At 37.9% G+C, this 230,686-nt stretch carries 190 protein-coding genes, 1 tRNA gene, 1 pseudogene and 2 riboswitches (1 of these 194 cut by a window edge); of the genes and pseudogenes, 155 read left to right on the top strand and 37 right to left on the bottom strand.

Annotated features, from left to right (window positions below; all coding sequences use genetic code 11):
- Positions 1 to 82: 82 nt before the first annotated feature.
- From QA584_RS21820 to QA584_RS21785, 8 genes are all read left to right on the top strand, one after another.
- Entirely contained in the window at positions 83 to 2,830 is a 2,748-nt protein-coding gene (locus QA584_RS21820) for an N-acetylmuramoyl-L-alanine amidase (RefSeq protein WP_278271217.1), read from the top strand.
- Between the two features lie 237 nt (positions 2,831 to 3,067).
- Entirely contained in the window at positions 3,068 to 3,211 is a 144-nt protein-coding gene (locus tag QA584_RS21815; RefSeq protein WP_278271216.1) for a hypothetical protein, read from the top strand.
- Between the two features lie 36 nt (positions 3,212 to 3,247).
- Positions 3,248 to 3,349, top strand: coding sequence for a putative holin-like toxin (locus QA584_RS21810; RefSeq protein WP_278271215.1), 102 nt, complete (start codon positions 3,248 to 3,250; stop codon positions 3,347 to 3,349).
- Between the two features lie 353 nt (positions 3,350 to 3,702).
- Complete coding sequence (locus QA584_RS21805; RefSeq protein ID WP_278271214.1) at positions 3,703 to 4,767, top strand: ABC transporter ATP-binding protein; 1,065 nt, start codon at positions 3,703 to 3,705, stop codon at positions 4,765 to 4,767.
- A 2-nt stretch (positions 4,768 to 4,769) separates the two neighbouring features.
- Positions 4,770 to 5,633: an ABC transporter permease gene (locus QA584_RS21800; RefSeq protein WP_278271213.1), complete on the top strand. Its 864-nt coding sequence runs from the start codon at positions 4,770 to 4,772 to the stop codon at positions 5,631 to 5,633.
- Between the two features lie 27 nt (positions 5,634 to 5,660).
- Positions 5,661 to 7,241: a GldG family protein gene (locus QA584_RS21795; protein WP_278275220.1), complete on the top strand. Its 1,581-nt coding sequence runs from the start codon at positions 5,661 to 5,663 to the stop codon at positions 7,239 to 7,241.
- The gene (locus QA584_RS21790) at positions 7,241 to 8,803 is read left to right on the top strand and encodes a DUF4340 domain-containing protein (protein ID WP_278271212.1); all 1,563 of its coding nucleotides are present in this window, start codon (positions 7,241 to 7,243) and stop codon (positions 8,801 to 8,803) included. Before QA584_RS21795 ends, QA584_RS21790 begins: the two co-directional genes overlap by 1 nt.
- A gap of 370 nt (positions 8,804 to 9,173) precedes the next feature.
- Positions 9,174 to 11,693, top strand: coding sequence for a SpoIID/LytB domain-containing protein (locus QA584_RS21785; protein ID WP_278271211.1), 2,520 nt, complete (start codon positions 9,174 to 9,176; stop codon positions 11,691 to 11,693).
- Positions 11,694 to 11,705: 12 nt separating this feature from the next.
- Here the strand turns inward: QA584_RS21785 and QA584_RS21780 are convergent, their stop codons facing one another.
- Positions 11,706 to 12,650, bottom strand: a complete 945-nt coding sequence (locus QA584_RS21780; protein WP_278271210.1) for a YihY/virulence factor BrkB family protein — start codon at positions 12,648 to 12,650, stop codon at positions 11,706 to 11,708.
- A gap of 503 nt (positions 12,651 to 13,153) precedes the next feature.
- On the opposite strand from QA584_RS21780, the gene QA584_RS21775 reads away from it, so the two are divergent.
- A complete protein-coding gene (locus QA584_RS21775; protein ID WP_278271209.1) occupies positions 13,154 to 14,878 on the top strand; it encodes a methyl-accepting chemotaxis protein in 1,725 nt (574 codons plus the stop codon).
- A gap of 177 nt (positions 14,879 to 15,055) precedes the next feature.
- Here the strand turns inward: QA584_RS21775 and QA584_RS21770 are convergent, their stop codons facing one another.
- Positions 15,056 to 16,990, bottom strand: a complete 1,935-nt coding sequence (locus QA584_RS21770; RefSeq protein ID WP_278271208.1) for a multicopper oxidase family protein — start codon at positions 16,988 to 16,990, stop codon at positions 15,056 to 15,058.
- A 384-nt stretch (positions 16,991 to 17,374) separates the two neighbouring features.
- On the opposite strand from QA584_RS21770, the gene QA584_RS21765 reads away from it, so the two are divergent.
- From QA584_RS21765 to QA584_RS21655, 23 genes are all read left to right on the top strand, one after another.
- Positions 17,375 to 19,099 (top strand): methyl-accepting chemotaxis protein, encoded by a 1,725-nt coding sequence (locus QA584_RS21765; protein ID WP_278271207.1) that lies wholly within the window; start codon positions 17,375 to 17,377, stop codon positions 19,097 to 19,099.
- A gap of 1,082 nt (positions 19,100 to 20,181) precedes the next feature.
- Positions 20,182 to 21,201, top strand: a complete 1,020-nt coding sequence (gene pheS / locus QA584_RS21760; RefSeq protein ID WP_278271206.1) for a phenylalanine--tRNA ligase subunit alpha — start codon at positions 20,182 to 20,184, stop codon at positions 21,199 to 21,201.
- Between the two features lie 123 nt (positions 21,202 to 21,324).
- Entirely contained in the window at positions 21,325 to 23,763 is a 2,439-nt protein-coding gene (pheT, locus tag QA584_RS21755) for a phenylalanine--tRNA ligase subunit beta (protein ID WP_278271205.1), read from the top strand.
- 520 nt (positions 23,764 to 24,283) lie between these two features.
- Positions 24,284 to 26,842 (top strand): Ig-like domain-containing protein, encoded by a 2,559-nt coding sequence (locus tag QA584_RS21750; protein WP_278271204.1) that lies wholly within the window; start codon positions 24,284 to 24,286, stop codon positions 26,840 to 26,842.
- A gap of 369 nt (positions 26,843 to 27,211) precedes the next feature.
- Entirely contained in the window at positions 27,212 to 29,752 is a 2,541-nt protein-coding gene (locus QA584_RS21745) for an Ig-like domain-containing protein (protein ID WP_278271203.1), read from the top strand.
- Positions 29,753 to 30,118: 366 nt separating this feature from the next.
- The gene (locus tag QA584_RS21740; RefSeq protein WP_278271202.1) at positions 30,119 to 31,720 is read left to right on the top strand and encodes an Ig-like domain-containing protein; all 1,602 of its coding nucleotides are present in this window, start codon (positions 30,119 to 30,121) and stop codon (positions 31,718 to 31,720) included.
- Positions 31,721 to 32,228: 508 nt separating this feature from the next.
- Entirely contained in the window at positions 32,229 to 32,696 is a 468-nt protein-coding gene (locus QA584_RS21735; protein ID WP_278271201.1) for a VanZ family protein, read from the top strand.
- A gap of 38 nt (positions 32,697 to 32,734) precedes the next feature.
- Positions 32,735 to 33,061 carry a DUF6142 family protein gene (locus QA584_RS21730; protein WP_278271200.1) on the top strand — a complete coding sequence of 109 codons (327 nt, stop codon included), beginning with the start codon at positions 32,735 to 32,737 and terminating at the stop codon, positions 33,059 to 33,061.
- A 162-nt stretch (positions 33,062 to 33,223) separates the two neighbouring features.
- Positions 33,224 to 35,296, top strand: coding sequence for an aminopeptidase (locus QA584_RS21725; protein ID WP_278275219.1), 2,073 nt, complete (start codon positions 33,224 to 33,226; stop codon positions 35,294 to 35,296).
- A 372-nt stretch (positions 35,297 to 35,668) separates the two neighbouring features.
- Entirely contained in the window at positions 35,669 to 36,184 is a 516-nt protein-coding gene (gene purE / locus QA584_RS21720; protein ID WP_278271199.1) for a 5-(carboxyamino)imidazole ribonucleotide mutase, read from the top strand.
- 309 nt (positions 36,185 to 36,493) lie between these two features.
- Positions 36,494 to 37,519 (top strand): phosphoribosylformylglycinamidine cyclo-ligase, encoded by a 1,026-nt coding sequence (purM, locus tag QA584_RS21715; protein WP_278271198.1) that lies wholly within the window; start codon positions 36,494 to 36,496, stop codon positions 37,517 to 37,519.
- Positions 37,513 to 38,136: a phosphoribosylglycinamide formyltransferase gene (purN, locus tag QA584_RS21710; protein ID WP_278271197.1), complete on the top strand. Its 624-nt coding sequence runs from the start codon at positions 37,513 to 37,515 to the stop codon at positions 38,134 to 38,136. The genes purM and purN overlap by 7 nt, the downstream gene beginning before the upstream one ends.
- Positions 38,137 to 38,173: 37 nt before the next feature.
- A complete protein-coding gene (gene purD, locus QA584_RS21705; RefSeq protein ID WP_278271196.1) occupies positions 38,174 to 39,445 on the top strand; it encodes a phosphoribosylamine--glycine ligase in 1,272 nt (423 codons plus the stop codon).
- 164 nt (positions 39,446 to 39,609) lie between these two features.
- Positions 39,610 to 40,956 carry an MATE family efflux transporter gene (locus tag QA584_RS21700; RefSeq protein ID WP_278271195.1) on the top strand — a complete coding sequence of 449 codons (1,347 nt, stop codon included), beginning with the start codon at positions 39,610 to 39,612 and terminating at the stop codon, positions 40,954 to 40,956.
- Between the two features lie 127 nt (positions 40,957 to 41,083).
- Positions 41,084 to 43,441: an SH3 domain-containing protein gene (locus QA584_RS21695; protein ID WP_278271194.1), complete on the top strand. Its 2,358-nt coding sequence runs from the start codon at positions 41,084 to 41,086 to the stop codon at positions 43,439 to 43,441.
- Positions 43,442 to 43,584: 143 nt separating this feature from the next.
- A complete protein-coding gene (locus QA584_RS21690) occupies positions 43,585 to 44,850 on the top strand; it encodes a cadherin-like beta sandwich domain-containing protein (RefSeq protein WP_278271193.1) in 1,266 nt (421 codons plus the stop codon).
- Between the two features lie 321 nt (positions 44,851 to 45,171).
- Entirely contained in the window at positions 45,172 to 45,552 is a 381-nt protein-coding gene (locus QA584_RS21685; RefSeq protein ID WP_278271192.1) for a GntR family transcriptional regulator, read from the top strand.
- 69 nt (positions 45,553 to 45,621) lie between these two features.
- Entirely contained in the window at positions 45,622 to 46,167 is a 546-nt protein-coding gene (locus tag QA584_RS21680; protein WP_278271191.1) for a UvrB/UvrC motif-containing protein, read from the top strand.
- Positions 46,160 to 47,197, top strand: coding sequence for a protein arginine kinase (locus QA584_RS21675; protein WP_278271190.1), 1,038 nt, complete (start codon positions 46,160 to 46,162; stop codon positions 47,195 to 47,197). Before QA584_RS21680 ends, QA584_RS21675 begins: the two co-directional genes overlap by 8 nt.
- Before the next feature lie 86 nt (positions 47,198 to 47,283).
- Entirely contained in the window at positions 47,284 to 49,728 is a 2,445-nt protein-coding gene (locus QA584_RS21670) for an ATP-dependent Clp protease ATP-binding subunit (RefSeq protein ID WP_278271189.1), read from the top strand.
- Positions 49,729 to 49,971: 243 nt separating this feature from the next.
- Complete coding sequence (locus QA584_RS21665) at positions 49,972 to 50,382, top strand: endosialidase (RefSeq protein ID WP_278271188.1); 411 nt, start codon at positions 49,972 to 49,974, stop codon at positions 50,380 to 50,382.
- Positions 50,383 to 50,472: 90 nt separating this feature from the next.
- Positions 50,473 to 51,825 carry a DNA repair protein RadA gene (gene radA / locus QA584_RS21660; RefSeq protein WP_278271187.1) on the top strand — a complete coding sequence of 451 codons (1,353 nt, stop codon included), beginning with the start codon at positions 50,473 to 50,475 and terminating at the stop codon, positions 51,823 to 51,825.
- A gap of 93 nt (positions 51,826 to 51,918) precedes the next feature.
- The gene (locus QA584_RS21655) at positions 51,919 to 52,641 is read left to right on the top strand and encodes a methyl-accepting chemotaxis protein (RefSeq protein WP_278271186.1); all 723 of its coding nucleotides are present in this window, start codon (positions 51,919 to 51,921) and stop codon (positions 52,639 to 52,641) included.
- A gap of 51 nt (positions 52,642 to 52,692) precedes the next feature.
- Here the strand turns inward: QA584_RS21655 and QA584_RS21650 are convergent, their stop codons facing one another.
- From QA584_RS21650 to QA584_RS21625, 6 genes are all read right to left on the bottom strand, one after another.
- Positions 52,693 to 52,854: a hypothetical protein gene (locus QA584_RS21650; protein WP_278271185.1), complete on the bottom strand. Its 162-nt coding sequence runs from the start codon at positions 52,852 to 52,854 to the stop codon at positions 52,693 to 52,695.
- 305 nt (positions 52,855 to 53,159) lie between these two features.
- Positions 53,160 to 53,846 (bottom strand): DinB family protein, encoded by a 687-nt coding sequence (locus QA584_RS21645; protein ID WP_278271184.1) that lies wholly within the window; start codon positions 53,844 to 53,846, stop codon positions 53,160 to 53,162.
- Between the two features lie 25 nt (positions 53,847 to 53,871).
- Complete coding sequence (locus tag QA584_RS21640; protein ID WP_278275218.1) at positions 53,872 to 54,369, bottom strand: cysteine hydrolase family protein; 498 nt, start codon at positions 54,367 to 54,369, stop codon at positions 53,872 to 53,874.
- Positions 54,370 to 54,482: 113 nt separating this feature from the next.
- A complete protein-coding gene (locus QA584_RS21635) occupies positions 54,483 to 56,309 on the bottom strand; it encodes a reverse transcriptase domain-containing protein (protein WP_278271183.1) in 1,827 nt (608 codons plus the stop codon).
- A gap of 710 nt (positions 56,310 to 57,019) precedes the next feature.
- A complete protein-coding gene (locus tag QA584_RS21630) occupies positions 57,020 to 57,598 on the bottom strand; it encodes a DJ-1/PfpI family protein (RefSeq protein WP_278271182.1) in 579 nt (192 codons plus the stop codon).
- A 388-nt stretch (positions 57,599 to 57,986) separates the two neighbouring features.
- Positions 57,987 to 58,265: a CD3324 family protein gene (locus QA584_RS21625; RefSeq protein ID WP_278271181.1), complete on the bottom strand. Its 279-nt coding sequence runs from the start codon at positions 58,263 to 58,265 to the stop codon at positions 57,987 to 57,989.
- A 326-nt stretch (positions 58,266 to 58,591) separates the two neighbouring features.
- Here QA584_RS21625 and QA584_RS21620 point away from each other — a divergent pair, with 326 nt between their 5' ends.
- From QA584_RS21620 to QA584_RS21610, 3 genes are all read left to right on the top strand, one after another.
- Positions 58,592 to 59,131, top strand: a complete 540-nt coding sequence (locus tag QA584_RS21620) for a rubrerythrin family protein (protein ID WP_278271180.1) — start codon at positions 58,592 to 58,594, stop codon at positions 59,129 to 59,131.
- A gap of 601 nt (positions 59,132 to 59,732) precedes the next feature.
- The gene (locus QA584_RS21615; RefSeq protein ID WP_278271179.1) at positions 59,733 to 61,106 is read left to right on the top strand and encodes an MFS transporter; all 1,374 of its coding nucleotides are present in this window, start codon (positions 59,733 to 59,735) and stop codon (positions 61,104 to 61,106) included.
- 270 nt (positions 61,107 to 61,376) lie between these two features.
- A tRNA-Trp gene (locus QA584_RS21610) sits at positions 61,377 to 61,447 on the top strand.
- A 268-nt stretch (positions 61,448 to 61,715) separates the two neighbouring features.
- Here QA584_RS21610 and QA584_RS21605 read toward each other — a convergent pair.
- From QA584_RS21605 to QA584_RS21595, 3 genes are read right to left on the bottom strand one after another with little or no spacing between them, the layout of a single operon-like run.
- Positions 61,716 to 62,984 carry a hypothetical protein gene (locus QA584_RS21605; protein ID WP_278271178.1) on the bottom strand — a complete coding sequence of 423 codons (1,269 nt, stop codon included), beginning with the start codon at positions 62,982 to 62,984 and terminating at the stop codon, positions 61,716 to 61,718.
- Positions 62,985 to 63,005: 21 nt separating this feature from the next.
- Positions 63,006 to 64,136, bottom strand: coding sequence for a DUF58 domain-containing protein (locus tag QA584_RS21600; RefSeq protein ID WP_278271177.1), 1,131 nt, complete (start codon positions 64,134 to 64,136; stop codon positions 63,006 to 63,008).
- 3 nt (positions 64,137 to 64,139) lie between these two features.
- A complete protein-coding gene (locus QA584_RS21595; RefSeq protein ID WP_278271176.1) occupies positions 64,140 to 65,096 on the bottom strand; it encodes an AAA family ATPase in 957 nt (318 codons plus the stop codon).
- A 477-nt stretch (positions 65,097 to 65,573) separates the two neighbouring features.
- Here QA584_RS21595 and QA584_RS21590 point away from each other — a divergent pair, with 477 nt between their 5' ends.
- On the top strand, positions 65,574 to 65,801 hold the full coding sequence (locus tag QA584_RS21590) for an HPr family phosphocarrier protein (protein ID WP_278271175.1): 228 nt from the start codon (positions 65,574 to 65,576) through the stop codon (positions 65,799 to 65,801).
- Between the two features lie 190 nt (positions 65,802 to 65,991).
- On the opposite strand, the gene QA584_RS21585 is transcribed toward QA584_RS21590, so the two are convergent.
- Positions 65,992 to 68,520, bottom strand: coding sequence for a bifunctional diguanylate cyclase/phosphodiesterase (locus QA584_RS21585; protein WP_278271174.1), 2,529 nt, complete (start codon positions 68,518 to 68,520; stop codon positions 65,992 to 65,994).
- A 215-nt stretch (positions 68,521 to 68,735) separates the two neighbouring features.
- On the opposite strand from QA584_RS21585, the gene tgt reads away from it, so the two are divergent.
- Positions 68,736 to 69,869: a tRNA guanosine(34) transglycosylase Tgt gene (gene tgt, locus QA584_RS21580; RefSeq protein ID WP_278271173.1), complete on the top strand. Its 1,134-nt coding sequence runs from the start codon at positions 68,736 to 68,738 to the stop codon at positions 69,867 to 69,869.
- A gap of 74 nt (positions 69,870 to 69,943) precedes the next feature.
- On the top strand, positions 69,944 to 70,270 hold the full coding sequence (gene yajC, locus QA584_RS21575) for a preprotein translocase subunit YajC (RefSeq protein ID WP_278271172.1): 327 nt from the start codon (positions 69,944 to 69,946) through the stop codon (positions 70,268 to 70,270).
- 104 nt (positions 70,271 to 70,374) lie between these two features.
- Here the strand turns inward: yajC and QA584_RS21570 are convergent, their stop codons facing one another.
- A complete protein-coding gene (locus QA584_RS21570; protein WP_278271171.1) occupies positions 70,375 to 71,232 on the bottom strand; it encodes a PHP domain-containing protein in 858 nt (285 codons plus the stop codon).
- A 486-nt stretch (positions 71,233 to 71,718) separates the two neighbouring features.
- Here QA584_RS21570 and QA584_RS21565 point away from each other — a divergent pair, with 486 nt between their 5' ends.
- The 29 genes from QA584_RS21565 to QA584_RS21425 all read left to right on the top strand — a co-directional run bounded on the left by QA584_RS21565 (position 71,719) and on the right by QA584_RS21425 (position 106,432).
- Positions 71,719 to 72,093 carry a TIGR04086 family membrane protein gene (locus QA584_RS21565; RefSeq protein ID WP_278271170.1) on the top strand — a complete coding sequence of 125 codons (375 nt, stop codon included), beginning with the start codon at positions 71,719 to 71,721 and terminating at the stop codon, positions 72,091 to 72,093.
- A 105-nt stretch (positions 72,094 to 72,198) separates the two neighbouring features.
- Positions 72,199 to 72,339: a six-cysteine ranthipeptide SCIFF gene (scfA, locus tag QA584_RS21560; protein WP_091684032.1), complete on the top strand. Its 141-nt coding sequence runs from the start codon at positions 72,199 to 72,201 to the stop codon at positions 72,337 to 72,339.
- A gap of 211 nt (positions 72,340 to 72,550) precedes the next feature.
- Entirely contained in the window at positions 72,551 to 73,996 is a 1,446-nt protein-coding gene (gene scfB / locus QA584_RS21555; RefSeq protein WP_278271169.1) for a thioether cross-link-forming SCIFF peptide maturase, read from the top strand.
- 195 nt (positions 73,997 to 74,191) lie between these two features.
- Positions 74,192 to 75,961 carry a single-stranded-DNA-specific exonuclease RecJ gene (recJ, locus tag QA584_RS21550; protein ID WP_278271168.1) on the top strand — a complete coding sequence of 590 codons (1,770 nt, stop codon included), beginning with the start codon at positions 74,192 to 74,194 and terminating at the stop codon, positions 75,959 to 75,961.
- Positions 75,962 to 76,239: 278 nt separating this feature from the next.
- Positions 76,240 to 76,764 carry an adenine phosphoribosyltransferase gene (locus tag QA584_RS21545; protein WP_278271167.1) on the top strand — a complete coding sequence of 175 codons (525 nt, stop codon included), beginning with the start codon at positions 76,240 to 76,242 and terminating at the stop codon, positions 76,762 to 76,764.
- 268 nt (positions 76,765 to 77,032) lie between these two features.
- The gene (locus QA584_RS21540) at positions 77,033 to 79,318 is read left to right on the top strand and encodes a RelA/SpoT family protein (protein WP_278275217.1); all 2,286 of its coding nucleotides are present in this window, start codon (positions 77,033 to 77,035) and stop codon (positions 79,316 to 79,318) included.
- A gap of 66 nt (positions 79,319 to 79,384) precedes the next feature.
- Complete coding sequence (locus QA584_RS21535) at positions 79,385 to 80,026, top strand: MBL fold metallo-hydrolase (RefSeq protein WP_278271166.1); 642 nt, start codon at positions 79,385 to 79,387, stop codon at positions 80,024 to 80,026.
- A 22-nt stretch (positions 80,027 to 80,048) separates the two neighbouring features.
- Positions 80,049 to 81,629, top strand: coding sequence for a coproporphyrinogen dehydrogenase HemZ (gene hemZ / locus QA584_RS21530; RefSeq protein WP_278271165.1), 1,581 nt, complete (start codon positions 80,049 to 80,051; stop codon positions 81,627 to 81,629).
- A 13-nt stretch (positions 81,630 to 81,642) separates the two neighbouring features.
- Entirely contained in the window at positions 81,643 to 82,296 is a 654-nt protein-coding gene (locus QA584_RS21525) for an HD-GYP domain-containing protein (RefSeq protein WP_278271164.1), read from the top strand.
- 27 nt (positions 82,297 to 82,323) lie between these two features.
- Complete coding sequence (gene hisS / locus QA584_RS21520) at positions 82,324 to 83,571, top strand: histidine--tRNA ligase (protein ID WP_278271163.1); 1,248 nt, start codon at positions 82,324 to 82,326, stop codon at positions 83,569 to 83,571.
- A gap of 152 nt (positions 83,572 to 83,723) precedes the next feature.
- Complete coding sequence (locus QA584_RS21515) at positions 83,724 to 85,796, top strand: sensor histidine kinase (RefSeq protein ID WP_278271162.1); 2,073 nt, start codon at positions 83,724 to 83,726, stop codon at positions 85,794 to 85,796.
- Positions 85,768 to 86,862, top strand: a complete 1,095-nt coding sequence (locus QA584_RS21510; RefSeq protein WP_331487709.1) for a response regulator — start codon at positions 85,768 to 85,770, stop codon at positions 86,860 to 86,862. The genes QA584_RS21515 and QA584_RS21510 overlap by 29 nt, the downstream gene beginning before the upstream one ends.
- A 310-nt stretch (positions 86,863 to 87,172) precedes the next feature.
- The gene (locus QA584_RS21505) at positions 87,173 to 88,078 is read left to right on the top strand and encodes a GGDEF domain-containing protein (protein ID WP_278271160.1); all 906 of its coding nucleotides are present in this window, start codon (positions 87,173 to 87,175) and stop codon (positions 88,076 to 88,078) included.
- Positions 88,079 to 88,382: 304 nt separating this feature from the next.
- Complete coding sequence (locus QA584_RS21500) at positions 88,383 to 88,688, top strand: Dabb family protein (protein ID WP_278271159.1); 306 nt, start codon at positions 88,383 to 88,385, stop codon at positions 88,686 to 88,688.
- Between the two features lie 62 nt (positions 88,689 to 88,750).
- Positions 88,751 to 90,538: an aspartate--tRNA ligase gene (gene aspS, locus QA584_RS21495; protein WP_278271158.1), complete on the top strand. Its 1,788-nt coding sequence runs from the start codon at positions 88,751 to 88,753 to the stop codon at positions 90,536 to 90,538.
- Positions 90,539 to 90,644: 106 nt separating this feature from the next.
- The gene (locus QA584_RS21490; RefSeq protein ID WP_278271157.1) at positions 90,645 to 91,202 is read left to right on the top strand and encodes a GNAT family N-acetyltransferase; all 558 of its coding nucleotides are present in this window, start codon (positions 90,645 to 90,647) and stop codon (positions 91,200 to 91,202) included.
- 116 nt (positions 91,203 to 91,318) lie between these two features.
- Positions 91,319 to 91,501 (top strand): hypothetical protein, encoded by a 183-nt coding sequence (locus QA584_RS21485; RefSeq protein ID WP_278271156.1) that lies wholly within the window; start codon positions 91,319 to 91,321, stop codon positions 91,499 to 91,501.
- Positions 91,502 to 91,754: 253 nt separating this feature from the next.
- Positions 91,755 to 92,927 (top strand): macrolide family glycosyltransferase, encoded by a 1,173-nt coding sequence (locus QA584_RS21480; RefSeq protein ID WP_278271155.1) that lies wholly within the window; start codon positions 91,755 to 91,757, stop codon positions 92,925 to 92,927.
- A 689-nt stretch (positions 92,928 to 93,616) separates the two neighbouring features.
- A complete protein-coding gene (locus QA584_RS21475) occupies positions 93,617 to 94,390 on the top strand; it encodes an ABC transporter ATP-binding protein (RefSeq protein ID WP_278271154.1) in 774 nt (257 codons plus the stop codon).
- Between the two features lie 2 nt (positions 94,391 to 94,392).
- Positions 94,393 to 95,223, top strand: coding sequence for an ABC transporter permease (locus QA584_RS21470; protein WP_278271153.1), 831 nt, complete (start codon positions 94,393 to 94,395; stop codon positions 95,221 to 95,223).
- On the top strand, positions 95,223 to 96,050 hold the full coding sequence (locus QA584_RS21465; RefSeq protein WP_278271152.1) for an ABC transporter permease: 828 nt from the start codon (positions 95,223 to 95,225) through the stop codon (positions 96,048 to 96,050). Before QA584_RS21470 ends, QA584_RS21465 begins: the two co-directional genes overlap by 1 nt.
- 62 nt (positions 96,051 to 96,112) lie before the next feature.
- A complete protein-coding gene (locus QA584_RS21460; RefSeq protein WP_278271151.1) occupies positions 96,113 to 97,315 on the top strand; it encodes an ABC transporter substrate-binding protein in 1,203 nt (400 codons plus the stop codon).
- Positions 97,316 to 97,518: 203 nt separating this feature from the next.
- Positions 97,519 to 98,880 (top strand): dihydropyrimidinase, encoded by a 1,362-nt coding sequence (gene hydA / locus QA584_RS21455; protein WP_278271150.1) that lies wholly within the window; start codon positions 97,519 to 97,521, stop codon positions 98,878 to 98,880.
- A 74-nt stretch (positions 98,881 to 98,954) separates the two neighbouring features.
- The gene (gene preA / locus QA584_RS21450; protein WP_278271149.1) at positions 98,955 to 100,448 is read left to right on the top strand and encodes an NAD-dependent dihydropyrimidine dehydrogenase subunit PreA; all 1,494 of its coding nucleotides are present in this window, start codon (positions 98,955 to 98,957) and stop codon (positions 100,446 to 100,448) included.
- A 103-nt stretch (positions 100,449 to 100,551) separates the two neighbouring features.
- Positions 100,552 to 101,721, top strand: a complete 1,170-nt coding sequence (locus QA584_RS21445; protein ID WP_278271148.1) for a PucR family transcriptional regulator — start codon at positions 100,552 to 100,554, stop codon at positions 101,719 to 101,721.
- A gap of 14 nt (positions 101,722 to 101,735) precedes the next feature.
- Complete coding sequence (locus QA584_RS21440; RefSeq protein ID WP_278271147.1) at positions 101,736 to 103,064, top strand: aminotransferase class III-fold pyridoxal phosphate-dependent enzyme; 1,329 nt, start codon at positions 101,736 to 101,738, stop codon at positions 103,062 to 103,064.
- Positions 103,065 to 103,359: 295 nt separating this feature from the next.
- Complete coding sequence (locus QA584_RS21435) at positions 103,360 to 104,463, top strand: iron-containing alcohol dehydrogenase family protein (protein WP_278271146.1); 1,104 nt, start codon at positions 103,360 to 103,362, stop codon at positions 104,461 to 104,463.
- 122 nt (positions 104,464 to 104,585) lie between these two features.
- Positions 104,586 to 105,014 (top strand): hypothetical protein, encoded by a 429-nt coding sequence (locus QA584_RS21430; protein WP_278271145.1) that lies wholly within the window; start codon positions 104,586 to 104,588, stop codon positions 105,012 to 105,014.
- 197 nt (positions 105,015 to 105,211) lie between these two features.
- Entirely contained in the window at positions 105,212 to 106,432 is a 1,221-nt protein-coding gene (locus QA584_RS21425; protein ID WP_278271144.1) for a Zn-dependent hydrolase, read from the top strand.
- A 6-nt stretch (positions 106,433 to 106,438) separates the two neighbouring features.
- Here QA584_RS21425 and QA584_RS21420 read toward each other — a convergent pair whose 3' ends face one another.
- The gene (locus QA584_RS21420; RefSeq protein WP_278271143.1) at positions 106,439 to 107,305 is read right to left on the bottom strand and encodes an AraC family transcriptional regulator; all 867 of its coding nucleotides are present in this window, start codon (positions 107,303 to 107,305) and stop codon (positions 106,439 to 106,441) included.
- A gap of 161 nt (positions 107,306 to 107,466) precedes the next feature.
- Here QA584_RS21420 and QA584_RS21415 point away from each other — a divergent pair, with 161 nt between their 5' ends.
- Positions 107,467 to 108,981 carry an L-fucose/L-arabinose isomerase family protein gene (locus QA584_RS21415; RefSeq protein WP_278271142.1) on the top strand — a complete coding sequence of 505 codons (1,515 nt, stop codon included), beginning with the start codon at positions 107,467 to 107,469 and terminating at the stop codon, positions 108,979 to 108,981.
- Between the two features lie 331 nt (positions 108,982 to 109,312).
- Here the strand turns inward: QA584_RS21415 and QA584_RS21410 are convergent, their stop codons facing one another.
- Positions 109,313 to 110,410, bottom strand: coding sequence for a DUF6709 family protein (locus QA584_RS21410; protein ID WP_278271141.1), 1,098 nt, complete (start codon positions 110,408 to 110,410; stop codon positions 109,313 to 109,315).
- Between the two features lie 621 nt (positions 110,411 to 111,031).
- Between QA584_RS21410 and QA584_RS21405 the strand changes: the two genes are divergently transcribed.
- From QA584_RS21405 to QA584_RS21385, 5 genes are all read left to right on the top strand, one after another.
- A complete protein-coding gene (locus tag QA584_RS21405) occupies positions 111,032 to 111,316 on the top strand; it encodes a DUF1294 domain-containing protein (RefSeq protein WP_278271140.1) in 285 nt (94 codons plus the stop codon).
- Positions 111,317 to 111,613: 297 nt separating this feature from the next.
- Positions 111,614 to 113,353, top strand: a complete 1,740-nt coding sequence (gene iorA, locus QA584_RS21400; RefSeq protein ID WP_278271139.1) for an indolepyruvate ferredoxin oxidoreductase subunit alpha — start codon at positions 111,614 to 111,616, stop codon at positions 113,351 to 113,353.
- Between the two features lie 4 nt (positions 113,354 to 113,357).
- Positions 113,358 to 113,939: an indolepyruvate oxidoreductase subunit beta gene (locus tag QA584_RS21395; protein ID WP_278271138.1), complete on the top strand. Its 582-nt coding sequence runs from the start codon at positions 113,358 to 113,360 to the stop codon at positions 113,937 to 113,939.
- Between the two features lie 94 nt (positions 113,940 to 114,033).
- Positions 114,034 to 115,332 (top strand): phenylacetate--CoA ligase family protein, encoded by a 1,299-nt coding sequence (locus QA584_RS21390; protein ID WP_278271137.1) that lies wholly within the window; start codon positions 114,034 to 114,036, stop codon positions 115,330 to 115,332.
- 126 nt (positions 115,333 to 115,458) lie between these two features.
- Entirely contained in the window at positions 115,459 to 115,887 is a 429-nt protein-coding gene (locus QA584_RS21385) for an ACT domain-containing protein (RefSeq protein ID WP_278271136.1), read from the top strand.
- Positions 115,888 to 116,092: 205 nt separating this feature from the next.
- Here QA584_RS21385 and QA584_RS21380 read toward each other — a convergent pair whose 3' ends face one another.
- A complete protein-coding gene (locus QA584_RS21380) occupies positions 116,093 to 116,512 on the bottom strand; it encodes a helix-turn-helix domain-containing protein (protein ID WP_278271135.1) in 420 nt (139 codons plus the stop codon).
- 448 nt (positions 116,513 to 116,960) lie between these two features.
- Here QA584_RS21380 and QA584_RS21375 point away from each other — a divergent pair, with 448 nt between their 5' ends.
- Positions 116,961 to 117,161, top strand: coding sequence for a cold-shock protein (locus QA584_RS21375; protein WP_033165096.1), 201 nt, complete (start codon positions 116,961 to 116,963; stop codon positions 117,159 to 117,161).
- A gap of 200 nt (positions 117,162 to 117,361) precedes the next feature.
- Positions 117,362 to 118,966, top strand: coding sequence for an ASKHA domain-containing protein (locus tag QA584_RS21370; RefSeq protein ID WP_278271134.1), 1,605 nt, complete (start codon positions 117,362 to 117,364; stop codon positions 118,964 to 118,966).
- A gap of 145 nt (positions 118,967 to 119,111) precedes the next feature.
- Here QA584_RS21370 and QA584_RS21365 read toward each other — a convergent pair whose 3' ends face one another.
- Positions 119,112 to 119,642 carry a hypothetical protein gene (locus tag QA584_RS21365; RefSeq protein WP_278271133.1) on the bottom strand — a complete coding sequence of 177 codons (531 nt, stop codon included), beginning with the start codon at positions 119,640 to 119,642 and terminating at the stop codon, positions 119,112 to 119,114.
- A gap of 1 nt (position 119,643) precedes the next feature.
- Positions 119,644 to 120,045, bottom strand: coding sequence for a DUF4430 domain-containing protein (locus tag QA584_RS21360; protein ID WP_278271132.1), 402 nt, complete (start codon positions 120,043 to 120,045; stop codon positions 119,644 to 119,646).
- Between the two features lie 336 nt (positions 120,046 to 120,381).
- Positions 120,382 to 120,609: riboswitch (cobalamin riboswitch) on the bottom strand.
- A gap of 356 nt (positions 120,610 to 120,965) precedes the next feature.
- On the opposite strand from QA584_RS21360, the gene QA584_RS21355 reads away from it, so the two are divergent.
- On the top strand, positions 120,966 to 122,021 hold the full coding sequence (locus QA584_RS21355) for an aldose epimerase family protein (RefSeq protein ID WP_278271131.1): 1,056 nt from the start codon (positions 120,966 to 120,968) through the stop codon (positions 122,019 to 122,021).
- Positions 122,022 to 122,085: 64 nt separating this feature from the next.
- Here QA584_RS21355 and upp read toward each other — a convergent pair whose 3' ends face one another.
- Positions 122,086 to 122,715 carry a uracil phosphoribosyltransferase gene (gene upp / locus QA584_RS21350; protein ID WP_278271130.1) on the bottom strand — a complete coding sequence of 210 codons (630 nt, stop codon included), beginning with the start codon at positions 122,713 to 122,715 and terminating at the stop codon, positions 122,086 to 122,088.
- A 539-nt stretch (positions 122,716 to 123,254) separates the two neighbouring features.
- On the opposite strand from upp, the gene QA584_RS21345 reads away from it, so the two are divergent.
- The 11 genes from QA584_RS21345 to QA584_RS21295 all read left to right on the top strand — a co-directional run bounded on the left by QA584_RS21345 (position 123,255) and on the right by QA584_RS21295 (position 134,303).
- Complete coding sequence (locus QA584_RS21345) at positions 123,255 to 123,707, top strand: hypothetical protein (protein ID WP_278271129.1); 453 nt, start codon at positions 123,255 to 123,257, stop codon at positions 123,705 to 123,707.
- A gap of 665 nt (positions 123,708 to 124,372) precedes the next feature.
- The gene (locus QA584_RS21340; protein ID WP_278271128.1) at positions 124,373 to 125,074 is read left to right on the top strand and encodes a response regulator transcription factor; all 702 of its coding nucleotides are present in this window, start codon (positions 124,373 to 124,375) and stop codon (positions 125,072 to 125,074) included.
- Positions 125,058 to 126,500: a sensor histidine kinase gene (locus QA584_RS21335; RefSeq protein WP_278271127.1), complete on the top strand. Its 1,443-nt coding sequence runs from the start codon at positions 125,058 to 125,060 to the stop codon at positions 126,498 to 126,500. Before QA584_RS21340 ends, QA584_RS21335 begins: the two co-directional genes overlap by 17 nt.
- A gap of 135 nt (positions 126,501 to 126,635) precedes the next feature.
- Positions 126,636 to 127,772, top strand: coding sequence for a hypothetical protein (locus QA584_RS21330; protein ID WP_278271126.1), 1,137 nt, complete (start codon positions 126,636 to 126,638; stop codon positions 127,770 to 127,772).
- 144 nt (positions 127,773 to 127,916) lie between these two features.
- Positions 127,917 to 128,612, top strand: a complete 696-nt coding sequence (locus QA584_RS21325) for a hypothetical protein (RefSeq protein WP_278271125.1) — start codon at positions 127,917 to 127,919, stop codon at positions 128,610 to 128,612.
- A gap of 292 nt (positions 128,613 to 128,904) precedes the next feature.
- Positions 128,905 to 129,894 carry an acetylxylan esterase gene (locus QA584_RS21320; RefSeq protein ID WP_278271124.1) on the top strand — a complete coding sequence of 330 codons (990 nt, stop codon included), beginning with the start codon at positions 128,905 to 128,907 and terminating at the stop codon, positions 129,892 to 129,894.
- Positions 129,895 to 130,181: 287 nt separating this feature from the next.
- On the top strand, positions 130,182 to 130,904 hold the full coding sequence (locus tag QA584_RS21315) for an amino acid ABC transporter ATP-binding protein (protein WP_278271123.1): 723 nt from the start codon (positions 130,182 to 130,184) through the stop codon (positions 130,902 to 130,904).
- Positions 130,905 to 130,980: 76 nt separating this feature from the next.
- Complete coding sequence (locus QA584_RS21310) at positions 130,981 to 131,907, top strand: transporter substrate-binding domain-containing protein (protein WP_278271122.1); 927 nt, start codon at positions 130,981 to 130,983, stop codon at positions 131,905 to 131,907.
- A 261-nt stretch (positions 131,908 to 132,168) separates the two neighbouring features.
- Entirely contained in the window at positions 132,169 to 132,900 is a 732-nt protein-coding gene (locus QA584_RS21305) for an amino acid ABC transporter permease (RefSeq protein ID WP_278271121.1), read from the top strand.
- The gene (locus QA584_RS21300) at positions 132,900 to 133,667 is read left to right on the top strand and encodes an amino acid ABC transporter permease (RefSeq protein WP_278271120.1); all 768 of its coding nucleotides are present in this window, start codon (positions 132,900 to 132,902) and stop codon (positions 133,665 to 133,667) included. Before QA584_RS21305 ends, QA584_RS21300 begins: the two co-directional genes overlap by 1 nt.
- A gap of 39 nt (positions 133,668 to 133,706) precedes the next feature.
- On the top strand, positions 133,707 to 134,303 hold the full coding sequence (locus QA584_RS21295; protein WP_278271119.1) for a cytidylate kinase-like family protein: 597 nt from the start codon (positions 133,707 to 133,709) through the stop codon (positions 134,301 to 134,303).
- A 190-nt stretch (positions 134,304 to 134,493) separates the two neighbouring features.
- Here QA584_RS21295 and QA584_RS21290 read toward each other — a convergent pair.
- A pseudogene (locus QA584_RS21290) lies at positions 134,494 to 135,075 on the bottom strand (polysaccharide deacetylase family protein); the annotation flags it as partial.
- 726 nt (positions 135,076 to 135,801) lie between these two features.
- Between QA584_RS21290 and QA584_RS21285 the strand changes: the two are divergent.
- The 10 genes from QA584_RS21285 (at position 135,802) to QA584_RS21240 (ending at position 146,390) form a co-directional block, all read left to right on the top strand.
- A complete protein-coding gene (locus QA584_RS21285; protein WP_278271118.1) occupies positions 135,802 to 136,554 on the top strand; it encodes a CPBP family intramembrane glutamic endopeptidase in 753 nt (250 codons plus the stop codon).
- Between the two features lie 22 nt (positions 136,555 to 136,576).
- Positions 136,577 to 137,248: a response regulator transcription factor gene (locus QA584_RS21280; RefSeq protein ID WP_278271117.1), complete on the top strand. Its 672-nt coding sequence runs from the start codon at positions 136,577 to 136,579 to the stop codon at positions 137,246 to 137,248.
- Positions 137,227 to 138,294 carry a sensor histidine kinase gene (locus tag QA584_RS21275; RefSeq protein WP_278271116.1) on the top strand — a complete coding sequence of 356 codons (1,068 nt, stop codon included), beginning with the start codon at positions 137,227 to 137,229 and terminating at the stop codon, positions 138,292 to 138,294. Before QA584_RS21280 ends, QA584_RS21275 begins: the two co-directional genes overlap by 22 nt.
- Before the next feature lie 214 nt (positions 138,295 to 138,508).
- Positions 138,509 to 138,643: a hypothetical protein gene (locus tag QA584_RS21270; RefSeq protein WP_278271115.1), complete on the top strand. Its 135-nt coding sequence runs from the start codon at positions 138,509 to 138,511 to the stop codon at positions 138,641 to 138,643.
- A gap of 139 nt (positions 138,644 to 138,782) precedes the next feature.
- Positions 138,783 to 140,165, top strand: coding sequence for a radical SAM/SPASM domain-containing protein (locus tag QA584_RS21265; RefSeq protein WP_278271114.1), 1,383 nt, complete (start codon positions 138,783 to 138,785; stop codon positions 140,163 to 140,165).
- Positions 140,166 to 140,186: 21 nt separating this feature from the next.
- On the top strand, positions 140,187 to 140,627 hold the full coding sequence (locus QA584_RS21260) for a hypothetical protein (RefSeq protein ID WP_278271113.1): 441 nt from the start codon (positions 140,187 to 140,189) through the stop codon (positions 140,625 to 140,627).
- Between the two features lie 53 nt (positions 140,628 to 140,680).
- Positions 140,681 to 141,412 (top strand): hypothetical protein, encoded by a 732-nt coding sequence (locus QA584_RS21255; RefSeq protein ID WP_278271112.1) that lies wholly within the window; start codon positions 140,681 to 140,683, stop codon positions 141,410 to 141,412.
- Between the two features lie 177 nt (positions 141,413 to 141,589).
- Positions 141,590 to 142,225: an ABC transporter ATP-binding protein gene (locus tag QA584_RS21250; protein WP_278271111.1), complete on the top strand. Its 636-nt coding sequence runs from the start codon at positions 141,590 to 141,592 to the stop codon at positions 142,223 to 142,225.
- Positions 142,226 to 142,241: 16 nt separating this feature from the next.
- Positions 142,242 to 144,722 carry an ABC transporter permease gene (locus QA584_RS21245; RefSeq protein ID WP_278271110.1) on the top strand — a complete coding sequence of 827 codons (2,481 nt, stop codon included), beginning with the start codon at positions 142,242 to 142,244 and terminating at the stop codon, positions 144,720 to 144,722.
- A 72-nt stretch (positions 144,723 to 144,794) separates the two neighbouring features.
- Positions 144,795 to 146,390: a spermidine synthase gene (locus QA584_RS21240; RefSeq protein ID WP_278271109.1), complete on the top strand. Its 1,596-nt coding sequence runs from the start codon at positions 144,795 to 144,797 to the stop codon at positions 146,388 to 146,390.
- Between the two features lie 141 nt (positions 146,391 to 146,531).
- Here the strand turns inward: QA584_RS21240 and QA584_RS21235 are convergent, their stop codons facing one another.
- A complete protein-coding gene (locus tag QA584_RS21235; protein WP_278271108.1) occupies positions 146,532 to 147,248 on the bottom strand; it encodes an SDR family NAD(P)-dependent oxidoreductase in 717 nt (238 codons plus the stop codon).
- Between the two features lie 616 nt (positions 147,249 to 147,864).
- Between QA584_RS21235 and QA584_RS21230 the strand changes: the two genes are divergently transcribed.
- Both QA584_RS21230 and QA584_RS21225 read left to right on the top strand, forming a co-directional pair.
- Positions 147,865 to 148,014 carry a hypothetical protein gene (locus QA584_RS21230; RefSeq protein WP_278271107.1) on the top strand — a complete coding sequence of 50 codons (150 nt, stop codon included), beginning with the start codon at positions 147,865 to 147,867 and terminating at the stop codon, positions 148,012 to 148,014.
- 22 nt (positions 148,015 to 148,036) lie between these two features.
- Positions 148,037 to 149,620 (top strand): recombinase family protein, encoded by a 1,584-nt coding sequence (locus QA584_RS21225; protein ID WP_278271106.1) that lies wholly within the window; start codon positions 148,037 to 148,039, stop codon positions 149,618 to 149,620.
- Positions 149,621 to 149,839: 219 nt separating this feature from the next.
- On the opposite strand, the gene QA584_RS21220 is transcribed toward QA584_RS21225, so the two are convergent.
- From QA584_RS21220 to QA584_RS21210, 3 genes are all read right to left on the bottom strand, one after another.
- Complete coding sequence (locus QA584_RS21220) at positions 149,840 to 150,067, bottom strand: hypothetical protein (RefSeq protein ID WP_278271105.1); 228 nt, start codon at positions 150,065 to 150,067, stop codon at positions 149,840 to 149,842.
- A gap of 195 nt (positions 150,068 to 150,262) precedes the next feature.
- Positions 150,263 to 150,511: a hypothetical protein gene (locus QA584_RS21215; RefSeq protein WP_278271104.1), complete on the bottom strand. Its 249-nt coding sequence runs from the start codon at positions 150,509 to 150,511 to the stop codon at positions 150,263 to 150,265.
- On the bottom strand, positions 150,508 to 151,776 hold the full coding sequence (locus QA584_RS21210; protein ID WP_278271103.1) for a Y-family DNA polymerase: 1,269 nt from the start codon (positions 151,774 to 151,776) through the stop codon (positions 150,508 to 150,510). The genes QA584_RS21215 and QA584_RS21210 overlap by 4 nt, the downstream gene beginning before the upstream one ends.
- 235 nt (positions 151,777 to 152,011) lie before the next feature.
- Between QA584_RS21210 and QA584_RS21205 the strand changes: the two genes are divergently transcribed.
- From QA584_RS21205 to QA584_RS21190, 4 genes are all read left to right on the top strand, one after another.
- Positions 152,012 to 154,222 (top strand): histidine kinase N-terminal 7TM domain-containing protein, encoded by a 2,211-nt coding sequence (locus QA584_RS21205; protein ID WP_278271102.1) that lies wholly within the window; start codon positions 152,012 to 152,014, stop codon positions 154,220 to 154,222.
- A gap of 83 nt (positions 154,223 to 154,305) precedes the next feature.
- Positions 154,306 to 156,087 carry a sensor histidine kinase gene (locus QA584_RS21200; protein ID WP_278271101.1) on the top strand — a complete coding sequence of 594 codons (1,782 nt, stop codon included), beginning with the start codon at positions 154,306 to 154,308 and terminating at the stop codon, positions 156,085 to 156,087.
- On the top strand, positions 156,059 to 157,219 hold the full coding sequence (locus tag QA584_RS21195; RefSeq protein ID WP_278271100.1) for a response regulator: 1,161 nt from the start codon (positions 156,059 to 156,061) through the stop codon (positions 157,217 to 157,219). Before QA584_RS21200 ends, QA584_RS21195 begins: the two co-directional genes overlap by 29 nt.
- A gap of 143 nt (positions 157,220 to 157,362) precedes the next feature.
- Positions 157,363 to 157,581, top strand: coding sequence for a hypothetical protein (locus tag QA584_RS21190; protein ID WP_278271099.1), 219 nt, complete (start codon positions 157,363 to 157,365; stop codon positions 157,579 to 157,581).
- 104 nt (positions 157,582 to 157,685) lie between these two features.
- Here QA584_RS21190 and secF read toward each other — a convergent pair whose 3' ends face one another.
- The 3 genes from secF to QA584_RS21175 all read right to left on the bottom strand — a co-directional run bounded on the left by secF (position 157,686) and on the right by QA584_RS21175 (position 160,491).
- A complete protein-coding gene (gene secF / locus QA584_RS21185) occupies positions 157,686 to 158,657 on the bottom strand; it encodes a protein translocase subunit SecF (protein WP_278271098.1) in 972 nt (323 codons plus the stop codon).
- Positions 158,654 to 159,928 carry a protein translocase subunit SecD gene (gene secD, locus QA584_RS21180; protein ID WP_278271097.1) on the bottom strand — a complete coding sequence of 425 codons (1,275 nt, stop codon included), beginning with the start codon at positions 159,926 to 159,928 and terminating at the stop codon, positions 158,654 to 158,656. The genes secF and secD overlap by 4 nt, the downstream gene beginning before the upstream one ends.
- 122 nt (positions 159,929 to 160,050) lie before the next feature.
- Positions 160,051 to 160,491 carry a hypothetical protein gene (locus QA584_RS21175; RefSeq protein ID WP_278271096.1) on the bottom strand — a complete coding sequence of 147 codons (441 nt, stop codon included), beginning with the start codon at positions 160,489 to 160,491 and terminating at the stop codon, positions 160,051 to 160,053.
- A gap of 372 nt (positions 160,492 to 160,863) precedes the next feature.
- A riboswitch (cobalamin riboswitch) is annotated at positions 160,864 to 161,098 on the top strand.
- Positions 161,099 to 161,550: 452 nt separating this feature from the next.
- Here QA584_RS21175 and QA584_RS21170 point away from each other — a divergent pair.
- The 19 genes from QA584_RS21170 (at position 161,551) to QA584_RS21080 (ending at position 180,673) form a co-directional block, all read left to right on the top strand.
- Positions 161,551 to 162,450: a sirohydrochlorin cobaltochelatase gene (locus QA584_RS21170; protein ID WP_278271095.1), complete on the top strand. Its 900-nt coding sequence runs from the start codon at positions 161,551 to 161,553 to the stop codon at positions 162,448 to 162,450.
- A 31-nt stretch (positions 162,451 to 162,481) separates the two neighbouring features.
- On the top strand, positions 162,482 to 163,159 hold the full coding sequence (cobI, locus tag QA584_RS21165) for a precorrin-2 C(20)-methyltransferase (protein WP_278271094.1): 678 nt from the start codon (positions 162,482 to 162,484) through the stop codon (positions 163,157 to 163,159).
- 69 nt (positions 163,160 to 163,228) lie between these two features.
- Positions 163,229 to 164,356, top strand: coding sequence for a cobalt-precorrin-5B (C(1))-methyltransferase CbiD (gene cbiD / locus QA584_RS21160; protein WP_278271093.1), 1,128 nt, complete (start codon positions 163,229 to 163,231; stop codon positions 164,354 to 164,356).
- Positions 164,357 to 164,410: 54 nt separating this feature from the next.
- A complete protein-coding gene (gene cobM / locus QA584_RS21155) occupies positions 164,411 to 165,172 on the top strand; it encodes a precorrin-4 C(11)-methyltransferase (RefSeq protein ID WP_278271092.1) in 762 nt (253 codons plus the stop codon).
- A 150-nt stretch (positions 165,173 to 165,322) separates the two neighbouring features.
- On the top strand, positions 165,323 to 166,357 hold the full coding sequence (locus QA584_RS21150) for a cobalt-precorrin 5A hydrolase (protein WP_278271091.1): 1,035 nt from the start codon (positions 165,323 to 165,325) through the stop codon (positions 166,355 to 166,357).
- 177 nt (positions 166,358 to 166,534) lie between these two features.
- Positions 166,535 to 167,284 (top strand): precorrin-3B C(17)-methyltransferase, encoded by a 750-nt coding sequence (cobJ, locus tag QA584_RS21145; protein ID WP_278271090.1) that lies wholly within the window; start codon positions 166,535 to 166,537, stop codon positions 167,282 to 167,284.
- A 57-nt stretch (positions 167,285 to 167,341) separates the two neighbouring features.
- Positions 167,342 to 168,115 (top strand): precorrin-6A reductase, encoded by a 774-nt coding sequence (cobK, locus tag QA584_RS21140; RefSeq protein WP_278271089.1) that lies wholly within the window; start codon positions 167,342 to 167,344, stop codon positions 168,113 to 168,115.
- Positions 168,116 to 168,432: 317 nt separating this feature from the next.
- Positions 168,433 to 169,632 (top strand): precorrin-6y C5,15-methyltransferase (decarboxylating) subunit CbiE, encoded by a 1,200-nt coding sequence (gene cbiE / locus QA584_RS21135; RefSeq protein ID WP_278271088.1) that lies wholly within the window; start codon positions 168,433 to 168,435, stop codon positions 169,630 to 169,632.
- Positions 169,629 to 171,020, top strand: a complete 1,392-nt coding sequence (locus QA584_RS21130) for a cobyrinate a,c-diamide synthase (protein WP_331487703.1) — start codon at positions 169,629 to 169,631, stop codon at positions 171,018 to 171,020. Before cbiE ends, QA584_RS21130 begins: the two co-directional genes overlap by 4 nt.
- Positions 171,021 to 171,042: 22 nt before the next feature.
- Positions 171,043 to 172,140, top strand: a complete 1,098-nt coding sequence (gene cobT / locus QA584_RS21125; RefSeq protein WP_278271087.1) for a nicotinate-nucleotide--dimethylbenzimidazole phosphoribosyltransferase — start codon at positions 171,043 to 171,045, stop codon at positions 172,138 to 172,140.
- Between the two features lie 95 nt (positions 172,141 to 172,235).
- Positions 172,236 to 173,090: a bifunctional adenosylcobinamide kinase/adenosylcobinamide-phosphate guanylyltransferase gene (locus QA584_RS21120; protein ID WP_278275215.1), complete on the top strand. Its 855-nt coding sequence runs from the start codon at positions 172,236 to 172,238 to the stop codon at positions 173,088 to 173,090.
- Entirely contained in the window at positions 173,066 to 173,842 is a 777-nt protein-coding gene (locus QA584_RS21115; protein WP_278271086.1) for an adenosylcobinamide-GDP ribazoletransferase, read from the top strand. The genes QA584_RS21120 and QA584_RS21115 overlap by 25 nt, the downstream gene beginning before the upstream one ends.
- A 205-nt stretch (positions 173,843 to 174,047) precedes the next feature.
- On the top strand, positions 174,048 to 174,512 hold the full coding sequence (locus QA584_RS21110) for a bifunctional adenosylcobinamide kinase/adenosylcobinamide-phosphate guanylyltransferase (RefSeq protein WP_278271085.1): 465 nt from the start codon (positions 174,048 to 174,050) through the stop codon (positions 174,510 to 174,512).
- Positions 174,509 to 175,423, top strand: coding sequence for a histidine phosphatase family protein (locus QA584_RS21105; RefSeq protein WP_278271084.1), 915 nt, complete (start codon positions 174,509 to 174,511; stop codon positions 175,421 to 175,423). Before QA584_RS21110 ends, QA584_RS21105 begins: the two co-directional genes overlap by 4 nt.
- 12 nt (positions 175,424 to 175,435) lie before the next feature.
- On the top strand, positions 175,436 to 176,419 hold the full coding sequence (cbiB, locus tag QA584_RS21100) for an adenosylcobinamide-phosphate synthase CbiB (protein WP_278271083.1): 984 nt from the start codon (positions 175,436 to 175,438) through the stop codon (positions 176,417 to 176,419).
- An 84-nt stretch (positions 176,420 to 176,503) separates the two neighbouring features.
- Positions 176,504 to 177,565 carry a pyridoxal phosphate-dependent aminotransferase gene (locus QA584_RS21095; RefSeq protein ID WP_278271082.1) on the top strand — a complete coding sequence of 354 codons (1,062 nt, stop codon included), beginning with the start codon at positions 176,504 to 176,506 and terminating at the stop codon, positions 177,563 to 177,565.
- Positions 177,566 to 177,786: 221 nt separating this feature from the next.
- Positions 177,787 to 179,529 (top strand): cobyric acid synthase, encoded by a 1,743-nt coding sequence (locus QA584_RS21090; protein WP_278271081.1) that lies wholly within the window; start codon positions 177,787 to 177,789, stop codon positions 179,527 to 179,529.
- A complete protein-coding gene (locus tag QA584_RS21085) occupies positions 179,526 to 180,053 on the top strand; it encodes a cob(I)yrinic acid a,c-diamide adenosyltransferase (protein ID WP_278271080.1) in 528 nt (175 codons plus the stop codon). Before QA584_RS21090 ends, QA584_RS21085 begins: the two co-directional genes overlap by 4 nt.
- The gene (locus tag QA584_RS21080; RefSeq protein ID WP_278271079.1) at positions 180,050 to 180,673 is read left to right on the top strand and encodes a precorrin-8X methylmutase; all 624 of its coding nucleotides are present in this window, start codon (positions 180,050 to 180,052) and stop codon (positions 180,671 to 180,673) included. The genes QA584_RS21085 and QA584_RS21080 overlap by 4 nt, the downstream gene beginning before the upstream one ends.
- Before the next feature lie 105 nt (positions 180,674 to 180,778).
- On the opposite strand, the gene QA584_RS21075 is transcribed toward QA584_RS21080, so the two are convergent.
- A complete protein-coding gene (locus QA584_RS21075; protein WP_278271078.1) occupies positions 180,779 to 181,171 on the bottom strand; it encodes a helix-turn-helix domain-containing protein in 393 nt (130 codons plus the stop codon).
- 600 nt (positions 181,172 to 181,771) lie between these two features.
- Between QA584_RS21075 and QA584_RS21070 the strand changes: the two genes are divergently transcribed.
- The 8 genes from QA584_RS21070 (at position 181,772) to QA584_RS21035 (ending at position 188,939) form a co-directional block, all read left to right on the top strand.
- A complete protein-coding gene (locus QA584_RS21070) occupies positions 181,772 to 182,284 on the top strand; it encodes a ferritin (protein WP_278271077.1) in 513 nt (170 codons plus the stop codon).
- 204 nt (positions 182,285 to 182,488) lie between these two features.
- Positions 182,489 to 183,040: a helix-turn-helix domain-containing protein gene (locus QA584_RS21065; RefSeq protein WP_278271076.1), complete on the top strand. Its 552-nt coding sequence runs from the start codon at positions 182,489 to 182,491 to the stop codon at positions 183,038 to 183,040.
- Positions 183,041 to 183,258: 218 nt separating this feature from the next.
- The gene (locus QA584_RS21060) at positions 183,259 to 183,603 is read left to right on the top strand and encodes a P-II family nitrogen regulator (RefSeq protein WP_278271075.1); all 345 of its coding nucleotides are present in this window, start codon (positions 183,259 to 183,261) and stop codon (positions 183,601 to 183,603) included.
- Positions 183,604 to 183,684: 81 nt separating this feature from the next.
- Complete coding sequence (locus QA584_RS21055) at positions 183,685 to 184,815, top strand: ABC transporter ATP-binding protein (RefSeq protein ID WP_278271074.1); 1,131 nt, start codon at positions 183,685 to 183,687, stop codon at positions 184,813 to 184,815.
- Positions 184,816 to 185,685: an ABC transporter permease gene (locus QA584_RS21050; RefSeq protein ID WP_278271073.1), complete on the top strand. Its 870-nt coding sequence runs from the start codon at positions 184,816 to 184,818 to the stop codon at positions 185,683 to 185,685. It abuts the gene before it with no gap.
- The gene (locus QA584_RS21045) at positions 185,686 to 186,486 is read left to right on the top strand and encodes an ABC transporter permease (protein WP_278271072.1); all 801 of its coding nucleotides are present in this window, start codon (positions 185,686 to 185,688) and stop codon (positions 186,484 to 186,486) included. It abuts the gene before it with no gap.
- 32 nt (positions 186,487 to 186,518) lie between these two features.
- Positions 186,519 to 187,571 carry a polyamine ABC transporter substrate-binding protein gene (locus tag QA584_RS21040; protein WP_278271071.1) on the top strand — a complete coding sequence of 351 codons (1,053 nt, stop codon included), beginning with the start codon at positions 186,519 to 186,521 and terminating at the stop codon, positions 187,569 to 187,571.
- A gap of 12 nt (positions 187,572 to 187,583) precedes the next feature.
- A complete protein-coding gene (locus QA584_RS21035; protein ID WP_278271070.1) occupies positions 187,584 to 188,939 on the top strand; it encodes a putrescine aminotransferase in 1,356 nt (451 codons plus the stop codon).
- Between the two features lie 335 nt (positions 188,940 to 189,274).
- On the opposite strand, the gene QA584_RS21030 is transcribed toward QA584_RS21035, so the two are convergent.
- Positions 189,275 to 189,586: a hypothetical protein gene (locus QA584_RS21030; protein WP_278271069.1), complete on the bottom strand. Its 312-nt coding sequence runs from the start codon at positions 189,584 to 189,586 to the stop codon at positions 189,275 to 189,277.
- A 509-nt stretch (positions 189,587 to 190,095) separates the two neighbouring features.
- On the opposite strand from QA584_RS21030, the gene QA584_RS21025 reads away from it, so the two are divergent.
- The 11 genes from QA584_RS21025 (at position 190,096) to QA584_RS20975 (ending at position 201,917) form a co-directional block, all read left to right on the top strand.
- Complete coding sequence (locus QA584_RS21025) at positions 190,096 to 190,872, top strand: flagellar motor protein (protein ID WP_278271068.1); 777 nt, start codon at positions 190,096 to 190,098, stop codon at positions 190,870 to 190,872.
- Complete coding sequence (locus QA584_RS21020; protein ID WP_278271067.1) at positions 190,835 to 191,635, top strand: flagellar motor protein MotB; 801 nt, start codon at positions 190,835 to 190,837, stop codon at positions 191,633 to 191,635. The genes QA584_RS21025 and QA584_RS21020 overlap by 38 nt, the downstream gene beginning before the upstream one ends.
- Positions 191,636 to 191,882: 247 nt before the next feature.
- On the top strand, positions 191,883 to 192,872 hold the full coding sequence (locus QA584_RS21015) for an ABC transporter substrate-binding protein (RefSeq protein ID WP_278271066.1): 990 nt from the start codon (positions 191,883 to 191,885) through the stop codon (positions 192,870 to 192,872).
- 122 nt (positions 192,873 to 192,994) lie between these two features.
- Positions 192,995 to 193,933 carry an ABC transporter permease gene (locus tag QA584_RS21010; protein WP_278271065.1) on the top strand — a complete coding sequence of 313 codons (939 nt, stop codon included), beginning with the start codon at positions 192,995 to 192,997 and terminating at the stop codon, positions 193,931 to 193,933.
- A 1-nt stretch (position 193,934) separates the two neighbouring features.
- Entirely contained in the window at positions 193,935 to 194,729 is a 795-nt protein-coding gene (locus tag QA584_RS21005; RefSeq protein ID WP_278271064.1) for an ABC transporter ATP-binding protein, read from the top strand.
- 221 nt (positions 194,730 to 194,950) lie between these two features.
- Positions 194,951 to 195,982: an HD-GYP domain-containing protein gene (locus QA584_RS21000; protein WP_278271063.1), complete on the top strand. Its 1,032-nt coding sequence runs from the start codon at positions 194,951 to 194,953 to the stop codon at positions 195,980 to 195,982.
- 392 nt (positions 195,983 to 196,374) lie between these two features.
- A complete protein-coding gene (gene glnA / locus QA584_RS20995) occupies positions 196,375 to 197,706 on the top strand; it encodes a type I glutamate--ammonia ligase (RefSeq protein ID WP_278271062.1) in 1,332 nt (443 codons plus the stop codon).
- 66 nt (positions 197,707 to 197,772) lie between these two features.
- Complete coding sequence (locus QA584_RS20990) at positions 197,773 to 198,315, top strand: ANTAR domain-containing response regulator (protein ID WP_278271061.1); 543 nt, start codon at positions 197,773 to 197,775, stop codon at positions 198,313 to 198,315.
- 125 nt (positions 198,316 to 198,440) lie between these two features.
- Entirely contained in the window at positions 198,441 to 199,277 is an 837-nt protein-coding gene (gene dapF, locus QA584_RS20985) for a diaminopimelate epimerase (protein WP_278271060.1), read from the top strand.
- A 15-nt stretch (positions 199,278 to 199,292) separates the two neighbouring features.
- Positions 199,293 to 200,507 carry an LL-diaminopimelate aminotransferase gene (locus QA584_RS20980; protein ID WP_278271059.1) on the top strand — a complete coding sequence of 405 codons (1,215 nt, stop codon included), beginning with the start codon at positions 199,293 to 199,295 and terminating at the stop codon, positions 200,505 to 200,507.
- Between the two features lie 396 nt (positions 200,508 to 200,903).
- Positions 200,904 to 201,917: a S66 family peptidase gene (locus QA584_RS20975; RefSeq protein WP_278271058.1), complete on the top strand. Its 1,014-nt coding sequence runs from the start codon at positions 200,904 to 200,906 to the stop codon at positions 201,915 to 201,917.
- A 157-nt stretch (positions 201,918 to 202,074) separates the two neighbouring features.
- Here the strand turns inward: QA584_RS20975 and QA584_RS20970 are convergent, their stop codons facing one another.
- Positions 202,075 to 202,476, bottom strand: a complete 402-nt coding sequence (locus QA584_RS20970; RefSeq protein ID WP_278271057.1) for a hypothetical protein — start codon at positions 202,474 to 202,476, stop codon at positions 202,075 to 202,077.
- 787 nt (positions 202,477 to 203,263) lie between these two features.
- Here QA584_RS20970 and aspS (QA584_RS20965) point away from each other — a divergent pair.
- The 5 genes from aspS (QA584_RS20965) to QA584_RS20945 all read left to right on the top strand — a co-directional run bounded on the left by aspS (QA584_RS20965) (position 203,264) and on the right by QA584_RS20945 (position 208,534).
- Positions 203,264 to 204,604, top strand: coding sequence for an aspartate--tRNA(Asn) ligase (gene aspS, locus QA584_RS20965; protein ID WP_278271056.1), 1,341 nt, complete (start codon positions 203,264 to 203,266; stop codon positions 204,602 to 204,604).
- Between the two features lie 71 nt (positions 204,605 to 204,675).
- Positions 204,676 to 204,963, top strand: coding sequence for an Asp-tRNA(Asn)/Glu-tRNA(Gln) amidotransferase subunit GatC (gene gatC / locus QA584_RS20960; protein WP_278271055.1), 288 nt, complete (start codon positions 204,676 to 204,678; stop codon positions 204,961 to 204,963).
- Between the two features lie 54 nt (positions 204,964 to 205,017).
- Positions 205,018 to 206,472, top strand: coding sequence for an Asp-tRNA(Asn)/Glu-tRNA(Gln) amidotransferase subunit GatA (gatA, locus tag QA584_RS20955; RefSeq protein ID WP_278271054.1), 1,455 nt, complete (start codon positions 205,018 to 205,020; stop codon positions 206,470 to 206,472).
- Positions 206,473 to 206,580: 108 nt separating this feature from the next.
- Positions 206,581 to 208,011, top strand: a complete 1,431-nt coding sequence (gatB, locus tag QA584_RS20950) for an Asp-tRNA(Asn)/Glu-tRNA(Gln) amidotransferase subunit GatB (protein ID WP_278275214.1) — start codon at positions 206,581 to 206,583, stop codon at positions 208,009 to 208,011.
- 169 nt (positions 208,012 to 208,180) lie between these two features.
- Positions 208,181 to 208,534 (top strand): PilZ domain-containing protein, encoded by a 354-nt coding sequence (locus QA584_RS20945; RefSeq protein WP_278271053.1) that lies wholly within the window; start codon positions 208,181 to 208,183, stop codon positions 208,532 to 208,534.
- A 338-nt stretch (positions 208,535 to 208,872) separates the two neighbouring features.
- Here the strand turns inward: QA584_RS20945 and fliK are convergent, their stop codons facing one another.
- Complete coding sequence (gene fliK, locus QA584_RS20940; protein ID WP_278271052.1) at positions 208,873 to 210,828, bottom strand: flagellar hook-length control protein FliK; 1,956 nt, start codon at positions 210,826 to 210,828, stop codon at positions 208,873 to 208,875.
- Between the two features lie 753 nt (positions 210,829 to 211,581).
- On the opposite strand from fliK, the gene gltB reads away from it, so the two are divergent.
- From gltB to glyA, 3 genes are all read left to right on the top strand, one after another.
- A complete protein-coding gene (gene gltB, locus QA584_RS20935; RefSeq protein ID WP_278271051.1) occupies positions 211,582 to 216,138 on the top strand; it encodes a glutamate synthase large subunit in 4,557 nt (1,518 codons plus the stop codon).
- A gap of 11 nt (positions 216,139 to 216,149) precedes the next feature.
- Complete coding sequence (locus tag QA584_RS20930) at positions 216,150 to 217,637, top strand: glutamate synthase subunit beta (RefSeq protein WP_278271050.1); 1,488 nt, start codon at positions 216,150 to 216,152, stop codon at positions 217,635 to 217,637.
- A 708-nt stretch (positions 217,638 to 218,345) separates the two neighbouring features.
- Entirely contained in the window at positions 218,346 to 219,584 is a 1,239-nt protein-coding gene (gene glyA, locus QA584_RS20925; protein WP_278271049.1) for a serine hydroxymethyltransferase, read from the top strand.
- Positions 219,585 to 219,850: 266 nt separating this feature from the next.
- On the opposite strand, the gene QA584_RS20920 is transcribed toward glyA, so the two are convergent.
- From QA584_RS20920 to QA584_RS20910, 3 genes are read right to left on the bottom strand one after another with little or no spacing between them, the layout of a single operon-like run.
- The gene (locus QA584_RS20920; protein ID WP_278271048.1) at positions 219,851 to 220,003 is read right to left on the bottom strand and encodes a hypothetical protein; all 153 of its coding nucleotides are present in this window, start codon (positions 220,001 to 220,003) and stop codon (positions 219,851 to 219,853) included.
- 35 nt (positions 220,004 to 220,038) lie between these two features.
- On the bottom strand, positions 220,039 to 220,674 hold the full coding sequence (locus tag QA584_RS20915) for a lactate utilization protein (protein WP_278271047.1): 636 nt from the start codon (positions 220,672 to 220,674) through the stop codon (positions 220,039 to 220,041).
- A gap of 52 nt (positions 220,675 to 220,726) precedes the next feature.
- Positions 220,727 to 221,614: a DegV family protein gene (locus tag QA584_RS20910; RefSeq protein WP_278271046.1), complete on the bottom strand. Its 888-nt coding sequence runs from the start codon at positions 221,612 to 221,614 to the stop codon at positions 220,727 to 220,729.
- 234 nt (positions 221,615 to 221,848) lie between these two features.
- Here QA584_RS20910 and QA584_RS20905 point away from each other — a divergent pair, with 234 nt between their 5' ends.
- Both QA584_RS20905 and QA584_RS20900 read left to right on the top strand, forming a co-directional pair.
- Positions 221,849 to 223,966, top strand: a complete 2,118-nt coding sequence (locus tag QA584_RS20905; protein ID WP_278271045.1) for a DNA topoisomerase — start codon at positions 221,849 to 221,851, stop codon at positions 223,964 to 223,966.
- Positions 223,967 to 224,541: 575 nt separating this feature from the next.
- Complete coding sequence (locus QA584_RS20900) at positions 224,542 to 225,210, top strand: acyltransferase (protein ID WP_278271044.1); 669 nt, start codon at positions 224,542 to 224,544, stop codon at positions 225,208 to 225,210.
- A gap of 654 nt (positions 225,211 to 225,864) precedes the next feature.
- On the opposite strand, the gene QA584_RS20895 is transcribed toward QA584_RS20900, so the two are convergent.
- Positions 225,865 to 226,356, bottom strand: a complete 492-nt coding sequence (locus QA584_RS20895; protein ID WP_278271043.1) for a GAF domain-containing protein — start codon at positions 226,354 to 226,356, stop codon at positions 225,865 to 225,867.
- Between the two features lie 124 nt (positions 226,357 to 226,480).
- Complete coding sequence (locus QA584_RS20890; RefSeq protein WP_278271042.1) at positions 226,481 to 226,684, bottom strand: hypothetical protein; 204 nt, start codon at positions 226,682 to 226,684, stop codon at positions 226,481 to 226,483.
- Positions 226,685 to 226,948: 264 nt separating this feature from the next.
- Here QA584_RS20890 and rd point away from each other — a divergent pair, with 264 nt between their 5' ends.
- The gene (gene rd / locus QA584_RS20885; RefSeq protein ID WP_278271041.1) at positions 226,949 to 227,113 is read left to right on the top strand and encodes a rubredoxin; all 165 of its coding nucleotides are present in this window, start codon (positions 226,949 to 226,951) and stop codon (positions 227,111 to 227,113) included.
- 76 nt (positions 227,114 to 227,189) lie between these two features.
- Here the strand turns inward: rd and QA584_RS20880 are convergent, their stop codons facing one another.
- Positions 227,190 to 227,558, bottom strand: coding sequence for an HsmA family protein (locus tag QA584_RS20880; protein WP_278271040.1), 369 nt, complete (start codon positions 227,556 to 227,558; stop codon positions 227,190 to 227,192).
- Positions 227,559 to 227,984: 426 nt separating this feature from the next.
- Between QA584_RS20880 and QA584_RS20875 the strand changes: the two genes are divergently transcribed.
- The 3 genes from QA584_RS20875 to QA584_RS20865 all read left to right on the top strand — a co-directional run.
- On the top strand, positions 227,985 to 228,764 hold the full coding sequence (locus QA584_RS20875) for a prolipoprotein diacylglyceryl transferase (protein ID WP_278271039.1): 780 nt from the start codon (positions 227,985 to 227,987) through the stop codon (positions 228,762 to 228,764).
- A 510-nt stretch (positions 228,765 to 229,274) separates the two neighbouring features.
- The gene (locus QA584_RS20870) at positions 229,275 to 229,988 is read left to right on the top strand and encodes a LytR/AlgR family response regulator transcription factor (RefSeq protein WP_278271038.1); all 714 of its coding nucleotides are present in this window, start codon (positions 229,275 to 229,277) and stop codon (positions 229,986 to 229,988) included.
- On the top strand, positions 229,978 to 230,686 hold the 5' portion of the coding sequence (locus tag QA584_RS20865; RefSeq protein ID WP_278271037.1) for a sensor histidine kinase. The gene runs 638 nt beyond the window's last position; only the first 709 of its 1,347 coding nucleotides appear in the window; its start codon is at positions 229,978 to 229,980; its stop codon lies beyond the right edge, outside the window. The genes QA584_RS20870 and QA584_RS20865 overlap by 11 nt, the downstream gene beginning before the upstream one ends.

The following is a 230,686-nucleotide window of genomic DNA, read 5'->3' as shown; positions in this document are numbered from 1 at the left end:
GAAAATTGTTAAAGGTATGACACACATATAACAAGGTATAGCACTAAAGTAAATTCCAGCGTATAACAAAGGAGGAATTTAATTGAAAAAAGGTATTATGAAAGTAAATGGGCAGCATTACAGTGAAAGTTACTATAATAAGAGAAAGATAAACTTTGGAAGATTATCCTATATACTGGGAGTGCTATTAATAATCTGCCTTTTACCGGTAACCGGCGTTCATGCGGCTTCCGGACTTGCTTTATATAATTACCAGACAAAGCAAACGGTTTCGTATACTGGGCAGCAGGTAACCTATGCCTGTAACGGAAAAACCATTCCGTCTAAAAATACACCGGGGATAATAATTGACGGTACTTCCCTTGCACCTTTTATGGAGGTGTTTGTCAAATCGGAAATGCACATAAAATATAAGCTTGAAGAAAAGAATGGTAAACTTACCCTTACCAAGGGGAAAACAGTTATCGTTATGACCTTAGGCAGCAAGACCGTATTCGTTAATGGGAAAAAAGTTACGGCACCGTTGGCACCCGTAAAGATGAAATACATAGGGCAGAAGGTATCAAAGATTTTAGTTCCGGTAAGGTTTGTGGCAGAAACCTTCGGATATTCCTACCAATGGGACAGTAAAACTTCAATCGCCTCCATGAAAGACGCCCTGAACCTGAATTATAATAATAAGAATATTACTTATGCCGGCACGAAGGGAAAGGTAACGGTTGAAAATAGACCGGTTCAATTAAATTCCATACCGGTTATCATCGTTGACGATACGGCCTTGCTTCCTGCCTGGCAGGTATTTGCTAAATCCTCCATTAAGGCAGGTTACTCTTATGATAAGGGCAGCAAAAAAGTAACCTTAACTAAAGGTGATGTCAGTATAGAGATGACAATAGGAAGCAAAACTGCATATGTGAACGGGGCTGTCAAAAGAATGGATACGGCACCTTTATATGTAACAAACCGAAGCAGCCAGGAAGCCTGTGTAATGGTACCCGGCAGCTTTGTGGCAACAACCCTTGGATACGGTTATAGCTGGAATGGAGGAACGAAAACTTCACAGATAACTGCGGGAGTTACTAAGAACGGAGATGATAAAACCGGAGAAAACAATACGGGTGGGAATCCAACCGACACTCATACGGAACCGGGTAGGATCGTCCCTCCGGATACAACTCTTTTCAAATGGGAGATCCTTCCGGAACTTTCAGAAAACTATAACATAGCCAATCAGGTAATAACTACAGCCGAAGTTTCAGAGGACAGGGATACGTTATCGACTATCGACTCCATAAATTTAACAAAAGGATTTAATGCAGCCGACGGAAAAGAGATATATACCATACAAGCGGCGTCCCCTATCGGTAAAACCACAATAAAAACGGAAGGGAATCTGCTAAAACTTCATATAAATAATTCCTATGTGAATATAGCACCATACAACCCAGGTGGGTTTCTTGCCGGGGAGGTCAGTACGTTTTTTAACGCGCTGGATAATTCCAGTGAGATCAGTATGTATTTATCTGATGCTAAAGCAAAATATCAGGTGACTTTATCGGAAGATCAATGTGCGCTGATAATAACCCTATATCCCAATTATATTAATGAAGTAACCGCAGGCAGAAAAGACGGAAAAGAATATTTAACTGTTTCAACCATGAATAAAATGTCGGTTACCTTAACGGAGAATGGCAGCAGCCTCATTTTACAGTTCCCTTATACGGTTAATGGCGTGGGGGATAAGATTTCAGGCTCCTCCCTGGAAGCTATAAATACGGTAACTAGTGCTAAAATTAATGATTACATGTCAGTTATAACTTTAAAGAGGGCATCTATAGCGGACTATCGGGTCGAGCAGACGGACACCAGTTATACCATCTATTTTACTGGAGATAGTACGAACAATGAGGAAAATACCGGCGATTCTAAGTCAAGTCTCCAGTTCAGGCTGCCGGAAGGTATTTTTTACAACGATATCACTACGGAAGATCGATATCGTTATTATCAGAACCAGATAGCAATTCTGCTTCCCGGCAATTATGAAGATTTTTATGCCGAGAATCCGGTTACTGCTAATTCAGAAGTAGTGCAGGACGTATCCGTATCATACATAAATAATTTTACGGAAATAGTAATAGATACGAAAAAATTACAGGGCTTCAGACTAAGTGAAACAACAAATGGTGTAAACGTCATTTTAGGTAATCCCAGAGATATATACCAGAATATCGTGCTGTTAGATCCTGGACACGGCGGGAATGCAACAGGAGCCACCGCTACTTTAAACGGCGTTAAAATCCTGGAGAAAAATTTAAATCTTGCAATATTATATACCCGGGCTCAGAAGTATTTTAACGCACCGGATTCAAAGATAAAGGTATATTATACCAGATATGGGGATGATGTCAGATATTCTAATATAGATACTGAGAATTATGACAGGGCGGCTCAGGCAAAACGCATCGGAGCGGACTTATATGTCAGCCTCCATATGAATTCCTATAACGGTCAGACCCCGTCAGGAACAGAAGTTTATTATAATTCTTCCAACAACGCACCGGTTGAAAGCGGTCTGACCAGTAAACTACTTGCTAAAATGTTTTTGGACTCTCTTACGGCTAATATGGGTACCGTAAACAGAGGAGTAAAAGATAAATCACTGGTAGTTACCAGGGAAAATACAGTTCCTGCAGTGCTTATAGAATTAGGTTTTATATCAAACCAACAGGAATTAGCAAACCTGAATGATGATGCATTTCAGGAAAAGGCAGCCAAAACTATATATGATACTTTATGCGAGGTGTTTGAAACCTATCCGACAGGAAGGTAATCTGGCAGGTTATTTAAGAATCTATCAGCGTTATATTTGATTTGAACAGAAGATGGTAAAGAGAAATCAGGCGGTAAAGAGTATCAGTTTACTGCCTGGTTTTATGTATAATAGACAAAAACCATGTAGAATATGCAAGTACTATTGTAAAACTTAGGAAACGGTATATAATGAAATTTGTAATAAGCAATTTGTTACAGTAACTGTTAACCGTGAACTATTAAAGGAGGATTTAAAATGAAACATGTTCAGGAGAAGGTTTATTTGACAGTAGCAAAGCAGGCTTATAGAACAATGGGATTACCAATGAATACAATCAGTACATCAATAAAAGGAAGAAGGAATCTGCTTATTGAGGTACAAGCATTGGGAATTTTTTAGTCATCCGGACGGAACCTCCTAAAAGGTGGTGATAGTATGGTCACGTATGATTCTTTATTCCTGATGCTGCAATTTGGCATGATGCTTTTAGCAATGCTTACCTTTATTGATAACCGGAGTGGTAAACGAAGAAAATAACCATAATGTATGCATGAATACCAGTAATAAAAGATACGGCAGCACAAATACATAAGCAAACGAAATATTGCGAAAGATGGACTGTGACTTGTGCAAGAGAATTTACAGAGAATCAAATAAAAAAACTTAAGAAATGGGAAACGGGAGGTTTATGTATACAGCATACTTATCACATTACTATTTGTGTAAAAACTCTAACTTTAACTTAAAAGAATCATTAGCTTTCAACTTAATTGGTAAAAATGTGAAAAATTTGTGAACAGTTTATTTTTGTTTAATTGTTCACAAATTTTTCGCATTCTAAGAGTACCATATATTTGATAGAGTTAAGTTTATATAAGGAGGAGAAAGTCTTGATAGAAGTTAAGAATTTAGTCAAAAAGTATGGGGACCACCTGGCAGTAGACAATTTGAGTTTTACGGTCGAAAAGGGTCAGATACTTGGCTTTTTAGGACCGAATGGGGCAGGTAAGTCCACTACTATGAATATTATTACAGGTTATATATCAGCCACAGAAGGTTCTGTAGTAATTGATGGTCATGATATTTTTGACGAGCCGGAGGAAGCAAAAAAACGCATTGGCTATTTACCGGAATTACCGCCTTTATACCAGGATATGACTGTCAGAGAATATTTAAACTTCGTAGCTGATCTTAAGCTGGTCAAACGATCAGAAAAAAGTAAAATGATTCATAAAATTATGGGTATGGCGAAAATTACAGACGTATCGGAACGTCTGATCAAACAATTATCCAAAGGTTATAAACAAAGAGTTGGTTTGGCTCAGGCCATGGTAGGATTTCCGGACGTACTAATATTAGACGAGCCTACCGTAGGATTAGACCCAATGCAGATTATTGAAATCAGAGATTTGATAAAGAAATTAAGCAAAGAACATACCATAATACTAAGTTCCCATATCTTATCGGAAGTCAGTGCGATTTGTGATACGGTAATGATTATTAATAAAGGTAAATTAATCGTCAGCGATACACCGGACAATCTATCCAAACATATTGGCGGTTCCAATGGATTACACCTATTAATTAAGGGAACCAGGGAAAAGATTAATGAAGCCTTATCTGATATTGAAGACATTACTAAAATAGAATATGAAACCAGAACACAAGACGGAACCATTAAATTAACCGCATATTGCAATGAAGACAGTGATATCCGTGAAGCAGTATTTTATGCTTTATGCGATGCAAAATGTCCGATTCTTAATATGCAGTCCTCTAATATGTCCCTGGAAGATATCTTCCTTGAAGTAACCCAGACGAGGGGTAAGAATAAACAGGCCAAAGCAGGGGTAAGAAAGAAATTCATGCCTGCAAAACCAGAGGAAGAGACTCCTTTGGCTGGCGTAGCTGCGAATACCCAGAATCAAGAAAATGACAATGAGGAGGAAAATTAAAGATGCTGGCAATTTATAAGAAAGAATTAAAGTCTTATTTTACATCGATGACCGGGTATGTGTTTATCGCATTCTTTTTAGTTATCATCGGTATATATTATGTAATTTACAATATGATTCAGCTCTATGCGAATTTTGAGTATGTATTATCTGGAGTATCTTTTATATTTATTTTACTGGTACCTATATTGACCATGCGTCTTATGGCAGAGGAAAAAAAGCAGAAGACAGATCAGCTTTTATTTACCTCACCATTACCGGTAGGTAAAATTATTGCAGGTAAGTTTTTTGCTGTATTAACGGTATTTTTAGCTGTTATGGCAATTATATGCCTGTACCCTTTAATCCTATTACAATTCGGAACCCTGTCCTTAAAAGTAGCTTATGGTTCCATACTTGGGTTTTCCTTATTAGGAGCGGCTTATATTGCGATTGGTCTGTTTATTTCTGCTCTTACCGAAAGCCAGGTAGTAGCAGCCGTGGTATCCTTTGTAGTGATACTGATTACCGCTTTAATGGACAGCCTTGTGAATCTGCTGCCAAAAGATAAAAAGTCAGCCTGGATTATCTTTACCATTATCGTCATTGTAATCTGCTGGGTTATTTATATTATGACACATAACCTTACCATATCCCTGATTATCGGAATTGCAGCGGAAGCTGTACTTACCGCAGTGTATTTATTGAAACCAACCTTATTTGACGGTTTAGTATCCAAAGTATTTAATTGGTTCTCCGTAATTGCAAGATTTGATAATTATACCCAGGGGGTACTAGATTTATCCTCCGCGGTTTATTTTATCAGTGTAGCATTCCTGTTCCAGTTCTTAACGGTTCAGGCAATTAAGAAGCGCAGATGGAGCTAAGGAAGGGAGAGAGATAAGGTGAAAGATATGAAAAATGAAAATCAGGATAAATTAAATCAGGATAACCTGAATACAGATAACCTGGATAATTTCAATCAGGAAAATCTTGACCAGAACGAGTTCGGTCAGGAAGAAGCAGAACAGGAAATAGCGGACCAGGAAACAGAGAATAAAGTAAGTCTGGGGGATAAAATCAAAGCCTCCTTTACTTCCAGAAAATTTAGAGGCGGTGCTTATGCAACTGCAATTTCTGCTATTGTTATTGTAATGATTCTGGTGGTTAATATTATTGTGACAGAATTAGGTCTTAAAGTAGATATTAGTAAAGAAGGGATGTATACCTTAACCGATGTTACAAAAGATTATGTAAAAGATATTAAAGATAACATAACCATATATTATATGGTTCAAACCGGTAAGGAAGATAAGACCTTTAAAGAAATCATAGAAAAATACCCGGCTCTATCCGGTAAAATCAAACTGGAATATAAAGATCCGGTACTATATCCGAACTTTGCCTCTAAATATACGGATGAAAAAGTGAATGATAACAGTGTAATCGTTGTCAATAATTCCAATGACAGAGCAAAATATGTGGATAACAGCAGTATGTACCAAACCGAGATTGATTATCAGACTTATCAGACCAACGTAACCGGAATCGATGTGGAAGGTCAGATTACCTCAGCTCTTCAATATGTCACCACGAAGGATCTGCCGGTTATGTATACCGTGGAAGGTCATGGGGAAACTGCTATCGGTACTACCCTTGCCTCTTCTTTGGCTAAAGTAAATGTAACAACCAAATCATTGGCTACTTTAACCGTAAAGAGTATCCCAGATGACTGTTCCGTCCTTTTTATTGGCGGACCGCAAAAAGACTATACCGAAGGTGAAGTAGCCATGATTAAGGATTATCTGGCAAAAGGCGGAGATGCTATTGTTCTTGCAGACTATGCGGCTGAAAATCTTACTAACTTTGACAGCCTTATGAGCTATTACGGAATCAGTTTTGTAAAAGGTATTGTACTAGAAAGCGAACAGGGCTTTTATATGGGACAATATGTGAATAACCTGGTGCCAAGTGTTAAGAGCCATGATATCACCTCTGGCATTATATCCAAGAATGCCTCCGTTGTAGTTCCTTCTGCAATCGGTATACAGACACTGGATACCAAGAGAAGCACCACCCAGATCGATCCTCTCCTTACTACTTCTGACAGTGCGTATTCTAAAATTGATGTACAGTCAAATACCGTTGAAAAGCAGGACGGGGATATTAGCGGACCCTTTAATCTTGGTGTTGCTATTACAGAAAAATTTAATAATGTCGAATCTAAAATAGTGGTACTTGGTTCTACTTTAATGCTTGATGAACAGATGATGTCTTATCCCTCCATCGGTAACCTGGATTTAATGTTAAATTCCATTAACTTTTTATCAGATCAACAAAGCAGCCTTGCGATACGTACCAGAAGTGTAACCCAGCAGTATCTGACCATGAACGCAGCACAGGTTAATTTCTGGGCAATCCTTATCGTTGTAATAATTCCGGTATTTGTACTTGCATTTGGCGGATTTATCTGCATTAGAAGGAGGAAAAAATAATGGCAGGCGGTAAGAAAAAGAAAAGCTTCACACTTATCATATTGCTGATTGTTATGATTGCTTTACTTGGAGCCTGTTTTTGGCTGATTAAATATAATGACAAAAAGGCGGCCACGAAAAGTGAAGACTCTACTGCTGAGACTACAACCATAGCCAATGTTAACGCAGACTCAATTACAACCATCCATTTTAAAAATGCAGATGGTGAGATGACACTGGTAAAAGGTGATGATAAGACCTGGAAGAATTCCGAAGATGAAGCTTTTCCCTTAAATCAGACGAATGCAGAAAATATGGCGAAAGCCTTTACCGATTTGACCAGTTCGAGGACCATAACGGAAGGCATAGAGGATTTATCTGCTTTTGGTCTTGACAAACCAGTGGTATCCGTAACCGTAACCGACAAAGATGGTAAAGAAACCAGTATTGCACTTGGCAGTGAAGCACCCGTAGCCGGCGGCTATTATGCAGTGCTAAACGGTGAAAAGAAAGTAAATATTGTAACGGCAGGATTTTATAATAGTTTTAACTATACGGTAACCCAAATGACGGCAGTGGAATCCATACCTGCAATCACGGCGGCTAATATTACTCATCTGATGGTGGAAAATAAAGATAAGCCTGGCTTTGAAATTTTATTTGATGCAAATAAAGCCGCCGACTTTGCCGGTCTGACCAAATGGACAATGAGACAGCCTTATAAGAAGCCTCTTCCGGCAGATGCGGATGCAGTTAATACATTATTGGCAAACTATTCAGCGCTTACCTATACCTCCTGTGCAGACTATAATGCAGCGGATTTAAGCAAGTACGGTCTGGATAACCCGGCAGCAACGGTTACCCTGCAGTACTATGAAGAATACACGAAGGATTCTGCCAAAGATGGAGATAACAGTACCAGTGAAGGTAATACCAGTGATAATAATACGAATGATGGTAATACGGCAGATCAAAAGGAAACAGAGAAAACCAGGATTAATTATAGTTTAGATCTCCTGATTGGCTCAAAGACTCCCGAGGGTGATTACTATGTAAAATCTAAGGATTCCAAAGCAGTTAATACTATGAGTTCTGATATGGTGGAAAAGATGATAAACATTGACGCCTACAGTAACGTCGACCACTATATTAATCTGGTCAATCTGGATTCCATTCATCAGGTAGATATTAATGTAGGAGGTAAAACCTATACTATAACTACGGAAAAGGTCCCCGCAACCTCAGATGAATCCCAGTCCGGTGACGATAAAGAAACCACAAATTACTACTTTAACGGCACCAAATCAGATGAAGATGCTTTTAAAGGGTTGTACCAGAAGATAATATCACCGGTTACAGAACGTGATATACCTGCAGAATATTTTAGCAGTAACGCAGACCAGACTCCTTATATGACCTTAAAATATTACCTCAATGACGGAGGTACTATTGATATTTCTTATAAACCTTATGATGACAGTTATTATGTGGTTAATTCAGGTGGCAATGAATATTTCCTGACGGATATGAGAGTAGTTAATGATATAGCAAAAGAACTGGAGACATTCACCGGTAAAAAATAAGCAGTTTATCTCCTACAAAAAAGAACCTGTTGAGCTTTATGTTAAACAGGTTCTTTTTTTACGTAAACCCGCTGTTTTGGCTGTCCAGTGGTAAATATTAACTAATTAATTTTGTTGACATATTCTTAAATACCACGTATATAATTGTAATACAAGCAGTAAAAATTAAAAGGAGCCGACGCAAACGTTAAGCTTACAATAGCCCCTGGAATATACAGATGTGGCATGCAATGGGGGATAGGTTGAAATAACAAGAGCAGTTTTTTCAACATCCTGATTTGCTTGTGTGCTAAAAGCATATAGATGGGGGATAGCTTGTGCACCACAAACTTGGTATGCGCAAAGAGCGTGCGCTAGAATAGAGGATAATATGAAAAGAAAATTGTGGTTGATGGGTATCTGTATCTGTATACTTATCATTATATTTGCTAAAAACATATATAATCAGTTAAATCAGGACAAGGGGTCAGAGAAAGAAGGTCAGGAAACGGTTCTTCGAAACGGGAATCTAATGACAGTATCGGAAGCTCTTAGGCTGACTGGTTTTCTTGGAATAGGGGAAGAGGCACTGTTAGAAGCTGTTGGTATGACAAAACCGGAAGACAAAGCAGAGGAAGCCTTTTTAAGTTTTAAAGAATGTAGAAGTATTCTGGATTTAGTTTGCCATGAACTTGATATTAATGAACCGGAGGTTATAAATAAACTCGCCTTTGACCTAAAAGACGGAGAAGATAACCAGGAAGTGTTAGCAGAAGAGTATTTAAACCTGTATGAAAGCATTCTTTTAGTCCTGCCAAAAGACAGTGTACCGGTGACAGAAAAAACCATGTTTGTAATCGGAAAGCCAAAGGATTCGGATCCGGATTCAGAAACAACTATGATTACGGACCAGGGAACGTATCAATATCAGAATGTAACCAGTTATGACAGTTTGTATCAACAGGGAGCCCTTAATCTTAACAATACAGGGACAGAAGGGAATCAGGCGGAGGAAACAAAGGACGATCAATCCACAGAAGTGGAGGAGGAGCAGAAAAAGCCATCAGACGGACAGACCTTTGTTCAGGATAATCAATTTTTATTAAAGAATTATATAGACCGCAAAATTGTTGCCATGGTCAGCGGCTCAAACCTAGTATATGTAAAAGCTGTGAAAAAGGAAGAAACAACATTACATAATGTTTATATTACGTCAGGAGAAGGCAGTACCGTAACTGCTTTTTTAAATGATATTACCAGGGATTTTAAAACCAGATATAAGTTGTCCAAAGATATTAAAGGTCAGATTGGTGATCTGGTTGTAGAAGATGGAGAAATTACTAAAATCAGTATCAAGCCTGACAAAATAGGTGGAAAAGTCCTAGTTGCCAATCAGAAATATATTGAAATAGAAGGCTACGGTAAAGTAAATCTGGATGATTATTATAAGATATATAAGATTTATGGTGAGTTATCCATGGAAGTTACCAACAGCATATTAGTTGGTTATGAAGCTACGGATTTTGTAGTAGCAGACGGAAAAATCGTAGCAGCATTGATTAAGGAAACCATTAAAGCAAAAGATATCAGGGTCTTGATTAAGACAGATAATTATGCAGATATTTATCATAATGAGGTTATGCTGACTTCAGATAAAGAATTTACCCTAAAAGCCGGAGATACGGTAAAAACCTATAAGGCTGGTCAAAAAGTAACGGTTAAACTGGATAACAAGCTGTTAAAGAAAGGCAGACTCAGATTTCAGACAAAATCAGAAAGCGGCAAGATAAAGCTGCTATCTATCAATCGGGCAAGTGGTAATCCTGCTTACCGGGGAGCTATAGAGATTTCCTCTGGGAAGGAGGGGTTGATTATTATAAACGAGCTGCCCATTGAAGAATACCTGTATGCAGTTATTCCTAGTGAAATGCCCTCAATCTATGGTCTGGAAGCCTTGAAGGTTCAGGCGATATGTGCCAGAAGTTATGCCTACAATCAGCTATTTGCCAATGGTTACAGCGAATTCGGCGCACATGTAGATGACAGCGTCAGTTATCAGGTCTATAACAACATACCTGAAAATGAGAAAACCATTCTTGCAGTTAAGGATACCTACGGTAAAGTGATTGAATATCAGAATGCCGTCGTAACGGCTTATTATTTCTCCACCTCCTGCGGTCATACAGCTTCTTTAAATGAAGTATGGGGAGGCAGTAGTGCGGATTATCTTCTTGGAAAACTACAGACTACCTATGATGTCGTGAATGGGGAAGCGGTTTATGCATCTACGGTTTCACCTTCAAGCAGTAATCTTTCCACAGAAGATAAGTTCAGAGATTTTATCTTAAAAGCGCCGGACGATACTTATGACAGCAAATTTGCCTGGTACCGGTGGAAGGTGACTATATCAAAAGAGAATTTAAAGAAGTCCATAGATAAGAATCTGGCAAGCCGGTATCAGGCGAATCCGGATTTGATACAGACTCTGGTAGGAGGTAAAGTAAATGATAATCCGAGGTATGAAAGCAAGCCGGTAGATACCATAGGTACCCTTAAGGATATCCTGGTCAGCAAACGGGAAAAAAGCGGAATCTTATCTGCTGTTATATTAGTCGGCTCCGATTGTACCGTAAAGGTTCAGTCCGAATATAATATCAGGACTCTATTAGCTCCGCTTTACGATAAAGTGATAAGGCAGGATGACAGTACCGTATCCGATTTAAGCATGCTGCCAAGTGCATTCTTTATAATAGATAAATCAGGCAAGAGTATCACCTTCCATGGCGGGGGATACGGACATGGTGTAGGTATGAGCCAGAATGGAGTAAAAGCAATGGCAGATTCTGGCAAAGATTATGAAGAAATTATTAAACATTATTATACGGATGTAGAGATCGGATTTATTTATTAGTAGCTATAAGTTCTATTTTTTACAATTATCAGAAGTTTCCGGCGGGTCCTCCAATATATGGACCCGTTCTGCTGATAATTTTCTATTATATTTATACTCTTTCCTATGTTTGAAGAGATACTTAAGATAATAAACCAAATCACCGGAGGATAATACCACATTAATCTCACCACCGATGAACATAATGTACATACAGAAATAAAACCATAACATAAACAGGACAATGGCGGTAAGACTTCCGTACATTCTGGAATAATTACTCATATTATCAATATAAAATGAATATAAATAGGAGAAGCCCATCCATCCGGCAGCAGATACCAAAGCACCGGGCAGCTCTTTATAAACTTTTGTGGTACGGTTTGGAATCACTACATATAGCAGTAAAAAGAAAACCGTAAGTATGAACAAACCGGCAATGGTACGAATACTAATGATTAGAAGGGCGAGATCCTTTAGAATGGGGATTCTGCTTTCAATCCAGACATACAGCCGGTTGCCGAATACCAATATAACCAGGGTTACAATCATCATAAGGGCAAATATAAAAGTATAGACAGAAGAAAGGAAACGAAGTTTAAAGTAACTTCTGGTTTCCCGTATGGCATAGACTGAATTAAGTCCTTTTATAATTGCCACGATTCCCCTGGAAGCCGACCAAAGAGCCGAGATGGCAGTAATAGAGATTATGGTGCCGGAGGCTTTATCATATATTTCAGATATGATGGTGATTATTAAGGAAGTGATACTACTGGGAAAAATCTGTGTTAATGTAGTCATAAGCACACTTTCCCTAATCGGCAGATATTGGAGCAGGGTCAGCAGCAGCATAATAAAAGGGAAAAAAGAAATCATTACAAAAAAAGCTGCCTGAGCTGAAAATGCCGAAATGAAATCATCCGCTACTTTTCTATTGAAGGCCCGAATTATTCTGAAAATTGAAATAGCAATATGCATAATATACCTCGTCTGATATTCCATCTAAAAAGTGTAATATCGTGATTATATTTTAGTATATGTAATCAACGATAACCTTAGTCTAAAAATAAGTTTACTCTACATAATTATACCATTATTTAGCAGGAATGTGTTGGATTTTATAAAGATTTAATTTTAAGCTTCCTATTGACAGGGTTTTTAAAAGATGATAATTTTATATTGAATAAATTAGCGAAAATTGTCGAAATTGGGGGCGAGACAGATTTGCATAATAGTTCAACGGTAAGGACACTAAATCTTTTAGGGGCCGGGTTGAAAAGTTGAACAGTACTTTTATTAACTGCGGCATAGGTAGCTGCAGTTTTTTATTTGTGGATTCTACTAATCCTATAGAACTAGTGTGAAATAAAACATTTCACACTTCTTATTTGGGCAGTATCGCAAGCCAGCTTGCGATATGCATGAGTGTTAGTGTAATAAGTGCATTAGGAAAAAATAAAAAACAGAGGAGTAAAAGTGTTATGAATGTATTGAATAAGCTCAGAATTCGGACCAAATTGATTATTTTATTAGTTTTTATGGTAGGATGCACCTTTTTGATCGGGGTAGTCGGTTATACGTATACGAATAATTCCCATGTAGCGCTTACAAATCTTTACCGGCAAAATCTAATCACGGTAGAACTACTCAGCGATGCAAGAACTCAGGCAAGAGCGAATTATGCCAATGCACAGAAACTGATGTTAATAACGGATTCTGCCAGTAAGGATGAAACCAATGCAGATATTGATAAAAGAAATAATAATATTAAAAAGGATTTTGAAGAATTCCAAAAGACCGATCAGGATGATTATGAAATAAAGCAAATGGAACTAATAAATAAAAAGATGGCGGATTGGAACTTGATTTTTCAAAATATTAGAGATTTGGCAGGCTCCGGAAAAACCGAAGAGGCCATTGGCATCTATGAACAAAAAGGTGAAGCAGTCTTTGAGGATCTGCAGACTAGTATCAGGGACATGGTAGACTATGCAATTACAGAAGCAGATACTATCTATCAGGAAAATAATGCTTCAAACAGGGAAGCCCTCATATTTTTATCCGTTTTAATAGTAAGCATAACCGTTATTTCTATCATATTAGGTGTAATGATTGCCATATCCATTACAAATCCAGTCGCAAAAGCGGTGACACTTATAAAAAAGACGTCCGATCTGGATCTTGTTAATGATGCATCTTTTGAAACAATGTTGAAATATAGAGGAGAAATCGGTGCGATTGTTCGTTCGGTATTTGAAATGAGGAATGCCTTAAGAAATGTGGCAGAAACGATTATTGCTGTCTCGACGGAGCTGGCATCCAATTCCGCGGAGTTATCCGAGTCTACCGACAGCAGTACCAAAACCATCAACCAGGTGGCTAATGCCATTAATGAAATTGCGGAAGGGAATGGTACACAGGCTGAAATGGTAACGAAAACAAGTGCCGCCATGAAAGATATATCCGCCAGTATCGATGAGGTAAATAAAGCCATTGAAACCAATGCAGACAATGCCGGACATTCTCTGGCAATAGTATCAGAAGGACAACAGGCTGTTGATCTTACCATTCTTAGAATGCAGGATAATATTGCCGTTACAAAGGAAGTAGGGGAATCGATCCGCGAATTAAGTGAGTTGATGCTTAAAGTAAATAATATTACCGGACTAATTAATGAAATTGCCTCCCAGACGAATCTCCTTGCTTTAAATGCGGCAATCGAAGCAGCAAGAGCGGGTGAAGCCGGTAAAGGTTTTGCAGTAGTTGCGGAGGAGATAAGAAAACTTGCGGAGGGTTCCTCTACAGCGGTAAAAGAAATAACAGATATTATAAGTGACACGGTTGCCAAAAATAAAGTAGCAGAAGAAAATATGAATAAAGTTAAGGAAATCGTAACAGAACAGGAAAGTGCCGTTAAGGTTACCAAAGAGGTGTTTAGCAAAATTCAAGAATCGGTAGACGATATTGCAAATAAAACAAAAGCTTTGGCAACAGTCATTAATAAGATTGATACTTCCTCCAGAGAAATTGCATATCAGACCCAGGATATGGCAGCCGTTGCACAAGAAGCAGCGGCAAGTTCGGAAGAAATATCCGCTTCCAGTGAAGAACAGTTAGCTTCCATGGAATTAATATCCAAAGCATCTGCTGCATTATCAGAGATGGCAGTTGAATTAAAAAGTGAAATCAGCAAATTCCACATTTAATTAAGAACATCTTCATAAACTTACATAAAGGGCGTATTGCATAACTAAAATAAAAAATTAGTGATGCAATGCGTCCATTTTTATAGAGAAGATTAAGATACCTTTACATAAAACCGTACCACTTTAATTATCTTTTTGAAGGCTTTATCCGCTTCGTAAATCGCCCCATGGCTTATTTCATTTTCTTCTTACCTTGTAAGGACGCATCATTTCATTGTCTTCATGATCCAGAATATGGCAGTGCCAGACATAACCGGGTCCATAAGACGGATCAAAAGGAAATAGGTTCAGTCCTGGTCTTGAATCTTTGGCAGGAACATCCTGAGGAGCAAAACGCACAAGGATTCGGGTAACCTGACCGGGATTCATACGAATGGTATCCTTCCAGCCTGTTTCATTAGGATCGGGAGGTAAGGGTTTACCACACAGATAAGGAGCGATTTCTACAATACGGGTTGGATGGTCAAGGGGAGGTGTACCGTTCTCGTTAAGCCATTTATTTGCATAACTGCCAGTATCCATAAATTGCCGGTCTAATAACTGGAACTGTATCAGGTGCAGGTGGATAGGATGTGTATCCTGGGTCAGGTTGACGATTTCCCATTCTTCTGTGGAGCCGGTTAAAGGAACCTCCGTGATAGGTGCACTCCATGTTTGACCGTCCAAAAGAACTTCTAAAGGTCCATTAGGTCCCCCTACCTCATATAACGTAAGAATTCTTTTTGGTGAATCCGGTATCAGGACAGGTATTTTGTTTAAACAAGCTGGTAATTCAGATGGTTTCTCAGGAGCAGGAACGTTTTGGGGTACACTAAACTGCATGATTTGCCCGGTGGTTTCAGGATCTGGAGCCGTACCGCCTGGATATGGTGCATTTGCGTCATTGAGTAAAAGTACCTTAGTACCGGGCTTAAGAGGTGAAAAATCAATCAGAACATCCGCTCTTTCAGCGGGTGCCAGCAATAAGGAATCCAGTACTACAGGGTGAGGGAGGAAACCACCGTCACTGCCGATTTGAACCATTTTTAAACCTTCCGTTAATTTTAGATTATAAAATCGTGCATTAGAACCATTTAATAGGCGAAAACGGTATTGACAGAGCTTAACATTAAGGTTTGGCCATACCTTGCCATTTACCACAATGGTATCTCCAAAGAATTCCGGCATCCAGTAAGGATGCACTTCGCTATTATCTCCTTCCTGATTAAATAATAAGGAGCCATCCTCTGAAAATGAGCGGTCTTGTATAACAATCGGTATTTCATAACTGCCATGGGGTAGTATATATCTGTTATTTGATGGGGTGCAATTTTGTTTTCTTCTACAGGTACGAAGCAGATAAAAACCGGAAAGCCCAGCATAGACATTGAGCCTGGTTACCCCTAATGCATGGTCGTGGTACCAAAGGGCAGCAGCCTCCTGACTGTTTGGATAAGTATACCAATCCGTTACATATTTGCTGCCGGTTTTACCATTCGCCGTATACCAGGCTTCCGGGTGTCCGTCATAAATGGAGGATACTTCTCCGCCATGCAGGTGAGTTACGGTAGGAACCGGCTGTCCGGCCTCTTTAAATCCCGGAGGAAATAAAGGCCAGGGCTTTGGAGGATCCATAGGCATATCATTGGGATTTGCCCAATGAAGGGTTGGATCAACTGCAAAAAGACTGGGATTTTTTAAACAGTTGTTCCACTTTACAGTAACCGGGATGTTTTGCCGTGCTTCAAAGGTAGCACCGGGATAACTGATAGAATACCTGGTATATCCTTTGTCGGGATCTTTAATAAGTCCTCCGTAACCCCATACGGTAGTGAGGGGGAAACCCTCCGGAAGTATCTGTTGTTTGAATTCACGAATATCGATTTGGTATATATGCCTCTTTTTTTTCCCAAAATCATAGTCCTCTTTATTCCCCTTGGTTTTGTCCGTCACGATATAAGGCGCATAGACTGGGGGTTTTACTAACTGATTTTTAAATTTCGGAACAACAGCCGGATTAAGTTTTGATATTGTCTCACTGTTTTTTACTTTGATTTTTTCTGTTTTCTTTATGAATCCGGCTGCTTTTGCTGCGTAATAATGGGCGGCTGTTTTAAAATGTAATTGCCACATAATATTCTCCTCTCTTTGTCATTTGATATAACATAATATGTCGTTTTATGGTGCAAAGTTACAGGAAAAAATTTGCATTGTATTGACAAATTAACTAAAAAGTGGTAGATTATATGTAAACAATTTGTTGTTTATGTCGATAAAAATGATATGAATCAATGCATTAAGCATAAGAATCGCACAAAAAACCCGGACATATTTCGATGAACTTCTTATGTTTGCCATGAACCAAGTGATATTGCACTATTACAGTTGTGGGCCGGGTTGAATAGCAATTTATAAACTGTGGCATAAGCTGCAGTTTTTTTATGCAAGGTGCGATTACTTCTTTTTGCATAAAAAATACTCTCAAAAGGCTCAAAAAAACAAAAGGAGTATATAATTATGAACGTGTTAAACAAACTAAAGATTCGAATTAAGCTGGTCATTTTAGTTACTTTTATGGTGGGGTGCACCTTTGTGATTGGGTTAATTGGCTACAAGTATACGAAACAATCCCAGGAAGCATTAACCAATATCTACAAGGATAATCTTATAACCATTGAACTGCTCAGTGACGCAAGTACACAGATAAGCGCTAATTTTTCCAATATACAAAAGCTGATGATCTTAACAGATGCAGCCTCCCAGAAAAAAACCAATGCCGATATAGACGCAAGGCTGGAAACTTTAAATAAGAACCTGGAGGCATATAAAAACACCAATCTGGATGCCTATGAGGTAACCCAGATGGGAGAGTTTACACAAAAATATGCAGCCTGGGAATCCGTTTTTAAAAAATTAAGAGATTATACCGGCAACGGTAGAACAATAGAAGCACTAAACGTATATCAGCAGACCGGAGAAACGGCTTTTGCGAACCTGCAGAAAAGCATCGGAACTTTAGTGGACTATAACATAAGAGAAGCAGATACGATCTATCTTAAGAATAATACCTCCGCCAGGGAGGCAATCGTGTTTTTGTCCATTCTTATTGTAAGTATAACATTGCTAAGCATCATATTAGGGATACTAATAACAAATTCCATTACGAAACCGATAACTGGAGTTGTATCCTTTATTAAAAAAACCTCTGATTTAGACCTTGTCTATGATCCTGACTTTGAAGCACTTATGAAATATAAAGGGGAAATAGGCGCCATTGTGGACTCTGTTTTCGATATGAGGAAAGCCTTAAGAAGCATAGCTGTTAAAATAACTGCCGTATCCGGTGATCTGGCGGTGAATTCCCAGGAATTATTTGATTCAACCGATGAAAGTACGAAAACCATCAATCAGGTAGTAAATGCTATTAGCGAAATTGCAGAAGGCAACGGCACCCAGGCTGAGATGGTTACCAAAACCAATTCCACTATGAAAGAAATATCTGGAAGAATTGCGGAAGTCAACAAAGCAATCATCACCAATGCGGACAATGCAGAACAATCCTTAGATATCGTAGCCCAGGGTCAAAAAGCTGTGGACTTAAATCTCCTAAAAATGCAGGACAATCTTAACGTTACCGCGCAAGTCGGAGCTTCGATCCAAGAATTAAGTGAATTAATGCTAAAGGTAAATACCATAACCGGAGTAATCAATGAAATAGCTTCCCAGACAAACCTTCTAGCCTTAAATGCGGCAATCGAAGCCGCAAGGGCAGGAGAAGCCGGCAAAGGCTTTGCAGTGGTTGCCGAAGAAATCAAAAAGCTTGCAGAAGGTTCATCAGCCGCAGTAAATGAAATCACAGAAATAATCAACAATACCGTTGCCAAGAACAAAGTAGCGAAAGAAAATATGGATAAAGTAAAAGAAATTGTTTCAGAACAAGAGAAAGCAGTAAATCTAACAAAAGACATGTTTGGAAAAATCAAAGAAACCGTGGAAGATATTGTAGGAAAAACCAAGACCTCCGCTGGCTTAATCAAAAAAATAGATACGGCCACAAAAGAAATCTCAATACAGACTCAGGACATGGCCGCAGTAGCAGAAGAAGCAGCCGCAAGTTCCGAAGAAATATCCGCCTCCAGCGAAGAACAACTAACCTCCATGGAACAAATTTCAAGTGCATCCGGTAAATTATCTTCCATGGCCGGTGAACTAAAAGAAGAAATCTCTAAATTTAAAATATAGAGTGCAAAGCTTATCACATAGCCAAAGTTAAAGCCAAAGACTTAGTCAAATCTGAAGATTTATATAAAGATAAGCATAAAGAAGCTAAAAATATAGATAAACCTAAAGATTTAAGTATCCATAACTAAAATCATTTAGTAGGATGTCTGAAAATAGGTCACTACTCAATAATGTGTTCATTGTAATGGAGACATTATAGACCAAAAGAAAAAACAAAAGACTAAAACAAACCCAAAAGACAAAAACAAAACCAAGACAAGTTTAACCCAAAGACTAAGGCAGTATTCTGGTATGCTTGTAATTGTTTGGTATCGGGAAGGTTCCTCATGACACTTAAACTCGGGTGAGTTGCGCTGCTATAAGCAGCTCACCCGAGTTTCTAGTGTCATGAGGGTTCTTTCCCTACCAAACAATTACAAGCATACCAGAATACTGCCGCCCCTTTAAACAAATCTACGTCAAAACAAAAAAAAGTAAACCCTTGACAAGAAAAAAAATTATGCTACAATGAGTCATATACGACAAAGGCTGTGAAGGTGCAATGCATCATGCATACCAGATAATTATTTTCTATCAGAGAGAGGAAGTCACCGGCTGAAAGCTTCCTTAAGTTCAGATAATTATTGATATTCCCACCGGAGCCTCATCTTTGAACCTTAGTAGGAGATGACGTTTAGGCACGTTACGCTGACTTAAAGAGCTTATGTAATAAGAGGATAATCAAATCTTATTAGATAGGAATTTGGGTGGTACCGCGGAATTACACATAAAAAGGTGTGTAATATCATATTTGATATTTAATCCGTCCCTGTTTTTTTCAGGGGCGTTTTTTTATGTTTACGGATATGCAATTGTGTTAAACTTGTAAAAATCTGATAGCTGACCGGTATATGAAAAGAACTGTCCCGAAGTTAATGGAAAGAAAGACAATGTGTTTAAAAAGGGCGCTAGTGTGAAATAAAGAACATTTCACACCCCTGAGTTGTATGTGTGCTAAATCACACAGATGGGAGCAGCAAGTTTGTGCATGCGCACCACAAACTTGGTATGTGCAAAGAGCGTGCGCAAGAAAAGAGGTTAACATGAAAGAAAAATTAAAAGCCATTGTAGATGAAGCATTAGAGAAAATCAAAGCTTCCGAAGAGTTAGACAAATTAAATGAAATCCGTGTCGCATTTTTAGGCAAAAAAGGTGAACTGACAGAAATTTTAAAATCCATGAAAGATGTAGCTCCAGAGGACAGACCGGTTATCGGACAATTAGTGAATGAAGCCAGAAGTACGCTGGAAGAAAAATTAGAAGAGAAAAAGAATTATTTTGCAAAAAAAATAAGAGAAGAACAAATCCTTAAGGAAACCATCGATGTTACCCTTCCGGCGAAGAAACCCATGGTTGGTCATCGTCATCCCAATTCCATTGCTCTTGAGGAAGTAGAGAGAATCTTTGTGGGAATGGGCTATGAAGTAGTGGAAGGTCCGGAAGTGGAATACGATTATTATAATTTTGAAGCCTTAAATATTCCGGCAAACCATCCGGCTAAGGATGAACAGGATACCTTCTATGTAAACAGTAATATTTTGCTTAGAACTCAGACTTCACCGGTACAGGTAAGAGAGATGGAAAAAGGCAAACTCCCTATCAGATTAATTGCACCCGGCCGGGTATTTCGTTCCGATGAAGTGGATGCCACCCATTCCCCGAGCTTTCATCAAATCGAAGGACTGGTTATTGATAAGAACATTACTTTTTCCGATTTAAAAGGAACCCTGGCAGAATTTGCAAAACAGTTATTTGGAGAAGATACTAAGGTAAAATTCAGACCCCATCACTTCCCATTCACCGAACCAAGTGCCGAAGTGGATGTTACCTGCTTTAAATGCGGCGGTAAAGGCTGCCGTTTCTGCAAAGGCTCCGGCTGGATTGAAATCTTAGGCTGCGGCATGGTACATCCGAAAGTCCTTGAGATGAGCGGTATTGATCCCAATGAATATACTGGTTTTGCTTTTGGTGTAGGGTTAGAACGTATTGCTTTATTAAAGTATGAAATTGATGATATGAGATTGCTTTATGAAAATGATGTCAGATTCTTAAAACAATTTTAATTCATTCGATAAGTACGGTTTGGTTATAAGTGTGTTATAAAATTATGTTTACTAAGAAGACATGTAGTTCAATTTAATTATTTGGATAGATTCATATAGATTTATACGAGGAGGTTTATTGGAATGAATACACCATTATCATGGATAAAAGCATATGTACCGGAACTGGACGTAACTGCGAAAGAATACACTGACAGCATGACCTTAAGCGGTACAAAAGTAGAAGGTTATGAAGAGTTGGATGCCGATCTGGATAAAATCGTGGTTGGTAAAATATTAAAGATTGAAAGACATCCGGATGCGGATAAATTAATTGTTTGTCAGGTTCAGATTACGAAAGAGGGCGAAACCGTTCAGATCGTAACCGGAGCTCCCAATGTAGCTGAGGGGGACATTGTCCCTGTGGTCCTTGACGGAGGCCGTGTTGCAGGAGGTCACGACGGGAATAAGACACCTGGTGGGATTAAGATTAAAAAAGGTAAATTAAGAGGCATTGAATCTTGTGGTATGATGTGTTCCATAGAGGAATTAGGTTCCAGTAAAGAGATGTATACAGATGCACCGGACAACGGAATCTACATCTTTAGTAATAACAAAGAATATGACGGCATCGAAATCGGTTCCAGTGCGGTAAAAGCCCTTGGTCTTAATGATGTAGTATTTGAATATGAAGTTACTTCAAACCGGGTAGACTGCTTTGGTGTATTGGGAATTGCAAGGGAAGCCGCCGCAACCTTTGGACGGGAATTCATACCTCCGGTTATTAAGGAAACCGGCAATCAGGAGAAAACCTCTGATTATATTTCCGTTGAAATCGAAGCGAAAGACCTTTGCAGCCGTTATGTAGGAAGAGTAGTTAAGAATATCAAATTGGCACCCTCTCCCTTATGGATGCAGAGAAGACTTGCTGCCTGCGGAATCCGCCCTATCAATAACCTGGTGGATATCACGAATTATGTAATGGAAGAGTACTCCCAGCCGATGCATGCTTATGACCTTGATTTAGTTGCCGGTAAGAAAATTATCGTTCGCAGAGGTAAGGATGGAGAAGAATTCCAGACCTTGGACGGACAGGTAAGAAAAGTGGATTCCTCAATCTTAATGATCTGCGATGCAGAGAAACCCGTTGGGATTGCAGGTATTATGGGCGGAGAAAATTCAAAGATTACAGATGAAGTAAAGAATGTATTATTTGAAGCAGCCTGCTTTAACGGAACCAATATCCGTCTGTCCGGTAAAAAATTAGGACTTAGGACCGATGCAGCAGCTAAATTCGAAAAGGGCTTGGATCCCAATACCGCCATGGAAGCCATTAACCGTGCCTGCCAGTTAATTGAAGAACTTGGTGCAGGTGAAGTAGTGGGAGGAGCTGTTGATGTTTATCCTGAGGTAAGAACGTCCAGAAGAATACCGTTTAGTCCAGAGAGAACCAATAAAATACTGGGTACTAAGTTAAGCAAAGAAACGATGCTTGGTTATTTTAAGAAGATAGATTTAGGATATGATGAAGCAACCGGAGAAGTCATAGTACCCAGTTGGAGACAGGATGTGGGGGGTCAGGCGGATTTGGATGAAGAAGTTGCCCGTTTCTTTGGCTATGATAATATCCCAACGACTCTGCCTACCGGAGAAGCCACTACAGGAAAACTTTCCTTTAAATTACGAATTGAAAATGCCGCAAGGAATATTGCCGAACAGTTTGGCTTTAACGAAGGCATGAATTATTCCTTTGAAAGTCCCAAAGTATATGATAAACTATTAATTCCGGAAGGGGATAAGCTAAGGGATAATGTGGTTATATCCAATCCGTTGGGAGAAGATTTCAGTATCATGAGGACCATTTCCTTAAATGGTATGTTAAACTCCTTATCCACTAATTTTAACAGAAGGAATAAGAATGTCCGTCTGTATGAACTTGGTAATATCTATCTGCCAAAGGCTCTTCCGATTACGGAACTTCCGGAGGAGAGAATCCAGTTTACGCTTGGAATGTACGGAGAAGGAGATTTCTTTGACTTAAAAGGTGTAATCGAAGAATATCTGGAAAAAATAGGGATGAAGAAACTGGTGTCTTATGATCCAAAAGCCGGCAAACCTTATCTTCATCCGGGTCGCCAGGCGAATATCATCTATGATAATACGGTAATTGGTTATATCGGAGAAGTACATCCGGAGGTATTAGATAATTATGATATCGGTGACAAAGCATATGTTGCCGTACTAGATATGCCAGAAGTGGTTGCCCGGGCAACTTTTGATGTGAAATACGAAGGAATCGCCAAATATCCTGCGGTTACCAGAGATATCAGTATGGTTATGTCCAAGGATATCTTAGCCGGCGATGTGGAAGCGGTTATTCGTAAAAATGGCGGACAGATTTTAGAAAGCTACCGCTTATTTGATATATACGAAGGCAGCCAGATCAAGGAGGGGCATAAGTCTATGGCGTATTCTATTAGCTTTAGAGCAAAGGATAGAACCCTTGAAGATAAGGATATAACAGAAGTTTTAAATAAGATCTTAAGCGGTTTAAGTAAATTGGGAATCGAACTGAGACAATAAATCCGTCAAGAGGCTGCTGTAAAATTAAATTGTAAACACGTCAATTCCACAAAGAAATGAGTGGTAAAGGCGGTCAGCAGTATTCTGGTAATAATATTTTTGAAGGGAAAGAACCCTCATGTCATCAATAACTTGGTGAACTGCTAAAGGCAGGTGGAAAAGAGTAAAACTTAAAAACGTTAAAAGTCTCATCTGACAGTTACTCTTATCCGCCCCTACGCAGTTTTCCAAATTAAGTGACATGAGGGTTCTTTCCAGCACAAAAATATTATATGCATACCAGGATACTGCCTTAGTTATGGAATTATCTTTCTTCCTTCGTATGCCATGAACTGCAAATTTGCAGCAGTTCCTTCTTATATTTCTCTTATGAATAGCCGATAACATAAATACTGGGTAAATATTTAATCATTTAGACTAAATTTTGACAAAAATGGATATTAATCTATTATCAGGAAATATAATAGATGGTTAAAACCACTCTGCATATTTTATTTACAAATGAGAAGGAGGAGACAAAATGAAGAAATATCTGCTTAAATGGAAGACATTCTTGTTGGCGGTCATCATGGCAATAGCCTTGCTTCCAGCCGGTACGGTTTCTGTCTTTGCAGCGGCAAAGCCAGCCATGTCGGTGACGAATAAAACTGTAATCGGAATTGATCAGGAATTTAAATTATCCATTAAGAACGTAACCAAATCCAAAGTAAAATCAACCAGTTGGTCTTCCACGAATAAAAAGGTGGTAGTTGTTGACGGAGGAGAAGTGACTTCCGTGGGCAAAGGAACCGCCACCGTAAAGTGTAAGATAACTTATAAAAATAAAACGACCAAAACCTTGTCCTGCAAGGTAACGGTAAAGATTCCTGCCACGGCTGTGGAGATTACCAATGCTCAGGATGATCTTACCAACAATAGCAGGCAGGTTATTGCAGTGGGGGATTCCTATGATTTTAACAGCGTACTTACTCCCTCCAATGCAGATAACTATATAACCTATTCCATCAGCAATACCGATTGTGCCACAGTAGACTATAAAGGTATTGTCAGAGGAAAAAAGCCTGGCTTTGTAACCTTAACGGCAAGAGCAAAACTTACAAAACCTGCGGCCTATAAGAATAATCTGGATCAAGTACTGGACTTAAAAGACAGCATCAATCTAGAGATTGTTTCGAAAACCGCAAAAGTAACGGATGTGAAATTAACAGATACCACAACCCTTACAGTTACCTTTGACAAAGCAATGGATGTGAAATCCTTGTTAAATGATCAGAATCAGCTTTTAAGCAATATCATTATTACCACCAAATCAGATAAGAATGGTGTGATTGCAAGCAGCCTGGGTACTCTGACAGGAAGTCTTTCCTCAGACGGCAAGATCTTAACGATTAAGACTACCGGTTACTTTAACGGTTTATATGGAATAAAATTTACAACGGGTATCCTGACAAAAGACCAGGAACCGTTAATGGAATATTTTAAAGAATTAGCCCTGTATGACACCACAGCACCAACCTATAAAAATTATGTGGTGGATGATACCGGTCTTATTGCCACAATTAACTTTAGTGAGGCTATGGACTTTAGCGGCTTGAAGATTGAAACGGTACAGCAGGCTTCCTCCAATACGGCGGCAAAATCCACTACCATCAACAGATTAAGCCAGAAAACCAATTATAAGGCGTCAGATGACGGCAAATCCTTAGTTATTGATCTGACACTGATATCCACCTTAGATTATAACAAGCAGTTTATGGTAGTGTTCTCAGGTCTTAAAGACAGAGCGGGCAATTATCCGCCAAATGACCGGATCACGACTTATGTAGGAACAGATACTGCTCCGAAACCTCAGGCACAGCTGATATCCTTAATACGTACGGATGGCAATACCTTAACAGCAACCTTTACAAGATCAATTAAGAGTCCGGGAAGCGTAATGTTAAGCAACGGCATGAACATACCTGGTAAGGTCAAAGAAGACAATACAAAACAGGTTATTTATACCCTGGATCCAAACTCAGCTAAACTTTACGGTAAACAGGATGTATATATCGGTTTCTGGGACAGCTATAATGTAATTGCCAACGATACATCGGCGAATACCTATAAGAAAGTTGAAGTAAACTTTACAATAGTTGCTGAAATTCCGGAGCTGCAGGATTTCAGGCTTGATGTTGAAACTTATGACAGCGGTCCGATTTACAGTCTGGTATTGACCTACAATAAAGATGTTGACCTCATTAGCAAAAATGGAGTATTAAAAGCCAGATTTATACCTAACGTCGGAAACTACCCGGGTGATTATTACATCGGATATACCGCAGAAGCCAATGGCTCGGTCGTTACTTTAGTACTCAATAGCAGTGATATGAATCAGGCCGGCACGTTCATTGTTACCCTTCCGGAAGATTTTGTTTCAGATGGCTACGGTAATACAAGCATTGAAGAGACAGTGAAGCTGGTAAGTACGGAAGGTACCTCTACCGCCTTACCAAAACCAAGGGCAATCGTTCAGTCTAATGACGATGCAAGTACTATCTATATATCCTTTGGTAATAAGCTGGATGAAACCACGGCACAGAATATAAATAATTATAGTGTGGCAGGTGCTTCCATTATCAGCGCAGAACTGACGGATAACACCACTACCGGTGCAACAGTAAAATTAACACTGGCACCGAACAGTATTACGGAATCCAATAAATATTCCATAAGCATATACGGAATTACCGGATATCATAATACCTATTCAGTAATGGAACCTTACAACGCAATGGTTTACCTCCGCAAGAATTCAGGTCCCGGATATGTGACAAATAATTATACCAATCCGGATAAAATAATCCTGACCTTTAGCGAGAATCTATCGGGAACAGCCAGTTTCCAGGCGTTTCAAAATGGTGTGGACATGGTGGAAAACTGTGTGATAAGCGGCAAGAATATAATTATTACTTTAGTAGACCTGCCCGTTAAGAATATTCCGATTACTGTTACACCAACCAGTGCTAACCATATCACTGATATCTATGGCAATGAAATAGGAACGTTGCCGACTATTCAGGTGATACCTACATATTAATCATACTAGCTGACTAAACTAAGGGGATTTTGCCAAACAGCTTAAAGGCTGTGGGGCAAAATCCTCTTTTGCAGGTATTACAGTACATTGTTTTTAATATAAACGGAACCGATTACTTGTATATTTTAGCTGCAACATAGAAAAGTCTCGGTGCAGAATAGGAGATTACAATTGGAGTTGCACCATGTTGTCTGGTAATCTCAAATTTTTACAAGGAATATATGTGCAATTTAATAAAAATATAACATTTAATGAATTATTAGACAAAATTTTGACAAATGTAGGAATTATAATATAAAATAGTAATGTATACAGCCGGGATTTGGCTTAACAATGAAAGAAGAATTATATTAATAGGAGGAATGAAGAATGAAAAAGCGGATACAAAAGTGGATAGGAATTTTACTTGCTGTTCTGTTAATTATAACCGTATTTCCAGTAAACGGTACAACAACTTATGCCGCGGCAGCAAAACCTACCATATCCATGACTTCCAAGACACTGATCGGGGTAGGGACGGCATTTACCTTATCCGTTAAGAATCTGGACAAAACAAAGGTAAAAACAACGGTATGGTCATCAACCAATAAAAATGTTGTTACCGTAAATTCTAAAACCGGTTATGTTACCTCCAAAGGAAAAGGAACAGCTACCGTTAAATGTAAAATTACATATAAAAACGGCACCGTACTTAGTCCCTCCTGCAAGGTAACGGTTAAAATACCGGCGTCTGCAATCAAAATAACCAATACTATGCCAGAAGGCATGAATAATTTTGTACTTACTGTGGGAAATACTATGGATTTTGACAGTATGATTACTCCAAGCAATGCCAGTGATCTGATCACATATACCATTGATAATACCAGCTATGCGACGGTTGATAAAAAAGGTATTGTTACGGCACTAAAACCCGGTATTGTTCGTTTGACTGCTACGGCTTCCATGACAAAAGCAGGAACTGCCACCAGTACAGTTAAAGATGATGTGAGTATTTTGATTGTGGCAAAAACGGCAGGTGTCAGTTCAGCAGTTTTAACCGATGCCACCACCTTAACGGTAAACTTTGACAATCCGGTTAACCCATCAACAGTAATTGGCACCTACGGTGAACTTTTAGACAGCGTAACCATTAACGGCATGAACGATAAGGACGGTAAACCGGCGGATAAACTGGGATATTTAAGTGGAGTTTTATCCTCCGACGGAAGAACCTTAACCATTACTTCTGCCAATGCTTTTAACGGAACCTATGCGCTCCATGTCAGCAATACGGTTCTTTCAATGGATGGAACACCTGTTACGGAATATTATAAAAATCTTGAATTAAAAGATACCAAACCACCCTTTTTTAAAGATTATAAAATAGATGACACCGGTATGATAGTTACCCTTAACTTTAATAAAGCCATGGATTTTACCAATATGCAGGTTTCTAAAGTAAGTCTGGTTAAATCCAATGAGACTGCCGATGTGGCTACTTTAAGTCTGCTTAAGACTAAGACGAATTATGTGAAATCCGAAGACAGCAAATCCTTAACTATTGACTTAACTAATATTAACCCTAATGACCTGAATAAGTCCTTTGCGGTAGTATTCTCCGGCTTAAAGGATAAGGCAGGCAATTACCCCAGCAATTCTATTATAACTGCTTATGTGGTAACGGATACCACACCAAAGCCACAGGCGGTATTAAAATCCCTGACACGTACCGGTTATTATACCATCACCGCCTCCTTTACCAGATCAATTAAAGCTCCTGGTGAGATTATGTTAAGCAATGGAAAAATGATTGACGGCGTAGTAAGCAAAGACGATAAAACACTCGTTAATTATACTCTGGATGCAACCTCTGCAAAGCTTACCGGATCCCAGAAAGTTTCCATCGGCTTCTGGGACAGCTATAATGTTAAGGATACGGATCATACTGGTGATACCTTCACAGACAGGATGGTTAATTTTACCGTAAGTACCACAGGACCCCAATTAAGGTCTTATAAACTCACTACTGAGGGTACAGATGCTAATCTTAGCTATATTTTAACCCTTACCTATGACAAAGCGGTAGTATTATCAAGCGATACCGGTAAATTCGTATCCAGATTAAATACGGTTAATGGTGATATCTATTCCCAAAAGAATCTTACCTATACGGCTACTGCGAAGGATATGATTGTAACGTTAAAACTGGATAAAAATCAGTTTAACGATAATGGAACTTATACCATTACAATTCCGGATGGTTTTGTAAAGGATAATTTTAATAACGACAGTAAAAAGACAGACGCGATCGTTAACAGAACCGGAACCAATGGAACAGGACTTCCGGCACCGGATAGGATAGAACAGTCCTCTAGTGACCCAGGTGTTATCCTGATTAGTTTTCCTAATAAGCTTGACAAAGCTACCGCGGAAAACAGAGCGAACTATACGATCTTAGGTGTAACTATATTAAAAGCCGAACTGGTTGATAATAACGCAGCAGGAGCTACAGTGCAGCTAACCCTGAATCAGGGTGCAGTTTCTGTAACCGCTACTTATGTAATAAAAATTAAAGGCATCAAAGGTTATGGGGATTCCTTTACTCCTATGGATGATTATGAAACTACGTTATTATTAATGGAAAATAAAGCTCCTTCCATAACAAAGATAGCTTACAGTTACCCGACTACTATTAATATCACCTTTGACGATACATTAACCGGAACACCGGATTTCAGCGCTATGCAAAATGGGATTGACTATGCAGGAAGCAGCTTTATTAATGGGGATACCGTTACCATTGTTTTAAATCAGGTACCGGTTAGAGGTGTGAATATGATAATTAACCCTAACATCAATAACTCTATAACGGATATTTCCGGTAATAAAGCAATTGTAACCACCAGATACATAACACCAACATATTAATTTGTAAAAACATGACATTCAAACTTTTAATTTACATTCCGGCTCTGGTTGTACAAGAGGGAGAAAGGAAAGTATATTAAAAGGAATTAAGCATATAAAAGCTGTAAGGATCGTGAAATGCTCCTTTAAGTCAGATTTTAGGTCTGATTTAAGGGGGCATTCATTGTAGATTCCTTGCAGCTTTTTTGAGCATATTACATTCCTATGGGTAATGAGTTAATCTGATGACAGTATGCTTCGTTGTTTTGCAGCCAGATTTCATCTGAAAAATGGGATAAATTAACATATAACTGGCAAAATTCAGCCATTGTTATGACATAATTTGGAAATATAATAATCCTGTAAAAATTAAGAGGAGGTATTTGAATGAAGAAGAAATCCTTTCTATCATTTATGCTTACGTTAATCCTTTTACTTCCGATGATCTCCCTTGGCAATTCAAGAGTTGCCAGTGCAGAATGGAGATGGGACCGGTATAAAGCTCCGGTCTTATCAAGCACCAATAAAACCCTGGAGGGAAACTTAAAAACTTTTGAATTATCTCTTTACAATGTAAATACGTATGTGAAAAAAATCAGTTGGTATACACTAAATGATAAGGTGGCTGGGGTTAAGGTTGCAAACAACGGGAAGAGAGCTACGGTTACAGCATTGAGTAGCGGAACTACCAACATCCGCTGCAAAATTACCTTTACAGACCGCAGGACGGTAAATTTATACTGTAAAGTAACGGTCAAAACAGAAGCTACGGGAATTATAATCACCAACAAAAGAGATGATAAAGATAACAGGCAGATTATTGAATTAGGTGAGAATTACGATTTTAACAGTAAGATAACACCAGGTAATGCAAAGGAAAAAACCTATTGGTTTATTAATGATGAGTATTATGCCAAAGTAGATTCCAATGGTATAGTTACGGCAGAAAATACCGGTATCGTTACATTAACGGCAGTTGCCGCGCTGACGGAAGAAGCCGCCGCCTACAGTAAGATCAGAGATCAGGTCCAAATCGAAATTGTGGATTTTGATGACGATGATGATAATGGTAATGGGGTCAGAAATTATGAACCCCAGGCAAAATTAATTAATTTGGTCCGCAGTGATAAATCCAGATTAACCGCAACCTTTGACCGACCCATCCAGACTCCTGGACTGATTGTGGTAAATAATGGCACAGAATGTATTGAAGGCAAGACAGATCCAGGCGATTCTAAAAAGGTCAACTATACCCTGTCTTCTGTATCCGCTCAGTTAACCGGCTGGAAGGAAGTTTCCATCGGATATTGGGAAGGTTATCAGGTAGCTCCTGATAATACCGCATCGGATCACTTAATAAAAGTTAATGTGGATTTTACCATAAACGGTATCAATCCTCTGCCGGCACCGATATCCATAACCCAGTCCCAGTCAGATAATAATGTGATAATGCTCCAGTTTAATAATAAGCTTGATAGAGCCAGTGCAGAAAATAAAGCAAATTATGCAATAGCAGGTGTAATCATCAATTCGGCTAAGGTAATGGACAATTCTTCGGACACATCTGTAATGCTGTCTGTAAAACCTGGAACCATACCTGCTAATGGCAATTATCTGGCAACGATAAGCGGTATTAAAGGGTATAATAATTCCTATACGGCAATGGCTCCCTGTTATGTATCCGTATCTTTAAAAGAAAATATTGCTCCTGTAGTAACAGGTTATTCCTATACTTACCCGGTTACAGTTACAATTACCTTTAATGAAGCAATAAAGGGCAGTGCAGGCTTTAAGGTAATTCAGGATAATAAGGATTATGCTTCTTATTCTGTTATAGATAATAACAGGATTATAATCACACTAAGAGAAACACCGGCAATGAATAAAATGATGCAGGTAATACCGGCAGATTATAATATGATACTGGATATGTCAGGGAATAAAGCTGGTTCTGTACCGACTAAGAATATAACACCCAATAATAATTAACTTAAAATTCCCAGTTAATAAACTTAAAAACACTTGATAAAATCAGCCCTAAAGCTAAAGTGAAAGCATTGATTATGCTATGTTTCATAAGCGCTTTATTCTGCGTCTGATAATTTACTTATGACTGTTTCAGGTGGTTCAGACTCAAAATGCACACTGTTTGACGAGCATAGCGAGGAGTTTGTGCTTTTTGAGTCTTGCTTTACCAACTGAAAAAATCATTAGTGAATTCCAGGCTCAGAATCCTAAGCTTATGAAACATAGCATAATCAATGCTTTCTTAATCAACTTCCTTGCTGATTTTATCAAGTATACCAAGACAAGGTAGTTTGTGCGTTTTCACTCTTGCTGTTCCTCCGGCAAAAGCCACCGGTATGTCCAGACAAAGAATAGACCATTTTTTTCCACTGACAGACAATCTTTGAGGACTGATTTTTACCCCTTTACGTAAGATAAGATTTGTTTTATAATGAGTGGGATATGGAAAGCACTCTGGAGGAAAAAGTCATTGAAATCAATAAGCAGAACAGTCATTATGTCAGTTAGCCGCGTGCTGTTTGTACTATATATCATATTATTAGCTTATTTTTTATTTTTCAGCGAACGTTATGGACGAACAATCATTTCGGATCAATATAGATATAATTTGGTATTATTTAAAGAAGTAAGGCGCTATATTTTATACCGGAAGGAAATCGGATTAGAGAGTTTTATTGTTAATATATTTGGCAATGTCCTGGCATTTGCACCCTTTGGTTTTGTACTGCCAATCATTAGTCCCGGTAATAGAAAATTAATTAACGTCGCTTTATTGAGTTTTGAATTTAGTCTTACGGTAGAACTGATCCAGTTGATATTTAAGGTTGGGATTTTTGATGTAGATGATATATTTATGAATACCCTCGGAGGAATTCTGGGAGGCATATGTTTTATAATATGCTATAAACTGACAAAATCAATTAAAAGGTTAAGATAGATGATAACCTGCACTTGGCCGTGCAGATGGGAGCGGACATGTTAGGACATAAAAAAGAAATATTTAAATTTTCGGGCAGAAGCCATAGCGTAAAGGGGCTAATGTCCATAATAATTGGAAGTGTATCATTGATTACCCTGATTGTTTTGTCTATCATCTCCAGTCTTTCAAAGGGAAATGGTGGTCTGATAATAGGGGTTATTGGTATACTGCTGTTCGTATTTACCATAGTTGGTTTTATTCTTGGAATTAAAGGCTGCAGAGAAAAGGAAATCTACTATACGGCTCCTATTGTGGGTATGGTAATGAACGGGTTCTTATCTATACTGTTTTTTGCTTTATATATGGTAGGATTAATTATATAATCCGGGTTAAACTTTTGGACAGCCTTTTATGAGATAAAGTACACCTGTAATAGGGATATCTATGTGAAAGAAAATAATTGGGAAAGGAAGCCATATAAAGATTCTTTCAAGGCTGATTATATGGCAGTACCGCAGTACCGCTGTGGTATTCAGGTAGTCAAGATGAAATATACGGAATTATTTAAAGAGTCCAATGAAGAAATACGGGAACGATATGAGTTATCCATGGAACGGATAGAGGAAATCAAAAAAGAACAATCGGTAAGGGAACCGATAAAGGAATACTTTAAAGCAGTTGCAGGATTTATACAGCAGATGAAAGAACTGGCAGAATTGGTTTTAAATGACCGGCTAAGACTAATGGACCTCCAAGAACTAAAAAGAAGAAATGATGATTTATACAGGGATGTCCTTCCTAAAAACTATGAGACCAGTTATGCTAATCCACGGTACGCCGTACAGCAGCTTGGAACGAAATATGGAAAGCTCCTTGCTTTTTTATATAGTGAAATACGAGGCATGATCGTATATGCCTATGAGGCCAGGTTATGGGAGATCACGGTATATTCAGAGTTGTTTATTGAGATTTATAACTATTTTGAGGAAGAAGACGAGTATACGTATAAGGACATAAAGCGTGCCGTTTATGATTTTATTAGTGATTACACCGGAGAAATGGTAGAGTACCGGACCAGGGAACTTTTAGACCCGGAATTATCCCTTGTAAAGGATATTGTTACCAGCTGGGATTTAACAGACTTAAGGTATTTATACCAGTTTGGTGAATATATCGGTGAGAATGAAGTAAGAACAGCTGAATTTTTAAACAGTCTGCCAGAAGCTGATGTTAAGGCGATGGCATTTACTTTTACCGAAGGATACAAAAGGGGCTTTGAAGCCGCCAGGATTGACCTTACCAAAAAGAAAACCGTTAATATACGCTATAACATTGGATTTGAAAGAATGCTTTACTATGCCATCGATAATTTTAAAAAACTGGGGTTAGAGCCTGTGATTTACCGTGGGGCTGTTAACAGCGTAAATAAAAAACAGCATTTAAAAATTGGTTATCATTCCACGGGACCGAATAAGCAATATGACTATGACCACAGGTTTGATAACGGCTTGTATCTTGATAAGGCCTATAATGAACGAAAGCTTGCTGGACTTAAGAAAGCCTATGAAACATATAAGAATGAAGCTGCGGTTTATGCCGGACCTGCCTTGATTGAAGTATTTGGTGAGGAAAATTTTGCACCGGAAAATAAAGCCGAAGTAATCAAACTAGATAAAAGACAGCAAAAACTCTATGTATTATATAACAGAGATTCCAGTCTAATCATGAATGAATATGTAAAAGGGGAAGAGACCAGCTTTACTATAATCAGCTACCCCATACCTGAAATTGGCGACCGTTTTCAGGAAATCTTTGCAGAGACGGTTAAAGTAAATACTCTGGATAACCAGATTTATAAAGAGATACAGCAGGCAATCATTGATGTCCTGGACCAGGGCGAGTATGTAAGGATTTTAGGCAGCGGTAAAAACAAGACAGATCTTGTAGTCATGCTTTATGAATTGTCAGACCCCCTAAAAGAAACTATATTTGAGAACTGTACCGCAGACGTTAATATTCCGGTGGGAGAGGTATTTACCTCACCAAAACTTACCGGTACCAAGGGTATCCTCCACGTAACCCAGGTTTATCTAAATGGACTGGAATACCATGATTTGACCCTTAATTTTGAGGACGGCAGAATAAGTTCCTACACCTGCAAAAACTTTGAAGCAGAAGAAGAGAACAGACAGTTCGTTAAGGAAAATCTGATGTATAATCAGGAAACCCTGCCTATTGGAGAGTTTGCGATTGGAACGAATACAACAGCCTATGTTATGGCGAGAAAATATCAGATTGCCGATAAACTGCCTATATTAATTGCCGAGAAAACCGGACCTCATTTTGCAGTCGGCGATACCTGCTATAAAATGAGTGAAGATTTAAAACTGTATAACCCGGATGGAAAGCAGATTGTTGCAAAAGACAATGAGGTATCTATTTTAAGAAAAACGGATATGGATAAGGCTTATTTTAATTGTCATACGGACATTACCATACCTTACGATGAATTGGGCGAAATTACCGTATATAAGAAGGATGGGGAAAGCATTACGATAATAAAAGATGGAAGATTCATACTTCTTGGTACTGAACGATTAAATGAAGCATTTAAATAAGGTAAGGATAGAGAATAGTTAGGGAAAATTGAATTCATTACTTGACAAAAGATAAGTGGTTTGTATAAATGAATAGGTTAAAGGTAAGTAAGTCAATATACGGTAAGTTTATCAAAAAAAACTTAAAGTATAAGATTAGCTAAAATAGAGTAAAAGTTAAAGTGTAAGATTAGTTAAAATATAGTAAAAGTTAAAATATAGTAAAAGTTAAAATATAGTAAAAGCATAGAAAAAGTTAAAGTATAGAAATAGTTGGGTGCAAGGCTAAGTTGAGTTTTATAAAAACAAACCAATAACGGAGGGTCATTATTCTTTGAACAGCTTATATCTCAAAGAATGATAATCATATAAAATGAAAGCGAGGATGAAACAATGGCAGCAAAAGTTGGAATAGTAATGGGAAGTGATTCAGATCTTTCAATCATGAGCAAGGCAGCAGAGGTACTGGATGCATTACAGGTAGAATATGATATTACTGTAATCTCTGCCCACAGAATGCCTGATGTATTCTTTGATTATGCAAAATCCGCAGAAGAAAAAGGATACAAAGTAATTATTGCAGGAGCCGGCGGTGCAGCACATCTGCCTGGTATGACTGCAGCAATCTTCCCTATGCCGGTTATCGGTGTTCCGATTTATACCAAGTCTTTAGGAGGAGTAGATTCTCTCTATTCAATCGTTCAAATGCCCGGTGGCATACCCGTGGCAACGGTTGCGATTAACGGCGCTTTAAATGCCGGTATTCTGGCTGCTAAAATTCTGGCAACATCTGACCCGGCTTTATTGGAACGGATCAAAACCTATGCGGAAGGTTTAAAGGAAAGTGTTCTGGCTAAATCCGATAAATTAGAACAAGTTGGTTATGAGGCATACTTAAAGGATATGTAGTAGTAACTGGGGACTTATTCTGGATTTACCTGTTAAAATCCGTTATGGGAATAAGACTTTATAAGGATTGGTTTTGGGGCGGATTTCATCCGTCCCTTTCTTTTATTTATATACTACACTAATAGATCGAAAATGTTTTATTAATAAAACTTATAAACAGTATAAGAAAATAATGAAATAAAAAGTTGGGACAAATAATACCTGTTATGATAAAATAAGAGTCAGATAGATCAAGGATTTAACTTGTTATTGATAAAAAGTATATATTATACTAACGAACCCCAATACATCTTTTAAGGAGGATTTACCATGGATTATAAAAAGGCAGGAGTAGATATTGAAGCCGGTTACAAAGCTGTTGAACTTATGAAGGAACATATTAAGGGTACCATGCGCAGCGAAGTACTGACCGGTATCGGCGGATTTTCAGGTGCATTTTCTTTAGAGAGTTTTAAAAATATGGAACAGCCCACTTTAGTTTCCGGAACCGATGGCGTGGGAACGAAATTAAAACTGGCTTTTCTTTTAGATAAACATGATACCATTGGTATCGACTGTGTCGCAATGTGTGTGAATGATATTGCCTGTGCAGGCGGTGAACCCTTATTCTTCTTAGACTATATTGCCTGCGGTAAAAACGAACCGGAAAAAATCGCAACCATTGTAAGCGGCGTTGCAGAAGGTTGTAAGCAGGCCGGTGCTGCTTTAATTGGCGGAGAAACAGCTGAAATGCCGGGCTTTTATCCGGAAAATGAATATGACCTGGCAGGTTTTGCTGTTGGTATAGTAGATCAGAAACAACTTATCACCGGCAGTAATTTAAAAGCCGGGGATACCATTATTGGAATCGCTTCGTCTGGAATCCACAGTAACGGTTACTCTCTGGTAAGGAATGTATTTAACATGAAGGTGGAAGCGCTGAATACGTATTATGAAGCTTTGGGAACTACCTTAGGGGAAGCGTTACTGACTCCTACCAAAATTTATGTAAAGGCATTAAAAGCCCTAAAAACCGGAGAAATTACCGTAAAAGCCTGCAGTCATATAACCGGCGGTGGATTTTATGAAAATATTCCAAGAATGCTCTGTGACGGAGTCCACGCTGTAATCTATAAAGACAGATACGTAGTGCCGCCTATATTCAAAATGCTGTCAACCGACGGCAATATTGAAGAAAAAGTGATGTATAATACTTACAATATGGGTATTGGCATGATGATTGCAGTTGATTCTGCCCAGGCGGACAAGGCTGTAAGGTTATTGCAGGCAGCAGGTGAAACTGCCTATGTAATCGGTGAAGTTAAGGCTGGTGAGAAAGGTGTAACCGTATGCTAAAAATTGCAGTGTTAGTATCCGGCGGAGGTACCAATCTTCAGGCAATTATAGATGGCATAGAGAATGGCAGTATAACCAATACAAAAATCGAGACCGTTATCAGCAACAAAAAAGATGTTTATGCCCTGGAGCGGGCAAAAAACCACGGAATCAAATCCTCCGTAGTATCCCCTAAGGATTTTGATACCAGAGAAGCATTTAATAAGGCGCTTCTTGAGGAAATTGATCATGCTCAGGTGGATTTAATCGTCCTTGCAGGATTCCTGGTGATTATACCGGAGATATTAATAAAGAGTTACCGGAATAAAATTATTAATATACATCCGTCCCTGATTCCTGCTTTCTGCGGCGCCGGGTATTACGGACTTAAAGTTCATGAAGCAGTACTTAGCCGCGGTGTTAAACTTACGGGAGCAACCGTGCATTTTGTAGACGAAGGTACGGATACCGGACCGATTATTCTTCAGAAGGCGGTTGAAGTTAATCAGGAGGATACACCGGAAGTGTTGCAAAGAAGAGTTATGGAAGAAGCGGAATGGCATATACTGCCTCAGGCAATCGATTTAATCGCCAATCATAAGTTAGAGATAAAAGAAAACAGGGTAACCATACTATAAAAACCCAAATCCTATTTAAGCAGAAAGGTACGGATATATGAAAATATTAATTATCGGCGGCGGTGGCAGAGAACACGCCATTGCTTATAAAGTGGCTCAGAGTAAATTAACGGACCAATTATATTGTGCTCCCGGTAATGCCGGAATGGAAGAATATGCGGTCTGTGTGGATATCGGGGTTATGGATTTTGAAGGGCTGGCTGCCTTTGCCCAAAAAGAGAAGATTGATCTTACCATTGTAGGACCGGATGATCCGCTGGTAGCAGGTGTTGTAGATGTGTTTGAAGAGAGAAACCTTCGAATTTTCGGACCAAGAAAGAAGGCAGCTATTATTGAAGGTTCTAAAGCATTTTCGAAAGACCTGATGAAAAAATATAATATTCCGACGGCTGCTTATGAGACCTTTGACACGCCTGAGGCAGCTGTCTCTTATTTAGAGACCAGTGCTTATCCAGTGGTATTAAAAGCTGATGGATTAGCGCTTGGTAAGGGTGTTCTGATATGCAATACCTATGAAGAAGCAAAGCTTGGCGTGAAGACCATTATGCAGGACAAACAGTTTGGTGCTGCCGGAGACCGTTTGGTTGTGGAAGAGTTTATGACCGGCAGGGAAGTATCTGTACTAGCCTTTTGTGATGGCACCAATGTAATTCCTATGACCAGTGCCCAGGACCATAAACGCGCCAAGGACGGTGACCAGGGGCTAAATACCGGCGGAATGGGGACGTTCTCACCGAGTCCTTTCTATACGAAAGAAGTAGATGAATTCTGCAAACAATATGTTTATCAGGCTACCATGGATGCAATGAAAGCAGAGGGAAGGGACTTTACCGGAATTTTATTCTTTGGTCTGATGTTAACGGATCAGGGTCCTAAAGTCTTAGAATACAATGCAAGATTTGGAGATCCTGAAACCCAGGTAGTACTGCCCCGTATGAAGAATGATATTGTTGAAGTATTTGAAGCCTGCATCGACGGGACGTTAAAGGATATAAAACTGGACTTTGAGGACAATGCGGCAGTTTGCGTAATCTTAGCTTCCGCAGGTTATCCGGAACAGTATGAGAAAGGTTTTGTAATTAACGGCTTGGAAAGCTTTAGGGAAAAAGAAGGTTATTATGCCTTCCATGCCGGTACAAAAAAGACAGAAGACAAAATTGTAACCAACGGAGGACGTGTCCTTGGTATTACCGCCACCGGCAAAGATTTAAAAGAAGCCAGGAAAAATGCCTATCAGGCAACGGAATGGGTTACTTTTGAAAATAAATATATGAGAAATGACATTGGCAGGGCAATTGATGAGGCATAAGAAGCTATAATAAATTAAGTTTACATTGATATATTATAGGTCAAAGGGATTAGAATAAATAAGAAAACGAAAAATGAAGTATTTATTTGTGAAAATAGACATTTCATTTTTTTGGTAATATATGCTATAATACCTCAAGAAATTACTTTAAAAGAGGTAGTCTTATGACAACAGATTTAACGAAGGGTTCTCCAGCCAGACTTTTGTGGAAATTTTCTATACCCCTGCTGCTTAGTGTAATGTTTCAGCAGCTGTACAGTATTGTAGATAGTGTTGTTGCAGGAAAATATGTAGGTGAAGATGCACTGGCGGCTATCGGTGCTTCTTTTCCCGTTACCATGATTTTCATAGCAATTGCTACTGGTTCTAATATCGGCTGTTCCGTAATTATATCCAGGCTGTTCGGAGCAAAAGAATATGCTGGAATGAAGACGGCAGTCTTTACTTCAATTATATCGATTATTTTTCTCAGTATTTTGTTAACGCTTATCGGTCTTTTGACTTGTAATCCCATACTAACATTACTTAAGACTCCTGAAAATATACGTTCAGACGCAGCAGTTTTCCTGCGGATATATTCCGGAGGTTTGATTTTTCTGCTGCTTTATAATATCTGTACCGGAATTTTTACCTCCTTGGGAGATTCTAAAACGCCTCTTTATTTTCTGGTGGCCTCATCCTTGTTAAATATTCTTTTAGACCTATTATTTGTTATCGGTTTTTCCCTGGGTGTATCAGGCGTTGCCTGGGCTACGTTCATCGCTCAGGGGATAGCTTCCCTGTTAGCACTTTTTACCATTATAATGAGAATAAAGTCTCTGCCGGAATCCGGCTATTACGATAAATTTTCCTTTACCATGCTGGGGCAGATTGCTGGCATTGCGGTACCAAGCATTTTGCAGCAAAGCTTTATATCCATTGGTAATATTCTGGTCCAAAGACTTATTAATAATTATGGTTCCAGTGTTATTGCAGGATATTCAGCCGCCATTAAATTAAATACTTTTGCAATTACCTCCTTTACCACACTGGCTAATGGTGTTTCCAGCTTTACCGCACAAAATATTGGTGCCCGTAAACTGGACCGGATTAAGCCGGGTTTTAAATCTGCCATTACCATGTGTGCAATGGTAGCACTGCCTTTTATTATAGCTTTTTCCGGTTTTGGAACGACGATGATAGGGATTTTCCTGGATTCCTCCAATACCAGGGCAATCCTTGCCGGAACCCATTTTTTACAGATTGTTTCACCATTTTATATAATTATTTCTATTAAACTGATTGCTGACGGAGTCTTAAGAGGTGCCGGTGCCATGAAGCCCTTCATGATTGCAACCTTTACTGACTTAATCCTAAGGGTGATACTTTCCTATCTATTATCCGTATTCCTGGATACCACCGGGATCTGGCTTTCCTGGCCCATTGGCTGGACGTGTGCGGCTGCTTTGTCATTTAGTTTTTATATAAAGGGAATTTGGAAGAAAAAGCTTAATAATTCCCTAATTTCTTGATAAATTGACAGATATTATGGAATTGTCACAGAAGTGCCATATGTAATTTGTAATATATTGAAAAAATGTAAATAATTTTGAGCCAAATAAGCCGGGACAATACAGGAGCCTTAGGAGGAAAACTGGAATGATGAAACGTAAGTTAAATAAGTGGAAGACCTTTATACTGTGTCTTCTTTTTATATCCCTGGAAGGGATTAACCTGCAAGGGATCACTCCCCAGGGGACCATGAACACACTGACAGTCTTTGCCGCAACCACAGGAACGGTAACCGCAACCAGTTTATATATACGTTCCGGACCTGGAACCACCTATGATAAGGTAGCTGTAAATGGTGTCGATGCTTATATCAAAAAGGGCGATAAATTGACCATTATCAGTGAGAAAAATGGCTGGTATAAAGTTTCAGCTACTTTTAACGGGAAAAAAGTAGAAGGCTATGTAATGGATGATTATGTTACTGCCGCAAAGCCTGTAACAACTCCAACCCCAACACCAACTCCGCCGGCTGGAGATAAAACAGCTGCAGATGGGAATAAGGCCGCCGCAGATTTAAGTATCCCCGGCAGTGTAATTGCCACTAATTTAAACATCAGAAAGGACACTTCTACGACAAGTGCAAAACTAGCATCCCTTCCGAAGAACCAGAAAGTCACAGTAGTAAAGGAAGTTATGAAAGGATCTGAGAAGTGGTACCGTATCAGTTTTAAACTAAATAATAAAACCAAAACCGGATATGCGTTAAGCGACTTTGTAAAATTGAACATATCCTCCGGTCTGAAAGCAGCGGTTAACAGTAAAACCAGTGTTAAACTTAAAACCGGAGCCGGAGATAGTTTCAAATATCTTACCAACAGCAAGAAAACTGCCGTAACACTAAGTAACAAGAAAGCAGTGTTGGTAACTTCGGAACAAACAGATGCAAAGGGAAAGAAGTGGTTTAAGGTAACCGTAACCGTAAGTAAAGTTAAATACAGCGGATACCTTCCCGCCAATCAGGTTTTACTGACAAAGACAGAAAATACGCCGACAAAAGCCCCAACTCCAACCCCCACCGATTCCCCAAAGCCGACGGATACTCCAAAACCAACAGATACCCCAACCCCCACCAACACCCCAAGTCCCACCCCAACACCTTCGGATACGCCAACTGTTACGCCAACTCCAACTCCGCCACCAGTTCTTTCAGACGAAGCCTTTGAATTAAAACTAGACAGCGAAGGATTTCCGGAAAGTTATAAACCTTTTCTGCGGCAGCTCCACGGCTTGTATCCGACCTGGGTATTTGAAGCTTTCCAGACAGGACTTGACTGGAATACGGTTATCCAAAAGGAAAGTGCGCTAGGAGTTAACCTGATTTCCAATGGAAAAGGAGTGGAATGGAAATCGTTGGAAAAAGGAGCTTATAACTGGTCAACAGACAGCTTTATACCATTTGACGGTTCTACCTGGGTTACCCCCTCAAAGGAAGCCCTGGAATATTATATAGACCCAAGGAACTTTTTAAACGACAAAAGCATTTTTCAGTTTGAGATGCTTACCTATAAAAGTGAATACCAGAACTTAACTGGTGTGGAGGGGATTCTTTTTAATACACCATTATACAATAATACCTATAACTATATGGATGATTCCGGTCAGACAGTTACCCATTCCTATTCGGAGACTTTTATTGCCGCGGCCGAGTATTCCGGGGTCAGCCCGTATCATTTAGCCAGCAGGGTAAAGCAAGAGGTTGTTACAGGAACTACCTCCTTAAGCTCTAGTGTATCAGGACTCGTATCAGGGCTGGAAGGTTTATATAATTTTTATAACATCGGTGCTTATAACAGTACAGCACCCGGTGGTGCTGTGGCTAACGGATTAAAGTATGCCAGAAACGGAACCACGGACCAGGCTTTAAATGCCCTGTATCTGATTCCCTGGGACAACCCTTATGACGCCATTGTCGGAGGCGCTTACATAATTGGCAGCAATTACATCAAAAGAGGCCAGAATACTACATATCTTCAGAAATTTAATATGACACCGACTTCTACCTTTGCCCATCAATATATGGCTAATATTGAAGCCCCGAATGCAGAAGCCAAAAAAACCTTTACTGCATATAGTGTAATGTCGGATAATCCAATTGTTTTCAGTATACCGGTTTATATGAATATGCCGGAAACGGCGGCCATGGTACCTCAGCCTGCCCTTAATCCTAATAATTGGCTGAAAACCTTAAAAATTGACGGCTACAGTTTAACCCCGACTTTTGATTTGAACAAAGATCAGGTATATTCCCTGATTGTTGGGTCGGATGTAACAGAACTTAACATAACCGCCGCCACCGCAAGTAAAAAAGCTTCTGTTACCGGAAACGGATATATCTATCTGCAGCCCGGTGATAATCAGATTATTGTTTCAGTTACTGCGGAAAACGGTGATGTCAGGGATTATATGATTAACGTAGTAAGAGAAATGCAATCAGCAGACCAGTAATTATTTATCTGGTACTTAGAACCTGCACTAAACTTTGTTAGATAAGCACTTATGATTATATAACTTCATAATGGTGCAGGCATCAGGGTTTAGCCAGGTTCTTTTCGTTTTACAACAGTATATTTATGACAAAGGAGAAAATAATGAAAATAAGCAGAAGACATATGAAACGAAGTATTCCCTTCGCATTATTTCTGATACTGCTGTTACTGCCCTTTACGAAATGTATGGCAGCCAGTGCAACCATAAATTTAAGCACAAATTCAAACACTGCAGAAGTAGGAGACGAAATAACTGTTAGTCTTTCTATATCCGCAGATGCCGCTATAGGAGATTTTGAAGCATATATAACATATAATGCTGATATACTGGAGTTTATAAGCGAAGCTTCTTTTATTGCTGGAGGAGATGGCTTATTAAAGCTTACGGATAAAAATACGGCAAACCAGGATACCTCCAGAAAATATATTATGAAATTTAAGGCGAAAGCCATAGGAATAAGTGAAATTGCAATCAAAGATAAGGCCGAAGTATACGAATTAGATTCCGGACTGTCTATGTCGGTGTCAAGCAACAGTGTGGATATCGATGTTTCACCGGCCAAAACTGCTTCGGATAACACCTATCTTAAAAATTTAAAAATAAGTCCAGGTAAATTATCTCCTGATTTTGATAAAAACAAAACCGAGTATACGACAGAGGTAAGTTATGATCAGGATAAACTGATAGTTAGTGCACAACCAGAAGATGAAAAATCAAATATTGCAGTAGCAGGTAATGAAAAACTGATTGTAGGTAATAATAAAATTAGTATAAAAGTAACGGCGGAATCCGGTGGAGTAAAGGAATATGTCATTACAGCTGTTCGTAAAGAAGAGAAACAGCAGACGCAGGAGATTAATGAAACGTCTGAAACTGATTTAAGTGGCGGGAATACAGGGAATGGAATAACGGAGGGAACGGCAAAAATCGGTAAGGTACAGATTAAAAAGGAGGGAAATGACAGCTATATCCAGAATGGTTTCCGCTATCGTCTCCTGGAACCTAGTGATGGTGTAGCGATTCCGGATGGATATATAAAAACCTCTCTAATAATTAATGATATACCTGTAACTGCATATACTCTTTCAAGTGACCTTGATAATGATTTCCTTTTACTTTATGCCGAGAATGAAAACAAGGAAGCAGGCTTTTACCAGTATGACAGAAAAGAAGAAACCCTGCAGCGGTATGTGAAGTCCAGGGAAGGCAATAAAGTAGTGATGTCCGGAGAATTCCTTAAGTCGGAAGAATATAAAGCAAAGCTTACTACGATGGGTATTGTATTAGCTGTTTTAGGTTCTGTATGCATAATTCTCTCTGTTGCTTTCATACGTATTTATCTAAAGCGAAAAGAGGATAAAGAGTAAAAGAAATGTATAAGATCCTGCAAAGCATAAAATACAAAAAAGCAAAAGATATTGCAAAGCAAAAGATATTGCAAAGCAAAAGATCTGCAAAGTAAAAGATCCTGCAAAGCAAAAGAATTTATAAATCAAAAGATCTGCAAATCAAATGGTCTTGTAAAAATTAATAAATGCCGCATTGCGCAGTTCCTAAGAAGTTAAGATGAATATTTCTAAATGGATGGAAGTATCATTTCGTGCATCAATAATTTGACTTGACAATAGAAGTAATTCTGTTATACTGATGATATAACAAATATAACGAACAAATAGGAGGTGAATGATTTGATAGTAAGGATAGATTTTAGCAGTGATGAAGCATTTTATATCCAGCTTAGAAATCAAATCATTTTCGGAATTGCCAATGCAGAGTTCAGGGAAGGAGATAACCTGCCTTCTGTTCGTGAACTTGCAGAAGACATAGGAATTAACATGCATACTGTGAATAAAGCATATACTATGTTAAAGCAGGAAGGGTATGTTAAGCTTGACCGAAGAAAAGGCACCGTAGTTGCAATCAACTACGATAAATATAAAGCCATGGAAGAATTAATGAATGATATGAAAGTAGTATTGGCAAAAGCGGTATGTAAGAATATAAGTTGCGAAGAAGTCCATGAAATAGTGAATAAAATTTTTGATGATTTCTCCTCAATGGATAAATAGTAACCAGGTGGCTATTTGGATATTAAATAGTTATATGACCGGTATCATATTGAATAGGAGGTAGTTACTATGTTATGTGATAAATGTAAGAAAAATGAAGCTAAGATATATTACACCGAAATAATCAACGGCGAAAAGACGGAACAGCATTTATGCGAGGAATGTGCGACGGAATATACCTCTTTTCCTATGGGAACAGCTTTTGTTGACCAGGAGATAACCCTTGGCAGCCTGCTCTCTACGATATTAGGCAACTACTATAATAACAGTACCCACGGTACGGAGCATACGGAAAAGGAAATCCATTGCGATGGCTGCGGGATGACATATTCGGAATTTATGAGGGAGGGAAGATTCGGCTGTGCTAAGTGTTACGACAGTTTCCAAAAGATACTGGAACGAAGCATAAAGAATATCCAGGGGGCGGAAACCCATACCGGTAAAAAGCCAAAAGGTTTCGAAACAAAGACCCAGAAGCTTGTAAAAGAACTTCCTGAACTTGATAAACTGGCAATCCGTTTACAGGATGCCATAGAAAAAGAAGAGTTTGAAGAGGCGGCAAAATTAAGGGATAAGATACGTGAACTGAAAAAGGAGGAGATCAATAATGCTTAAGTGGTATAAAGAAGCAGGTCAGAACAATGATGTTGTAATCTCCAGCCGGGTAAGGCTTGCACGTAACTTAAAGGAGTACCCCTTTTCAGCGAAACTTACTAACAAACAGGCAGCGGAGTTAGTGGAAAAAGCAAAAGCCGCAGCCCAGCTAATTGAGTCCCATGCTGACAGAAAGTTCTACAGCTGCAGCGCAGACGTACTTGGTGATACAGAGAAAACAGCCTTGGTTGAAAGGCATATCATAAGCCCTTTACTTGTAGCCAAGGAACAAAGTACCGGATTGATTTTGTCGGAGGATGAAAGCATCAGTATTATGGTAAATGAAGAAGATCATTTCAGAATCCAATCCATTACCGGAGGAATGAACATCGGTGCTGCCTTTTTAGAGGCCAATAAAATTGATGACATTGCCGGTGATATATTTGAATTTGCATTTCATGAAAAGTACGGTTATCTAACCTCCTGTCCAACGAATGTGGGAACCGGTATGCGTGCCTCTTATATGATGTTTTTGCCGGCTCTTACCGTAGCAGGTAAAATTATTAAACTGGCAGAAGAATTAGGTCAGTACGGTATTGCACTGAGGGGAACTTACGGAGAGGCCTCAAAGAGCGTGGGAAGTCTCTATCAGATTTCCAACCAAAAAACCCTGGGAAGTACGGAAAAAGAAATTATGGATGCTTTAGACCGTATTGTAGAACAGGTGATGAAACAGGAACGCAGGCAGAGGGAATATATTCTGACCAACAATTATGATGAATTTGAAGACAAAGTACATCGTTCCTACGGAGTACTAAAATACGCTACCCAGCTCTCCTCCAGTGATGCTATGACACTGCTTGCACAATTAAAACTGGGGACGGATATGAATCTGATCCATTTAGGCGAAGGTTATAATATCCATGAATTAATGATGGAGATACAGCCTGGCAATCTTCAATGTCAGCTGGATAAAAATGTTGGAAGCATACAAAGAGATAAATACAGGGCAGACTACATCAGAAAGAAATTGCCGGAGCCCATACACTAAAAACGGCAGCCAAAGAGAGAATCAAAGCATATTTTTATAAACTTTGACATCAGATATAAATACGGGAATCAGAACAGGAGGCTACTATGAACGAAAAATATACGGAAAATGCGAGAGCAGCAATTACTTATGCAACGGAAGTAGCATATAAGTTATCCCATAATTACGTGGGTACGGAACATCTGCTGATTGGCTTACTTGAAGCAGACGGTGTTGCTTCCAAAGTATTGGAGAAAAACGGTGTGGATGTTGATAAAGTCATCGAGTTAGTGAATCAGCTCATTGCCCCCAATAGTACCATGGAAACGGTTGAAGTGGACGGATTTACCCCCAGGGCCAAGAGGATACTGGATCAGAGCTTTAAGGAAGCAGTGCGCTTAAAAGCCCAGTTAGTAGGCACGGAGCATATTTTAATCGCTCTGATTAAAGAATCCGACTGCATCGCAGTAAGACTTCTTAATACCCTGGGTATTAACGTACAAAAACTCTATGTTGATATATTGACTGCTGTCGGCGCAGATATGAATGCAGCCAAGAACGAATATGCTGCGAATAAAGGTAAAGTAAAAGCAAAATCAAGTACACCTACCCTGGACCAATACAGCAGGGACTTAACAGAATATGCAAGAGAAGGTAAACTAGACCCGGTAATCGGCAGAGAGACAGAAATCCAGCGTGTAATCCAGATTTTAAGCCGCAGAACCAAGAACAATCCTTGTCTGGTAGGTGAACCCGGTGTCGGTAAGACTGCGATTGCAGAAGGATTGGCAAGAAAAATCGTAGAAGGCAATATTCCTGAAATCATTAAGGATAAGCGTGTATTAACCCTTGATTTATCCGGTATGGTGGCAGGTTCAAAATACCGCGGTGAATTTGAAGAAAGAATTAAAAAAGTCATCAGTGAAGTAATGAGTGATGGCAATGTACTTTTATTCATCGATGAAATTCATACTATTATCGGTGCCGGGGGTGCGGAAGGTGCTATTGATGCTTCCAATATCTTAAAACCTTCTTTAGCCAGAGGAGAACTCCAGTTAATCGGTGCCACCACAAGGGAAGAATACCGAAAATACATTGAAAAGGACGCTGCCTTAGAACGAAGATTCCAGCCCGTTGTAGTGGAAGAACCCTCAGAAGAGGAGGCTATCCTTATCTTAAAAGGCTTAAGAGACAGCTACGAAGCACACCATAAAGTTAAAATTACCGATGAAGCCTTAGAAGCTGCCGTTAAAATGTCAAGCCGCTATATCAATGACCGTTATCTTCCGGATAAAGCCATAGATTTAATGGATGAAGCAGCATCAAAGGTTCGTTTAAGTACTTTTATTACCTCACCGGAAGTAAAAGAATTAGAAGGTGAAATCACCCGTCTGGAAGAAGAAAAAGAACTGGCAATTAAAAATGAAGAATATGAAAAAGCCGGAGAAATTAAAAAACAGCAGGAGGAAATGAACAGCCGTTTAAATGCTCTCCAGGTAAAATCGGAAAAAGAAAAACAGGATACTATGCTTATCGTAGGGGAGAATGAAATTGCTGATATTATCTCCAGCTGGACCAAGATTCCGGTTAAGAAATTAGCCGAAGAAGAATCCGAACGGTTAAGAAATCTTGAAAATATACTCCATGAAAGAGTAATTGGACAGGAGGATGCGGTTTCTGCCGTATCAAAGGCAATCCGCAGAGGTCGTGTAGGACTAAAAGATCCGAACAGACCCATTGGTTCCTTCTTATTCTTAGGACCTACTGGTGTTGGTAAGACAGAATTATCCAAAGCGCTGGCAGAAGCTATGTTTGGCAGTGAAAATTCCATGATCCGGGTTGACATGTCTGAATATATGGAAAAGCATAGTGTTTCAAAACTGATTGGTTCACCTCCGGGATATGTAGGTTATGATGAAGGCGGTCAGTTAAGTGAGAAAGTAAGACAGAATCCTTACTCCGTAATCTTATTTGACGAAGTAGAAAAAGCCCATCCGGATGTATTTAATATTCTTCTTCAGGTACTGGATGACGGTCATATCACCGACGCCCAGGGCAGGAAAGTAAGCTTTAAAAACACGATTATTATAATGACTTCCAATGCAGGAGCTCAGAATATCATATCTCCGAAACGGTTGGGATTCTCTTCTGTAACCGATGAGAAGGAAGATTATAAAAAGATGAAAGACGGCGTTATGGAAGAGGTAAAACGAATCTTTAAGCCGGAATTCATTAACCGTATTGATGAAATGATTGTATTCCACTCCTTGTCCAAGGAAAATATCAAGAGTATCGTTGGTATTATGCTAAAGGGCATTGCAAAGCGTGCAAAACAGCAGATGAATATAGCCATCGAAACAAATGATGAAATTGTTAATCATATTGTTGAAATCGGATTTGACCAGAATTATGGTGCAAGACCTTTGCGCCGTGCAATACAGACTAACATTGAAGATAAACTGGCAGAAGAACTCTTAGAAGGCAATCTTCATAACGGAGATACCGCGTTAGTACAACTTTTCGACAAGGTTATTAAAATTTCCAAAAAATAATTCAAAACTTGTGCATATATTAGTAGAAATTGTCACGCTAATATTATATAATAGAGTTAGCTTAATAAAAAGCTCTGATATAATATGTTCCATTTACTAAGTGCCTGGAATAAGAAAATAATTGGTTTAAAAATTCTTCAAATCCATAAGGTTTCAAGAACCGGCAGCATTTGCTGCGGTTTGCAAATCTATGGTGCAAGGACGAACGATAAGAAGTATTTAACGAAATTAGGAGGATTTAAAATGTCAGTTATCGAAGAATTAATACGTGAAGAAAGCAATGGGACAATCAGTTTTGGCAATTACGAATTAACAGCAAAATCTAAAGTGACTGATTTTGAGCATAACGGAGATTTATATAAAGTTAAAACATTCAAAGAGATTACCAAGTTAGAGAGGAATGGAATGTTTGTATATGAATCTGTTCCGGGAACTGCCGTAGAGAATCTGGATATTAGTGAAAAGGAAGTCAGATTTAAAGTGGAAGGACCTGAAGATGCACAGATTACATTAGAACTGGAAGCAGAAAAAGAATATAAAATCTATATTGACGATACGAATGTAGGTAAGATGAAAACTAATCTAGGCGGTAAGCTGATGTTTAGCGTAGAATTACAGAATAGTAAATCAGCCGTACGGGTAGTAAAACTATAATAGTTTTCCTATGGTTTGTATTTCATAATCGGAACTGTTTTAGGTGTAAGTTAGCCCTAAAACAGTTCCTTTGTTTTAGAAGGAGGAATTATGGCAAAGGCAAAGACTGTTTTTTTCTGTAAGGAGTGCGGATATGAGGCTTCTAAGTGGATGGGCCAATGTCCGGGCTGTAAGCAATGGGGCACCTTTACCGAAGAACCGGTAGTAAAAAAAAAGACGGCAGGTCACACCAATTTAGTTAACGCTGTTCCGGAATTGTTATCAGAGGTTACGGCATCGGAAGATCAGAGAATATTCACCGGAATCGAAGAATTTGACCGGGTTCTGGGAGGGGGTATCGTAATCGGCTCCCTGGTATTGGTAGGTGGAGATCCCGGCATAGGAAAATCGACCCTGTTACTTCAGATGTGTAAGGAATTGTCCGATAAAGAGATTAAGATACTGTACGTATCCGGCGAGGAATCCTTAAAACAGATTAAAATGCGGGCTGACAGGCTGGGAGAATTTAAGGGAGAACTATTACTGCTTAGTGAAACCAATTTAGACAGTATCGAAGATACCATACGAAAACTTATGCCCCAAATCGTAATTATAGATTCCATACAGACCATGTACAAAGAAGAAATCGGTGCGGCACCAGGAAGCGTCAGCCAGGTCAGGGAAACCACCGGTATTTTAATGCATCTGGCCAAAGGTCTTGGTGTATCCATCTTTATAGTCGGACATGTAACGAAAGAAGGAGTGGTAGCCGGTCCCAGGGTATTAGAGCATATGGTAGATACGGTATTATACTTTGAAGGAGAAAGCAAAGCCTCTTACCGGATTCTTCGGGCTGTTAAGAACCGTTTTGGTTCCACCAATGAAATCGGCGTATTTGAGATGCAGGATAAAGGTTTAGTGGAAGTAAATAATCCGTCGGAATTTATGCTCCAGGGAAAGCCGGAGGGTGAGCCGGGGTCTGTGGTAACTGCTTCCATGGAGGGAACCAGGCCGATCTTAGTGGAGGTCCAGGCCTTAATCTGCCAGACTAATTTTAATATGCCCCGTAGAACCGCAGCAGGAACGGATTATAACCGGGTGAACTTACTTATGGCAGTATTGGAAAAACGTTTAGGTATCCAAATGTCTGGTATGGATGCATATATTAATGTGGCTGGCGGTATGAAAATCAATGAACCTTCTTTGGATCTTGCCATAGTAATGGCAATTCTGTCCAGTTATAAGAATAGGTCCTTAGACAGCAAGACCTTATGCTTTGGTGAAATTGGACTTACTGGAGAAGTCAGGGCGGTAAATATGGCCCAGCAGCGTGTCATAGAAGCCAGCAAGATGGGGTATAATGTGGTAATTCTGCCTCAGATTAATAAAGAAAATATCGGTAATGCCAATGTGAAATTAATCGGTATCAGAAATATCAAAGAGATAGTGAATCTGATTTCATAAGTTCTAAGGAATATAAAGACCTGCAATATTCATACAGAGGTTTTAATGGTTTGCGAAATACTTATATAAAACAAAAAAGTGGAGGTATTAATAATGGAATGCACAAAGGATTGTGAGGAACTAAAATTATTAATGAAGCAGCAGGAAGACTTCATAAGCAGCATTGGTGCTATTGTAGAAAAACTGGATTCTTCCCAGCTGAAAGTAGAAAAGAATGCATTTGATGCAATTAACAGTTCGGATACTTCTCTTAATCTGGTAAAAGAAGGAATCCAGTGTGTGGATGATTTATTAAACAAAATAAATTCCTTACATATAGCAGTGGAAAATTCATCAAAAAGCGTAAACCAGATGAAAAATCTTTCCAATATGATAGAGGGTTTTGCTACAGTAATCGGAGGTATATCAGGTAAAACCAATATGCTGTCTTTAAATGCATCAATTGAAGCCGCCAGGGCAGGTGAACAAGGCCGGGGGTTTGCAGTAGTTGCCGGTGAAGTCAGGAATCTGGCCGCACAATCCTCTCAATCCTCCAAGGAAATTTCTGAGACTATAAAATCCATCCAATCTTTTGTAACGGAAACCGTGGAATCCATGAATGCGATCTATGAGATTGTTGAAAAACAGAACGCAATGGTCAGTGAAGTTAAGACGGTATTTCAGAAAATCCTGGAAGCAGCCTATATCTCCAATGATGTTTCCAGAAATATGGAACATGAAATTGCGTATCAAAGAGATATCACCGACAGTGCCAAGAATACCTTAGATTCCATACAAGAAATCGGAGAACAGGTAGATGCCTTGGATATGATTTAATGATTTAATACCTTTAGAGATTTGTCGAGTTAAAAAGGCAGAAGAGGATGCCTATTTCTTGGAATCCTCTTCTCCTTCGGCTACGATTTGCTCTAATACATGCATTAAATCGTAAATATTATTCAGTTTCACATCCCGATCTAAAATAGAATTTTTTAAATCAGTAGGCAGGGTCTCAAATTTTTCCCTGATAGCTGGTGCTACATATGACATAAAATCACCTCGCCTTTATTATGTCCTAAGAAGATGATTTCATTCAGGTAACATATACCAGTAGATGCTGTGTTTGTAAACGATAGGAATTATAAAAATTATTCTTTATTTTTCGAACTATTTTTTTCTGAATCCCATTAGGCTATACTCTATATACAATCCCACTTAACAACCAAACTGATTATTCTTATAAAATTAGTTAATCTAATTTACTGCTTTTTTATCAAGGTTGAATAGTAACAAACGTATTATTTTTATAATAATAATAATTTTCTAGCCATCTTACTATATCTTTAACAGTCTCACTATTTCTTTAGCCGTCTTATTTTTTCTTTCAGTTTAAGGCTGTCATTTAAATGCACAATCTGATGTCTGGTAATAGGCATCTGCAAGATACCTGCTACATCTTTTTTACCCCAGAAATCAAGAAGCCAGAGTGAATCGGGAGCATCTGTTACTCCACCCTCCAGTTTAATACGGTTAAGACCTTCTGGTGATACTTTTCTTTTTATATCCTCTGGGGTTAAGGTGCTAATAATCTGTTGGGTCTGCCTGCCAACTGCATTTCTGTAATTTTTTAATTCCTCTTTATTTACAGATAAACTGAGGGAAAGTATTTCTTCATCTGTCATGGCGTTGCCGGTATCCTTAACCGTAACCTTTAACTTTTTAAGCCAGGTATCATTAAGAACCTGAGGTCCGTTTTCTACCAGAATATTGATGGTCAGATCTTCAATTCTTGTAAGGTGCCATATATTCCATGCGATCGTAACATCTTTATCTGTAGGCATTATAGTTAAATCTTCCTCAGATAACCCCTCCCAAACCTCATCCTCCAAAGTCTCTTCCTCTGCAGACAGCATTGAGGATTGATGGACAAAGCGGTGCATGTCCAGACATAGCTGAATTGCTTCTGCAAACCTGTCTTTATTTTTAATGATTTCTTTTAATAGCGCTTGTTTTGGATTCCAATCTGTAGCTGCTTTAAACATACCCTGACTCCTTTCCTAATTAGTATCAGGCATTTTCAATATTGATGTGGCACATCTTCATTGCCTCTAGTGCATTCTGATGGCTGTCCGGTGTAACTCCCGCACAACAGGCGGCATCCACCAAAACCGGTACTTCTGGTAACAATGTTTTAATAAGCATTGCATTAGAGATGACACAGATGTCGGTACAGATACCGATTAATTCAATCTGGGTAACACCTTCATAGAGACCGTTCATTATATCTTTTGCCAATTCACTGGATCCGAAGGTGATTTTTTCATATATTTTATGACGGTCTAAATTAATCAAGGCTTTTATGCGGTCATTTAATTCCCAGCCTTTTGTATGGGCAATGCAATGCTCTACCGGCAGGTTCTTGCCCTCCTGGGTCTTTAGATAGTCCGCAGAATGTGTGTCCATGGTAAAGATTATGGATTCCCCGTTTGCTTCATAAGCTTTAATTTTAGCTACAACCTTATCAATAATCTGAACAGCTTCTTTGGTTCCTAAAGCACCGTCAATAAAGTAGAGTAGGAAGGTGTCGCCTTTTCATATTGCTATGATAGGTTTACACCAACCCCTCACCGAACCGTACGTACACCTCTCAGTGTATACGGCTCTCCATTGTAACATAACTATCTATTGGCATGGATTTTATTGTGACATTCTAAACAGAGTACGAGGGTTTTCCTGTTCCTTTCAATCATCAATCGCTCCCAAGGTTCTTTTCCTTTGAGGTCTTTAACTTTACGAATGTGATGGATATTGAATGGAACATTTTCTTTTCCACATAATTCACACTTTTGAGCGTTCATTCTCTGTTCTAATTCAGTTCTTTGGGTATACATTGCTGTGTTGACATATGCATCAAAACTCATTGTCTTTATAGGTGTGCTGTTCATTTGGAATCCTTGATTGTAGAAGTATCTTATTTTACCTTTTTCATTCTTGGTATCATATTTAATTCCCCAACTATCACCTACACGATATTTTGTTTTGATTTGTGCAACACTTGACTTATGTTTTCCAGCTAAGGTTTTTAGACAACTGTATTCCATTAAATGATATATCATGTCCATTTTGGAAGACACGTTTTCAGCCATCATATAGTAGTTATATAATCCTTTAATTTCAGCATTATATAATGTAACAATTTCAAGGTCACTTGCACCATAAAGGTATGGTCTTGATTTTCCTTTCCACTGTTCGGCATTGATATCATCAACTACTTGTTTTTTACTAATGTAGTTGGTCATTACATCTTTGGGCATATAAAGTACTATACCTAAATTTCCAACTCTACGTTTAGTACCATTTTTGTCCTTAAAGAATTTAGAGTTTTCTCTGACTTGTATTTCATAATTAAGAAATCTTGCTTTTTCTCTTCCGTGAGTTATAAGTGTCTTCTCCTCGGATAAGTCTAAACTTAATTTCTCTTTCAGAAATTTTGTAATTTCATTTTTAATTTCAATACAGTCATTTTTTGTACCAAGAACAGCGATAATAAAATCATCAGCATACCTTACATATTGTAAGTTTTTGTAATCTTTAATTCCTAACTGTGCTGGCATATTGTTTCTTGCTTTCCTGATTGATTTGCTTTCAACAATGAGTTTTGCACGTTCCTCATCATTCATATCTAATTTGCTGATTTTCTTTTTTAAGGCTTCCAGTTTATGTGTACAATCCAAATAATCTGTGTTATAGACTTTATTGTTTTTGGCTTCGCCTACATTATATTTAATAAACTCTTTCTTAATAATGTCCTCAATGTAGGTATCAAATTCATTCATGTATATATTTGCAAGTATTGGACTGATAATTCCTCCTTGTGGTGTTCCACTAAAGGTGTTGTAATATATCCAATCGTCCATATATCCTGATTTGAGAAACTTCCAGATGAGTCTAATAAATCTCTCATCTTTTATTTTCTTTCGTAATATATCAATCAGAATTTGATGCTTAATGTTGTCAAAGCAACCTTTGATATCACCTTCGATAAACCAATTTGCTCCTCTGAATGTATTTTTGATTTGTTTCAACGCTGTATGACAACTCTTGTTAGGTCTAAAACCATGAGAATTGTCAGAGAAGACTGGTTCATAAATGGCTTCCAAAATCATTCGACAAACTTCTTGAATAAGTCTATCACTGAAATTTGGTATACCTAAAGGTCTGGTCTTTCCATTTTTCTTTGGAATATACGTTCTTCTAACTGGCTTAGCTTGATAACTTTCATTCTTAAGGCTTTCAATGATTTGGTTAATCTTATTTTCGCTGAAACCATCAGCGGTTTCAGAATTAACCCCACAAGTAGCACTACCATTGTTGCTATAGATGTTACTATAGGCTCTAGCATACATATCTGGATTACATAAAATCCTGTATAACCTTTCAAACTGATATTCTTTGTTCTTTGCTTGTTTAGATAGTTCGATTAAAACCTTTTCTGAATCTCTCATGGGGAACATCCTCCATTCTTTAATAGTTTTAATCATTACAACTGCTTCCCTTTGCCATGTAATAGGCTTTCCCTATCTCAGACTACTACGGAAGCTCCGTTACCATGCCGAATATTCATATGCTGAACATAATAGCTTTAAATAAAGCATTTCGGTTTAGGTAATCTCCATTTAGTACGATAATTTTGAGTAATCGACTATTGTCGGATATTTCTTTAACGTTTTTATATCTACTCGATATATGCAATAGGTCTTTTACATTTTATTAATGGGAGAACCACTATTTCTAAAACGACTTGTTAGAAACAGCATCGGAATTATCTTTCACATTCCAACCTATACTATTGTATCAACTGGATTTCAATAGTGCCATGCATTTAACTGCTCACGTTCGAAATTAAGGTAGAACAACCTTTATCCTCATATAGTCTTTATGTCTTGCTATTCAGTCGTGACATTTCCAGTTAGCCAACTCATAGCTTTCTGACCATGCTACACTCCCCGTCAGATTTCTCTTTCGGATAAGGTCAGTGACAATATCCCAGTTCTCTTGAGATAGTAACACTCAATGTTACATCAATTATCGCCCTTATGGACGCACGTCATTCTGCATATCAACTACAACTAATAATTTATTCATATACTTCTCCTTCTTTGATAAAAAGATTATTGGATTTGAGTATTGTATTTATTTTGTATTAATTACATTTTTAAAATCCCATAGCGTTCTTAACTATCTCCATCTGCTCCTTTGAGGTTAGCAGCTCCAATAATTTAAATCCAACACCGGGGGCTGTTTCCGGGCAGTAGGAGGTAATTATGTTTTTGTCTACTACAATAGGTTCATCTATTACCTTAACACCGAATTCCTTTAATTGTGCCTGTCTTAGCCCATTTTTAAAGTGGTAGGTGGTAGCGTTTCTGCCTTTTAATATACCGCTTTTACCCAGTGGCAATGCCCCGACGCATACAGAAGCAATCAATTTATCCTTGTTGTTAAAGTCCCTGATTAACTGTAAGGTGTTCTCATGATAAGCTTCTTCATAAAAGCCGAATTCTTCAAATCCACCGGGAATGACAAGAGCTGCATACTCCTCTGCCTCTACCTCCTCCAGTAAGAGATCCACCTTCACCGGAACCTGAAAGGTACTAATAACCTCCTTTTTAAAACCGCAGGTAACTACCTCAACCTCGTAACCATAGTCGTTACGGGCCCAACCCATAATATCAACAAAAGGACTAAATTCCATCAATTCAAAGCCTTTTGCCAGTAATAGCAAGATTTTCATATAAACTCCTTTTCGTTAGCGGACTACACTGTTTTTTCACCGTGCCCTTATTTATGCATTTTTTGATTACAATCAGTTACGTTAGGATTATTATAACCGAAGAAGAAAAATACTACAATATTTACCATGTAATATAAAAGTAGTATTTTTCTATTATTTTTGGTCAGATATATAAATAAATGGCAGGAGTATGAAATCAGGATTATAATAGAATACCTTACCAAGGGATAAAGGTAATTAGAGTATCCTTAATAATTTTTTCTTTCCATATTAGACTATCCATAGGACTATAAAATTAATAAACCTGTATCAAAATCATACTTTATATAAACCAGTTTACAGTTTACAAAAATATTTTTTTGATACAGGTTATAATTCCGCATATAATTTATACTTCATTTCGTTTCTCTTGCAATATGATTCGCTGGATACTTTTTTCTGATAAGAAATACTGTCCGGCAAGTTCAGAGATTTTTAAACCGTTTTTATAGCAGGTGTAGATCTCCTTATTTCGGTTTTGAACCCAGAGTTTGGAATTAGTGGTTTCACCCCAGCTTTTACGGTTATTACTTTTTCTTGGTATATACAGATAACCCCCGTCGATATATTCCTGAATCATTTCAATTATTTCCTGGGGTAATACGGTATTTGCCTTTATATAGCTCATTGTGCTCCTCCTTGAATTAAAAATACAAAGATCGAGCAAAGGCTATCAATTACAATTTAGGGTATATTTAAATTTATAATGTGCAATAGCCTTTGCTATGCACAAATAACATGTCGTCTCATATAAAATTCCCCTTTCTTAAATACAGGTCACTATGCTTTCTTCCATAATAATACAACAAGTTCAAAAATTACGCAATGGAAATTATCTAAAACCATTTTGTAAATTTTTAAAACCATCTGATTATCTGTAGTCTTAGATTACACTACATAAAAAACGGAACTGCCTCATATGATGTAGCAAAGGTATGTACGAGGAGAAAGTTTATGGATTTCCAGCAAAGCAGAACTTTTATTAATTTGCAAAGTGCATTTGAAGGGGAATTAATCAGCAGCAGCAAATATGAGATATATGGAATCAGGGCCAGAGAGGAAGACTATCAGCAGATTGGCTATACATTTGATGTAATATCACATTACCAGAGAGAACATGCAAGAATATGGTGGAGACTGCTAAACAACGGGGTATTGCCAAATACTCTTACGAATCTCTTAGAGGCAGCAGATGCAGAGGACGTCAGGGGAAACAGCATATATAGGGATTATGCAGATATAGCAAGAGAAGAAGGGTATGATTCCATTGCATCATTATTTGATGGTGTTGCTAATATTGAATTAAACAGTGAAGTAATATTCAGGACGTTTGCCGATGAAATACAAACGAATCAGGTATTTTGCAAAAATGAGGAAGTGCTTTGGGTGTGTATAAACTGCGGCAATATTTTAGGGGGGTTATGTGCTCCTGCAATTTGCCCAATCTGCGGATTCCCTCAAGGCTATTATCAGGTCTATGATACGGGATATTAATTACACAAAAGATAATAAAATAGTCCAAAACACAATTCGGTAAATACAAAAGTGAGACTGAGTGTTCCTTCCTTGTTACGTTATAAGACATTCCACGTAAAACAGGGGTAGTTATAAAAATTATGTGTGTTGCTAATAAATACCACTTCTCTGGTGAGGATTAGGTAGGAATAATCTCACTTGAAAAGTGGTTTTTATATAACTATTGCACAGGAATCATTACGATAGATACGATCCGTCTGACAGCAGCGAGAGTAAGACTGCATCAACGTACATGGTTCTCGAAATCAGAGAGTTAGCCGTACAGACACAAAGCCGATAAACAGGTTTAACTGCAGGATTTTAGAAATTTTTTTTGCAACAAATGACATGAAATCCATGATTAATTCCATTTACAATTATATTTTCATCAGTTATAATTGTATCCTGTATAAAGAAGTAAAACTATGGACAACCATACACGCGCCTTCCTGTATTTACTTGCAGTAAGGATAACTAAAACACAGGATCTTATGGATATGGAGGTATTTATATAAAACTATTAAACAACTTAATGTTATTCAATAGATTTTTACTGGCCAGGCTGCGTAGAATATACTTTATGGCTTTACCTGAAAGTAAAAGTGATTTTAAAAAGAGCAGAATCTGCTTTACAGTAGGTGACAGTGCAGTTCAAACAATCATACAGCTTTCAGGAGGAACCTTCCTTGCGACCTTAATGTCGTTCTGCGGCATATCGGATGCAAATATCGGTATCATAACCTCCCTGGTAAGCCTTGCTGCCATATCACAGATTTTCTTGATTAATTACTTTAAAAAACTTAAGAAATATAAGTTTCTGGTTTGTTTTACTGCTCTACAAAGGTTGTTATTTACCGTTATTTATTTTATACCGCTCCTATCCATATCCAGTACGAAAAAAGCACTCCTTATCGTACTGCTTTACTTTGCGGGACAGATATTCGTACAAATCGGAACACCTGCTTCCCAGGATTGGATTGCAAGTCTGGTACCCAGCAGATTACGGGGGAAGTATTTTACTATAAAAGACTCCATTGCCGTATTCGTTGTATCCAGTACCATGCTCATAGGCGGTATTATATTAGACTTTTTTAAGAAACGAAATCCGGAAGACGGATTTATTATCATAGGTAGTTTGATCTTTATTCTGGTAATGATTAATTTTATTGCATTTTCAAAAATGAAAGAGCCGAAGATATCCTATATGAATACAGAAGGTAAGGAAATGCACGGAAGACTGGCTAAAAAGGCCAAAGAGTATGAAAAGACATCGCCCCATGAGAAAAAATCGATTTTCAATGAGATTAGGGAGGCATTTTCAGACCGCAAGTTCCGTAAGGCATTTATCTTACAGACGATGTATACGCTGTCCTTTTATATCTGCCTGCCCTTTAATGCAAGTTATCAGATTAATGAGCTTTCACTGCCCTATACGTTTATCATGCTGGTTATTTTTATTGCAAATCTTTACCGGATATACATATCACCCAAGCTTGGTAGACTGGCAGATAAATACGGTATGGCTAAATTGCTGCGCTATACCTTGTTTGCCCTTGGTTTAAATATGTTATCCAATGCCCTGACAGTCCCTGGCAATGCTTATCCGCTGTTTATCCTAAGCAATGTTATTGCCTCTACGGCATGGGCTTTCGTTGGTATCGGTTTGTTTGGGGTCCAATTGGATTTCTTCCGGAATGATAAGAGGATGATCTGGCTTACCATAGTATCATCGGTTTCAGGGGTCTTCGGATTTGTTGTTTCCATACTGGGTGGAAAACTGTTAGACATTCTTCAAAAGAGTAATCTTCATATTAACGGTACCCCTATCTATGCACAGCAGGTATTGAATCTTCTCGGTTTCCTGATTATGCTGTTTACGGTATGGTATATCCGTTTTTACATTGAGACGGAAAAGATTGATAAAAATCATAAGGATGGAAGGGTAACGGTGTAAGGATAAACAGGAATAATTTCAAAGGGGCTGTTAAAATTACAGAATAATAGATCCTTGGTCCACCCAAGAATTATAGTAATTTAGTACAGTCCCTTTTACAAATCAATGGATTCCATAATAGACCTTGTATTAGTAGTAATTAGTGAATGTCTAAACAGTTGTCAGGAAAATAAAATAAGGACAAAATTTATGTAAGTTCTGTAAAATTTTCTTGACAATTAACACAATTCATTGTATTATAATTAAGCAATGTTGATTGCGGACATACTTAGGGGATTGGTCAAATGGTATGACAAGGGTCTCCAAAACCTTTAGCGGGAGTTCGATTCTCTCATCCCCTGTAGAGACATTATCCAGATAGATAATGTCTTATTTTTTTGCTCAAAAAGAGTACTATTGAAGGGACTTGCAAATTATAGTAGGTCAACCTGGGCATAGAATAGGAATTAGATTTTACAAATATTTCGTTCCAAGTCCTGGCGAATATGCAGCTGCATTCTCTTTCTTGCAGCCATTCGTGCATACTTTCCGCAAAATATTTGTAAAATCTAGTTCCTATTCTCTCCCAGGCAATTTAGTCTTTGATTTGCAACAACCCCTTGGTTCCTTTTAGGTTTTCTTTAGCAGATTTTTTACCTGTATGACCTCCTCCTTACTACAATCCTCCCTGCTATAACGTGCTTTTTCATAGTATAAGGCTAATTGGACGACTTCCTTTTTTTTCTCTGCTTTATCAATCTGACCAGTAAGTACATATTCCGATAATTGAAGGGGTGTTAAATTATTTCCTAGGGTATCCTTATTTTGTCTGAGCAGGACAGCTTTATAAAAAAGCTTTCTGATCTTATCCTTATTGGACCTGGTGAAGACAGGAAGGGACCGGATGCCTGGAATAGTACGGGGTCTTCTTCTCATCCTTTCTTTTTTATCAAATGGAGAAATAAACTCAGTGATATCTTTTAATTCATTATATTTTTTTCCGTAGTAAAGTTGATAAATCCGATACAGACCATATAGAAGTAATCCAATGGCAGCGGCTATTATAGCAACGGTGAAAAGACCCAGAAGAATATTCTCTATATATTGTAAGATCAGGGAGGGGGTCCCGTTATCTGAAAGTCCCAAAGGGGGAGGGGGTTGTTCTGGGTTATGGTTCTCATTAGGGGGAATTTCCTTATTACTGTCTGGAAATAAGGAAAATATGAATTTTAATATAGCCAGCAGAATACTGCCGGTTGCCGATAAAAGTCCTTTTAGTGGAAGCCTGGTGAAAAACACCATGATGATAACACAGAAACATCCAAAAGAAAGGATTAAAAGCTGGTTGGTATTTTTAATCTGCTTTATGGGTATATCAGACATCGTGCTGTGTTTCTTAAAAAAACTCTCAAAATTAATCAGATACATATTAAAAAAATATAATAGGATGAAAACAATTACCAACAGTAACAGCATACCGTTTAAAGCGGTTATGCCTAAATAATTATTCGCAAAGTACATAGCCGCAAGGGTGGATAACAGGTAGGGTGAGGTATTGGTTTTGGTGAATTTCTCCTCCTGAAGCCGTTTGCTTAAAGCAATGATTAATAAAAGAATCAAAAAAATCATATAAAAGGTAAGAATAAAAGGATTTCTTGTGGTAAAAGCATAAGCTGCCATCATAAGAACATGCAAGGCTAAAAAAGACCAGAGATGTTTTAGGTATCTGCTAATCAGATAAGAAATAACCGGAGCCGGCAGTAGGATAAAAGCGTTCAAAACTGCTCCCGTATTGCCTGTTGTAAGCAAAATAGCAATACCAAGCAGGGGATAAGCAGCCAGAAAGCCAAGCAGTGTATTTATAATATCAATTATAAAGTCATAACGTTTGCTGTTCATATACAAATCCCTTTCGCAGAATTATGAGGAAAAAGCCTTGACCTCCCAGGGGATAATATAGGGCTCAAATCCATCCCCGGTGGTTATTGTTACTTCCCGGTTGGTGGGGATAATCCAGGAGAAATCAGTTCTATTTTCAATAAAAGGCAATAACAGCTCCTGTAAATCCGCCTTTTGGTAGAAGGATATAAGAATAATATAATCACTGCTGCCCGAGGTTTGAAATTCTTCCCCGAGAGTGGCCACAAAAGATGGAAAGGCCTTTGTGGTATCGATTCTTGAAAGTGCTTCCTGAATCGTTTTGATATGGCTGGCTCCGGAGCCGGCAGGTATCGTTAACAGATCACCGGTAATGATATCCCTGGTGTTGGTATGGATTGAGGTGGGAATGCCCTGTTTTATAAAGGCAAAAGCAAAGGCAGCCGCAATACGGATACTTTCCTCCTCTAAATCTTCATGTTTCCATATGGAATCCGCTTCCAGATTGATAAAAAGCTTCACCTGCTGGGAAGAAGTGTAATCATTAACATTGACCTTAAGGGAACCGGTTTTGGCAGAAGCTTTCCAATTAACGGATTTTATATTGTCATAGGGCTGATACTCTCTAATGCTGCGGAATTCAAAAGGGTCTTCATTCATAAAGCGCCTGGTAAGGACGGTTCCAAGCATTTTCTTAAAAGGTGTTTCAAACTTGGTTAACTCCACGGGACCGGGATAAACATACAAATTTAGATTCATATCATAGTTAGCTACCTTCTCAAAGGTCAGGAAAAGGTCAGAACAAACAACATCAGCATTTTGAATGCTATAGTATCCCCGGTGACTGCATAAAAAGGTCAGGGATCTGGTCAATTTCTGGTACATCATAATGGATATTAAATCGTTCCGGTAAAAATTATCTGTTATGTTTGAATTATTCATATCTTGAAAAGCTAAATACTTTGAGGTCATAAATTTTACTTTCAGAATAGGAAGAGGCAGTAATTTTTTATTCATAAGGGTTTCATAAAGGATTACTTCTTCTCCTTCAACAGCCGCTTCTTCTGAGAAACTTAACTTCACTGACAGATTTTTATTCCAGTACTTATGATAGAAATAGTTTTGGAGCAGGTACAAAAGCAAAGCTCCTAACATGGCTGATAATAAAATCATGAGTTACCTCCTGGCAAAATCCTCGGTAGGTACCGGTACTTCCGACAGAATATCTTTAAGGATCTCATAGGCTCCGGCACTTTTTTGAAATCCCGTCCTTAAAATAAAGCGGTGGCATAGAACATAAGGAGCAAGTTTTTTAATAAATTCCGGGGTGACATAGTTTAACCCCTGGATGGCGGCATAGGCTTGTACCGCCCTTAAAAATCCAAGACTGCCTCTTGGACTTACGCCTAATGCAAGACTTTTATGAGTTCTGGTTTTGCAGGTAATAGATACCATATATTCCAATAAGGAAGGGTGGATGTACACGGTTTTAATTAATTCCTGCATAGACAGCAAATCCTCCTTGGTACATACGCTGGTAAGCTCTTCCAAAGGATTGTCCTGGATAAATCGGTTTAAGATGGTAATCTCATCGCTAAACTCCGGTAATCCCATACCAAGCTGCATTAAAAAACGATCCAGCTGAGCTTCCGGCAGTAAGAAGGTACCTGCAGTTTCCACGGGATTCTGGGTGGCTATGACAAAAAAAGGTTTTTCTAAAAGATGGGTTTCTCCATCAATCGTAATCTGTTTTTCCTCCATACATTCCAGTAAGCTCGACTGGGTCCTGGGGGTAGCCCGATTGATTTCATCTGCCAGCAAAATATTTGTAAATACCGGACCGCTGCGGAACGTGAATTCACCCTGCTTCTGATTATAATAAGTTAAACCGGTTATATCAGAAGGAAGAAGATCCGGTGTAAATTGAATCCGTTTAAAATCAGCAGCAATGGATTTTGCCAGGGCTTTGGCAAGTACCGTTTTACCGGTACCTGGCACATCTTCTAATAATACATGACCGTTTGCTAAAAGGGAGGTCAGAATCAGATTAATAATATCGGTTTTACCCACAATGACTTTTTCAACATTTTTTCGGATTCCATCTGTCAATTCCTGTAATCTCTTAATTTCCATATTACCACCTTATCCTTAATAAATTTTGAAAAAAAGGATTTCGTTCACACATAAAATAAATGGAATGGAATCCCAACACTCCCTACATTATAATACAAGATTGCAAGAAATAGATATAGACAAATAGCAGATATAAATTACAGCGTATTGTATAAATTATACATGAGTTAAAAATACAGTGACTAAATAAATTGGACGCTTTTTAGAAAAGTTATAGAAAAATCTTTTATGGATACGATAACAGTTAGCGGATATGATTATCCATAAAGTAACGGTTCCATACTATTATTGTCACAAATAAATAAGAATCAGATATGCGGATTCTTATTTCAGGTTAAAAGGAATAAAAAATGTAGATTTCTGTAAAGTCGAGCAAAATTGACTTATCTTTAAAAACATGATATAACGTTTGAGGTTTGTTTTACTTGCACAAGTAAAGAGTGAAACCCGGCACAACACAATATGGAGGAATAAGAAGTGGAAACGAAACAGATAAAACTGAACTCACCGGAAGAAGTGATGGATTTTGTAGGAACTGCAAATCAATGTGATTTTGACATTGATATCTTTTATAACCGTGTCATAATAGATGCCAAGTCATTTTTAGGGGTTATGAGTTTGGATATTTCAAAAAATCTAAATGTGGCTTACAATGGATATAACGGCGGGTTAGAAAATATAATCAGCAAATATGCAGTCAGATAAGGGGTTATCCCTTGCCTGACTGTTTTTATTTTACGAGGAAAGTTCTTTGAACTATCCAGTAAAATAAAAACACGACCTGCAGGATGCGCATGACGCGAAAGAGGAAGGTATCACTGATGTGGCAGCGCGCCAGAGTCTGGCGAGCCAGACTCTTTGCTCTGTTAAGATACAGAGTTTTGAAGGTTTATCATCAGGAATAAAGCGTTTTAATGTCGCTTGAATCAAGTATGGCAAGAAGCCTTGACGGCAGCAGCGGTTTACTATATATGTAACCTTGGATGATATCACATTTCTTGTTCTTTAATATACCTAATTGATCTTCAAATTCGACTCCTTCCGCGATTACGTCCACTTCAATGCTGTGGGCAAGTTGTATGATTGCTTCGGCGATAAAGGAATCTTTTTCGTTATGGCTGATATTGTCGACAAAAGACTTATCAATTTTTAAAGTATTAATGGGCATACTCGTTAAATAATTTAAGGAAGAATAGCCGGTTCCAAAGTCATCAAGAGATATGCGGACCCCCAGTGTTTGCAGGCTGTTAAGTAATGTAGCTGCATCCGTTAAGGAGGAGACAATGGTACTTTCCGTAATCTCAAGTTCCAGATAGCTTGGAGGAAGACCGGTTTCTTTCAGGACCTCAGAGAGCATACTAATAAATCCAGAACGGTTGATTTGAACCGAGGAAATGTTAACAGAAACAATATAAGGCGGAAAACCTAAATCGATTAAACCTTTGTTAAAGCTGCAGGCTTCCCGAAGGATCCATTCCCCAAGTTCTGCAATAAGACCGCTTTCTTCTGCTATGGGAATAAATTCAGAGGGGGAGATTGCACCTAATTTACTGCTTTCAATCCGCATTAACGCTTCAAATCCAATAATCCTATTCGTGGTGATATTGATTTGGGGCTGGTATTTTACATATATTTCATTGTTCTGTATAGCTCCCCGCAATACTTCAAGTATAATCGTATTCCGGTTCAGTTCTTCTTCCATGCTCTTATCGAACAAGGTGTATTTGTTCTTTCCGGTATCTTTGGATTTATACATGGCGATATCGGCATTTTTGATAAGAGAGCTGGTGGAGGTCCCGTTCTTCGGATAAATGGCAACGCCTATACTCATGGATACATAAGCGATTTCTCCGCTTAAATTAAACGGTTTGCGAAAGGTCTCAATGACGCTTGCAGCAAAATCCGTTGCATCTTTTTGCATATCCAGATTCTCACGGAATATGAGAAATTCATCACCGCCGGCTCGGGCTAAGATATCTTCGGAGGTAATTAAGGATAATAACTGTTCGGCTGTCTGGACTAGTAAATTGTCTCCGTAATCGTGACCCAGGGTATCATTGATAATCTTAAAGTTATCCAGGTCTACAAAATAGACAGCATGAAGTTTATTGGAGCCAGGGGATAAGGACAGGGTGCTGTTGACCCGGTCTGTAAAGGCCAGTTTATTCGGCAGATTAGTGAGGATATCATGATATGCCAGATACTCAATCCGGTTATAGTTATTTCTTAACTGATCCTCGTTGGTGATTAATTCTTCATGCATAGCAGTTAGGTCATTATAATTGCCTTTAATGATATGCAGCATTTTATTAAGACTTCTTGATAGTTCGCCTAATTCATTCCTGGCTTTTAAATTAGACTGTACTTCCAGGTTGCCGTCCGATGCCGTCCGCATGGTATCTTTTAATTCTATAATGGGATCGGTAAAGCTTTTGGCAAACTTATTGCTGACAAGAAATACGATAACCGTTAATATAAAGATTGTCCAGCCAAGAACATAAAAGAGAATAATAGCTAAATTTATGATTTCGGAAACATCCTGTTTTACTAAAAGGACCCAGTCCAGCTCTGGTATGACACTATAACCGTAGAGCTTGTCAATCTTTTCATAGGTATATTGAAACGCTCCGTTTTGCGGGATTTTGCCGGTGTAAAAGTTATTTACCAGGGAACCAAGCCTGTCATTATCTATACTGGTTCCAATCAGCTTGGAATCCGGATGATAGATGATAATACCATTTTTATCAAGCACCACCCCAAAGCCGGTTTCACCCATGATAATGGAATTGAGGAAATCTTTGAAATACGATAAACTTATGGTGCTGATTATATAGCCAATAATATCAGTACTGCCGTCTTTCTCAAGAAGTATGGGACAGCCGATCTCAATACAATAAGAATTTTCGGTGAGATTACTGGTTTCTTCAGAAGCATATGTATTTTTAATTAATCCACTGACCCCACAGGCGGAACTTTTGGTGGCTTTCATATAGGATAGAGTCACGCTATCTGAGTAATCCTTATTTATAATCTTTGGATCTGAGCTGGCTATGACTTGTTCTTTTGAATTATATACCGTGATCCTGGCACAGGAAGGGTATAAGGAGTGACGTTTAACCAGTAAGTCAGCGGATTTTTCATAGACTTCTTTGTAAGCAGTAGAGGTTTTTAGATAATGGGATTCATTATAGGTAGCTAAGGTATAAATCTGATTTTGTGTAGCGAGGAGATTGACCTCTGTCAATTGATTCTTAACCATTGCCGTTAATCCATTGCTGTTGGTTACCGCCAATTGCTCCAAATTATCTCTTTTAATGGAAATAAGACGACCTGCAATAAGATGGTAAGCCAGTATAGATACCAGGATAATTGGTACAATAGAGAATAGGATTAAAGTTATTCTTAAAGTTCGTTTAATCGACATGGTTATCTTCCTTTTTATAGTAATTAATTTACATTTTAACAATAAATCTGGGAAAATGCAACAATATATGGAACGAAAGATATCTTAATTTATAATATCTTTACAACTTATATTAAAATTTTAGTTGAAAAAGACTTCCAATAAAGGTATACTTGTAACGTTAGATGGTGCAAATATAAGCAGTATCTTATAATGGACTTAGAACGGAGAAATATATGTATAAGTTACTAGGCAGGGACGGCAACGCGAAACGCGGCGAGTTTCATACCGTCCATGGCACAATTCAGACCCCAGTGTTTATGAATGTGGGAACTGCGGCAGCTATAAAAGGAGCCGTATCTACAATGGACTTGCAGGGCATCAAGACACAGGTGGAACTTTCTAATACCTACCATTTACATGTCAGACCCGGTGACCAGGTAATTAAAAAGCTTGGCGGACTTCATAAATTTATGGTATGGGACAAGCCCATATTAACGGATTCCGGGGGGTTTCAGGTATTTTCTCTGGCAGGTCTTCGTAAGATCAAAGAAGAGGGTGTATATTTTAACTCCCATGTAGACGGGCGTAAAATATTCATGGGTCCCGAGGAAAGTATGCAGATTCAGTCAGGTCTTGCCTCTACCATAGCTATGGCGTTTGACGAATGTCCTCCCCATCCTGCAGAAAGAGACTATATGCAGAATTCGGTGAACCGGACAACCAGATGGCTGGAGCGCTGTATCAGGGAAATGGAAAGATTAAACTCATTAGAGGACACCATTAATAAAAATCAGATGTTGTTTGGAATCAACCAGGGCGGAACTTATGAAGACATTCGTATTGAACACGCCAAGCGGATATCAGAGTTAAATCTGGACGGTTACGCCTTAGGCGGACTGGCGGTGGGAGAATCCCACCAGGAGATGTATCGAATCATAGAAGCAACGGTTCCATATTTGCCCCTTGAAAAACCAACTTATTTAATGGGAGTAGGAACTCCGGAGAATATTTTGGAATCCGTAGAACGGGGTGTTGACTTTTTTGACTGCGTATATCCCGCAAGAAACGGAAGACACGGCAACGCCTACACCAACCACGGAAAAATGAATCTACTCAATGCCAAATACGAACTGGACGGTCGTCCCATCGACGAGGGATGCCAGTGTCCCGCCTGCAGACATTACAGCAGAGCATATATCAGACATTTACTAAAAGCAAAAGAAATGTTAGGATTAAGGCTGTTAGTAACCCATAATCTGTATTTTTACAATAATATGATGGAAGAAATCAGAACGGCAATTGAGCAGAAACGTTATAAAGAATATAAAAAACAAAGGTTAGACGGCTTTGCTGAAGGCGAAGCATAACAATACGTTATTTCAGGTTAAGGGAATCCGAAATAACACTAAAATTAATATATTATATAAACAGGAGGAATTTTATGAATAACCCTATATTTTTAGCTGCAGCACCATCCGGAGGATTATCCTTAGGTATGATGATAATCTGGATCGCAATTATGGGAGGTGTCTTTTACTTTATGGCAATCCGCCCTCAGAAGAAACAGCAAAGAGCAATGGAAGCACTCTTAACTACTTTGGCACCTGGTGACAGTGTTCTTACCTCCAGCGGTTTTTATGGTGTAATCATTGATGTAATGGAAGAAGTAGTAATCGTAGAATTTGGTAACAATAAAAACTGCCGTATCCCTATGAAAAAAACTGCCGTAGTGGAAGTTGAAAAGCCAAACTCCGGTTCAGCAGAATAAAGAATAATCTGGATTAATTAAGACTTAAGCCTGTACCAAACCTTGCTATCTAAACTCAGAGTATCAACTCAGTAAAGATAGTGTTTGGACAGGCTTTTTTGCAATCAAGGTAATCGTTCTCTTAGTTTTTCTAATATAGTATAAGGTATTTTTAAATTCCCCCGCCCGGAGCCAATATTTAAATCCGGCTTATTGGCACCGTGAAAATCAGACCCTCCCGTTATTGCCAGGTTGTACTTATTCGCTAAATGCCGCATACGGCCTTCGTCAAAGCCAGTATTGGAGGAATAGATGGCTTCCATTCCGTCAAGTCCGAAATCGGCCAGATAAGCCGTTAACTGTTCTACTTCTTCTAAGGTATACTTATAGAGCAGGGGATGGGCTAAGACTGCAAGACCGCCGCCGGTATGAATCAGAGAAACTGCTTCTTCTGGGGATAGGTATTCTCTGGGTACATAGTAAGGGGAATCATTGTTTAGATATTTAGTGAAAGCCTCAGGCAGTGTTTTGCAGTAGCCGTACTTTACCATGAATTTGGCAAAATGGGCACGGGTCAAAACCGCTTCCCCTTCTTCTTCCTTTAATTTGTCTACGGTAATGTCAATTCCAGCCGCTCTTAAATTAGCGGTCATTTTTTCATTTCTCTCTTCCCGCTTCATCCTGGCGGTCTCCAGTGCAGAGGTAAGAATTTCACATTTGGGATTGATAAATAGACCTAAGATATGAATGTCTTTTTTCTTATATGCTACTGAAATTTCTGTACCCGGAATGACCTGTATCGGATGTCCGTTTTCCGTTTCAGAAAGGGCGGTTTTTTCTGCCTCGGGAATTCCGGCTAAGGTATCGTGATCGGTTAAGGCAAAAGCAGCAAGTTTATTTTTAACAGCAAGCCTTACCACTTCGGCAGGTGTCAGAGTTCCGTCGGAAGCATTGGAATGGACGTGGAGATCAATATAATTCATAGTTATACCCATTGCATATCGTAAGTTTACATGCGATACTGCCACATAATAAAATAAAAACCAATGTGGCATCCTTTCTCACCAAAATTTTTTAACAAGCTTTATTATAGCATTACTCTCAAAAGAAGTCATCATTTTCAGATGCAAAAAACACGGCAAGCGAATAAGGAAAATATATCCAAAAACCTAGGCAGTATCCTGGTATGTTTGCAATATTTTTGTATTGGAAAGAACCCCATGCCACTTAAACTTGGAGAACTGCGCCAAGGAGAAAAAGAGTAACTGTCTGAGCGTCAGCGAGTTTTACTCTTTTTCGACTGCTATAAGCAGTTCACCAAGTTTTTAGTGGCATGAGGGTTCTTTCCCTACAAAAATATTGCAAACATACCAGGATACTGCCGAACGTCTTCATGAATTTTTATTGTTTCTGGAATATATAGAAACTTTTCCAAATATACTACAGTATAAATAGAGCGGAGGTTTGGAATGGACAAAGTATTACACCGTAATTCCAAGGTTGTAACAATCTTAAGAAATCTTTTGGTTTCTTATATGATTACCGGATTACTGCTTTTATTACTGGCATTTTTAATGATGAAAGCGGATGTGTCCAGTACGGTTCTAAATGGGGGTATACTCTTAACCTATGTGTTATCCTCCTTTGTCGGGGGATTTTTACTAGGGAAAAGCGCGGATTCGAAACGGTTTTTATGGGGATTGGGAATGGGAGCATTATACTTCATCATGCTGATCCTGATTTCGGTATTGACCAATTCTGTTATGGGTATGGAAGTAAGCAGAGTAATTACAGTCATGGTTATCTGCTTATTCAGCGGTATGCTTGGCGGGATGATTAGTTAGAAGAGAATTTTAAAAAACTCTTTTCATATTATTGGGGGTATGCTATAATATCAGGTGATATTTGCTATATATGGGCAATCAGGAATAATTGAAGGAGGCAACCTCATGAAACGTATCAAAACATTAAATACAAGAAATTTAAAAGATACCATGAAAAAGGGCGGATGCGGCGAATGCCAGACTTCCTGCCAATCAGCTTGTAAAACATCCTGCACAGTAGGAAATCAAAGCTGCGAAAACAAATAATAGCAGAATACATAACCGGATACATGAAAACCGTATTTTGTAACAGGGATCTGTTATATCCATATGTTGTTTAGACATGTATTTTATAAGCAGCGTCTTCAGGCCGCTGCTTATTGTTTGTTTGCTGATTCAGATATGTGGGTAACTGTAAAATTATGAGATTTGCGTTTGCAATTACCTATGGGTTTTATATATAGAAGGGAGATACACGTTGATTCACCAGTACAAAAATAATGGCTATAATATCGTATTAGATGTCAACAGCGGAATGGTACATGTTGTTGACGACTTAGCTTACGATGTCATAGCAATATACAATACGATAGATAAAGAGAAAAGAAAGAGTTTACCGGAAGCAGATAAAGCAGCAGTAAAGGAAGAAATACTTAAAAAGTACCGGAATCAGGAATATGCAGAGCTTTTTGAAGGAGCAGATTCTAGGGAAGAGGCTGTTGAAACTGCTGTAACAGAAGCGGTTAATGATATTGAGGAATTAATTCAGGACGGTGCCCTTTTTACAGAGGATATCTATGAGAGCTATATCACCGACTTTAAGTCCCGTCAGACCGTTGTAAAAGCGTTATGTTTACATATTGCCCATGACTGTAATTTAGCCTGCAGATATTGTTTTGCAGAAGAAGGCGAATACCAGGGCAGACGTGCATTAATGAGTTATGAAGTAGGAAAACAGGCACTGGATTTTCTGATTCAAAATTCCGGGAACCGTAAAAATCTCGAAGTAGACTTTTTTGGCGGGGAACCCCTTATGAACTTTGATGTAGTGAAAAAGCTGGTGGCTTATGGAAGGGAACAGGAACAGCTCCATAATAAGAAATTCCGTTTTACCCTTACCACCAATGGTATACTGCTTAATGATGATATTATGGAATTTGCCAATCAGGAAATGAGCAATGTAGTATTAAGCATTGACGGACGCAGAGAAGTCAATGATCTTATGAGACCTTCCCGTAACGGTAAAGGCAGCTATGACCTGATTGTACCAAAGTTTAAGAAACTGGCGGACAGCCGTAACCAGAACAATTATTATGTAAGAGGTACCTTTACCCATAATAATCTGGATTTTTCCGAGGATGTGAAACATCTGGCAGAGCTGGGCTTTAAGCAGATATCCGTAGAACCCGTTGTTGCGAAAGCCGAAGAAGCTTATGCAATTACGGAAGAAGATCTTCCGGTAATTTTTGAAGAATATGATAAACTGGCCGCTTATATGATAGAAAAGAAAAAGGAAGGTATGGATTTTAATTTCTTCCATTTTATGATTGACTTATCCGGTGGTCCCTGTGTCGCAAAACGTTTATCGGGCTGCGGCTCTGGTACCGAGTATTTAGCAGTAACGCCCTGGGGGGATTTATATCCCTGCCACCAGTTTGTAGGTGAAGAAGAGTTCTTAATGGGTAATGTTTATGAAGGCGTTAAAAAAACTGAGTTAAGAGATGAGTTTAAATGCTGTAATGTATATGCCAAGGATAAATGCAGGGATTGTTTTGCAAGATTTTACTGCAGCGGAGGGTGTGCCGCCAATTCCTTTAAATTTCATGGTACGATCAATGATACCTATGATATCGGCTGCGAAATGCAGAAAAAGAGGGTAGAGTGTGCAATTATGCTAAAAGCCGCAGAAGCTGCTTTGGAGTAATTCAATAAGAGGCTGTTGCAAAATTATAAAGGGAATGAACCTGGGTTTTTAATACGGAGTATCCGTCTTTCTTCCAAGTAAATGACTCTTTAGGATTTTGCAGCAGCCAAATTTATTTTAAATAAGATAACCTGTCCTTTCGCAAGTTGCCAGGATTTACTTAACCGCGGAAGAATTGAGCCATTAGGAGTTTATATGGAAAAATGGGTATTAAAGAATAAAAAAGCTGATTTTGCAGCTATGACGGAGCAATATAAAATCAGCGAAGTGATAGCGAGATTATTGATTAACCGGAACCAGGAAAGCAAGGAAGATATTGAAGCCTACTTAAATCCGGCGTTAGACCGGTTACATAACCCTCTTACCATGAAGGATCTGGTAAAAGCCTGTGATATATTAACCAATAAAATCAAACAGGGAAAAAAAATACGGATTGTAGGGGACTATGATGTGGACGGGGTAGCCTCCACTTATGTTTTATATACGGCATTAATAAAATGCAAGGCTTTGGCAGATTATGAGATTCCCGACAGAATAAAAGATGGCTATGGTATTAATATCAACATAATCGAAGAGGCATACCGGGACGGCGTTGATACCATATTAACCTGTGATAACGGTATATCTGCCGCAGAACAGATTGATAAAGCGAAAGAACTGGGAATGACGGTCATAATTACGGATCATCATGATGTACCATTTGTAGAATCGGGAGACCAGAAGGAATATATTATTCCTAAGGGGGATGCGGTGGTAAATCCCAAGCAGTGGGATTGTGAATATCCGTGGAAATCCCTGTGCGGTGCGGCAGTAGCCTTTAAACTGATCCAGATCTTATATGACAGGTTTGGGATTGACCGGGAAGAAATGGATTCTATGTTAGAGATCGTTGCCATAGCAACGGTTTGCGATGTAATGGATTTAGTCAATGAAAACCGTGTTATTGTTAAACATGGTCTGAACCTTTTAAAACAGACGAAGAACTTGGGATTAAAAGCTTTAATTGAGAAAAATAATATTAACCTTTCCGGTCTTTCTGCGTATCATCTTGGCTATATCATCGGTCCCTGCCTGAATGCGTCCGGAAGACTTGACTCGGCTAAAAAAGGTTTGAAATTATTATTGTCAGAAACCAAAGAAGAAGCGGATTTATTAGCCGAAGAACTAAAAACCTTAAATGATATTAGAAAAGATATGACTGCCAAGGGACTTGAAGCTGCAATAAAGTTAGTGGAAGAGGGCGGCATGGTGAAGGATAAAGTACTGGTGGTCTACTTAAAGGACTGCCATGAAAGCCTGGCAGGGATTATAGCCGGCCGTCTTAAGGAACGATATAACAAACCGGCTATTGTTCTGACAGAGGCTGAAGGGGCAGTAAAAGGTTCCTGCCGTTCCATCGAACAATATAATATATATGAAGAACTGACGAAATGCAAGCATCTCCTGCTAAAATACGGAGGTCATCCAATGGCAGCGGGACTGTCTTTAGAGGAGGCTATGGTAAGCCTTTTAAGAGTTGAATTAAATCAAAACACCAGATTAACAGAGGAAGACTTAATACCCAAAATATCCATAGATATTCTGCTTCCCCTGGGATATTTAAGTGAAGAACTGGTGACGGAACTGGAACGATTAGAACCTTTTGGAAAAGGTAATATAAAACCGGTTTTTGCCGAAAAGAATCTGCGTATTCGAAAAGCTTCCATACTCGGCAAAAATTCCAATGTGCTGAAATTTCAGGTTGTTAACGATTACGGAAGAGTTATGGATGCCTTGTATTTCGGTGAAGTGGAGTCTTTTCTAAATACGTTGTCTGAGGGTTTTGGGCAGGAGGAAGTCGATAATATGTTTCGCAGCAGGAGTAATGCGGTACGGCTGTCTGTGACCTACTATCCAAGTATGAATGAATATGGTGGCAATCGGACGGTGCAGATAATTATACAGAACTATCAGATAATAAAGTAAAAATTATATCAAAAAACTTGAAATAAATTGCTATTTAAAATTGTAAATGTTATAATATAAGTTGGTGTTATTCGTGCATTAAGGCACAGGTGACCAATAAAATACGTAAAATAATATGGGCTTTAATATGAAAAATAAGTATTATGAATAATTGGATTAAAATAAGTAAATATCCAGAAAGAGGTTAGGTTGAAAAATAAATTTTTCAACCGCAAGTTTGTGCCTGCGCACCACAAACTTGGTATGCACAAAGAGCGTGCGCAAGAATAGAGGATAATATGAAAAAGTTAGAAGAATATATCAGAAGTATACCTGATTTCCCAGAAGAAGGCATTGTATTCAGGGATGTAACAAGTGTATTACAGGATAAAGATAGTTTGAGAATGTCCATCGACCAGATGCAGGCTATGCTTGATGGTCTGGATATCGATATTATTGTGGGACCCGAATCCAGAGGCTTCATCTTTGGTGTTCCGATTGCGTATAACCTTAACAAAGCGTTTGTGCCTGTACGCAAAAAAGGAAAGCTTCCCTGCGAAACCATTGAAATGGAGTATGCATTGGAATATGGTACCGCAACCATTGAAATGCACAAGGATGCTATCAAGCCCGGACAGAAAGTTGCTATCGTTGACGATCTGATTGCAACCGGAGGGACAATAGAAGCCATAACCAAACTGGTCGAAAGTTTGGGCGGGGAAGTTGTTAAAATCATTTTCCTCATTGAACTGGAAGGTCTTCACGGACGTGATAAATTAGAGGGCTATAACGTGGATGCAGTCATTAAATACGAAGGAAAGTAAAATAGAAGATTACTTGTCCCTAGAACATTATACTATAAAAATCATATATTTATTATGAAATTTGCCATAGGTTGGAGGTACGAAAGACATCTGACCTATGGCAAAAATTTTATCTCCATTTCCTGCAGAAACGTGGAAAATTCTGACAAAACCTTGCAGGATGTGTCATTATTCAATAAAGGAATTGATTTTTTTTAAGAGATTGATTATAATTAAAAGATAAACTTACGGACTGGTGGTGATTTTCATGGACGATTTGGCATATGTGATGAGCGATAATGATAATAATGACAATAAAAATAAGGAAATGTTAGTTCCTGCGGATTTTACGAGTCCTGAAGTATTATTTAATCAACTGGTAAAAATCGTGGAGAGTTATCATCCGTCAGCTGATATTTCCATGATAGAAAAAGCCTACCATGTTGCTGACCTGGCTCATAAAAGTCAGTTCAGGAAATCAGGTGAACCGTATATTATCCACCCCCTGTGTGTGGCAATTATACTGGCAGAACTGGAACTTGATAAGGAAACCATTGTAGCGGGGCTTCTTCATGATGTAGTGGAAGATACAGTTTGTACCGTCGAAGAAATTGCGAAAGAATTCAATGAAGAAATCGCATTGTTAGTAGACGGGGTAACAAAACTTACCCAGTTAAGCTATTCTAAGGATAAAGTGGAAATCCAGGCTGAGAATTTAAGGAAGATGTTCTTAGCAATGGCAAAGGACATCAGAGTAATCTTAATCAAATTGGCAGACCGCTTGCACAATATGCGGACTCTTCAATATCAGACCCCAATCAAACAAAAAGAAAAAGCAAGAGAAACCATGGATATCTATGCACCGATTGCACAGAGACTTGGTATTTCAAAAATTAAAATAGAACTTGACGACTTATCCCTGAAATATTTAGAGCCTGATGTATACAAAGATTTAACCGAGAAGATTAATTCCAGAAAAGGCGAGCGGGAAGACGTTATTAACGGAATTGTTGAAGAAGTTAAGTTTCATATTGAGGCAGCAGAAATTGATGCTAAAATTGACGGTCGTGTCAAACACTTTTTCAGCATATATAAAAAGATGGTAAATCAAAATAAGACTCTGGATCAGATTTTTGATTTATTTGCCGTACGCATTATTGTGGAATCCGTTAAGGATTGTTATGCTGCCCTTGGGGTAATTCATGAGATGTATAAACCCATACCCGGCAGATTCAAAGACTATATTGCCATGCCAAAACAAAATATGTATCAGTCTCTTCACACTACCTTAATCGGTCCTAAAGGACAGCCCTTTGAAATCCAGATTAGGACTTATGAGATGCACAGAACGGCAGAATATGGTATTGCTGCCCACTGGAAGTATAAAGAAGGTCAGGATGGAAAGAATAGCCATGATACGGAAGAAGCAAAACTTACCTGGCTGCGTCAGATTTTAGAGTGGCAGAGGGACATGTCAGATAACAAGGAATTCTTAAGCCTGCTTAAGAGTGATTTGGATTTGTTTTCAGAAAGCGTGTATTGTTTCACTCCCACCGGAGATGTTAAAAATTTACCAAATGGTTCCACCCCTATTGATTTTGCATACAGCATCCATAGTGCGGTAGGCAATAAGATGGTAGGTGCAAGAGTCAATGGGAAGCTGGTTAATATTGATTATGTCATTCAGAACGGCGACCGTATCGAGATTATTACCTCCCAGAATTCCAAAGGTCCCAGCAGAGACTGGTTATCCCTTGTAAAAAGTACTCAGGCTAAGAATAAAATCAATCAGTGGTTTAAGACTGAGCTTAAGGAAGATAATATTACCCGGGGTAAGGATATGATCGTCTCTTACTGCAAGAATAAAGGCATTAATTTAAGTGAATTGTTAAAGACCGAATTTATGAATAAGGTCATGTCTAAGTACGGATTCCGTGACTGGGATTCCATCTATGCTGCAGTAGGACACGGTGGTTTAAAAGAAGGCCAGGTCATCAATAAATTAAAAGATGAGTATGATAAGAAGCATAAAAAGGAAATAACCGATGAAAAGGTATTAGATACCTTATCAGAAATCAGGGAGAATAAACCAGCAGCCGTTGCAAAATCGAAAAGCGGTATTGTAGTAGAAGGAATCCACGATGTGGCAGTCCGTTTCTCCAAGTGCTGCAGTCCGGTTCCAGGCGATGAAATCGTTGGTTTTGTAACCAGAGGCCGTGGCGTATCCATTCACCGCACCGATTGTATCAATCTGATGAATCTGTCGGAAGAAGACCGTGCACGGTTAATTGAAGCAGAGTGGAATGTATCACCGGATAAAGCCCAGGGAGGCGAACTCTATACTGCGGAAATTAAAATATATGCCAATAACCGAAGCGGTGTATTAGTAGATGTATCCAAGATTTTAACTGAAAATAAGATAGATGTGACCTCAATGACGGTCAGAACCAGTAAGCAGGGTACGGCAACTATCAGTGTAGGCTTTGAAATAAATGGAGTGGAGCAGTTAAAATATATCGTTGCAAAGCTCCGAGGCATTGAAAGTGTACTGGATATCGAACGTACTACCGGTTGATTTAGATACAGAGAACAGTAGAATATGCTGAATTCTAAGAATTGAGACGGCAGACAGGAGGAAGCTATGGAACTACAGTCCTATGTAATAGGAATGGTTGGAACAAATTGTTATATCGTAACCAATGAACTTACAAAAGAAGCGATTATTATTGACCCGCCGGAACAGGCATCAGTCATTGAAGGCAAACTAAAAGCACTGGAGGTAACTCCGGTTGCTATTCTTTTGACTCATGGTCATTTTGATCATATCATGGCAGCTGGTGACTTAAGAGAAAGCTTTCAGATTCCGGTGTTTGCGTGTGAAGCGGAGAGAGAACTGTTAGGGAATGCGAATTATAACGGATCCCGTATGGTGCGAAGAAATTATACGATCGAAGCAGACAGGTACCTTAAGGATAAGGAATTGATTACCTTAGCCGGAATAAAAATAAAAGTTCTCCACACCCCCGGTCATACTGCAGGAGGTGTTTGCTATTATTTTGAGGACGAAAAAATCCTGATAAGCGGAGACACCTTATTCCGGGAGTCCGTGGGAAGAACCGATTTGTCTACCGGTAATTATGGCATTCTTATGGATTCAATCCGTAGACAGTTAATGATATTGCCGGACGAAGTTACCGTATATCCGGGCCACGGAGATAAAACAACCATTGGTTATGAAAGAACCCATAATCCCTTTATCGGGGGAAATGATTACCTGGATTAATACAATTACGATGGGAGACTTCATGATTTATATATATTTATCAAAGGACGAGTTTGAATATGATATTCATTCACTTGTAAAAGCATTTTATCCAAATGAGCAGATAAAAATCATTAAACCGCCTGACAAAAGCCTGGATACGGTTGTATCCGAAGAAGCTGACAAGAGGATTACGGATGACTTAACTTTAACGATAGATTTACGTATTCCATTTCTTAACCTGAAAGCTGTAAAAAACGGATTGGAGTTATACAGCAGTTTCGGTACAAAAGAGAATTCAACGGTACATGAGGTACAAGACAATATTGATTATAAAGAATCAGGATCTTCGGAAGCTATCGATTCAGAGGTGGTGCAGTTAAAAACAAGACAATACCGGAATCAGTTAAAAAGGGCTCTTTATGACTGTTTATCCCATATTACTGGAAGGCAATTACCCTGGGGGACTTTAACCGGAGTCAGACCGACTAAAATAGCCTATGAAAAAATGGAACAGAATGCATCCGAAGAGGATATCAGACAATACATGAAAGAACAGTATCTATGTTCGGAGGAAAAGATTGATTTAAGTCTTAAGGTGGCAAAGCGTGAAATAACTTTACTGAACGAAATTGATTACCGGAACGGTTACAGCATCTATATTGGAATACCTTTTTGCCCAAGTACTTGTCTGTACTGTTCTTTTACCTCTTATTCCCTTGAAAAATCCGGTGCTTTCGTACCCTTATATTTAGAAGCTTTATATAAAGAAATTACCTATGCCGGAATATGCGGAATGAAGAAAAGACTGACCACCATCTATATAGGCGGTGGTACTCCGACTACCTTAAGTGAGGAAGAACTAGACCGGTTATTGACCCATATTGATCATACCTTTGATTTTACCTATGTAGAGGAATATACGGTGGAAGCCGGAAGACCAGACAGTATTACGGCAAAAAAGTTAAAGATACTAAAAGATCATGGGGTAACCAGAATTTCCATTAACCCACAAACCATGAGCCAGAAAACCCTGGACCTGATTGGAAGAAAACATACGGTAAACCAGGTTATAGAAGCTTTTTATGCAGCCAGAGAAGCAGGTCATGACAATATTAATATGGATATAATCATTGGACTGCCGGGTGAGGGTAAAGCAGATACCGCCCATACGTTAGCAGAAATTGATAAATTAAAGCCGGACAGCTTAACGGTTCATACCCTTGCCATTAAGCGTGCAGCGAGGCTTAATATACAAAGGGAAACCTATCAGGATTTAGTGTCCTTTGAAGCCTCTGATATGCTTAACCTGACTTCTGATTATACGAAATCATCCGGTTATCTGCCATATTATCTCTATAGACAGAAGAATATGGCAGATAACCTTGAAAATATCGGATATGCCCGTTATGGTAAAGAAGGGCTTTATAATATTCTGATTATGGAAGAAAAGCAAACCATTCTGGCACTGGGAGCCGGTGCTTTGTCCAAGTTCATTTTTCATAAGGAAAACCGTATTGAACGTGTCGAAAATGTTAAAAGTTTAAAGGACTATATAGAACGTATTGATGAGATGATTGAGAGAAAATTTAATTTTTTAAAAGATAATTCTTACGGTTTATAGAAAGGAAATTCAAATGTTATTGGAGGATACACTTGAATTACTGGTATCGGATAAGGAAGCAGTTCTGGCGGGGGATTTAGAAGAAGCCATTGATCATGGAATTTTAGTTAGTAAGTTGGCACTATTATTATCCAAAGAGCTGGAACTTGATGAAAATTTCTGTTATACTATGGCCAAAGCAGGACTGGTACATGATATTGGTAAATTAAAACTGGGACAGTTCTTGTATAAAAGAAGTAACAATACTTTAACGGTGGAGGAAATGAAATATATCAGGATGCATCCCGCCATCGGTTATGAAATACTACAGAGCTTCGATTATGAGGAGGTACTGCTGTTATCGGTTTATCACCATCATGAAAACTATGACGGCACCGGTTACCCGGGCAATCTAAAAGAGGAGGACATTCCTTTAGGAGCCCGGATTTTAAGAATCTGTGATGTTTATGCAGCCTTAATATCAGACCGCAGATACCGTGTCGCATTTGATAAAGAAATGGCGATTAAATTAATGATTGAGGAAGTCAAGAACTTTGACATGAAGATTTTCCTCGCATTCTTAAGGGTGGTCCATTCAGATCAATTTAATGAGGTAGACGAATTTGTGGAACATATCAATAAAAAGATATATTCCTGGAGAAAAATTCTCCATGACGGTTATTATTAAAATTAAGATAGATTCGGAGGTAACAAGATGATAACACAAAGACCAAAAGGTACCCAGGACTGGTTTGGGAGCAACATGTATAAAAGAACGCTGATAGAAGAACTGGCGAGAGAATTATGCAGGACTTATAATATAAAGGAAGTAATCACACCGGTATTCGAACATACAATTTTATTTCAAAGAGGTGTGGGTGAGACTACAGATGTAGTCCAAAAGGAAATGTATACCTTCCAGGATAAAGGTGACCGAAGCATAACCTTAAAGCCGGAAGGCACAGCAGGTGCAATCCGCGCCTATCTGGAGAATAACCTGTATGCGGAGAGTCAGCCTACCAAGTTGTTTTACGTAACTCCTGCATTCCGTTATGAACAGCCTCAAAGCGGAAGGCTGCGTCAGCATCACCAGTTTGGAGTGGAATTCATTGGTTCTAAGAGTCCTTTGGCAGAAGTTGAGTTAATTACTTTAATTACTACCTTTATTGATAAAATCGGTCTTAAGAATGCCAAACTTCACATTAACAGCATTGGCTGCAGCAACTGCAGAAAGACTTATAACGAAGCGTTACTTTCGTATTTAAAGCAGCACGAAGACCACTTATGTCCGACCTGCAGGGAAAGGATGGGAAAGAATCCGTTAAGAGTTCTTGACTGTAAGGTTCCCTCCTGCAAAGAAATCGTAAAAGACGCACCCAGAACCATTGATTATCTGGATGAGGAATGTAGGGACCACTTTATGGAACTTAAGAGTCTGTTACAGGAATTAAATATTCCTTTTGAAGTAGATACCGGAATTGTCAGAGGTCTGGATTATTACACAAAAACTGTATTTGAGTTCGTCAATGAAGAAGGTTTTACGTTATGCGGCGGCGGCCGTTATGATAACCTGATTCATGAAGTAGATGAAAAACAGGATATTCCTTCGGTTGGTTTTGGAATGGGGATTGAGCGTATTATCTATTTTCTGGACAAAGAGAAGGTAGAACTTAAGGCAGAGCCGGCTATTGAAGTATATGTAGGTATCCTTGGCAGGGAAGCCAAAGCAGCTGCTTACAAAATTGTGAATCAGTTAAGAACTGCCGGAATTATTACGGAAACAGATTATATGGACAGAAGCGTAAAAGCCCAGATGAAATACGCCAATAAAATCGGAGCTAAAAATACTATCATTATCGGAGCTGATGAACTTAGCAAGAACAGTGTGGTAATTAAACGCATGGAAACTGGAGAACAGACCGAAGCCGCTTTAGATAAGATTACCGAATATTTTACAGTATAAGGAATTAACGGAGAGATAGAAATAACTGAATAACAATTACTAATCATCTAACCAATAACTGCCTGTTTCATTTATGACCTGGCAGTTATTTTGCAATAATATTCTTTAAGTTTAGCAATGCCAAGAGCATCAGAAGAAAGCTGGTAGGGTATATGAAGGAATCGATTAATGTAAAGAGATTGATAAGCTTAGTGATAATAATTAGTGTCATTACTTTTATATACTCCATTTTATACAATATTTTCTGCCCAATTCATAATTACCATACTGCAAAACTAGGAGAGCTGGATTTATCTGGCTGGAGTTTTAAAAAGGATGGTATTACCGAATTAAACGGTGAATGGGAATTTTACTCAGGAAAGCTTTTGCTTCCAAAAGACATCGGCTCTGAACCCAAGAAGTATGCCAGAGTACCGGGAGGCTGGAGCCGTAAACAGCTCTTTACGAAACCGGTCAGGGGAATTGGAACTTATCATCTGAAAATCCTATTACCGGAAAGTAAAGAAGACCTTTTGATTAAAGTACAAAATATCTGGATGGCACATCGAATCTACATTAACGGTATTCTCCTAAAAGAATCCGGTAGTTTATCGGGTAGGGACAAGGGCTTTGAGGCCTTAAACACACCTTATATGTTCTTTGTTGACAAGGAAATTACCAAGGGAAACAACACGGGGAATACCGGGAGAATTTCTAAGGAAAATATCGGGGAAAATACCACGGGAAATTCCGGGGGAAATACCACGGAAAATTCTGGGGGAAATACCACGGGAAATACCACGGGAAATTTCCTTGATATCGTAATTCAGGTGGCAAATTACAATTATTTTGACGGCGGTATCATTGCACCTTTGCTACTGGGGGAAGTATTGCAGATGGAACGGAAGAATATGCTGAACTTCGGTCTTGATCTGGCCGGATTATTCTTATTCCTTACCTTTGGAATGTTTTATCTTCATTTGTACCGGATGAGAGAAAAGGAAGTTACCTATCTCTACAGCGGCCTTTATTTAATACTGATGGCTTTTGTTATTTCAACTTCAGGTGAGAAGCTGTTTATGAAACTTTTGTCAGAAATACCTTTTAATGCAGCTTATAAATTCCAGGATTTTGTTATCTGCTCAGGGTTTGTGGTGTTTATCTTATTAATCCGCTCCGTAGAGCCTAAGATCATGAAACAGAAGATGCTCTTGATATCTACAGCTCCAGCAGCTGTTTACATATTTTTGATTTTAGTTACCCCGTTGCCCTTTCATTCCAGTTTCCGGGATGAAGTTACCTTCTATCAGTATGTAGTCATGGTCTTAAGTGTGATACGTTTATTTTATATTCTTGTTAAAAATGAGAATCAGAAATTACCTTCCAATGAATTTAGTTTTATTGTAGCAAGTTTTGTATTTGTAACCATGATGCAGCTGGATGCAGGAATGATTTATTTGGGAATTGTCGACAGCAATGCAGTTGGTAAGATTAGTTCCCTGGGTTTTTTATTTTCATTAAATATCGTTTTAGCCAAGCGTTATACCAATAAGCTAAAAGAAATACAAACCCTTTCCAATCAAAATGATTGTTTAAGCAGAATGACTCTATTACAGGTTCAGATCAAACCTCACTTTATTTATAATACTCTGAATAATATTATTGCACTCTGTTATGAAGACTCGGAAAAAGCTGCCGGATTGGTTTATCTTCTATCAACTTATTTAAGGCATATATTCCAAACGGATCAGACCAATCAGATGGTATTAATGGAAAAAGAATTGGAGTTGATTCACGCTTACATAGAGATTGAGAAACTTAGGTTTGGAGAACGATTAAGTTACAAAACCAGTATTGATTCAGCTGTTTTTACCGAGCAGATGATAATACCTGCATTAATTATCCATCCTTTGGTGGAAAATGCCATACAACATGGTTTGTTTAATAAGCCGGGAAGAGGAACGGTAAGCCTTACAGTGACAGAAGGTGATAGTTTTATTAAGATTGTGGTCCTTGATGATGGTATCGGTATGAGTGACGATCAGGTGTATCGGCTTTTAAATGAGGATATCAGTTGTGGATACGGAATTAAAACCATACGGAAGCGTTTGAATGATATTCCAAAGGCCTCTTTTACCATTGATTCGGAACTGGAGAAAGGTACTAGATGTGTTCTTTATTTACCTAAGGAAAAACTGCTTAAAGGAGTTGATGAAAGTGTATCATGTAATACTAGTAGAGGATGAAAAGTTTGTACTAAACTATATGGTAAAGATGCTCAAGAGTTTTCCGGAATTTATTGTTGAAGCAGCTTTCTCTTCACCAGAGGAGGTACTGGACTCTTTTGATACTCTAAATGCGGAGGTAGCTTTTTTAGATATTGAGATGCCTCGGATGAACGGATTGGAACTGGCCAGGAAACTTACGGAAAAGAACCATGACCTCCAGATTATCTTTACTACTGCATATTCAAAGTATGCGGTGGATGCTTTTGGAGTGGAAGCTATCGATTATCTTTTAAAACCGATTAATTCAGAAGATATCCTGCGCGTCATAAAACGGTTAAATAAAAAAAATCCGGAATTTGTTAAAGCAGTGGGAGAGAATTCTGATAAGGAAGAATTAATAAAACCTTATAACATCCGCTGTTTTGGACGATTTGAAATCAAAGATGAGTTGGATCAGATCATTAAGTGGCCTACCAAAAAAGCAGAAGAAGTGTTTGCATATTTTCTTATGCATCAGGGAAGCTACATAAATAAGTGGGAGCTTCTTGATAAGTTCTGGCCGGATATGGAGGAGGAGCGAGGATTTCATAATCTATATAACACAATTTACCGTATTAAGCAGGTAATAAGGAGTCTGCCGGCTTCGCCGGGGATTGAAAAAATCAATGATGGTTATGTTTTAAAGGCAGAAGGGCTGTACTCGGATATTGATAACCTAAAATTTGTTGATGAAAAGGATCTTTCAGAGGGTTCTTTATCTGGAATCAGGGCACTGTGCTTATCTTACAATACCCCTTTATTTGGAACCAGAGATTTTATATGGAGTGTAGCTTTGCAGGAAAATATCGCAAGAATATATAAAAGAGTCTGTAAAAAAGTTATTTATTTTTATCGGAATAAGGACGATTTCGAACAGGCAGAGGAAATACTGCGTCACTTTGTGAAACAGCATCCGGAAAGTGAAGATATGATGATTTGGTGGTTTGAACTGTTAAGGAACTGGTGCGGCAGAGAAGATAAAATCAGTGAATATAAAACCTGGTTTAATCTAAAATTATCTGAAATGGAGTTGCCCCTTCTTTAAAAATATAATAATTAATGATGATGTCTGTTTATGGGGGTAAATTCCAGCCTATTAATAGACATCATTTTATATTTTACATTTTATGTCAGAAATTTTACATTTTTTTGTGAGAATTTTGTGAGATAGTGTTGTTAAAATATGAATTAGTATAAAATGTCAAATGGAGGTGGATTTTAACAGTTTTTATTTCCGAATAATGGAGTATATGGGGGCGTTTCATTTTTGATTAAGTCTTTAGTTGAAGGTATTGGTATGGGGATTATCCCCTCTTAATTTGCACGCCCGCCAAGTGGGCAGATGGGAGCCAACTATGAAACAGGAATATGTAATCAAGGAATATACTGTAATTTGCAATGTGACCGGAAAAGTTGAACAAATTGTAAATTACAATTCCAGGGAGATACCAATTGAAATCGGTAGTAACTTCTCCCTACTCTTAGATAAAGATTCCCGCACAGTTTTTAAGAACTTTTTACAATCTGCAAGAGAACATGGATATGCACTGGGATATGTACTGTCAATCAATATTGATAATATAATCCAGCCTGTATGTATGAATGCGTTCTATAGAGATCAAAAGTTTCATATCTCGGTCCTGATAGGATGTCGTGGAACTTTAGAAACTTTATATGAAATAAGCCGCTTAAGTGAGAAACAGGTAAACTTTGTAAAAACTGCAGAGCCTTCAAAGGAAGCAAGTACCTATGTGGATATGCTGGAGAACTGGGTTATGAAAGATCCCCTTACCAATGTTTTTAATCACAGATATTTCAATTCTTTCATATACAAGGAAGCTGCCAGGGCACATCAGAAGCAAAAGCGGATAACCATAATATCAATAGATTTTAATAAGTTAAATGAGTATAATAAGGAATTCGGCTTTAGAAAAGGGGATGATCTGTTACTTAATTTTGTAGCTATTACAAAGAATCTAATCAGAGCAGATAAAGACCACCTCTTTCGGTTAGGCGGAGATGAGTTTTTATTGCAATGCACCGATATGAATCAGATGAAAGCTTACCGCTTAATGGAGAAGATCGAAGACAGCCTTAAATTATATACAGATTATACGTCCATATCCTATGGTATTGTTGAAATATCTCCAGTGGATATGGGAGAAGAGTTTGATATTAATATCTATCTGGAAGAGGCAGACCGGAAGATAAAACAGGATAAAAAAACCAAGAAATCCTATATGCTGCAATATAAGATATAACAAATTCTACATTATATAGATTGTTTAAAATTTCATAAATCATAATGCCGTGTACCCTGATGGTTTTTTCATGTGGTAAGGTAAAAGAGAAAAAAATGCGAACTCCTCCCAAAAGCTCACCATACAGTTTGCTTTTTTACTCATTACCACATGAAAAAGCCATCAGGGTTTTACTGTGTTTTCAGTTGTTTAAGCAGGTGCATACACTTGTAATTTAACCTAAAAAGAATTATAATTAAGAAACTTACTAAAAATAACTGATTCGGTTATTTTTAAGATATTATATAACTTTGGAGGATTTTTTATGGTTAAGCATATAGTTATGTGGAAACACGGCGATAATTTTACGCAGGAAGAGAAGATGGAGCATGCAAAGATTATTAAGGAAAGTCTGGAAGCGCTAAAAGATAAGGTTCCGGGTGTGATATCCGCTACCGTTATTACAGAGCCCCTGCCTTCTGGCTCCGGCGATGCAGACCTGATTCTGGACAGTTCCTTTGAGTCTGTGGAAGCTTTGAATAATTACCAGATTCACCCGGAGCATGTTAAGGCAGCAACCTTCGTAAGATCCGTGGTTAAGGATAGAAAATGTATTGACTACTATGAATAATCAGTGATATGATAGCATAAGAGTTTTGGCGTGCTTATGGTGCGCAAAAGTAGGAGGTCAATATGGCAGAATCAATGAAGGGCTTGCAAAGAAGCCACAGATGTACGGAAGTTACCAGTGCCAATATCGGAGAAGTTGTTACCGTTATGGGATGGGTACAAAAAAGCAGAAATAAAGGCGGAATTATCTTTGTAGATTTAAGAGACCGTTCCGGAATATTACAGGTTATCTTTGAAGGAAGTGATATAGGCGAGGCAGGTTTTTTAAAGGCGGAAAAGCTAAGGAGTGAATTCGTAATTGCCGTTGTTGGTAAAATCGAAGCGCGTTCCGGTGCAGCCAATGAAAATCTTGCAACCGGCAGTATCGAACTAAGAGCCACCGAACTTCGTATCCTTTCCGAAGCTGAAACACCGCCTTTCCCTATAGAAGAGGAATCAAAGACCAAGGAAGACTTAAGGTTAAAGTACCGTTATCTGGACTTAAGAAGGCCGGATTTACAAAGGAATCTGATAATGAGAAGCAAAGTTGCTACTTTGACCCGTCAGTTTTTATCCGAGGAAGGTTTTTTAGAAATCGAAACGCCCATGTTAACCAAGAGCACACCGGAAGGCGCAAGGGATTACCTGGTACCAAGCCGTGTTCATCCCGGAAGTTTCTATGCACTTCCCCAGTCACCTCAGATCTTTAAGCAGCTTTTAATGTGTTCCGGATATGATCGATATTTTCAGATCGTAAAGTGCTTCCGTGATGAAGACTTACGTGCGGACAGGCAGCCGGAATTTACCCAGATTGATATGGAATTATCCTTTGTAGATGTAGATGATGTAATTGGTGTAAATGAGAGATTACTAAAGAAATTATTTAAGGAATCCATTGGCATAGAAGTACCCCTTCCGATCCAGAGAATGACCTATGCAGAAGCCATGGACCGTTTTGGTTCCGATAAACCGGACATCCGCTTTGGATTGGAATTAAAGAATGTATCAGAAGTTGTGAAACACTGCGGTTTCTCTGTATTTACCGGAGCCCTAGAAAAAGGCGGTTCTGTACGTGGTATCAATGCAGAGGGACAAGCTGAGATGCCGAGAAAGAAAATCGATGCCCTGGTTGAATTTGCAAAAGGCTTTGGTGCAAAAGGACTGGCTTATTTGGCAGTGAATGGTGACGGCACTTATAAGTCATCTTTCTCAAAATTCATGACGGAAGAAGAACTGGCTGCACTGGTTGCGGCTATGTCAGGAAAACCGGGCGATTTATTATTATTTGCAGCAGATGAAGATGATGTTGTATTTGATGTATTAGGTAACTTAAGATTAGAGATAGCAAGAAATCTTGAATTACTAAAGAAAGACGAATATAAATTCCTTTGGGTTACAGAATTTCCTCTTCTTGAGTACTCCAAGGAAGAAGGAAGATATACGGCGAAACACCATCCCTTTACCATGCCTATGGAAGAAGACCTGGATTTACTGGATACACAACCCGATAAAGTAAGAGCAAAGGCTTATGATATCGTATTAAACGGTACCGAAATCGGGGGAGGAAGTGTTAGAATCTTCCAGAACCATGTACAGGAGAAGATGTTTGAAGTATTAGGCTTTACCAAGGAAGATGCTTATGACCGTTTCGGATTTTTATTAAATGCGTTTAAATACGGTGTTCCCCCTCATGCAGGACTTGCTTATGGATTAGACCGTCTTGTCATGCTTATGGCAAAAGAAGACAGTATCCGTGATGTAATCGCTTTTCCTAAAGTTAAGGACGCTTCCTGCCTTATGACAGAAGCACCTAACACAGTAGAACAAAAACAGCTTGATGAACTTGGAATTGGAGTTGTATCCCAAGATTAAGCCGATACAGTTAATAAAAGAGGTAATAAAGTCTGAATACATAAGCTTTATTACCTCTTACTGTGTTTTAACCATAAAGACCGCTGATTTTGAAAGGAAGGATTTTATGCAAAAAGAATATGCCACAGATAGACTATTATTAAAGGTATTGGATAAATCCCAAGCTGACCAGGTCCTGGATTATTATATCAGGAATAGGGATTTTTTAGAGGAATGGGAGGCAGAAAAAGGAGAAGAGTTTTACTCAGCTGCCTGTCAGGAACAACTTCTTGAAAAGGACTTTACAGATATTAGTAACCGTAGTTCCTTAAGGCTGTGGATCTATAAAAAAGACGATTCAAAACGGATTATAGGCACCCTTGCCTTTACCAATATTGTAAGAGGTGTATTCTTATCCTGTTTTCTGGGATACAAACTGGATCAGGGTGAGATAAACAAAGGGTTTATGACGGAAGCAGTAAGGAAAGGAATACAGATTATGTTTGAAGAATACGGACTTCACCGGATTGAAGCCAATATCATGCCTAAGAATGCCCGCTCCTTAAAAGTGGCTGAGAAGCTGGGATTTTACAACGAAGGTTTCGCGCGTAATTATTTAAAAATAAATGGTCAATGGGAAGACCACATACATATGGTTTTGCTGAATGAAAGAATGCACACTTAGGCGGGCATTCTTTTTTTTCGGGGTAACAATATCAATTTAGCAGGAATATATTATAGTACAGTAAAAAAAATACTTGATTAAATATAACGGTCAACAGGAGAGGAGGTCAGGTAATAATGAGTTTTGATAATATCCAAAAAATTATAGATGAACAGAAAAAAAATCTCGAAAAAGCAGCAGAACAAATTAAAGATGCACCGGCAAATGAAAAAGTAAAACCGGAAAAAATCCTTCAGCTTGTTAGGGAAGAATTAGCCAGTGTAGAAAAAGAACTTGCAAAATATTCAGATAAACTTTAAAAGCAGCGAAAAGAAGGAGTCTTTACAGCCGGCAGATTAACAGTGCCGGTTATAAAGGCTCCTTCTTTTAAAGAACAAAAGCCTTGTGCAGGATATGCAACTGCATGAAATAATTTTATCAGTTTGCTGACCGTATTTTTGAAAGAATTTGCCAGAATCAAAACGAAAATTAAGATTATTCCCTTGACAAATATATCACTCTGATATATGATTAATGTATCAGAGTGATATATAACTTACAAGGAGGACATCTATGGCTAAGATATTATTTATTAATGGTAATTTACATGGACATTTTAACCCTACTATTCCGCTGGTATCTGAACTGACTGGCAGAGGGGAAGAAGTTTGGTATTTTTGCTCCCATATTTTTAAGGACAAGGTGGAAGCGGCAGGAGCGAACATAATTACAGCAGGAGATACCCTGGAAGAGTTTTATAAGAACTATCGGCCTACGGGCAATCATCCTTTTTATACGCTGGTTGAGTATATTATTAAATATGATGAAGTATTAATACCAGAGGTCCTTCATAAGATTGCTGCAATGAAGTTTGATTATATTATTTATGATTCTATTTTAGGCGCAGGATATTTTCTCAAAAATATCTTGAAGGTACCTGTCATCTGTTCCAATTCATCCTTTGTTATGAACCAGCTTCCGGTTCCGGATTCCATGCTTGTGCCGGGAACCCATCCCCAGCTGGATGAATTTTATCATGTGCTGGATGAGGTATGTGCGAAATGGCAGGTGGCAGTACCAAGTGTACTGGATTTATTTATCAATAAAGGTGATTTGAATATAACTTATACTTCCAGGGAATTTAACCCGGGGGGAGACAGCTTTGATGAAAGTTATAAGTTCCTTGGACCCTCGATTGCCGAAAGAAAAGAAGAAGTAAGCTTTCCCTTTGATGAGTTGAAAGGGCAAAAGGTCATCTATATATCCCTGGGTACGATTAATACAGACTTTAACCGGTTTTATGAGCTGTGTATGGATACACTTAAAGAATCCCCTTTTAAGGTAGTAATGTCCGTAGGTAAAAAATGCGATATATCCTCTCTTGGTAAAATACCGGATAATTTTATTGTAAAAGATTATGTTCCACAATTGGAAATCTTAAAGCAAACCGATGTATTTATCAGCCATGGAGGATTTAACAGTGTAAGCGAAGCGTTGTACTTTGAAGTACCCATAATAGTACTGCCGATGGTTAATGACCAGTTTATGGTAGCAAAGAGAATCGCAGGTTTAGGTGCTGGAATTCCTTTAAAAATGAATGAGATAACCCCTGAACTCCTTAAAACCTCCATTGATAAACTATTATTGGAATCTTCCTATAAAGAAGCTGCTAGAAAAATAAGTCAATCCTTTCACCAGGGAGAGGGATTGGAAAAAGCAGCCGATTATATTTTAAATTTGAGATAACATGAAATATCTCCAAAGGATCCAAATTAGCCGTTTGATGCTTGAATTTTAGGCTTAAGCATCAAAGGATAAACAAATTTACCAATTGCGTCTTCCTATCCAGCAGACTGGATTTGAAGGCGCTTTTTTCTTTGCAGATTACCTGCCATTGCGTAATATGTCTAATAAAAAGGGCTGAGCTGATTTATAGAAAAGTTTAAAACTATAGTTTTTTGAAATCCATATACTATTAAAAAAGATTACACAACAATGAAAATAGAGCTGCTTTGTGTTAGGATTATATTTTATTTGTGCTATAGCACAAACAAAAATCAATAAGCTAAATTAAAATACGGTATAAATGGTACAAAATGTTAAAAATTTTAATTATATGTGCTAAAACACAGAAATTTTTATAAAAAAGACTTGCTAATCAAATAAATGTGTGTATAATAAACTCATGATTAATTTTTGAAGATAAATAAACATATTCGCAAAAGGCAATGGCGCTTTACTAAAACGTAAAGCCCATTGCCTTTTTGTATAAACAGACATCTGTAAACAGGTGTTTGTCAGTGAAAAACACACGCAGGGGTGTGATGGCAGTAACCATACACCTTAAGCGTGTATTTTTATTTACAGCGTCAGTGCTGTTTTGCCTTAGCATACAACTTTGGACTACATTACATTTTGAAAGGAGTCTTGTCTATATGGATAACGGTGGTATCGAGATAAGATTAAATAATGTCAGCATGATATATCAGGCGGATTCTAATGAGGTTACAGCCTTAACCGGTGTCAGCCTGGATATTCAAAAAGGAGAATTTATCTCATTGCTTGGCCCTTCCGGCTGCGGTAAGACAACACTCTTAAGGATTGTTGCCAATTTATTGAAACCTACCTCTGGTGAGGTACTGATAGAAGGAGACACAACGGAGTCGGCAAGGCTTAATAGAAAATACGGAATGGTATTTCAGAGTCCTGTCTTATATGAGTGGCGGACAGTAAGAAAAAATATTGAATTACCCTTAGAACTTATGAAGGTGAAAAAGGAAGATAGAAAAGCCAGAGCGGAGAAAATGCTTGATTTAGTAGGTCTTACCAAGTTCGCAGACCATTATCCTCATCAGTTAAGCGGAGGTATGCAGCAGCGGGTTGGTATTGCAAGAGCTTTGGCAATCAGACCTGAAATTCTTTTAATGGATGAACCTTTTTCAGCCCTTGATGAATTTACCAGAGAAAAACTTCACGAAGATTTATTACGGATATGGAGTAAAACCAATAAAACCGTCATCTTCGTAACCCATAACATTGCAGAGGCTGTGTTTTTATCCGACCGGGTATGTGTATTATCCCCTCATCCGGGCAGATTATCGGCAGTGGTAGATATTACGCTGCCAAGACCCAGGACAAAAGAAATAAAAGATACTATAGAATTTACGGCATTGGTCTCTAAGGTAAGAAACAGTTTTGAGGGGGTTTGATTATGAAGCAGGTTAAAAAACTTCTTTCCTCTAATGGAATCGTAACGTTTGTCTGGCTGATTGGCGTATTAATTATTTGGGAAATCGGAGCGTTTCATATAGCCGGTACCAAAAGAACACCGGAAAATATTCTGCCCCATTTCTATCAGATTATCGGTTCCATATTCAGCACAAAACCTGTCAGTATGGGTCAGACAGCACTGCAAATCGTTCTGTCCAATGCCGGTGCAACCTTAATCCGGGCAGGGGAGGGATTTGCAATCGGTGCAGCAGGTGGATTTATCCTTGCACTTTTAATGAATTTATCAGGAATCGTTGAAAAGATCGCCTTCCCTTATCTGATGATAATCCAGATGATTCCCATACTTGGTATGGCACCTATCGTCCTTGCCATTACCCGTGATATTGGGTCCAGCCGAATCATCATTGCCGCCATCTTAACTTTTTACCCGGTGGCCACCAATACCCTGGCAGGTTTTAAAGCCGTAGAACGGGAAAAACATGATCTTATGTTTTTATGTGCGGCTACCAAGGTTCAGATTTATGTAAAAACCCTGATACCTTCTTCCATCCCTTACTTTTTTACAGGTCTTAAGATATCCGCACCTATGGCGATCACTGCATCTATTCTGGTAGACACCTTGCAAGGAGACGGAGGACTTGGATGTATGTTATCTCAATCCCTCAAACATGCAATGTCAATTATGGTATTCTGGCAGATTGTATTCTTAAGTGCCATTATAGGAATTTTAAGTTTTTATCTGATGGGTGTGGCCGAAAAATTGTTATCGCCCCATAAAAGGGCTTTAAGACGGAAGAAGGAGGAATCGTAATGCAGAAGGCACAAGTAGAAAAAAGACAGAGAAAATCAGTAGTTCGCTTCAAAGCCTTAACCGGTGTCTTGTATCCTTTACTATTTGGTATTCTGATCTTAATACTCTGGCAGACTCAGATTTTACATAAGCTTTTGAATACGGATGAATTTACACTTCCGCTGCCAAACAGGATACTTACCATTATTATAGATAATTTCCCTAAAATAGCAGGCAATATACAGGCAACGGTAATCGTTTCCGTCTGCGGACTGATTTTAGGTTCCTTATTCGGTTACCTGATTGCAATTATTGCTGCTGTTTTCCCAAGATGGGGTGCAGGGGGGCTCAATATCGTTTCTGCTTTTAACGCAGTCCCAATCGTTGCCCTGGCGCCCGTAATTACCAACTGGACCAAGGATGTCAGCAAGGATGCCAATATAAGAAGTATGGTAGCCAAGGTTCTTGTAGTAACAGTAATCTGTACCGCATCTATGAGCGTGAACGCCTTTCGGGGACTAACGGAACTAAAACCATTTTCAGAAGATTTAATGAAAACCTATGCAGCAGGAAAGATAACCACATTTATTAAATTAAGGCTGCCAAACAGTGTACCCTACATCTTCATTGCCCTGCGGGTCAGTGTTCCTGCAAGTGTAATCAGTGCACTGGTAAGTGAATATTTTGCCGAGTATATAACCGGCATCGGCAGGCAGATCAGGGAAAATATTGTATTAGCCCAATATGCCACAGCCTGGGCCTATATCGGAGTTGCCTGTCTCATTGGTATTGTCATGTATGGAATACTGATGGCCTGTGAAGGTATTTTGTTGAAAAACCGCAAATAATTGCAGGGGTTCAACTGATATAAACTTGACCAATTAACTTAATTAAAACGGAGGTATATTTTATGAAGAAGAAAAAAGTGTTTATGATTGTAATTTCTCTAATACTAGTGTTATCACTCGCAGCCTGCGGCAGTAAATCCAATACGGCAGATACATCTGCAAACACCACAGCAGATACAAAAGATACAGAAAACGAATCTGCCAATGAGACTACTCCCGAACCGACCCAGTCAACAGAAGCTGCACCGGAAACAACCGGTCCTTACTTTAACAAAGGTGAATCGGTGAAAGATATCGTAGTTAAAGCTGCTACGGAGGGCAAGGTTGGTAACTGGGGTATTGGTAATGAATACGAGATTCAGGCTTTATTAACCAAATACGGACAGCCGACCACCTTCTTAAGCCAGGCCTTTGACATGGACGGCTTTGATGATGATTCCATTTCCCTTGCTTCTGCAATGACCTATAACGAATATGGTCTTGTGGTTAATTCCTATGACGGCGGCTATGGCTACGGAGATTCCGTAGGTTATATTGATATGAACGATGAAGGGGTTGCAATGTTAGAAGATAATATCTTTTGTACCAGGGCCTTTGCCGAAGCGAATCCCAATACAGTAAAAGCTTTTATCTATGCTTCCATGAAAGGCTGGGAATATGCTTGTGCGAATCCGGAGGAAGCCGCTGAAATCGTATATAAATACGGTTCTTCCGTATCTTCTGAACATCAGGCATATATGGCAGATGAAGTTAAGAAGTTAGTCGAAACAGATACAAAAGGTGCAACGGTTACAGACTACGGCAAAATGGATGATACAGCTCTTGGTCAGACTTTAGAGCTGGCAAAGCAGTATATTAAACTGGATGATGCGGCAGCAGCAGATAAACTAAAAGCGTTAACCCTTGATAACATCAGAGACACTTCTTACTGGGAAGCAGCCAATGCTTCAACAGACGGTAAATTTGGAACACCGGAGAAAACATCAGTTTCCATTCAGTTAAAGTGGCTGCCACAGGCGCAGTTCATGGGATACTATGTAGCCCTTGACAAAGGTTATTATAAAGATGCCGGACTGGAAGTAAATATTGTACCCGGCGGCGGTGACATCGGTGAAACCACAGCCGTTAATAACGGTTCCGTAGATTTTGGTGTTACCTGGGTATCAAACTTAATTGCAGCCAATGCAGGCGGTATGGACTTACTTGAAGTATCTCAGGTATACCAAAGATCTGGACTTGTACTGGTTTATAAATTAAATAAATAAGGTATAGTCCCCCGCCTCTTATCGAAGCGAAGGAGGCGGGGGTTTTTTAATTTATGGGTAAGTTCTAAGAACTTGCCTAAAAATTAAAAAGCCTTCCGGGCAGGATGTGCATGACGCACTTAAGGAAGATTGTCACTGTCGTGACAGCGCGTCAGCTTTGTTCTTTCATTTTAATAGAAAGGTATGAAAAAGGAGGTAAAGGTATGGATCTGATAATCAAAAATGGCACGATTGTAAATTCAAAAGAGAGCTATGTGGCAGATATTGCAGTAGCAGACGGTAAAATAGTTTCCATTGCACAAGATATACAGCCGGTGGACGGAGTTAAGGTAGTAGATGCTTCCGGAAAATTGGTACTGCCCGGTGCAATTGATGTACACACACATTTGGCAATGCCCTTTGGGGGAACGGTTTCGGCGGACGGATATTTTGCCGGTACCAGGGCTGCAGCCTGCGGCGGTACAACGACAGTTTTTGATTTTGCACTGCAGGATTTTAATGAAAACCTGGTAGATACGGTAAAAAGGCGAGATGCCTTAGCAAGCCCTGAGGCTGCGGTGGACTATGCGTTTCATGTGGGAGTTAAGGATGTTCATGGAGACCTGTTAGATTCCATGGAGGAAGCGGTAAACTTTGGAGTACCTTCTTTTAAAGTGTTTATGGTTTATGACTTTGGTGTGGATGACGGTGTATTCTATAAAGTACTGGAAAAAGCAAAGGAATGCGGCGGTCAAATCAGTGTCCATGCGGAAAATAAAGAAATTATTGGGATGCTTACAAAACGGTATCTTTCAGAAGGTAAAACCAGTGCCTGGTACCACTATAAGTCAAGACCGGAGTTCGTAGAGGCGGAAGCCGATGAACGTGCCATTAGTTGGGCAAAATCACTGAATACTTCACTTTATATTGTGCATCTTGCTAATAAAGCCGGAGTAGAAGCCGTGACAAAAGCCAAGGATGAAGGTTATGAAATCTATTCGGAAACCTGCCCTCATTATCTGCACTTTACCAAGGAAGTTTACAAAAGGGAGGATGGCAGAAACTTTGTATGCTCTCCGCCCATTAAGGGACAGGAAAGTCAGGATGCTTTATGGGAAGCAATCAGGAGAGGGGATATTGATACCATAGCAACGGACCACTGTCCGTTCCAGAGTTATGAAAAGGATTGGGGCATAGATGACTTTACCAAGATACCCAATGGCTGTGCAGCGATCGAAAACATGTACCCTTACATGTTATCCAGTGCCAATGAAGGAAAAGTAAGCTATCAAAAGGTAGTGGAATTATGCTGTGAGAATCCTGCCAGAATCTTTGGCTGTGAAACGAAAGGCTTTTTATCCGTTGGAAAGGATGCGGATATTGTTATATACGATACGAAGAAAGACATGACGATAACGAAGGAGGCCATGCATTCTGATTATGACCATACCATCTGGGAGGGGGTTAAGCTTCACGGATATCCGATACAGACCTATTCCAGAGGAAGACTCGTTTTTGATAACGGAGACTTTGTCGGAGAAGCCGGCTGGGGTAAATTCATAAAACGTGTATCAAGGAAAAAGTAAAGTTTGCCTGGCAGCAGGCAAATATAGATGAAACGATAACCTAGAAATAAAGCAATAGACCAGGAGGTAAATTTATGCCGGTAAACAAATCATATTCAAAACAATTTTTAGCCAGTGAAGCCGCCAGGTGTCTCCTCTGCTATTTGCCGGCTTGCACCAAAGCCTGTGAGAAAGGCTTTGATCCGGCTGGATTTATCCGGTCGGTGAGATTTGAAAATACGAAGAATGATTTTGGTAAAATTATAAAAGACCAATGTAAGAACTGTGATGCTCCCTGTGAGAAAGCCTGCATTCATTACGATTATCCCATACGGATACGGGATATGGCAGAACATATAGAAAGTAAGGTGACTGATTTAAAGGAGGTGAGCTTATCTGTTGAATTTTGCGGTATCACCTGTGAAAATCCCTTTTTCCTTTCTTCCTCTGTGGTTGCCAGTAATTATGAAATGTGTGCCAATGCATTAAGGGCCGGCTGGGGCGGTATTGTTTTTAAAACCATAGGGTTTTTACAGCCGGAAGAGGTATCGCCAAGATTTGCAGCCACCAATAAGGAAGGAACACCTTTTATTGGTTTTCGGAATCTGGAACAGATAGCAGAACATTCCCTGGAAGAGAATCTGATGTATTTAAAAAAGTTAAAAGAAGATTTCCCGGAGAAAATCATTGTCGCTTCCATAATGGGTCAGACCGAGGAGGAGTGGACGAAACTAGCCAAGGCCGTAACGGATATCGGAGTTGATATCATCGAATGTAATTTTTCCTGTCCCCATATGTCGGCGCATGGACTTGGGGCAGATGTAGGACAGTCGCCGGAGCTTGTTAAACGCTATACTGAATTTACTAGAAAAGGAACCCATCTTCCCATTCTGGCCAAAATGACACCAAATCTGGGTAATATGGAGATTCCGGCAATCGCTGCAATGGAGGGCGGAGCAGACGGAATCGCAGCGATTAATACCATCAAAAGTATTACGGGTATCAATCTTTATGATATGGCACCTGCTCCGCATATTAACGGCAAATCAGCAGTATCTGGTTATTCCGGCAAGGCTGTAAAACCCGTGGCGTTAAGATTCATCCATGATTTGGCAAGCCATGAACAGCTAAAGGGCGTACCGATAAGCGGTATGGGCGGAATTGAAACCTGGCAGGATGCGGCGGAATTTATTGCCCTGGGCTGTGAAAATATCCAGATTACCACAGCGGTTATGCAGTACGGTTACCGTATTATCGACGATCTGATACTTGGTATGAAAGCCTTCCTAAAAGAACAGGGCTATAACAGTATCCATCAGTTATGCGGCAGTGCCCTGAAAAGCTTTGTTCATCCTGATCTTTTGGACAGAACGACCCTGACATATCCGATCGTAGATAAGAATAAATGTATCGGCTGCGGCAGATGTTTTATCTCTTGTGAGGATGCGGGACATCAGGCAATAAAGTTCGAGGAACATGAACACAGACCAAAACTGATTGCTAAAAACTGCGTCGGATGTCATCTCTGCCTGCTGGTATGCCCCTGTGGGGCAATAAGCAGCGGAAGAAGGGTGCCAAAACCAAGCTAAAGGATATTTATCCTAAGTGATTCTTACAACCTGTGAAACTCGTTTCACATCCTATTATGTGGCAGTATCGCTAGTGAACTTGCGATGTGTAAAGGGGGTAAATATGGCAATTACCTTATCCAGATTATTTGCTAATTCGGAAAAGAATTATAATATAAAACTAATTGCCGGTCAAAGCGGTATGAAAAGCCTGGTAAGATGGGTCCATATGGTAGAAGACAGTGAGGTTCCGGGATTTTTACATGGCAATGAACTAATTCTTACTACGGGCATCGCCCACACTGGAACGGATTGGATTGTGGATTTCGTAAAAAGTCTATTAAATCACGGAGCTATTGGTCTGGTGCTAAATGTGGGTCCCTATATCAAAAATGTACCAAGATATGTAGTCAATTACTGTGACGAAAATGAATTCCCCTTATTCATCGTTCCTTGGGAAATCCACTTAATTGATGTTACCTATGATTTCTGCCATAGAATTATTGCCAATGAAGAAAATGAAACCAGTATTGCCGCAGCTTTTAGAAATTTAATATTTTCCCCGGAAAATAAAGATGCTTATGCCGGGACCCTAGACCGCAGAGGCTTCCATAATTATGTGGAATACAGCCTGCTCCTGTTACAGGCGGGAAATAATGGTTCTGTTATATCCGGTGAAGATTGGCAGTCCATACGTTTTGAGTTAGAAAGTATTATGACCAGTGCAGAAAAACCCATCTGTATCTTTAATCAGGAAAATTATCTGGTAATAGCGGGATCTGGTATTAACAGCACTCAGATGGAGAACCATGCTGTAATCGTAAGTCAGGAACTCTCAGTCAGGTTTGAAGCAGTTCAGTTTTATATCGGTATCTCAGATACGATTATCGGTTACGGAGGGATGCAGGCTTGTTATAAGCAGGCAGTTACGGCCTCTAATACCGCCAGGCTTTTGGAAAAAACCATATTAAAATACCAGGACACCGGAATATATAAGCTTATATTTGCAGTAGAGGATGCAGGAATATTAAAACGGTATCTAAATGATACCATTAATAAAATTATGAATTATGACGCTTCCCACAGCACGGATTATTTAAATACCTTAAAATGCTATCTTGAGAATAACGGAAGCATACAAAAGGTATCCGCACAGATGAATGTCCATCGGAACACAGTGAATTATAAGATGAAGATGATACGTGAATACCTGGGAATCAAACTTGATTACGATGAAATTGCAAGACTTTGGCTTGCCTTTAATATTAAAGAAATTTTAGAAAATAATTTATGATTGGAGTGGATGATATGACATCAGAAGAAATTAAAAATACACAGACCGGCTATGTACTGCAGTCCTGGTCAAAGCAAAGAGGATTAAACCCCATACCGATAGTAAAAGCAGAGGGTATCTATATGTGGGACACAGAGGGCATCAGGTATTCCGATATGTCTGCCCAACTGGTTAACTTAAATGTTGGTCATGGAAACCGTTATATCATAGATGCCATTAAAGAACAGGCAGAACAGTACTGTTATATATCCCCAAGCTATGCCAGTGAACCCAGAGGCGAACTTGCCAAAATGTTAATTGAACGCCTTCCTGATAATATGGGTAAGATATTTTTTACCAACGGCGGTGCTGATGCCAATGAAAATGCGGTAAAAATGGCGAGAATGTATACTGGTAGGAACAAAGTATTTTCCCGTTATAGAAGTTATCACGGCTCTACCTTCGGAGCTGGTAATTTAACTGGTGAACCAAGAAGATATCCATTAGAACCGGGCATACCAGGCTTTGTTAAGTTCTTTGACCCTTATCTTTATCGTGAAACGATACCCTTTGAATCGGAAGAAGCTGCGGCAGAATATTATGTATCGAAACTCCGTGAACAGATTTGTTATGAAGGAGCAAATAGTGTAGCTGCAATTGTCCTGGAGACCATAACTGGTTCCAACGGAATCATTATTCCGCCTAAGGGGTATTTAAAAGGAATCAGGCAAATCTGTGATGATTACGGCATTATGTTAATCTGTGATGAAGTTATGGCTGGCTTTGGAAGAACTGGTAAGATGTTTGCTTTTGAAAATTTTGATATAAAGCCCGATATGGTTACCTTTGCCAAAGGCGTTACCTGTGGTTATGTTCAGCTAGGAGGCGTTGCGGTTAGTAAAGACATAGCAGACTATTTTAATGATAATTTCCTTTCCTGCGGTCTTACCTACAGTGGTCATCCTCTTGCCTGTGCTGCCGGAATAGCATGTCTTAAATTTTATGACGATGAGAAAATCCTTGATCATGTCAATGAGGTAAGCAAAGTACTTGGGGAAGAATTAGAAGCTTTGAAAGAAAAGCATCCAAGTGTCGGTGATGTCAGATATATCGGTTTATTCTCTGCTGTGGAGCTAGTTAAGGATAAGGAAACCAAAGAAGCTCTCGTTCCATATGGCGGTGATTCGAAAGGAATCATGAAGAGTATAATCGGAAGGCTTTCTAAAAAAGGCTTTATGACCTATTCACATGAAAATATGATATTAATTGCACCGCCTCTTATCATTACGTCAGAACAGATTAGGGAAGAACTGAAGAAAGTGGATGAAGTGCTTTCTGAGGTAGATAAAGAAATATTGGAATAATTTAAAACAAATAACTGATTAACAGAGAAAAATAGAAGGATTAAAGAGCTTTATGAAGTCAAAAACTTTAGACTTTAATAACGCTAAAAAAAAATAAAATGCAAAAGATAAAAAAGATATAAACAAAAGAAATAAAAAAGATATTAACAAAAAGATGAAAACAAAAAGTTAAAAACAAAAAGTTAAAAACCAGTAGATATAAATCATAAGAAAGTAAATATCAACTTGTTTTAGAAAGTTACCAAATTAAAGATTAATGAAAAGAGATTAATAATAATAAAGAATGGGTGTTCATATGAATTTACAATTTTTTATGCCCACGAAAATAATCATGGGTGATGATTGTGTAATAAAAAATGCTGAAATACTAAAAAAACTTGGTAAAAAGCCATTAATCGTAACCGGCAGCAGGTCTGCGGTTTTAAATGGTTCCTTAAAAGATGTTACAAAAGCACTTACTGAAAACGGTCAGGAATATGCAGTCTATGATAAGGTAATGAGTAATCCCACCATTGACTGTGTTTACGAAGGTGCAGAGCTTGCTAAAAGTGAAAATGCAGACTTTATCATTGCCATCGGAGGCGGTTCTCCTATGGATGCCGCCAAAGCCATTGCCCTTTTAGCCAGTCAGGATATTAAAAGAGAAAAGCTGTTCTCCGGTGAATATGAAGAAAAGGTACTTCCCATGGTGTTTATCCCCACAACTGCAGGAACCGGTTCAGAAGTTACCCAATATTCCATTCTGACCAATGATGCAGCAAAAACGAAAACTACGGTGGCTGCACCCTTCCTGTTTCCAGACGTATCTTTTTTAGACAGTAAATACATGGAATCCCTTTCCAAAACCACTACCATCAATACTGCAGTGGATGCACTGTCCCATTCCGTAGAAGGTTATCTGTCAAACAGGTCCAATGTTCTTACGGATGCACTTGCTTTAGAGGGTATATCCATCATAGCAGAAGAGTTTGAAAACCTTAAAAACTTTACGCTTACCAGAGAAGACAGAAGCAAGCTTTTATATGCTTCCACCCTTGGTGGTATTGTTATAGCTCATACCGGTACAACAGCAGTTCATTCTATGGGTTATTCCCTTACTTATTTTAAAGATATTGACCACGGTAGAGCCAATGGACTTTTAATTACCGAATTCTTAAAACTTGTGGAGAAAGAAAAGCCAGAACGGATTAAGACATTATTAACAGCCATGAAGCTAAAAGACTTAGCCGAACTGGAAAAAATTATAATGGAACTCCTTGGAGAAAAAGAAAAACTGACAGAAGAAGAAATCATGGAATTCGCATCCATTGCAATAAAAGCTAAAAACATAGCGAATTGTATCGTAATTCCAACAGAGGAAGATTTAATTCATATATATAAGACAGTTTTTGATTTATAACAAGTCAGGAAAAGCTTTATAGAAACAAAAAAATCAGATATTCTTACTATTTGGTAAAGCGCAAAATCTAGAAATGTGCAAGACTTAGAAATGTGCAAAACCTTCCGGAGGTGATTTATATAATGACCAATGAACGATTTAATAAAAAAATGATCGATTTGACGAGACTAATCCCGGCGGACCATTTCCGTACTGTTGAATCGTTTGAAATGAGAAAGGCCAAATCAGAAGTTAATGTAGAAATCGAACTTAAGGATAATTTTATTAAAAAGCTTAACTTCATGGTACCCTGGGATGGTAAACTGTATGCCTATGCCAGATATTCAGAAGGCTTACTTGACTTTTGCAGGGAACAAAATCTAAATGAGAATACGGTTAAAACTATTTATATGCAGGACTGGGATGATAAATTTACACTTGTTATAGAAGGAAAAGACCAAAAATCTGAAATTTCTTTTTATGTGACAGATGAGGATATGAAGAATCTTTTAGAACGGTGCTGCCGTATACCGGAGCAGAAAAGCAAGAACCCCTCGACTGGCAGAGGTTGAGACTGGAAGAGTCTGTGACGGAAGAGTTTGAACAGTTCGAACAGGCGGAGATTGAGTAGGTAAAGTTTAAGCAGGCAAGGTTTGCGCAGACAAAGTTTAAGCAGACAAAGTTTAAGCAGGCAAAGTCTGAGATGTGCAGAATAGGATTAATTGTAGTTTGTAGTACTAAATAACAGCAGGAAAGGATGTGTTTTATTATGATTAGCTGCAACCAGGAAAGATTAGAGGATAAAATCAAGACATTTTCAAAATTTGGTGATACGGGAAATGGTGGAATAACCAGGTTTTCCTTATCCTTAGAAGCCCTAGCGGCAAGGGCGGAATTTTGTAAAAGATGTGAAGCTTTAGGTATGAAAATTGTAACGGATGACATGGCTAATATCTATGCCACAATTCCAGGAGAAGAAGATTTACCGGCTATCATGTCAGGCTCCCATGCAGATTCTGTACGGCAGGGCGGTAATTATGACGGTATACTCGGGGTACTTACAGCGTTAGAAGCCGTGGAGACCATTATTACTGAGAAAATCCCTCATCGCCATCCATTAACCGTAGTAATCTGGACCAATGAAGAAGGCGCTCGTTTTGAACCGGCTATGATGTCCTCCGGTGTAATTACCGGTAAATTCGATAAAGAAAAAATGCTTGCCTCCAAAGATACGGAAGGAGTGACCTTTAAGGAAGCCCTGGAAGCCAGCGGATACATGGGAGATGCATTAAACCGTATGTCACCTGATAAATACGCCGCTTTAGTAGAACTTCATATAGAGCAGGGACCGGTTTTGGAAGCAGAAGGTATCGATATTGGTGTGGTTGAAGGTGTGTGTGGTATGATTAATTATGAATTCACCTTTTACGGTCAGGCCGGTCATGCAGGCACTACCCCTATGAAATACCGGAAAGATGCACTATATGCGGCTGTAAAGACAATACAGTATCTACATGAGGAACTGGATAAGCTGGATAGTAAATTAGTTTATACTACAGGTAAAATATCGGCCCACCCGAATATCCATACTATAATTCCGGATGTGGTGAAATTTACACTGGATGCCAGACATCAGGACCCTGAGGTTATTAAACAGGTTCTGGCTATCATAAAAGCAATTCCTGAGGAAGTTGAAAAATGTAAGGTAAGCTATAACGAAGCCTGGTCACGGGCAACGGTTTCTTTTTATACAGAATTCGTAGACTATGTTGAGAAGAATGCAAAAGCTTACGGCTATACTACAAAGAGAATGTACAGCGGACCGGGACATGATGCTCAGTTTATAACCGATATCATACCTACGACTATGATATTTGTTCCAAGTGTTGGAGGTCACAGCCACTGTGAAATCGAATACACACCCATTGAAAACTGTTTCAAAGGTGCCAATGTTCTGTTGCAGACCCTGTTAGAAATTGATAAGAATTAATTCCGCTCATTTCCATTCATTTCGGAAAACCATAGGAGTTACCCCTTCTCTGGCTTTAAATAAATTTATAAAGTGGCTTATATTATTCATTCCGCAGCCATATGCAATTTCTGAAACAGACAGGTCGGAATATTTCAGCCATTCTTTGGCATGGCTGATTCTCCGATCAATAAGATATTCATGGATCGTGGTTTTGGTATATTTCTTAAATTCCTTTGCCATATGGAACTTACTAATACTAAATTCTGCCGCCAGGTTATTTAACGTAATATGGCTGAGGTATTCTTGATCCAGCTTATTTTTTATTCCACGAATGAATTGGGGCATAGTATGGCTGAAGGAATCTCCAGACATACTGAGCAAAACCAGTTCCGTCAGCAGAGTGACAAGGAGACTGTTGGTAATACGCTCCCGGTGGACCTCTTTTTTCTGATGAAGGGATAGGATTCGCTTTATACTGCTTTCTATAAGAAAGGAATTATCTGGAGTCAGGATTGAAAAACCATTTTCAGTCATTTCTTCGTAGTAGATGGATGCATTCCAGCCATTATAGTGTACCCATAGGATTTCCCAGGGGTCATCTTTGGAGGATTCATAATAATGATGATTCAAACAGTTGATTAGAAAGATATTGCCTTTCCCTAACTGGTATTCCTTGCCTTCATATCGCAGATTACCCTTGCCGGATAAGGTATATACCAATAGGAAGGAATTCAGGTTCTTACGTTCCGTAAAATAAGGATACTGAGTTTTAAAATATCCCGCTTCCTGTATATACAGATAGTTATTTTTCGCTGTCTGGCCGGCAGTTTCAATAAGCCGTATGGAATCCTTAGACAAGGTTAGGGAAATACGCTCCAAATATTCGTTCATTAACAATTGATTTTCCTTTCTGGGACTGTTGAGTGATTACAGCAAAATACTGTTATTTAACCCCAATATTATTGGATGTATACTGCTAATAATACTGATATAATCAGTATATCAATATTAGTTTAGTGTTGCAAGATAATAATATTTGGGAGGAATTCGTCATGGAAAAATTAACGCATATCAAAGAAGTGAAAAAGCCTCGAATCGGTCTTTATACCGTGGGTTTGAAACACTACTGGAATCAGTTTCCAGGTTTAAAGGAGCGTTTGCTGGAATACGGAAAATTCATTGAAAGTAAACTAGAAGGGATGACAGGAACTTCGATCTTTAATTTTGGACTCGTAGATACGGCGGATTCGGGGCTGAGCGCAGGAGATTATTTCAACGGAAATAATGTGGACTTAATTTTCTGCCATAGTGGAACCTATGTCACCAGTGACTGCGTACTGCCCGTTCATCAGGTCTGCAAAGCTCCGGTGGTGGTTCTTAACCTGCAGCCGGCAGCAAGGATTAATTACAGGAGAACAACGACTGGTGAATGGCTGGCCCACTGTGGAGCCTGTGGGGTACCGGAAATTTCTAATGCCTTTAACCGGGCAGGTATTAAGTTCCGGGTAATTAATGGTTTATTAGGACTTATAAGGACACCGGATCTATCCTTAACGGATGAAGTAACTGCTGACAGACCGGAAGCCATAAAGGCATATAAAGAGATGGAAGAGTGGATTAAAGCTGCATCTGTAAAACGTGCATTAAACCATGCAAGATTTGGATTTTTGGGCAATACCTACAGCGGAATGCTTGATATGTACAGTGATTTTACCATGCTTCAGGCTCAGACCGGTATTCATATCGAAGTTCTGGAGATGTGTGAGCTGGATCGTCAGCTGAACTTGGTAACAGAAGAGGAAATACAGGATAAAATAAATGAAATTTATGATATCTTTGAAATCAGTGGGGATTCTAAAGCAGATCCAAATGCGAAAAAACCGACAGAAGAACAGCTCTATTGGTCAGCCAAGGTAGCGGCGGCGCAGGAAAGGCTGGTTAAGGCTTATAATCTGGATGCCCTGACTTATTACTATCACGGGGTACCAGGAGGAGAATATGAGAAATTACAGAGTGGATTTATTGTAGGGCATTCCCTGCTTACGGCAAAAGGAATACCTTGTTCCGGCGAGGGAGATTTAAAGACTGCCCTGGCGATGAAAATCTGTGATATCCTGGGGACAGGCGGAAGCTTCTGTGAAATCGTAGTGACAGATTATTTAGACGGAACCATCCTTTTAGGTCATGATGGTCCATTCCATATCGGGATTGCCAAAGGAAAACCAATTCTTAGAGGGTTAGGACTTTATCACGGAAAGCAGGGAACCGGAGTTTCTGTAGAAGCAAAGGTACGTACTGGTAATATAACGACCCTGAATATGACTCAGACCTGTGATGGCAGGCTAAAAATGATAACCAGTGAAGCGGAATCAACTGACGGTGCTATCATGACCATCGGAAATACCCAGACACCCGTCAGGTTTAAAAAAGATCCGGATACTTACATGACAGAATGGTTTGCGGAAGCACCGACCCACCATTTTGCCATGTCAATAGGACATAATGCGTCTGTTTTAGACAAAACAGCCGATCTGCTTACTATAAAACATATAATCCTAAATAAGTGAAAATATAGAAAAGACGCTGCTGCATAATATAATTCTTATTCTAAGCCAATTCTGTTAGCTGATAAGTTTGCAGCAGCCTCTTCTTAACTCAGGTTCAAAACCTGCATATGTGTAAAACCTGTAAGAATACAAAAATTGTAAATATGCAAAAACTGTATATATTCAAAACCTATAAGTATGCAAAAACTGTATGTATTCAAAACCTGTAAGTATGCAAAAACTGAAATCATGCAAAATCAGCAAGTATGCAAAACACGCAAATAAATAAAACCTGTAATGTATACAAAATCTGTAATTTTACAATAGCTACAAGTAGATTACAACCCAATATTTAAGCTTCTGTATTGTCTTCACTGGAAGCAGCAGCTTCATGCATATAGGGGATTTTAACAAAGGTTTCAAAATCCTTATTGAAACATTTTTTCAGATCATCACTGTAACCAATAACTATATGAGGCTGATTCTGTGCAAGAACTTTCAGAACATCATTAACATAAGCAGCAGATTTCATAGATATTGTGAATTTCCTCTTTTTTCTGGTATAAATAATTAAGGATTTTGTAACCCCTGTTTTTATGCCATTGGTTTTATGGGTGATTTCTTCTAAATAAGCCCAGATAATATCATTATGGTTGAGGATTTTGGCATAAAACCCAGTAAAAAAGTATAAAAAGCTTTCGCCGATTCTTACATGTTCTACCTGGACTGCATTAGCAAAATCGTGATCAAGCCGTTCTAAACTCAGGGTGCCTTCATTTGCCTTTACATATTTCTTGATTGAAGATAAATACCCGCCGGATAACCCTTTAATTAGGAGAAATAGCACTGAAATAAGTACGAGTCCAATTAATCCTAAAATAACATAAAGTGTTGTCTCATCTAATTGTCCAATCTGGTCAACCGTGAGTACATAGGGAAGTGCAACCTCTTTAAAATCTTCCGGAGTATAACCTTCCATCAGACCGGCAGACTCAAACCATTCATAATAATAATCGGAGGCGTCTGCGTCCATTTCAGTAAAGGTGCCCTGAACCGCCATGGTGGTAGTCAAAGTTTCGCGATCTCCTAATAAGTATTCATAAGTTTCGTTATTGATTTTATCTGCAATTCCAAAATCCCGTTTGCTTACCTTGAGTGCATAATATTTATCCCCAAAAGGAACCACATAATATCTTGACTGGACATCATCTGAGCCGTCGTCATTCTTGGAGTAATACTCTCCAAAGGAATCGTACAGAGCTTTTATTTCGCCTTTGGTATAGGTGTTATTCAGTTCGTCCGCAGACAGAGAATCCAAATCTGCCGGTCCTTTGAACAGTTTGAGGGCATCGGAACCAAATATTGCGGATAAGATAATAATCGCAGCAATGCCCAGTGTGATGAAGCCTGTTACCTTTTTCATAGATAGTCGTTTTAATTCATTAAACATTTCCCAATCCCTTTTCAAGGTATTTGACTACCTTGACCCTTTTCTTCTGAAATTAAAAATGCCGTTATAATTCCAGGCTCATGGTAGAATATAATAGTCTGTGAATTTGTTAACAGCACTCTTAGAATTAATAGTAAAATAGAAAAGATTGGATGTCAAGATATTTTGTCTAGGAGTATAGTTTCATTCTTTTGACTGGAAAATCCATTCCGCTCCTAAAATGGATTTTAATGTAAATCCCTTCAGTCTTTTGGCCAAAACCAGCGAAGGATCAGTCTGGGTGTTTTACTATCCAACAGGTTTGCATCCGCCTTCTCTTTCGTGCCAATTCTCGGCATATTGCTATTGCTGATTCCCAGGTTTTGCAGGCTATAAGCTTACTATGATAAGGACTGAGACATGGTTAGGCAGTAATAACAAAATTCTTCCAATTTGCTGGACATTATAAAGAGAGCAGAGTAAAATAATAACTAAAGATTAGAAAGGAACTAAGGAAAATATAAGAATTGAAAGGGTGCCGCAATAGGTTTTTTCATAGGCTGCAAGAAAAATATATTCTTCCAAAGCGAAAGAAAATACATTATTTCAACCTGTTTATTTAAGGCATGCAAAGGGTTAAACATGAGGATTATAGCTATTATGGGAACTTTATACTTAATTATCATAAATATAGCAGGCTTTGCTGCCATGGGAATTGATAAGCACCGGGCAAAAAAGGCTCAATGGCGGGTAAAAGAAAAAACACTGTTCCTTCTTGCAGTAATCGGAGGTAGTGCCGGAGCTATATTAGGGATGCAGTATTTCCGTCATAAAACAAAACACACTGGTTTCGTTTTTGGGATGCCGGCTATATTGATTGCCCAGATTGTTCTGGCAGCATTTTTATATTATATACATATTGTATGATTAATTAGAAAGCAGGACTTAGAGGAGTAGTCCTTTAGGAGTTTTAAGAATTATATAAAAGTTCATTGAAAACAAGTTTAGGAAATAGTATAATTGTTTAATACGCTAAAGCTTTAGTGCGTAAATGCACTAAAATGCTATGATTCAATATAACGTATAGTTTTAACTGGATTTAATTTAGATTTAACTTAAATTACAAGAATTGGGTTTATAATTCTATACAAAGGACAGCAATTTTGGGGAATAAACAATGAATAATAGGTCTTAACACCTCAAAAGATGAAAGGAGACTTAATTTTGAAAGAAAAAGTAATTATGCTGGGGAATGAAGCATTTGCCAGAGGTGCCTATGAGGCAGGGGTCAAGGTTTCTGCGGCTTATCCAGGAACACCCAGTACGGAAATCAGTGAAAATATAATTAAGTACAAAGAAATCTATGCCGAATGGTCACCGAATGAAAAAGTAGCAATGGAAGTAGCAATTGGTGCCTCTATAAGCGGAGTCAGAGCGTTAGCCTCTATGAAGCATGTTGGGCTTAATGTGGCTGCAGATCCGTTGTTTACTGCAGCATATACAGGAGTAAACGCAGGTTTGGTGGTTGTGGTAGCCGATGATCCCGGTCTTTACAGTTCTCAGAATGAACAGGATACCAGAGCAGTCGCAAGGGCAGCCAAAGTACCGGTATTAGAACCTGCGGATAGTAAAGAAGCCAAGGATTTTATAAAGTTTGCCTATGAGTTAAGCGAAAAGTATGATACACCGGTAATTGTCCGAAGTACTACCAGATTATCACACTCCCAGGGGATGGTGGAATTAGAGGAACGAGTAGTACCAGAAGACAAGGTATACGAACGAAATACAGCAAAATATGTTATGATGCCGGGAAATGCAAAATTCAGGCATCTGGCAGTGGAGCAAAGAGAAAATGCCATGGCTTTGGAAGGGTGTAAGTATCCGGTAAACCGTATAGAATATCAGGATAAACAGATTGGCTTTATTACCTCTGGCATTCCATATCAATATGTAAAAGAAGCATTTCCGGAAGCCTCCGTACTTAAATTAGGATTGCTGAATCCCTTGCCAAGGAATTTAATCGAAGAATTTGCAGATAACGTAGATAAATTATACATAGTGGAAGAATTGGACCCGGTCATTGAAGAACAGGTAAAATCCTGGGGGATTAAGGCTGTTGGCAAGGAGATATTTACGGTTCAGGGGGAATACAGCGTCAATCTGCTTCGTACGGCAGTTAACGGGGAAAACCTTAACCTAAAAGCACCTGCTGAGGTACCCCAAAGGCCACCAATCCTATGTCCAGGATGTCCTCACAGAAGTGTATTTTCCGTTATGAATAAATTGAAACTGCATGGTGCCGGAGATATTGGCTGTTATACATTAGGTGCTGTTGCACCCTTAAGTGTGGTAGACACTACGATTTGTATGGGTGCCAGCATTAGTTCCCTTCATGGCATGGAAAAGGCCAGGGGCAAAGCTTATATTAAAAACTGGGTGGCGGTGATTGGAGATTCCACCTTTATGCATACGGGTATTAATTCACTGATGAATATGGTATATAACCAGAGCACCGGAACCGTTTTAATATTGGATAACTCTACCACGGGAATGACAGGTCATCAGGATCATGCAGCCACCGGTAAGACTTTAATGGGGGAGACAACCTATTCCATTGACCTGGAAGCATTATGTAAAGCAATCGGTGTTAAACATGTGGAGGTAGTGCCCGCCTTTGATACGGATAAGCTTACAAAAGTTTTAAAAGAAGAGACTGCCAGAGAGGAAATTTCCGTTATTATTACAAAAGCACCCTGTGTGTTGTTGAATAAGAAGAAAATAACCAGTCAATATAGAGCAATACCGTCAGCCTGTAAAAAATGCGGTATGTGCCTAAAACCCGGATGTCCTGCAATAACGAAAAATCAGGATGGAACCGTTTGGATTAATGATACCATGTGCAATGGCTGCGGTTTGTGTTATGGCTCCTGTAAGTTTAATGCCATAGAGAAAGTGGAGGTATAATGCCATGAAGACAAAGAATATTATGATAGTCGGCGTAGGTGGACAGGGAACCTTGCTTACCAGCCGAATCCTTGGCGGAATTACCCTGGGTGCAGGTTTTGACGTGAAATTATCAGAAGTACATGGGATGGCACAAAGAGGGGGAAGTGTTGTAACCTTTGTGCGCTACGGGGAGAAGGTTTATGAACCCATAGTAGAAGCCGGTCAGGCAGACGTATTGATTGCTTTTGAAAAGCTGGAAGCACTGCGGTATGCTCACTTTCTGAAAGAAGATGGGGTTATTATTGTAAATAACCACCGTATAGATCCTATGCCGGTAGTAATTGGTTCAGCCAATTACCCCGAGGATATCATAGAAAATCTGATGGAAAAATACAAGGTAATACAAGTGGATGCTATGGAGGAAGCCAAAAAATTGGGGAATACCAGGACTTTTAACATAGTAATCTTAGGGGTAGCGGCCAAACACATGAACTTTACCAAAGAAGACTGGTTACATGTAATTGAAAATACCGTGCCGTCAAAGACGGTACAAGTGAATAAGCAGGCATTTGAAGCAGGATATAATCTGCATGCCGGTGCATAGTCAGGTGCAGTATAGGAAATTCGTAGTAACAAAAAAAAGTACTTAAACCTTAATGGCAAACGGAAGTAAGACAAATGATGAGGAGGATTAATGTATGATATGGAATGAAACAAAAGAATGTATGAGCCGGGATGAGATGAGCAATCTTCAAAGTGCCAGACTTAAAAAAATGGTAGACAGAGTTTATCACAATGTAGAATTTTACCGTAAGAAAATGCAGCAGCTGGGGCTGGAACCCGGAGATATTAAGGGTATCGAAGATTTAAATAAACTGCCCTTTACGACTAAGAATGATTTAAGGGATAATTATCCTTTTGGATTATTTGCAATTCCTGAGTCAGAGGTAGTTAGAATCCATGCATCCTCCGGAACTACCGGAAAGGCTACCGTTGTTGGGTATTCCAGAAGGGATATTGAACACTGGCAGGAATGCGTTGCAAGAGTACTTGCAATGGCAGGTATTGGTAAGAAGGATAAAATCCAGGTATCCTATGGTTATGGTTTATTTACAGGTGGTTTAGGGCTGCATTACGGTGCAGAAAACCTGGGAGCAACAGTTATTCCCATGTCCTCCGGCAATACGAAAAAACAGATTACTATGATGGAGGATTTCGGCTGTACAGCGATTGCCTGTACCCCTTCCTATTTACTTCACATTGCAGAAACGCTGGAGGAAGCTGGAAAGCTGGATAAAATCAAGTTAAAAGCTGCAATTCTTGGTGCTGAACCCTGGACTGAAAATATGCGGCGGGAGATCGAATCTAAACTAAGTCTCAAAGCTTATGATATTTATGGTTTAAGTGAAATCATGGGACCCGGTGTTGCGGCCGATTGTGAGTATCATAACGGACTACATGTCTATGAGGATCATTTTATTCCAGAGATTATTAATCCGGATACTTTACAGCCGGCAGCAGAAGGAGAAATAGGTGAACTGGTATTTACAACTGTTACAAAAGAAGCTTTGCCTTTATTCCGTTACCGCACCAAAGATTTAACCAGCATTACATATGATAAATGTGAATGCGGTAGAACATTAGCGCGCATTTCAAGATTCAAAGGACGTTCAGATGATATGCTAATTATCCGTGGGGTTAACGTATTTCCTTCCCAGGTGGAGGCTGCTTTACTTGAAATCGGAGAGACCAGTCCCCATTACTTATTAATAGTAGACCGTGTAAATAACCTGGATATTTTGGAAGTATGGGTAGAAGTCGAGGAACGTTTTTTCTCTGATGAAATTAAAGAACTGGAGAATCTGACGAAGAAGATCGCACATGTCCTTCAGGCAGCACTTGGACTGGCTGTTAAGGTAAAACTCGTGGAGCCGAAGACCATTGAGAGAAGTGAAGGAAAAGCCAAACGTGTTATAGATAAACGTAAATTAGTCTAGACATGCGTTAGGCTTCGCCAAACGTGTTATAGATAAACGTAAATTAGTCTAGATATCGTTAGGTTTAGCCATTGGGTTTTATTGATATTTTTATAGGAAACTGAAAACGGGAGAAGGTGATTAAATATGTTAATTAAACAACTATCGGTATTTATTGAAAACAGGGCAGGAAGGCTTGAGAAGGTGACGGAGACAATGGATGAGAATAATATTAATATTATTTCTGCCAGTTTAGCGGATACCTCAGAATATGGAATATTCCGTTTGATCGTATCGGAACCGGAAAGAGCCAGGACAGTGTTAAAAGAATCCGGTTTTTCTGCTAATCTGACAGATGTTATAGCAGTTAAGCTGCCCCATAAAGTAGGTATGCTGCATCAGCTGTTTAAAACCCTTGCAAAAGACAGCATCAGTGTTGAGTATATGTATGCATTATCCTCAAGTGAGATCGGCTCCATGATATTGAAGGTTTCAGATGTGAATAAAGCCCTTGAGACCTTGCGGCAAAGCAATTTCGATATGTTAAAAGCAGAAGAAGCATATAGTATAAATTAAGCCTTGATATAAATGGCAGCTGTAGTTTCTTACTTTTATTAAAGCTGTCAGAGAATATACCATTAGTTAAAAAGCTGCTGTAATACAAAAGGTTATAGTGTGAAAATAATTGGAATACTAATCCATTTTATTCTGCGCAGAAACACTTTTATTTACAGCAGCTTAAACTAAATAATTCATTAAAGATATTAAATTCAGACATTGATTATTTGGGCTTTTTAATTTCATTAACTTTTAACTCCAACATATCTAGAAACTCTTTTTTTTCGGATGGGCTCAACTTGCCATATAGATTAAATAATTTCTTTTCATCACTGGTGAGCTGTATTACACGGGGAGGTACGGCATTTTGCTTTATATTTGCCGGCTTTATCGTATAGTCCACATTCTCATGCAGTGTCTCATGGACGATGGGGGTCGTGTGGTTATTGATCAATTCCCCTATGTCAACTTGATATAACTTAGATAATTTCAGCAATGTCAGATAATCCGGGTTTCGTAAGCCTGCTTCATAATGAGCATAACCCTGCCGCGTCATATTTAGATATTGGCCGACTTTACTCTGGGTTAAATGCATTCTGGTACGCAATTCGCGCAATTTGTCTTTCAATAATAATTCAGACATGCCAAACCCCCTTACGAATTTATATGCTTTTCCATTGATTGAAAGCTGATAGATTGTATTAAAGTATTCAATTATTATATTCGTATGATAATAGGGAAAATGTTATACTTGAGTAATAATTAATACTAAGTTACGATATATCAATTAAACTATTATACCAATTTGATTAAAAAATTTCTGATAAAGCAACAAAATGTAGCTTTAGCCGATATCTGACTGTTTTCTACAAAAAAATATTAATAATATGAATCTATTTAAATAATATATAAAAAATAAGAAAAATTCAAACAAAAAATAAATGAAAAATGTATATTTTCGCATGAAAATCTACAAAATAATATTTGACAGAATGGATAAATAGTGATATGATTAATGTGTTGCATTAGATGCAATAGATATAACTGTCACTATATGTAACAGTAATTTTAATTTATTTGGAGGAATTATCATGAACAAAGGTACAGTAAAATGGTTCAACAATCAAAAAGGTTTTGGATTTATCTCTGACGAACAAGGCAACGATGTATTCGTACATTACTCAGGACTTAACATGGATGGCTTCAAGTCTTTAGAAGAAGGACAAGAAGTTGCTTTTGATGTTGTTCAAGGAGCTAAAGGACCTCAGGCTACTAACGTAACTAAATTATAATCAACAAAGTTTTCAGTGTACCTTTTTCTATATATATAAATTTTAAGAATGATTATTTTTAACATTTTTATACAGAAATAGCTATATTGTTAGGAACGAAATTGATTAAAGGTTATCCTTCGGGATAACCTTTTTTTTAACCTTGAATTCGTAACATAGGCTATATTATATTAAAAGTTTTATAACAGGGAGGCAATACGATGCTGATAACTTTTTTGCCAATCAATATAAAAATCCAGGCAGAAGCCGGTATCAATCTATTTCAGACAGCAAGGGAAAATGGAATTGGTATAAGCGGAGTCTGTTCCGGTAATAAAACCTGCGGAAAATGTAAAGTCCTTATTACAAAAGGAAACCATAGGGAATATAAAAAAGAGGAATTGGAGTTACTGAATCAGAAAGAACTGGAACAGGGAATAAGACTGGCCTGTTGTTTTACGGTTCGTGAAGATACCTGTGTGATTTTGTCGGAAGAAGATACCAGGCATGTTTCTGACTTTAAATCTGATGTTTCTCCAGATGGAAATTGGATGCTAAAGGGAAAATCAGGTGATGAGGAAGGCTTTACTAGTGATAATTTCAAGTACGGTATTGCATTTGATCTCGGAACCACATCTGTGGCTGCTGAATTATGGAATTTAACTACCGGTAAGAGCCTTTTGCAGATTAGTGCCTTAAATCCTCAAAGCAGTTACGGTGCTGATGTAATTTCAAGAATAACTTATGCATTAAGCAAAACGGAGAACAGAGAAAGGCTGACGATGTTAATACGGCAATGCTGTAACCGTTTGATCCATGAGCTGACAGAGGAATGTAAAATAAATATTACAGATATAGGTAAAGTGACGGCCGCCGGTAATACCACTATGGTCCATCTATTTCTTGGCCGACCTGTAGATACCCTTTCTAAAGTACCCTTTACCGGCATTTCCTATGAGGGAGAAGAAAGAAAGCCTTGTGATATGGACTTTGATATGAATGAAAATGGAGTTATATATGTATTGCCTGGTATTGGTGGTCATGTCGGTTCGGATACCTTAGGGTGTATCGTATCAAACGATCTTTATGAAACACAAGAAACTATTTTGCTAGTGGATATTGGCACGAATGGTGAGATTGTGCTTGCAAGGGGCGGAACGCTTATCGTTTGCTCTACGGCTGCCGGACCTGCCTTTGAAGGTGCAGCCCTGTATCAGGGAATGCGTGCGGTAAAGGGTGCGATTACACAAGTAAAGATTAGTGATGGAATGATCAGGGTTGAATATATCGGTTCTGATATTCCCGGAATAAAACCGGAAGGTATATGTGGTTCGGGAATTATAGAAGCAGCGTCAGAGCTGCTGAAAAACGGCATGATGGATACAACAGGACGCCTTCTGGGGGAAGCCGGAGATAAAAATTATATTTCTCTTTGGGAGGAAGGTAATAAGGAAGTCAGAGTTACCCAGAAAGATATCAGAGAACTCCAGCTTGCCAAGGGTGCCATTTATGCCGGAATGAAGATATTACTTAAAAAGGAAGGAATAACCTTTGACGATGTGGATAAGATATATTTGGCTGGTGCCTTTGGAACCAATCTGGATGTGAAAAAGGCTATGCATATTGGTCTGATCCCGGATATAAATCCTGATAAGTATAGATATATTGGCAATGGTGCTTTAGCAGGGGCGGCAATGCTTCTTCTTGATAAAATATCAAGATCAGCAGCAGAACAGATTGCAAAAAAGGTCAGTCATCTGGAACTGGCCTTAAGAGAAGATTTTGAAACAGAATTTATGAATGCGGTCTCATTTCCTGAAGGATAAGATATACGTATCATAGTGATGAAATATCAGGATAGATGAAGAACTATCTTTATAATGAAGAATCTATATAATGAAGAATCTATATAATGAAGAATCTTTATTATGAAGAATCTTTATAATGGAATATCTTGATATTGGTATATCTTTAACCTTCAGGGGAAGGATTGTATGTAATAATAAGGTGATATAGGAGTGAATACATCGGCTTAAATAAAACCAGAGTAATTAAAAAATTGCCGATACCATGAGGAATATCAAAGGGGATACCGGTTATCCAGTAAGCAAAGGCAGTATGAAAACCAGTTCGGATAGTTCCGTCTGATAAACCTATAAAAAAGTAGGGAATTGCGCATAATGCTCCAAAGGAAAAACCAAAGCCACCGGAAATAATTGCCCATAGGAGAGGAGAACGTTCTTTTTTGAATATCCTGGTAATACCATAGAGACCAAACCAGATATAAAGATAGTTCAGCCACCATAACCCAAATCCGTATAATAACAATTCGAGAATAATAAAAACAGCAATAATATATAACGTTTTTTTATTCATTATTAATGTATAAATTATTATCAGAAATGAAATCAATTCCACATTTGGAATCATCCTAAAAGCAACTTGGACCACAAACAAGATAGCACCAAGCATACCAATGATAACAATATCCTTTATCCGCATTTTAGTAACCTACTGTTAAGGTGATTTCAAAATGGTCTCCATCTTTTATAGGTGTCTGATCAACACTGGTATTAATGGTTTCACCCTGGGAGGTAAAGCACCACCATTCCTGCTTGCTGTCATCTGCGGTTCTGCCGTCAACAGTTTTTACAAAAAGACCATATTCGGATTCATCTCCTGAGATCAGTCCGATTTGCTCTAACGCACCTCGTAAATATTCCTCATCTGTCTTAATATCAAAGGATTTACTGGTGCCGTCATCCAATTTGACTTCTACGGTAATACTCTTTGATCCCAGCGTTGTTTTTGGCTTAAACTGATAGTATAGCAATGTCATAACTGAGGCTATTACAATCAGGATTAACAGACCAATTACAATTTTCTTCGTATTTTTTGTTTCCATATTAAACTCCAATCTGTGCGCGGTGGGCACCTAAAATCAAGATGTTGAAAAAATAGTAATAATTTTTCAATTAAACTCCAATCTGTGGGCTGTGGGTACCTATAAATCAGGATGTTGAAAAAACGGTATTATTCTTTGACTTAATTCCTTCGCTGATAAATGGCAACAAAAAAAGTTCCTCAGCTGATTGGATAAGGAACACACATTTATAATACTGACAGAGGTGCCTGATAATCACAAAAATATAGTCAGATAATAAACAGCATGGTATTCAAAAAAAAGGAATTCCTATGCAGCAGTCAGTAATATTGTACGTTTCCCCAAAACCTCGTGGCGGTTACAGTACGAAATCAAGCAGGTTTTCTGACTTATGAATCAGCATTTACTTTGAATCTTCCCAAGTAAGGTTACTCAGTGATTATTAACAGTATCTTATACTGCCTCGGTAAACTCCTCATATACAGCGGCGAGACCGTACAGGCTTTGAACCTGTTTCCCTATTAACTCCATATTCCTTAAATCTGCTTTGCAGTAATATATGGAGCCACTTGATATCTTATCTATACCAGGAGTAAATCAGAATCAGGACGGCTGCAAAATCAAAGAATTGCTGAACTTTGAAATAAAAGGACGATGTTATTGAAAATTTCATTCAGGTATTTTGATTAGAACTATGCAGCAATGTCTTATGATTTAAACTCATTGGATAGTTGAAGTATAGCATTACAAATTTTACTTGTCAACCTGACAAAAAGCCGGAACAATAAATCATCAGCAGGCCAGATTCGAAAAATGTGTTTTTTAGATTAATGCAAGCAAAGAATTAACTTAATATTTATTCAAAAATTAGCTTGCACTTTTTTATAAAGTGGATTATTCTAGTAATTATATAAATGAATTGTCACAGAAGGAGAATTACTATGAGTATAAAGAAACAATCGTTTGGTAAAACAAAAGAAGGAGTAGAAGCTACTCTTTTTGTTTTGAAAAATAAAAAAGGAATGACCGTAACCTTTACGGATTATGGTGCCAACATTGTTAATATCCTTGTTCCGGATAAAAACGGCAATTATGATGATGTAGTTTTAGGTTATGATAATGTTACGGGTTATGAAGGCAATGCGCCGGGCTTTGGTTCCTTTATCGGACGCCATGCCAATCGTATCGGCGGTGCTTCTTTTGAATTAAACGGTAAAAAATACGAGCTTGAGAAAAATGATGGTGAGAATAACTTACATGGAGGATTTAAAGGTTACAATAAGTTTATGTATGAAGTAGAAACCTTTGAAGATGAAGATTCAGACTCTATTGAATTTTCCAGATTAAGTCCTCATATGGAACAGGGCTTCCCCGGAAATCTTGATATCAGCGTAACTTATACTCTGACCGATGACAATGAACTGGTAATTGAATACCTTGCTGTTTCTGATAAAGATACCATAGTTAATTTAACAAACCACTCCTATTTTAACCTTGCCGGACATAAATCCGGTTCTGTCCTGGATCATCAGGTCATGTTGGATGCAGATAAGTTCACACCTACAGATGACGCGTTGATCCCTACCGGTGAGATTCGTGATGTAACTGGAACGCCTATGGATTTTAGAACATTAAAACCAATCGGACAAGATATCGAAGCTAATTACGGACCATTAAAACAGGCCGGAGGTTATGATCATAATTATGTATTAAATATAAGCGGCAGCGAAGTAGAAAAGATCGGTGAATTAGTAGAGGATAAAACAAAGAGAAAGATGGAAATATTTACGAATATGACAGGAATTCAGTTATATACCGGTAATTTTATCAATGCAGAAAAAGGTAAAGATGGCTTTGTATATCAAAAACGTGCCGGTGTCTGCTTTGAGACCCAGTACTTCCCGGATTCCTGTAATCGGTCAGAATTTCCTTCTTGCGTCTTAAAAGCGGGTAATGAATATGACTTTGTGACAGTATTCAAATTTTCAACCAAATAAAATAAAAGTGCTTATCGTCCTTTTTAACAGGAGATAAGCACTTTTTTAATAATCCGGTATATAATTATTTAGTACCGTAGATTCTGTCACCGGCATCACCAAGACCGGGAAGAATATAACCATGTTCATTTAATCTTTCATCTAATGTACCAATGTAAACATCCACATCAGGATGAAGCTCAGTTAAGCGTTTTACACCTTCCGGTGCAGCAATTAAACATAAGAAATGGATTTTGCTAATCCCTTTATTCTTTAATAATGTAATTGCGGCACTTGCTGAACCACCTGTTGCGAGCATGGGATCTACTACGAATATCTCTCGTTCATCGGCGTCAACTGGAAGCTTACAGAAATATTCTACCGGTTCAAGAGTTTCTTCGTTGCGGTATAAACCAATATGACCAACTTTAGCATTAGGAATCAGATTTAAAATACCATCGGCCATATGAAGGCCTGCCCTTAAAATCGGAACAATACAGAGTTTCTTTCCTGCAATTTCATGCGCAATTGTTTTAACGAGAGGTGTTTCTATCTCGATATCAGCAAGAGGAAGCTCTCTTGTTGCCTCATAGCAAATCAGCATGGCAACTTCGGACACTAAATCACGAAACTCCTTGGTAGAAGTCGTTTTGCGTCTCATAATTCCGATTTTGTGCTGAATTAATGGGTGATCCATAATAATAACTTTAGACATAACCTTGCCTCCAAATATTTTTGACTTATTATATTATGCCCCTAAAAATGAACATAATTATTTACTTTAAGAATCATTATAACAAAGTTTAATGTCTAAGAAAAGCATAAATTTAATTTTATTGTATTTTTTAATAATTACGAGTTATGGAGATTATGTGATTTGGGGAGACTATTTGAAGGTTTTATAAGAATAAAAAATTTTTACCGTATCTGGTCTATAGACAGAGGAGAAGCCCGGTAGAGGGGGGAGGGTAACTACCAGGCTTTGTTTTATGAAAAAAATTATCTTATTAGCTATTTAGGTGTAACTCAATTACCATGAATTTATTATAATAGACATATATGTTTATAGTATGGATTATTTATGAACAATTTGTGAATAAATAAAAAATTTAGAATTTTCTTATAATAGGCAGAATTCTCAGGATTTACAAAGGTTACAAATACAAAAGGAACAAATACTAAGAGAAACATCTAAAATCCAAAGCAAAAAATATTTGTATGGAGTGTCAAAATAGATGAGAGGATGGTATCAGCATGGCAAGTATATTTAAAAAATTAATCAGTAAAGAACTTGGTGAAAATAATTACAATAAATATTTCTTTGTATGTCAAAAAAGTCTGCAGAACAAGGTATTTGACAGTAAAGAAATATACAATGATATTTATGAACATCTAAAGAATAAAGACAGAACTGCAATAAAAAAGATGCAGCAGCGGTTAAATGATACCATGTTTTTGGCTATGCGTATTGTGAAAACCTATTTTTTCTCTTTTCTATTTTTTATTGGAGCTATCTTTTACCTGTTAACAAAAGATATTAATCCCCTTATAACCTTTTTAAGTATCGTGCTAATGAGTTTTTGTTTTTTAGGAAAAACCTATCAGTTTATTGTTAATAAATATTGTTTTATTGATGCTCAGATTGTTCTGGTGTATAAAACAGTTTTAGACCGGATTCTTCTTATTAATGAACAGGAACAGCCTTAGGACCTTAGATGTTTCACAAATCCTGATTCTTCAAGAGTAAATTCTTTGAAGGAATCAGGATTTTTCTTTTAATAGCAGAAGTATAGAAAATATACCGATAAACAGAGGAGAAGCCCGGTAGAGGGGAGGGTAACTACCAGGCTTTATTTTATGAAAAAGTTTTCTTATAAGCTTTTTTTGGGTATTACATAAATAAATGTTAAAATAACTTAATTAGGTATTTCTTAATTACTATGTTATTATTATATTAGACATATATGTTCACAGCGTGGCTGAATCGTGAACATTCTGTGAATATTTTTATAATTTGGATGAATTTAGGAAAAATATTATGGAAAAGCTGTTTATTGCTTGACAGATTTCTAAGATATGCATTACTATGTACAAATACTTGGGCAAATAGAAATGAATTCTAACTATAAGTATCATTTAGTAAATGTGGAAAGCGAAATAATATTGACAAAATCCTTCCATAAGACTAATATCCAGAAGAATATTCGTATAAGTTTATCTTAAACCTTAAATATCTTATCGAATAGATGGCAAGCTTACCTATTTGGTAAATATTTAATTTAATTGATACAAGTAATGCAAATTACTTTAATTAGTGAGGCAAACATACAACAAAAACGGAACTTTCACATATTTTTAGGAGGTTTTACATAATGGAGGAAAAAATTTTAATTGTGGATGACGAAAAAGGTATTTTAGAAGCAATATCCTATGCGTTCAAGCGGGAAGGGTATGTGGTCGAAACTGCCGGTGATGGAGAAGAAGCACTTACTAAAGCATCAGACTTTGGTACAGGAGTGCTGATACTTGATATTATGATGCCCAAAATGAGCGGAATTGAGGTGTGTAAAAGGCTGAGTGACCGAAAAGACCTGGGAATTTTACTGCTTACGGCGAAAAATGACATTGTGGATAAGGTAGTAGGATTTGAATTTGGTGCGGATGATTACATTACAAAACCTTTTGATATGAGGGAACTAATAGCAAGGGTAAAAGCCCTGTTTCGCAGACTACAGAAAAACAGTGAAAAACAACAGGTTACAAAAATAAAGATAAAAGAACTTGAGGTAATACAGTCCCAGAGGAAAGTACTTCTAAAGGGTGAACAGCTGGAACTGACCCCGAAAGAATTTGATTTACTATATCTGCTGCTTTCAAACCCAGAGCGGGTATATGAACGGGAGCAGCTGCTTGATTTGGTATGGGGGATGGAGTACATAGGCGGAACTAGAACCGTAGATATTCATGTACAAAGATTAAGAAGCAAATTAGGTATGCAATACCAGGATCTGATACAGACGGTATATGGTGTGGGATACAAATCCATCGGTGATGTTTATGAAGCCAGGTCTTAAACTAAAATCCAGTCTGTTTCTGGCGGTTCTTTTATTAATGACAGTTATGGCCCTTAGTTTCCTGATTCTTAGTGGTGTTAAAAATAATCAGATCAGACAGAATGAAACTTATTTGACGGAACAGGGCGTTATTGCAGGTAATTATATTAAACAGATGTATCTGATGGAATCGGTAAAAGACCCAGAGGTATTTGTCAAAGAACGGGGAACAGAGCTTGTAAAAAGATTTGAAATGCTTACCCAAATGCAGGTTGTATTATATGATATGAATGGAGAAGAAGTAGCAGATTCCATCCCGTTAGCAGCTAAAACTGATATAAAAGAGCTGCTTCACTACGCACTTAAGGATATTAATACCTATACCCTAGAAGGGGATACCATGATTTTTCTGGCACCTCTTCACAATTCAGGAAAACAAATCGGTGTAGTACAGTTTAATTATTCCATACAAAAGGACAGGTTGTTTTATGAAAAACTGGAACAGCTTTTTTGGTATGCAGGTATTTTTATATTCATAAGCTGCTTTTTGTGTGGTTATTTTTATATTAACCCCATTACCAAAGGAATTTTAAATTTAAAGCACACTGCACAACGGATTGAAGAAGGAGATTACAGTGATATAAAACCCTTAAAACGCAGGGATGAGCTGGGGGATTTAAGCAGAAATATTTATTATATGGGAAACAGAATTAAAAACCAGCTAGAGGAGATGAAGGCGGAGCAGGATAATTTAAAAATGGCGGTAGAAAAACTGGAGATTCTTGGAGTTCAACAAAAACAATTTATAGGCAATGTTACCCATGAATTTAAAACACCATTAACGGTTATCAAAGCCTATGCCGATCTCATGAATCTGTACCAGGATGATCCGAAGCTTTTAGAGGAAGCAAAGGGAAATATTGATACGGAAATTAGTAAGCTAACCACAATGATAGATCAGGTCCTGACATTATCCGCCCTTGAAAACTATAACTTTGAATTTCACCCGGAACAAATAGCTTTAGATTTAGTTATGAAAGAAATCTGTGACCGCCTTATGAGTAAAGCAAAGCAGCACAATATAACATTACATATGGAGCTTGATCAGATTACTATACTGGCGGATAAGGAAAGGATGTCACAGGTATTTATAAACCTTATAGATAATGCTATAAAATACAACAAGGAAGAGGGACATATCTGGGTAAGCTTAAACGAAAACATGGGAGAAGCCTGTATACAGATTAAGGATACGGGCATTGGGATTCCGGAGGAAGCCAGAGATAAGATATTTACTCCTTTTTATACAGTTAATAAAGCCTACCCCGGAAGTACTGGTCTTGGTCTGGCACTAGTGTGGGAACTCGTGAAAAAACAGGGCGGACGGATAGAGCTTTTGGAGAATCCCGAGGAAGGAACTTTATTTGAAATCAGGTATCCGCTGTAACAATTGTTTACAAGTTTGAAACAATTCGTTTTATGAATGAAAAACTCTTATGGTAGTATCTGTATATCCGCTAACGAAAGTGTGAATGGAGCCAAGGGCGGACAGAACTGACTTTAAAGGAAAGGAGTGAAGAAATTGCATAACTTAAAACGGATCGCTTACACAGGCTGCCTGACGGCAGTTATGGCAGTCACCATATTCGGATGCAGTGCAAAAGGAAACGGACGGGTCATAATAACTCAGGAGGGCAGAAAAATCACTTTATTAAATACTGCTAAATCCCAGGACGCTGAAACGACAGAACCAGCCAACGAGTTTATTATAGAAAAAATTGACAAAATAGTTGGAGTGCAGGGAGAAGACTGGTTAGAAGGTGATAATATTTTAATTACAAGAGAAAACCTGGACTTAGAACCCATACGCGTTGCTGATTCCATGGAAAATATAAGAAATTTATTTACTTATAATACGGGCACGGGTAAGAAGGTACTTTTATATAAGGAAAATGATTACCTGTATATGCCTATCGTATCTCCGGACAAAAAGCATATCCTGGTGCAGACTTATAAGGATGGGGAGCTGAAAGGACAGATACTAGATCAAAACGGGAGTGTTATTGTAACTGTATCGGAGGAAAATACGCAAAAGGGTCTCCATCTCTCATACAGTAATGCAAAATGGGTTAATAATGACCTTGTGATTGTACCTTCATCTGGTGATGGAGTCTGTCTTATCCATGTGAATGCGGATATAGAAGTGATGGATGGGATAGACCGGATGCAGACCGATACGGCAGTTATGGCAGAAGATAAGATATACTATATTTCTACGGACAGAAACCTTATGTCCGTAGATGTTAATACCAGGGAAAAAACCGTTGTCAAAGAAAAAATATATGATTTTGAACTGTCTCCAAAGAAAGATAAATTTGCTCTTGAGAAAAAGTTAAATAACGGTAAAATAGCGTTAATCATTACGGATCTTTCCGGTAATGAACTTTCCCAATTAACCGTGGGAAAATCCGTATTCGGTATGAGCTGGTCACCAGACCAGACAAAACTTGCCTATATAAAATTAGATGATAAGGAAAGTGAAAACGGGCTTTATATTATGAAACTTGAGGATAAAGAAAGCTTATATGTATCACAGGATTTTATAGGAATTGACAATGGTTTAAAATGGAATACCGCAGGAAATAAGGTCTTAGCCAGCATATCTGAAGTAAAGGATATGAAACTTATTGATAATTCTTATATTATATCTTTAAGATAAATTTTAAGAACAAATGGTAAGAGCAAATGGTAAGAGCAATTGCTAAGATCAAATGCTCAGAATAACTGGTACAAAGGTTAAAATAGTTTTGGAAAACAGCCGGTACAAAGGATGAAATAATTTTAGATGAAGCAGGTGGAATAAATGAGAATTGAAGAAAATTATTATAAAAATTATAGAAAAAAGCATAATAAAACCTTGACGGCGGCTCTGTTCGTAAGTTTATCAGTCAGTATGGCAGTTTTAACAGGCTGCAGTTCAAAAAAGCAGGTTATTACCTTATTGGATAATACCAAAAGCGGTATAGAACAAAGCACAGACCTTGATACGGCAGAGAGCGCCACTGCACAGCAGGATAACAGTGTAGAAAATACAGCAAATTCCAGTGAGGAAAACGGAAATACTATTAACAGTGCATCGACGGTAGAAAACTCAGCAGGAGAAGAAACAGGCGAAACGAATGTAAGTACCGGAGAAGAGAATAATCTGGATAAATTAATTGGTCTACTGGGATTAACGAAAGAAGAGATTAGCAAAGAATTAGGGGAGGAACCATCAAAGATTGACGAAGGCGGACTGGAATTTATAAATTATGGTATTCGTGTCTGGTTTGATGAGGGAGCTAAAGTGAATCAAATCTTTTTTTTGGCTGGAGATATCGATTTAAAGGGGGTTAAGGCTGGGGATACGATAAGCGCATTTAAAGAAGTATTTGGTGACCCGGTAAAGGATAATAACGGAGATGCCCATTTTAAATATGGAGACATCTATCTATCTGTTAATTATGAAAAGGATACCCTAAAGACGTATGGAATTTATATTTTAAAGGAAGATTTCTAATATCAGGCAAAAGGAATGGTCCTATTGAATTCTTAATGGATACCATTTGCTCCGGCATCATGCAATTCAAGTAATAAAAGCTCCTATCTTCTGTATGTAGAGTGCAAAAGGTTAGGAGCTTTTTATAGTAATTTAGGCGATTTTAGGTTATAAAGCATTGTTTGGAATGGAAAATTCTGTTATACTGTCACTAGGATGATAAGATAATAAATGATTGAATTCTTATTATTCAGATAAAAACTATAACCGGACAAAAACTTACCCATTGTATAAGGGAATAAGTAAAAGATCCATGAATTTTACAAAAAAGAAAGGCAGCGCTATGAATTTTTTAGAGAACAAAATAAAAGAATTATCAGAATATTTACCGCCCATGACGAAAAGAATGGATTTTGAGGATTTTTGGGAGGAAACCATTCAGATAGCAAAAAGTGTGGATTTAAGACCTGAGTTTATGGAATATGATTATCCTTGTGACCAGGTAAAAGTTTATTCCATCTCTTATAACGGCTTTGATGATACCAGAATTTATGGGTGGTATATCATTCCTGTTTTCTTAAAGAAAGAGAAATATCCCTGTCTCATTAATTATCATGGATATACCGGAAGCCGTGGAGTTCCTGCTGATTTCATGGCATGGGCCATGATGGGATTAGCCGTGATAACCATCGATTGCAGAGGCCAGGGAGGAGTAACTGGTAATAAAGCTACTTATTCTTCTGGCATAACAGATAATGTAACCAATAAAGGGATTTTAGATAAATACGAATATTACTACAGGCATGTTTATATGGATAGCCTGAAAGCGATAGATTTCGCAGAGGTATGTCCGGAAGTAGATAAGGATAGAATTATAATTAACGGTGGAAGTCAAGGGGGAGCTCTTGGCATGGCAGTCAGCTGTTTGGATCACCGTCATAAAATTGCCATGGTAGATGTACCCAGCAACAGCAATATTGAAAGAAGAGTGGAGGGCTGCCACGGAGCCTTCACCGGTGTAAAGGATTATCTCACCAGATACCCGGAGCATTTAAATAAGGCTTATGAGACCTTAAGTTATTTTGATACCATGAATATGGCAGATAAAATTACCTGTAAGATTTTTGCTTCGGTTGCCCTTAAAGATGATGTTTGTCCTGCTGTCTGTTATTTTGCATCTTATAATCGGATTACCGCGCCAAAGCAGATAGAAGTATATCCATTTAACGGTCATGACGGAGCTAATCACGTTCAGTTTGAGAAAAAGTTAAGGTATTTAAGGGAAAGTGGTATATTATTATAATCGATCCATTAATGAGCGGAGTTATTTATATAGATAAAAAACGGTATGAGCGGGGTTATTTATATGGATAGAAAAATGGTTATGGGAAAATTGATAGGATTTCTGAGTTTAATTATTTAGTCGAATGTTGCGGGAACACGTTAATAGACTAATTAATCAAATTATTGCTTGACAATACTTGAATAATTTAATATAATCATAACAGGATAAAGATGTCTGAATTTTACAGTTCAGACATCTTTTTTTCTTAATCAATAAAGCAGGGTTTGCAGAGAGAGGTGACATTTATGATAAAAATGGAGAATGTGAATAAGTTCTTTGGGGATCTTCATGTGCTAAAAGATGTCAGCTTAGAAGTTGCAGAAGGTGAAAAGCTGGTTATAATCGGACCCTCCGGTTCCGGTAAATCTACCGCAGTTCGTTGTTTGAATTTTCTGGAAGAACCGACCAGTGGTCATGTATATATTAACGGAGAAAAGTTAACCTCGAGGAACAAGACGAAAGTGGTCAGAGAATCTACCTCTATGGTTTTTCAGCAGTTTAACTTATATCCTCATATGACCGTACTAAAGAATCTGACATTGGCTCCTTTGAAACTATACCACAAGAGTAAAAAAGAAGCTGAGGAAATGGCCTATCATTATCTTGATATTGTCGGACTCAGGGATAAGGCGTTTGTTTATCCGTCGACCCTTTCCGGCGGACAACAGCAGCGTATTGCTATAGCCCGGGCTTTGTGTGCACAGACTAAGATTATTTTGTTTGATGAACCGACATCGGCACTTGACCCTGAGACAATTCAGGAAGTATTGGATGTCATGATAAAATTAGCGAAAGAGAATATAACGATGGTGGTGGTCACTCATGAGATGGGATTTGCCCGTCAGGTAGCAGACCGGATTGTCTTTATGGCAGATGGACAGATCATTGAAGAGGGCGTACCCGAACATTTTTTTACAAATCCGGAAAATGACCGTGTTAAGCAATTTCTTGGCAAGATAATTCGTTAAGAAAAGCTCCGGCTAAATAACGGATTAAGTTCTATAGAACACATCAACCCTGTAATAGAATTAAGGAGGAGACTTTATGAAGAATTTAAAAAAATATGTAAGCCTTATACTTAGTGTACTTTTATTAACATCCCTGCTAGTGGCCTGCAAAGGGAATGAAAGCAGTACAAAAACATCCACTGCTGATGCAACAACTGAGTCAGTAACATCGGAGAGTGATACAGTTAATGAAGATACAGCATCATCAGAATATCCTGCAGATGTTCAGGCTATTATTGACCGGGGTGTTTTAAGAGTCGGAGTTAAGAATGCAGTTATCGGTTTTGGTTATCAGGACCCGTTGACACAGGAGTATAGCGGTCTTGAAATTTCTTTGGCAAAGAAAATTGCAGAACATCTTGGCGTAGAGGTTGAATATACTGCCGTTACAGCTGCAACTCGTACGGAATTACTGGACTCCGGTGATATTGACTGTGTTTTGGCTACATTTACAATCACGGATGAAAGAAAGGAAAGCTGGGATTTCTCAACACCTTATTTTACGGATTATGTTACTGTATTAGTAGAAAATGCATCCGGTATTAAGTCTTTGAACGATTTAGCAGATAAGACAGTAGGTGTTTCCTCCGGTTCAACCTCAGCCAAAGCTTTAATAAAAGCCATGATTGAGGGTGGAATCATAAGTGGAGATAACTTCAAGGAAGATTCTTTCGATCCGGCAACCTGGACGGAGGGAGTTAAGTTCCATCAATATGATGACTATCCGACGATTTCCACAGCATTAAGTGCCGGAGAAATTGATGCCTTCTGTGTGGATAAATCCATTCTTGCAGCTTATAACAGTGATAGCAGGTCTTACATAGCCGATAAGTTTGCTCCCCAGAATTACGGAGTAGCTACGAAAAAAGGTTCGGGGTTAACGGCCGTGATTGAACAATTGGTTCAAGACTGGCTGGCAGACGGAACAGTGAAAGGCTTAATTGCTGACAACGGATTGGAATAAATAGGAAGCTGTTCGGTTTATAACCTACAAGGGACGGCTGCAAAATTGTAAAAGTAAATAATCTTTCATTTGGAATACGGATTATGTTTTAAGAAATTTTGTTCCAGGTTCGCGCGAATAAGTGCTGCATTTTATTCTGGCAGCCTTTTGCACATACTCTTCACAAAAATTCTGAAAATGTAATCCGTTTTCTTACTTGGGTAATTTACTGTTTGAATTCTGCAGCAGCCTTTTATATACTAAATAACAGGAGGAAAATGAGTGGATGGTTTATTTTCAATAACTCAATGGGAAAAGGTATGGACTTACCGTAACACCTTTCTCTTAGGTTTATATAATACTGGCAGAACGGCCTTGTTCGCCCTATTATTATCACTGATCCTGGGAATATTATTTGGGTTGATGGCTACCAGCGGTAAGAAAGGTCTGGAAGTAATCAGCCGTATTTACGTGGAGTTAATCCAAAATACTCCTTTGATTCTTCAGCTATGTTTTCTTTATTATGCGCTGGCATTTATGGGTAAAAGCATGGGGATTATTGTCACCGGCATGTTTGCGCTTGGTATTTATCATGGGGCTTATATGGCTGAAGTCGTTCGGGCTGGTATCGGTGCGATTCCCAAAGGACAATTTGAAGCGGCCGATTCACAAGGCTTTCAATATTTTGAAAAGATGTATTATATAATACTACCGCAAAGCATAAAGATTATATTACCGCCTATGGTGAATCAAGTAGTCAATCTAGTTAAGAATACGTCGTGCCTTTATATTATAGGAGGAGCAGATTTGATTTCTCTGACCTATAGCTTTGTTACGGGCGCTACGACTGGAGGGGCTTATGCACCGGCTTATCTAGTCAGCGGTCTTTTATTTTTTGCCATTTGCTTTCCCCTTTCAACTTTGGCAAGTGTATGGGAAAACTCTCTTAAAAAGAGAGAACTAAAAACAGAGGACAAGGGAAAAACCATAACAGATGGGATGGTGATTAAATAATGAATACATTAGACGGAAGTTTATCAATACTTAAGAACCCAGCAGTCCTAAATTATATTTTTAAAGGTGTTGCATTTACAATTATATTATCTGTAATTGCTGTTGGCATTGGCATACTTTTAGGTTCTGTTCTTGCACTTGTGCGAAACTATTGCATTACCAGAAAAACCAGGGTTTTTAGATGGCTGGCAGTAGCTTATATCGAGATATTCAGAAATACTCCGCTGCTGCTCTGGATTTTTATTTGTCTTGTATTTTTTCCATTTCCAGAATTTTTATCAAAAAAGATGTTTGGTCTTACGTCTGTAGAAGTTAAACTTTTATTTAAAGGAGCTGCAGCATTAATTTTATTCACTTCTTCTGTTATTGCTGAAATTATACGGGGAGGCTTGAATTCGGTGGCACAGGGACAATTCGAAGCCGGACACTCTCAAGGTTTTAATACAGTGCAGATTATGATTTATATTATACTGCCACAAGCTTACCGAAATATTATACCTACACTGCTCAGTCAGGTAATCACTACAATAAAAGATTCCTCTTATCTGGCCAATATAGCAGTAATTGAATTAATGGCAAGGGTGAAGACATTATTAAGTGCGGCGAATCGATACAACGGCACCGGATCGGTGAATGTATCGGATGTTTTTGTTTTATTTGGGTTTGCTGCTTTGATTTATTTTATTATCAATTTTACGTTATCTTCCCTGGTCAGGTATATGCAAAAGCATCCGCGTATACCCAAAAGCACAACCCGTATGTCATAACGGATGTATATAGAGAAGAAAGGAATGGGGGTTTAATTTTTGGATAATTATGTGGTTACAATTTCAAGGCAGTTTGCAAGTTTTGGACGTTCAATTGCGCAAAAGATGTCGGAAGAGCTGCAAATTGAATTTTACGACAGGGATATCGTTGAGGCAACTGCGAAACGGATGGGGCAGCCAATTCCTGTCATTAGTAATGAAGAGGAAAACTCGAATTCGGTATTCTTCAGGCGAAAATATCCACTGGGAATGGGGGTCGCCAACATACAGGATGAAATTTTTAATATTCAGACCAATATCATACGTGATATTGCAAAAAAAGAATCCTGCATTATTGTAGGAAGATGTGCCGGCAGTGTACTTAAGGATTATGCGAAATGCTTAAATATATATATCTATGCACCTTATGAAAGCAGACTGAAAAATTGCATTGACACCTTTCAGATGGAACCTAAAGCTGCCCGCAAGATGATTAAAGATATTGATAAAGCCAGAGAGAATTATCGCTACCGTTATTGCCCGGAAGTGGATAATCCCTATGATGGCTACGATATTATGATTGACAGCAGTCACTTTGGTATTGATATGACAGCAAAAATATTAGTTGATATTGTTAAAAATGTATTACTTGGATAAACTGGAATTTATTAGAATTTTTGTTTTGATACAGGAATATTTGTGAAAATAAGAGAGTACTTGAACTTTAGAGATAATTGTTTAGAGATAATTGGTAGTAATATTATCTTAATAAATGAATCAATCGAAAAAAGGTCACACAGTCTTGGCTGAATGTGACCTTTTTCATTGTTTTGAGATTACGAGGCTCCTAATTCTTTTCAATTTGTCTGCCCTCAGGGTCCATATAATAGTCATCTTTATAAATTAGCTGAGAAATCGGTACAATTTGATATCCTTTATTTTCTAATCCGGTAATCAACGAATCCAGAGCTTCTTTAATATATTTTGCGCCGTTATGACAGAGTATGATGGAACCATTACCGAGATGCTTATTATTAACGACAGAATTTATGATGGGATCAATACCATAATCTTTCCAGTCCATGGAATCCACATCCCATTCAATACAATAATATCCCAGTTCATTGGTTGCTTCGATTAAAGTGTTATTGTAATCACCATAAGGTGGACGAAAAAGGTTCATATCTAACCCGGTTAATTCTTTTACTTTATTATGAGTATTTACTATTTCCTCTTTGCATTGTTCCTTCGATAATTCAGACATATGCTTATGATTCTCACTGTGATTACCCAGGTCATGACCTGCTGCGGCTATGGCTTTTACATCTTCCGGATATTTTTCAATCCATCCTCCAGTCATAAAAAAGGTAACCTTGATATTGTGTCTAGCCAGGATTTTAAGAATTTCTGCCGTATCCTCATTCCCCCAAGGGAATGCTAGATAAGGACTGTAGGAAACATCCGGGGTTCGGGTGTTTTTTTGTGGCATATAATTGTGAATAGATGATCTTGTTAACCTATCGGTTTAAGGAAGATATGATTAATATTGTTATAGGAATGATATGTTCAACATCTGTGCTAATTAAGTTGATAACGTTCCGATTGGTTACTATAATCATCAGTAAGAACTTCAACTCGCAGGTCGATCCAATCAGAATATCGCTATAACCGATATCCCAGAGATAGAACTATAGTAGGATTAAGATAAGACTATGATTCAACGAAGAGTATTGTATTGGAATAAAAAGGTAGAGATAATTTGTTCGTAGTGGTATAATATGTTAAAAATCGGTTGCGCTATAATTACGAAGCTATCTATTTATCTCTATTTATATTAGAAAGGTGCCCTATGGATGTCATATTTAAACCTTTACTGTTTGGTCTTTTAATAGGCATATTAGTATATACAATTATAAAAGCAAGTAAGAATAATCCCATAGTTATAAAAAAAATATCAATCATTGGCTTGAGTATGTCTATAATTTTGTCAGTATTAATAGTATTTTTTTTAATATTTTTCATATTCAATATGCATTAAAATTCCTTATAATTTCCTTATAATTAGGCGATAAAATGTAGATATAAAGTATTCATATGTTTAATGCAGCAAATATGCCAAACATATAAATAATTATCTTGAAAAGGAGTTATAGAAATGCATCGATCCATTTATTTGAAAGAAGAAGTTAAAAAGATATTAAATATTGGTTTTATGGAAGTTAGCATAATCTTTTTGATGTATACAATATTAATCCTGTTGAAATATTTTGCACTTGATGATGCAAGAATCACTAAATTAGTTCCATTTGTATCAATATTGTTTGGAGTGTTTTACTGGTTGAAATTTATTGATGGAGGGCGATTAAATGAATTGGGGTTAACTTTCCCTGAAAAAAATAAAATCGCTGTGATTTTTATATTTATAATTTTAGCAGCAACTCCGGGTTTAATTGATTTTAAGATTTTAGAAAATTTTTCATTCACAAAGGAGGAGATTTCGAAAGCCGTTTCTAAGATTTTCTATTATTTTATAGTTGCTTTTTCAGAGGAATTACTTTTTAGAGGATATATTAAATATAAATTATGCAATATGAAGAAATGGAAATGGGTAATGACTTCAGCAGTTTTATTTGCATTTTTACATTTTTTATCATCAGATAAAATGACTATGGTTTTATTTACAATGCTCCTTCTTTCTGGAATTGTATTTGCAGTTGCTTATGAAAATATCCAATCCATTATTCCACTTGTCGCTTTTCACATGATTTGGGATATTTATTCGGAGTATAGTAATAATTACAGCAATATCTTTTATATTTTAATCATTTGGATTTTACTGGTATTTATTTCAAGTATACATGTTAGAGAAATAAAAAGGTGCAGGAAAGTGGAAATAAATATAAGATAATTTAATATTAGGAGGAATAAATATGAGTGTAATATTATCAGTAGATGATGATATAGAGATTCAAAAATTAATTAAAAAAGCATTGGAATCACAGCAGCATACTGTAATCACATATTTTAATTCTAAAGACTTGGATATAAAGTCTTTTTCTAGATTTGATTTGATTATTTTAGATGTGATGATGCCTAATATTGATGGTTTTACACTATGTAGTATGATACGTGAAGTTACAGATTGTCCAATATTGTTTCTGACTGCAAGAAATAATGAGGCGGATTTGATTACTGGTCTTAGTCTTGGTGCCGATGATTATATATGTAAACCCTTTGGGATAGGTGAATTGAGGGCTAGAGTGGAAGCCCACTTAAGAAGAGAATACAGAGAAAAGAGTAATTCTTTTCAAATTTCGGGATTACGATTTGCAATAAATTCGAAAGAAGTATATTGGAATAATATTTTACTACCTTTTACTAAAAGTGAATATGGGATTAGTGAGTTTCTGGCTCTCCATAGAGGACAGGTGTTCTCCAGGGAACAAATATATCAGGCAGTGTTCGGATTTGATAAGGATAGCTTTGATAATGTTATAGTTGAACATATTAAAAATATTAGAAATAAATTAAATGTGTATGGAATATCAGTAATTGATACTGTGTGGGGGATCGGATATAGGTGGAAAGAACAAAAAAGATAAAGTCAGTAAAAAATACATTTGCGAAATATATCGCTATATTTGGGCTTAGTTTGTTAATAAATTTTATTGTGATTCTTATGTTGTCTCGGATTTTAACATCCTTACAGCTAATAGATACAACCTATGATACGTGGAAAGTAGTTGCATTTTTAATCCTTTCTGTAGCAGAATTAATTCTGCTTTCCAATTTATTTGGAAGGACTATAAAAAAAGACTTGATGTTATTAGAAAAAATCACAGAAAGTATTTTATCAGAAAATCTTGATATTAGTATATCAGGTTCTGAGATAAAGGAAATAGATGAAATAATGCAATCCCTTGAATTAATGAAAGTTGAACTAAGGAATACTTTGACGGCAGAGTGGAAAAACGAGGAAAACAAAATTATTTCATTATCTGCAATCGCTCATGATATAAAAACACCCTTAACAGTTGTGAAAGCCTCTTCGGAACTTCTTATGGAAACAGAACAATCCGAGGAGCAAAATGAATATAGCTTAAGTATATATCATAATGTAGAAAAAATTGAAAAGTATGTATTGATTTTATTAGAGGTTATGAAATATAACATGGAAATCGAAATGGATTTTCAATATAAAGATTTTAGAAATATGTTAGACGGAATTGATAAATCATTTCAAATCATGGCAGTAAATAATGAAATTCGGTATGAATTACATATTGGGGAAATTCCGCAACAGGTTTTAATTGATGAATTGCAACTAAGTCGTGTTATTGAAAATATAGTTATAAATGCGATGGATTATTCGGGAAAAAATGGTATTGTATCATTAACAGTCAATGCAGTTGATGATAATTTGATATTTATAATAGAGGATTCCGGCAAAGGATTTTCAAAAGATGAAATGGTAAATGGGACTAAGCAATTTTATAGAGGTGATAAAAGCAGAAATAGTCAGAATCATTTTGGCTTGGGATTATACATAGCGGATTCAATCATAAAAAAACATGATGGAAGTTTAACATTAGATAAGTCAGAAAAATGGAAAGGAGCTCAAGTTACAGTAAAAATTCCTATAAGGTAAGTTAGTTGTTTTATCATTATATTATCGATAAATCTTTTTTTTGCACACCAAAATATAGAAAAAAAAGTAAAAATATGATAATTATATTGACAAAATATGTTAAAACATAATATTATGGAAATGTCGATACTATCGATAGGTTAGAAAAAACTACAGCATTTAGGTAAAAAAGTTTCATTTTATGGAGCTATAAGAATAATGAGGGGGTGAATCAATGAAACCTATTAATGAAAAAAAAGAATTATGGACAGAGCTTAGTGTAGAAAAATTAGAAAAAAGAGAAGAATACATACATGTATGTATTGATTGCTGCTACAAAATTTGCATAGACTGTTGCTTTAAAATTTAACAATATATAACTCAAATTAGTAGTAATTGTTTTTTAATGGTTTAGTAAATTAATTTTCACTAAGGTTGTAGTTTTTTCCTAATCAATAAGATCATAGCGAGTTGTTTAATGAAGGGTTATATTAACAGAAAGGATAAATATGGGAGTATTAACAAAGTATGTATCAATGTATGAGCTGGATAATTCAAATTATTTATTGATTAATGCACTTTCTGGAGCAATCGATTTAATTGATGTAGAGTGCAAAGAAAAGATTAAAAATATGATTAACGATAATAAGGTGAATGAAGATGATATAGAATTATTTGATTCACTTAAAGATCGAGGATACATTTTTCCTAGCAGAGCTAAAGAAATGGAAGAGCTAGAGAGACAGAGAGCCTTTCGGAAAACTATTATTGAAAAATCAGCATTAATGTTTGTCATTTGTCCAACGACATTTTGTAATTTGAATTGCAAGTATTGCTTTGAAAGCCAGGAAACCAGAAGTAATGCGAAAGTTATGTCAGATAGACAAATTAAGAATATTTTTTCGATAATTCGAAATTTGCGGAATAATTCAGATGCAAAATTAAATATTGTTGAATTATTTGGCGGAGAACCTTTGTTACCTATGACAATGGAAGTAAATAAGAAAATTTTTCAATTTGTTAAAGAAGAAAAAATGCTGCTGAATATCATTACGAACGGAACTCATTTGCTTGATTATAAGGATTTAATGAAAGAATATAAAGACCAGATTATGTCAATGCAAATAACAATAGACGGAACTAAAGCAATACATGATAAACGCAGATTTAAAAAAGATGGTACCGGAACTTTTGACTTGATTTGTCAGGGGATTGATATGCTGTTAGAAGTGGGGTTACCTAAAGTAAATATTCGAGTGAATATCGATAATGAAAATATAGATTATTTAGAAGAATTTGTGGCTTTTATTGATGAAAAGAGATGGAGAGAACACGAAAATTTCCATTGTGATATAGCACCTGTGACGGATCATACAGATCAAAAACCTGATGAAATAATGGAAGAAAGTGACATAGTGCGTAAAATAATAGAGGTATATCCTCAATACGATACAGAAAACAGCTTTACTCAGTTAGCTATGTTTCGGATTTTGGAGCATATTGCCAAAGTTTTAGGAATAATAAAAAGTGAAGGAAGTTTTAGTAAATTTACTTATTGTGAAGCTAATAGAATGCAATTTTATGTTTTTGAGCCAAGTGGGAAAATATATGCTTGTCCTGAGGCTGTAGGTGAAGAAAGGTATGCGATAGGTGATTTTAATGAAGAAATAGTCTTTGATGAAAAGTTGCTTAATCTTTGGTCAGGAAGAAGTATATTAACGATTCCTAAGTGTATAGACTGCAATATAGCTCCATTCTGCGGTGGTGGATGTGCATATGCTGCGCTTGGAACGAATGGAGATATCAATGATCCTGTTTGTAATAATGCACATGAGGTTATCAGTGAGTATTTAAAAGGATTAGCACCTTACATTTTAGAGAAGTTTGGTTGATATTATAAAGAAGGGAGAAAGATGGATTATATTAAAGTAAAGAATTATGTAAGGTATGATTTTGATGTTAATGAGATGGGAAAATACTATATTTTACGATTTGACAATGATGAACAATATAAAGTAAGTGAAATGGCTGAAACGATTATTCAAAAATTTGATGGGCAGCAAAATAATAATGAAATAATAGCTTCTTTAAATAAAGAAAATATTATTATTACTATTGATGAAATCAATGATTTTATTAAAACTTTTTTGATGAAAAATAATATGATTGAAGGAACTGACGAAGCATTGAATGCAGAGTCACGGTTATGGTTCCATATGCCAATTGTAAAAGGAAAAAGGATTGAACCTGTTTTAAAGTTGTTTGGAAATCTATGCAATGCTAGAATTATGGTCGCCCAGGTTTTTTTTTTATTTTATTTCAATTTATATATATATTCTCCGGAAATTACTTAAAAGTATTCAGTGACATCTGGAATAATAATACAATTACTGTTGTAGTTATTCTTTTGATTTCAAGTGTTTTACATGAGTTAGGTCATGCAAGTGCAGCAAGCTATTATGGTTGTGAGGTAGGAGATTTAGGTATTGGATTATATTTGTTTAAACCAGTATTTTATACAGATCTATCAAAAGCATGGGTGTTAAATAGGAAAAAAAGAGTAATAACAGATCTTTCAGGAATATATTTCCAGATACTAACTGTAAATGTACTTGCTGTATTAGGTTTATTTTTTAAAAACAGTGAATTGAGAGTAGCAATGCTTTCTGTAATTATATTAGCAATTATAAATTTGAATCCATTTTTACGTTTAGATGGATATTGGATTTTAAGTGATTGGCTTGGAATTGTGAATATAAATAAAAGGGCTTTTGATTCAATAAAGTATGCCTTTAAGAAAATTATATTTAAGAGAGATATTGTTATTGACAATAAAATAAATTTAACAAAAGGAAGACGAATAATATTAAATGCTTATATGAGCATATATTTGGTATTTACTTTTGCTGCTTTAAGTATGATTGTATATTTGACCATTAATCTACTGGAAGGTAATCTGGGAATAGTATCTATGATTAATGATTTTATAAGAGCATTTACAGATAGCAATATATCAGAGATATATAGGACTTTTAATAAGTTATTAATGACAATTTTGCCGTACATATATTTAGTAATGTTCCTTAGCTCTTTAGGAAGGTCATTGATAAAAGGTAAATTAAAAGTTACTAAAGAATAATTACATAATGCAAGGTTATAAATGAATTATGCAAGTACTAATATTCCTGATTAACAGTAAGACACTAACTTTTATGAATTTTAACGATTTGGAAGATAGGGGGTAACGGGAATTATTCCGTAAAATAATAATATGAATTTAGTTTTAAGATCGGATAAAATCTGCAAGAGAGTCATAGTGGAAAATACAAACACAGAAATATTAAAGTCAGTTGATTTAGAGATATTTCAAGACGAGTTTGTAGCTATAATGGGTGCCAGTGGCAGTGGCAAGAGTACATTATTAGGAATTTTAGCAGGTGTTGATTCCGAATATGAGGGAAATGTAAACGTTCTGGGGAAGGATATAAAAGACTTAGATGATGATCAGTTAACGCAATTTAGAAATAAGAATATAGGCATAATATTTCAAGCCTTCAACTTGTTGCCCGACATTAATATCATAGAAAATGTTAAAGTTCCGTTATATTTTTCAAATAATAAGTTAAGCGGTAATGAAAAGGCAAAAGAATTATTAAGAATGGTGGGGTTAGAAGGTAAAGAGAAACTATTTCCAAGACAATTATCAGGAGGAGAACAGCAGAGAGTGGCAATTGCAAGGGCTTTGGTCAATTCTCCGTCAGTTGTATTTGCTGATGAACCGACAGGAGCATTAGACAAGGTTAATGGAGAAATGATTATAAAGTTACTAAAGGAAGGCAGAGAAAAAAAGAATATGACGATTGTGATGGTTACACATGATTACAGTTTGGCCACTCAAGCTGACAGAACTATATGTATTGAAGATGGGAAGATTATAAATAAGAAAGAATAAGGTATGAGGTATAAGAATGTTTTTGTTTAAGTATGTATTTAGTAAGTATAAACAAAATAAATTCCAGACAATATTAAATATTTTATCAATAGCATTGGGGTTATCGATTATATTGGCGATACAATTATCTACTGCAAACAATATTATGGGGTTACATCAACGTTCTAAAGAATTGAATGGTGGAGATATTTGTGTAACCCCTGTAAATAATAGCAAAAATCAAGATGCTACATTTAAATTATTAGATGATTTGGATGAAGTAGATTATACAGTTTCAGTATGGCAAAAGGAAAGTGTAAAATATGGTCATAAATCAGCAAACATTATTCTTCGCTTTGTAAATTTAGAAAAATATCCGTATTATGGGAAGAAAATTAATGTTAGTAAAGAAGAAAACTCAAACAGCATAGTATTGAGCAAAAATCTGGCAAGTCAATTAGGTACTAAAAGGGGAGAGAAAATATTATTATTTAATTCACGTAAAGGTGAAGAATATCCATTTTATGTGAATGATGTTGTAGAGTTGGACGGTGAGACTGGTTGGGATATGAATTTATTTGGATATGGTTTTATTGATAGTAAATATATAAATGATTTCTTTGGGGATGGTGATTTACCAGTCAATAAGATCTATATTAAAGTTAAACAAGATTCTTTTGAACACGTTTTGAAAGAACTTGGAAAGATATATAATCCGGATGAAATAAAAACTGCTGATGAGAATTTTGCTCAGATGGAGCAAGAAGTGAGAACTATTACGAAAAGTGTGAGTATAATTGGTTTGTTTGCAGCCATCATGGGTGGTGTTGGTATTGCCTGCTTATCAATTCTTAATATGAATCGACGACAGCAGGAATTATGCATGCTGAGAGTTTTAGGAATGAAGAAGAGACAATTGCATCAGATGGTGCTGTTAGATTCCTGTATAATAGGTATTGTTGCTTTTATTTGTGCAGTGCCAATGGGAATAGGAATTACGTTTATTATAAATAAGTTGTTTTTTTATAGTTATGATTTTGTATTTTATTCAAAATATTTACTTGATTTTTTACTGGTGTTACTTATTTCGATAGGTATCAGTTGTATCTTTTCTATCATTCCCAATTATCTATATTCGGAATTAAGCCCCATAATGATTTTACGACAGGAAGAACTATCGGCTAAGAAGAGAATGAAATTGGCCAAACCTATTCTTATCATTCTAAGTGGAATTACCGCAGCGGGTACTATTTATTATAATAATTTAATGATGATAGCGTATATGGCAGGAATCTTTATATTTGCTTTTTGTGTGTATGTTTTTATAAAAACATTATTAAAAATAATTAATTTTTTATTAAACGTACCAGTAATAAATAACTCGATTATTAAGTTAATTATTATAAGAATGAATAAACAAAGTAAAAAGTTATGCTTAATTATTGTTACTCTTACGATTGGTCTGGTTTCAATTGGTCTGACACAAAATATTTCGGGAAGTATCTTGCCTGGTGTAGAAGAGTTAATTAAAAGTGAGTTGGGATATAATCTTTTGTTGACGAGTCCAAAGACTAACGAAGAATCCATTAATAATATGATACAAAATACTAAAAGTATTACAGGAACAGCAAAAACATTACGTATTAATGGCACTATTGATTCTATCAATGGCGTATCAATAGAAGATTATTTAGAAGACGATGATTATAAAAATAGAGAAAAGCTAAATAATTTGACTTTTGAAGGAGTTGAAACCAGCAATATAAATGCAAAAATATTAAAAGGAAGACTATTTTCAACAGAAGATGTAAAAACGATAGTAATTAATAATGAGTTTGCAGACGCATTATCTTTGGATTGTGGTGATACTATCGAACTTCGTATGGGTGCAGTAAAAAGCTCATATAAGATAATAGGGATTTTTGAAAAACAATTAGTAAACACTTCCGAAATAAAAATGCCTTTAGATTCATTGTCTAATGATATTATGTGGTCATCAGTAACGTATTACATGAATGTTGATGAAAAAGATCTGGATGAGGTAATAAATACATTTTATAATAAAATAGGTGATTGTTTTATAGTTAATATGTTAGATATGGCGCCATCCCTATACAAAACTGTGAGAGAACAGATGAGTTTGTTTGCTGGTATATCGTTTATTTCTATTATCTCATTTATTTTATTTATGACGAATATTTTACTAATTGATTTGCTTGGTAGAAAAAAAGAATGGTATTTGTACCGTGTTTATGGTGCTAAGAATAAAACTGTTATTTTTATGATGATGGTAGAAGCAATAATAATTGGAGTTATAGCAAGTATAATTGCATATAGTGTGTGTACATTATCAACTAAGATGTTTTTAAAAGTATTTTTGGATTTGACGTATACCAGAACACTTGTAAAATTCACTATGTTATTAATCATAGCAATTGGGATATCCTTAGTTTCGATGATATTAGTTCTGCCAAAAATAAAATTTAAAAATATGAATGAATTATTGAGGGAATATTGACTAGAAAAATAACATATTTATCTGAAATAAATTACTATGGAGTATAAAGATTAATGGGGAGGTATAGGTTATATGAAGAATAATAAATTTTATTATGCCACGGCTTTTATTAGTGGTATGTGCATTATGGGTGTAGAATTAAGTGCATCAAGATTGTTGTCCCCTTATTTTGGGACTACGAATCTAATATGGTCGATTATCATTTGTTTAATTATGGTAGGAACAAGTATCGGATATTATTTGGGAGGAAAGAAGGCTGATAAGAGTGAAACGGTAATACCTTTGTATAAAAATCTGATCATATGCGGCGTGTGGGTATTGCTCATACCGCTTATATCTAATGTAGTAATAATATTTACTTTATTCATATCCAATGTGATTTCTCCGATAAATGTTTTGCTTATAGGAGCATTTTTATCAAGTTTAATTATGTTTTTATTTCCTTTATTACTTTTAGGTATGGTTTCACCGTTTTTAGCAAAGTATTGTATTAATGATTTAACTAAAACTGGCAGTGTAATTGGAAAAATTAGTTTATTTACAACAATAGGTAGTATCATTGGTACACTTTTGCCCTCATTTGTTTTAATTCCGTTGCTTGGTGTAAAAAGAACCTTTATCTTTTGGGGGATTATCCTTATTGTACTGGGAATCAGTTCTAATATATTATTTAAGCATAGAGTGACTAGTACAATCGTTAAATTGGGATTAATTATTGTCGTAGCTGTTGCCCTAACAAGTACAAGTTTAAATTTAGAAGGAAAACCAATTTGTGAGGCTGAATCACAATATAATTATTTATGTGTGAAAGAGAAAAATAACGAATTAGGTTTATATACAAATAATCTGATTGGTACACAATCGATTTATATAAATGATGGTAAAAATAAAACAGGATATTACTATGACTATTTACTTCCAGTTCCACTGTTTTTGGCTGATTATAGTAAACAGGATGAAATCAAAGTTTTGATGATTGGATATGGCACAGGGACTTTATACAAACTTATGGACAATTACTTCTCAAATTTAAAGATTACAGGTGTTGAAATTGATCAAAAGGTAATGGATTTGGCTGAGGATTACTTCGATTATAACAAAAAAGACGTGTCAGTTTTAGTTGAAGATGGGAGAAACTATCTTTACAAAAATAGTAAAAGACAAAATGAAAAGTATGATATTATTATTATAGATGTTTATCAAGATATTTCTTTACCATTAAACTTTACAACACAGGAATTTTTTAAATTATGTAAGGAGAATTTGAAAGATAATGGGGTAGTGGCAATGAATGTTGCATTAGGAAACAGATGTGATTCGGTTTTAGTTGAGAGTCTGGGTCAAACTTTAAAAAGTACAATGAATTCTGTATATTGCTATAAATCGGAAGGTGATAGTAATGTAATCGTTGTTGGAAGTGATAGAAGTGAACTAAAAGAAAACTTTTTTAATAATATAGCAAATGTTGAGGATGATAATATAAAAGATATAGGTGAAAAAATTAAAAAGAGTATAGTTAAAATAGATAAAGATGAAATAGTTGTAACAGATGATAAAAACAATTTAGAGATAATTCAGCAAAAAGCTTTAGCAGGCATATTAAAAGATGAGTTGGATACTGCTATTAATTTTAAAATTAATATTACATTTGGTCAAAGCGGCAAATGATTATATCGAACGAACCTGGATCCGTTCCATTTCCTTTAAAATTTAGAGATAAAAGAATCGCTGCACAATAGCCAAGGACAGCTATCGTGCAGCGATTTTGTTCAATTGTATTTGTCAACTTTGCAGTATACTTATTAGACATTATATTTTGTAATATAAAGCCCTTGGAAGGTTCTTGAGAATAAACCCCAGAAAGGCCCATCTTTTTGTTACATAAACTTGATCTTTTCTTTTCTTAAGTGCTGTGTAAATTTGAGCAGCTACTTTTTCTAAAGGCATAATCCAGAATAGACCATCACCCTTAGCCATTGCTGTATCTACAAGACCTGGCTTAATATCTGTAATTGCAATATCCAGATTTTGTTTTTTTATTTTACATCGAATACCCTCTAGATAATTAGATAAATATGCTTTAGATGCATTGTATGAAGGGCATTCGGCACTACCACGTAACGATGCTACAGAAGATATAGCCGCCAAATGTCCCGATTTTTTATTCAAAAAATATCTTATTGAAGTATCAATAATCGCTGTTACACCTAAGACATTGGTATTGATTGTTTCTTGTTCTAACTTCCATTCCAGATTTTTGTTAACATATCCAGTGCCCGCACTAACGATAATTAAGTCAACACCCCCCATTTCATCAATCAAACTATTCAGACAATCAATAGATGCATTCGTATTTGTGATATCCATATGTTTGGTATAGGCTTGAGTGGGCAATTGATCTTTAAGGCTATCAAGTAATTCTATACGCCTGCCAGTAAGCCCAAGAACAAAACCATCCTTAGACATAACTTGCGCAAGTTGCATACCAATACCACTGCTTGAACCAATAATAATTGCTTTTTTCATATTTACACCCATTGCATATCGCAAGTTTACTTGAGATACTGCCACAAATATAACTGATTGAAAGAATCATAATGTGGCATCCTTTCTACTCTTTTATTTTCTTTCAACCTTAATCCCTTAGTGTATATAACTATTTAAGTTCTATTTAAGTCTGTGCAATCTTAATCCATACAATATAAAAAACCGCGGATCTATCTAATCGACAAATTCTTTAGGTTAGAATCGATGATAGGGTAAACGAAAAAGCAGTTTTGCTATCCAGTGAACTTGCCCCTTCATCTACACTATTTCCATTTGACCGAATTGAACAAAGCGAGCGTCCCTTTAGCCAGTATCTATGGACTTTCAATCTTTGCTCTTTTCCTTTATAATAGCATAGTTTATCTAGTTTTCCAAAGACTTTTTTATTATGCTATTTAATAATACATTATTTCCTCATTGGTGTTAATAAAAACATTCGTTACACTTATTCATGATACCTTTTGAACTTCGAATAAAAGCTGAATACTCTCTGGGTGTTCAGCTTTTATTACATTAGGGCGGTAATGATACAACAATTTGTCACATACAATAGAATAAGCCCAAAGATGTAGTAATAATCTGGAAAGGAGTAAGAATGGAACAGGCTGAAAAGATAAGACTCAGACAAGAAGGTAACAGTCTGCATGGCTACCGTATTTTTATTAAACATAGTGATAAGGACAGAAGTTTAGTAGATTGTATGAAGGATGCGATTAATTCAACAATGAATAAAGAAATATTTTAAAGGCAGGAAGGGGTTTTTACATATGAAGGACCAGATATTTAAGGTCGGCGGTTATCTGCGGTTATCCAATGAAGATGGGGATAACAGGCAGTCAGAAAGCATAGATAACCAGCTGTCCATACTAAAGCAGTACTTAGAAAAGCACAAAGAACTGGTTCTTGTAGAAACTTATATAGATGATGGCTATACCGGTATGAATTATGACAGGGATTCTTTTAAGAGAATGATGCGGGATGTGGATATCGGTAAAATTAATACAATTATTACGAAAGATCTTTCTCGTCTGGGAAGAGATCAGGTGGAGACTTCCAGACTAATTAAAAAGGATTTCATTATCCGGAAAATACGATACATAGCAATTGATGATAATATTGATACTTTCAGTGAAGAACAAAATGATATTGTGGTACCTTTTCGTATTCTGTTTAATGACTTTTATTCTCAGGATATTTCGGTTAAGATAAAGGCTGCCCTAAATTCAAAACGCAGAAATGGTGAATTTATTGGAGCCTTTGCCCCCTATGGTTATCAAAAGGATGAGAATAATAATAACAGACTTGTTCCGGATGAGGAAGCAGCCGAAATAGTAAGACGAATCTACCAGATGTTTTCACAAGGCTTTGGAAAGATGAAAATAGCCAGACTCCTTAATCAGGAAGGGATTCTATGTCCCACTGAATATAAATGGAAAAAGAATCATAAGTACCGCAACAGTAAAAAACTGGACAGTACAACCTACTGGACCTATTCGACGATTCACCGGATACTAAACAATGAAGTGTATATTGGTCATATGGTGCAGCATAAGCAGGAAAAGATATCCTATAATTTAAAGCAGAACAGATCAGTTCCCCAGGAAAAGCATATCATAGTTCATAACACCCATGAGCCGATTATTGAGCTTGATACCTTTAAAACAGTACAAAAGCTTTTAACTTCAAAAAACAGAAATATTGGCTTAAATCAAAATGTAACCATGTATGCCGGTCTTTTAAAGTGCGGTGATTGCGGTAGGAGACTTGCCAAAACTGTTATGAAGACAAAGGCTGGGAATATGACTTATTATAAATGCGGTTCCTATAAGCAATATGGAAAAGAAGCTTGTTCCAGTCATTCAATAAGAGAAGATATCTTAAATGATATTGTGCTGAGTGCCATAAAAGAAGAAGCCAAACTGGCCTTAAAGCAAAAGGATATTGATGTGTTAAAAAAAATATCGTATCATAAACCTAAATATGATGAGGCTGCGAAGCTTTCTGAAATTGAGAAAGAACTGGCTGACCTACAGCAGGAAAAGGTAAATATGCTTCGTATGCTGGCCAAAGGGACCATAAGTGAAAAAGATTATCTTTCGTTTCAGAAAGAGATGGAGAAGGAGCAGCAAAGATACCGTGAGGCAGAGAGCAAACTTAAGGATAAGCAGGCAAGAAAGGAATATAAGCCTACCCAGCATGAAAGGTGGTTTCTTCACTTTATTAACTATATTGATATCGAAGAGATTACAAGGGAAGTCTTGATTGCTTTAGTGGATGAAATTAATATATTTGAGGATAAGCAGCTTGAAATAACTTTTAAGTTTAAGAGTCCCTTTCTATTAGATAATTAAATTATGAATGAGGACAATCAATGGAAAGGTAAGTCCACCAAGAATAGGTAAGTTAAGACTTACCAAGAATAGTATAAGGTTAAACCTACTAAGAATAATAAGATTTCCCAAGAAGAGTACTTGACTCCACCTCAGACAGAGATATAATACAAGCATGGGCAAGGACCTCAGAACCTGACCTTGCCCATAACTTACACCTAAATCATATAATTATTATAACTAGCGCAATCTAGCATTCCCCCAAGCCGCGTCAAAACTAAGTGCGACTTTATTTTCTTTCTCATCTACACAATAAATCGGCAGCTGCCTTGTACTTGCCGAATTGGTAACGGATAGTGCAGACGGTATATATCGAATGCCAAGGGCAATCAGAACGAGGAAAGATAAAACAACAATTCCTGTTTTAATAAAGAATTTAAACTTATCCTGTTGTTTTTGGTCTTCCATAGCTTCACCTTAGAATTATTAGTTATTATAAATATATTGAATTTAAGACCTATCTATTACAATAATCGTACCGTGGGGAACGTTATCCTTAACCCAAAAAAGCTGATACAAATAGGATGTCCCACAGGGTCAATAATAATGATACTCTTTACCAAAGCGTTTTTTAGAAATCCGCAATTCCTCTTGATTGAGCCTTTAGCTTACCAAAACCCACTTATGTGAATCACAATAATATCTAAGTCTTATCTGTTCTGCCTTACAATTGCGTTCTATGGAACAGACAAAAAGAAAAGCCGTCAGCCCCGAATACTTTTCCTGTTTGGTGCTATTTACTTCCAGTTTGTAAGTCTGAAGTAGGTGGTTTTCACATTCCAGCCTGGCATAAACCGGTTTTATATCGCCCATAGGATTAAAGGCTGCCACAACATCAATTCCGGTATTCATTCATAATACACCTCTTCTCCTTCGGGTTTAAGCTTTTCTTTGCTGATTCCTCCGCTCATGTGATCTATCTTACGGATGCCACCCAGATAAGTTGCCCGCATTACAGCGTGTTCGCCATATCGGAACCGAATGGCATCAATAGCGTTATCAAGTTTTTCAAACTTTTCGTACTCATCAAAGGAAAATAGATCCAATTGCCGGACATGATCATTTTCCCTAACCATACTGGTGTGTACGCCTAATTTACGGATGGGAGTTCCATCCCACAGTTCATCAAAAAGCCGGCAGGCCGCCTTATGGACTTCATTCGTAAGATTGGTTGCTGTAAAAAGCTTTATCTGGTGAGACTCCCAATGAAATTCAAAATCTACAATGCTTACGGAAACGACAGAAGCGATTACATTATCTTTTCTAAGTCTCGCACAGACGGTTTCGCACAAGGACAAAAGGACTAATTTAGCAACACTGGGATCATCTACGTCGAAACTTATGGTGGTTGAATTTCCATAGCCCTTATTCGCCGGTGGCTGAGGTTCAACGGCAGATACGTCGATACCATTGGCAAAACACCAAATTAATTCTCCATGAGATTTCATGTGTGCACGTAACATACCAACGTCTGCTTTTGCCAATTCCCCAATGGTTTGAATTCCCAGTTTCAGCAGAGTCTTAGTAGTTGCACGGCCCACATAAAATAGTTCACTTACCGGTAAACGCCACATTTTTTCTATCTCATCAGGAAATAATGTGTGTACAAGGTTCGGTTTCTTAAAATCTCCGGCCATCTTGGCAAGTAACTTATTGGAAGAGATTCCAATGTTTACGGTAAAGCCGAGTTCCCTGTAAATACGGTCCTTAATGGTGGTAGCAGCAACTACAGGGGAGCCGAATAAATACTCGGTTCCCGTCATATCACAATAAGCCTCATCCACGGAATACTGCTCCACACAGGAGGAGTATTCTTTTAAGATTTCAATAAAAGCTTTTGAAGATCTGTCATACAAATCATAGTGAGGCTGAACAAGTTTCAAATCAGGACACTTATTTAAGGCTTCTCTTATACTTTCCCCTGTCTGTATATTATATTTTTTAGCCGGTTGGGATTTAGCCAGAATGATACCGTGTCTTTTTTCAACGTCTCCGCCGACAGCGGAAGGTATCAACCGTAAATCTTCTTTCTCCCCAAGTACGTTAATACGGTAAGTAGCTTCCCAACTTAAGAATGCCGAGTTAACATCAACATGAAATATAATTTTACCGAACATACGTTTACCTCCATTGAGAAAATTATAACAAACAAATGTTCTGATGTAAACATGTAATTATTGTAAAAATTAATACAAAATATAACAAAAAAATTGATACTTCTCCATGTTACTGAGCGTTTAGTAAATTCGCCTTACTATATTGCTTATATTGTATGTTTTGTGATAAAATTTGATTATAGGTCAAGTTTTTATATTAAAAATGACAATTAAATATTAGGGTGATTAAAATAATATGATATTCCAAATATTAACCGCAATATCCGCTTTTATCAGCTTACTGCTTACAATATATGCATTCAAAATGAAACATTCTAAAAACACGGTTATATTTGCTATGCTTATGTCACAGATTACTGTTTTTGCCTCAAGCTCTTTTATGGAGTTGATAGAAAAGGAAAATCATTTTAAGCTTTTCTGGCTGAATATCAGTCAGACAGTTTTTTTATTAATGATTCCTACACTATTAATTCAGGTTATTGTCTTTGTAGGAAAGGAAACTATTTTAAGACCGATTAATATTGTATTAATCTGTATTCCCCCTGTCACAGGTATCGTATTAAAATGGACGGATCGGTATAATCCTCTGATGAGGGGGGATATCTATTTTATAAAAGGTCAATTAGTAGTTATTAGTACTCCTTTTGCTTTCTTAGTTAAACTGCTGGAACTTACTATTTTTCTATCTGCCATAGTTTTACTGTTATCTTTTTATAAAGAAATGAATGAATTATATAAGAAACAGACCATCACTATGGCTGCCGGTATATTAATTCCTTTTTTTACCTCCCTCATGAAAATAATAAAGCCAGGCTATGATATTAATCTGCCGTTAATATCAATTGCTTTTACGGTTACGGGTATCCTACTATTTAGAAGTATTTTTAAACACCAGTTATTTTCTGCTGTGCCGGTTACAAGGAAACAGGTTATTGATTCAGTGGGGGAAGGTTTTATTACCATTAATAATTCCGGTATTGTCATTGACAAAAACAGTGCGGTAGACCGATTTATTTCAGATACTTTCGGGAAATCTGTTGACCTTTTGGGGAGAAAACTGGAGGATGTACTGATTAACTGGCCAAGATGGAGCTTATCCTGTAAAAATATGCAGGAAGATGAGTTTGAAATCGATACCCTAAAATGGGGTAAGAAAAAGCACTATTATGTAAAAGTCTATCCCCTGTATAAAAGTGGCTATAAGAAAATAGGAACCGTATCTATATTGATTGATATAACAGAGAGGAAGATCAGGGAAGAAAAACTTTTGATTAAGACAGAAGTAAGCCAAGAAAGGCTTAAGGATCTTACCGGAGAGGTTAACCATCAGAAAATACAAATGGAGGCAATTATTAATACTGTGTCCGGTATGGCATATCTGGCGGTATCCGATAAAGATGCCAACTTTATTTACTATAGTAATGCAGACAAGGATATTTTTTCAAATAATGTCTGCAAACTTGAAGAGAAGATTATTAATATCTGTAATAATGGATTATATTTTTACCAGGATGGTACGGAGATAGAAGTAGAGGATCTGCCGGTTCTAAGGGTACTTCGAGGGGAAAAGGTAGTGAATTTCCACTTTCTTATGAAAAATGGTGATCAGGTTACCCATATGGTATTTAACGGTACTCCCATATATGACAAATGCGGAAATCTAACTCATGGAGTTTACTTTATTCTGGATATCACGGATAATATAAAGAATCAGCAGTTAGTTTCCGCAGCGGAGCATCTAAAGGAACTGAATGCGTTAAAGGACAAATTATTTACGGTTTTTACTCATGATATAAGAAATCCGATGGCTACCATGGTAAGTCTGATTGACCTGCTGGAACAGGATAATGAATTGTATAACAAGGACTTCATGGAAATATTATCAGAAGTTAAAAAGCAGGTTAATTATACCTATAGTATCATCGAGAATTTGTTAGAATGGCTGAATGGCCAGCGGGATGGTCTCGTGTTTAAACCTTCTGTATGGAATCTGTCCGATATTGTAAAAGAGACCATGGGACTCTACCTAATCAGTGCCGGAGTAAAGTCCATTGATATCAGCTATAGGTTTGACAAGAAAATTAAGGTATATGCTGATAAAGAGATGCTTGAATTAGTTCTGCGAAACCTTCTTTCCAATGCAATAAAATTTACAAATCAGGGTGGCAGTATTTTGGTTGAGGCGTATGAAACTGAGAAAAAGACGGTGATTTCAGTAAAGGATACTGGTATTGGTATGGAAGAGGAAAAAGTTCAGAATCTTTTTCAAGAGGGGCATGCAAGTTCAACCTTAGGAACGGCAGGAGAAAAGGGAATTGGATTAGGGCTTTTAATCTGCAAGGAATTCATCATGAAAGAAGGAGGGGAAATCTGGGCAGAAAGTAAGCCGGGTAAGGGGAGCACTTTTTACATATCTTTGTTGACAACGAATAAAATTGTAAAGTAAATTCATTTATAGGATTCGGTAAAGCCGGTGTTTAAACACGTTTGATCCTATAAAGAAGGATTTACAATCGAGGGTACATATTTATGCTTAATAATTACTATTTAAGTATGGCTTTGTTTGTTTCCGTATTTGTTATGCTCTTTACTGCATATATTTCCTGGAAACGCAGAAAAATACCAATTGCTCTAAAACTATCACTGGTTATGCTTGCCGCTTCTGTTTATACCTTCGGTTATGCCCATGAAGTGACTCTCTCTGACCTGGAAGGAATAAAAGTCTGCCTTATGGTAGAATATATAGGAATTCCATTTATACCACCGTTGTGGCTGCTTATGACCTTGGAGTATACAGGATACCGTTTTACAGGAAAATGGTTATATAGTATTCTGTTTGTTATACCGGTACTTACGTTACTGTTACAGTACACCAATGACTGGCATCAGCTCTTTTATAAAAGCATATCAATAGATTACAGCGGTTATTTCCCGATGGTATATTTAAAGAAAGGTCCCTGGTACTGGGTACATATCGCATATTCCTATCTATCGGTTATAGGAAGCATTATTTTGCTTATCGTTAAATATTTAAAAGAAAGCAGTTTATACCGAAAACAGATTATAATTCTGGTTCTGGGAGCCTTTATTCCATGGCTCCTGAATCTATTTACTCTGTTACACAGTTCAAAAGCTGTCCTGGATTTAACTCCTTTTGGATTTCTTTTCACCGGCATATTGTTTCACCTTGCAATCTACAGGTTAAACTTCCTTAAAATATCGCCGATCGCTTTCGAAAAAATATTTAAGTCAATGTCAGAAGGTGTTATTGTTATGGATTTCAATAATCAAATAATTAATTATAATGAATCGGCAGTTACTATAATACCGGAATTGAAGACGGGTATAAAAGAGGAGGGGGACAGCCTTAATCTGTTTAAAAATTATCCGGTTATTAGCGAAACTTTGCAGCAAAGCCAAATGGTTGAAACAAAATTCCGATTACAAAGAAAGGAGGTACTAAAAAGTTACAAATTAGAGCTTACCTTTATATATAATAAGAAATTATTGCTCGGAAAAATACTGGTAATAACGGATATCACTGACTTTGAAAGAAATATAGAGAATTTAACCCAGGCTTCGGCCCAGCTAACTGCGCTTAATACATTAAAGGACAGGCTGATCAATGTTGTAGCCAAAGATATCAAAGAGCCTTTAGACATGCTTTTAAATCTTTCGGATATACTAAAAAGTCAGGATAGTAACGGTAATAATAATCAGTTGATCAGTGAAATCCAAAAATACGTGAATAACATTTTTTTAAGAGTAGACAATATGTTGGAATATTTTCAAAACAAGCAGACCGGTATCATATATTCCCCTATGGAATGGAAGCTTTCCAAACTGGCACAAGAAGCGGTTAAAACCATACGTGAAAAGGCGGAGAATAAAAATATTGGTATTCATCTTACCATAGAAGATGATTTGATGGTATATGCCGACCGGGGGATGCTTGATATTGTATTAAGAAATTTACTTTCCAATGCGGTGAAATTTACGGACCGGAATGGCAGTATCAGCATTACCGCTGAGAAAGAAGAGGATTTCATTATTATTTCAATTAAAGATACGGGTATAGGAATGGAATCGGAAAAAGTACAACTGCTTTTTCAGGATGTGGACGCCAGCCCGTCCATTGGTACGGAAGGAGAAGTGGGAATAGGGTTAGGATTATTGCTATGCAGCCAGATAATTAAGCGAAATTATGGGGATATATGGGTTGACAGTACATTTGGTGAAGGAAGTAATTTTTTTATAGCTATTCCTGCAGCAGGTGAAAGATTTGGGTTCAAAAAAAATATTACAAGGTGATAAAATGAAAGTAATTCTTGTTGATGACGAGAAATCAATGTTGTTGATTATGAAAAAAATGCTCTCCAAAATTCCGGATATCGAGTTGACCGGCAGTTTTCAAAGTCCGGGTGAAGCATATCAATATATTAAAAAAAATAAAGTGGATATGGCATTTGTGGATATTAATATGCCCGAAGAAAATGGTCTCGATTTGGTCAGAAGGGTGACTGCGGAATATAATGAAATTGCCATATTCTTTCTTACGGCATATAAAGAATATGCCCTGGAAGCATACGGAATGTATGCTTTTGATTACCTGGTAAAACCGATAACTCAGGAGAAACTGGAAAAATCCATACAAAAAGCGAAAGAAAATTTAATATTCTTACAACCGCAAAAACGTGAAAAGCCACCATATAAGTTGATACTTCATTGTTTGGGCGGAATGGAAGTGAAAATTAATAGCACTGCCTCGGTACAATTCACATCATCGAAAAGCTCAGAACTGATGGCATATTTAATTTTGCACAGAGGAAGACTGGTTTCAAAATGGAGGATTATCGAGGAGGTTTTCGCCGGGATGGCACCGCAGAATGCGGAAACTTACCTTAATACAACAGTTTATAAGTTAAGAAAAGCACTGGAACCTCATGGGATGAAAACGGTAATTATCTCAGCGGATGAAAGCTATAAGATTGATATGACTGATATTTATGTAGATATGATTGATTTTGAAAGCCGGATCTTAAAGTTTGGCAGGCTGGAAGAAGCCAGTCAGGAGGAAGCCGTACATATTGAAAGGCTGTACACGGGAGAATTATTCGGTGAAAAGGATTACAGCTGGTCGTTACCGGAGAAAGAGAGGATAACGGAATTATATTTTTCTTTCTCCAAAAAACTGGTTAATTATTTAATCGATAATTCCCAATTAACCCTGGCATTACATATTACTAAGAAACTAATAAACTTTAACGAAATTGATGAAGAAATTAATTGTCTGCTGATGAGAATATATTCTCTTCAAAGAGACAGAAACCGATTAGAACGGCAGTTTGAACGCTATACGGACATACTTAAGAAGGAACTGGGACTTCCTCCGGGCAATGTAGCTGTGAAGCTCTATCATATACTAATCAAATCATTTAAGTAAGAAAAAAGGGGGTTCTTACCGAACGAAAGAGGCTCCTGTGAACTCCAAGAATATTTTGTCAGAAATCCGTCAGTAGGACTAAGTATTATGTATATATAAACGGCTATCATATACTATTCATTTTCTACAAGGAGGACAAAATTATGAATAACGCAAATTCTATAAGAAATACTTACAGTGAGGAAATGGTAAATAGAATTTCAAAACCGAAAGTTCAGTTATTAAGTTTGGAAAGAGTAAGGCTAGATTTAAATAAATTAATTGATAATTGTGATAATTTAGTAATCAACCCGGAGATAGAGGAAAAAGGAAAATACTTTGATGACCTTTTAAATACTTGTTATGATCTGGGAGATATCTAATCCACTATATTGCAAAGGGCTGCCGCAATGGGAATTACGGCAGCCCTTTTGAACTGTGTGGGTGTTATATCATTTCATAATTCGTGAATATTTTTTATTTAATGTCAGCTGTTTTTAAAAGCAACACTGGAATTCTTTCTCTTTTTCCACATTACCCAAAGGGGACCTGCAATACAGATGGTAGAATAGCAACCACTGATGGAACCAACAGCCATAGGAAGTGCAAAGCTTTGGATGGAGTCAATGCTGTTAATGTGAGCCAGAATATAAACCAGGCTGACACTTAATAATACGGCCAGGTTTGTATTGATGGATCTGGTTATGGACTGGGAGATGGAAAGGTTCGTAATCGTATCCACAGGTGTCTTTGGATGCAGTTTGGTATTTTCACGGATACGGTCATAAATTACGATGGTATCATTAACGGAATAACCGATAATACTCAAAGTAACTGCAACAAAGGAATCACCGATGGGAATCTGAAAAATAACACAGGTGAAAAATACGACCAAAACGTCATGGAATAAAGCAACTAAGGCCATAACACCAGCTGAAAGTCCGCCCATACGGCTGAAACGAATCCATACATAAATCATAACCAGAATAGCAGAAAGACCGATTGCTATAATTCCGTCTGTCAGGAACTTCTTACCGAAAAATGGTTCAACCATGGAAGATTCGGAAAGGGACAATTTTGAATCAGGAAATTTTTCTTTTAATACACTATCAAGTTTGTCCTGATCTTTTGCGTCCAGACCATAGTTACCGGCAATGCTTATAATAAGTCTTTTTTCATTGGTAGCAATGTCAGAGGTAAGCTGTGTGGATACCGGTCTGTCTAACATTCCGGATACAACATCTGCGGCTGCATCTGCATCGATGTCTCCGGCATAAGAGTACTTTAACAAGGCACCGCCTTTAAATTGAATATCTAAATGTACACCGTTTATAAAAGCGGAAATAATACCAACAAGCATAATTACTAAAGATATTGTAAAGAATATCCAACGTTTTTGATAAAATTCGATAATTCTACCAGGTTTATTATTTACTGGCATAACGTTATTCTCTGTCATAATGTTACCCTCCTTGACCTACATTTGAAAAGCGCAGGTTTACGTAAAGCTTTAAATTCGCTTAAGGACCGGATCATCAAACGGGAAGCTGTAACACCTGCCACGAAGTTGAAGAAAATACCGGTAAGCAGAGAATATGCAAAGGATAGTAACGAACCTGAACCAAAAATCATTAATATGATGGCTACGATTAAAACGGTGATATTACCATCAAATACGGAGGAAAAAGCATCTTTGAAACCGGAAGAGATGGCAGACGGAATACTTTTACCGGATTTGATTTCTTCATTAATACGTTCGGAGATAATAACATTGGCATCAACACCCATACCAATTGACAGGATAACACCGGCAATACCGGTTAGGGTAAGGGTTATCTGAGGAATGGATAATGCTAAAATCTGACCGGAAACCTGGATTAAAAGTGCGATGCAGGCAACAAAACCAGGGAGACGGTAGTAAAGGATAAGGAGTACGGAGATTAAGCAAAAAGCGATAAAACCGGCCTGAACCATTACATCAAGAGCACCTGCACCAAGGCTTGGACTGATGGTGGAGTGATTCTTGGTAGTCATGGAAAATGGCAGGGAACCTGCATTAATCTTATCAGCAAGAGCCTTCGCTTCATCGTAAGATTTAATGTGGTCAATTTGCGCTTTACCACTTGAAATATGTTCATTAACGGTAGCTCTCTGTATTAAATTTTTATCCATATAAATATCGATTTCTTTACCAACAAGCTTTTCGGTTGCTTTGCTGAATAACTTGGTTCCTTCTTCATCAAAAGTAAGGCTAACTGCAAATTGTCCGGTATTTCGGTCTGATTCAGGAGAGCTGTTTGTAACATGGGAACCTTCCAGTAATATATTGCCCTCGGCATCCTGGAAAGTAAGCTGGGCCGTTTCACCTAACTCCGCCATAGCTTCCTGGGGATTAAAGTCTTTTTCATCCGCTTTCCAGGGAAAACGTACGATAACGTAGCCGTTGTCTTTATCAATGGTTACATCGCGGTCTAATATGTTTTTTTGGTCAAGACGGGTTTCAATGATGGAACGGGCGGCTTCTAACTCTTTCGCCGTTGGCTTACGGTCGAGACCAACCGGTTCAAATGCCGCGTCAACGCCTCCTCTTATATCAATACCAAAACGCATATCCGGTGCTCCGGCTATTTTAATAGGCGTGTTTGGAATAGAAATACCAAAAACAGCGGTATAGGTCATAAGCAAGGCAATGATCAAGATTATAAAAAATACTGGTTTTTTACTTTTCATTTATATACCTATTGCATATCGCAGGTCATACTGCGATACTGCCACAAAAGCCGAAAGAAGGGTGGCTTTCCTTTCTCATATAATATTTTCTTTCAGCAGTTAGTTATCTTATATTCATTTATTTATGAGTCCTGTATTTTAAGGGTGGTAGGAGGAGCATGTCCACCTCTGTGAACTGCAAGTTCGGGTATATTGTTAATCTGTTTCTTTAATAAATCCAAAAACAGATAGAATACCAGGCTTATATTCAGAAACGGCAATAAGGCTGTACTAATATCAGTTTGGAAAAATCGCTGGGGGTATTGATAATATCTTGTTGCAGCCCTTATAAAATGAACGGTAACGGCTTCCTCTTCCGGAAGACCGGCAACTGCAGAATCATATGTGAGAAAATAAATGGATTTATAAATATTGGCGAAAGAATCCAAAGCTTCCTTATCAGAACCAGAATAACTGCTACCCGCCTTTTCAGAATAACCAAAATTAAAATGCAGCACTAAGGCTGGAAGCAAAGCAACCAAAATGCCCATAAACGTTTTATTACATTGTCTGTTCACCCTCACATGCTCACCCCATTTTAATCATAATCTATACTATAAAATAACACATTTTTTAATATTTGCATATACATTTTAACAAAAAAACATGGAAAAAATTTTAAAATTTGCATCATAAAGTATAACAAATTCTATCTCGAAAAGAAAGAACTTTCTTATCATTTATTTCAGGTGCCAAAAACCTCTAAAATTCGCTAAAAAACAGCCGAAAGACTCCTAATAATACTACTAAAACTTGTCGTAGTTCTCCAAATTTTTAGTGCCATTAGAGTTCTTCCCTATAAAAAAAAGCACATGCAGATCAGGATGCTTCCTGCATTTGCCATCATGACTGACATACCGGTTGACATAGACAGCGTGTAATGCTAAACTCTAAATTACAATATTATATAAAAAGGTGCTTGGAGCAATTATTGCAGACAAGATAATAGGGAAATGGGTGAAAAGCCCATACGGTCCCGCCGCTGTAAAGGAAGAGTAACAACCAGGCAGCAGAGCAGTTTCTGTCCATATACGGAAGCTGTTAGCTGTGTAAGTCACTGTGATAAACGGGAAGATTTGGTTGCTATGGAGATACCTGAGTCAGAAGACCTGCCTTTTTGTATTAAGTTATGCAGTTACGGGCGATGGCTGTGTATAAGGGTAAGATTCCTGGAACCAGGAGTTTTATTTGGTCTTTTTGTAACCAAAATCGTTCGATATCGAAGATTAGTGGTTTACAAAAGGACTTTTTTTATTGCATAGGAAACTTCTTCGAACTTACCTATGCAATAAAAAAGCCTTCCAGGCAGGATGCGCATGACGCACTTAAGGAAGATTGTCACTGTCGTGACAGTGCGTCAGCGCTAGAGTCTGGCGAGCCAGACTCTTTGTTCTTTCACAGGAAACTTCTTCGAACCATCCTGTAAAATAAAAAGCCATACGTGCAGGATGCGCACCTCGCGGATAGGAAGTAGTTGCTTCGCAACCCGCTCAGGCGCGGAGAATGTGCCAAGGCACATTCATTATTATCTCATCCTAAGGAATTTAACTGAAGTTCCTTTAAATATGTCAGGAGATGCGTATATGTATAGAGAATCATTACAAGGCAGTGAAATAATACAAATCAGAGAAACAACACAGGCAAAAGAAAGTAATAGAAAAAAAGAAACCCAACAGAAGGAAACAGTCAGGGACAGTGATACAGGTCAAAATAAAAAAGCAATTTTGGTAGTAAGTTTTGGTACAAGCCACAGGGAGACCATGGAGAAGACCATTGTGCAGATTGAAGCAGATATTAAAAAAGCATATCCAGACAGAGCGGTATACCGGGCTTTTACCAGCAATATGATTATATCCATCTTAAAAGACAGAGACGGGTTTCTTGTAATGAATGTAAAAGAGGCAATGCTTCAGATGTTTAAAGACGGAATGAATGAAATCATCGTCCAGCCCACCCATATATTAAATGGTATTGAAAACGAAGCTATGGCAGAGGAAGTACATAAATACAGGGAATTGTTTCAGTCGGTAAAGGTAGGTGCCCCTCTTCTTACCGCCACCTTGGATATTAAGAAGGTAATAGAGGGTCTTATAGAGGAATTTTCTGAATTGCAGGAGGAAGAAGCCTTAGTATACATGGGTCATGGTACTACTCACTTTTCCAATACCAGTTATACGGCTTTGGAATATATGTTCCGGGACAGTGGGTACGAAGATGTTTATGTGGCCACAGTAGAGGCTTATCCGGCACTTGATAATGTAATAAGGAATTTAAGGAAAAAGAGATATAAAAGGATTAAACTAGTTCCTTTTATGATTGTATCCGGTGACCATGCACTCAATGATATGGCTGGAGAGGACGAAGGCTCCTGGAAGTCTGTATTGGAAAAGGAAGGCTACGAGGTAAGCTGCTCCTTAAAGGGGCTTGGAGAATATCAGTGTATCCGGGATATATTTATAGAACATGTTGCACAGGCCCTCTAATTGATGGAGGATTGCACAGAAGGGAGTTATTATGACTGGTATTTTATATGGCGTTGGAGTAGGACCCGGGGATCCGGAGCTTCTTACCCTAAAAGCCGTGCGGATTATAAAGGAATGTGATGTTATTGTTATTCCAACAGTAGATAAGGCTACCTGTACTGCTTACAATATTGTAAGACAGGCACTGCCTGAGGTGGAAGAAAAAGAGGTAATCTCGGTGGTAATGCCCATGACAAAGGATAAAAAGAAACTGATAGAAAGCCATCTTTTGGGAGCTGGGAAGGTAGAAGAATACTTAAGAAGAGGACGAAAGACCGCTTTCCTGACCCTTGGAGACCCTACGGTATATTCAACTTATATCTACATCCATAAACTTATTTTACAAAAGGGATATAAAGCGGAGATAATTAATGGTATCCCCTCCTTTTGTGCGGTGGCGGCTAAATTAAGGGAAGGCTTGGCAGAGGGTGCCGAACAGCTTCATATCATACCTGGTTCCTATAAAATAGAAGATGCTCTTACCCTGCCTGGAACAAAAGTCCTTATGAAGACAGGCAGTAAGTTAGGTGAAGTTAAAGAACAGTTAAAAACCCTGAATGCAGCTGCCGCTATGGTGGAGAATTGCGGACTGGAAGGGGAAAAGATATATAAGACCCTTGAAGAAATACCGGAGGAAGCAGGGTATTATTCCCTAATTATTGCAAAGTAAAAGGTACTTTACCGAAAGCAATCCATACAAAATGTAAAAATCCATCTAAAAATTGAAATAGGAGTCAGTATGCTGGAGCGTTATGTATATAAAGGAACACAGAAATTAAGATGCGGTTATACCACAGGTTCCTGTGCCGCAGCAGCGGCAAAAGCAGCTGCAGGGATGCTTATAACCGGAGAAACGATTAAGTGGATTGAGCTGTCAACTCCCAAAGGGATTCCTCTTAAGCTGGAAGTTATGGATATCACCCGGGGGAAAGATTTTGTTACCTGTGGAATTCAAAAGGACAGCGGAGACGATGCGGATGTGACCAACGGCATTTTAGTATTTGCTACGGTAAGAAAAACAGAAAATAACATTACAATTGATGGGGGTAAGGGTGTCGGACGGGTAACCAAACCGGGATTGGATCAGGAAGTCGGACAGGCAGCCATTAACCGGGTCCCCAGGAAGATGATTTATGACGAGGTAAAAAAAGTTTGTGAAGAAGAGGATTATATAATGGGGTTGGATATTATTATATCCATACCAGGCGGAGAGGAACTAGCCAAAAAGACGTTTAACCCCAGGCTAGGAATTGCAGGCGGTCTATCAGTGCTTGGAACCACTGGAATTGTGGAGCCAATGAGTGAAGCGGCACTGGTTGAGACCATAAGGACAGAGATGGGACTGCGAAAGGCTGAGGGGCAGGAATACCTCATAGCAGCACCCGGTAATTATGGAGAAGCCTTTGCAGAAGAGGTTCTTTATCTTCCGGATAAAAGGACAATAAAATGTAGTAACTTTATTGGTGAAACCATAGACATGACCTATGAATTTGAACTAAAAGGCTTATTACTGGTAGGGCATATCGGTAAATTAATTAAACTTGGTGCAGGAATTATGAATACCCATTCCAAATGGGCTGATGGGAGAATGGAGATATTATGCACCTGCTGTTTGCTGGCAGGCGGTGAAACGCAGCTTTTAATAAAACTCCTTAAGTGCGTAACGGTGGAGGAAGCACTGGAATTGTTAAAGGAAGAGGGATTACTGGAAACTACCATGAAAATTCTTATGGAAAAGATAGAGTATTACCTGCAAATCAGGGCTTATGACGGACTAACCATAGGAGCTGTTGTGTTTTCTAATAAGTTTGGACTTCTTGGAAAGACAGAACAGGCAGATTTTTTATTGAATCAGATTAAACTATAATAGAAATAGCCCAATATTAAAGGAGCTTTCGTTTAAAGATAGGAGAAATATAAAATGGTACATTTCGTCGGAGCTGGCTGCGGTGCAGCGGATTTAATTACATTAAGGGGACATAAATTGCTTTGTGAAGCGGATATTGTAGTCTATGCCGGTTCTCTGGTGAATCCTGAATTACTGCAATATACCAGAAAAGACTGCAAGGTTTATGATAGTGCCCGTATGACCCTTGACCAGGTTATGGAGGTAGTAATTGAGGGCAGCAGAGCTAACAAAAAAGTTGTCAGACTTCATACGGGTGACCCCAGTATTTATGGAGCAATCAAAGAACAGATGGACAGACTTGATGAGAAAGGAATACCCTATGATATCTGCCCTGGGGTAAGCAGTTTATTTGGTGCCGCGGCAGCTTTAAAGGCAGAATATACTCTGCCGGGGGTGTCCCAGACGGTTATCATAACCAGAATGCCCGGCAGGACCCTGGTACCGGACAAAGAACAGATATCACTATTAGCCTCCCATCAGGCCACCATGGTCATATTCTTAAGCACCGGACTCCTTAAGGACTTAAAGGAAGAACTCATAAAAGGCGGATACGGACCTCAAACCCCCTGTGCCATTGTGCATAAAGCAAGCTGGGAAGATGAATGTATTGTCCGGGGCGTTGTAAAAGACTTACCTGAAATGGCTGAAAAGAACCAGATTACCAGAACCGCGCTGATTGTGGTAGGTGAATTTCTGGGAGCAGATTATGAACTGTCAAAATTATATGACCCTTCCTTTACCACGGGATACAGGAAGGCTTCTTTCTTGGATTAAGAATAAAAAACAAAGTAAACGATGAAAGAATTAAATTGGACATAAAAATTTATACGGTCTCTTTGCAGGAGGAATCTGAACATAATCACAGTTTATATTACCTGAAACGGGATATAAATTTATAAGCCGATAGAAAGGAAACATATAACCATGAAAATAAGTGTCATATCCTTTACAAAAAATGGTCAGAAACTGAATGAAACAATATGCCAGGGATTTACCGCCAGAGGAAGGATAGCAGAGGGTTATACTTATCAGAACTATGTTTCCGGTACCGGCTTGCGCGGCTTCTCTAGCCTAAAGGAATTAATGGAACAAATATTTTATGAAAGCCATGGGATTATCTTTATTGGAGCCTGCGGAATTGCAGTTAGAGCCATAGCCCCCTTTATTAAAAGCAAAGCAGAAGATCCCGGGGTAGCAGTAGCGGGGGAGGATGCAAAGTATGTGATCTCCCTTTTATCCGGACACCTTGGAGGAGCCAATGAATTAAGCAGAGAAACAGCTTCCATAATAGGAGCCGAACCGGTGATAACTACCGCCACCGATATCAATAACAGTTTTGCTGTGGATAACTGGGCAGTGAAAAATAACCTGCTTATCAATGATTTAGCTATGGTAAAAGTAATATCAGGGACAGTATTAAACCAGGAGACAGTAGGCTTTTACAGCGAATATCCCATAGAAGGAAGTATACCGCCAGAACTGGATCCACAGTGTAAAGCAGAGGTTGGAATATGCGTATATAAAGATGCCTCCAAAAGACCTTTTACCAGAACTCTTAATTTAATTCCCCGTAATATAGTTCTTGGCATTGGCTGTAGAAAAGATACGGAGGCAGAAATCATTAGCAGTGCGGTACAGGATTTATTCAGCAGGCACACGCTTTTAAAAAGCCGGATTTTTCGTATCTGTTCTATTGATATAAAAAAAGAGGAAAAAGGGATTCTGTTATTATCCCAGCTGCTTCAGGCAGAATATATGACTTTTTCAGTGGATGAACTTAAACGGATTCAGGGTCAGTTTCATAGCTCTGAGTTTGTAGAAAAAACGGTAGGTGTGGATAATGTATGCGAAAGAAGTGCTTCTTTGGGGAGCAATTTTGGAAAACAGTTAATTCCCAAAACCCTTTATTCAGGAGTAACCCTGGCTGTTTATGAAAGGGAATATAAAGTGTCTTTTTAAAAGTGGGACGTAAGACTTAATAGATAAGGGCAGGTTTATAACGTGAGACGTAAGATTTAATAGATAAGAGCAGGTTTAAAACGTGAGACGTTAAGACTTAATAGATAAGGGCAGGTCTAAAAAGTGAGACGTAAGACTTAATAGATAAGGGCAGGTTTAAAAGAGAGGACGAAAACCATGAAATTATACATAGTTGGATTTGGACCAGGCGGATATGAATATATGACCCTTCAGGCAAAAAATGCCTTGGAGGAGTGCGAAGTGATTACCGGATATTCCGTTTATGTGGAACTGGTACAGGAATTTGTTAAAAACAAAGAATTCTATAGTACTGCCATGAAAAAAGAGGAAGACCGGTGCCGGTGGGCAATCGAAAAAACCCTGGAGGGTAAGAAAGTTGCCCTTATCTGCAGTGGAGACAGCGGGGTATATGGTCTGGCCAGTTTAATTTATGAATTGGCAGAGGAGTATGAGCCTTTTGAAATAGAAGTAATAGCCGGTGTAACGGCAGCTCTTAGCGGCGGCGCCGTACTGGGTGCCCCCCTTACTCATGATTTTGCAGTTATCAGCTTAAGTGATTTACTGACCCCCTGGGAGTTAATCGAGAGAAGATTGCAATGCTGCGCCATGTGTGACATGGTGATTTGCCTTTATAACCCCTCCAGTAAAAAAAGATACGATTATCTAAAGAAAGCCTGCGAAATTATTCTGGCTTATCGAAGTGAAGCTGCGGTGTGCGGTTTTGTTCGTAATATTGGCAGGGAGGGTGAAGAAAGTGTAATAACTACCCTGGCTGAATTAAAAGACCTGGAGGTAGATATGTTCACCACTGTATTTATCGGGAATTCCACTACCAAAAACCGAAACAATAAGATGGTTACACCAAGGGGATATCATCTTAAAAGTGAAGTGAAAATCAATTCCTAAAGAGAAGGGTGTAAGATTTTTAATAACTTGTACAAGTGATAGGAAAGGCTGGATTTTATGAACAGAATACTTCTATTTGCAGGAACAACGGAAGGCAGACTTCTTTTTGAATATTGTAAGGAACATAAAATTCCTTTAACTGCGGCAGTCGCTACCGATTATGGTGAAGCTGTTTTACCGGACAGGGAAACAGCAGACATCAGAGTAGGGAGACTGGACAGGTTGCAGATGGAGGAATTACTGCGAAATAATACATATGAACTGGTTATTGATGCTACTCATCCCTATGCCAGTGAAGTAACGGAAAATATACGTTTGGCCTGTAAAAACTGTAATAAAACCTATCTCAGAGTCCTGCGAACAAGCATTTCCGAACAGGCAGCCCCGGGTGTAATCTATGTGGACAGTATTTTGGAAGCAGTCGATTATTTAAACCGCCATGAAGGGAATGCCCTTATTACCACCGGCAGTAAAAACTTAAGTGTGTTTTCCGGTGTAAAGGATTATACGAAGAGACTGACCGCCAGAATCCTTCCAGACTATGAGAATGTGAAGCAGTGTATGGAAGCGGGGTTTTCAGGACGTAACTTAATCTGTATGCAGGGACCCTTTTCTGAAGAGTTTAATCTGGCACTCTTAAAGGAAATCAAAGCCTCTTTTTTAGTAACCAAAGAATCTGGGTCTTATGGAGGATTTTCGGAAAAAGTACAGGCAGCAGGGAGAGCAGGAGCTAAGGTAATTGTGATAAAGCGTCCGGGGATAGAAGAGGGATATTCCCTGGAAGAAACTATGGAAGAGCTTGCAAGAATATATAATATCCATGGAGCATAAAAGCTATGGAGTATAAAAGCTATGGAGTATAAAAGCTATGGAGCATAAAAAAGCCATGAAGCATAAAAAGTAATCAAGATTAAAATTTATAGAACTTAAACTTATGAAAACAAAAAAGTAAACGTAGATTTAAATTCACGGAATTTAATAAGCTAAGAAGTTTAAAGTTCTTGACAGAAGATAGTGAAATTATGAGCTACTATAGGACATTAGATAACTTTTAGTCAACCGAATTGGTATAGATTAAAGTTAATCTACTCAGCCCAGCAGAATACTACAGTATTTATATATCTGGACCAGGGCAGATGGAGTAAATGATGAGGAAACACATTGCTATAATAGGAATAGGTATGGGAAATCCCGATACCCTGACCCTTGAGGGAAAATATCATATCGAAAAGGCTCAGGTGCTGATTGGTGCAAAACGAATGATAGAGGCAGTAAACACAGCGGGCAAACCATGCCTTCTTTCCTTTGATCAGGTGAAAATTAAGGAATTTATTGAAGCAACGGAACAGGAATACTATGGAATTTTAATGTCTGGTGATACAGGTTTTTACAGTGGTACCCAGACCTTACTGCCCCTTCTTTCTGAATATGAAGTAAAGGTAGTTCCGGGGATATCAACCTTGTCCTATTTCAGTGCAGTACTTAAGCTGTCCTGGGAAGATGCGTATCTTTTAAGCCTCCATGGAAGGAAGGAGAATCTGGAGTTAGCAGTGCAGCAGCACAAAAAGACCTTTGTATTGACGGCGGGGGACACTTCTGCCATATGCGAAAGGCTTTGCTGTGCTGGTCTTGGTGAGGTTCTCATCTATGCCGGAGAAAATCTGTCCTATCAGACAGAGAGAATCAGTGCAGGGACGGCAGAGGAATTAAAGGATAAAGAATTTGCCCCGCTATGTTCTCTTTTTATCCTAAATGATAAGTATGATACCCAATACCGGATTGGCATTCCCGATGAACAATTTATACGTGGAGCTATTCCCATGACTAAAAGTGAAGTCCGTGCCATTGTTATAAGTAAATTAAAACTGAAAGAGGATTCCATCGTTTATGACATTGGCGCCGGTACCGGTTCGGTTTCTGTTGAAATGGCTTTTCTTGCGAAAAGGGGCAGGGTATATGCTATAGAGCAGAATATGGAAGGCGTAGAATTAATAAGGAAAAACAGAGATAAATTTGCCCTTGGCAATATAGAAGTTATACCAGGGACTGCACCAGAGTCCCTCATGGATTTAAACAAGCCGGAGGCTGCTTTTATCGGTGGCAGCAAAGGCAGTATGGAAGGAATTATAAAAGTACTTCTTGAGAAGAATAAGTCCCTGAGACTTGTAATAACAGCCATTGCACTGGAAACACTGGCGGAAGCCATAAGGCTTATGAAGGAGTATGGGTTTTGTGAAGTAGAAGTAATCCAGGTATCAGTTTCAAAGGCAAAAGAAGCCGGTAGTTACCATATGCTCATGGGACAGAACCCGGTATTTATAATAAGCGGCTGGGGGGATAAAGGGTGAACCAGATAAAACGGTTTATGTTAGCAGGTACAAAAAGCGGTGCCGGTAAAACTACCATAACCTGCGGTATTTTGCAGCTGTTAATCAATAGCGGATACGGAGTAAGCGCCTTTAAGTGCGGACCGGATTATATCGATCCTATGTTTCACGGTAAAGTAATTGGTACCAGATCGGGTAACCTGGACAGTTTTTTTACCGGAGAAGAAAAACTTTGTGAGCTATTATATAACAACTCAAAAGACACAGATATTAGTGTAATCGAAGGGGTTATGGGCTATTATGACGGAATGGGTTTTAGCGATACGGCAAGTTCCTATTCCGTAGCGGCGATGACGAAAACACCGGTTATCTTAATTATAGATGCAAAAGGTATAAGCGGCTCCCTTGGGGCAATCATAAAGGGCTTTCTTACCTACAAAAAAGAAAGCTATATAAAAGGAGTAATCTTTAACCGGCTGCCCCAACGATTATATGAAAAAGCCAGGGAGCTGGCAGAAGCGTTGGGCGTAAAAGCCTGCGGGTATGTACCTGAGCTGCCGGAATTCAGTCTGAAAAGCAGGCATCTTGGACTGGTTACCGCAGAGGAAATTATAGATCTTAAGGAAACCTTAAACCAACTGGCGGACAAACTCTCTAAAACAATAGACCTTCAAGAAATCCTGGCCTTAGCAGAAGAAGCGCCCCCCATAAGGGTAAGTGAATCAGACATATCCGTTCATGATAAAGAAAATATTGCAGACGAAATGGGGATAACCCTTGCGGTAGCTCAAGATGAAGCCTTTTGTTTTACCTATAGGGATAATCTGGAGCTGTTAAAGAAACTTGGAGCAAAGCTGATACCCTTTAGCCCAATAAAAGATAAGGCACTGCCAAAAGGGACAGACGGACTTTTGCTATGTGGCGGGTATCCGGAATTGTATGCAAGAGAACTATCAGAAAACATTTCCATGCGAAAGAGTATTAAAGCGGCAGTAAATGGCGGTATGCCAACGATTGCAGAGTGCGGCGGGTTTATGTATCTGCATGAAAGTCTTGAAAATATGAACGGAGCCAGTTACCCTATGGCAGGATTTATCAAAGGCAGATGTTTTAAAACGGAAAGACTGCAGCGGTTTGGTTACCTTCAATTAAAAGGAAACGAGGACAGTTTAGTTGCCAATAAGCAGGAGCTTATAAAAGCTCATGAGTTTCATTACTGGGACAGCGATAACTGTGGTATGGATTTTCATGCAGAGAAGCCAAATGACACAAGGGAGTGGGAGTGTATCCATGCTGGAGAGACTTTTTACGCAGGATTTCCTCATCTTTATTTTTATGGTAATCCGTCTATTGCAGTACGGTTTATGGATAAATGCAGTCAATATCGAACCAAGCGTAACGATAAGTAATAGAAAGGAGGGCTTTGGTGGTATGAAAAAGGGTGAGCAGAGGAACAAGTGGACTGGAGCTAATAAGAACTGGGAAATGAGCGTTTTGGCCATGGCAGCCTGTAAAAAACATTGGGACAGTATCGCAAAGCCCATTGGGAGCTTGGGAATATTTGAAGATATCATAATTAAGATTGCTGGTATTCAAAATAGTGAGCAGGTGGATATTGGCAAAAAAGCTGTGGTAATTATGTGCAGTGATAACGGCGTAGTGGCGGAGCAGGTAACCCAGACTGACAGTTCGGTTACGGCTGTGGTAGCTGAGAATTTTGCAAAAGGGATTGCTAGTATTAACCTTATGGCTATGGCCGCCGGTGCTAAAGTCATACCGGTGGACATAGGAATCGCAAAGGATTTACAGGTGGAGGGGTTACATAATAAAAAGATCAGTTATGGAACCGGTAATATCACCAAAGGACCAGCAATGACAAGGCTTCAGGCAGAAACCGCCATCGAAACCGGAATCAGCTTAGTAAAAGAGTTAAAAGAGGAAGGGTATCAAATGATCGGAACCGGCGAGATGGGGATTGGAAATACCACTACCAGCAGTGCCGTTGCCAGCGTCTTACTTAAAATGTCTGTAGAAAAAGTAACGGGCAGAGGAGCTGGTTTATCGGTAGAGGGTCTTGCCAGAAAGATAAGGGTTATCAAGGAAGCGATTGCGGTTAACCGCCCAGACCCCAATGACCCCATAGAGGTTCTTTCAAAACTGGGTGGCTATGATATAGCCGGAATGACGGGACTTTTCCTTGGAGGGCTGCGGTACGGCATACCTGTTGTAATTGATGGGGTCATATCTTCTGTGGCGGCCTTAATCGCAGTAAGGTTAAATGCAGAGACCTTAAATATTATAATTCCCTCCCATATGAGCAAGGAACCTGCCAGTGTAAGGATTATGGAGGAACTGGGACTTTCTCCGGTAATACACGGCAAGCTGGCACTGGGGGAAGGAACCGGCACCGCCTTGTTATTTCCTCTGCTGGATATGATACTAAAAGTATACCACTTTAATTCCACCTTTGAAGCGATTAACGTTAAGGCATATGAACGGTACGATCCCAGATGGCCTGAAAAGAGGTAAAGAGTGAAAGGAAATTTAGTAAGAAAGGTGCCACAGTGAGATTCTTTCACTCTGTTATAGTTGTGGCAGTATCACAGGTGAGCCTGTGATTGGCAATGGGTTTAAGCATGATACTATTAATTACCGGCGGTAGCGGCAGCGGCAAATCGGAATTCGCAGAAAATCTGGCTGTAAAGCAAAAGAGCAGCGAGTTACTTTATATTGCCACAATGATGCCTCAGGATAACGAAAGCCTTCAAAGAATTGCCCGACATCAGGAACAACGCAGAGATAAAGGATTTAAGACCTTGGAATGTTATACAGACTTACAGGGGATCAGGCTTAAGAATTCTCCTGTTGTCTTATTGGAATGCATGTCAAACCTGCTGGCGAATGAGATGTATAGTGAAGACGGGTTTGTGCATAAAAACGATAATGCAAAGATAGACATAGTTGTGAATAAAAACAGCATTACAGATATTGAATGTCTTGTAAGGGCTGACGGTATTGTGAACAAAGATGACAATGTATATAAAGATGACAGTATAAATAAAGAAGGCAATGCGAATAAAGAAAGCAATGCAAATAAAGAAGGCAATGCAAATAAAGAAGGCAATGCGAATAAAGAAAGCAATGCAAATAAAGAAGGCAATGCAAATAAAGAAGGCAATGCGAATAAAGAAAGTAATTCATACAAAGAAAGCAATGTAAATAACGATGGTGCCATTAAAGATAGGGATAGTTTGATAATAGAAGAAATCATAAATGGCATTACACAGTTAGAACAAGTATGTGAGCAGGTTATCATCGTTTCCAATGAGGTATTTTCTGATAATGGTTCAATATACGAGGAAACCAACCGTTACATAAAACTGTTAGGAGAAATAAACTGCCGTATTGCTATGAAAGCGGACTGTGTATATGAAGTGGTATGTGGGATACCGGTATGCCAGAAAGGAAAGATAGTATGACTCTCTTAAAATCAATGATTATAGCATTTTCCACCTATTCCAAACTCCCTATGCCAAGAGTGGAATGGAATGAGAAAAATATGAAATATTCTCTGATTTTTTTCCCTTTTATCGGTGCGGTAATCGGCGGACTTATGTGCAGTTGGTGGCAATTATCCAACATCCTTGGGTTTGGCAGCGCCTTTCAGGCGGCGGTGGCTCTGGCTATTCCTGTTTTTATATCGGGGGGAATTCATTTAGACGGATTTGCAGATACGGCAGATGCACGAAGTTCCTACCAGCCAAGGGAGCGGAAACTTGAGATTTTAAAAGATCCCCATACCGGGGCTTTTGCGGTGATTTCTTTAAGCATCTATCTAATCCTGTATTTCGGAGCTCTGACAGAGCTAAGAAGTCTGAGAGCATATCTGTTAATTGGTTTCGGCTTTATCCTTTCCAGAGCACTTAGCGGTTTATCACTGGTATTATTCCGGTCAGCAAAAAAAGAAGGGCTTTTGTATACATTTTCGTCATCAGCCCACAGAAAAGTTACTGGAGTAGTATTAGGTATCCTGATTCTGGTATGTGCCTGTGCTATGGTGTATGTGGACAGAAAAGGCGGAATTACGCTGTTATTTGCAGCTGGCATCGTGTTTTGGTATTACAGGCGGGTATCCTATAAAGAGTTCGGAGGTATAACGGGAGATTTGGCGGGATTTTTCTTGCAGTTATGTGAATTAGCCATGGTGATTTTTGCAGCGGTAATAATGTAATAGGATTTATCATAGAAAGAACTAAAAATTACAGTAATAGATGAAAGCTGTGTTATCACCTAAAAACTGATAAAGCAGTAGCTTTGAAAATACAGAAGTATTGTGGCCTTTTTGAAATAGGTCAGTGACAGTAAGAAATACCCAAGAATATTTTGGGAGAGAGGAAAATCCAATAACCATCTAATAAATTGGATTATACGAGTATATGGAATTATATATTGGCGGTATGAGCCAGGGAAAACTGAACTTTGTATGCAGGGAAAAAGGACTGGCAAAAGACAGCAGAGAAATCTGTGACGGGAAAGACTGTTCTATGGAGGAGATACTTACAAAGCCGGTAATTAATCATTTACATGTATTTATAAAACGGCTTTTGGAGACTGCCCAAGAAAATAGCGATCTGCCGGATGTTGACTTAAGCGCCTATCCTCACCTGAAAAGCGGCAATTTTACAGAACCCCATCATAGGCTGGCAGCTGTTATGGAGGAATTGATTGCCGGCAATCCATCAGCGGTTATTATCTGTAATGAATTGGGTTATGGAATTGTGCCCATGGATAAAGCAGACAGGGTTTACAGAGAAACCGTAGGCCGCTGCTTATGCAGACTGGCGGCTTACTCAGAGCGTGTTGTCAGGGTTGTATGCGGATTGGGGATGACAATAAAATGAATATAATTTTAATCCGGCACGGAATGACAGAAGGTAATAAGGAAAAGAGATATATCGGACGAACTGACGAGCCTTTGTGCAGCGAAGGGTTTGCAAAAATGAAAGAGTATGTGGGTAAAAAGCGGTACCCAAAAGCAGATGCCGTTTATGTCAGTCCATTAAAACGATGCATAGAAACTGCCAGGTTAATTTACCCGGACCAGGATTATATCCTTTGCAGTAATTTAACAGAATGTGATTTTGGAGATTTTGAAAATAAAAACTATCTGGAATTATCGAAAAATGAAGACTACAAAAACTGGATAGAAAGTGGAGGGAAACAGAAATTTCCCTCCGGTGAAGACCCGGAAAGTTTTAAAAAACGCTGTCAGGAAGCGTTCAAAGAGATTGTGGAAGATAATTTGAAAGTTAGTAAAGGGGATAGTTGGAAAAGCAGTACAGACCATCTCGTGAAAGAAAGCCTGGCACATATTTCAAAAGACAATACGAAAGACAGCGATAATAAAGTCGCCAATAAAGCCATTGCCCTGATTGTCCATGGAGGCACTATTATGGCTATATTGGAAAAGTACGGGCTGCCGGAAAAAGGTTTTTATGACTGGCAGCTAAGTAACGGCGAAGGTTATGAATGCGAACTGATGGAATATACAATAGATGAGAATCAATTAGATGAAAATCAAATAAATGGGAATCAAATAAATTCAATAAATGATAATCAAATAAATGGGAATCAAATAAATTCAGTAAATGATAATCAAATAAATAAAAATCAGATAAATGAGAATCAAAAAAATGAAAATCAAAAAAATGAAAATCAGATAAATGAGAACCATATAAACGAAAAAAAGATAACCAAGAATCAGAAAAAAACTTTAAAAAACATAAAACTCATAAGAAAGTTAGGAGGTTAAGGAAGCTTGAATATGATTTATTATTCTATAGCAGCATTTGCGGCAGGTTATATACTTGATTTAATTTTCGGTGATCCTTACTGGCTACCACATCCTATACGATTTATTGGAAGTTTGATTGGTAAAACAGAGAAATTAGTTAGAAAGCATGTTAAAAATACGCCAAGCAGCCTGATTTATGGAGGAGCCATTCTGGTAATTCTGGTTCTTATTATATCCACAGCAATCCCTTTCCTTATGTTGTATTTCCTTTATCAGTATCTCCCTTGGTTAGGATTTATAGCAGAAAGTATTATGTGTTATCAAATATTGGCTACAAAATGCCTAAAGGTGGAAAGCATGAGGGTTTATGACTCACTTAAAAATAATAATATATCAGAAGCCAGATACAACGTGTCCATGATTGTGGGCAGGGATACGGATAAACTGGATGAGACAGGGGTGGCTAAAGCAGCAGTGGAAACTGTTGCCGAGAATACCTCTGACGGAGTCATAGCTCCAATGTTTTATATTGCGATAGGCGGTCCGGTTCTGGGTTTTTTCTATAAAGCAGTAAATACTATGGATTCCATGATTGGTTACAAAAACGATGCTTATCTGTATTTTGGCAGAATTGCTGCAAAGCTTGATGATGTGGTTAATTATATACCTGCAAGGCTGGCAGCCTTGCTTATGATTCTGGTCTGCCCTATGGCAGGTCTTGATAAAAAGGGAGCAGCAAAGATTTATAAAAGGGATAGACACAATCACTCCAGTCCTAATTCTGCCCAGACCGAAGCAGTATGCGCCGGAGCCCTGGGACTTAAACTTGCCGGCGATGCCTATTACTTTGGAAAACTTCATAAAAAACCTACGATAGGTGATGAAACGAGACAGATAGAGGCGGAAGACATTAAGAGGGTAAACCGTTTATTATACGCAGTATCCCTTTTGGCAGTAATCGTATTGATACTTCTAAAATTACTAGTGGTAAAGGTAATGGCAGCAGTTATATAAGTGATATATAAGTACCAGCTTGTTAGCAAGAATTATATAGTTTAAAACATAAAAACTCCGTAGTTTGGAGTGGATGGGAGTATAATGGAGCAGAAGTTATACCGGCATGGCGGTGAGATATATGATAAAGAAATAACCTGGGATTTTTCTGTGAATACCAATCCTTTTGGGCTTCCTGAAGGGGTAAAAGATGCCCTTATCAAACATATGGAGGAATATTCCTTATATCCGGATAATTGCTGCACGGGATTAATAACTGCCCTCAGTGACTATGAGGAGATTAACAGAAATTATATAATCTGCGGGAATGGTGCTTCGGATTTGATCTTCCGGTTATGTTATGCAATAAAGCCGAAGAAAGCAATGGTTACAGCTCCGTCTTTCTCAGAGTATGAAAAGGCATTAAAGGAAGTCGGCTGTGAGTTGGAATACGCTTACTTAACAGAAGCGGAGGACTTTCTGGTAACGGAAAGATTACTGGAAGAACTTAATGAGACACTGGATCTGTTGTTTTTATGCAACCCCAATAATCCTACCGGCGCGCTTATATCCCCTGGGCTTTTAAAAGATATAATAAAATATTGTCATAAGTATCATATTTTTCTGGTTATGGATGAATGTTTCCTTGATTTTACAGACGAGGCAGAAGCATATTCCGTGAAAAAATATCTGGAAGGAAATGATAAAATATTTCTCTTAAAGGCATTTACCAAGATCTATGCAATGGCCGGTATAAGGCTAGGCTACGGGTTATGCAGCAGCGAAAAGCTGTTAAGGCTTATGTCGGCTATGGGACCTGCCTGGAATGTATCCATACCGGCTCAGGTTGCAGGAATACAAGCTTTAAAAGAGGAGTCCTACCGGCTAAAATCAAAGGATCTGATTAGCGAAGAGAAAATCTATCTGTATGAAAGCCTTAGGAAGCTGGGGTTAAAGGTTTTTAAACCTGCTGCTAATTATTTGTTTTTTAAATGCAGGGAAAGCTTGTATGACTGGTTATTGGGTAAAGGAATTCTGATACGGCAGTGTGATAATTATCATGGACTGACACCAGAGTATTTTCGGATAGCAGTAAAAAAACATAAGGAAAATGAAATCCTAATTAAAGCAATTACTGAATATAAATGCAGGCATAAAGAGCAGTAAGTAAGTCAGAACAAAGAGTAAGAAATAAATCAGAACGAAGAGTACGAAGTAAATCAGAACGAAGAGTAAGAAATAAGTTAGAACGAAGAGTAAGAAATAAATCAGAACAAAGTGTATGAAATAAAGCAGAAAAATAAATGTAAGCCATACAGGCAATCGGAAATGAAATAAAATAGAACTTATTAGTTTTGAATAGTTTTGATAAGAAGAAAGGAGGAAATATGGCAAAAGCGATTATGATACAAGGAACTATGTCCAGTGCAGGTAAAAGCCTGGTAGCAGCAGGGCTTTGCAGGGTTTTTAAGCAGGATGGCTATAAAGTGGCACCATTTAAATCCCAGAATATGGCCTTGAATTCCTTTATTACAGAGGAAGGTCTGGAGATGGGACGTGCCCAGGTAATGCAGGCAGAAGCCTGCGGCATTAAGCCCACGGTAGTGATGAATCCCATACTATTAAAGCCCACTACAGATGTAGGTTCCCAGGTTATTGTAAATGGAGAAGTAAGGGGCAATATGAAAGCCGCCGATTATTTTAAATACAAAAAATCCCTGATCCCAGATATTATGAAAGCCTATCATAAACTGGAGGAAGAGTATGATATTATTGTAATAGAAGGAGCGGGAAGCCCTGCAGAAATTAACTTAAAAAGCGAAGATATTGTAAATATGGGCATGGCTAAACTTGCCAATGCGCCGGTATTATTGGTAGGAGATATCGACAGGGGGGGTGTTTTCGCCCAACTTGCCGGAACCCTTATGCTTCTTGAAGAAGAGGAAAAAAAGCGGATAAAAGCCATGATTATCAACAAGTTCCGGGGGGATAAGTCCATATTAGAACCGGGGCTTGTAATGCTTCGTGACATATGCGGTAAGGAAGTTGCGGGAGTCATTCCCTATGTATATCTGGATCTTGACGAGGAAGACAGCTTGTCGGAGCGTTTTGACAGAAAAACAGATATCGGTATTATAGATATAGCCATTATAAAATTCCCCAGAATATCTAATTTCACAGATTTTAATGCCCTGGAACAGATGGAGGGAGTAACCCTTCGTTATATAACCAATACTTTAGAATTACGGGATCCGGACATGATTATCCTTCCCGGCACGAAAAGTACGATGCAGGACTTGCTCTGGATGAGGCAAAATGGTCTGGAAGCAGCGGTTAAGCAAAATGCATCCAGGGGTAAACTAATTATGGGAATCTGCGGCGGCTATCAGATGTTAGGAGAGACCTTAAGTGACCCCTATCAGGTAGAAGCTTCTGGTATTATGGATGGAATGGGACTGCTTCCGATGAATACTATATTTGAAGAAGAGAAGGTCCGTACCAGGGTGTCTGGTTTTATCAACACTTTAGAGGGAGAACTTTCACTGTTAAGCAAAAGTCGGATTGAAGGTTATGAAATTCATATGGGAGTATCCACAGCTTCTGATAAAGTCAAGGATAAATCCCTCTCTCGTATAACAGATTGGTTGGCTGCCTCAGAAGAGAAGGTTAACGAAGAAGTAAAAACAGTTGATATCGTAAAAGCTTCCAGTAAGTGTGATGATAACAGCAGTGATAATACTGAAAATAGATATAATACTGATAATAGAAATACTGAAAATAGAATTACTGAAAATAGATTTAATGCTGATAAGAGCACTAAGACTGTTAAAGACTATGCTATAGACAAAGGCAGTAATACTGACATAGACAGAACAGATAATAGCCATAAAACCGATGGTCAATACAGTAACAACATTTTTGGAACATATGTACATGGTATTTTTGACAGTGAAGAATTTTTGGAGGGAGTTGTAAAGACTCTTTACAAAAGAAAAGGTCTTCCCTATAATCAAGTTAAGGCTGTTGATTTAAAAACCTATAAAGAACAGCAATATGATCTACTGGCAGATACCATCAGAAATAACCTGGACATGGAATTTATCTACCGAATTCTTAAGGAGGACCTATGACGAAGGGGTTAATACACATTTACTGCGGAGATGGAAAAGGCAAGACTACGGCTGCCTTAGGGTTAGCGCTCCGCGCTGCCGGTAGCGGGATGAAGGTAGTCATACTGCAATTTTTAAAAGGAAGACCAGTAAATGAGCTGAAAAGCCTGAAATTAATACCGGGAATAACCGTCTTTCGGAACTCAAAGGATTTTGGTTTTTTTAATACCATGACAGATCAGGACAAAGCAGATATTACCAAAATGCACAATGAAAACCTGAAAAAAGCACTTGATATGGTTGAGAAAGAAACCTGTGGATTGCTGATATTGGATGAAATAATACCAGCATATAACCATGGCTTGGTAGACAAAGGATTAATTGATAATCTGGTTGAGAATAAAAGTGAAGAACTGGAACTGGTCTTAACGGGAAGGGACCCGGCACCTCTATTTTTGGAGAAAGCAGACTATGTATCGGAAATAAAGAAAATCAAACATCCCTATGATAACAATATAGGAGCAAGAAAAGGAATCGAACTATGAAAGTACCAATAGAAATCCTATCTCCCGGAGAAATAGAAAGACGAAGCTTTGAACTGATTGAGGCGGAACTGACGAAAGAACTGGACCCACTGCAAAAACCCATAATAAAAAGGGTAATTCATACTACAGCAGATTTTGATTATGTTGATAACTTAAGCTTTTCTGGCGGAGTAATTGAAAAAGCATTAAAAGCACTGGAAGCAGGGGCTTGTATTGTAACTGATACCAATATGGCAAAGGCTGGAATTAATAAAACTTCTCTTTCCAGATTCGGGGGAGATGTCTACTGCTTTATGGCAGATGAAGATGTAGCAGACACTGCGAAAGAAAGGGGAATAACAAGGGCTGCCGTTTGCATGGAAAAAGCAGCGAAACTTAACAAACCACTAATTTTTGCTATCGGCAATGCACCTACCGCCTTAATACGCCTGTATGAACTAATACAATCTGAAAAATTTATACCGGAGCTTATTATTGGAGTACCGGTAGGCTTTGTTAATGTAGTGGAGGCCAAAGAATTAATCATGGAGGCTGGAATTCCTTACATTGTAGCCAGAGGAAGAAAAGGCGGAAGCAATGTGGCAGCTTGTATCTGCAACGCACTGTTGTATATGATATGATTTTATAAACTACAGGGACAGATAATAAAACCATAAAAAAAGAGGATTTACAGCTACTGCCTCTAATAAAGGCTTTTCAGTGTAAATCCTCTTAGTTATAACAGCTCAGTCGGAATTATCTTCCTTTAATATCTTTACCTGATCAAAATATAACTGAATCATCTGTCCTTTAATAAAATCTTTATGTTCATCCGTCAAACGGTTGTAATAATTCAGTACATTACATTCATCCTTGGTTAGATCAGCGGTTATGCCATGGTTATAGTCGGAGGATTCTTTCGTAAGCTCCGATTTATGCCCTTCTTCATAGTCAAATAAATAATCAATACTGACACCAAAAAAGTCTGCAAGCTTAACCATTAAATCCGGATCTGGGGTGCTGTAATTCCGCTCATAATTGGACATAGTTGATTTACTTACACCAAGAATTCCGGCTAAGTCAATTTGGGCGATATTCTTTTGTAATCTTAAGGCTCTGATTTTTTTACCAATATCCAAGATAACACTCCCTTTTCAACATAAATAGTACCATAATTAGAAAATATTAAAATACCAATCAAAATATTATGGATGCATTCCGAAAATATTTGACAAATACAAGAAAATTGGATATAATATAAAAAGAGTGAAATATTAATTTCAGCTCTTATATTATCAGGAATGCCATATTAAGTATTCGGTAAGGCGAAGATAGCTTATTATGATATATACTCCCCTCAATATTAATTAAAAGCGCTTGGCTGCACGGAATAATAATATGGCATGATATCCTGAAGAAATCCAAAATCCAAAATCCAAAATCCAAAATCCAAAATCCAAAATCCAAAATCCAAAATCCAAAATTCCTTAACCAGTCTAAGTTTTGCCCATATAAACTCCTTTAAATCCGGAATTAAAGTATCTTACCTAAAGATATACGAAAGTATTATCTTAATATGCGTTTTAGGATAAAAAACTAAGAGTGCTGGAGAAATAAATATAGTAAAAATTTAAAACTACTGATAATATTTCCATAAAGTGTGATATAATAGATATACCTTGATAAGCCTGAACTATTATCAGAGCTTATTATGGGATAAAAGGAAAGGATGGTGCCAAATGTTAAATAAAGAAGTTGTAACACTACTGAATGAACAGATTAATAAGGAATTTTATTCAGCCTATCTATATATGGATATGGCAAATTACTATGCAGATCAAAGTTTAAACGGTTTTGAAAATTGGTTTTTTGTTCAGATGCAGGAGGAACGGGATCATGCTATGCTATTTCGGCAATACCTGTTGAATAACAGCGAAGCTGTTACCCTTACTACTATTTCAGCTCCAGATAAAAAATATGAAACGTTCCGGGAACCCCTAGTATTGGCACTGGAACATGAACAATTCGTAACAGCATCTATCAATAACATATATGAAGCTGCATATCGGAATAAGGATTTTAGGACCATGCAGTTTTTGGACTGGTTTATAAAGGAACAAGGAGAAGAGGAAAAGAACGCAGACGATAATATTAAGAAATTTGATTTGTTTGCCGGTGATCCCAAAGGACTATATATGCTTGATAATGAATTAAAAGCAAGGGTATATACAGCACCTTCCCTGGTCTTGTAATTAATTTTATATCCGGTTATATTATAATAAAATATAAGAATAAAACGCAGAATATTAAAATATACTTGCGTTTTATTTTTTTATTGTTATAATGTAAACTAATTTATGCGTTAAAGCGCACAAATAAATAACTGATAAAAGCAAACAGCAGGATAATGTTAAACATACGATACAATAATTTAGCAGGAAACAGGAGGTGCCTACTTGGAATATATATCAAAAAATGTAGCAAGAAACCTTAAGCGGATCAGAAAATCCAGAAAGATGAGTCTGGAGGTGGTTTCGGAGCAGACCGGTATCAGCAGGAGTATGTTAGGTCAAATAGAGCGGGGAGATTCCATCCCGACCATTGAAACTCTTGGGAAAATCGTCAGCGGATTGAGAGTTTCCTTTAATTCTTTAGTCAGTGCTGTGAAAACAGATACCATAATTGTGGAAAAGGAAGAGCTGATTCCCTCCAAGGAGATAGTGGGAGAATACAAGGTTTACGAGTACTTTCCCTATGAAGAAGACCGTACTTTTGAAATATACATGATGGAAATCTCAGAAGGTTCCAGTTATACCTCCGGTGGTCATGGAGAGAATACTTATGAATATTTAACAGTAATCACAGGGGTACTGACTTTGGAGGCAGGGGGAAAAACATACGAGATAAAGGAAGAAAACTCCATAAGGTTCCCCACCTATGGTGATCATACCTATTCCAATTTTGGAAAGGGTGTCGTGAAATTCAGCATAACTTTTACCTGGGATTAATGGTTAGCTTAATAATTAAAGTAAAAATAATTATTACAAAAATATTTATTGACAATATAACGCACAAATGATATAGTTACAGCAATACAAAATGAATGAAACAAAGGTGTTTATGTAAGTGAAACAGAATAAACTGTTTCCGTTACCTAAACGCTTTTTTTTTACCCTGAGGTCTGATATTATGCAGACTGTTTTCAATTGATAAGGAGGAAGCTGGTATGAAAGAAATAACCATGTATATCAAACCCGAAAAACTCGAGGTGGTAAAAAACATACTGCATGAACAAGGCTGCGGAGGTATGTCGGTCATGAGCATCATGGGCTGCGGTATTCAGCTGGGTGAGACAAATCCAGTGAATTTTAAGGGACTTAGAACCAATATCAATTTAATACCTAAGATTAAAATTGAGGTAATTGTTAGAGACGAAATAGTAGAAAACATATTGCTAGAAATCAGGGATAAAGTAGCGACTGGAACAGTAGGTGACGGTAAAGTAATTATTAAGAATGTAGAAGATGTCATGAGAATCCGAACCGGAGAACGTGGAACGGATGCAATATAAGATATAATTGCAATATGGCAACGAAGCCGGCGTAACTCGTCGGCTTTTTTTATTTTACAGCAGAATGGAGTGATAAGACATATGGAGGAAAGAAAAGCAATTGTAGAAATAAAAAATGTCAATAAAATTTTCGGTGAGAATCATGTTGTACACGATTTGGATTTAACAATTTATGAAGGCGAATTTCTGACAATGCTCGGTCCATCCGGTTGCGGTAAGACGACAATATTACGGATGATTGGCGGTTTTGAAGAACTAACTGGCGGGCAGATCTTAGTTGAGGGAGAAAGAGTGGAAGAGAAAGAACCCTTTGAACGTAACGTAAATACGGTTTTTCAAAGCTATGCCTTATTCCCACATATGAATATATTTAATAACATCGCTTATGGCTTGAAGATAAAGAAAGTTAAAAAAGATGAGATAAACAGACGGGTGGAGGAAATGCTTGCTTTGGTTCAGCTAAACGGATTTGAAAAACGCTTCCCAAGCCAGCTGTCCGGCGGACAAAAGCAAAGGGTTGCCATCGCCAGAGCCTTAATCAATCAACCTAAAGTACTGCTTCTTGACGAACCCTTAGGAGCCCTTGATTTAAAGTTAAGAAAAGAGATGCAGCTAGAACTTAAAAATCTTCAGAAGAAGCTCGGCATCACTTTTGTATATGTTACCCATGACCAGGAGGAAGCGCTTACCATGAGTGACCGGATTGCCATTATGAATCAGGGATATTTAGACCAGTTAGATACACCGGAACAGGTATATGAAAAACCTGCCACCAGATTTGTTGCAGATTTCATTGGGGAATCCAATATATTCGAAGCCACGGTATTAAAAATCAGCGGGGAAGAGGTAAGCATCGGTTTGGAAGTTGGCAACGCCAGAGGACTTTTAGAAGAAGGAACGAAATACGAACTCTCTGAAATGGTATATGCCTGTGTAAGACCGGAAAAAGTACGATTCTCCCAAGAGGAAGTAATAGGGTTTAATCTGAAAGGAATCGTAAAGGAACAGATTTATGTAGGTAATATCATAAAAAGTAACATAATCATTGCGAACGGACAGACAGTGAAGATTAGCAGGCTGAATCTTAACGAAGTGCCAAAAGTCGGTGAAACCATTAATATCTACTGGAATCTGGAGGATGTGGTCCTTATGAAGTCCAGAGGATATCAAATTCATACCGTTATTGAGAATGCCAGATTGGGAGGCGATTAAATGAAAAAAAGCTATAAGATCAGGAATAAAACCATTCCCTTATTGACAACGGTTTCTCCGGTGGCCGTCTGGTTGCTGCTACTGGTAGCTGCCCCTTTACTCTATGTGTTATTCTTAAGTTTTATGTCAACCGATGGCTATCATGTAGTATTTTTATTTACTTTTGATAATTATAAAAATCTGCTAAATCCAACCTATATGGAGATTTACGCCAATTCATTCATAGTTGCATTTTTTACGACAGTAATCTGTATACTGGCAGGTTATCCTTTCGCCTACCATATGGCTAAGGCAGGAAAAAGAAAGAAAACAATTATGATGATAATGCTTATGGTACCCTTTTGGACCAATTCCCTGATCCGTTTAAATGGCTGGAAAACCCTATTGGGGAAAACCGGTTTTGTCAATACCCTGCTGCTTAACCTTGGAATAATTAAGGAACCTGTTGAAATCCTTTATACCAGAGGAGCAGTACTTCTAGGTATGGTATATGTCTTAATTCCATATATGATACTACCCTTATTTGCCTCCATAGATAAACTGGATCACAGTTTACTGGAAGCCTCCAATGATTTGGGAGCCAATAAAGTAAAAACCTTCCTTCATATAACCTTACCCCTAACCTTTGCCGGTATCTTTTCCGGTTCCATTATGATATTCATACCCTCTCTTGGATATTTCTTCGTATCCGATATTATGGGGGGAGGAAAATCACAGCTTATCGGAAACCTGATTGAGAATCAATTTAAAGCCGCCAATAACTGGCCTTTAGGCGCAAGTCTCTCCATGATGTTAATCTTCTTAATACTGATTATGGTTACGGTTTATAAAAAAGGCGGCGGCAATATGGAAGATCTGGGGGTGATGTAAATGAAAAGCAGAAAGAAATTTGGTAAAACCCTAGCAAGCCTTTACAGCTATTTGGTATACCTCTTTTTGTATCTCCCGATATTTGTCATTATATTATTTTCCTTTAACACCTCTAAGAGAAATATTGTTTTCGAAGGCTTTACCTTTCTATGGTATTCCAGATTATTTGATAACGATGCACTATTACAGGCTTATGGCAATACCCTGATTGTTGGTTCTATCAGCACTGTTATAGCTACAATTATAGGCACTCTGGCTTCTTATGGCATGTCAAAGTATAAATTTAAGGGAAAAGGTATTATCGATATGCTGCTTTATATACCAGTAGTAATTCCTGAAATCGTACTGGGTATATCTTTATTAGCCATTTTTAACCTGTCCAATATACCAATGGGTCTGACTTCCTTAATTATAGCCCATGCTACTTTTAGTATTCCTTTTGTAGTATTTACCGTCAATGCCAGACTGGCAGGATTTGACCGGTCGGTAGAAGAGGCGGCTATGGACTTAGGTGCCGGAAGGATAAAAACTTTCTTTACCGTTACCTTACCTATTATAATGCCGGGCGTCATATCCGGAGCATTTTTAGCGTTTACCCTATCCATTGATGACATCATTATCAGTTTCTTTACTACGGGACCAGGCAGCAATACCTTTCCGTTAAAGGTAATGGAACTTACCAAAACCGGTGTCACTCCGGATGTATATGCACTTACCACCTTAGTATTTATTGTTACCGTAGCAGTGACCTTTTTGTCCCAGCGGGATAAAAAGAAAACGGCAAGTAATTCTTCAAAATAAATTCATAAAAGACCAAGAAAGGGAGAAAGATTATGAAAAAAGGAAAAACAGTTATTTTAACAGCCCTTATAGTTGTATTAACAGCAGGGCTTACGGCCTGCGGCGGCGGAAAAAAGAACGGAACCCTGAACTTATTTATATGGACGGAATATATGCCGGATTCCGTAATCAAAGACTTTGAGAAGGAAACGGGAATTAAAGTACAGATGCAGACTTATTCCAACAATGAGGAAATGCTTGCCAAGGTTCAGGGCAGCAATCCAGGGGCATATGACATTGTAGTACCAAGTGACTATATGGTAGAGAATATGATTTCCCAGGGATTGTTACAGGAATTGGATAAATCTCAATTAACCAATATAGGAAATTTAGACCCTGCCTATTTAAATCCCAGTTATGACCCTGAAAGCAAATATTCCGTACCCTATTTAGGAGGAGCAGGTGTTATCGTATATAATAAGAAGATGGTGGATCCAGGTGCGGATTTTACAAATTACGATGAGTTATTTAAACCTGCTTATAAGAATTCCATCGTGGTACTGGATGATTTTCGATCTATTATTGGAATCACCTCCCTAAGCATGGGTTATGACTTTAATGAAACCGACGAATCCAAATTAGGGCAGATAAAAGAAAAAATGCTGACCTTAAAACCAAATATCAAGAGTTTTGACAGTGATTCACCCAAAACCTTAATGATAACGGAAGAAACCTCCGTAGGTCTTATGTGGAGCGGCGAGGCGGCGCTTGCACTGGGGGAGAATGAGAACCTGGACCTGGCATTTCCAAGTAAAGGGATGTACTTATTCTTAGATAACCTGTGTATCACAAAAGATGCAAAAAACAAGGAAAATGCCTACAAATTTATTGACTATGTCTTAAAAGCAGAAGTCAATAAAGCGATATCAACAGAATTCCCTTACTTAAATCCAAACAAAGCCGGAGTGGCCTTAATGGATGATACATATAGGAGCAATAAAGCCATCTGTATTCCACCAGAAGAAATCAAAAAAGGCTTTTACGTTAAGAACATCGGTAAAACCGTTGATTTGTATAGTGAAATTTGGGCTGAATTTACAAAATAAAGGAGAGTAAATATGACAAAGAAGGAAAACGTAATTAAGGACCTTGAGAGAGTAATAAAAATTATTCACAGCGAGGAATTAAGCGAAGAAGAAAAACAGCAGATAACGAGGGAAACCGTAGAATACTTCGACACTTATGTCAGTCCCGGATGGTTAAAATACAGAAAATCCGTATCCACCAATGCCGCTGTAGTAGAATGGAAGGATTACGGACCTTACTGCACCGGTTTGTACGGCGAGGAATTCATAGATTGTCTTGGGGGCTTTGGGATCTATACCTGCGGTCACAGGAATGAAGAAATCATCGATACGGTAAAGGCACAGCTGGACCATCAGGCCCTCCATTCCCAGGAACTACTTGATCCCTTAAGAGGATATTTGGCAAAAGCAGTTTCCGATATTACACCGGGAGACCTTGAGAAATGTTTCTTTACCAACGGGGGAGCGGAAGCCGTGGAAATGGCTCTTAAATTAGCAAGAATTGCAACCGGCGGCAGATGGTTTATCTCTACCGTAGGCGCTTTCCATGGAAAATCCATGGGAGCGGTATCCATGGGGGGGAAAAGCACCTACCGTACCCCTTATACCCCAATGGTACAGCAGGTACAGCACGTAGAATACGGTAATGCAGAAGATATTAATAAAGCTGTCCGTAACTTAACAGCAGTAGGAGAATCGGTAGCAGCCGTTATCTTAGAGCCAATCCAGGGAGAAGCCGGTATTATTATACCGCCTGCCGGGTATTTAAAGGAGGTCAGGGAAATTTGTGATAACTATGGTATAGCCTTGATCTTTGATGAAATACAGACCGGAATGGGCAGAACCGGCACCATGTTCCGCTGTGAAGCAGAAGGAGTCACTCCGGATATACTTACCTTTGGCAAGGCTTTTGGCGGCGGTATTATGCCGATTACCGGAATCATATGCAGACCCCATATGTGGACAGAAGAATTGGTGGAGAACCCGTGGCTTCTTGGTTCACCCACGTTTGGAGGTAACCCGCTGGCTTGTTCAGCGGCTCTCGCAACAATAAAATATATGTTAGAAAATGATATTCCAAAACAGTGTAGGGAAAAAGGTGACTATTTACTTGCAGGTTTAAATCGGCTTAAAAGTAAATTCCCTACGGTCATAACGGATGTAAGAGGAGTCGGTTTAATGATCGGACTTGAATTTGTTAAGAGTGAAGTGGGATATTCCGTTGCAAAAGGAATGTTTTCAAGAAGAGTCATGACGGCAGGTACTTTGGTTAATTCAAAATGCATCCGATTTGAACCGGCGGCAATCATCAGTTATGAAGATTTGGACCAGGTATTATTAAGGATGGATGAAGCCCTTTATGAAACCAAAGAAGAATTTGGCTTATAAAATAATCATAGTAAAGCCGCGAAAGATTGGATAGTGAACCAGGAACTGATGAGAAACGTAGAATATTGGGACTGGGGCTGCTGCAAAATATATGATATTAAATCGGGGCTTAGAATAAGGATTATATTTTAAAATATTTGATCTAAGATTGTGCAAATAGGTGGAGAAATTCTCTTTCTTGCAGCCCTTTGCGCACAATTTCCATTAAATTTATAAAAAAATATAATCCTTTCTCTCTCCCAGATCATTTAAGTCATTGGATTCAATACCACAAAGTAATATAGTCTTTGGGTTTACAATTCCTTTGATAATTATTTTTGGATTCGCAACAACCTTTATTGTTTTAGCAACTGGTATATGGAATTAAAAATTTCGGTCATGCCTTCAAATCCCAGGGCATCGATAAGATTGCGCTTAGCTGAATACTCACATAAAAAACAGGAAAAGGCAACAAATTTAATATGCTGGATTAAAACCTGATACTTCTCGGTATCAAAATATTTTTTAATTATTTCATAATTATACATAGTGATTTCTAGTACTGTTTCATCAGCAGTCTGATTTAACTGTTCTGTCAGTTCCTCTAACTGATTATTAACAAATAACTCTTTCATATCTGTATTTAGGTTATTAATTTCTTCCGTCATGCTAAAATCCTTTCTCAAACCAGGTAAAATTTATGTTATCTTAAGCTCTTGGCCAAGATTTATTCTTATTTTTATTATTATAAAGATTACAGGCAGTTCTGTCAAATTTGTGAGGGTATATAAATATAAAATAACGCCCTTATGAGAAATTAGTACTAAAGGAAAAGTAATACCAAAATACAATATCAGCAAACATGCTGATTTCGCTGCAAGTGCTTAAATTTATAGTAGTTCGGTCAGTTTTTTGTGTGAAAATTATGTTGACAAATAGATAATTATGTCTAAAATGAGAGTAGATATTTTGCTATTCTTACAGGACGATGGGTATATAAGAACTATTAATGGATGCGTTCTATCTTTTTGACAAATTTTTTGAAAGTCATAAACCGCTTCATAGAGGGCTCTTAGTAAAACACGGGATATTAAAAAATATTAATATAGAAACAAACTTTCCTGTAAGGGATATCATATAAAAAACATTAAGCTTTTAGTAGAAAGGAGCTGTACTTATGGATATTACCATGATAATCAGTATCATAATTGCGTTTGTATCATTGATCATGGCTTTTGTATTAGATGGAGGACATGTTCATGCTTTATTAGAGCCTACAGCAGCAATGATTGTTTTTGGAGGAACTTTTGGTGCAATTGGTATATCCTTTAAATCTGATGTATTAAAAAAACTACCGAAAATAATAAGGATTGCTTTTAAAAGACAGAAATTAGACCGACAGGGAATAGTAGATACATTCTTTAAAATATCCAATCTGGCTAGAACAAGCGGTTTATTATCCCTGGAAACTGAAATTCAGAATAATACATATGACAAGTTTATCGTAGAAGGTCTTCAACTGGTTATGGATGGCACAGACCCGGAAATTATTAAAAAGACGTTGGAAAATAAAGTTGATAACATGGAATACCGACATTCTAAAGGAATTGCAGTTTTTGAAGCAGCCGGCGGTTTCGCTCCTACTATGGGTATTATTGGTACGGTTATGGGTTTGGTCCACGTTTTAGGTAACTTAAGTGATCCGGATAAATTAGGACCACAGATAGCAATTGCATTTATTGCTACGCTTTACGGTGTAGCCTCAGCAAACCTCTTATGGCTGCCACTTGCAAATAAATTAAAAGAATTGGATACAGATGAAATCGTAACCAAAAATATGATGATGGACGGAATTTTAATGGTACAGGAAGGCGGTAACCCTGCGTTAATCGTAGAAAGGCTGAAAGGGTACTTGGATGATGAAAAAGAAGAAAGAGAAGAAGGAGAACGGTGAGAGATGGCTGTTAACCTATTCTGATTTAATTACCTTGCTGATGATATTTTTTGTTGTGCTTTATTCCATTAGTAATATTAATAAGGATGAATATAAACAACTTGCTGCGTCACTTGAGAACGCATTGGGAAGCTCCGGAACCAGTGCGGATGGATCTGTAATACCAAAAGGATCAGGTATTTTAGACGGTGGGACAGGACTTACTTCTCCTGAAATACAGGAAAATGGAGAAACAGATAATGGTAATTCCGTCCAAGATAATAACGGTAACGGAAGTGACGGAATTAGCAAGAAGGAATTCACCAAATTAAGAACAGAACTATATAATGCCATTAAGGACAGCGATTTAAAAGATGAGCTTAAGATAACGGTTGAAGACAAGGGTATGGTCATAACACTGCCAAATGATATTCTGTTTGACAGCGGTGAAGCAGAAGTCAGAACAGAGATGAAACCGATTCTGGATAAAGTAGCACAGTTAATAAACCGGATTGACAGCCCGGTTCAAATTGAAGGTTATACTGACAATGTTCCGGTCAATAACAGTAAATATAAATCCAACTGGCAGTTATCTGCGGAGAGAGCAGCGAATGTGGTATATTATTTAGTTGATAATGATAGCGTTAAGCCTGAACGGCTGGAGGTTATTGCACATGGTGAAAACAATCCCGTAGCCTCCAATAAAACCGCAAAAGGCAGAATGAGAAACAGACGTATCAGTATAACAATTCTTTATAATGAAGACACAACTGTAAATCCTTGAACTAGCTGTAAATCCTTGATTTGAATTGTTATGTTTTGGATATCAGATGTCAGATTTCCCTTAATTTTAGGTTATGTTTACCCTATGGCTTTGTAAAAACTGCCATAGGGTAAATTTATGCCTGAAAAACTAATTGACAAAATGCTTAAATCAGTATAGACTTTATCCATTAAAAGCGTTACGCTTTAATACTTTAAAGTGACTTTGCGTTGAAGCTTAAAGCGGTGACTATTTAAAGGAGGAAGTTATGAAAAGATCAAAAAAAGCAGTATCGGTTATTTTAGCAGCCGTATTAGTAAGTGCGACTCTGGCAGGCTGCGGTAAAAAGGACAGTGCGTCAGGCGGGGCACCCTTTCGTATTGGTGTGGATCAACTAGTGGAACATGCCGCATTGGATGCTTCTTATCAGGGATTTGTAGACGCCTTAAAAGAAGCTGGTTATGTGGATGGTGAAAAAATTACCATTGATTATCAGAATGCTCAGGGAGACCAGGCAAATGCCAATACCATAGCACAAAAATTGGTTAATGATAATGATGACTTAATATTAGCGATTGCAACTCCGGCATCCCAGGCAGTTGCCAATGCAACAAAAGATATACCTATTTTAGTTACCGCTGTTACAGACCCTGCCGCCTCCGGCTTAGTAGCATCCAATGATGCTCCCGGCGGTAATGTATCCGGTACCTCCGATTTAACACCTGTGAAAGAACAGATTGATTTATTACAGAAATTAATACCGGATGCAAAAAAAATTGCGATCCTCTACTGCTCCAGTGAGGTTAATTCCAAAATACAATCTGATATGGCAATTGAAGCGGCTAAAGCGCTCGGAATCGAAGCAGAGGAAGCAACTGTTTCCAATACCAATGAAATCCAGCAGGTCGTTGAGTCTTTAATTGATAAAGTAGATGCAATTTACGCTCCCACTGATAATGTAATTGCAAAAGCTATGCCTACGGTAGCCCAGGTTGCCAATGCCAACGGACTTCCGGTTATCTGCGGTGAAGAGGGCATGGTAGATAAAGGCGGTTTGGCTACATATGGAATTGATTATTATGAACTTGGTAAACTGACTGGCAAGCAGGCAGTTAAAATTATTGAAGGTAAAGCTACTACTGCAGATATGCCAATTGAATATCTGTCAAAAGAACAATGTAAATTATCAATTAATGAAGATGTTGCAGCTCAGTTAGGAATTGAAATTCCTGCTGATTTAAAAGAAGATAAACAGTAAGAACGTTTTATAAAATAACAGAAAGGCTGTTCCGGCTAAGGATTCTTGCATCTGTTTACGGCATGCTTAAGAATTGATTTAGGGGACAGTCTTTTTAAGGTTAGGGAAGGTCAGGTATCATTATGGGTATATCAGCGATTTTTTTGGCTGCGTTAAGTGCTTTGTCACAGGGACTTTTTTGGGCAATATTAGCCATCGGAGTTTATATTGCCTTTCGAATATTGAATTTTGCGGATATGACCAGTGAAGGAAGTTTCGCATTGGGAGGCTGTGTCAGTGCAACAGTAATTGTTGCTTTGGGATGGAATCCTTTTCTTAGTTTAATTATATCCATTATAGCAGGAATGTTATCAGGCGTAATTACCGGACTCTTACATACTAAACTGAAAATACCGGCAATCCTTTCCGGTATTCTTTCCATGATTGCATTATATTCTATTAATCTAAGAGTCATGGGACAGGCTAATACGCCTTTACTTGGTAAGAGTACCATTATATCCGAGGTAAAATCATTGCTGCCATCGGCCAGTGAGCTTGGAATCAAGGATTCAATGTTACAGACCTTGGTTACGATTGGAATCGGTATCGTATTTGCTATTTTGGTAATTGTTTTTCTATATTGGTTTTTTGGAACCGAAATTGGGTGTGCAATCCGTGCTACCGGTAATAATGAAGCTATGGTAAGAGCACAGGGGGCTAATACGGATTTGATGATAATAATTGGTTTAGCACTGGGTAATGGCTTAATTGCCTTGTCTGGAGGACTGGTAGCCCAAAGTTATGGGTATGCGGATGTCAGTATTGGTGTAGGAGCCATTGTAATTGGTCTTGCATCTATTGTAATCGGAGAAGTGGTATTCCATAAACGTCGTTCTTTTGCTCACAAATTAGCAGCTATTATCATCGGTTCAGTTATTTACCGGATCATAATTGCAATTGTATATCAATTTGGCTTAAACACCAATGACCTTAAGCTGTTAACGGCTGTTATGGTTGCGGTGGCACTAGCGGTACCGGTTTTGAAAAAACAGAAAGTAAAAGTACACAAGGAGGGTCAATAATATGCTGACATTATCGAATTTATATAAGACCTTTAATCCGGGTACCATCAACGAGAAAACAGTTTTAAACGGATTAAACCTGGAATTGAATCCCTCCGATTTTGTTACCATAATCGGCGGTAACGGAGCTGGAAAGTCAACTATGCTAAATATGATAGCAGGCGTGCATATTCCGGATGAAGGCTCTATTACCTTAGACGGAGTGGACATTACCAAGTTAAAAGAATATAAGAGAGCAAAATATCTTGGAAGGGTATTTCAAGACCCTATGCTTGGAACGGCAGCGGATATGGAGATTGAGGAAAATCTGGCCATGGCTTATCGAAGAGGTAAGACAAGAGGGTTAGGCTGGGGGATTACAAAAGCGGAAAAAGAGCAATATGTGGAATTATTAAAATCCCTTGATTTAGGTTTGGAAACCAGACTGACCTCAAAAGTCGGTTTACTTTCTGGAGGACAGAGACAGGCTCTTACGCTTCTTATGGCAACCTTAAAAAATCCGAAACTTCTTCTTTTAGACGAACATACGGCAGCCCTTGACCCTAAGACTGCAAGAAAAGTACTGGAACTCACAGAACTGATTATTGCAAAGAACTCACTTACCGCCCTTATGGTAACCCATAACATGAAGGATGCTATTCAGTTTGGGAACCGTTTAATTATGATGCATGAGGGAAAAATTATTTACGATGTTGCCGGCGAGGAGAAAAAGAATCTGAAGGTCAGTGACCTCCTGGCAAGATTTGAAAGTGCCAGCGGAGGAGAATTTGCCAACGACCGAATGATGCTTGCATAACTATAAAGAGCGTTTGGGTAAGAGAAAATATTAATGAACTATTTACGAAAAGGGTATACCAATATCTGACATAATATGCTATAATATGACCTTGGGTATAGATAAAACAGGAAAATCATGTGATTGATATCTGTTTTAAACTGGTTAAGGCGAACATGTCGCTTGTGCAGGTGATGAATAACCGGCATGTTATATTATACATTCTTGGAGGATTCAGGGTAATGAGATTTCTAACTATAGATAAAGTAGTTCCAGGTTCTCGTTTGGCAAAACCATTATACGGTGCTCAGGGAGTAATCTTGTTAAGACATAATGTTGAATTGACAGAAGCCATCCTATCCAGACTGAAAGCGAATGGGTATACCGGATTATATATTGAGGATGAAATATCAGAAGGTATTATAATTAATGATTTTGTGGATGAAGGACTCCGGTTAATGACTGCTTCCCGTTTGGAGAGTATTGTTAATCAGAATGGAAATCTGGCTGAAATGAAACCCTTAATATCGGAAATAGTAGATAATATAATAGCAAATGGCGACGTAGAAATAAATATGCAGCATTTATTGGGACATCATGAGTATACTTATCTCCATTGCGTTAATGTAGGTATTTTGGCAATCAGTATCGGTATAAAACTTAATTTAAACCGGGACAATCTGATATATTTGGGGACGGCTGGTATTCTCCACGATGTAGGGAAAAAATTTGTTCCGATAGAAATTCTTGATAAACAGGGGAAACTCTCCAAGGAAGAATTTAAACTGATTCAGAAGCACCCGGAATTTGGGTTTGAATTTCTGGCTGATTCAATCGAATTAAACAGTGTGACCAAAGTCGGGGTACTCGAACACCATGAACGGTTTGATGGTTCCGGTTATCCAAGAGGATTAAAAGGGGAAGAAATAACGATATTTGGAAGAATACTTGCAGTGGCGGATACCTATGACGCCATGACCTCCGATCGAGCTTACCGGAATGCTTTTTCACCTTCTGAAACAGTGGAATATTTAATGGGCACCGGGAACCAGCTATATGACTCTGGTGTTATAGATGTTTTTGTAAGATGCGTTACAGTATATCCGGTGGGAAGCAGTGTCGAATTAAGCGACGGAACCCAGGGGATTATCCTTTCAAATTATCCGGACTGTGTCTTAAGACCAGTTGTACGTAACATAGAAAACAAAGAAATCATAGATTTAAAAAATGATCCCAGTTATTTGAACATATGTATCTCAAAGATAATAATGTAAGATAGGGATGAAAAAAGCAAGTGAAGTTATAAGAGCAATGAAAAAGAAGTAATAAAATAAAAGTAATAAAATAAAAGTAATAAAATAAAAGCAATAAAATAAAAGTAATGAAAAAGAAGCAATAAAATAAAAGCATTAAAATAAAAGTAATGAAAAAGAAGCAATAAAATAAAAACAAAAGCAATGAAATAAATGTAAAGAAATAAATAAAATACAAATAGTTAAACGAAATTAATATGCTGTTTATTCTTCCGGAGATTTACGTGGACGTATAAATTTAGTATATTGACAAATAATAATCAGGCTGTTATCATGATATCAGCAAGGCGAAGGTGTTCTAAGGAATGCTTTCGCCCTTTTTCGAATAAAAATCAAAAGGGAGAGACAATGATATGAATCATTACACAAAAAAAGATATCATCAGAATGGTTGAAGAAGAGGATGTTGAATTTATCAGACTGCAATTTACCGATATTTTTGGTAATCTGAAAAATGTAGCCGTTACCACCAGCCAGTTGGATAAAGTGTTGGATAATAAATGCATGTTCGATGGCTCTTCCATCGAAGGTTTCGTAAGAATAGAGGAATCCGATATGTATCTATATCCGGATTTGGATACATTTGAAATCTTCCCTTGGAGACCTCAGCAGGGAAAGGTGGCCAGATTCATCTGCGATGTGTACCGGCCGGATGGAACACCTTTTGAAGGCGATCCCAGATATATTTTAAAGAAGATAGTAAAGGAAGCAGAGGATTTGGGTTATGTATTTAACGTTGGTCCGGAATGTGAATTTTTCCTTTTCAATTCTGAGGATAATGGAGAGCCTACCAACAAGTCCTTAGAACGGGGCGGTTACTTTGATGTTGGTCCTTTAGATGCTGGTGAAAATGCCAGACGTGAGATGGTTTTAACCTTGGAGGACATGGGCTTTACTGTCGAAGCTTCCCATCATGAGGTTGCTCCTGCTCAGCACGAAATTGATTTTAAGTATGACGATGCCTTAACGACTGCAGATAATATCATGACCTTTAAACTGGTTGTAAGAACCATCGCTAAAAGGCATGGACTCCATGCGACATTTATGCCAAAGCCCAGGTTTGGTGTGAACGGCTCCGGCATGCATATTAATATGTCTATAAGTAAAGATGGTAAGAACATCTTTGATGACCCCTCCGGTAAATTAGGACTCAGTGAGGATGCATATCATTTTATTGCTGGTATTATGAAGCACATGGAAGGTATGACTGCTGTAACCAATCCTTTAGTAAACTCATATAAGAGATTAGTACCTGGCTATGAAGCACCTGTTTATATCGCGTGGTCTGCTACTAATCGGAGTCCTCTAATCCGTATTCCGGCATCCAGAGGTTCAGGTGCAAGGGTTGAACTTAGGTGTCCCGATCCTGCAGCAAACCCATACTTAGCGCTTGCAGTTTGCCTTGCAGCCGGACTTGACGGAATTAAGAATAAGTTAACACCTCCTGACAGTGTAGATAAGAATATATTTACGATGTCAGAGGAAGAAAAAACAGAAAAAGGCATTAAAAACCTCCCGACTAATTTAAAAGAAGCCTTGAATCTGTTTGAACAAAGTGAATTAATCAAAGAAGTTCTTGGAAACCATACTGCAGGCAAGTATCTTGAAGCTAAGAATGCAGAGTGGGATCAATACACCATACAGGTTTCCCAGTGGGAATTAGACCAATACTTACATCGCATATAATAGAAAGCAGCATAGTGAAAATATGCCGCTTAGTGAAGGAATTTGAAGCGATGGAGGTGATCAGATGTGTTGAGTATTATTATAGCTTTTCCCAAGATAGAAGATGCAACGAGCATTAAGAATGCTTTAGTCAGAAACGGTTATGAAGTGAATGCGACCTGTACGACAGGTGCACAGGTTATTGGAACAGCGAATGAATTAGATGACGGAATTGTAATATGCGGATATCGTTTTTCTGATATGCATTACAGTGAATTAAATAATTATCTTCCGAAAGGGTTTGAAATGCTTTTGATTGCGTCTGCCACTAAATTGGAGGAATGTACGGATAATAACATTGTCTGTCTTAGTATGCCGATTAAAATGCAGGACCTCTTGAATACCCTCCAGATGATGAGTTATAATTATTCAAGGCGGAAGAAAAAGGATAAAGAAAAACCGAAGCCCAGATCAGAAGCAGATAAAGCGGTTATCAGCAAAGCAAAACTTGTTCTTATGGAGCGAAACAACATGACTGAAGAAGAAGCACACCGGTACATACAGAAAAACAGTATGGACAGCGGAACCAATATGGTAGAAATGGCGGAAATGATATTGAGTTTAATGTAGTGCGAAGCTTGTCACAAACAAAGGAACTGTACTCTGGTCAATGCCGTTAAGTGTGGTCTGGACAGAATACAGTTTACCGGTTTGGGGCAGGCTTTTATTAAGTCTATTAAGGGAGAAGAAGCGTTATGAAATTTACCAAAATGCAGGGATGCGGAAATGACTATGTTTATGTAAATTGTTTGAAAGAAAAGGTGGAAAATCCTCCGGAAGTTGCTATAATAGTAAGTGACAGACATTTCGGAATCGGATCTGACGGACTGATATTAATAAAGCCTTCCGATCAAGCTGATTTTTTAATGGATATGTATAATGCCGATGGTTCAAAATCCAACATGTGCGGCAATGGTATCCGCTGCGTGGCAAAGTATGTATATGATTATGGTTTAGCGGATAAACAGCAAATCAGCATAGAAACCGGAGCAGGAATTAAATATCTGGATTTAAAAGTTGAAGACAGTAAAGTAATAGAAGTTACGGTAAATATGGGAAGTCCCATAACAAAAGCAAAAATGATTCCGGTGGTCAGTGAGAAAGACGAAGTCATTGCTATGCCTGTTACCATTGGAGACAGGGCGTATGAGATGACCTGTGTTTCTATGGGTAACCCTCATTCGGTAGTATTTGTAGAGGATACCAAAACAGTTGATATAGAAAAAGTCGGACCCTTATTTGAACACCACAGTATGTTTCCGGAGCGGACCAATACCGAGTTCATCCATGTAATTGACCGGAATACCATAGATATGAGAGTATGGGAACGGGGAAGCGGTGAAACCTTAGCCTGCGGAACCGGTGCTTGTGCCAGTGCTTATGCCTGCATCCTGAATGGATTGACCGAGGATTCGGTTATGGTTAGACTCTTAGGCGGAGAACTTAAGATCAGATATGACAGAGAGAAGAATACAATCTTCATGACAGGACCTGCGGTAACGGTCTTTGACGGAGAGATAAATTTAAAATAAAAGGAGCGTAACAACATGTTTAAAATTAATGATAATTACTTGAAATTACCTGGAAGCTATTTATTTTCCGATATAGCGAAGAAAGTAAAAGCATTTTCAGAGGCTAATCCGGATAAAAAGATTATACGTCTGGGAATTGGTGATGTTACGCTGCCTTTAGCTCCGGCAGTAGTAGGGGCTCTTCATAAGGCGGCAGATGAGATGGGAGTAAAGGAAACCTTTAAAGGTTATGCACCGGATCTTGGATATGAATTCTTAAGAACAGTCATTGCTGAACAGGATTATAAGACCAGAGGCGTTGATATTGCCATTGATGAAATCTTTATCAGTGACGGTGCGAAAAGCGATTCCGCCAATATTCAGGAGATTTTTGATGTGGATAATAAGATTGCTGTCTGCGATCCGGTTTATCCTGTTTATGTAGACAGTAATGTTATGGCTGGCAGAACCGGTGAATATTTACCGGAACTTGGCAGATGGAGCAAAGTCATTTATATGCCTTGTACCCTGGAGACAAATTTTGCACCGGAATTTCCCAAGGAAGAACCAGATATTATATATCTGTGCTTCCCAAATAACCCTACCGGCTCAACGATTAATAAAGCAGAACTTAAGAAATGGGTGGATTATGCGAATAAAATCGGTGCTGTTATTATCTATGATGCTGCTTATGAAGCTTATATCTCAGAGGATGATGTTCCTCATACCATATATGAATGTGAAGGAGCAAAAACCTGTGCCATTGAACTTAGAAGCTTTTCTAAGAATGCAGGTTTTACCGGTACCAGATTAGCTTTTACCGTAATTCCTAAGGAGTTAAAATGCGGTGAGGTAATGTTAAACAGTATGTGGGCAAGACGCCATGGTACGAAATTCAATGGCGCTCCTTATATTATTCAAGCAGCCGGTGCCGCAGTTTATAGCGAAGAAGGCAGAAAACAAACCGGAGAACAGATTGCATATTATATGAATAATGCCAATGTTATCAGAGAAGGACTAACCCAGGCAGGCTATCAGGTATCTGGTGGCGTGAATGCTCCCTATATCTGGCTAAAGACACCGGGCAAGATGACTTCCTGGGAATTCTTTGATTATCTGTTAAAAGAGGCTAATATAGTTGGAACTCCGGGTTCTGGTTTCGGTCCTCATGGAGAAGGGTATTTCAGGCTTACTGCATTTGGTACTTATGAAAATACTTTGGAAGCGATTGAGCGTATTAAGAAATTGTAAGGTATTCTATAAAAATGAGACAATAGAAACATGAGATAATAAAAACATGAGATAATAAAAACTAACCTGGCAGGAACTAGATAATGGTGTTAATGTCAGGTTAGTTTAATTAATAAAACGATACATATTTGTAAACCGATTTTTGTTTACTCCGATAAAAGGATTAACTCCTGTGAAAAGTACTAAAATAAAGCTATTTTTTTATCATACCGGCTGCCCTGTAATTTATATTTTATATTGCTATTTTACTATATTTTAAATTGATTTTAGTTTTTATATGTGATTTAGGGAATTTTTCTTTTCTAATAATTACAGTATAGAAAACCAGTCACATCTAAATCAAATTAATTTATTAATTTGTAAATTTGAATTATATTTATTGAAAGGAATTACAATATGATATACCCAGTATTTATAAAAAAGGGCGTTACCATTGGTATTACAGCTCCATCAGACGGCAATAAAAAGGAAACGGATTTCATACGCCTGGATTCCGGTAAAAAACAACTAATTGCAAAAGGTTATGAACTTTTGGAAACAGCCCATGTCCGTTCCAGTTATAAAGGAAGGAGTACAGACGGAAAAATCAGAGCCGAGGAATTCATGGAACTGATAAAGAATGAGAAAGTAATGTGGATTATATCTGCAAAAGGCGGAGATTATCTTATGGAAATGCTTCCCTATTTGGATTTTAATGTAATTCGGTCAAAACCCTCCTGGATACAAGGCTTTTCCGATAATACAGGGCTAACCTTTACGATTACTACAAACTGTGATATGGCAACGATTTATGGCTGTAACTTTAATGATTTTGGCATGGAAGGCTGGCATAAAGCATTAGAAAACAATCTGGCTCTTATGGAAGGCAAGAATATTGTACAGACCAGTTTCGACCGTTATGAAGACGGTTATTATGACCGTATTACAGGGTTGGAAGGCTATGTTTTAGATAAGGATGTTTACTGGCGCAATATAACGGGTGAAAAGGACATTCGTATGGCTGGAAGACTCCTTGGGGGCTGTTTGGATGTATTACTAAATCTCGTTGGTACAAAGTATGATAAAACCGTGGATTTTATTAACAAATATAAAAACGATGGAATACTGTGGTACTTAGAGAGCTATTCCTTAAATGCAGAGGCATTGACCAGAGGACTGTGGCAGCTTTTGGAGGCTGGATGGTTTGATACGGCGAAAGGCTTTGTATTTGGAAGACCGGCTTTTTTTTCGGAAGAAAGCGAAATAACCTATAAAGAAGCGGTTTTATCCATTCTTGATAAGCTAAAAGTCCCCATTATATTAGATGCCGATATTGGACATAAAGCCCCCCAGATGACCCTGATAAACGGAGCTTTGGCTGAAATTACATGCGTTGACGGCAAAGGCGTCTTAAAATATAGTAGGGCGTAATTATGTACCGTATTAAAAAAAGCAATCCTTTCCAGTGAAAAATGTGATAACCATGAGTCTGTAATATCATTAAAAAAGTCTTTAAGCCCAAATAAAGGGCTTGAAACTTTTTTTTAAAAGAACGGTTAAAATTAGTTAATGGTTATGGATTTATAAATCATTTAAAGTAATCCGAAATAAAAGAAATATCTAAATCACTATACGAGTAAACACCAAAACCATAACTTAAGCTATTATTATAATTGATTTCAAACTCGTCCTTTAAATGTCCTTTACTACTATAGATTAAGATGCGATATGTCCATCCACTACCGATATTAAAGTTTTTGAATTTATATTTTTTACGCTCTAATTTATCGATAATATTATTAATCTGTCTAGATTCAGTTATATTAATAGGATTTATGCTCCCACTTTTTCTGAGCTCTATATATCCTATATCTTTACTGGAAAAATGCCAAGGAGGTGAGGATTTCATTACTATTGTAATAAGAGAAATTAAAATAAGGATTGAGATGATTAGGATAATTATATTATATTTCTTTTTACTCAATTTCATATAAGATTCCACAGTAGTATCACCCCTTTAAAAAAATCTCCTATATTTCCTAAAATATATATTATTATTTTATAGCCATATCGTAAAAAATACAATGGAATATGCGTATTCTACATAAAAAGTATCATTTAATTAAATGTAAATTTTAACTAATGATTAAAATGATCTATAAATTAAGATAACAGATATATTCAATGATTATTGATTTTTTCTCTTGTCAGAAATATAAAAAATAAAAATTAACCCTTGCCAGATAAATATTTCTGTGTTAATATAAGTCAAATGAAAAAATACACAATGTACATGTATTTATATAAGTTAATATGATAATAAGCTATGAAAGAGACTAACCTGTATGGATTGCATCGATTAACAGGAATGGCGTGTCACCGACTGAGAGCATGCCTTGGATGATAGATATGGGAAGGAACACTCTGGAGCTCATGGGTTGAACGGATAGAATTAATCGGTTACGTATTCCGCAGTAGGTTCATGCGTCGCACGCGTTAAGTGTAAGAGTGGAAAACCATAAGGTTTTCAATGCGGGTGGTACCGCGGGAATATAACACAACAATAGAATCCCGTCCCAGACATATATGAATGTAAGTCATATATGTCTGGGATTTTTTTGTGTAAAAGAAATCAGTGTCTAAATACTGACACTTGTTATCTCAAAGATAGTCATTCTATGAGATAAGAACCCTTGTGGGAGGCGAAAGTGGTGTCATAAGAGTCTGAGGAGTGACTCTTTCCTATTTTAAAATTAGAAGTACGAGGAGGCAATTACATGGATTTTGTAAATGGATTAAAACAAAAAGATACAGTAGAGATTAAGGATATTCTGACTGGTGATTTATACGGCAAGGAGATAAAAATCAGGGGAGCAGTCCATACCATACGTGATATGAGTGAATTCTCTTTTGTTGTTTTAAGAAGATATGATGGTCTGGTACAGTGTGTATACGAAGAAGGAAAGCTTGCTGATTTTGACAGTAAATCCTTAAGAGAAGGTGCGACGCTTGAAGTTAAGGGTATAGCGGCTTTAGAAGAACGTGCACCGGGCGGTTTTGAAATCCGTATTACCGGTATCCGTATCTTATCGGAACCTGCACAAGATACCACAATGCCGATTCCAATCAGCAAATGGAAACTAAAAACTTCTCTTGAAACAAAATTATCCTTACGTCCCATATCCTTAAGAAACTTAAGGGAAAGAGCCATCTTTAAGATTCAGGAAGGAATCGTAAGAGGTTTCCGCGATTTTATGTATTCCCAGAATTTTACCGAAATCAGGACACCTAAAATTGTAGCAGGTAATGCAGAAGGCGGAGCCAATGTATTTAAATTGGAGTACTTTGGTAAAAAAGCTTTCCTGGCCCAGAGTCCTCAGTTTTACAAACAGACTATGGTTGGAGTATATGACAGGGTTTTTGAAGCAGCTCCGGTATTCCGTGCCGAAAAACATAACACCACCAGACATCTCAATGAATATACCAGCCTTGACTTTGAGATGGGATACATTGACGGTTTTGAAGATATAATGGAAATGGAAGCTGCTATGCTAAAATATACCTTCCAGTTCTTATCCGAAGAATATGCGAAAGAAATTAAGATATTAGGAATAGAATTACCAAGTGTATTAAATTTCCCGGCAGTCCGTTTTGATGAAGCCAAAAGGCTGGTATCGGAAAAATATGAACGTAAAATCCGAAACCCTTATGATTTAGAACCAGAAGAAGAAATACTGATTGGAAGATATTTTAAAGAAGAGTACAACAGTGATTTTGTATTTGTAACCCACTATCCTTCCAAGAAGAGACCCTTCTATGCTATGGATGATCCGGCAGATCATAAATTCACCTTAAGTTTTGACTTATTATTTAAAGGCATGGAGATAACGACCGGAGGACAGAGAATTCACTCCTATGAGGAACAGGTAGCAAAGATGATGGCAAGAGGAATGGATCCAGCCGATTTCACCAACTTCCTGATGATTCACAAACACGGCATGCCGCCTCATGGTGGTCTTGGAATTGGTCTGGAACGTCTGACTATGAGGCTTTTAGATGAACAGAATGTAAGAGAAACCACTTTCTTCCCAAGAGATGTGTCAAGACTTGAACCTTAATCAGCGAAGAACTGATTTAGCAGGAAGCATTGATCAGGCAGGAAGAGTTGATATATGAAAGGAGTAATAACATGGCAATAACAGATGAAACAATAGAATATGTAGCAGCCCTGGCTAAACTGGAATTAAGCGGGGAAGAAAAGGAAAAAGCCAAGAAAGACTTAGGCAGTATTTTAGCCTATATGGACACCATGAATGAACTGGATACCGAGCATATTGAACCTATGTCCCATGTTTTCCCCATCCGTAATGTTTTCCGTGAAGATGTGGTAGTGAATGGACCCGACAGAGATGCCTTACTTGCCAATGCACCTGCCAGCAAAGACGGATGTTTTATGGTTCCTAAGACAGTTGAGTAAGATAGCAGAAAAGAATGAAAATGTGAAAGCAGAAATGTGAGAAAAGAGGTTAAAATGGACATAACCACCTTATCTGCCCTGGAATTGGGCAGAAAAATTAAGAATAAAGAAATTTCGGTAGTGGAAGCCACAAAAGCCCAGTTAGAAAAGATTAAGGCAAGCGATGACTCCTATCATTGTTATGTAACTGTCATGGAGCAAGAGGCCTTAGCCCGTGCCGAAGAAGTGCAGAAATTAATGGAAGCCGGTGAATTTAGTGATTCCCCTCTTGCCGGTGTACCGGTAGCCATTAAGGATAATATCTGTACCAAAGGCGTAAAGACAACCTGTGCATCGAAGATATTATATAACTTTAAACCGCCTTATAACGCAACGGTTATCGAGAAGCTTCAAAAGGCAGGAGCTGTAATTATTGGTAAAACCAATATGGATGAATTTGCAATGGGAAGTACAACAGAGACTTCGTATTTTGGTGTTACCAATAATCCCAGAAATACGGACCATGTACCAGGAGGTTCCAGTGGTGGTTCCGCAGCCGCAGTTGCTGCAAATGAAGCTTTTTATGCGTTAGGTTCCGATACCGGCGGTTCCATCCGCCAGCCAAGTGCTTTTTGCGGTGTAACGGGGATAAAGCCTACTTATGGTACCGTATCAAGATACGGACTCATTGCCTATGCTTCCTCCTTAGATCAGATTGGACCTATTGCAAGGACCGTATCCGACTGTACAGTAGCTCTTGATATTATATCCGGACATGATGCCAAGGATTCCACCTCAGTTGCCAAGACGTCTTATGAATATACCGCAGCCTTAATAGATGATGTGAAAGGAATGAAAATCGGTATTCCTAAAGGATATTTAGGTGACGGACTGGATGAGGAAATTAAGGCGAGTATCTTAAAGGCAGCAGAGGTATTTAGAGCCATGGGCGCTGTTGTGGAGGAATTTGATCTAGAGGCGGTGGATTCTGCAATTCCTGCCTATTATGTAGTCGCGTCTGCCGAAGCAAGTTCTAATCTATCCAGATATGACGGTGTAAAATACGGCTATCGTACTGAGGAATTTGAAGGACTTCAGGATGTTTATAAAAAGACCAGAAGTGAAGGTTTTGGTAATGAAGTAAAACGAAGAATGATGATAGGTGCTTTCGTATTAAGTTCCGGTTATTATGATGCTTATTATAATAAAGCCTTAAAGGTAAAAGCCATTATTAAAGAAGGCTTTGACAAGGCATTTCAAAAATATGATATAATTTTAGGACCAACTGCCCCCTCCACAGCACCAAAGCTAGGAGAAAGTCTGTCAGATCCTTTAAAGATGTATTTGGGAGATATTTATACGGTATCGGTTAACCTGGCGGGATTACCGGCAATCAGTTTACCCTGTGGTGCTGATTCCAAAGGGCTGCCAATTGGTATGCAGTTAATCGGAAAACATTTCGGTGAAAAAGACATCATCCGTGCGGCTTATAGCTTTGAACAATCCCAAACCAGAAATAAGGAGGCGTAAGCGTGAAAGAAATTAATTATAAGAAAGGTTGTTGCCACACTGAGAAACTTTCACACATTCTTATTTGTGGCATTATCCCAGGTCACCTGGGATATGCAATGGGTGTAAATTATGAAATCATATGAAACTGTCATTGGTTTGGAAGTGCATGTGGAATTAGCTACGGAAACTAAAATTTTCTGTGGATGTACCACCCAGTTTGGTGGTGAACCGAATACGCATTGCTGTCCGGTCTGCACCGGTATGCCGGGTACACTTCCGGTATTAAATAAAAAAGTTGTTGAATTTGCCATGGCTGCCGGATTGGCAACCAATTGTACCATAACCCAGAATTGCAAATTTGACCGCAAGAACTACTTTTATCCTGACCTGCCAAAGGCTTATCAGGTATCCCAGCTCTATCTTCCAATCTGCCGTAACGGCGGAATTGAAATTGAAACCGGCGGAGTAAAAAAAGTAATTGGTATCCACGAAATCCATATGGAAGAGGATGCTGGTAAATTAATACATGATCCTTGGGAAGACTGTACCTTAGTGGATTATAACCGCTGTGGAGTCCCCCTGATTGAAATAGTTAGTGATCCGGATATGAGATCTGCCGATGAGGTTATCGCTTATCTTGAAAAATTAAAACTAATCCTTCAGTACCTTGGAGTATCCGATTGTAAGATGCAGGAAGGTTCCCTTCGCGCCGATATTAACTTATCCATAAGAGAAGTCGGAGCCGAGAAATTCGGTACCCGTACGGAAATGAAAAATATGAACTCCTTTAAAGCTATAGCAAGAGCTATTGAAGGAGAGAGAAAAAGACAGATAGAGTTACTGGAATATGGCAAAGCCGTAGTACAAGAAACCAGACGCTGGGATGATAATAAGGACACCAGTTTTGCTATGCGTTCGAAAGAAGATGCCCAGGATTACCGCTATTTTCCGGAGCCTGACCTGGTGCCGATTGAAATCAGTGACGAATGGTTAAAAGAAATTAAAGCCCGCCAACCAGAACTAAGAGACGAGAAAATGCTGCGTTACGAATCGGAATATGACATTCCGGCATATGATGCAGGTATTATAACTGGTTCTAAAAAACTTGCCGATATCTTTGAAGAAACCGTTGCGCTATGCGGCAAGCCAAAGGAAGTTTCCAACTGGCTTATGGTAGAAACCATGCGTCTTTTAAAAGAACAGGAGATGGAGGCTGAAAACATTGCTTTTCAGGCTGTTAATTTAGCAAAACTCATAGGTTTGATTGGAGACGGTAAGATTAACCGGACGGTTGCAAAGGAAGTCTTCGAAGAAATCTTTAAATCAGATATTGATCCGGTTAGCTATGTAGAAGATAAAGGGTTATCCATGGTAAGCGATGAAGGCTTACTTCGCTCCACCATCGAAAAAATAATAGCTGCTAATCCTGCTTCCGTAGATGATTACCATAACGGTAAAGAAAAAGCTCTTGGTTTCCTAGTCGGACAGACCATGAAAGAAATGAAAGGTAAGGCTGACCCAGGCATGATTAACCGTATCTTAAAAGAACTCCTGTAAATAGTAACTGTAAATAGTAACTGCTCTTTGTTGCTTTATGGCATAATTTAAGATATAATGAATAAAACATGTTGGATATTACAGGGGTAACTTTGTAATAGAAGCATAAATTTCACTCGTTAGTTTCGAATATATTGAATCAAATGTGCAATAAAGCGGAGGAGCAGGGATGGACGAAAAAAGACGCAGCAAACGGTTGGATGTGAGTTTGAATTTAGATATTTCCAGTCTTTTTAGACAGGATAATATCCGGGTAGATCATATTGATGCCCCAATTGAAGTAATTAATATATCAAAAGATGGAATTGGTTTTAAATCCAAAAGCATTTTGCCGGTAGAGTATTATTTTAATGCAAAATTACAGTTAGGGGATAAGGATTCTACCCTGTACAGCGTGGTTAAGATTATCAGACAGGAACCAGAAGAAGATGGTAATTTTAAGTATGGCGCTGAGTTTGTTGGTATGCCTTCCGTACTCAATTATATTTTTGATGAATTTGAAGAACGCAGTTTGCAGGATTAACCGATAGGAAAGATTAAAATTATTAATTCACAAGAATGAAGTAATCAAATAATAGAAACAATAAAATTGAGAATTATTTTTAGAATAGTATTACAATGATATTAATTAGGTTAATCATAAATTTGTTATAATTAATATTGTTATTAATAAAGCAATTAATATAGTGAAGTAAAAGGGGTGTAATGAACTTATCGAAATCATTACACTCCTTTTTATGGAATAAGCGCTGTTTTTATCAGTAAAACAATCTGCTTTTGTTATGTGCTTCTTAGAAAGGATATTTAAATGTAATCTGCTCAGGCTGAAAGATTAGGTCACTGGATACCTTGTTCATACCTCTATGCCCGTAAATCAAAATTGTAACGTGTAATGGAAGGAGTCTGGGTATCTGCTTTCAGAAAATCTTCTACTACATTCACTGTTTTTTCCCGTTGCAATACTTCAGCATTTAACACATAACCCTTTGCTTTCAGTGCTTCTGTAAGAAGTGGTATATTCGTTGATATCAGATTCATAATCCCGGCGTCTGCCAGATAAAATTTGCTTATCAGGTTTTTGTCCTGCAAATCCAGGTATACATCCAGAGGACCGAGGTGTTCCATATCCAGATGCAGTAAAACACTGATCCCATCTGCCGCTGTTCTGCAGGGTTTTTTCCTGGAATAAACATATAATTCACCATCAGTAAACTGATTTTTAAGCTTTAAGGGCAGCTGCACATAGGTAAAAAACTGGTTTAAGGTATGCATAAAAGTAACGTTTTCATTTAGATGGTTTACCTGACTGGAAAGAGTCCCTGTTCCACTGCTGGCTGTCTCATTTATCAATTCTTTCAGATCATTCATCTGGTTTACGAAACTCTCAAAGTGCCGGTTTATATCTTCGTTTTTTCCCAGAGACTTTGGATCTAAGGTCCATTTATCCAGCAAAGCATCTTTTACCAGCATCTTAAACTCCTTTGAAGATAGCAGAGTCTTTACGGATTCTTCCTCTGCGTTATCTAAGTTAGCATGTATAAAGGAGAGAACTTCCTTAGAGGTTTGTGTCCCGGACAGTATCCGGTCTTTTAATAAAGAAAAGCTTTCTTTGTCGTCAGATGTGATATTTTCTGTTGAGAGAAAAGCAGATAAATCATTAATTAATTTCATGCGGTCTCTTAAGGAGAAAGAAGCACCAATTATATTGTTATGGTAACTTAGTTCCTTAGCAGCCAAAAGAATCGCCTGTACCGACGAAGAGCTGGTTAAATTAGCAGAAAATTCATCGTTTTCAAGAAGTCCGTTTAAAATCTGAGCTGTTTCTCCGATATCGGCACTGCCATCCGTTAGAGCAGCCAGAAAATCGGAACCAAGCACTGCATTGGCTCTGGGCTCTGATCTTAGTAAGGATGCCAGGTCAAGGGCTTCCTCTTTTGATAGCAGCGAACCGGTTGTCTGTCCATTCGTAAGATATAATGGACTGCCATTTTTTAATAAGATTTCTGGATTTACATTTTTTAATGCATTGCTAGTGAGAACCTGACCGGCAGTTTCCTTTGAGGTGCCGGGTTTCTCAAAGGGCAAATCATGTACTGCCCCATCCTCTATCATACCGCCAGGTTCTTTTAATATGAAATTAAATAAGTCAGAAGTACGGGCTAAGTATTCCTGAAACGGTAAGGTTTCCTCAGGAGTAAATAATTGTGTAATTGACTCCGATAGGGAACTAAACTGGTTAAGAAGGCTTTGATCCGAATTCTGATAAGCCGTAAACTGTCGGATGTTTGCTTCATTAACGGGAATATGGAATTTATTCATTAGTACCAGCGTATTCACAGAGGTATCTTTATATAGAATAGACTGCTGTATTAATTGGGATATGGTTCGTTTATCGATAGACATTTGCTGATTTAATAATTCCTGCACGATGCCGTTATTACGGCTGTTTTTTGTTAAACCGGCGGCTTCTAGAGCTTTCTCTATGGTAGTAGCCTCAGATTTTAAATCTGCACTGGAAATGATTTTTAAGGTCAGATTCTTAAGGGAAACGTCTTCAACCCGGAATACAACTTTATCTCCGATGGCCAGATTTTTAGCATCTTCTAGTTTACCGGTTAACACCCTGCCGTCCTCTAGTTTTACACTTACCTCATTACTTCTAAGATCAGTTACCTCACCCTTTATTATCTGCCCCTTCTCAAGGCCCGCTGTTGAATTAACAGTTTGGGAGGAACCAGAACTTACAGAAGCAGCGGTCGAGGAGTTAAGGGATTGCTGTATACCGGTATTGGCTTGTGAGATTCTGTTGTTTAACATGGTAAGTACCTCCGGTTAAAGTTTAATGGTATGATTCCTATAAAAGTTATGCAAGCTGTTATATGCTAATTTAAGAAATCATCTTGTTGTATCAATATATCGGTTAAAAGACAATCAGACTTAATCAGTTTTTTAACCTTTTCTAGTAATGATACGGTATGTATGACTTTTTTGTCGAGGAAAAACAGTAGTATTAATAATAAATGTATAATATATGAAGTCTTACGTTTAGGATAAACAAAGTCAACATCGGTTTTAAAGAAAAAATAAAGCCGCTGTTTCATCCTTGAGGGAACAAATATATTAATAACTTTATTATGATAATTTATTAATGGACTAAAGTGAAACTTAGTATTTAGCTATGACCGGAAAGCAGGTAAAAAACCTAGATATTTATTCACTTTTTTAAAATGTCTTTCAGAGAAACACATATGTATTTACAAGGAAAAAACAGGGCATTAGTGTGAAAACATGCATAAAAGCTTATAAATATTAATTTGTGAAAATATATACATTATTATACGCTGTAAAATCCATAAAAAAAGAAGTGAAATCGCTTTAAAAAAAGATTGATATTATAATTATTCTGTATTATAATAACCAATGAACAAAGGCGTTCTTGTGTACTCTAAAAATGCTCAAGAACGTCTTTTTAACAACCCAAATTTTGTAAACCTAGTTAAAAATTATCAAATTAATTGAATTAATATACAATTTGATATTTGGTCAAAAATAAAGAAAAGAGGCGTGCTAATGAACAAACATAGTTTAGAAGAAACGAAGCGTGTTAAACAGGGCTTGTATGATCCCAGATTTGAACATGATAACTGTGGTATTGGTGCTATTGTTAACATTAAGGGTGTTAAAACGCATGAAACAGTAGCAAACGCACTGAAGATTGTTGAAAATCTGGAACATCGTGCAGGTAAGGATGCGGAAGGGAAGACAGGTGACGGTGTTGGTATTCTGTTACAAATATCTCACAAGTTCTTTTCAAAAGAAGCAGAAGCCCTGAATATTCCACTTGGCGGAGAAAGAGATTATGGTATCGGCATGTTCTTCTTTCCACAAGACGAATTAATGAGAAATCAAGCAAAAAAAATGTTTGAGATTATTGTTGAAAAAGAAGGTATGGAATTCCTGGGCTGGAGAAAAGTACCCATCAGTCAGGAAATTCTGGGACATAAAGCAGTGGAATGCATGCCATACATTATGCAGGGGTTTGTGAAACGTCCTTCCGGCATAAAAAAAGGACTGGAGTTCGACCGTAAGTTATATATCGCAAGAAGAACCTTTGAGCAGAGCAATGATAACACATATGTTGTTTCGTTATCAAGCCGTACTATAGTATATAAAGGAATGTTTTTGGTAAAGCAGCTTCGGATGTTTTTCATAGATTTGCAGGATGAGAATTTTGAATCAGCCATTGCTATTGTCCATTCCCGTTTCAGTACCAATACCAATCCAAGCTGGCATAGAGCCCACCCCAATCGTTTAATCGTGCATAACGGAGAAATCAATACCATCCGTGGTAATGTGGATAAAATGCTGGCAAGGGAAGAAACCATGGAATCCAAATATTTACAGGGCGAGTTACATAAAGTACTCCCTGTAGTCAATACAGAAGGTTCAGACTCTGCCATGCTTGACAATGCATTGGAGTTTTTAATCATGAGTGGTATGGAACTTCCTCTTGCAGTTATGATTACCATTCCAGAACCCTGGAGTAACGATCAGAATATAAGTCCCGAGAAACGGGATTTCTACCAGTACTATGCAACTATGATGGAACCCTGGGATGGTCCGGCCTCTATTCTTTTCAGTGATGGAGATATTATGGGAGCCGTACTTGACCGTAATGGTTTAAGACCTTCCCGTTACTATATTACCGATGATGACCACGTAATCCTTTCCTCAGAAGTTGGTGTTTTAGAGATACCGGCTGAAAAAATCGTGAAAAAGGAAAGACTTCGTCCCGGTAAGATGCTTTTAGTGGATACGGTAAAGGGCTGTTTAATCGATGACGAAGATTTAAAGAACAGTTATGCAAAACGCAGTCCTTACGGTGAATGGCTTGACAGCAATTTAGTGAAGTTAAAGGACCTTCATATCCCTAATAAAAAGGTTTGGGAATATGATGATGAGGAAAGAGCTAAGCTTCAGAAGGCTTTTGGGTATACCTATGAGGATTACAGAACCAGTATCCTGCCTATGGCAAAAACAGGTGCGGAACCGGTAGAAGCCATGGGTGTTGACAGTCCGCTTCCGATTCTGTCTAAGAATAATCCGCCACTATTTGGATACTTTAAGCAGCTATTTGCACAGGTAACCAATCCTCCCATTGATGCAATCCGTGAGGAAATTGTTACTTCAACGGATGTTTATATCGGAGAAGACGGCAATCTGCTGGAAGAATGTGCGGAAAACTGTAAGGTACTAAAAATCCATAACCCGATTTTAACCAGTACGGACCTGTTAAAGATTAAGTCCATGAAGATATCTGGTTTTAAAGTAGAAACAATTCCGATTACCTATTATAAAAACACTTCCTTAGAACGTGCCATTGACCACATCTTTGTGGAAGCTGACCGTGCTTATAAGGAAGGTGCCAATATATTAATCCTGTCCGACCGCGGTGTGGATGAGAATCATGTTGCTATCCCTTCTCTTTTAGCAGTATCTGCCATGCAGCAGCATCTGGTAAGAACCAAGAAAAGAACAGCAGTTGCCATGATTTTAGAAAGTGCAGAACCAAGGGAAGTACACCACTTTGCAACTCTTTTAGGCTACGGCGCCTGTGCGGTTAATCCTTATCTGGCACAGGAAAGCATAAAGCAGTTAATTAACAGCAATATGTTAGATAAAGATTATTATGCGGCAGTTAACGATTATAATAAAGCAATCTTAAAAGGTATTGTAAAGATTGCCTCAAAGATGGGTATTTCCACCATACAGTCCTATCAGGGCTCCAAAATTTTTGAAGCCATTGGTATCAGTGGTGAGGTAGTAGATAAGTACTTTACGGATACCGTAAGCCGCATCGGTGGTATCAACATTAAAGATATCGAGAAACAGGTGGATGATCTGCATACCAAGGCTTTTGATCCTCTTGGACTGAATGTGGACCTGACCCTTGATAATAGCGGAAGCCATAAGTTAAGAAGCGGAAAAGACGAGCATTTATATAATCCAAAGACTATCCATATGCTTCAGAAGGCGGCTCGTACCGGAGATTATGCTGCCTTTAAGGAATATACCAAATTCATTGAAGCAGAAGAAGAGGGCATTAATCTAAGAGGGCTTTTAGAATTTGAATATCCCGAAAAAGGAATCTCCATTGACGAAGTAGAAAGCGTAGATTCTATTGTTAAAAGATTTAAAACCGGTGCCATGTCCTACGGCTCCATATCTCAGGAAGCCCATGAAACCTTAGCTCTTGCCATGAACCAGTTAGGCGGTAAATCAAACAGTGGTGAAGGCGGAGAAAGTCTGGAACGTTTAACCCTTGGCAAGGACGGCTTAAACCGCTGTTCCGCAATCAAGCAGGTTGCCTCCGGAAGATTCGGTGTTACTTCCCAGTACCTGGTAAGTGCAAAAGAAATCCAAATCAAGATGGCACAGGGAGCAAAACCCGGTGAAGGCGGACAGCTGCCGGCTGGAAAAGTATATCCCTGGGTAGCGAAAACCAGACACTCAACCCCTGGTGTAGGCTTAATTTCCCCGCCTCCTCACCATGATATCTATTCCATCGAGGATTTGGCCCAGTTAATATATGATTTAAAGAATTCCAATAAAGACGCAAGAATTTCCGTTAAGTTAGTATCCGAAGCAGGTGTTGGTACAGTTGCCGCCGGTGTTGCAAAAGCCGGTGCCGGTGTAATCCTGATTTCTGGTTTTGACGGCGGAACCGGTGCGGCTCCACGTAACTCCATCCATAACGCCGGTCTGCCTTGGGAATTAGGTCTTGCCGAAACTCATCAGACTTTAATTATGAATGGTTTACGAAATAAAGTAGTAATTGAAACAGACGGAAAGCTCATGACCGGCCGTGATGTATTAATTGCAGCACTTTTAGGTGCAGAGGAATTTGGTTTTGCTACTGCTCCGCTGGTTACCATGGGATGCGTTATGATGAGGGTATGTAATCTGGATACCTGTCCTGTGGGTGTTGCAACCCAGAACCCGGAACTTCGCAAGAATTTTAAAGGTAAACCGGAATATGTAGTTAACTTCATGCACTTTATTGCACAGGAACTACGCGAATATATGGCGAAACTTGGCATTAAGACACTTGACCAGTTAGTTGGCCGCTCCGATTTATTAAAGGTTAAAAAAGAAGCTGCTAACGGCAGAGCCGGTAGAATTGATTTATCCAGAATTTTGAACAATCCTTTTATTGATTCTACAGAAAACCGCTTTGATCCAAAACAGGTTTATGATTTTGAGCTGGAGAAGACCATTGACGAACGAGTACTTCTTAAGAAATTAAAGGCAGCCATTGGAAGTAAACAATCAAAAACCATCGAGGTCGAGGTAACCAATATAGACAGAGCCTTTGGTACTATCTTAGGTTCTGAAATTACAAAAGCTCATGGAACTTCCCTGGAGGAAGATACCTACGTCGTAAAATGCAGCGGCAGCGGCGGACAGAGTTTTGGTGCCTTTATACCAAAGGGACTTACTCTTAGCTTAAGCGGTGACAGCAATGACTACTTCGGAAAAGGTTTGTCAGGTGGTAAACTAATAGTTTCCCCTCCAAAAGGCAGCAAGTTTGCGGCAGAAGATAACATCATTATCGGTAATGTTGCACTTTATGGCGCTACCAGCGGTAAAGTATATATTAACGGTGTTGCAGGTGAACGCTTCTGTGTACGTAATTCCGGTGCTACCGCAGTAGTAGAAGGTGTTGGCGATCATGGCTGTGAATATATGACCGGTGGACGTGTTGTGGTACTTGGAAGAACCGGTAAAAACTTTGCGGCTGGTATGAGCGGTGGTATCGCTTATGTCCTGGATCAGGATACGGATTTATATAAGAAGTTAAATAAAGAATTGGTTTCCATGGAAGCTGTAACTGAAAAATATGATGTGCTTGAATTAAAGAGTATGATTGAAGATCATGTAAAGAATACAGGCTCTGCTAAGGGTAAAGAAATTCTGGAACACTTCGGGGATTATCTGCCTAAGTTTAAAAAGATTATACCACATGATTACAGACGTATGCTGTTAACCATTGTCCAGATGGAAGAAAAAGGGTTAAGCAGTGAACAGGCACAGATTGAAGCATTCTTTGCTAACACCAGAGGCTAAGGAGGTACGATATGGGAAAACCAACAGGATTTATGGATTATGAGAGAAAAGTAAGCCGTGCTGTAAAGCCGAAGGATAGAATTAAGAATTTTGATGAATTCCATATTCCATTATCAAAAGAGGAACGTAAAATACAGGGTGCCAGATGTATGGACTGCGGTGTACCGTTTTGCCAGTCTGGTATAATAATCGGAGGAATGACTTCTGGTTGTCCCCTTAATAACTTAATTCCCGAATGGAATGACTTAATATATAACGGAAATATGCAGGAGGCTTTAAACCGTCTGTTTAAAACCAATAATTTTCCGGAATTTACAGGTAGGGTATGTCCAGCTCCCTGTGAACCGGCCTGTACCTGTAATGTTGCAACCAATCCGGTTGCCATTAAAGAAAATGAATTGGGAATTATCGAGAATGGTTATGCGGCAGGTTATATAAAAGCAGTACCTCCTAAGGTAAGAACCGGTAAAAAGGTTGCTGTCATCGGCTCCGGACCTTCTGGTCTTGCAGCTGCTGACCAGTTAAATAAACGGGGACATTTAGTTACCGTATTTGAACGCTCCGACCGTGTCGGTGGTCTTTTAATGTATGGTATTCCGAATATGAAATTGGAAAAGCATATCATTGACCGCAAAATAGACCTTATGAAACAGGAAGGTGTAAACTTTGTAACAGAAGCCGATGTTGGCAAGAGCTATAATGCGTCCAAAATCAAAAAAGAATTTGACCGTATCATCTTAGCCTGCGGCGCTTCCAATCCAAGAGATATCAAAGTACCCGGAAGAGATTCTAAGGGTGTTTACTTTGCAGTAGATTTCTTAAAAGGAGTTACCAAGAGCCTCTTAGATTCTAAGTTTGCAGACAAAGCCTGTGTCAGTGCCAAGGATAAGAATGTCCTTGTAATCGGTGGTGGTGATACCGGTAATGACTGTGTGGGAACTTCCGTAAGACAGGGAGCTAAATCTGTTGTTCAAGTAGAGATGATGCCAAAACTTCCGGATACCAGAAGCGAAGACAATCCCTGGCCGGAATGGCCCAAAATCAGCAAAACTGATTATGGCCAGGAAGAAGCCATTGCAGTATTTGGAAACGATCCAAGAGTATATCAGTCAACCGTTAAGGAATTCCTTGCGGATAAAGATGGTAATGTAATAAAAGCTAAAATCGTAAAACTAGAGAGCAAATACCATGAAGATACCAAGAGATATCAAATGGATGAAGTTCCTGGCAGCGAATATGAAATCGACGTAGATTTAGTACTGATTGCAGCCGGTTTCTTAGGAACTGAGAATTACGTAGCCAAGGCCTTTGGGGTTGAATTAAATGCAAGAACCAATGTTCAGACCGAAGAAGGTAAATATCAGACCAGTGCGGAGAATATATTCGTAACCGGAGACATGCACAGAGGTCAGTCCCTGGTAGTCTGGGCAATCAGAGAAGGCCGTGAAGCAGCTATGGCTGTGGATGAACATTTGATGGGATATACGAATTTGGAGTAGGAATACAGAATCTTAAGTTGTGTAAAACATAGTAAAATATAAAATACCAGTATCCTTGCATTCATTTCTTAATTATATTTTTGGAGCAGGTTACAGTATATTATTAGGATTATATCATATGTAAGTTAACTTTTTTACCGTGGTCACTTTGTATAATTAATAATTCAGCCCCTTTATATATTTGTTGTACTATACTGATATTGGTATAGACAGCAATTATCATAAAGGGGCTGAATGCAATTTGTCATCAGAAAACCTGCCGCTGATACGGTAAACTGCTTTATAACGAAGAGAAAAGAACTCGGACTAAAGTATTAAACCTGAATGTGAGGCAGGTCTTTTATAAATGGATTTACCAGAATAGCTTTTAAGAGAAAGATTTGATAGCCATATTGAAATATTCGATTATTAAAACGTGGTTGTAAATTTCTTATGTCTTAATAGATCTCTGACCCCTTGCATTACCAAAATCACAATAACACAAGTCTGCATGATGGTAAAAGCAGAGGAAACGGCAGGAAGTGAAGCTGTAATAGGATTAGAAGATAAGAGTGGACGAGAAGCACGGGAGCAAAGCGTTGAAATAGAGAGAAAATGAAACTTTATTTGCTTTATTAGCATAACTTATCAGTGAAGAACAGGAATATAACTTTTATTATTATACATTTTGTGATATACTACAGTTAAAATGTCAACGGAGGTAAGAAAATGTATTCATTTGAAGAGATTAAAGTATTTGATCCTGAGCTTGCTGAGGCAATGCAGAAAGAAATAGGAAGACAAAACGATCATATTGAATTAATTGCTTCTGAGAACTTTGTAAGTAAAGCGGTAATGGCGGCTATGGGAAGTCCTCTTACGAATAAATATGCAGAAGGTTATCCGGGAAAAAGATATTATGGAGGCTGTGAATTCGTAGATATTGCGGAGAACCTGGCGATTACCAGAGCACAGCAGTTATTTGGATGTACTTATGCCAACGTACAGCCCCATTCCGGAGCTCAGGCGAATATGGCAGTATTTTTCGCCCTGGTTAAACCAGGTGAAACAGTTATGGGGATGAATCTGGCTCACGGCGGTCACTTAACCCATGGAAGTCCGGTTAATATGTCCGGAAGCTATTATAATATCGTACCTTATGGTGTAAATGAACAAGGCTTCATTGACTATGATGAAGTCAGAAAGCTTGCGCTGGAATGTAAGCCGAAGTTAATTGTAGCCGGTGCCAGTGCATATGCCAGAAAGATAGATTTTAAGATATTCAGGGAAATTGCTGATGAAGTTGGTGCTTTTTTAATGGTAGACATGGCCCATATTGCAGGACTGGTTGCAACCGGGTATCATGAAAGTCCTATTCCATATGCGCATGTAACTACCACTACTACCCATAAGACCTTAAGAGGACCAAGAGGCGGTATGATTTTATCAAGTGCCGAATTTGCAGAGGAATATAAGTTAAATAAAGCTATTTTCCCAGGTATTCAGGGCGGACCTTTAATGCATGTGATTGCGGCGAAAGCAGTCTGCTTTAAGGAAGCTTTGGAGCCGGAATTCAAAACCTATGCCGGCAGAGTGGTTGATAATGCCCAGGCTCTGAGCAGTGGATTGATCAAGAGAGGATTTAACATTGTATCTGGGGGAACAGACAATCACTTAATGTTAGTAGATCTTCAGAATAAAGGAGTTACCGGTAAGGAAACGGAGAAGCTTTTAGATGCAGCGAATATTACCTGCAACAAGAACACCGTTCCCAATGACCCTGCATCCCCTTTTGTAACCAGCGGTATCCGTTTAGGAACACCGGCAGTTACCACCAGAGGAATGGATACCTCAGACATGGACGTAATTGCGGAAGCGATTGCCATGCTGATTGAAGATGTAGATGCTAATAAAACAAAAGCTATGGAATTGGTGAAAACACTAACCAATAAGTATCCTTTGTACTAATAAATATCCTTTGTACTAATAAATAATCCTTTGTACTAATAAATATCCTTTGTACTATTAATTAATACTTTGTCTTAATAAATATCCATTGTATGAATGAACAATCTTTGTGATTAATTAATATACAATAATTTTAAAATCGAGAAATAGCATTTATAAATTTTAAACCATAAATATAAAAAAACAGTTTTCTAATAAAGATATAAAAATGACCCAGTTTCGGAATTGAAACGGGTCATTTTTAATTATTACTATGTTATTGTTTGCTATTTTCTGTTTAGAATACTGCTGATACATCTGGTAGAAAAGATAACCGTTACAATTAATACTCCTGCAATACAAACATATTTTACAATTTTCGTTACATCAACCTGAACAGATCCGGTTGATGCGGGTACATTATGATTACACTTACACATATACCTTACCTCCTTTATTCGTCCTATGTATTTTATTAATATCCCAATTCTTCACCCACCAGGATTACTTTAATACGTCCTGGGATTTTTGATTTTCTGGTTATAACAATTTCACAGCAGATACAATCCTCCGTTAAGCAATTAGCGCATCTGCCAAGCTCGGCACAGGGAGTCTTAAGACCTAGTCTTGTGATATTAGGGGGAGCAGCCATATTATGGACCCGCTCGATTCCAGTATTAACATCTGTTACAATTTTATTCATACCCGCTATAATAATGACATTCTTAGGTCCTGCGATCAGACAGGCAACACGGTTTCCACCGGCATCTATATTAACTAACTGTCCATCCAAAGTGATGGCATTAGAACTCATGAAAAAATAATCCGTAGTTACGATTTTACTATACATCGCTTCTTTTTCTTCCGGTGTCTTAGCGGATAACCGGTCATACAAGATATAATCAGAAGTTTTAAGTTCTGTGATTAATCCAATTTCCTCCAAAGTCACAGAGCCCCCCCAGGAGATAGAGCAGCCGGGAGTAAGAAATCTTTTTGCCATAATAAGAGCATCCTCTGCATTATCGCAGTAATAACCCTCTATTCCTCTCAAATTAAACTTCTCGATTAAGCTGTCAGCTAAATTCTCATAATATAGTTGCTTCGGCGTCATGTTACCCCTCCTTAAACTTCCCTGTTTTAGAATATTTAAAAAGCAAGTGTCATTATTTTACGTTGAATTTTTTAACAAAGCAGATACCAACAGCACCCGGACCGGTATAAGTACCAATCGTAACCCCGATTTGAAATACGGGATAGGTTAACTTACGACCAATCAACTCCTCAAGCTGGGTTTGGACAAAGGCAATATCTTCCAAGGTAGAGGCATTGGCAAGGCAGAAATCGTAATCCTCGTATTTCTCACCGGTCTCGATAAAATATTCCTCTGTCATATCGATGGCTTTCTGTAATGCTTTTTTTCTGCCCCTTACGTTAGAATAGGGAATTAATTCGGCATCCTTAAGCTGAATCATTGGTTTTAGATTTAACATGGTACCGGCAAGAGAGGTTACTTTGCCAATCCGTCCGCCTTTTGCCAGGTATTCCAAGGTATCAACGGTAAACATAATTCTTGCAGTGGGTTTAATCTCATTAATCCGGTCCACCGCTTCCTGAAGGGTTAATCCCGCTTCTCTCATATAGGCAGCCTGAATTAAGAGTATTCCCTGACCGGCAGTTGCCTGTATGGAGTCAATAATGTGAATTTTTGCCTCAGGGTATTTCTCTTCCAAAATCGCCTTGGCATTCACTGCCGATTGATAAGAACCGCTGAATTTCAGTGTTAAGCAAAGACATAAGATATCTTTGTTATCTAAAATAGCTGGTTCAAAGTAATTGATATAATCCTGGACGGAAGGAAGGGAAGTTTTAGGAAATACCTTCTCATTCATGAGGATATCGTAGAATTTTTGATTTGTAATTTCTATATTTTCTTTATAGTAATTTTCCTGATCAAAGGTCACATAAAATGGTACTAAGGTTATATTATGCTCTCGAAGCAATTCTTCCGGTGTATCGCAGGACGAGTCGCTGAATATATGATAATCACGCATATTTCTCTCCTTGTAAATTAATTTTCTAGTAATCATTATATCGAATCTTACTGAAAATGTACAGTTAAAATTGGCATCCGGGAGACTTTGGTATAAGGAACTTTTGACACTGGCAGGCATCCTATGTTATGATAAGTAAGGTTTCAAAAAGGATGAATAAAAGGAATACAGTTATGAAATAAATTGCCAGGATAACCAAGGGCAGTTATAAACCAAGAAAGTTGGATCAGATACATGTCTAAAAGTTTATACATATCGGAAAAACCCAGTGTAGCCCAGGAATTTGCCAAAGCCTTAAAGGATAATTTCAGAAAACAGGATGGATATATGGAATCGGAAAATTCCGTTGTAACCTGGTGTGTAGGACACCTGGTGACTATGAGTTACCCGGAAAGCTATGACCCGGCCTTAAGGCGCTGGACCCTTGAGACTCTGCCATTTTTACCGAAGGAATTCCGGTACGAGACAATCCCTGCCGTAAGTAAACAATTCAATACGGTTAAATCTTTATTAAACCGGCAGGATGTGGATAAAATCTATGTCTGCACCGACTCTGGAAGAGAAGGGGAGTATATCTACCGTTTGGTAGATCAGGAAGCCCAGGTATCAGCGGCTAAGGATAAACGCAGGGTCTGGATTGATTCCCAGACCGAAGAGGAGATACTAAGAGGAATTAAGGAAGCGAAACCCCTCTCTGATTACGATAACTTATCCAATGCAGCATATCTTAGGGCAAAAGAAGATTATCTTATGGGTATTAACTTTTCCCGGGTTTTAACCTTAAAATACGGTCAGAATATAACAAACTTTTTAGGTAACGATAAACGTCCGGCAATTTCGGTGGGTCGTGTTATGACCTGCGTTATGGGAATGGTTGTCAGAAGAGAACGGGAAATAAGGGATTTCGTAAAAACTCCGTTTTACAGGGTTTTAAATACTCTGGATGCCTCTGGGAGAACCTTTGACGGAGAATTCAGGGCGGTAGAAGGATCAAGTTATTATGCCTCACCCTTATTATATAAAGAAAACGGCTTTCGGGAGAAAAAAGATGCACAGGCCCTTATTGAGAAAGTGCTTGAGAGGGAACCTGATTTAAAAGAGCGACAGGAGAATGGAAAGAACAGCTATGTCGATACCATAGCTCCAGAAGAACAGATTCATGCAGAAATCGTCAATATGGAAAAGAAAAAGGAAAATAAAAATCCTCCTTTATTATTCAATCTTGCCGAACTCCAAAATGAATGTTCCAAGTTATTTAAAATAAGCCCGGATGAAACGCTTAAAATAACACAGGAACTCTATGAAAAGAAATTAGTGACCTATCCAAGAACCGATGCCAGGGTGTTATCTACGGCTGTAAGCAAAGAAATCCATAAGAACATCGGCGGTCTTAAGAGCTATATTCACGGGAAGGGATTTGCGGAAGAAATCTTAAGTAAGGGTGCCTATAAGAATCTGGCTAAAACCAGATATGTGAATGACAAACAGATCACAGACCATTATGCGATTATACCAACAGGTCAGGGATTAAATGCCTTGAATTCTTTATCGCCTACCGCTGTTAAGGTATATGAAACCATAGTCAGAAGATTTTTAAGTATATTTTATCCTCCCGCCGTATACCAGAAAATTAATCTGGTAACTAAAATGAAAGGTGAGAGCTTCTTTTCCTCTTTTAAAGTACTAATTGACGAAGGTTACCTTAAAGTAACCGGCAATTCCTTTTCCCAGAAAAAAGCAGCAGGGGACGCAAGCAGCAACACCTCTTCTCAGGAAAACGGAGATAATAACTCTGCCGCAGCAGTCGAGGAAGAAGAGTTTGATATGGGCTTTTTTGATGTTATTAAGAACTTAAAAAAGGGTATGTTACTTCCTGTGAAAGCTATGACCATAAAAGAAGGTGAAACAGCACCCCCTAAGCGTTATAATTCTGGTTCCATGATTCTAGCCATGGAAAATGCAGGACAGTTAATTGAAGATGAAGAACTTAGGGCACAGATTAAGGGCAGCGGAATTGGAACCAGTGCAACCCGGGCTGAGATCTTAAATAAGCTGGTTAAAATCGAATATCTAAACTTAAATAAAAAGACTCAGATTATTACGCCGGCGCTATTAGGAGAATTGGTCTATGATGTGGTATCTTCCTCCATTAAATCTTTATTAAATGCTGAACTTACTGCCAGTTGGGAGAAAGGTCTTACCATGGTGGCGGAAGGCTCCATATCAAAAGAAGAGTATATGGAAAAACTGGAGGGATTTGTGAGCAGGATGACCAATGGGGTAAAGGGGTTAAATAATCAGTACTTATTAAATGCCTGCTTCAAAGAGGTAATTGTGAATTATAAAAAATAAAATCACCTGCATACAAGTGTATACAGACAGAAGTAAGTGTTTATGATTTAGTATAGTATTATTCTGCTGATTTCCTGAGCCATTTGCGGCTGACGGGGTAAGCATATCAAACAAAGCGAAGAAGGGCATGTCCAAAATGAAATAAGGAATTTCATTAGTAAATCTTACTTCAGTATTGAGACGCCGTATAATAATTCTTTCAAAGGTTGAAAGAAAATATAGTAATAGAAAGGATGCCACGAAACAATTCATTAAAGAATTGAAAGAAATAAATCTTTCAAAAGCTGAAAGAGAAAAATCTTTCAAAAGCTGAAAGAGAAAAATCTTTCAAAGGCTGAAAGAGAAAATCTTTCAAAGGCTAAAGAAATAAATCTTTCAAAGGCTGAAAGAGAAAATCTTTCAAAGGCTGAAAGAGAAAATCTTTCAAAGGCTGAAAGAGAAATTCTTTCAAAGGCTGAAAGAGAAAAATCTTTCAAAGGTTGAAAGAAATATATCTTTCAACCGTAAACTTGTTTCAAATTTTATTTTGTGGCAGTATCGCAAGGGGGACTTGCGATATTTAATGGGTGTAAAATATGTACGAGAATATGCAGATTAAGAATAATTATGATTTAACCCAGACAATTGCTGCTTCCCTGATGAAAAGATTTACTTATCCATGGGAAGTACTTACTGAGATTGGTAAGTATATCTTAGAATTGGGAAGTGAATTGTCTTTGGAAGAGTATGATAAAGTTGGAGAGGATGTTTGGATTGCAAAATCAGCTACTGTAGCACCCAGTGCATACATTCAAGGACCAGCTATTATCGGAAAAGATGCACAAATAAGACATTGTGCCTTTATCCGTGGTAATGCCATTGTTGGGGAAGGCGCTGTTGTAGGCAATTCCACCGAATTAAAGAATGTGATTTTATTTAATAAAGTGCAGGTACCCCACTATAACTATGTCGGGGACTCTGTCTTGGGTTATAAAGCCCATATGGGAGCTGGTTCCATCACCTCCAATGTGAAGTCCGATAAAACCCTTGTTACTATTAAGTATCAGGATAGTAAGGTGGAAACCGGTCTTAAGAAGGTTGGTGCATTGTTAGGAGATCATGTTGAAATCGGCTGCAATACAGTTATGAACCCAGGTACAGTAATCGGTAAAGGAGCTCATGTATATCCGTTGTCCATGGTCAGAGGTTTTGTTCCGGCTAATACTATTTACAAAAAACAGGGTGAAATTGTTGAATTAAAATAGGTATTAACTTTGTGTCAAAATAAAATAAATTAATTAACAAATAAATGAGCAGATGCCGTAATCTACATCTGCTCATATAATTTGATTATTGAATTATTTACCAATTCCATACAAAAATCTTATCCTAACGAGTTAATCTGAGGTTACCGTATCGGTAAAGCGAACTGGTACCTTACCATATTTAATAACCCTTAATGTAGTTGTAATTTATACTTCAATTATTTCATGCCGATAAATTGGATTAGTATAAGAAATAACCCTTCTTCAGATAGTCTTAAAAGATATACTTTGTGGTACTGGGTTTAAAACCTAATAATGTAGCATACTATTTTTTATTATACGTAAGTAACCCAATCAATATTAATATAAAACCGATGTATAACCCATAAGAAAACAAAATCATATAAGAAAGGACGCTTTTATATATAGCGCAGGTTATAAAAAATGTTCCGCCAAAAAGCATTAATGCGAAGCCAAATATTATTATTTTTAAACTTTTATTCATATTAATATGTGAATATTCCGGATGTAAATCCATAACCTGTCCGATTGCCGAACTTATGACTTCAGACAACAAGAATATTCACCATGCCCTTTCTATAGTCTTGCACTTTTCGCAGCGCAGTATTTAATCAAAATATTTCGTTAAATTATTTACTCCCATTCACAAGCAGTTTCTAATATCTTCACCACTTCCAAAAGTCCTTCCTTGTCCGTTAAATCAAATCGATTTACCGTCGGGCTGTCAATATCTAGTACCCCAACGATTTGCCCTTTGTTATGTATAGGAATAACAATTTCTGAACGGGAAGCGCTGTCACAGGCGATATGCCCTGGGAACTCATGAACATCTTGAACTAGCTGGATTTCATCTTTTAATACGGCTGTACCGCAGACACCTTTACCAATGGAGATATGTACACAAGCTGTTTTTCCTTGAAAAGGACCAAGTAAAAGTTCATTATTATGCATTAAATAAAAACCGACCCAGTTAATATCTGAGAGGGCACCGTTTAATAAAGCGGAAGTATTACTTAAGTTGGGTATAACAAACGGTTCATTATCCAATAGGGATTTTAACTGGGCATGAACTAATTTATAGCATTCTTTTTTATCTGACGGATACAGACTGTTAATTTCTTCCATTTTTCTCTCCTTAATCATTTTATGTACAGGGAAATGCCGTAAAATCACGGCGCAACCGTTCTATTACAACAAATCCCTCAGGATAATCTTAAATAAGTATATCCTAATTAAATGGATACTTCAACTATTTAAAACTATTACCTTCTGTCAAACTCGAAACATATTGCCGCATTTCACTTTTTGACCGGACACCATGACAGTTATTAATAACATTCTGTTTACTTTGTTCATCTAAAGCCGCGAAATAATTCATGGCTTCACTGTTTTGGGCCAGTGCCATACCAAAGCCTAAAGGTATACCTTCACCATCTACAAAATTTTGTTCCATACCTACTCCTATCTGTGTACTTTTGTACACATAAAAATCAGGGTGCCGGAAAACAGATTACTACATGCATAAAAAAACGAAACCTGTACCAGCTTCAATAAGAATATGATTTTGTCTGCGGATAATTAATAGTTACGAGATTAGTATGTATCGTTCCTAAATTATTATGAAAGGTTCCTGAAAAACTTAAAAATAGATAGCATATTTTAAATCAAAACCGGATAAAATAAACCAAGATTGGTAAAAATGAGAAAGGGTATAAGTATGCAAAAATATATATGCCTGGTCTGTGGCTATATTTATGATCCAGCAGACGGCGATCCAGAGGGTGGAATTGCACCCGGTACACCATTTGAAAACCTGCCAGAAGACTGGGTTTGTCCGGTCTGCGGAGCAGGTAAAGATGAATTTGAGGCGTATGAAGAATAATTATAAATTAGGGACTGTTTTCGGGAAAAAAGAAATCAGTCTCTTTTCTTTTGTATTCCAATATAAACATTTGCTATTACCTGGCCATACCCAAAGCAGCGCCGGAGATAAATGGAATCAGCCAGATAATCCAAACGATTATACTAAATTTGTGAAAATTTTCTTTTGCTTTTTCATTATTTTTAAATAGAACAATTGCTGCCCAAAGAGCATGTACAAACATTAGAATAATCGCAAGTAAACCAGTTATACCATGAAAGTTCAACTGAAATCCAGATTCTGCCAATTCGCTCATTAGCGTGGTTCCTAATGTATCAAATATCAGACCAAGACAAAACATAATAAAGTGCCATTTTTTAAGCTGCCCCTGGATTTTTTCACTCCAAACACCGATGGTGTAAAAAACAAGTGCAGTGGTTATGGATATGATTGCAAAAGGTAACATTTTTAATTCCTCCTTTTCGATTAAGAATATCTTGGTACCAAATAATGCGTTTACTTAGCTACCTTTAATACTTAGCAAACTTTAATACATTAGATATATAAGTATTTTGATTATATCGAGAGGACAATTATTTGTCAAGAAGTGCTGTAAATTGGTACGCTTTTATTTAATTTACCAATTTAGAGATATATTTATTCTGTATAATGCTGTATAATAATGGAAAGTAAAGAGAAGAAAATAATCAAAAGTCGGGTTATAAAATAGTTAAAGAATATGGATGGTTTGGTAAGCGTAGTAATGTTTGAGAAAAGGATGTAATTTTACTTATACGAAAATATAAGTTGTAGAAATTCTATTTTATAGGTAATATATCTAGAGAGATAAATATATAAACATAAATACATACATAGGTTGAAAGGAAAAAATATGAAAAATGATTTATTAACAATTGGCAGATTTACAGTCCATGGTTACGGACTGATGATTGGTATTGGTATTATAGCGGCTTATTTATTAGCGGAATTCAGGGCAAAGAAAAAAAATCTGGATTATGATAAAATCTTCAACTTAACAATCTGGTGTTTAATTGGAGGTATTTTAGGAGCTAAGGTTTTATATTATATTACCGAGTTAAAGGATATAATAGCGGATCCCAAAATTATTTTAAAGGTATCGAATGGTTTTGTTGTGTACGGCGGGATAATAGGTGGTATATTGGCCGGATTTTTATGCTGCAAACGTTACCGGTTAGATTTTTTTAAGTATTTTGATTTGGTTATGCCGTCCATAGCGCTGGCTCAGGGCTTTGGACGGATTGGCTGCCTGCTTTCGGGTTGTTGTTACGGGATAGAAACGAAAAGCATAATAGGCATCGTGTTCCGTCATTCGGATTATGCGCCTAATGGAATCCGCCTGATCCCTACACAGATAATTTCGAGTGGTCTTGATTTTTTAAACTTTCTTGCATTGATTTTTTTGGCGAAAAGAGTTAAGGCAGACGGACAGGTTGCAGGTTTTTATCTGATTTTTTATAGTGCGGGTAGATTTATACTCGAGTTTTTCAGAGGTGATCTGGTTCGTGGAAAAGTTGGAGTATTGTCAACGTCACAATTTATTTCAATTTTCCTGTTCGTATTTGGATGTGTAATAGTTGTTGTGAGAGGCTTTTGGTACAATAAGCTTCAGCAAAAAAAATCTCAGCAATAAATTAACATTAACTTTGCAATAATATTACTTGCAATGTTATTAATTTTAGATTACACTTAGAATATGATTTTTATTTACATTATTTTACACAAGATATTTGATTAGTAAGATTAATTTGTCGAGTTAAATCTGTTATTGCTTTTTCGTGTCTTGAGGGAAGACCATAAGTATAATTTGAGAAGAATAACTCTGAGAAATTGAGTAACACGTTAATTTTTTTAGAAGCTTTGCATAAATCAAAGGTGATTTGGCAGGTTAAACCTTAATGAATAGCGTAGCATTGCTAACCAGCTTAAAAACTTGGTTATCATGATTTTCAAGCTGTTTAATGCTAAACTTGAGGAATGTGGCCTACGGAATTTATACTAAATTAATAATCCTCGTATTTATGATTGATGAAAAACAATGCTATGCACTTTTATTGGGGTGACATAATTTTCATGGGTTATTTTGCAGCTGCAAGGACAGCCATGACGCAAAATAAAATCAATCATATGAGGGGGAGTTAAAATGGTAAGAATAGCTATATGCGATGATGAACATAATCATCGTTTAAACTTGAGGAATCAGATCAATTATTATTCCATTCAACGAAATATTGAGTTTGAAGTAGAGGAATTCTCGACACCTGAGGGCTTACTGCGAAGCAGTTTAAGGTTTGACCTTTTGTTTTTAGATATATACCTGAATACAGATAAAAACGGAGTAGAGTATGGAAAGATACTAAGAGAAATGGGAATTAACATAATTATTGTGTTTTTTTCATCTTCCAGGGAGTATTCCATAGAGGGTTATACAGTAGGCGCCTTCCGTTATCTTGTAAAACCAATCGGTCAGGCAGACCTGACTAAGACAATGGATTCATTTCTTAAGAATGTAGTCCAATCAACAGATAGAATTTCTATTACTTCCAATAATAGTGAGTATTATATTAATATTAACGATATCATCTATATCGAATCACTTTCCCGCAAACGATTAATATATGTCTGTGATTATGCAATTGAAACATGGGAAACTCTTGTTTCTTTGTATAATAAGCTGCCAAAGAATATATTCATGTATCCCCATAAATGTTTTATAGTAAATATAAATTTTATTAAATACTTTAATAACTATCAAATTACCATGAATAATGGTAATGCCATAACGTTGGGTCGAAAATATTATAAAGATTTCAAACATAAACTGCATACATATTTTGGTGACCATAATGAAAACTGACCTGTTTATGGTAGTGTGCTTTTTGAGTTTTACAAAATGCGTTATAGATTTTTATTTTGCTTATAAATTTGTTGGTGTATTTTTTCAGTCAAGATCTAAAAGTGCATTATCAAATTTATCAGGAATTGTAATTTCTGCGGTTTTGCTTTATATAATTAATGCGTTTAGTAATTCTATTTTAAACTCAATAATTATGCTGATTATTATTTTTTTCAGATGCAGAATCGTGCTAAAAGGCGCATGGCGAACAATATTTGTTACTTCCCTTATCGCTTTTGCTATTGTTTTATTTTGCGAATTTATAACGATAGCTTTTGGTAACGTTATATTGCAGTTTACGCCAAATTTAGAAGGTACCGATTCTCAGCAGATTTTACTGATTGGGAGTTGTATTATAATTTATTCGTTTCTTTCTGATTACCTGATAAAAACCTTAAAAAAGAATAAATTAAAGATTCTATATCCCAATAAATATTTATTGATACTGCCATTGACAAGCATTGCAAGTATATACTATATTTTACTTTTACATAACAATTCCCATATAATTGATACCTTTATTACGAATATTATTTATGTGGCTGTGGTATTTGGATTAGGAGCCGCTAACATTATAGTTCTGGCTGTTCATAATGAAATTAATAAAAAAGCAGAGCTGGAGCAAGAAGTTGAAAAAATGCGTATGCAGCAGACGACCA

Source organism: Anaerocolumna sp. AGMB13025, assembly GCF_029689925.1.
Classification (GTDB): Bacteria; Bacillota; Clostridia; order Lachnospirales; family Lachnospiraceae; genus Anaerocolumna.
The sequence above is the reverse complement of the archived record's forward strand: the minus strand, read 5'-3'. Positions and strand labels throughout refer to the sequence as shown.

Bases quoted from the DNA above. Each gene is read 5' to 3' on its own strand.
- QA584_RS21815 (WP_278271216.1), top strand. From the start codon at position 3,068: ATGAAACATGTTCAGGAGAAGGTTTATTTGACAGTAGCAAAGCAGGCT.
- QA584_RS21810 (WP_278271215.1), top strand. From the start codon at position 3,248: ATGGTCACGTATGATTCTTTATTCCTGATGCTGCAATTTGGCATGATG.
- QA584_RS21800 (WP_278271213.1), top strand. From the start codon at position 4,770: ATGCTGGCAATTTATAAGAAAGAATTAAAGTCTTATTTTACATCGATG.
- QA584_RS21795 (WP_278275220.1), top strand. From the start codon at position 5,661: ATGAAAAATGAAAATCAGGATAAATTAAATCAGGATAACCTGAATACA.
- QA584_RS21790 (WP_278271212.1), top strand. From the start codon at position 7,241: ATGGCAGGCGGTAAGAAAAAGAAAAGCTTCACACTTATCATATTGCTG.
- QA584_RS21785 (WP_278271211.1), top strand. From the start codon at position 9,174: ATGAAAAGAAAATTGTGGTTGATGGGTATCTGTATCTGTATACTTATC.
- QA584_RS21780 (WP_278271210.1), bottom strand. From the start codon at position 12,650: ATGCATATTGCTATTTCAATTTTCAGAATAATTCGGGCCTTCAATAGA.
- QA584_RS21775 (WP_278271209.1), top strand. From the start codon at position 13,154: ATGAATGTATTGAATAAGCTCAGAATTCGGACCAAATTGATTATTTTA.
- QA584_RS21770 (WP_278271208.1), bottom strand. From the start codon at position 16,990: ATGTGGCAATTACATTTTAAAACAGCCGCCCATTATTACGCAGCAAAA.
- QA584_RS21765 (WP_278271207.1), top strand. From the start codon at position 17,375: ATGAACGTGTTAAACAAACTAAAGATTCGAATTAAGCTGGTCATTTTA.
- pheS (WP_278271206.1), top strand. From the start codon at position 20,182: ATGAAAGAAAAATTAAAAGCCATTGTAGATGAAGCATTAGAGAAAATC.
- pheT (WP_278271205.1), top strand. From the start codon at position 21,325: ATGAATACACCATTATCATGGATAAAAGCATATGTACCGGAACTGGAC.
- QA584_RS21750 (WP_278271204.1), top strand. From the start codon at position 24,284: ATGAAGAAATATCTGCTTAAATGGAAGACATTCTTGTTGGCGGTCATC.
- QA584_RS21745 (WP_278271203.1), top strand. From the start codon at position 27,212: ATGAAAAAGCGGATACAAAAGTGGATAGGAATTTTACTTGCTGTTCTG.
- QA584_RS21740 (WP_278271202.1), top strand. From the start codon at position 30,119: ATGAAGAAGAAATCCTTTCTATCATTTATGCTTACGTTAATCCTTTTA.
- QA584_RS21730 (WP_278271200.1), top strand. From the start codon at position 32,735: ATGTTAGGACATAAAAAAGAAATATTTAAATTTTCGGGCAGAAGCCAT.
- QA584_RS21725 (WP_278275219.1), top strand. From the start codon at position 33,224: ATGAAATATACGGAATTATTTAAAGAGTCCAATGAAGAAATACGGGAA.
- purE (WP_278271199.1), top strand. From the start codon at position 35,669: ATGGCAGCAAAAGTTGGAATAGTAATGGGAAGTGATTCAGATCTTTCA.
- purM (WP_278271198.1), top strand. From the start codon at position 36,494: ATGGATTATAAAAAGGCAGGAGTAGATATTGAAGCCGGTTACAAAGCT.
- purN (WP_278271197.1), top strand. From the start codon at position 37,513: ATGCTAAAAATTGCAGTGTTAGTATCCGGCGGAGGTACCAATCTTCAG.
- purD (WP_278271196.1), top strand. From the start codon at position 38,174: ATGAAAATATTAATTATCGGCGGCGGTGGCAGAGAACACGCCATTGCT.
- QA584_RS21700 (WP_278271195.1), top strand. From the start codon at position 39,610: ATGACAACAGATTTAACGAAGGGTTCTCCAGCCAGACTTTTGTGGAAA.
- QA584_RS21695 (WP_278271194.1), top strand. From the start codon at position 41,084: ATGATGAAACGTAAGTTAAATAAGTGGAAGACCTTTATACTGTGTCTT.
- QA584_RS21690 (WP_278271193.1), top strand. From the start codon at position 43,585: ATGAAAATAAGCAGAAGACATATGAAACGAAGTATTCCCTTCGCATTA.
- QA584_RS21680 (WP_278271191.1), top strand. From the start codon at position 45,622: ATGTTATGTGATAAATGTAAGAAAAATGAAGCTAAGATATATTACACC.
- QA584_RS21675 (WP_278271190.1), top strand. From the start codon at position 46,160: ATGCTTAAGTGGTATAAAGAAGCAGGTCAGAACAATGATGTTGTAATC.
- QA584_RS21670 (WP_278271189.1), top strand. From the start codon at position 47,284: ATGAACGAAAAATATACGGAAAATGCGAGAGCAGCAATTACTTATGCA.
- QA584_RS21665 (WP_278271188.1), top strand. From the start codon at position 49,972: ATGTCAGTTATCGAAGAATTAATACGTGAAGAAAGCAATGGGACAATC.
- radA (WP_278271187.1), top strand. From the start codon at position 50,473: ATGGCAAAGGCAAAGACTGTTTTTTTCTGTAAGGAGTGCGGATATGAG.
- QA584_RS21655 (WP_278271186.1), top strand. From the start codon at position 51,919: ATGGAATGCACAAAGGATTGTGAGGAACTAAAATTATTAATGAAGCAG.
- QA584_RS21650 (WP_278271185.1), bottom strand. From the start codon at position 52,854: ATGTCATATGTAGCACCAGCTATCAGGGAAAAATTTGAGACCCTGCCT.
- QA584_RS21645 (WP_278271184.1), bottom strand. From the start codon at position 53,846: ATGTTTAAAGCAGCTACAGATTGGAATCCAAAACAAGCGCTATTAAAA.
- QA584_RS21635 (WP_278271183.1), bottom strand. From the start codon at position 56,309: ATGAGAGATTCAGAAAAGGTTTTAATCGAACTATCTAAACAAGCAAAG.
- QA584_RS21630 (WP_278271182.1), bottom strand. From the start codon at position 57,598: ATGAAAATCTTGCTATTACTGGCAAAAGGCTTTGAATTGATGGAATTT.
- QA584_RS21625 (WP_278271181.1), bottom strand. From the start codon at position 58,265: ATGAGCTATATAAAGGCAAATACCGTATTACCCCAGGAAATAATTGAA.
- QA584_RS21620 (WP_278271180.1), top strand. From the start codon at position 58,592: ATGGATTTCCAGCAAAGCAGAACTTTTATTAATTTGCAAAGTGCATTT.
- QA584_RS21615 (WP_278271179.1), top strand. From the start codon at position 59,733: ATGGCTTTACCTGAAAGTAAAAGTGATTTTAAAAAGAGCAGAATCTGC.
- QA584_RS21605 (WP_278271178.1), bottom strand. From the start codon at position 62,984: ATGAACAGCAAACGTTATGACTTTATAATTGATATTATAAATACACTG.
- QA584_RS21600 (WP_278271177.1), bottom strand. From the start codon at position 64,136: ATGATTTTATTATCAGCCATGTTAGGAGCTTTGCTTTTGTACCTGCTC.
- QA584_RS21595 (WP_278271176.1), bottom strand. From the start codon at position 65,096: ATGGAAATTAAGAGATTACAGGAATTGACAGATGGAATCCGAAAAAAT.
- QA584_RS21585 (WP_278271174.1), bottom strand. From the start codon at position 68,520: ATGTCGATTAAACGAACTTTAAGAATAACTTTAATCCTATTCTCTATT.
- tgt (WP_278271173.1), top strand. From the start codon at position 68,736: ATGTATAAGTTACTAGGCAGGGACGGCAACGCGAAACGCGGCGAGTTT.
- yajC (WP_278271172.1), top strand. From the start codon at position 69,944: ATGAATAACCCTATATTTTTAGCTGCAGCACCATCCGGAGGATTATCC.
- QA584_RS21570 (WP_278271171.1), bottom strand. From the start codon at position 71,232: ATGAATTATATTGATCTCCACGTCCATTCCAATGCTTCCGACGGAACT.
- QA584_RS21565 (WP_278271170.1), top strand. From the start codon at position 71,719: ATGGACAAAGTATTACACCGTAATTCCAAGGTTGTAACAATCTTAAGA.
- scfA (WP_091684032.1), top strand. From the start codon at position 72,199: ATGAAACGTATCAAAACATTAAATACAAGAAATTTAAAAGATACCATG.
- recJ (WP_278271168.1), top strand. From the start codon at position 74,192: ATGGAAAAATGGGTATTAAAGAATAAAAAAGCTGATTTTGCAGCTATG.
- QA584_RS21545 (WP_278271167.1), top strand. From the start codon at position 76,240: ATGAAAAAGTTAGAAGAATATATCAGAAGTATACCTGATTTCCCAGAA.
- QA584_RS21540 (WP_278275217.1), top strand. From the start codon at position 77,033: ATGAGCGATAATGATAATAATGACAATAAAAATAAGGAAATGTTAGTT.
- QA584_RS21535 (WP_278271166.1), top strand. From the start codon at position 79,385: ATGGAACTACAGTCCTATGTAATAGGAATGGTTGGAACAAATTGTTAT.
- hemZ (WP_278271165.1), top strand. From the start codon at position 80,049: ATGATTTATATATATTTATCAAAGGACGAGTTTGAATATGATATTCAT.
- QA584_RS21525 (WP_278271164.1), top strand. From the start codon at position 81,643: ATGTTATTGGAGGATACACTTGAATTACTGGTATCGGATAAGGAAGCA.
- hisS (WP_278271163.1), top strand. From the start codon at position 82,324: ATGATAACACAAAGACCAAAAGGTACCCAGGACTGGTTTGGGAGCAAC.
- QA584_RS21515 (WP_278271162.1), top strand. From the start codon at position 83,724: ATGAAGGAATCGATTAATGTAAAGAGATTGATAAGCTTAGTGATAATA.
- QA584_RS21505 (WP_278271160.1), top strand. From the start codon at position 87,173: ATGAAACAGGAATATGTAATCAAGGAATATACTGTAATTTGCAATGTG.
- QA584_RS21500 (WP_278271159.1), top strand. From the start codon at position 88,383: ATGGTTAAGCATATAGTTATGTGGAAACACGGCGATAATTTTACGCAG.
- aspS (WP_278271158.1), top strand. From the start codon at position 88,751: ATGGCAGAATCAATGAAGGGCTTGCAAAGAAGCCACAGATGTACGGAA.
- QA584_RS21490 (WP_278271157.1), top strand. From the start codon at position 90,645: ATGCAAAAAGAATATGCCACAGATAGACTATTATTAAAGGTATTGGAT.
- QA584_RS21485 (WP_278271156.1), top strand. From the start codon at position 91,319: ATGAGTTTTGATAATATCCAAAAAATTATAGATGAACAGAAAAAAAAT.
- QA584_RS21480 (WP_278271155.1), top strand. From the start codon at position 91,755: ATGGCTAAGATATTATTTATTAATGGTAATTTACATGGACATTTTAAC.
- QA584_RS21475 (WP_278271154.1), top strand. From the start codon at position 93,617: ATGGATAACGGTGGTATCGAGATAAGATTAAATAATGTCAGCATGATA.
- QA584_RS21470 (WP_278271153.1), top strand. From the start codon at position 94,393: ATGAAGCAGGTTAAAAAACTTCTTTCCTCTAATGGAATCGTAACGTTT.
- QA584_RS21465 (WP_278271152.1), top strand. From the start codon at position 95,223: ATGCAGAAGGCACAAGTAGAAAAAAGACAGAGAAAATCAGTAGTTCGC.
- QA584_RS21460 (WP_278271151.1), top strand. From the start codon at position 96,113: ATGAAGAAGAAAAAAGTGTTTATGATTGTAATTTCTCTAATACTAGTG.
- hydA (WP_278271150.1), top strand. From the start codon at position 97,519: ATGGATCTGATAATCAAAAATGGCACGATTGTAAATTCAAAAGAGAGC.
- preA (WP_278271149.1), top strand. From the start codon at position 98,955: ATGCCGGTAAACAAATCATATTCAAAACAATTTTTAGCCAGTGAAGCC.
- QA584_RS21445 (WP_278271148.1), top strand. From the start codon at position 100,552: ATGGCAATTACCTTATCCAGATTATTTGCTAATTCGGAAAAGAATTAT.
- QA584_RS21440 (WP_278271147.1), top strand. From the start codon at position 101,736: ATGACATCAGAAGAAATTAAAAATACACAGACCGGCTATGTACTGCAG.
- QA584_RS21435 (WP_278271146.1), top strand. From the start codon at position 103,360: ATGAATTTACAATTTTTTATGCCCACGAAAATAATCATGGGTGATGAT.
- QA584_RS21430 (WP_278271145.1), top strand. From the start codon at position 104,586: ATGACCAATGAACGATTTAATAAAAAAATGATCGATTTGACGAGACTA.
- QA584_RS21425 (WP_278271144.1), top strand. From the start codon at position 105,212: ATGATTAGCTGCAACCAGGAAAGATTAGAGGATAAAATCAAGACATTT.
- QA584_RS21420 (WP_278271143.1), bottom strand. From the start codon at position 107,305: ATGAACGAATATTTGGAGCGTATTTCCCTAACCTTGTCTAAGGATTCC.
- QA584_RS21415 (WP_278271142.1), top strand. From the start codon at position 107,467: ATGGAAAAATTAACGCATATCAAAGAAGTGAAAAAGCCTCGAATCGGT.
- QA584_RS21410 (WP_278271141.1), bottom strand. From the start codon at position 110,410: ATGTTTAATGAATTAAAACGACTATCTATGAAAAAGGTAACAGGCTTC.
- QA584_RS21405 (WP_278271140.1), top strand. From the start codon at position 111,032: ATGAGGATTATAGCTATTATGGGAACTTTATACTTAATTATCATAAAT.
- QA584_RS21395 (WP_278271138.1), top strand. From the start codon at position 113,358: ATGAAGACAAAGAATATTATGATAGTCGGCGTAGGTGGACAGGGAACC.
- QA584_RS21390 (WP_278271137.1), top strand. From the start codon at position 114,034: ATGATATGGAATGAAACAAAAGAATGTATGAGCCGGGATGAGATGAGC.
- QA584_RS21385 (WP_278271136.1), top strand. From the start codon at position 115,459: ATGTTAATTAAACAACTATCGGTATTTATTGAAAACAGGGCAGGAAGG.
- QA584_RS21380 (WP_278271135.1), bottom strand. From the start codon at position 116,512: ATGTCTGAATTATTATTGAAAGACAAATTGCGCGAATTGCGTACCAGA.
- QA584_RS21375 (WP_033165096.1), top strand. From the start codon at position 116,961: ATGAACAAAGGTACAGTAAAATGGTTCAACAATCAAAAAGGTTTTGGA.
- QA584_RS21370 (WP_278271134.1), top strand. From the start codon at position 117,362: ATGCTGATAACTTTTTTGCCAATCAATATAAAAATCCAGGCAGAAGCC.
- QA584_RS21365 (WP_278271133.1), bottom strand. From the start codon at position 119,642: ATGCGGATAAAGGATATTGTTATCATTGGTATGCTTGGTGCTATCTTG.
- QA584_RS21360 (WP_278271132.1), bottom strand. From the start codon at position 120,045: ATGGAAACAAAAAATACGAAGAAAATTGTAATTGGTCTGTTAATCCTG.
- QA584_RS21355 (WP_278271131.1), top strand. From the start codon at position 120,966: ATGAGTATAAAGAAACAATCGTTTGGTAAAACAAAAGAAGGAGTAGAA.
- upp (WP_278271130.1), bottom strand. From the start codon at position 122,715: ATGTCTAAAGTTATTATTATGGATCACCCATTAATTCAGCACAAAATC.
- QA584_RS21345 (WP_278271129.1), top strand. From the start codon at position 123,255: ATGGCAAGTATATTTAAAAAATTAATCAGTAAAGAACTTGGTGAAAAT.
- QA584_RS21340 (WP_278271128.1), top strand. From the start codon at position 124,373: ATGGAGGAAAAAATTTTAATTGTGGATGACGAAAAAGGTATTTTAGAA.
- QA584_RS21335 (WP_278271127.1), top strand. From the start codon at position 125,058: ATGAAGCCAGGTCTTAAACTAAAATCCAGTCTGTTTCTGGCGGTTCTT.
- QA584_RS21325 (WP_278271125.1), top strand. From the start codon at position 127,917: ATGAGAATTGAAGAAAATTATTATAAAAATTATAGAAAAAAGCATAAT.
- QA584_RS21320 (WP_278271124.1), top strand. From the start codon at position 128,905: ATGAATTTTACAAAAAAGAAAGGCAGCGCTATGAATTTTTTAGAGAAC.
- QA584_RS21315 (WP_278271123.1), top strand. From the start codon at position 130,182: ATGATAAAAATGGAGAATGTGAATAAGTTCTTTGGGGATCTTCATGTG.
- QA584_RS21310 (WP_278271122.1), top strand. From the start codon at position 130,981: ATGAAGAATTTAAAAAAATATGTAAGCCTTATACTTAGTGTACTTTTA.
- QA584_RS21300 (WP_278271120.1), top strand. From the start codon at position 132,900: ATGAATACATTAGACGGAAGTTTATCAATACTTAAGAACCCAGCAGTC.
- QA584_RS21285 (WP_278271118.1), top strand. From the start codon at position 135,802: ATGCATCGATCCATTTATTTGAAAGAAGAAGTTAAAAAGATATTAAAT.
- QA584_RS21280 (WP_278271117.1), top strand. From the start codon at position 136,577: ATGAGTGTAATATTATCAGTAGATGATGATATAGAGATTCAAAAATTA.
- QA584_RS21270 (WP_278271115.1), top strand. From the start codon at position 138,509: ATGAAACCTATTAATGAAAAAAAAGAATTATGGACAGAGCTTAGTGTA.
- QA584_RS21265 (WP_278271114.1), top strand. From the start codon at position 138,783: ATGGGAGTATTAACAAAGTATGTATCAATGTATGAGCTGGATAATTCA.
- QA584_RS21260 (WP_278271113.1), top strand. From the start codon at position 140,187: ATGGATTATATTAAAGTAAAGAATTATGTAAGGTATGATTTTGATGTT.
- QA584_RS21245 (WP_278271110.1), top strand. From the start codon at position 142,242: ATGTTTTTGTTTAAGTATGTATTTAGTAAGTATAAACAAAATAAATTC.
- QA584_RS21240 (WP_278271109.1), top strand. From the start codon at position 144,795: ATGAAGAATAATAAATTTTATTATGCCACGGCTTTTATTAGTGGTATG.
- QA584_RS21235 (WP_278271108.1), bottom strand. From the start codon at position 147,248: ATGAAAAAAGCAATTATTATTGGTTCAAGCAGTGGTATTGGTATGCAA.
- QA584_RS21230 (WP_278271107.1), top strand. From the start codon at position 147,865: ATGGAACAGGCTGAAAAGATAAGACTCAGACAAGAAGGTAACAGTCTG.
- QA584_RS21225 (WP_278271106.1), top strand. From the start codon at position 148,037: ATGAAGGACCAGATATTTAAGGTCGGCGGTTATCTGCGGTTATCCAAT.
- QA584_RS21220 (WP_278271105.1), bottom strand. From the start codon at position 150,067: ATGGAAGACCAAAAACAACAGGATAAGTTTAAATTCTTTATTAAAACA.
- QA584_RS21215 (WP_278271104.1), bottom strand. From the start codon at position 150,511: ATGAATACCGGAATTGATGTTGTGGCAGCCTTTAATCCTATGGGCGAT.
- QA584_RS21210 (WP_278271103.1), bottom strand. From the start codon at position 151,776: ATGTTCGGTAAAATTATATTTCATGTTGATGTTAACTCGGCATTCTTA.
- QA584_RS21205 (WP_278271102.1), top strand. From the start codon at position 152,012: ATGATATTCCAAATATTAACCGCAATATCCGCTTTTATCAGCTTACTG.
- QA584_RS21200 (WP_278271101.1), top strand. From the start codon at position 154,306: ATGCTTAATAATTACTATTTAAGTATGGCTTTGTTTGTTTCCGTATTT.
- QA584_RS21190 (WP_278271099.1), top strand. From the start codon at position 157,363: ATGAATAACGCAAATTCTATAAGAAATACTTACAGTGAGGAAATGGTA.
- secF (WP_278271098.1), bottom strand. From the start codon at position 158,657: ATGACAGAGAATAACGTTATGCCAGTAAATAATAAACCTGGTAGAATT.
- secD (WP_278271097.1), bottom strand. From the start codon at position 159,928: ATGAAAAGTAAAAAACCAGTATTTTTTATAATCTTGATCATTGCCTTG.
- QA584_RS21170 (WP_278271095.1), top strand. From the start codon at position 161,551: ATGTATAGAGAATCATTACAAGGCAGTGAAATAATACAAATCAGAGAA.
- cobI (WP_278271094.1), top strand. From the start codon at position 162,482: ATGACTGGTATTTTATATGGCGTTGGAGTAGGACCCGGGGATCCGGAG.
- cbiD (WP_278271093.1), top strand. From the start codon at position 163,229: ATGCTGGAGCGTTATGTATATAAAGGAACACAGAAATTAAGATGCGGT.
- cobM (WP_278271092.1), top strand. From the start codon at position 164,411: ATGGTACATTTCGTCGGAGCTGGCTGCGGTGCAGCGGATTTAATTACA.
- QA584_RS21150 (WP_278271091.1), top strand. From the start codon at position 165,323: ATGAAAATAAGTGTCATATCCTTTACAAAAAATGGTCAGAAACTGAAT.
- cobJ (WP_278271090.1), top strand. From the start codon at position 166,535: ATGAAATTATACATAGTTGGATTTGGACCAGGCGGATATGAATATATG.
- cobK (WP_278271089.1), top strand. From the start codon at position 167,342: ATGAACAGAATACTTCTATTTGCAGGAACAACGGAAGGCAGACTTCTT.
- cbiE (WP_278271088.1), top strand. From the start codon at position 168,433: ATGAGGAAACACATTGCTATAATAGGAATAGGTATGGGAAATCCCGAT.
- cobT (WP_278271087.1), top strand. From the start codon at position 171,043: ATGAAAAAGGGTGAGCAGAGGAACAAGTGGACTGGAGCTAATAAGAAC.
- QA584_RS21120 (WP_278275215.1), top strand. From the start codon at position 172,236: ATGGGTTTAAGCATGATACTATTAATTACCGGCGGTAGCGGCAGCGGC.
- QA584_RS21115 (WP_278271086.1), top strand. From the start codon at position 173,066: ATGCCAGAAAGGAAAGATAGTATGACTCTCTTAAAATCAATGATTATA.
- QA584_RS21110 (WP_278271085.1), top strand. From the start codon at position 174,048: ATGGAATTATATATTGGCGGTATGAGCCAGGGAAAACTGAACTTTGTA.
- QA584_RS21105 (WP_278271084.1), top strand. From the start codon at position 174,509: ATGAATATAATTTTAATCCGGCACGGAATGACAGAAGGTAATAAGGAA.
- cbiB (WP_278271083.1), top strand. From the start codon at position 175,436: ATGATTTATTATTCTATAGCAGCATTTGCGGCAGGTTATATACTTGAT.
- QA584_RS21095 (WP_278271082.1), top strand. From the start codon at position 176,504: ATGGAGCAGAAGTTATACCGGCATGGCGGTGAGATATATGATAAAGAA.
- QA584_RS21090 (WP_278271081.1), top strand. From the start codon at position 177,787: ATGGCAAAAGCGATTATGATACAAGGAACTATGTCCAGTGCAGGTAAA.
- QA584_RS21085 (WP_278271080.1), top strand. From the start codon at position 179,526: ATGACGAAGGGGTTAATACACATTTACTGCGGAGATGGAAAAGGCAAG.
- QA584_RS21080 (WP_278271079.1), top strand. From the start codon at position 180,050: ATGAAAGTACCAATAGAAATCCTATCTCCCGGAGAAATAGAAAGACGA.
- QA584_RS21070 (WP_278271077.1), top strand. From the start codon at position 181,772: ATGTTAAATAAAGAAGTTGTAACACTACTGAATGAACAGATTAATAAG.
- QA584_RS21060 (WP_278271075.1), top strand. From the start codon at position 183,259: ATGAAAGAAATAACCATGTATATCAAACCCGAAAAACTCGAGGTGGTA.
- QA584_RS21055 (WP_278271074.1), top strand. From the start codon at position 183,685: ATGGAGGAAAGAAAAGCAATTGTAGAAATAAAAAATGTCAATAAAATT.
- QA584_RS21050 (WP_278271073.1), top strand. From the start codon at position 184,816: ATGAAAAAAAGCTATAAGATCAGGAATAAAACCATTCCCTTATTGACA.
- QA584_RS21045 (WP_278271072.1), top strand. From the start codon at position 185,686: ATGAAAAGCAGAAAGAAATTTGGTAAAACCCTAGCAAGCCTTTACAGC.
- QA584_RS21040 (WP_278271071.1), top strand. From the start codon at position 186,519: ATGAAAAAAGGAAAAACAGTTATTTTAACAGCCCTTATAGTTGTATTA.
- QA584_RS21035 (WP_278271070.1), top strand. From the start codon at position 187,584: ATGACAAAGAAGGAAAACGTAATTAAGGACCTTGAGAGAGTAATAAAA.
- QA584_RS21030 (WP_278271069.1), bottom strand. From the start codon at position 189,586: ATGACGGAAGAAATTAATAACCTAAATACAGATATGAAAGAGTTATTT.
- QA584_RS21025 (WP_278271068.1), top strand. From the start codon at position 190,096: ATGGATATTACCATGATAATCAGTATCATAATTGCGTTTGTATCATTG.
- QA584_RS21020 (WP_278271067.1), top strand. From the start codon at position 190,835: ATGATGAAAAAGAAGAAAGAGAAGAAGGAGAACGGTGAGAGATGGCTG.
- QA584_RS21015 (WP_278271066.1), top strand. From the start codon at position 191,883: ATGAAAAGATCAAAAAAAGCAGTATCGGTTATTTTAGCAGCCGTATTA.
- QA584_RS21010 (WP_278271065.1), top strand. From the start codon at position 192,995: ATGGGTATATCAGCGATTTTTTTGGCTGCGTTAAGTGCTTTGTCACAG.
- QA584_RS21005 (WP_278271064.1), top strand. From the start codon at position 193,935: ATGCTGACATTATCGAATTTATATAAGACCTTTAATCCGGGTACCATC.
- QA584_RS21000 (WP_278271063.1), top strand. From the start codon at position 194,951: ATGAGATTTCTAACTATAGATAAAGTAGTTCCAGGTTCTCGTTTGGCA.
- glnA (WP_278271062.1), top strand. From the start codon at position 196,375: ATGAATCATTACACAAAAAAAGATATCATCAGAATGGTTGAAGAAGAG.
- dapF (WP_278271060.1), top strand. From the start codon at position 198,441: ATGAAATTTACCAAAATGCAGGGATGCGGAAATGACTATGTTTATGTA.
- QA584_RS20980 (WP_278271059.1), top strand. From the start codon at position 199,293: ATGTTTAAAATTAATGATAATTACTTGAAATTACCTGGAAGCTATTTA.
- QA584_RS20975 (WP_278271058.1), top strand. From the start codon at position 200,904: ATGATATACCCAGTATTTATAAAAAAGGGCGTTACCATTGGTATTACA.
- QA584_RS20970 (WP_278271057.1), bottom strand. From the start codon at position 202,476: ATGAAATTGAGTAAAAAGAAATATAATATAATTATCCTAATCATCTCA.
- aspS (WP_278271056.1), top strand. From the start codon at position 203,264: ATGGATTTTGTAAATGGATTAAAACAAAAAGATACAGTAGAGATTAAG.
- gatC (WP_278271055.1), top strand. From the start codon at position 204,676: ATGGCAATAACAGATGAAACAATAGAATATGTAGCAGCCCTGGCTAAA.
- gatA (WP_278271054.1), top strand. From the start codon at position 205,018: ATGGACATAACCACCTTATCTGCCCTGGAATTGGGCAGAAAAATTAAG.
- QA584_RS20945 (WP_278271053.1), top strand. From the start codon at position 208,181: ATGGACGAAAAAAGACGCAGCAAACGGTTGGATGTGAGTTTGAATTTA.
- fliK (WP_278271052.1), bottom strand. From the start codon at position 210,828: ATGTTAAACAACAGAATCTCACAAGCCAATACCGGTATACAGCAATCC.
- gltB (WP_278271051.1), top strand. From the start codon at position 211,582: ATGAACAAACATAGTTTAGAAGAAACGAAGCGTGTTAAACAGGGCTTG.
- QA584_RS20930 (WP_278271050.1), top strand. From the start codon at position 216,150: ATGGGAAAACCAACAGGATTTATGGATTATGAGAGAAAAGTAAGCCGT.
- glyA (WP_278271049.1), top strand. From the start codon at position 218,346: ATGTATTCATTTGAAGAGATTAAAGTATTTGATCCTGAGCTTGCTGAG.
- QA584_RS20920 (WP_278271048.1), bottom strand. From the start codon at position 220,003: ATGTGTAAGTGTAATCATAATGTACCCGCATCAACCGGATCTGTTCAG.
- QA584_RS20915 (WP_278271047.1), bottom strand. From the start codon at position 220,674: ATGACGCCGAAGCAACTATATTATGAGAATTTAGCTGACAGCTTAATC.
- QA584_RS20910 (WP_278271046.1), bottom strand. From the start codon at position 221,614: ATGCGTGATTATCATATATTCAGCGACTCGTCCTGCGATACACCGGAA.
- QA584_RS20905 (WP_278271045.1), top strand. From the start codon at position 221,849: ATGTCTAAAAGTTTATACATATCGGAAAAACCCAGTGTAGCCCAGGAA.
- QA584_RS20900 (WP_278271044.1), top strand. From the start codon at position 224,542: ATGTACGAGAATATGCAGATTAAGAATAATTATGATTTAACCCAGACA.
- QA584_RS20895 (WP_278271043.1), bottom strand. From the start codon at position 226,356: ATGGAAGAAATTAACAGTCTGTATCCGTCAGATAAAAAAGAATGCTAT.
- QA584_RS20890 (WP_278271042.1), bottom strand. From the start codon at position 226,684: ATGGAACAAAATTTTGTAGATGGTGAAGGTATACCTTTAGGCTTTGGT.
- rd (WP_278271041.1), top strand. From the start codon at position 226,949: ATGCAAAAATATATATGCCTGGTCTGTGGCTATATTTATGATCCAGCA.
- QA584_RS20880 (WP_278271040.1), bottom strand. From the start codon at position 227,558: ATGTTACCTTTTGCAATCATATCCATAACCACTGCACTTGTTTTTTAC.
- QA584_RS20875 (WP_278271039.1), top strand. From the start codon at position 227,985: ATGAAAAATGATTTATTAACAATTGGCAGATTTACAGTCCATGGTTAC.
- QA584_RS20870 (WP_278271038.1), top strand. From the start codon at position 229,275: ATGGTAAGAATAGCTATATGCGATGATGAACATAATCATCGTTTAAAC.